The organism is Tateyamaria sp. ANG-S1, assembly GCF_000814025.1.
Lineage (GTDB): Bacteria > Pseudomonadota > Alphaproteobacteria > Rhodobacterales > Rhodobacteraceae > Tateyamaria.
On the sequence record NZ_JWLL01000005.1, the window covers coordinates 1 to 228,139 of the forward strand.

The 228,139-nt window shown below is 59.5% G+C and carries 214 protein-coding genes, 2 tRNA genes and 3 pseudogenes (1 of these 219 cut by a window edge); 115 read left to right on the forward strand and 104 right to left on the reverse strand.

Going from position 1 to position 228,139, the window contains the following annotated elements; all coding sequences use genetic code 11:
• Positions 1-1,170: 1,170 nt before the first annotated feature.
• The 6 genes from RA29_RS07350 to RA29_RS07375 all read right to left on the reverse strand — a co-directional run bounded on the left by RA29_RS07350 (position 1,171) and on the right by RA29_RS07375 (position 7,185).
• The gene (locus RA29_RS07350; protein ID WP_082029473.1) at positions 1,171-2,496 is read right to left on the reverse strand and encodes an HlyD family type I secretion periplasmic adaptor subunit; all 1,326 of its coding nucleotides are present in this window, start codon (positions 2,494-2,496) and stop codon (positions 1,171-1,173) included.
• Entirely contained in the window at positions 2,493-4,157 is a 1,665-nt protein-coding gene (locus RA29_RS07355; protein WP_052249524.1) for a peptidase domain-containing ABC transporter, read from the reverse strand. The genes RA29_RS07350 and RA29_RS07355 overlap by 4 nt, the downstream gene beginning before the upstream one ends.
• A 664-nt stretch (positions 4,158-4,821) precedes the next feature.
• Positions 4,822-5,388, reverse strand: coding sequence for a transposase (locus tag RA29_RS07360; protein ID WP_241462566.1), 567 nt, complete (start codon positions 5,386-5,388; stop codon positions 4,822-4,824).
• Positions 5,389-5,665: 277 nt separating this feature from the next.
• The gene (gene rlmH / locus RA29_RS07365; RefSeq protein ID WP_039684583.1) at positions 5,666-6,136 is read right to left on the reverse strand and encodes a 23S rRNA (pseudouridine(1915)-N(3))-methyltransferase RlmH; all 471 of its coding nucleotides are present in this window, start codon (positions 6,134-6,136) and stop codon (positions 5,666-5,668) included.
• 15 nt (positions 6,137-6,151) lie between these two features.
• Positions 6,152-6,637, reverse strand: coding sequence for a ribosome silencing factor (gene rsfS / locus RA29_RS07370; protein ID WP_152612961.1), 486 nt, complete (start codon positions 6,635-6,637; stop codon positions 6,152-6,154).
• A 20-nt stretch (positions 6,638-6,657) separates the two neighbouring features.
• Positions 6,658-7,185 (reverse strand): hypothetical protein, encoded by a 528-nt coding sequence (locus RA29_RS07375; RefSeq protein WP_039684585.1) that lies wholly within the window; start codon positions 7,183-7,185, stop codon positions 6,658-6,660.
• A gap of 70 nt (positions 7,186-7,255) precedes the next feature.
• Between RA29_RS07375 and RA29_RS21780 the strand changes: the two genes are divergently transcribed.
• Complete coding sequence (locus tag RA29_RS21780; protein WP_052249525.1) at positions 7,256-7,789, forward strand: hypothetical protein; 534 nt, start codon at positions 7,256-7,258, stop codon at positions 7,787-7,789.
• A complete protein-coding gene (locus RA29_RS07385; protein ID WP_039684587.1) occupies positions 7,789-8,016 on the forward strand; it encodes a helix-turn-helix transcriptional regulator in 228 nt (75 codons plus the stop codon). The genes RA29_RS21780 and RA29_RS07385 overlap by 1 nt, the downstream gene beginning before the upstream one ends.
• A 63-nt stretch (positions 8,017-8,079) precedes the next feature.
• On the opposite strand, the gene RA29_RS07390 is transcribed toward RA29_RS07385, so the two are convergent.
• Both RA29_RS07390 and RA29_RS07395 read right to left on the reverse strand, forming a co-directional pair.
• Positions 8,080-8,745 carry an MBL fold metallo-hydrolase gene (locus RA29_RS07390; RefSeq protein ID WP_052249526.1) on the reverse strand — a complete coding sequence of 222 codons (666 nt, stop codon included), beginning with the start codon at positions 8,743-8,745 and terminating at the stop codon, positions 8,080-8,082.
• Positions 8,742-10,145 carry a mechanosensitive ion channel domain-containing protein gene (locus RA29_RS07395; protein WP_082029475.1) on the reverse strand — a complete coding sequence of 468 codons (1,404 nt, stop codon included), beginning with the start codon at positions 10,143-10,145 and terminating at the stop codon, positions 8,742-8,744. The genes RA29_RS07390 and RA29_RS07395 overlap by 4 nt, the downstream gene beginning before the upstream one ends.
• A 39-nt stretch (positions 10,146-10,184) precedes the next feature.
• Between RA29_RS07395 and RA29_RS23180 the strand changes: the two genes are divergently transcribed.
• The 8 genes from RA29_RS23180 (at position 10,185) to RA29_RS07430 (ending at position 17,167) form a co-directional block, all read left to right on the forward strand.
• Positions 10,185-10,328, forward strand: a complete 144-nt coding sequence (locus RA29_RS23180) for a hypothetical protein (protein WP_241462567.1) — start codon at positions 10,185-10,187, stop codon at positions 10,326-10,328.
• A 57-nt stretch (positions 10,329-10,385) separates the two neighbouring features.
• Entirely contained in the window at positions 10,386-11,789 is a 1,404-nt protein-coding gene (gene leuC, locus RA29_RS07400; RefSeq protein ID WP_039684589.1) for a 3-isopropylmalate dehydratase large subunit, read from the forward strand.
• 183 nt (positions 11,790-11,972) lie between these two features.
• On the forward strand, positions 11,973-12,578 hold the full coding sequence (gene leuD, locus RA29_RS07405; RefSeq protein ID WP_039684591.1) for a 3-isopropylmalate dehydratase small subunit: 606 nt from the start codon (positions 11,973-11,975) through the stop codon (positions 12,576-12,578).
• A 295-nt stretch (positions 12,579-12,873) separates the two neighbouring features.
• Positions 12,874-13,710, forward strand: coding sequence for a hypothetical protein (locus RA29_RS07410; protein ID WP_039684593.1), 837 nt, complete (start codon positions 12,874-12,876; stop codon positions 13,708-13,710).
• A gap of 11 nt (positions 13,711-13,721) precedes the next feature.
• Entirely contained in the window at positions 13,722-14,744 is a 1,023-nt protein-coding gene (locus RA29_RS07415) for an endonuclease/exonuclease/phosphatase family protein (protein ID WP_039684595.1), read from the forward strand.
• A gap of 34 nt (positions 14,745-14,778) precedes the next feature.
• On the forward strand, positions 14,779-15,882 hold the full coding sequence (gene leuB, locus RA29_RS07420) for a 3-isopropylmalate dehydrogenase (protein ID WP_039684597.1): 1,104 nt from the start codon (positions 14,779-14,781) through the stop codon (positions 15,880-15,882).
• 209 nt (positions 15,883-16,091) lie between these two features.
• On the forward strand, positions 16,092-17,075 hold the full coding sequence (locus RA29_RS07425; RefSeq protein WP_039684599.1) for a DMT family transporter: 984 nt from the start codon (positions 16,092-16,094) through the stop codon (positions 17,073-17,075).
• 15 nt (positions 17,076-17,090) lie between these two features.
• Positions 17,091-17,167 (forward strand) — tRNA-Pro (locus RA29_RS07430).
• Positions 17,168-17,319: 152 nt separating this feature from the next.
• Here RA29_RS07430 and RA29_RS07435 read toward each other — a convergent pair.
• Positions 17,320-18,240: a LysR family transcriptional regulator gene (locus tag RA29_RS07435; protein ID WP_039684601.1), complete on the reverse strand. Its 921-nt coding sequence runs from the start codon at positions 18,238-18,240 to the stop codon at positions 17,320-17,322.
• A 156-nt stretch (positions 18,241-18,396) separates the two neighbouring features.
• Between RA29_RS07435 and RA29_RS21785 the strand changes: the two genes are divergently transcribed.
• Genes RA29_RS21785 through RA29_RS07450 form a run of 3 tightly spaced genes read left to right on the forward strand, consistent with a single transcriptional unit; the run spans position 18,397 to position 20,040 of the window.
• The gene (locus RA29_RS21785; RefSeq protein ID WP_052249527.1) at positions 18,397-19,005 is read left to right on the forward strand and encodes a hypothetical protein; all 609 of its coding nucleotides are present in this window, start codon (positions 18,397-18,399) and stop codon (positions 19,003-19,005) included.
• Between the two features lie 28 nt (positions 19,006-19,033).
• Positions 19,034-19,432, forward strand: coding sequence for a hypothetical protein (locus RA29_RS07445; RefSeq protein WP_039684603.1), 399 nt, complete (start codon positions 19,034-19,036; stop codon positions 19,430-19,432).
• Positions 19,433-19,473: 41 nt separating this feature from the next.
• Positions 19,474-20,040 carry a carboxymuconolactone decarboxylase family protein gene (locus tag RA29_RS07450; protein ID WP_039684605.1) on the forward strand — a complete coding sequence of 189 codons (567 nt, stop codon included), beginning with the start codon at positions 19,474-19,476 and terminating at the stop codon, positions 20,038-20,040.
• A 214-nt stretch (positions 20,041-20,254) separates the two neighbouring features.
• Here the strand turns inward: RA29_RS07450 and RA29_RS07455 are convergent, their stop codons facing one another.
• Together RA29_RS07455 and RA29_RS23185 are read right to left on the reverse strand one after the other, a co-directional pair.
• Positions 20,255-21,688: an FAD/NAD(P)-binding protein gene (locus RA29_RS07455; protein WP_039684606.1), complete on the reverse strand. Its 1,434-nt coding sequence runs from the start codon at positions 21,686-21,688 to the stop codon at positions 20,255-20,257.
• A gap of 211 nt (positions 21,689-21,899) precedes the next feature.
• Entirely contained in the window at positions 21,900-22,064 is a 165-nt protein-coding gene (locus RA29_RS23185) for a hypothetical protein (RefSeq protein ID WP_193743492.1), read from the reverse strand.
• 167 nt (positions 22,065-22,231) lie between these two features.
• Between RA29_RS23185 and RA29_RS07460 the strand changes: the two genes are divergently transcribed.
• From RA29_RS07460 to pobA, 3 genes and pseudogenes are all read left to right on the forward strand, one after another.
• A complete protein-coding gene (locus RA29_RS07460) occupies positions 22,232-24,637 on the forward strand; it encodes an FAD-dependent oxidoreductase (protein WP_039684608.1) in 2,406 nt (801 codons plus the stop codon).
• Positions 24,634-24,855 (forward strand): annotated as a pseudogene (locus tag RA29_RS23565) (TetR/AcrR family transcriptional regulator); the annotation flags it as partial. The gene RA29_RS07460 and the pseudogene RA29_RS23565, both read left to right, overlap by 4 nt.
• A gap of 169 nt (positions 24,856-25,024) precedes the next feature.
• Positions 25,025-26,194, forward strand: coding sequence for a 4-hydroxybenzoate 3-monooxygenase (gene pobA / locus RA29_RS07470; protein ID WP_039684610.1), 1,170 nt, complete (start codon positions 25,025-25,027; stop codon positions 26,192-26,194).
• Between the two features lie 559 nt (positions 26,195-26,753).
• Here pobA and RA29_RS07475 read toward each other — a convergent pair.
• From RA29_RS07475 to RA29_RS07490, 4 genes are all read right to left on the reverse strand, one after another.
• Complete coding sequence (locus RA29_RS07475; RefSeq protein WP_039684612.1) at positions 26,754-27,077, reverse strand: hypothetical protein; 324 nt, start codon at positions 27,075-27,077, stop codon at positions 26,754-26,756.
• Between the two features lie 73 nt (positions 27,078-27,150).
• Positions 27,151-28,122 carry a DctP family TRAP transporter solute-binding subunit gene (locus tag RA29_RS07480; RefSeq protein WP_241462568.1) on the reverse strand — a complete coding sequence of 324 codons (972 nt, stop codon included), beginning with the start codon at positions 28,120-28,122 and terminating at the stop codon, positions 27,151-27,153.
• Positions 28,123-28,140: 18 nt separating this feature from the next.
• Positions 28,141-29,424 carry a TRAP transporter large permease subunit gene (locus tag RA29_RS07485; RefSeq protein WP_039684613.1) on the reverse strand — a complete coding sequence of 428 codons (1,284 nt, stop codon included), beginning with the start codon at positions 29,422-29,424 and terminating at the stop codon, positions 28,141-28,143.
• Entirely contained in the window at positions 29,421-29,933 is a 513-nt protein-coding gene (locus tag RA29_RS07490; RefSeq protein WP_241462569.1) for a TRAP transporter small permease, read from the reverse strand. The genes RA29_RS07485 and RA29_RS07490 overlap by 4 nt, the downstream gene beginning before the upstream one ends.
• 133 nt (positions 29,934-30,066) lie before the next feature.
• On the opposite strand from RA29_RS07490, the gene RA29_RS07495 reads away from it, so the two are divergent.
• On the forward strand, positions 30,067-31,086 hold the full coding sequence (locus tag RA29_RS07495; RefSeq protein WP_039684615.1) for a LacI family DNA-binding transcriptional regulator: 1,020 nt from the start codon (positions 30,067-30,069) through the stop codon (positions 31,084-31,086).
• A gap of 616 nt (positions 31,087-31,702) precedes the next feature.
• A complete protein-coding gene (locus RA29_RS22380; protein WP_241462582.1) occupies positions 31,703-32,050 on the forward strand; it encodes an SDR family NAD(P)-dependent oxidoreductase in 348 nt (115 codons plus the stop codon).
• Between the two features lie 336 nt (positions 32,051-32,386).
• On the opposite strand, the gene RA29_RS21795 is transcribed toward RA29_RS22380, so the two are convergent.
• From RA29_RS21795 to RA29_RS07515, 4 genes are all read right to left on the reverse strand, one after another.
• Entirely contained in the window at positions 32,387-32,782 is a 396-nt protein-coding gene (locus tag RA29_RS21795; RefSeq protein WP_052249530.1) for a nuclear transport factor 2 family protein, read from the reverse strand.
• 30 nt (positions 32,783-32,812) lie between these two features.
• Positions 32,813-33,229, reverse strand: coding sequence for a nuclear transport factor 2 family protein (locus RA29_RS07505; protein WP_039684617.1), 417 nt, complete (start codon positions 33,227-33,229; stop codon positions 32,813-32,815).
• Between the two features lie 82 nt (positions 33,230-33,311).
• Positions 33,312-33,968 carry a hypothetical protein gene (locus RA29_RS07510; RefSeq protein WP_039684620.1) on the reverse strand — a complete coding sequence of 219 codons (657 nt, stop codon included), beginning with the start codon at positions 33,966-33,968 and terminating at the stop codon, positions 33,312-33,314.
• 9 nt (positions 33,969-33,977) lie between these two features.
• Positions 33,978-34,553: a redoxin domain-containing protein gene (locus RA29_RS07515; protein WP_039684622.1), complete on the reverse strand. Its 576-nt coding sequence runs from the start codon at positions 34,551-34,553 to the stop codon at positions 33,978-33,980.
• Positions 34,554-34,656: 103 nt separating this feature from the next.
• Between RA29_RS07515 and RA29_RS07520 the strand changes: the two genes are divergently transcribed.
• From RA29_RS07520 to RA29_RS07535, 4 genes are all read left to right on the forward strand, one after another.
• Positions 34,657-35,520, forward strand: coding sequence for a LysR family transcriptional regulator (locus RA29_RS07520; RefSeq protein WP_039684624.1), 864 nt, complete (start codon positions 34,657-34,659; stop codon positions 35,518-35,520).
• A 745-nt stretch (positions 35,521-36,265) separates the two neighbouring features.
• Positions 36,266-40,003 (forward strand): CHRD domain-containing protein, encoded by a 3,738-nt coding sequence (locus RA29_RS21800; RefSeq protein ID WP_052249531.1) that lies wholly within the window; start codon positions 36,266-36,268, stop codon positions 40,001-40,003.
• Positions 40,004-40,066: 63 nt separating this feature from the next.
• Entirely contained in the window at positions 40,067-41,815 is a 1,749-nt protein-coding gene (locus RA29_RS07530) for a type I secretion system permease/ATPase (protein WP_039684626.1), read from the forward strand.
• Complete coding sequence (locus RA29_RS07535; RefSeq protein ID WP_052249532.1) at positions 41,812-43,182, forward strand: HlyD family type I secretion periplasmic adaptor subunit; 1,371 nt, start codon at positions 41,812-41,814, stop codon at positions 43,180-43,182. Before RA29_RS07530 ends, RA29_RS07535 begins: the two co-directional genes overlap by 4 nt.
• A 12-nt stretch (positions 43,183-43,194) precedes the next feature.
• Here RA29_RS07535 and RA29_RS07540 read toward each other — a convergent pair whose 3' ends face one another.
• Together RA29_RS07540 and RA29_RS07545 are read right to left on the reverse strand one after the other, a co-directional pair.
• Positions 43,195-44,115, reverse strand: a complete 921-nt coding sequence (locus tag RA29_RS07540; protein WP_039684628.1) for a LysR family transcriptional regulator — start codon at positions 44,113-44,115, stop codon at positions 43,195-43,197.
• 377 nt (positions 44,116-44,492) lie between these two features.
• Positions 44,493-45,389, reverse strand: a complete 897-nt coding sequence (locus tag RA29_RS07545; RefSeq protein ID WP_039684630.1) for a LysR family transcriptional regulator — start codon at positions 45,387-45,389, stop codon at positions 44,493-44,495.
• A 92-nt stretch (positions 45,390-45,481) separates the two neighbouring features.
• Between RA29_RS07545 and RA29_RS07550 the strand changes: the two genes are divergently transcribed.
• Entirely contained in the window at positions 45,482-46,561 is a 1,080-nt protein-coding gene (locus tag RA29_RS07550; protein ID WP_052249533.1) for an L-dopachrome tautomerase-related protein, read from the forward strand.
• An 85-nt stretch (positions 46,562-46,646) separates the two neighbouring features.
• Complete coding sequence (locus tag RA29_RS07555; RefSeq protein WP_039684631.1) at positions 46,647-47,183, forward strand: peroxiredoxin-like family protein; 537 nt, start codon at positions 46,647-46,649, stop codon at positions 47,181-47,183.
• 410 nt (positions 47,184-47,593) lie between these two features.
• On the opposite strand, the gene RA29_RS07560 is transcribed toward RA29_RS07555, so the two are convergent.
• Entirely contained in the window at positions 47,594-47,977 is a 384-nt protein-coding gene (locus RA29_RS07560; protein WP_342666393.1) for a MarR family transcriptional regulator, read from the reverse strand.
• Between the two features lie 55 nt (positions 47,978-48,032).
• Between RA29_RS07560 and RA29_RS07565 the strand changes: the two are divergent.
• The 3 genes and pseudogenes from RA29_RS07565 to RA29_RS07575 all read left to right on the forward strand — a co-directional run bounded on the left by RA29_RS07565 (position 48,033) and on the right by RA29_RS07575 (position 51,299).
• A pseudogene (locus RA29_RS07565) lies at positions 48,033-48,865 on the forward strand (EamA family transporter).
• A gap of 278 nt (positions 48,866-49,143) precedes the next feature.
• Positions 49,144-50,478 (forward strand): radical SAM protein, encoded by a 1,335-nt coding sequence (locus RA29_RS07570; RefSeq protein ID WP_052249534.1) that lies wholly within the window; start codon positions 49,144-49,146, stop codon positions 50,476-50,478.
• Complete coding sequence (locus RA29_RS07575; RefSeq protein ID WP_039684633.1) at positions 50,475-51,299, forward strand: DUF547 domain-containing protein; 825 nt, start codon at positions 50,475-50,477, stop codon at positions 51,297-51,299. The genes RA29_RS07570 and RA29_RS07575 overlap by 4 nt, the downstream gene beginning before the upstream one ends.
• Positions 51,300-51,830: 531 nt before the next feature.
• Here RA29_RS07575 and RA29_RS07580 read toward each other — a convergent pair.
• Complete coding sequence (locus RA29_RS07580) at positions 51,831-52,454, reverse strand: tyrosine-type recombinase/integrase (protein WP_039684635.1); 624 nt, start codon at positions 52,452-52,454, stop codon at positions 51,831-51,833.
• Between the two features lie 362 nt (positions 52,455-52,816).
• Between RA29_RS07580 and RA29_RS07585 the strand changes: the two genes are divergently transcribed.
• The 9 genes from RA29_RS07585 (at position 52,817) to RA29_RS07625 (ending at position 61,885) form a co-directional block, all read left to right on the forward strand.
• Positions 52,817-53,938 (forward strand): MHYT domain-containing protein, encoded by a 1,122-nt coding sequence (locus tag RA29_RS07585; RefSeq protein WP_039684636.1) that lies wholly within the window; start codon positions 52,817-52,819, stop codon positions 53,936-53,938.
• 112 nt (positions 53,939-54,050) lie between these two features.
• On the forward strand, positions 54,051-54,905 hold the full coding sequence (locus tag RA29_RS07590) for a xanthine dehydrogenase family protein subunit M (RefSeq protein ID WP_039684638.1): 855 nt from the start codon (positions 54,051-54,053) through the stop codon (positions 54,903-54,905).
• Positions 54,906-54,916: 11 nt separating this feature from the next.
• Complete coding sequence (locus tag RA29_RS07595; RefSeq protein WP_039684640.1) at positions 54,917-55,411, forward strand: (2Fe-2S)-binding protein; 495 nt, start codon at positions 54,917-54,919, stop codon at positions 55,409-55,411.
• Entirely contained in the window at positions 55,408-57,837 is a 2,430-nt protein-coding gene (locus RA29_RS07600; protein WP_039684642.1) for an aerobic carbon-monoxide dehydrogenase large subunit, read from the forward strand. The genes RA29_RS07595 and RA29_RS07600 overlap by 4 nt, the downstream gene beginning before the upstream one ends.
• Before the next feature lie 57 nt (positions 57,838-57,894).
• Complete coding sequence (locus RA29_RS07605) at positions 57,895-58,770, forward strand: MoxR family ATPase (protein ID WP_039684644.1); 876 nt, start codon at positions 57,895-57,897, stop codon at positions 58,768-58,770.
• The gene (locus tag RA29_RS07610) at positions 58,767-59,948 is read left to right on the forward strand and encodes a VWA domain-containing protein (RefSeq protein WP_039684646.1); all 1,182 of its coding nucleotides are present in this window, start codon (positions 58,767-58,769) and stop codon (positions 59,946-59,948) included. Before RA29_RS07605 ends, RA29_RS07610 begins: the two co-directional genes overlap by 4 nt.
• The gene (locus tag RA29_RS07615) at positions 59,945-60,724 is read left to right on the forward strand and encodes an XdhC family protein (protein WP_039684648.1); all 780 of its coding nucleotides are present in this window, start codon (positions 59,945-59,947) and stop codon (positions 60,722-60,724) included. Before RA29_RS07610 ends, RA29_RS07615 begins: the two co-directional genes overlap by 4 nt.
• On the forward strand, positions 60,717-61,325 hold the full coding sequence (locus RA29_RS07620) for a nucleotidyltransferase family protein (RefSeq protein ID WP_039684650.1): 609 nt from the start codon (positions 60,717-60,719) through the stop codon (positions 61,323-61,325). Before RA29_RS07615 ends, RA29_RS07620 begins: the two co-directional genes overlap by 8 nt.
• A 107-nt stretch (positions 61,326-61,432) precedes the next feature.
• Positions 61,433-61,885 (forward strand): carbon monoxide dehydrogenase subunit G, encoded by a 453-nt coding sequence (locus RA29_RS07625; protein WP_039684652.1) that lies wholly within the window; start codon positions 61,433-61,435, stop codon positions 61,883-61,885.
• A 155-nt stretch (positions 61,886-62,040) separates the two neighbouring features.
• Here RA29_RS07625 and RA29_RS21805 read toward each other — a convergent pair whose 3' ends face one another.
• The 5 genes from RA29_RS21805 to RA29_RS07650 form a co-directional block, all read right to left on the reverse strand.
• On the reverse strand, positions 62,041-62,640 hold the full coding sequence (locus tag RA29_RS21805) for an XdhC family protein (protein ID WP_052249535.1): 600 nt from the start codon (positions 62,638-62,640) through the stop codon (positions 62,041-62,043).
• An 86-nt stretch (positions 62,641-62,726) separates the two neighbouring features.
• On the reverse strand, positions 62,727-63,083 hold the full coding sequence (locus RA29_RS21810; protein WP_193743493.1) for an XdhC family protein: 357 nt from the start codon (positions 63,081-63,083) through the stop codon (positions 62,727-62,729).
• 323 nt (positions 63,084-63,406) lie between these two features.
• On the reverse strand, positions 63,407-63,862 hold the full coding sequence (locus tag RA29_RS07640) for an FAD-binding oxidoreductase (RefSeq protein ID WP_152612964.1): 456 nt from the start codon (positions 63,860-63,862) through the stop codon (positions 63,407-63,409).
• A gap of 312 nt (positions 63,863-64,174) precedes the next feature.
• Positions 64,175-64,804, reverse strand: coding sequence for an NAD(P)H-dependent oxidoreductase (locus RA29_RS07645; RefSeq protein ID WP_039684656.1), 630 nt, complete (start codon positions 64,802-64,804; stop codon positions 64,175-64,177).
• A 39-nt stretch (positions 64,805-64,843) separates the two neighbouring features.
• Entirely contained in the window at positions 64,844-65,785 is a 942-nt protein-coding gene (locus RA29_RS07650; protein WP_039684659.1) for an alpha/beta hydrolase, read from the reverse strand.
• Positions 65,786-65,941: 156 nt separating this feature from the next.
• On the opposite strand from RA29_RS07650, the gene RA29_RS07655 reads away from it, so the two are divergent.
• Positions 65,942-66,547 carry an ABATE domain-containing protein gene (locus RA29_RS07655; protein ID WP_039684661.1) on the forward strand — a complete coding sequence of 202 codons (606 nt, stop codon included), beginning with the start codon at positions 65,942-65,944 and terminating at the stop codon, positions 66,545-66,547.
• Between the two features lie 525 nt (positions 66,548-67,072).
• Here the strand turns inward: RA29_RS07655 and RA29_RS22815 are convergent.
• Positions 67,073-67,279, reverse strand: a complete 207-nt coding sequence (locus tag RA29_RS22815; protein ID WP_152612965.1) for a hypothetical protein — start codon at positions 67,277-67,279, stop codon at positions 67,073-67,075.
• A 78-nt stretch (positions 67,280-67,357) separates the two neighbouring features.
• Between RA29_RS22815 and RA29_RS07660 the strand changes: the two genes are divergently transcribed.
• The 3 genes from RA29_RS07660 to RA29_RS07670 all read left to right on the forward strand — a co-directional run bounded on the left by RA29_RS07660 (position 67,358) and on the right by RA29_RS07670 (position 69,671).
• Positions 67,358-67,936 carry a TetR/AcrR family transcriptional regulator gene (locus tag RA29_RS07660; RefSeq protein ID WP_052249538.1) on the forward strand — a complete coding sequence of 193 codons (579 nt, stop codon included), beginning with the start codon at positions 67,358-67,360 and terminating at the stop codon, positions 67,934-67,936.
• A gap of 366 nt (positions 67,937-68,302) precedes the next feature.
• A complete protein-coding gene (locus tag RA29_RS23390; protein WP_152612992.1) occupies positions 68,303-68,731 on the forward strand; it encodes a hypothetical protein in 429 nt (142 codons plus the stop codon).
• A 190-nt stretch (positions 68,732-68,921) separates the two neighbouring features.
• Positions 68,922-69,671, forward strand: coding sequence for a DUF4259 domain-containing protein (locus RA29_RS07670; RefSeq protein ID WP_039684665.1), 750 nt, complete (start codon positions 68,922-68,924; stop codon positions 69,669-69,671).
• 194 nt (positions 69,672-69,865) lie between these two features.
• On the opposite strand, the gene RA29_RS07675 is transcribed toward RA29_RS07670, so the two are convergent.
• From RA29_RS07675 to RA29_RS07690, 4 genes are all read right to left on the reverse strand, one after another.
• Positions 69,866-70,519 (reverse strand): LysE family translocator, encoded by a 654-nt coding sequence (locus RA29_RS07675; RefSeq protein ID WP_039684666.1) that lies wholly within the window; start codon positions 70,517-70,519, stop codon positions 69,866-69,868.
• 3 nt (positions 70,520-70,522) lie between these two features.
• On the reverse strand, positions 70,523-71,605 hold the full coding sequence (locus RA29_RS07680) for a 2-oxoglutarate and iron-dependent oxygenase domain-containing protein (RefSeq protein ID WP_241462570.1): 1,083 nt from the start codon (positions 71,603-71,605) through the stop codon (positions 70,523-70,525).
• A gap of 14 nt (positions 71,606-71,619) precedes the next feature.
• Positions 71,620-72,993 carry an ATP-binding protein gene (locus RA29_RS07685; protein WP_082029479.1) on the reverse strand — a complete coding sequence of 458 codons (1,374 nt, stop codon included), beginning with the start codon at positions 72,991-72,993 and terminating at the stop codon, positions 71,620-71,622.
• A 410-nt stretch (positions 72,994-73,403) separates the two neighbouring features.
• Positions 73,404-73,838: a hypothetical protein gene (locus RA29_RS07690; RefSeq protein WP_039684668.1), complete on the reverse strand. Its 435-nt coding sequence runs from the start codon at positions 73,836-73,838 to the stop codon at positions 73,404-73,406.
• A 537-nt stretch (positions 73,839-74,375) separates the two neighbouring features.
• Between RA29_RS07690 and RA29_RS07695 the strand changes: the two genes are divergently transcribed.
• Both RA29_RS07695 and RA29_RS22825 read left to right on the forward strand, forming a co-directional pair.
• Complete coding sequence (locus RA29_RS07695; RefSeq protein ID WP_082029480.1) at positions 74,376-75,980, forward strand: phage minor head protein; 1,605 nt, start codon at positions 74,376-74,378, stop codon at positions 75,978-75,980.
• 2 nt (positions 75,981-75,982) lie between these two features.
• The gene (locus RA29_RS22825) at positions 75,983-76,312 is read left to right on the forward strand and encodes a hypothetical protein (RefSeq protein ID WP_152612966.1); all 330 of its coding nucleotides are present in this window, start codon (positions 75,983-75,985) and stop codon (positions 76,310-76,312) included.
• A gap of 414 nt (positions 76,313-76,726) precedes the next feature.
• On the opposite strand, the gene RA29_RS22385 is transcribed toward RA29_RS22825, so the two are convergent.
• Both RA29_RS22385 and RA29_RS07710 read right to left on the reverse strand, forming a co-directional pair.
• Positions 76,727-77,386, reverse strand: coding sequence for a hypothetical protein (locus tag RA29_RS22385; RefSeq protein WP_193743494.1), 660 nt, complete (start codon positions 77,384-77,386; stop codon positions 76,727-76,729).
• Positions 77,387-77,707: 321 nt separating this feature from the next.
• Positions 77,708-77,784, reverse strand: a tRNA-Arg gene (locus RA29_RS07710).
• A 127-nt stretch (positions 77,785-77,911) separates the two neighbouring features.
• On the opposite strand from RA29_RS07710, the gene RA29_RS07715 reads away from it, so the two are divergent.
• The 5 genes from RA29_RS07715 to RA29_RS07735 are packed head-to-tail and all read left to right on the forward strand — an operon-like array spanning position 77,912 to position 82,729.
• On the forward strand, positions 77,912-78,946 hold the full coding sequence (locus tag RA29_RS07715) for a LacI family DNA-binding transcriptional regulator (protein ID WP_039684674.1): 1,035 nt from the start codon (positions 77,912-77,914) through the stop codon (positions 78,944-78,946).
• Positions 78,943-80,151, forward strand: coding sequence for a crosslink repair DNA glycosylase YcaQ family protein (locus RA29_RS07720; protein ID WP_039684676.1), 1,209 nt, complete (start codon positions 78,943-78,945; stop codon positions 80,149-80,151). Before RA29_RS07715 ends, RA29_RS07720 begins: the two co-directional genes overlap by 4 nt.
• Positions 80,152-80,188: 37 nt before the next feature.
• Positions 80,189-80,938, forward strand: a complete 750-nt coding sequence (locus RA29_RS07725) for a carboxyltransferase domain-containing protein (protein ID WP_039684677.1) — start codon at positions 80,189-80,191, stop codon at positions 80,936-80,938.
• Positions 80,935-81,957, forward strand: coding sequence for a biotin-dependent carboxyltransferase family protein (locus tag RA29_RS07730; RefSeq protein ID WP_039684679.1), 1,023 nt, complete (start codon positions 80,935-80,937; stop codon positions 81,955-81,957). The genes RA29_RS07725 and RA29_RS07730 overlap by 4 nt, the downstream gene beginning before the upstream one ends.
• A gap of 4 nt (positions 81,958-81,961) precedes the next feature.
• On the forward strand, positions 81,962-82,729 hold the full coding sequence (locus RA29_RS07735) for a 5-oxoprolinase subunit PxpA (RefSeq protein WP_039684682.1): 768 nt from the start codon (positions 81,962-81,964) through the stop codon (positions 82,727-82,729).
• Positions 82,730-82,740: 11 nt separating this feature from the next.
• Here RA29_RS07735 and RA29_RS07740 read toward each other — a convergent pair whose 3' ends face one another.
• Positions 82,741-83,301, reverse strand: a complete 561-nt coding sequence (locus RA29_RS07740) for a TetR/AcrR family transcriptional regulator (protein WP_039684684.1) — start codon at positions 83,299-83,301, stop codon at positions 82,741-82,743.
• A gap of 120 nt (positions 83,302-83,421) precedes the next feature.
• Here RA29_RS07740 and RA29_RS07745 point away from each other — a divergent pair, with 120 nt between their 5' ends.
• Positions 83,422-84,093, forward strand: coding sequence for a cupin domain-containing protein (locus RA29_RS07745; RefSeq protein ID WP_039684685.1), 672 nt, complete (start codon positions 83,422-83,424; stop codon positions 84,091-84,093).
• The gene (locus RA29_RS07750; RefSeq protein ID WP_052249541.1) at positions 84,090-85,142 is read left to right on the forward strand and encodes an FAD-dependent oxidoreductase; all 1,053 of its coding nucleotides are present in this window, start codon (positions 84,090-84,092) and stop codon (positions 85,140-85,142) included. The genes RA29_RS07745 and RA29_RS07750 overlap by 4 nt, the downstream gene beginning before the upstream one ends.
• Here the strand turns inward: RA29_RS07750 and RA29_RS07755 are convergent.
• From RA29_RS07755 to RA29_RS07780, 6 genes are all read right to left on the reverse strand, one after another.
• The gene (locus RA29_RS07755; protein WP_152612968.1) at positions 85,139-86,428 is read right to left on the reverse strand and encodes a nucleotide sugar dehydrogenase; all 1,290 of its coding nucleotides are present in this window, start codon (positions 86,426-86,428) and stop codon (positions 85,139-85,141) included. The genes RA29_RS07750 and RA29_RS07755 overlap by 4 nt on opposite strands.
• 107 nt (positions 86,429-86,535) lie before the next feature.
• Positions 86,536-87,543, reverse strand: coding sequence for a Gfo/Idh/MocA family oxidoreductase (locus RA29_RS07760; protein ID WP_039684687.1), 1,008 nt, complete (start codon positions 87,541-87,543; stop codon positions 86,536-86,538).
• Entirely contained in the window at positions 87,540-88,733 is a 1,194-nt protein-coding gene (gene uxuA, locus RA29_RS07765) for a mannonate dehydratase (RefSeq protein ID WP_039685832.1), read from the reverse strand. The genes RA29_RS07760 and uxuA overlap by 4 nt, the downstream gene beginning before the upstream one ends.
• Positions 88,730-89,773, reverse strand: a complete 1,044-nt coding sequence (locus tag RA29_RS07770) for a Gfo/Idh/MocA family oxidoreductase (RefSeq protein ID WP_039684689.1) — start codon at positions 89,771-89,773, stop codon at positions 88,730-88,732. Before RA29_RS07770 ends, uxuA begins: the two co-directional genes overlap by 4 nt.
• Positions 89,770-90,777 (reverse strand): Gfo/Idh/MocA family oxidoreductase, encoded by a 1,008-nt coding sequence (locus tag RA29_RS07775; RefSeq protein ID WP_039684691.1) that lies wholly within the window; start codon positions 90,775-90,777, stop codon positions 89,770-89,772. The genes RA29_RS07770 and RA29_RS07775 overlap by 4 nt, the downstream gene beginning before the upstream one ends.
• On the reverse strand, positions 90,774-91,799 hold the full coding sequence (locus RA29_RS07780; RefSeq protein ID WP_039684693.1) for a Gfo/Idh/MocA family oxidoreductase: 1,026 nt from the start codon (positions 91,797-91,799) through the stop codon (positions 90,774-90,776). The genes RA29_RS07775 and RA29_RS07780 overlap by 4 nt, the downstream gene beginning before the upstream one ends.
• 90 nt (positions 91,800-91,889) lie before the next feature.
• On the opposite strand from RA29_RS07780, the gene uxaC reads away from it, so the two are divergent.
• Together uxaC and RA29_RS07790 are read left to right on the forward strand one after the other, a co-directional pair.
• Positions 91,890-93,245, forward strand: a complete 1,356-nt coding sequence (uxaC, locus tag RA29_RS07785; RefSeq protein WP_039684695.1) for a glucuronate isomerase — start codon at positions 91,890-91,892, stop codon at positions 93,243-93,245.
• 3 nt (positions 93,246-93,248) lie between these two features.
• Positions 93,249-94,436: a mannitol dehydrogenase family protein gene (locus RA29_RS07790; protein WP_052249542.1), complete on the forward strand. Its 1,188-nt coding sequence runs from the start codon at positions 93,249-93,251 to the stop codon at positions 94,434-94,436.
• Here the strand turns inward: RA29_RS07790 and RA29_RS07795 are convergent.
• The 8 genes from RA29_RS07795 to RA29_RS07830 form a co-directional block, all read right to left on the reverse strand.
• Positions 94,433-95,311: a sugar kinase gene (locus RA29_RS07795; RefSeq protein WP_039684697.1), complete on the reverse strand. Its 879-nt coding sequence runs from the start codon at positions 95,309-95,311 to the stop codon at positions 94,433-94,435. The two genes, RA29_RS07790 and RA29_RS07795, sit on opposite strands and share 4 nt — an antisense overlap.
• Positions 95,308-96,201: a DMT family transporter gene (locus RA29_RS07800; protein WP_039684699.1), complete on the reverse strand. Its 894-nt coding sequence runs from the start codon at positions 96,199-96,201 to the stop codon at positions 95,308-95,310. The genes RA29_RS07795 and RA29_RS07800 overlap by 4 nt, the downstream gene beginning before the upstream one ends.
• A gap of 3 nt (positions 96,202-96,204) precedes the next feature.
• Entirely contained in the window at positions 96,205-97,092 is an 888-nt protein-coding gene (locus RA29_RS07805; protein ID WP_039684701.1) for an NAD(P)-dependent oxidoreductase, read from the reverse strand.
• A gap of 1 nt (position 97,093) precedes the next feature.
• A complete protein-coding gene (locus tag RA29_RS07810; protein ID WP_241462571.1) occupies positions 97,094-98,014 on the reverse strand; it encodes a phytanoyl-CoA dioxygenase family protein in 921 nt (306 codons plus the stop codon).
• A complete protein-coding gene (locus RA29_RS07815) occupies positions 97,990-99,489 on the reverse strand; it encodes an altronate dehydratase family protein (protein ID WP_039684705.1) in 1,500 nt (499 codons plus the stop codon). The genes RA29_RS07810 and RA29_RS07815 overlap by 25 nt, the downstream gene beginning before the upstream one ends.
• A 9-nt stretch (positions 99,490-99,498) precedes the next feature.
• Positions 99,499-101,121 (reverse strand): TRAP transporter large permease subunit, encoded by a 1,623-nt coding sequence (locus tag RA29_RS07820; protein ID WP_039684706.1) that lies wholly within the window; start codon positions 101,119-101,121, stop codon positions 99,499-99,501.
• A 4-nt stretch (positions 101,122-101,125) separates the two neighbouring features.
• On the reverse strand, positions 101,126-102,016 hold the full coding sequence (locus RA29_RS07825) for a TRAP transporter small permease (RefSeq protein ID WP_052249543.1): 891 nt from the start codon (positions 102,014-102,016) through the stop codon (positions 101,126-101,128).
• 101 nt (positions 102,017-102,117) lie between these two features.
• Positions 102,118-103,143: a TRAP transporter substrate-binding protein gene (locus RA29_RS07830; protein WP_039684708.1), complete on the reverse strand. Its 1,026-nt coding sequence runs from the start codon at positions 103,141-103,143 to the stop codon at positions 102,118-102,120.
• 198 nt (positions 103,144-103,341) lie between these two features.
• On the opposite strand from RA29_RS07830, the gene RA29_RS07835 reads away from it, so the two are divergent.
• Positions 103,342-103,998, forward strand: coding sequence for a GntR family transcriptional regulator (locus RA29_RS07835; RefSeq protein WP_039685838.1), 657 nt, complete (start codon positions 103,342-103,344; stop codon positions 103,996-103,998).
• 15 nt (positions 103,999-104,013) lie between these two features.
• On the opposite strand, the gene denD is transcribed toward RA29_RS07835, so the two are convergent.
• A complete protein-coding gene (gene denD, locus RA29_RS07840; protein ID WP_039684710.1) occupies positions 104,014-104,994 on the reverse strand; it encodes a D-erythronate dehydrogenase in 981 nt (326 codons plus the stop codon).
• Complete coding sequence (locus tag RA29_RS07845) at positions 104,991-105,869, reverse strand: NAD(P)-dependent oxidoreductase (protein ID WP_039684712.1); 879 nt, start codon at positions 105,867-105,869, stop codon at positions 104,991-104,993. The genes denD and RA29_RS07845 overlap by 4 nt, the downstream gene beginning before the upstream one ends.
• A 116-nt stretch (positions 105,870-105,985) precedes the next feature.
• On the opposite strand from RA29_RS07845, the gene RA29_RS07850 reads away from it, so the two are divergent.
• Genes RA29_RS07850 through RA29_RS07870 form a run of 5 tightly spaced genes read left to right on the forward strand, consistent with a single transcriptional unit; the run spans position 105,986 to position 111,390 of the window.
• Positions 105,986-106,732: an SDR family oxidoreductase gene (locus RA29_RS07850; RefSeq protein WP_039684714.1), complete on the forward strand. Its 747-nt coding sequence runs from the start codon at positions 105,986-105,988 to the stop codon at positions 106,730-106,732.
• Positions 106,729-108,531, forward strand: a complete 1,803-nt coding sequence (locus RA29_RS07855) for an IlvD/Edd family dehydratase (protein ID WP_039684722.1) — start codon at positions 106,729-106,731, stop codon at positions 108,529-108,531. Before RA29_RS07850 ends, RA29_RS07855 begins: the two co-directional genes overlap by 4 nt.
• A 10-nt stretch (positions 108,532-108,541) precedes the next feature.
• On the forward strand, positions 108,542-109,384 hold the full coding sequence (locus RA29_RS07860; RefSeq protein ID WP_039684723.1) for a fumarylacetoacetate hydrolase family protein: 843 nt from the start codon (positions 108,542-108,544) through the stop codon (positions 109,382-109,384).
• Positions 109,377-110,309 carry a 2-hydroxyacid dehydrogenase gene (locus tag RA29_RS07865; RefSeq protein WP_039684725.1) on the forward strand — a complete coding sequence of 311 codons (933 nt, stop codon included), beginning with the start codon at positions 109,377-109,379 and terminating at the stop codon, positions 110,307-110,309. Before RA29_RS07860 ends, RA29_RS07865 begins: the two co-directional genes overlap by 8 nt.
• Positions 110,302-111,390, forward strand: coding sequence for a mandelate racemase/muconate lactonizing enzyme family protein (locus RA29_RS07870; RefSeq protein WP_039684727.1), 1,089 nt, complete (start codon positions 110,302-110,304; stop codon positions 111,388-111,390). Before RA29_RS07865 ends, RA29_RS07870 begins: the two co-directional genes overlap by 8 nt.
• 274 nt (positions 111,391-111,664) lie before the next feature.
• Here RA29_RS07870 and RA29_RS07875 read toward each other — a convergent pair whose 3' ends face one another.
• Genes RA29_RS07875 through gpmI form a run of 3 tightly spaced genes read right to left on the reverse strand, consistent with a single transcriptional unit; the run spans position 111,665 to position 115,668 of the window.
• Entirely contained in the window at positions 111,665-113,029 is a 1,365-nt protein-coding gene (locus tag RA29_RS07875; protein ID WP_039684728.1) for a S41 family peptidase, read from the reverse strand.
• A gap of 6 nt (positions 113,030-113,035) precedes the next feature.
• Positions 113,036-114,160: a peptidase M23 gene (locus RA29_RS07880; protein WP_052249544.1), complete on the reverse strand. Its 1,125-nt coding sequence runs from the start codon at positions 114,158-114,160 to the stop codon at positions 113,036-113,038.
• Positions 114,157-115,668: a 2,3-bisphosphoglycerate-independent phosphoglycerate mutase gene (gene gpmI, locus RA29_RS07885; RefSeq protein WP_039684730.1), complete on the reverse strand. Its 1,512-nt coding sequence runs from the start codon at positions 115,666-115,668 to the stop codon at positions 114,157-114,159. Before gpmI ends, RA29_RS07880 begins: the two co-directional genes overlap by 4 nt.
• A gap of 116 nt (positions 115,669-115,784) precedes the next feature.
• Here gpmI and RA29_RS21815 point away from each other — a divergent pair, with 116 nt between their 5' ends.
• The gene (locus tag RA29_RS21815) at positions 115,785-116,279 is read left to right on the forward strand and encodes a DUF3291 domain-containing protein (protein ID WP_082029482.1); all 495 of its coding nucleotides are present in this window, start codon (positions 115,785-115,787) and stop codon (positions 116,277-116,279) included.
• A 72-nt stretch (positions 116,280-116,351) separates the two neighbouring features.
• On the opposite strand, the gene RA29_RS07895 is transcribed toward RA29_RS21815, so the two are convergent.
• Positions 116,352-116,807, reverse strand: coding sequence for a hypothetical protein (locus tag RA29_RS07895; RefSeq protein WP_241462572.1), 456 nt, complete (start codon positions 116,805-116,807; stop codon positions 116,352-116,354).
• 10 nt (positions 116,808-116,817) lie between these two features.
• A complete protein-coding gene (locus RA29_RS07900) occupies positions 116,818-119,790 on the reverse strand; it encodes an error-prone DNA polymerase (RefSeq protein ID WP_039684732.1) in 2,973 nt (990 codons plus the stop codon).
• Positions 119,791-120,005: 215 nt separating this feature from the next.
• On the opposite strand from RA29_RS07900, the gene RA29_RS07905 reads away from it, so the two are divergent.
• Positions 120,006-120,473 (forward strand): DUF1203 domain-containing protein, encoded by a 468-nt coding sequence (locus RA29_RS07905; protein ID WP_039684734.1) that lies wholly within the window; start codon positions 120,006-120,008, stop codon positions 120,471-120,473.
• 69 nt (positions 120,474-120,542) lie between these two features.
• Positions 120,543-120,719 (forward strand): zinc-finger domain-containing protein, encoded by a 177-nt coding sequence (locus RA29_RS22390; RefSeq protein ID WP_082029483.1) that lies wholly within the window; start codon positions 120,543-120,545, stop codon positions 120,717-120,719.
• Between the two features lie 171 nt (positions 120,720-120,890).
• Here the strand turns inward: RA29_RS22390 and RA29_RS07910 are convergent, their stop codons facing one another.
• On the reverse strand, positions 120,891-121,640 hold the full coding sequence (locus RA29_RS07910) for a methyl-accepting chemotaxis protein (RefSeq protein WP_039684735.1): 750 nt from the start codon (positions 121,638-121,640) through the stop codon (positions 120,891-120,893).
• Positions 121,641-121,743: 103 nt separating this feature from the next.
• Between RA29_RS07910 and polA the strand changes: the two genes are divergently transcribed.
• On the forward strand, positions 121,744-124,530 hold the full coding sequence (gene polA, locus RA29_RS07915; RefSeq protein ID WP_039685844.1) for a DNA polymerase I: 2,787 nt from the start codon (positions 121,744-121,746) through the stop codon (positions 124,528-124,530).
• Between the two features lie 17 nt (positions 124,531-124,547).
• The gene (locus RA29_RS07920; protein WP_039684737.1) at positions 124,548-124,970 is read left to right on the forward strand and encodes a hypothetical protein; all 423 of its coding nucleotides are present in this window, start codon (positions 124,548-124,550) and stop codon (positions 124,968-124,970) included.
• A gap of 177 nt (positions 124,971-125,147) precedes the next feature.
• Here RA29_RS07920 and RA29_RS07925 read toward each other — a convergent pair whose 3' ends face one another.
• The 3 genes from RA29_RS07925 to RA29_RS07935 all read right to left on the reverse strand — a co-directional run bounded on the left by RA29_RS07925 (position 125,148) and on the right by RA29_RS07935 (position 126,835).
• Positions 125,148-125,375 carry a DUF2798 domain-containing protein gene (locus RA29_RS07925; RefSeq protein ID WP_039684739.1) on the reverse strand — a complete coding sequence of 76 codons (228 nt, stop codon included), beginning with the start codon at positions 125,373-125,375 and terminating at the stop codon, positions 125,148-125,150.
• 73 nt (positions 125,376-125,448) lie between these two features.
• Positions 125,449-126,201, reverse strand: coding sequence for a TIM barrel protein (locus RA29_RS07930; RefSeq protein ID WP_039684741.1), 753 nt, complete (start codon positions 126,199-126,201; stop codon positions 125,449-125,451).
• Between the two features lie 58 nt (positions 126,202-126,259).
• Positions 126,260-126,835 (reverse strand): DUF1285 domain-containing protein, encoded by a 576-nt coding sequence (locus RA29_RS07935; protein WP_039685845.1) that lies wholly within the window; start codon positions 126,833-126,835, stop codon positions 126,260-126,262.
• A gap of 71 nt (positions 126,836-126,906) precedes the next feature.
• Between RA29_RS07935 and RA29_RS07940 the strand changes: the two genes are divergently transcribed.
• Genes RA29_RS07940 through RA29_RS07955 form a run of 4 tightly spaced genes read left to right on the forward strand, consistent with a single transcriptional unit; the run spans position 126,907 to position 133,593 of the window.
• Positions 126,907-127,914: a MoxR family ATPase gene (locus tag RA29_RS07940; protein ID WP_039684743.1), complete on the forward strand. Its 1,008-nt coding sequence runs from the start codon at positions 126,907-126,909 to the stop codon at positions 127,912-127,914.
• Positions 127,911-128,792 carry a DUF58 domain-containing protein gene (locus tag RA29_RS07945; RefSeq protein WP_039684744.1) on the forward strand — a complete coding sequence of 294 codons (882 nt, stop codon included), beginning with the start codon at positions 127,911-127,913 and terminating at the stop codon, positions 128,790-128,792. Before RA29_RS07940 ends, RA29_RS07945 begins: the two co-directional genes overlap by 4 nt.
• Complete coding sequence (locus tag RA29_RS07950; protein ID WP_039684747.1) at positions 128,789-131,554, forward strand: DUF4159 domain-containing protein; 2,766 nt, start codon at positions 128,789-128,791, stop codon at positions 131,552-131,554. The genes RA29_RS07945 and RA29_RS07950 overlap by 4 nt, the downstream gene beginning before the upstream one ends.
• Positions 131,551-133,593, forward strand: coding sequence for a membrane protein (locus RA29_RS07955; protein ID WP_039684748.1), 2,043 nt, complete (start codon positions 131,551-131,553; stop codon positions 133,591-133,593). Before RA29_RS07950 ends, RA29_RS07955 begins: the two co-directional genes overlap by 4 nt.
• A gap of 9 nt (positions 133,594-133,602) precedes the next feature.
• Here RA29_RS07955 and pbpC read toward each other — a convergent pair whose 3' ends face one another.
• Positions 133,603-135,555 (reverse strand): penicillin-binding protein 1C, encoded by a 1,953-nt coding sequence (gene pbpC / locus RA29_RS07960; protein WP_039684750.1) that lies wholly within the window; start codon positions 135,553-135,555, stop codon positions 133,603-133,605.
• Positions 135,552-140,939, reverse strand: a complete 5,388-nt coding sequence (locus tag RA29_RS07965) for an alpha-2-macroglobulin family protein (protein ID WP_039684752.1) — start codon at positions 140,937-140,939, stop codon at positions 135,552-135,554. The genes pbpC and RA29_RS07965 overlap by 4 nt, the downstream gene beginning before the upstream one ends.
• 148 nt (positions 140,940-141,087) lie before the next feature.
• On the opposite strand from RA29_RS07965, the gene RA29_RS07970 reads away from it, so the two are divergent.
• On the forward strand, positions 141,088-143,271 hold the full coding sequence (locus RA29_RS07970; RefSeq protein ID WP_039684754.1) for a response regulator: 2,184 nt from the start codon (positions 141,088-141,090) through the stop codon (positions 143,269-143,271).
• Here RA29_RS07970 and yaaA read toward each other — a convergent pair.
• From yaaA to RA29_RS07985, 3 genes and pseudogenes are all read right to left on the reverse strand, one after another.
• A pseudogene (gene yaaA, locus RA29_RS07975) lies at positions 143,268-144,041 on the reverse strand (peroxide stress protein YaaA). The gene RA29_RS07970 and the pseudogene yaaA sit on opposite strands and share 4 nt — an antisense overlap.
• 30 nt (positions 144,042-144,071) lie before the next feature.
• Complete coding sequence (gene recQ / locus RA29_RS07980) at positions 144,072-146,114, reverse strand: DNA helicase RecQ (RefSeq protein WP_039684756.1); 2,043 nt, start codon at positions 146,112-146,114, stop codon at positions 144,072-144,074.
• A 92-nt stretch (positions 146,115-146,206) separates the two neighbouring features.
• Positions 146,207-146,488, reverse strand: a complete 282-nt coding sequence (locus tag RA29_RS07985; protein ID WP_039684758.1) for a YggT family protein — start codon at positions 146,486-146,488, stop codon at positions 146,207-146,209.
• A gap of 127 nt (positions 146,489-146,615) precedes the next feature.
• Here RA29_RS07985 and RA29_RS07990 point away from each other — a divergent pair, with 127 nt between their 5' ends.
• From RA29_RS07990 to arfB, 7 genes are all read left to right on the forward strand, one after another.
• Positions 146,616-147,182 carry an acyl-CoA thioesterase gene (locus RA29_RS07990; RefSeq protein WP_039684760.1) on the forward strand — a complete coding sequence of 189 codons (567 nt, stop codon included), beginning with the start codon at positions 146,616-146,618 and terminating at the stop codon, positions 147,180-147,182.
• Positions 147,183-147,247: 65 nt separating this feature from the next.
• A complete protein-coding gene (locus RA29_RS07995) occupies positions 147,248-148,612 on the forward strand; it encodes an MFS transporter (protein WP_039684762.1) in 1,365 nt (454 codons plus the stop codon).
• A 2-nt stretch (positions 148,613-148,614) separates the two neighbouring features.
• Positions 148,615-149,535: a penicillin-insensitive murein endopeptidase gene (mepA, locus tag RA29_RS08000; RefSeq protein ID WP_082029485.1), complete on the forward strand. Its 921-nt coding sequence runs from the start codon at positions 148,615-148,617 to the stop codon at positions 149,533-149,535.
• Complete coding sequence (locus RA29_RS08005; RefSeq protein WP_039684764.1) at positions 149,508-150,341, forward strand: esterase-like activity of phytase family protein; 834 nt, start codon at positions 149,508-149,510, stop codon at positions 150,339-150,341. The genes mepA and RA29_RS08005 overlap by 28 nt, the downstream gene beginning before the upstream one ends.
• Before the next feature lie 63 nt (positions 150,342-150,404).
• Positions 150,405-151,046, forward strand: a complete 642-nt coding sequence (locus RA29_RS08010; protein ID WP_039684766.1) for a queuosine precursor transporter — start codon at positions 150,405-150,407, stop codon at positions 151,044-151,046.
• 239 nt (positions 151,047-151,285) lie between these two features.
• Entirely contained in the window at positions 151,286-151,642 is a 357-nt protein-coding gene (locus RA29_RS08015; protein WP_039684767.1) for a VOC family protein, read from the forward strand.
• A gap of 20 nt (positions 151,643-151,662) precedes the next feature.
• Positions 151,663-152,085, forward strand: a complete 423-nt coding sequence (arfB, locus tag RA29_RS08020; RefSeq protein ID WP_039684769.1) for an alternative ribosome rescue aminoacyl-tRNA hydrolase ArfB — start codon at positions 151,663-151,665, stop codon at positions 152,083-152,085.
• A 2-nt stretch (positions 152,086-152,087) separates the two neighbouring features.
• Here the strand turns inward: arfB and RA29_RS08025 are convergent, their stop codons facing one another.
• The 4 genes from RA29_RS08025 to pncA all read right to left on the reverse strand — a co-directional run bounded on the left by RA29_RS08025 (position 152,088) and on the right by pncA (position 155,151).
• Positions 152,088-152,267, reverse strand: a complete 180-nt coding sequence (locus RA29_RS08025; RefSeq protein WP_039684771.1) for a hypothetical protein — start codon at positions 152,265-152,267, stop codon at positions 152,088-152,090.
• A 117-nt stretch (positions 152,268-152,384) separates the two neighbouring features.
• Positions 152,385-153,086, reverse strand: coding sequence for a hypothetical protein (locus tag RA29_RS08030; protein WP_193743495.1), 702 nt, complete (start codon positions 153,084-153,086; stop codon positions 152,385-152,387).
• Between the two features lie 116 nt (positions 153,087-153,202).
• Positions 153,203-154,495, reverse strand: a complete 1,293-nt coding sequence (gene pncB / locus RA29_RS08035; protein WP_039684775.1) for a nicotinate phosphoribosyltransferase — start codon at positions 154,493-154,495, stop codon at positions 153,203-153,205.
• A gap of 59 nt (positions 154,496-154,554) precedes the next feature.
• Complete coding sequence (gene pncA / locus RA29_RS08040) at positions 154,555-155,151, reverse strand: bifunctional nicotinamidase/pyrazinamidase (protein WP_039685849.1); 597 nt, start codon at positions 155,149-155,151, stop codon at positions 154,555-154,557.
• An 84-nt stretch (positions 155,152-155,235) separates the two neighbouring features.
• Between pncA and RA29_RS08045 the strand changes: the two genes are divergently transcribed.
• The gene (locus RA29_RS08045) at positions 155,236-156,159 is read left to right on the forward strand and encodes a rhodanese-related sulfurtransferase (protein WP_039685851.1); all 924 of its coding nucleotides are present in this window, start codon (positions 155,236-155,238) and stop codon (positions 156,157-156,159) included.
• Between the two features lie 247 nt (positions 156,160-156,406).
• On the opposite strand, the gene RA29_RS08050 is transcribed toward RA29_RS08045, so the two are convergent.
• Positions 156,407-157,621, reverse strand: a complete 1,215-nt coding sequence (locus RA29_RS08050; RefSeq protein ID WP_039684777.1) for an MFS transporter — start codon at positions 157,619-157,621, stop codon at positions 156,407-156,409.
• Between the two features lie 132 nt (positions 157,622-157,753).
• Here RA29_RS08050 and RA29_RS08055 point away from each other — a divergent pair, with 132 nt between their 5' ends.
• The 5 genes from RA29_RS08055 (at position 157,754) to RA29_RS08075 (ending at position 163,590) form a co-directional block, all read left to right on the forward strand.
• Positions 157,754-158,593, forward strand: coding sequence for a flagellar motor protein MotB (locus RA29_RS08055; protein ID WP_039685853.1), 840 nt, complete (start codon positions 157,754-157,756; stop codon positions 158,591-158,593).
• A gap of 96 nt (positions 158,594-158,689) precedes the next feature.
• Positions 158,690-159,991 (forward strand): flagellar hook-basal body complex protein, encoded by a 1,302-nt coding sequence (locus RA29_RS08060; protein WP_039684779.1) that lies wholly within the window; start codon positions 158,690-158,692, stop codon positions 159,989-159,991.
• A gap of 37 nt (positions 159,992-160,028) precedes the next feature.
• The gene (gene flgK, locus RA29_RS08065; protein WP_039684781.1) at positions 160,029-161,483 is read left to right on the forward strand and encodes a flagellar hook-associated protein FlgK; all 1,455 of its coding nucleotides are present in this window, start codon (positions 160,029-160,031) and stop codon (positions 161,481-161,483) included.
• Positions 161,484-161,485: 2 nt separating this feature from the next.
• Positions 161,486-162,493: a flagellin gene (locus tag RA29_RS08070; RefSeq protein WP_039684783.1), complete on the forward strand. Its 1,008-nt coding sequence runs from the start codon at positions 161,486-161,488 to the stop codon at positions 162,491-162,493.
• Positions 162,490-163,590, forward strand: coding sequence for a flagellar basal body P-ring protein FlgI (locus RA29_RS08075; RefSeq protein WP_039684784.1), 1,101 nt, complete (start codon positions 162,490-162,492; stop codon positions 163,588-163,590). Before RA29_RS08070 ends, RA29_RS08075 begins: the two co-directional genes overlap by 4 nt.
• Positions 163,591-163,733: 143 nt before the next feature.
• Here RA29_RS08075 and fliP read toward each other — a convergent pair whose 3' ends face one another.
• The 4 genes from fliP to fliF are packed head-to-tail and all read right to left on the reverse strand — an operon-like array spanning position 163,734 to position 166,966.
• Positions 163,734-164,456: a flagellar type III secretion system pore protein FliP gene (fliP, locus tag RA29_RS08080; RefSeq protein WP_039684786.1), complete on the reverse strand. Its 723-nt coding sequence runs from the start codon at positions 164,454-164,456 to the stop codon at positions 163,734-163,736.
• A 5-nt stretch (positions 164,457-164,461) separates the two neighbouring features.
• Positions 164,462-164,755, reverse strand: coding sequence for a FliM/FliN family flagellar motor switch protein (locus tag RA29_RS08085; protein WP_039685854.1), 294 nt, complete (start codon positions 164,753-164,755; stop codon positions 164,462-164,464).
• Positions 164,748-165,350, reverse strand: coding sequence for a hypothetical protein (locus tag RA29_RS08090; RefSeq protein ID WP_039684787.1), 603 nt, complete (start codon positions 165,348-165,350; stop codon positions 164,748-164,750). The genes RA29_RS08085 and RA29_RS08090 overlap by 8 nt, the downstream gene beginning before the upstream one ends.
• Positions 165,347-166,966 carry a flagellar basal-body MS-ring/collar protein FliF gene (gene fliF / locus RA29_RS08095; RefSeq protein ID WP_039684790.1) on the reverse strand — a complete coding sequence of 540 codons (1,620 nt, stop codon included), beginning with the start codon at positions 166,964-166,966 and terminating at the stop codon, positions 165,347-165,349. The genes RA29_RS08090 and fliF overlap by 4 nt, the downstream gene beginning before the upstream one ends.
• 122 nt (positions 166,967-167,088) lie before the next feature.
• Between fliF and RA29_RS08100 the strand changes: the two genes are divergently transcribed.
• The 9 genes from RA29_RS08100 to RA29_RS08140 all read left to right on the forward strand — a co-directional run bounded on the left by RA29_RS08100 (position 167,089) and on the right by RA29_RS08140 (position 176,438).
• On the forward strand, positions 167,089-167,577 hold the full coding sequence (locus tag RA29_RS08100) for a flagellar basal body-associated FliL family protein (protein WP_039684791.1): 489 nt from the start codon (positions 167,089-167,091) through the stop codon (positions 167,575-167,577).
• A 10-nt stretch (positions 167,578-167,587) separates the two neighbouring features.
• Entirely contained in the window at positions 167,588-167,956 is a 369-nt protein-coding gene (locus tag RA29_RS08105; RefSeq protein ID WP_039684793.1) for a hypothetical protein, read from the forward strand.
• The gene (locus RA29_RS08110) at positions 167,956-168,558 is read left to right on the forward strand and encodes a hypothetical protein (RefSeq protein ID WP_039684795.1); all 603 of its coding nucleotides are present in this window, start codon (positions 167,956-167,958) and stop codon (positions 168,556-168,558) included. The genes RA29_RS08105 and RA29_RS08110 overlap by 1 nt, the downstream gene beginning before the upstream one ends.
• Positions 168,559-168,626: 68 nt before the next feature.
• Complete coding sequence (motA, locus tag RA29_RS08115; RefSeq protein WP_039684797.1) at positions 168,627-169,496, forward strand: flagellar motor stator protein MotA; 870 nt, start codon at positions 168,627-168,629, stop codon at positions 169,494-169,496.
• Positions 169,493-171,784 carry a hypothetical protein gene (locus RA29_RS22830; RefSeq protein WP_152612970.1) on the forward strand — a complete coding sequence of 764 codons (2,292 nt, stop codon included), beginning with the start codon at positions 169,493-169,495 and terminating at the stop codon, positions 171,782-171,784. Before motA ends, RA29_RS22830 begins: the two co-directional genes overlap by 4 nt.
• Positions 171,785-172,088: 304 nt before the next feature.
• On the forward strand, positions 172,089-174,170 hold the full coding sequence (gene flhA, locus RA29_RS08125) for a flagellar biosynthesis protein FlhA (RefSeq protein WP_039684801.1): 2,082 nt from the start codon (positions 172,089-172,091) through the stop codon (positions 174,168-174,170).
• Positions 174,167-174,937: a flagellar biosynthetic protein FliR gene (locus RA29_RS08130; RefSeq protein ID WP_039684802.1), complete on the forward strand. Its 771-nt coding sequence runs from the start codon at positions 174,167-174,169 to the stop codon at positions 174,935-174,937. The genes flhA and RA29_RS08130 overlap by 4 nt, the downstream gene beginning before the upstream one ends.
• A complete protein-coding gene (locus tag RA29_RS08135) occupies positions 174,934-176,019 on the forward strand; it encodes a flagellar type III secretion system protein FlhB (RefSeq protein ID WP_039684804.1) in 1,086 nt (361 codons plus the stop codon). Before RA29_RS08130 ends, RA29_RS08135 begins: the two co-directional genes overlap by 4 nt.
• Positions 176,019-176,438 carry a hypothetical protein gene (locus RA29_RS08140; protein WP_039684806.1) on the forward strand — a complete coding sequence of 140 codons (420 nt, stop codon included), beginning with the start codon at positions 176,019-176,021 and terminating at the stop codon, positions 176,436-176,438. Before RA29_RS08135 ends, RA29_RS08140 begins: the two co-directional genes overlap by 1 nt.
• On the opposite strand, the gene RA29_RS08145 is transcribed toward RA29_RS08140, so the two are convergent.
• The 9 genes from RA29_RS08145 to RA29_RS08185 are packed head-to-tail and all read right to left on the reverse strand — an operon-like array spanning position 176,435 to position 180,984.
• The gene (locus tag RA29_RS08145; protein ID WP_039684808.1) at positions 176,435-176,917 is read right to left on the reverse strand and encodes a flagellar basal body-associated FliL family protein; all 483 of its coding nucleotides are present in this window, start codon (positions 176,915-176,917) and stop codon (positions 176,435-176,437) included. The two genes, RA29_RS08140 and RA29_RS08145, sit on opposite strands and share 4 nt — an antisense overlap.
• Positions 176,918-176,928: 11 nt before the next feature.
• Positions 176,929-177,675: a flagellar basal body L-ring protein FlgH gene (gene flgH / locus RA29_RS08150; RefSeq protein WP_082029486.1), complete on the reverse strand. Its 747-nt coding sequence runs from the start codon at positions 177,673-177,675 to the stop codon at positions 176,929-176,931.
• A gap of 2 nt (positions 177,676-177,677) precedes the next feature.
• Entirely contained in the window at positions 177,678-178,055 is a 378-nt protein-coding gene (flgA, locus tag RA29_RS08155) for a flagellar basal body P-ring formation chaperone FlgA (protein WP_241462573.1), read from the reverse strand.
• 35 nt (positions 178,056-178,090) lie between these two features.
• Positions 178,091-178,876: a flagellar basal-body rod protein FlgG gene (gene flgG / locus RA29_RS08160; protein ID WP_039684811.1), complete on the reverse strand. Its 786-nt coding sequence runs from the start codon at positions 178,874-178,876 to the stop codon at positions 178,091-178,093.
• Between the two features lie 10 nt (positions 178,877-178,886).
• Positions 178,887-179,606: a flagellar hook-basal body complex protein gene (locus RA29_RS08165; RefSeq protein ID WP_039684814.1), complete on the reverse strand. Its 720-nt coding sequence runs from the start codon at positions 179,604-179,606 to the stop codon at positions 178,887-178,889.
• Position 179,607: 1 nt separating this feature from the next.
• Entirely contained in the window at positions 179,608-179,877 is a 270-nt protein-coding gene (locus RA29_RS08170) for a flagellar biosynthetic protein FliQ (RefSeq protein WP_039684816.1), read from the reverse strand.
• A 1-nt stretch (position 179,878) separates the two neighbouring features.
• Complete coding sequence (fliE, locus tag RA29_RS08175) at positions 179,879-180,163, reverse strand: flagellar hook-basal body complex protein FliE (protein WP_039684817.1); 285 nt, start codon at positions 180,161-180,163, stop codon at positions 179,879-179,881.
• A 25-nt stretch (positions 180,164-180,188) separates the two neighbouring features.
• Positions 180,189-180,581 carry a flagellar basal body rod protein FlgC gene (gene flgC, locus RA29_RS08180; RefSeq protein WP_039684819.1) on the reverse strand — a complete coding sequence of 131 codons (393 nt, stop codon included), beginning with the start codon at positions 180,579-180,581 and terminating at the stop codon, positions 180,189-180,191.
• 10 nt (positions 180,582-180,591) lie between these two features.
• Positions 180,592-180,984: a FlgB family protein gene (locus RA29_RS08185; protein WP_039685857.1), complete on the reverse strand. Its 393-nt coding sequence runs from the start codon at positions 180,982-180,984 to the stop codon at positions 180,592-180,594.
• Between the two features lie 81 nt (positions 180,985-181,065).
• Here RA29_RS08185 and RA29_RS08190 point away from each other — a divergent pair, with 81 nt between their 5' ends.
• Positions 181,066-182,424: a FliI/YscN family ATPase gene (locus RA29_RS08190; protein WP_039684821.1), complete on the forward strand. Its 1,359-nt coding sequence runs from the start codon at positions 181,066-181,068 to the stop codon at positions 182,422-182,424.
• 68 nt (positions 182,425-182,492) lie between these two features.
• On the opposite strand, the gene RA29_RS08195 is transcribed toward RA29_RS08190, so the two are convergent.
• From RA29_RS08195 to RA29_RS08220, 6 genes are all read right to left on the reverse strand, one after another.
• On the reverse strand, positions 182,493-183,281 hold the full coding sequence (locus RA29_RS08195; protein WP_039684823.1) for a DUF1217 domain-containing protein: 789 nt from the start codon (positions 183,279-183,281) through the stop codon (positions 182,493-182,495).
• 2 nt (positions 183,282-183,283) lie between these two features.
• Positions 183,284-183,685 (reverse strand): flagellar biosynthesis repressor FlbT, encoded by a 402-nt coding sequence (gene flbT / locus RA29_RS08200; protein ID WP_039684825.1) that lies wholly within the window; start codon positions 183,683-183,685, stop codon positions 183,284-183,286.
• Positions 183,682-184,050, reverse strand: a complete 369-nt coding sequence (gene flaF / locus RA29_RS08205) for a flagellar biosynthesis regulator FlaF (RefSeq protein ID WP_052249548.1) — start codon at positions 184,048-184,050, stop codon at positions 183,682-183,684. Before flaF ends, flbT begins: the two co-directional genes overlap by 4 nt.
• Before the next feature lie 74 nt (positions 184,051-184,124).
• On the reverse strand, positions 184,125-185,339 hold the full coding sequence (locus RA29_RS08210) for a flagellin (protein WP_039685859.1): 1,215 nt from the start codon (positions 185,337-185,339) through the stop codon (positions 184,125-184,127).
• A 204-nt stretch (positions 185,340-185,543) separates the two neighbouring features.
• Complete coding sequence (locus RA29_RS08215; protein ID WP_039684829.1) at positions 185,544-185,903, reverse strand: hypothetical protein; 360 nt, start codon at positions 185,901-185,903, stop codon at positions 185,544-185,546.
• The gene (locus tag RA29_RS08220) at positions 185,893-186,174 is read right to left on the reverse strand and encodes a rod-binding protein (RefSeq protein WP_039684831.1); all 282 of its coding nucleotides are present in this window, start codon (positions 186,172-186,174) and stop codon (positions 185,893-185,895) included. Before RA29_RS08220 ends, RA29_RS08215 begins: the two co-directional genes overlap by 11 nt.
• A 1,062-nt stretch (positions 186,175-187,236) precedes the next feature.
• On the opposite strand from RA29_RS08220, the gene RA29_RS23190 reads away from it, so the two are divergent.
• Both RA29_RS23190 and RA29_RS08230 read left to right on the forward strand, forming a co-directional pair.
• Positions 187,237-187,929: a flagellar hook-length control protein FliK gene (locus RA29_RS23190; protein ID WP_193743496.1), complete on the forward strand. Its 693-nt coding sequence runs from the start codon at positions 187,237-187,239 to the stop codon at positions 187,927-187,929.
• A gap of 3 nt (positions 187,930-187,932) precedes the next feature.
• On the forward strand, positions 187,933-188,598 hold the full coding sequence (locus tag RA29_RS08230; protein WP_039684832.1) for a flagellar hook capping FlgD N-terminal domain-containing protein: 666 nt from the start codon (positions 187,933-187,935) through the stop codon (positions 188,596-188,598).
• Here the strand turns inward: RA29_RS08230 and RA29_RS08235 are convergent.
• The 5 genes from RA29_RS08235 to RA29_RS08255 are packed head-to-tail and all read right to left on the reverse strand — an operon-like array spanning position 188,595 to position 193,864.
• Positions 188,595-189,914: an FAD-dependent oxidoreductase gene (locus tag RA29_RS08235; protein ID WP_039684834.1), complete on the reverse strand. Its 1,320-nt coding sequence runs from the start codon at positions 189,912-189,914 to the stop codon at positions 188,595-188,597. The two genes, RA29_RS08230 and RA29_RS08235, sit on opposite strands and share 4 nt — an antisense overlap.
• On the reverse strand, positions 189,911-190,729 hold the full coding sequence (locus RA29_RS08240; protein WP_039684836.1) for an ABC transporter permease subunit: 819 nt from the start codon (positions 190,727-190,729) through the stop codon (positions 189,911-189,913). Before RA29_RS08240 ends, RA29_RS08235 begins: the two co-directional genes overlap by 4 nt.
• A complete protein-coding gene (locus tag RA29_RS08245) occupies positions 190,726-191,601 on the reverse strand; it encodes an ABC transporter permease subunit (RefSeq protein WP_039684838.1) in 876 nt (291 codons plus the stop codon). The genes RA29_RS08240 and RA29_RS08245 overlap by 4 nt, the downstream gene beginning before the upstream one ends.
• Entirely contained in the window at positions 191,598-192,722 is a 1,125-nt protein-coding gene (locus RA29_RS08250; protein ID WP_039684839.1) for an ABC transporter ATP-binding protein, read from the reverse strand. Before RA29_RS08250 ends, RA29_RS08245 begins: the two co-directional genes overlap by 4 nt.
• A 59-nt stretch (positions 192,723-192,781) precedes the next feature.
• A complete protein-coding gene (locus tag RA29_RS08255; protein WP_039685863.1) occupies positions 192,782-193,864 on the reverse strand; it encodes a polyamine ABC transporter substrate-binding protein in 1,083 nt (360 codons plus the stop codon).
• A 150-nt stretch (positions 193,865-194,014) separates the two neighbouring features.
• Here RA29_RS08255 and RA29_RS08260 point away from each other — a divergent pair, with 150 nt between their 5' ends.
• From RA29_RS08260 to RA29_RS08285, 6 genes are all read left to right on the forward strand, one after another.
• The gene (locus RA29_RS08260; protein ID WP_039684842.1) at positions 194,015-195,412 is read left to right on the forward strand and encodes an aspartate aminotransferase family protein; all 1,398 of its coding nucleotides are present in this window, start codon (positions 194,015-194,017) and stop codon (positions 195,410-195,412) included.
• A 202-nt stretch (positions 195,413-195,614) separates the two neighbouring features.
• The gene (locus RA29_RS08265; RefSeq protein ID WP_039685865.1) at positions 195,615-196,715 is read left to right on the forward strand and encodes an ABC transporter ATP-binding protein; all 1,101 of its coding nucleotides are present in this window, start codon (positions 195,615-195,617) and stop codon (positions 196,713-196,715) included.
• A gap of 82 nt (positions 196,716-196,797) precedes the next feature.
• Positions 196,798-197,907, forward strand: coding sequence for an extracellular solute-binding protein (locus tag RA29_RS08270; protein ID WP_039684844.1), 1,110 nt, complete (start codon positions 196,798-196,800; stop codon positions 197,905-197,907).
• Between the two features lie 90 nt (positions 197,908-197,997).
• Positions 197,998-198,300 carry a DUF1330 domain-containing protein gene (locus RA29_RS08275; RefSeq protein ID WP_039684846.1) on the forward strand — a complete coding sequence of 101 codons (303 nt, stop codon included), beginning with the start codon at positions 197,998-198,000 and terminating at the stop codon, positions 198,298-198,300.
• Complete coding sequence (locus tag RA29_RS08280; RefSeq protein ID WP_039684847.1) at positions 198,288-199,925, forward strand: ABC transporter permease; 1,638 nt, start codon at positions 198,288-198,290, stop codon at positions 199,923-199,925. Before RA29_RS08275 ends, RA29_RS08280 begins: the two co-directional genes overlap by 13 nt.
• Positions 199,926-199,931: 6 nt before the next feature.
• On the forward strand, positions 199,932-200,816 hold the full coding sequence (locus tag RA29_RS08285; protein WP_039684849.1) for an ABC transporter permease: 885 nt from the start codon (positions 199,932-199,934) through the stop codon (positions 200,814-200,816).
• A 93-nt stretch (positions 200,817-200,909) separates the two neighbouring features.
• On the opposite strand, the gene RA29_RS08290 is transcribed toward RA29_RS08285, so the two are convergent.
• Both RA29_RS08290 and RA29_RS08295 read right to left on the reverse strand, forming a co-directional pair.
• Positions 200,910-202,241 (reverse strand): lytic murein transglycosylase, encoded by a 1,332-nt coding sequence (locus RA29_RS08290; protein WP_039684851.1) that lies wholly within the window; start codon positions 202,239-202,241, stop codon positions 200,910-200,912.
• Between the two features lie 69 nt (positions 202,242-202,310).
• Positions 202,311-203,030, reverse strand: a complete 720-nt coding sequence (locus RA29_RS08295) for a YafY family protein (RefSeq protein ID WP_039684854.1) — start codon at positions 203,028-203,030, stop codon at positions 202,311-202,313.
• Between the two features lie 85 nt (positions 203,031-203,115).
• On the opposite strand from RA29_RS08295, the gene RA29_RS08300 reads away from it, so the two are divergent.
• The gene (locus tag RA29_RS08300) at positions 203,116-203,808 is read left to right on the forward strand and encodes a glutathione S-transferase family protein (protein ID WP_039684856.1); all 693 of its coding nucleotides are present in this window, start codon (positions 203,116-203,118) and stop codon (positions 203,806-203,808) included.
• On the opposite strand, the gene rnr is transcribed toward RA29_RS08300, so the two are convergent.
• From rnr to dapE, 4 genes are read right to left on the reverse strand one after another with little or no spacing between them, the layout of a single operon-like run.
• Positions 203,805-206,060 carry a ribonuclease R gene (gene rnr / locus RA29_RS08305; RefSeq protein WP_039684857.1) on the reverse strand — a complete coding sequence of 752 codons (2,256 nt, stop codon included), beginning with the start codon at positions 206,058-206,060 and terminating at the stop codon, positions 203,805-203,807. The genes RA29_RS08300 and rnr overlap by 4 nt on opposite strands.
• 31 nt (positions 206,061-206,091) lie before the next feature.
• Complete coding sequence (locus RA29_RS08310; RefSeq protein WP_193743497.1) at positions 206,092-206,661, reverse strand: TIGR04282 family arsenosugar biosynthesis glycosyltransferase; 570 nt, start codon at positions 206,659-206,661, stop codon at positions 206,092-206,094.
• Complete coding sequence (locus tag RA29_RS08315; protein ID WP_039684861.1) at positions 206,658-207,080, reverse strand: GNAT family N-acetyltransferase; 423 nt, start codon at positions 207,078-207,080, stop codon at positions 206,658-206,660. Before RA29_RS08315 ends, RA29_RS08310 begins: the two co-directional genes overlap by 4 nt.
• On the reverse strand, positions 207,077-208,222 hold the full coding sequence (gene dapE / locus RA29_RS08320; RefSeq protein WP_039684863.1) for a succinyl-diaminopimelate desuccinylase: 1,146 nt from the start codon (positions 208,220-208,222) through the stop codon (positions 207,077-207,079). Before dapE ends, RA29_RS08315 begins: the two co-directional genes overlap by 4 nt.
• Positions 208,223-208,522: 300 nt before the next feature.
• On the opposite strand from dapE, the gene RA29_RS08325 reads away from it, so the two are divergent.
• Positions 208,523-209,602 (forward strand): Hint domain-containing protein, encoded by a 1,080-nt coding sequence (locus RA29_RS08325; RefSeq protein WP_039684865.1) that lies wholly within the window; start codon positions 208,523-208,525, stop codon positions 209,600-209,602.
• Between the two features lie 7 nt (positions 209,603-209,609).
• Here RA29_RS08325 and RA29_RS08330 read toward each other — a convergent pair whose 3' ends face one another.
• Positions 209,610-210,365, reverse strand: a complete 756-nt coding sequence (locus RA29_RS08330) for a class II aldolase and adducin N-terminal domain-containing protein (RefSeq protein WP_039684867.1) — start codon at positions 210,363-210,365, stop codon at positions 209,610-209,612.
• Between the two features lie 185 nt (positions 210,366-210,550).
• Between RA29_RS08330 and ade the strand changes: the two genes are divergently transcribed.
• From ade to RA29_RS08345, 3 genes are all read left to right on the forward strand, one after another.
• Positions 210,551-212,353 (forward strand): adenine deaminase, encoded by a 1,803-nt coding sequence (gene ade, locus RA29_RS08335; protein ID WP_039684869.1) that lies wholly within the window; start codon positions 210,551-210,553, stop codon positions 212,351-212,353.
• Positions 212,350-213,810, forward strand: coding sequence for an AMP nucleosidase (locus tag RA29_RS08340; RefSeq protein ID WP_039684871.1), 1,461 nt, complete (start codon positions 212,350-212,352; stop codon positions 213,808-213,810). Before ade ends, RA29_RS08340 begins: the two co-directional genes overlap by 4 nt.
• Before the next feature lie 152 nt (positions 213,811-213,962).
• Entirely contained in the window at positions 213,963-214,250 is a 288-nt protein-coding gene (locus RA29_RS08345) for an HU family DNA-binding protein (RefSeq protein WP_039684873.1), read from the forward strand.
• Positions 214,251-214,305: 55 nt separating this feature from the next.
• Here RA29_RS08345 and RA29_RS08350 read toward each other — a convergent pair whose 3' ends face one another.
• A complete protein-coding gene (locus tag RA29_RS08350) occupies positions 214,306-215,673 on the reverse strand; it encodes a DUF3179 domain-containing protein (protein WP_039684875.1) in 1,368 nt (455 codons plus the stop codon).
• 131 nt (positions 215,674-215,804) lie between these two features.
• Between RA29_RS08350 and RA29_RS08355 the strand changes: the two genes are divergently transcribed.
• The 11 genes from RA29_RS08355 to RA29_RS08405 all read left to right on the forward strand — a co-directional run bounded on the left by RA29_RS08355 (position 215,805) and on the right by RA29_RS08405 (position 226,767).
• Positions 215,805-216,674 carry a DMT family transporter gene (locus RA29_RS08355; RefSeq protein ID WP_039684877.1) on the forward strand — a complete coding sequence of 290 codons (870 nt, stop codon included), beginning with the start codon at positions 215,805-215,807 and terminating at the stop codon, positions 216,672-216,674.
• 72 nt (positions 216,675-216,746) lie between these two features.
• Positions 216,747-217,145 carry a thioredoxin family protein gene (locus tag RA29_RS08360; protein WP_039684879.1) on the forward strand — a complete coding sequence of 133 codons (399 nt, stop codon included), beginning with the start codon at positions 216,747-216,749 and terminating at the stop codon, positions 217,143-217,145.
• Positions 217,099-218,121, forward strand: coding sequence for a GlxA family transcriptional regulator (locus RA29_RS08365; protein ID WP_052249550.1), 1,023 nt, complete (start codon positions 217,099-217,101; stop codon positions 218,119-218,121). The genes RA29_RS08360 and RA29_RS08365 overlap by 47 nt, the downstream gene beginning before the upstream one ends.
• A gap of 52 nt (positions 218,122-218,173) precedes the next feature.
• Positions 218,174-219,421 (forward strand): glycosyltransferase family 4 protein, encoded by a 1,248-nt coding sequence (locus RA29_RS08370; RefSeq protein ID WP_039684881.1) that lies wholly within the window; start codon positions 218,174-218,176, stop codon positions 219,419-219,421.
• 3 nt (positions 219,422-219,424) lie between these two features.
• On the forward strand, positions 219,425-220,195 hold the full coding sequence (locus RA29_RS08375) for an NAD(P)-dependent oxidoreductase (RefSeq protein WP_052249551.1): 771 nt from the start codon (positions 219,425-219,427) through the stop codon (positions 220,193-220,195).
• Positions 220,192-220,809: a sugar transferase gene (locus tag RA29_RS08380; protein WP_039684883.1), complete on the forward strand. Its 618-nt coding sequence runs from the start codon at positions 220,192-220,194 to the stop codon at positions 220,807-220,809. The genes RA29_RS08375 and RA29_RS08380 overlap by 4 nt, the downstream gene beginning before the upstream one ends.
• 194 nt (positions 220,810-221,003) lie before the next feature.
• Positions 221,004-222,911, forward strand: a complete 1,908-nt coding sequence (locus RA29_RS08385) for a nucleoside-diphosphate sugar epimerase/dehydratase (RefSeq protein ID WP_039685870.1) — start codon at positions 221,004-221,006, stop codon at positions 222,909-222,911.
• Positions 222,912-223,047: 136 nt separating this feature from the next.
• Positions 223,048-225,192, forward strand: coding sequence for a YjbH domain-containing protein (locus RA29_RS08390; protein WP_052249552.1), 2,145 nt, complete (start codon positions 223,048-223,050; stop codon positions 225,190-225,192).
• Positions 225,189-225,878, forward strand: a complete 690-nt coding sequence (locus tag RA29_RS08395) for a YjbF family lipoprotein (RefSeq protein ID WP_039684885.1) — start codon at positions 225,189-225,191, stop codon at positions 225,876-225,878. Before RA29_RS08390 ends, RA29_RS08395 begins: the two co-directional genes overlap by 4 nt.
• 116 nt (positions 225,879-225,994) lie before the next feature.
• Positions 225,995-226,246, forward strand: coding sequence for a hypothetical protein (locus tag RA29_RS08400; RefSeq protein ID WP_039684887.1), 252 nt, complete (start codon positions 225,995-225,997; stop codon positions 226,244-226,246).
• 269 nt (positions 226,247-226,515) lie between these two features.
• Positions 226,516-226,767: a hypothetical protein gene (locus tag RA29_RS08405; RefSeq protein ID WP_039684889.1), complete on the forward strand. Its 252-nt coding sequence runs from the start codon at positions 226,516-226,518 to the stop codon at positions 226,765-226,767.
• A 525-nt stretch (positions 226,768-227,292) separates the two neighbouring features.
• Here the strand turns inward: RA29_RS08405 and RA29_RS08415 are convergent.
• Positions 227,293-227,775, reverse strand: a complete 483-nt coding sequence (locus RA29_RS08415; RefSeq protein ID WP_082029509.1) for a glutathione peroxidase — start codon at positions 227,773-227,775, stop codon at positions 227,293-227,295.
• Between the two features lie 157 nt (positions 227,776-227,932).
• On the opposite strand from RA29_RS08415, the gene msrB reads away from it, so the two are divergent.
• On the forward strand, positions 227,933-228,139 hold the start of the coding sequence (gene msrB, locus RA29_RS08420) for a peptide-methionine (R)-S-oxide reductase MsrB (RefSeq protein WP_039685874.1). The gene runs 237 nt beyond the window's last position; the window shows 207 of its 444 coding nt (coding positions 1-207); the start codon lies at positions 227,933-227,935; its stop codon lies beyond the right edge, outside the window.

Consider the following 228,139-nt stretch of genomic DNA (forward strand, 5'->3'; position numbering starts at 1 on the left):
CGGGCCAGGTGCCCGGCAAACAGCAAAAGGTGGCCCGTTTTACGGAGTGCCATAAAAGTGTTAGAGGAACACAACATGTTCGACAAAGATGATGTCCGTTCGGCCGATCTCTTCGCTCCTGTCAGATTCGGTGGCGGTGGCGGTGGGGGTGGGGGTGGCGGTAGCAACCCAAACATGCGCCAGATGACGCCGACAGGGACGACTTACAGCCCACACCACCCTGGATATGGTCCGCCAAATTATGGAGCCATGAGCGAAAGAATTGGCAACTGGGGCAGGGCTGTCGGATGGGCAGCCGCGAGCACTGTGCCTGCATCCAGAGCCGGCGGTTTTGCGGTTGGTGTTGCTGGTGCCGCTTACGAAGGCTACCGTGCCGAGGCCAGAACCGGTGATGATGGATAGCCGCTACACATAACATCCTTGTAAGGGAGCTTCTCGTGATGAATTGGCTCTCTTACGCTAAGGATGTGTGTCCCACCAGGTGATTTGAGCAGTATAGCGAGGAAGTAGTAATTTGGGCACCGATAGGATAAAAAAAATAGTATTGGGAATCTCTGTATTTTTAAGTATCGGGATAATTGGTGCGCAAAATTATGTGCGGTTCTCTGACGGGATTATTCTTTATTCAATGTCCGCACTATTTTTAATATCTGTATTATATATCTCTTTGCTGGCGGTGATATATGTTGCCATCAAAGCCTTAAAGAAAATAAAAAACGATAGAGATTCATAGAATTTGCATCAATCCTCAGCGATTTAGTAGGTCTAGAATTCTATCGTTGCCTATTGTGAGGTATGTGATACTAGGCCAAGCCGAGCTAACGAATACGTAACCCGCTCAAATACTATACGGGCTACTTGCAGTTTACACAAGGGCGCCATGAACGACCTAGTTTTTCCACTCCTACTAACCGCATGCGTAATTCTTACTAGTAGATTTCTTGGCGGGGTAAGATTTAGTTTAAAGTCTTCGTTTGGATACTTAATCTTTCTCGCTATCGCCATTTTGGGAGGCTTATACTTCTGATTTGCGGTATAAGCCTTATTGTAGTGTGTATGTTGGATGGTTCCCGATTTATAGGAAACAGTTTTGGCTTTGCCTTGGTGTATGGGGTAAAGATTTCCGTTTGGAGCGTGTACTAGAGTCAAGCTTATACCGACATTGATTTTTTAACGCTCGCCTAAAGCACCTTGTAGAGTTTCTACAATCGGCGCAAAAAAGTAACTGATCAGCCTGCGCTTATCAGTTGTCACATCCACCTTCGCCGTCATACCCGGCCTGATCTGAAACTCTTGCCCACCGCTTTCAAGTACATTCTTTTCAGGGCGAATGCGCACGGCAAAAGCCCAGACCCCCTCGCTGACTTCTGTAGAGTCGGCGGCCACATCGGTAACAATACCCCGCGCGAACCCAAACCGTGCCGATGGGTAGGCATCGAGATTGATGTTCGCCCGCTGCCCAACTTCCATGAACCCGATATCGCTGTTGCTAAAGGCAGCTTCAATCTCAACCGTCTGGTCGTCCGGCACAACTTTCAGGAGGTCTGCACCGGATTTGACGACAGCACCAATCGTGTAGGTTTGGAACTCATTGACTGTTCCCGACAAAGGCGCACGAAGCCGAGCGGCTTCGATGCGGCGTTTGGCGGTCACTAGCTGCTCGGTCAGCGTGGCGAGCCGGGCTTCGATTTCCGAACGGCGCGTTAGAAGTCTGCTGCGTTGTCCTGCGATCAGACTCCTGCGCTCCGCCCAGATTGCCCCTTCTTGCGTTTGCTTTTGCTGCAACTCCCGCAGATAGACCTCCCGCTCCTTTTCCAGCGCGGTGAACGCTTCCTGGATATCCAGGAAAGAGGCGCGGCTTGTGATTTCACGCTCCAGCAAACCTTGCGCGACACTCAGCCTTTCATCTTGAATGCCGATGGCCGCGTCGACACGGTTGATGTTGGCTTGTGTCACCGCAACAGACTGTGAGTTGGCCTCGATCCTTGCTTTGAACTGATTGAACGCTGCCTGCAGGTCGGCGATTTCGGCTAACAGCAGTCTGCGTTGCTCCCCATGGAACACTTGGTCGTCATGTTTGGCGAAGTCAAACGCTTCGATAACACCCGCTGTTGCCGCGTCTTCATCAAGCAACCCGCTATCAATGCCCGCAACCAGGGCGGCGATGCGTGCACGCTCGATCACAAGCCGGTCCATTTCTGCCGCGACTGTGTTCGCTTCTGCTTCCGCGTCGGTCGTGTCAAATGCGACAAGCGTGTCACCGCGCTGGACCCGGGCACCGTTTGCCGTGTGGATGGCAGCAATCTTTCCGTCAAATTCGGGCTGTACGACCTGAACCCGACTGAACGGTACAACCTTGCCTTCACCGCGCGCGACCACTTCAACTTTGAAGATAAAGGCCATTGCGATGATCACGACGAAAACGGTTATTGTGAACCAGATGGTTGCGTGCAGCGTGGGGGATTTCACGCTCATCGGCTCAGGGATTGCGCTCATGATAGAGCCTCAAAATCAACCACCTGATCGGGTTTGTGAAAGACATCCGGCCGGTGGGTGATAACGATCACGGTCGTCGTTTGTTTGAGCCTCGTGAGCTCTTCAACAATGATGCGTTGGGCAGCGTCATCCAAAGCGCTGGTTGGCTCGTCCAATATCAAGACCTTGGGTTTCTTCAGCAACGACCGCGCAATTGCAATGCGCTGGCGTTGTCCACCTGACAAGGCTGATCCACGCTCTCCGACGTCTGTGTCCAACCCCAAGGGCAGGCGCGCAACCACGCTGTCCGCGGCTGCAGTGCGCAACGCTGCTTGCAGATCGTCCTCGTCCGCGTGCTCTTCGCCAATCAACAGATTTTCACGCAGTGTTCCGGAAAACAAATAGGGCTCCTGCGGGATGTAAGCGATTTTTGAACGCACATCATGCGGCTCGAACTTACTGATGTCTTCACCTCCCAATCGAATATGTCCCTCTGACGGCACATCAATACCCGCCGCCAAACGGCCGAAAGTGGACTTTCCAATGCCCGATGGCCCAATGATCAGGGTCAGGGTGTTTGGATCTGCCACAAACTCAAAGCGCCGGAAGATAGGCGCACTGTCAGTGTACCCAAAAGAAACCTTTTCAAAACTCAGCCGAGGCTCCACATCAGACGGGAGTTTTGGGCGTGTGCCAAACGGTTCCATAGGCGTGTTGACGATGTCGCCCAATCGCTGCCGGGACACGCGAATATTCTGCCAGCTTTCCCACAAGCTGGAGAAGTTTGCGATAGGTGCAGTGACCTTTCCCGCCAAAAGGTGAAATGCAATCAGCTGCCCAAGTGTCATTTCGCCTGCAAAAACCAGATTTGAACCGACAAATATGATTGAAATCGTGACACTGCGCTCAACGACAAATGTCAGCTTGTCGCTAAAAATGTTCAATAGACTGACGCGATAGCTTGCCTTGAGGCTGTCATGTAACGTTCTGTCCAGGCGTTCCAGCATCTTGCGCTCGGCGCTCAACGCCTTGACCGCAGCGACACCCGAAATGTTGTCGACCATCTGAGACTGGTGGCGCGCGCCGGTATCAAACTGCGTCCGCAACCGGCGCCGCAAAAAGGGACCAAATGCAAGATAGATAAAGGCTTGTAGGGGCAGCGCCACCAACACAATCATTGTCAAAGGCACTGACAAGGCCAGCAAAACAGCGATGTAAATGACAACGAACAACAGATCGAGAAAGACACCGGTTGATGTTCCCACAAGGAAGTTCCGGATTGTATCCGTCTCTCCGATGCGGGCGATCGTTTCACCGACAGACCATTTGCGAAAGTGACTGAAGGGCAGCTTGAAGAGGTGGTCAAAAATACGCCCGCCGAATTCCCGCGTTACCTTGTTTGCCGTCAGCACACCCAGAAGGCTGGACAGGACTTGAAATCCGATCTGGAACAGGCTCACCGCAGCAAAGACGGCAACGACCACGATCAGCGATGCCTCCCGCTGGAACGGCAGGATGCGGTCAATAATCACCTGAAATATGAACGGTTCGACAAGCCCAAGGAGACGCAGACAGATCGCCAGAAAGACGAGTTCAAGATAAAGCGGGGAGTACTTCCAAAGCGAACGCGTAAACCACGACAGAGGTATCTCGCGCCCCTGGTTTCGCTTCTCTTCCGGCACGTACCATCACCCTGCTCACGCCAACCGATACTACCGTAGGTTTAATTTTAGGGTAAGACAATTGCCGCGAGCCCATCATCTTAGGTCGTGTGGACCGCGGCATGCCTCCTGCGCGGTATCCTGCCATTCCGGTGTTTTCACAAAGCGCAGCTTGGCTCTGTCTGAGGTATTATTACGCTGCCGCACCAGATCAAGATAAAGCCCGCCACAAACGAAGACGCAGCATCAAGGCATTGCAGTTTCGGGGCTTATGACGCCACGCAGGGCAAATGACAGGGTCACCTCCCAAGGTCCGATTGCGCTCTAATACGCTTCAAAGACCCTTGGCTTCGATCAGCTCACAATATTTCGGCGACTCGTCACGAAACACGTCTTTCACTTTGCGAATTCTTGCGACAGTGCGCTCGCCGGAGGCAACAATACACCATCGGAGATCGGAGTTTTCGCTATCGTCTACGGGCCTATTCGTGAGTTTTATCATCTATCGCGACTCAAGCTTGCAGAGCTTCGGGCACAGCGTTGAAACGACGCTGGGGGATAGAGCGCCCCGCTTTGTTTCGCGCTTTTAAGGCGCAGCAGACTTTCTCGGCGTCATCTATTACCCGGCAGTGCGTGTTTACACGCACAAGAGGGCACAGACCTCGTCTGGTGAGGGACGATCCCGTCATTGAACTTTGGAAGGCAGTCGGATCGTAGCAGCCTCCAAAGGTTTGTGACGAAACTCAATGTTGTCAGCCCACATGCGATGCATGACGACCGCCAGTTTTCTGTCGACAGCCACAACAGCGCGACGGCGGCCCTTTCGGCACATGAGGCGCAGACCCCAGCTCTTGATCTCGGAACTTGCGACCGATCTCATCATCATTGCGTTGGCTGCCGCGTAAAGCGTTGAGCGGACATCACAGTCACCAGCCCTTGAGATGCGGCCTGGATTGTCCATCTCGCCGGACTGATATCGTCGCGGTGTCAGTCCGAAGTGGGCCGCGACCGTTCGGGAACTGCTGAACCGTGCCGGATCATCGACAGCAGCTCGGACGGTCAGGGCCGCAATAGGTCCCACTCCAGGAATTGCCATGAAGCGCAGGCAGTTCACGATATCCTCGATCTCGCAAGCTGCGACGCGTTTAAAGACATGCTTACCAGATGCGTCCATTACGCAGACGGCCACAGTCCATAGCGATACGTCCAAGCCAACAAAGTAATCCATCTCGTTCTCCTCAGGTTGCAGCAAATACCGCAACTCTATCGAGAACTCGGCCCAACTACGTGGTCGGCCCGATGACCCATGCTTTGTCCGCAATGCGGTCAGTCGAAGACATTGAGCCAATGACCGCTTCCGGCTTGAAGCAGCACATCCTTAGAACAATACCGCTGGTTGATCCGTGAGGTCTATGCTCACCACAAACCCTACTAACGAGCGAGATCGCACCCGACTGCAATCAACGCTTGTGCGAGGGGGCAGCGCCCCCATTCACAAAAACAGATCGCGTCGCGCAGCGGCCTTTGGATCACACCCTATGATAGGGCGATCCGGCCAGGATCGACGCAGCACGATAAAGCTGCTCAGCCAGCATCACCCGCACCAGCATATGCGGCCAAACCATCGCGCCAAATGATAACAGATGATCCGCCTGCCCCCGCAGCGACGGATCAATCCCGTCCGCCCCACCAATGACAAAGACAACATCGCCACGCCCCGCATCCCGCCACCCGGCCAAGCGCTTGGCAAAAGCGGGCGAGGCCTCGACCTTCCCCCGCTCATCCAGACAACACACCAACGCCCCTTTCGGCAGCGCGCGACGCAGCAGGTCGGCTTCGGCGGCCATGCCGCCACCTTTACGGTCTTCGACTTCATGTACGGAAAGCGGGCCTAGCCCAAGGGCCCGGCCCGTGCGGTCAAAGCGGGTGACATAGTCGGACACCAAATCGCTCTCTGGACCGCCCCGCAGGCGGCCCACCGCGCAGATATGCACACGCATCAGTGCCGGGTCAGATCAGTTGGCGGCAGCAGCGCTTGGCTGCCACATCTTCTCCAACTGATAGAACTCGCGCACCTCGGGCCGAAACACGTGGACGATCACGTCACCCGTGTCGATCAGGACCCAATCGCCTGTGTCCTTCCCTTCGGTCCGTGTCGCGATGCCGAAGGTCGCCTTCAGCCGCTCCACCAGCTTTTCCGAGATCGCCGCCACCTGACGGGACGAGCGGCCAGAGCAAATGACCATGTAGTCGCCCATAGCGGTCTTGCCGCGCAGATCGATCTGCACGATGTCTTCGGCCTTGTCGTCGTTGAGGGAAGAGAGCACAGCCTCAAGGATCGCCTCGCTTGTGGCTTGCGTTTTTGGGGCGGCCATCACAGCCGCGGCTCCATCAGCGGCTTGTGCCGCGTCAGCAGAGAATGACAGGACATTGTCCTCCTTGGTCAGCGCGCCGCCAAAACCCGCGGCGCTGGGGTATTGGAATGGTAGCAATGCTGACATGACATTTCAATGAATGCGGCTCACGGACATAAGGTCAGCTCCTCCAATGCCGCCATTTCCAGCGCGTCGGCCAATGGCGCGTCGCGCAGCAAGGGCAGGAATGGCCCATCTGCGGCAAGGCGGATATCCACCGACACAACGACCCTATCCGGGATGTCAGCTGTTTCGCTGCAGGGCTCGAAATCAATGCTCAGACTGCCTGTGACACCGTCGGGATCCGCCGCCTTCCGCGCCCGGATCTCCGCCTGCAATGCCCGCAGGTCGGCATGGGAGGCGGGCTCCACCTGCAGCACGTCGCCCACCATCGTGATCGGGTAGCTGCCAACCATCTCTGCCCCATCCGCGTCGGTGGCGCGCAGCCGGAGGCTGCCGGACCCGGGCAACAGCCCCAGCCCCTCGGGCAGATCGACACGCAAGGCGATGTCCGCAGGGTCAGCGGACAAGGGATCGAGCCCGCGCATCTGGTACAGGGTCGCAGGGACGACGGTGGAACAGGCCCCCAGCCCCATAGCCATCAAAAGAAGCGCGCCGAGAGCAATCTCTTTCATCAGAATTTATCCTTTCGAATCATTTTTTATTGTTTTACATTAAATTTTAGTAACCGAATGGGAAACACAGATGCAAGACAGTTTGATCGCAAGACGCGCACGACAGTTCGAATGGGCCACAATCGGTTTGCTGACGGTGCTGATCGTCGCAGCCGCCATTGCCATCGCCGATGGCGGCCTGTCCGTCGCTGACCTGCGCGCGGAATACGACATCAGGCATTTCCCCGAGACGCCGACACTCTGGTCCGTGACCCTGTGGCGCGTGATCGAAATCGCCTCCTACATCCTACTCCTGTGGGTGCTTTGGTGCGTGCGCGGCTGGCTTGCGGCCTGCGCCGATGGCGAAACCTTTCAGGGCGACACCGCCCGCCGTGTGCTGCGCATCGGACAGGGCCTGCTGGCCCTCGCTGTGGTCGAGATCGTCAGTAACACGGTCATCATCCTTGCCCTGACGTGGAACAACCCGACCGGGGAGCGGACGCTTTCGATCACCATCGACGGCTCCGGTCTATTCCTGCTGCTGGCGGCGGCCCTGCTGACCCTGTTCGGCTATATCCAGTCCGAAGCCGCGCGGTTGATGGCCGAGAACCGGGAATTCATCTGATGGATATTGTTGTCCGTCTCGACGTGATGATGGCCCTTCACAAGATGAAGGGCCGCGATCTGGCGGCCCAGATCGGGATCACAGAACAGAACCTAAGCCTGCTGAAATCCGGCAAGGTCAAAGGCATCCGGTTCGAAACACTGGCCAAGCTGTGCGAGGCGCTGGACTGCCAGCCGGGCGACCTGCTCGAAGCCGTCGTGACGGAGGATACGGGCACCGCCCCCTAAGCCATCAAGGCCGAGGTGAGGGGGAGCGGCGAACGACATCACCGGCAGCACTTTCACACACCGTCAGGCGAGTGTGTCCGCAAACGCCTTGAACGCGGCACCATCGACCGCCGGACCATGACCAAAGGCAACGCGCCGGGGCCGCAGATCCGCCAGCTTGCGGATAGAGGCGCGCGCGGCGTCCATGTCCCAGGTCGCAATCTCCAACGGCAGGCCAAGGCGCGGCGCCGTTGTGAACAGGTTCATACCCACTGCCGCATCGCCCGCGATCAAAACCCCATCCGACGCCCGCCAGAAGGAAATATGCCCCTGCGTGTGGCCAGGCGTTTCAACCACCTCGAACCCGCCGACCTTGTCCCCTTCGACAAGCGTTCGGGCGACCGGATACCCCTCACCTGCAAAGAACCGTTGCTGCATCTGCGCCATCAGCGATGTCGGGTTGGGAAAGGAGCCAAGGACATAGCCCGTTTCTGCCGCCTCACGCTCGGCCCCATGGCACATGAGCGGCAGGTTCAGCGCGCGGCACATCTCGGCCGTGGCGCCCTGATGGTCGGGGTGGGCGTGGGTCAGCACATGGGCCGACAGGGCCTTGCCGCGCAGGGCCTCCAGCAGCTTGCGGCCCGACCGTTTGACGCCCGCATCCACCAGCACATCGCCCAGCAGGTAGCAATTCACCGACTGCCGCGGCATCACCGGGATCTGCCACGCCGCCTCACCGATTTGGATCATGATCCGTCGTCCTGTTGCCCGCCCTCGCCCAACAACCGCACCTCGCGCTGCGGGAATGGGATCGAGATATCGTTCTCTTTGAAAATGTCCCAAAGTGCCAGATAGACGTTCCCGCGAATGTTTGTCAGCCCCCCCGTCGGGTCCGTAATCCAAAAGCGCAGGATATAGTCCACCGAGCTGTCGCCAAAGCCCACGATATGACAGACGGGCGGACGAGACGACAGCACACGCTCCACCCCCTTGGCGGCTTCGATGGCCAGCTTGCGGACCTGATGCGGGTCGCAGCCATAGGACGTGCCGAAATAGATATCGAGCCGCACGAACTGATCGGAGTGGGACCAGTTGACGACCTGCCCGGTGATCAAATCCTCGTTCGGGATCAGGTACTCGCGCCCGTCGCGGGTCACAACCGAGGCATAACGCGCACCCAGCGTCTGGATCCACCCGAACGTGTCGCCCAGAGAAATCACATCCCCCGGCTTGATCGACTTGTCGAGCAGGATGATGACGCCGGAGACAAGGTTCGACACCACCTTTTGCAGACCAAAACCAAGGCCCACGCCAATGGCACCGGACAGCACCGCAAGGCCCGTCAGATCAATGCCCAGCGCCCGCACGCCCGCGTAAAACGCGATGGCGTAGAACACGATCTGCACGACCTTGACGATCAGCACCCGCATCGAGGGCGAGATATCCTCGTTCGCCTGCACGCGGCTGGACGTGGTGACGGTGACAAAGCGGGCCAGCGCCAGCAGGCACCCGATGATGACCACACCCTGTACGATCAGCAGGGCCGAAATGCGCATCTCGCCAAAGCTGATGGCAGCCGCGTCCAGCAACTCCGCCGCCTCGTCCACGACGCCCAGCACATACAGCGTTACGTAAATCGACGCGCCATAGCGCACGACCCGGCGCAAAAACAGCGACCGGATCAGCCGCGTGGCAAAGACCACCAGCAACCACGCCGTCGCCAGTGTCGCGATGACGCCCAGCACATAGGACCGCGACGGCCACGTCACCTCGCGCATGATCCAGACGACAATCCAGATCAGAAAAACGAAAAAGATGGCCCGCAACCGCTGGTGCACCACGACCAGCACACGCATGCGCCACTTGGGCCAGCCCTCGCGCGTGCCCATCCATTCACGGATGCGGGGGCCCAGCAGACGGCGCAGCAGGTGCGCGCCCAGAAACACGGCCAAGGCGATGCCAAGCTGGTAAGCCACCCAAGGGCGCAGCAAGGACGACACCAGCGTCTCGGCCTGCGCCAGCAGCAGGGTAAAGAGCGAGGTGACAACCTCGACCAGCGTCTCGCCATCCTGCGTTGCGCCCAGCGTTGCGGCCTCGGCCGCCGAATTCAGCGCATCCGCGATTCCGTTGCCGCTGCCCTCGTTGCTCATCCCGCCCCTCCGCTCTGCACAACATGCAATGCCCGGGCCATGCAATCAATTGCAGCCTCGCTTGATCGGCGCATGGAATCCCGTTATCTGGCAGACATGACACGCCTCTTTGACATGGATGACCGCGCACGGCTGCGCGAACGCTTTTTCGGGGCGACGCACACGGTGCTCGCGCGCCTATAAGCGCGCACATTCCCGTCATCCATTTCAAATACAGCCAATCAAAGGGAGAGGACCAACATGTCCCCCAAAACGCTCTATGACAAAATATGGGATGCCCACGTCGCGCACGAGGCCGACGATGGCACCTGCCTGCTCTATATCGACCGCCACCTGGTCCACGAAGTGACCAGCCCGCAAGCCTTCGAAGGGCTGCGCATCGCGGGCCGCAAGGTGCGCGCTCCAGAAAAAACCATCGCCGTGCCGGACCACAACGTGCCGACAACGGCGGGGCGCGAAGACCCCAAGAACATGACAGAGGACAGCGCCATTCAGGTCGCCGCCCTCGACAAGAACGCCAAGGACTTTGGCATTCACTACTACCCCGTGTCCGACGTGCGTCAGGGTATCGTGCATATCGTCGGCCCCGAACAGGGCTGGACGCTGCCCGGCATGACCGTCGTCTGCGGTGACTCGCATACTGCAACCCACGGTGCCTTCGGCGCGCTGGCGCATGGCATCGGGACCAGCGAAGTGGAGCACGTGCTGGCCACCCAGACGCTGATCCAGAAGAAATCCAAGAACATGAAGGTCGAGATCACGGGCAAACTGCGCCCCGGTGTAACGGCCAAGGACATCACCCTGTCCGTCATCGGCGAAACCGGCACCGCGGGCGGCACCGGCTATGTCATCGAATATTGCGGTGAAGCCATCCGCGATTTGTCGATGGAAGGGCGCATGACGGTCTGCAACATGGCGATCGAAGGCGGCGCACGCGCTGGCCTGATCGCGCCGGACGAGAAAACCTTTGAATACGTCAAGGGCCGTCCCCACGCCCCTAAAGGCGCGCAGTTCGAAGCCGCGCTTGCATGGTGGAAAACGCTCTTCTCCGATGACGACGCCTATTGGGACAAGGTCATCACGATCAAGGGCGAAGACATCGCCCCGGTCGTCACATGGGGCACCTCGCCCGAAGATGTGCTGCCGATCACGGCAAATGTCCCCTCCGCCGACGACTTCGAAGGCGGCAAGGTCGGCGCCGCCCAGCGCTCGCTCGACTATATGGGCCTGACACCGGGCACGCCGCTGTCGGACATCGAGATCGACACCGTGTTCATCGGCTCCTGCACCAACGGCCGGATCGAGGACCTGCGCGCGGCCGCCGAGATCCTCAAGGGCAAGAAGATCAAGGTCAAACGCGCCATGGTCGTCCCGGGCTCCGGCCTTGTCCGCGCACAGGCCGAGGAAGAAGGGCTGGCGGACATCTTCAAGGAGGCCGGTTTCGAGTGGCGCCTTGCAGGCTGCTCCATGTGCCTTGCAATGAACCCCGACCAGTTGGCCGAGGATGAGCGTTGCGCCTCCACCTCGAACCGCAACTTCGAGGGGCGTCAGGGCTACAAGGGGCGCACGCACCTCGTCTCCCCCGGTATGGCGGCGGCTGCTGCGATCACCGGCAAGCTGACGGATGTACGTGAACTGATGTAAGGTGGGCAATCTGCCCACCACCCCCTCCCATTCGTTAACGGTGTCTTACCGCACCATGACGATGGGGGTGCACAGGGGGTGTACGCATGGTGCACGGGGGGTGACAGGCCCTTTTCACGGCACCAACCACAAGATGTAGGGTGGGGTTTCACCCCACCGCCTTTCCAGAAAAGGTTAACGAAAATGGACAAATTCGAAACACTGACAGGGATTGCGGCGCCCATGCCGCTGGTGAACATCGACACCGATATGATCATCCCCAAGCAGTTCCTGAAAACGATCAAACGCTCGGGCCTTGGCGCAAACCTCTTTGACGAGATGCGTTTTGACCGGCAGGGCAACGAAATCCCCGATTTCGTGCTGAACCAGGACGCCTATCGCAGCGCGGAGATCCTCGTGGCTGGCGACAACTTCGGCTGCGGCTCCTCGCGCGAACACGCGCCCTGGGCGATCAAGGACTTCGGCATTCGCTGCGTCATAAGCACCTCATTCGCCGATATTTTCTACAACAACTGCTTCAAGAACGGCATCCTGCCCATCGCCCTGCCGCAAGAGGCCGTGGACGTGCTGATGAAGGACGCGGAAAAAGGGGCCAACGCCCGCATGACCATCGATCTGGAAAACCAGACGGTCACGACCTCGGACGGCGAAAGCTTCAGCTTCGAGGTGGACGCCTTCAAAAAGCACTGCCTGCTTGAAGGGCTGGATGACATCGGCCTGACCATGGAAAAGGCGGCCAGCATCGACACGTTCGAGGCGCAGGCCAGCCAGGCCCGCCCTTGGGTGTGATCAAGGATTAACCAATCCGAACTATAAAAGAGGCAGCGGTTATGCCTCTCGTGGGGCGCAAACACAACATGTTGCGCCCCGCCAGAATCCCGCCGCAGAAATGATGCACAAACGCACCACACGCACCCTCAAAAAGTCCAAAGCTTAACGTTTCATTAACCCTGAGCTTGAGACACCGGGGCAATCAAGGCACAAATGTGTCGAGAATGAGGCACCCGCCTGACCCGGTGGGATCAAGTTGGAACAAGTACGCGGCAACGTATCGCGGCTGGCCAGTTTGAAGGGATCGAGAGACGTGATTGCACGAATGTCAGGCGCAGTCTTGCGCGGATTCTTGGTGGCTTTGATGATCGCCATCCCGGCCCTCGTGGTGCCGGGCATGTCTGTGGAGACATCCCAAGCCACTGTTTTGATTGCGCTTCTTGCGGCCGTGATGACGTTCATTGAATACAATGCGCGCAGCCCCAGCATTGTGGAATTCCGCGACGCAGCCCCGTTCAACCGTCTGCGCTTTGCCGCACTTCTGACGACAGTTTTCCTGCTCAGCATGATCTGCCGGGGCAAGTTGGAACCGACCCTTCTGACCAATGCGCTCACCTCCGTGGGCACGATCATCGGCAACAGCATCGACTTCCCCTACAGCCCTGTGCGGCTGGTGGTTCTGATGCTGCCACCAGACTCCGATGATAGCGTTGTCCAATCCGTGCGCACGGCCGCGGGCCTCTCCTACCTCATCTCTCTGACCGCCATGGCCATGTTCCTGTTCCTCGTCCGGGTGCTGGGCTGGCCGTCGCGCAACGGGTCGTTCAACGTGTGGATCAACCTGCCGCTCTTTGACCCGACCGCGGGCGGCGACGTGCTGCATCGCCTGAACCGCGATGCACGGATCAACATCGCCCTGGGTTTCCTCTTGCCCTTCATCATCCCGGCAGTGGTCAAGATGACCGCCGACCTGCTAAACCCGATCACACTAGAGAACCCGCAAACCCTGATCTGGACAATGAGCGCATGGGCCTTCCTTCCTGCCAGCATGATCATGCGCGGCATCGCGATGCAGCGGATCGCGGACATGATCAAGGACCAGCGCAAGCGGGCCTACGCCAACGCCGACGCGGATATGCTGCTGGCCTGATCGCAGCCCACATGGCCCTGCTGGTCGGGGCCATGGCACACGCAGAAGCGATCCGCATCGCCACCTACAACACCGAGTTGCAACGCGATGGGCCTGGCCTGTTCCTGCGTGATCTCGCGCGCGGCGGTGACGACCAAATCGACGCGGTTCTGGCCGTGATTGCCCACGCCAACTCAGATGTCCTCGCCCTGCAAAACCTCGACTATGACCTGACAGGCGAGGCCCTGAGCCGGTTTGCCGAAGCCGCCGGATACCCCCACCATTTCGCGCTGCGGCCCAACACGGGCTTGCCCACCGGGCTAGACATGGACGGGGACGGGCGGCTTGGCGGTCCCCGCGATGCGCAAGGGTACGGGCGGTTCTCGGGCCAGGGTGGCATGGCGATCCTGTCCCGTTTCCCCATTATCGAGGATCAAGTCCAGAACTTGTCCGATCTGCTTTGGACAGCGCTCCCCGGGGCCCTACTGCCTGAGGTCGATGGCACCCCCTTCCCCTCACCGGATGCACAGGCCACGCAACGGCTGTCCACAGCCGGCCACTGGATCGTGCCCATAGACACGTCGGACGGCCACTTTCACCTGATGACCTTCCACGCGAGCCCTCCCGTCTTCGACGGGCCAGAGGATCGCAATGGCAAGCGCAATCACGATGAAATCCGCTTGTGGCAGCACGTGCTGGAGGGAAACGTTGGTACGGCCCCGCCCGGTCCCTTTGTCATTGCGGGCGACGCGAACCTGGACCCCGAGGACGGCAGTGGATTGAAATCGGCCATCCAAAACCTGCTGGCCGATCCGCGCGTGACGGATCTGTCCCCGCGGGGACACAGCGGCACGGATACAGTGGACTGGACCGATCCCGTTCCCGGCGATTTGCGCGTCAGCTATGTCCTGCCCTCGACGCATTGGCGCGTGGTGGACAGTGGCGTGCTGTGGCCCGCACCGGGCGATCCACTGGCCGAAACCGTTGCGACGGCAAGCCGCCACAGGCTGGTTTGGGCGGACCTGACCCTTGACCCCGCAGGCACTGGTGAGTAGGCGAAACCCCAAGCAATCAAAGGAGTTTCGCCCCATGTCCAATCCGTCGATCTTGATCCTGCCGGGCGACGGCATCGGCCCGGAAGTGATGGACCAGGTGGTCCGCGTCATCGACTGGTACGGCGCGAAACGCGATCTGGCATTCGAGGTATCCACGGACCTTGTGGGCGGTGCCGCCTATGACGCACACGGTGTGCCGCTGCACGACGACACGATGGCGAAAGCCCAAGAGGTCGACGCCGTCCTGCTGGGCGCTGTGGGCGGCCCGAAATACGACGATCTGGACTTCTCAGTTAAGCCAGAACGCGGCCTGCTGCGCTTGCGCAAAGAAATGGACCTCTATTCCAACCTGCGCCCGGCCCAATGTTTTGACGCGCTGGCAGACTTTTCATCGCTGAAAAAGGATGTGGTTGCCGGCCTCGACATCATGATCGTGCGCGAACTGACCTCGGGCGTCTATTTCGGTGAGCCCCGCGGCATCATCGAAGAAGGCAACGAGCGTGTCGGCATCAACACCCAGCGCTACACGGAATCCGAGATCGAACGCGCCGCACGCTCCGCCTTTGAACTCGCGATGCGCCGGAACAAAAAGGTCTGCTCGATGGAGAAGGCCAATGTGATGGAAAGCGGTATCCTGTGGCGTGAGGTCGTAACCAAGGTGGGCGAGGACTACCCCGAGGTCGAGCTGAGCCACATGTATGCCGACAACGGTGCGATGCAGCTTGTCCGCGCGCCCAAGCAGTTCGATGTGATCGTGACCGACAACCTGTTCGGCGACATCCTGTCCGACTGTGCTGCGATGCTGACCGGCTCGCTTGGGATGCTGCCCTCGGCCAGCCTTGGCGCGCCGATGGCGAATGGCCGCCCAAAGGCGATGTACGAACCGGTCCACGGCTCGGCCCCTGACATCGCAGGTCAGGGCAAGGCGAACCCCATCGCCTGTATGCTCAGCTTTGCTATGGCGCTGCGCTATTCCTTCGATCAGGGGGAAGAGGCTGCGCGTCTGGAAGGTGCCATCGAGAAAGTGCTGGCAGATGGCGCACGCACCGGCGACCTGATGGGTCCGGAGGGCGGCACGCCACTGTCCACGGCTGAAATGGGCGACGCGATCCTCGCTGCACTTGACGCCAGTCTCTAAGCCAAACACGGGCGCGCGGGCATGGCCTCAGCGCGCCTGATCCGGCGTTTACCCAGTCATACCCATTGCCATGAACCGCCGGGTAACAGCCGCTTTACGCTCATTTTTGAGCAGTTGACATTTAGCGCCTGACGCAACGGCATCCATCAGTGGACAATCCGCGCGGTGCCGCTATTGATCGGGCGACACCACCAACGAACTGATCCACCATGTCTGCCAATGCCAAAGGGGCCGTGCTGGCCCTGATCGCCTTTGGGCTGTTTTCGACCCACGACGTTTTCATCAAGACCCTCGGCGCGACCTATTCGCCGATCCAGATCGTGTTTTTCAGTGTTCTGCTCAGCTTTCCACTGGCGACGATCATGCTGATGCGGGACGCAAAGCCGGGTACCCTGGTGCCGGTGCATCCGTGGTGGATGGCCGTGCGCACAGTTGGGGCCGTGATCACTGGTGTGTCGGCCTTTTACGCCTTTTCGACCCTACCTTTGACGCAAACATACGCGATCCTATTTGCAACGCCCCTGCTGATCACCGTGCTGTCGATCCCGATCCTTGGCGAGAGGGTACGCCTGCCACGCTGGTTGGCGGTGATTGTCGGGCTTCTGGGTGTCATGGTGGTGCTGCGCCCCGGTGCGACGGACTTGACGTTGGGCCATGCCGCGGCGATCCTCGCGGCCTTTTCCGGTGCCTTTGCGTCGATCGTTGTGCGCAAGATCGGAGCCGAGGAGCGCACGGTTGTTCTGCTGCTCTATCCGATGGTCGGGAACTTTCTTGTGATGGGTGTGGCCCTGTTTTTCGTGTACGAGCCCATGCCCGGGGAACACCTGGCCATGCTGGCCATCATTTCGGTCATGGCATGGATTGCGGGGCGCTTCATCATTGCAGCCTACCAGACGGGCGAAGCAGCTATCGTCGCCCCAATGCAGTATTCACAGATCCTGTGGGCAACGGCGTATGGTTTGATCTTTTTCGACGAAACGCCCGACATGTTCACGGGCATTGGTGCGGCGATCATCATCGCATCCGGCTTGTTCATCGTGTTCCGGGAAAGCACGTCGGGCACCTCCGAAAACACACCGGTTCTACGCACCCGTAGCCGCATCGGCACCCCCGGCACGTTCCGCGTCAGCAGCCTGATGACCAGCGGGCGGTTCCGCGACAAGCCACTTGCCAAAACGCCGGACGCGGAGTAAGCCGCCCGGCACGGTCGGAGTGTAGCTCAGCCTGGTAGAGCACTGTCTTCGGGAGGCAGGGGCCGGAGGTTCGAATCCTCTCACTCCGACCAGATTGTCATGCAATTTTGTAGAGTTGCAGGGACTTTGTCCCAGGAACCATCAATGTGTTCTCTATCTGCACACACTCTGTCCAACTGGTTGAAAACAAATGATCCCTTTTGGTGCCCTACCTGTTGCGTGCACCAGACGCCGCTTGTCACGGTCAATTTTGGCCGTCTTTGGATCGCCTCTGCTGCTCGCGAAAACGTTCGAAAAAGAACTCGGTAAATCTGCGCGTCGCTGCGGAGCGGTAGGGTGTGGGTGGGAAAACGGCAGAAATTGTTCCAGACGGTAACGCAAACTCAGGGAGCAGTTCGACAAGCTCCCCGTTGCTGAGTGCGTCGACAACCATGAAATCTGGCATATTTGCGACACCACCTCCGGCCTTGACCACCGACAGGACAGCCTGCGTCGTATCTCCAGTAACAGATGGTTGAAACGTCATATCGCGGGTCCGGCCACGCTTGTCAGTGAAGGTTAGTTTGGACGGCGCCTTCAACGCTCTATTCTCAATGAAGGGAAGGCGTGCAAGGTCGTCGAGCGTTTGCGGCATCCCGAAAGCCTCGACAATGGACGGAGCCGCGACCACAACCTGAGAGAACCCGGTCAGTTTCCTAGCGGTATTGGACGAGTCCTCTAGCCAGCCGACGCGAAACGCGATGTCAAACCGCGCTTCCACTGGATTAAACCGCGTATCGCTCAGCGTCAGATCAATCCTGAGAGCAGGATGGATTAAGCTGAACGCCGCGACTGCAGGCGCAACATAGCCAACGCCAAACTCATGCGGAGCCGTCACACGGAGTTCTCCAGACGGCTCATCGCGACCTTTCCGTACCAGATGAAAGGCGTCCTTGGCCTGCGCAACTGCGGCACGTGCGGCCTCATAGAAACTCTCGCCCGTCTCGGTCAAATTGAAATGCCGGGAGTTTCTGAGAACAAGCGTCGCTCCCAGGTCATCCTCCAAGAGTTGAAGCTGTTTGCTGACGACCGCCTTGGACACCCGCAACCGCGCGGCGGCGGCGGTAATTGTGCCTTCCTCAGCGATCGCCACAAAGTAAGCAAGCCGGTTCAGGTTCTCTGACATATCCGCTGTCTCTCTTTCGAAGGCACCCTAGCGAAGACGATATCGACTGTCAGCTTTTAGCTGACTCTGCTTACAAATAGTTTGCCTTTAGATGACATCGCCAGGCACCTAACTTCATTCCAACAGTTGAGACAGACTTAGGAAAAGGCCAAAGCGATGTCCCGCCGATTTACCTACATTTACGACACCTATTGCGGTTGGTGTCGCGGCGCGCACCCCGTGATCGCCGCCCTGATCGACAGCGGTGCCGAGGTGGAGATGCTCCACATCCACCTCTTTCAAGGCGCAAACGCCCACCGTATGGCCGATGGTTTTGGAAAGGTAGCGCTTGCCCATGATACGCGGGTTGCCGGGCTGTCCGGGCAGGCATTTGATCAGCGCTACGTCGATCACGTGCTCGGGTCGCCAACGGAAGTTCTGGACTCGACTTTCACAGCCTGGGCCGCTGCACTTGTGCACAATCGGGGCGCCCGCGCAGAAATCAAGCTTGCGCATGACCTGCAAAACCAACGCTACACTGAGGGCGTATCTGCACAAGACCGCGCGGCCGTTGAAGCGGCGATGGCACGGCTTGGGGTGACCGCAGCCCTCGAAGACGGGGCGCAAGCCGCCGCGCAAACCGCGGCGCGCGCCGGGCAAATACTGGCAAGCCTCAACCTCGGCGGCGTCCCACAACTGTTTGTTGAAGAGAACGGACAGCGCCACGTCCTCTCAATCGCTGAATTCTACAAGTCACCCGCTGCTGTGACCGCCTTGGCCAGCTGAACCACGCACCCATTCCGGAGAAAGCCCCATGAAGAAAATCACAAACCTCTACGCCTCGTTTCGACGCCTGACTGTGCCGACCCAAATCTGGATGATGCTTGTTCTCGCGCCAGCGAACTTCCTTACGCTTGCGCTCATCGATGGGCCACTTGGACTGATAGTACCGCTTCTTTCCATGCTCGGCTTCCTCCCCAATCTCGGCATCGCCTGGATACAAAATGGGTTTTCCGCAGCGATGGCGTTACCGCATCTGCTGTTCTGGGCCCCGCAGGTTGCGATCCTCGGCAACTATCTCATCCAGACCCCTGCCAACGCGAGCTTCGCTTACATCGCCTACGCCATCGTTTTTGTCGTGAACACGATCTCCGTGCTGTTCGACATCCGCGAGACCACAAAATGGTTCGACGGTCAGAAAAGTATCGCCTGAATCACCCCTTCCCCAACCCCTTACCAAATGGAGAAACCCCAATGACCCGACTGACAAGACACACCGTTGAAACAGCACCAGAAGCATCCAAAGAGATGCTGGCTCAGACCGAAAAGACCTTTGGATTTGCGCCTGGCCTGTATCAAGTCATGGCCGGTGCGCCCCAACTGTTCCAAACATACGGGGCCATCCATCAGGCTTTTCAAAAAACCAGCTTCAACGCAAAAGAGCAGACCGTCGTCTGGCAGACCATCAATGTGGAGCACGAATGCAGCTACTGCGTGCCAGCCCACACCGCGCTTGCAGGCATGATGAATGTCGATCCTGCTCTGAACGAGGCGCTGCGCAACGAGACACCATTGAATGACGCCAAGTTGGAAGCCTTGCGCACGTTTACGCTCATCGTGGTGCGCAACCGCGGCCATGTCGCACAAGCCGACTTGGACACATTCTATGCCGCTGGATATGGCGAACAGCAGGTCCTCGAAGTTATCCTCGGCGTGGCGCAGAAGGTGCTGAGCAACTACACCAACCACATCGCCCAAACACCGGTGGATCCTGCATTCACACAGTTTACTTGGGAGCGCAGCAAGTCAGAAGCTGCGTAAACACTTGTTGCAGCGGACGGGCTAAGCCTTCATTTGTAACATCATGGTCCTGTCGAAACTTCGTTCGGCGGGGCTATTTGTTTGCAGCGCGTTGGACAAAGTGGATGAAACAGAAGGACACTTTGATTTTGCTGGCGCATTTTGGCATCATAATTTTCAATGAGTTGTAGGGGCGCTATGGACAAAGTGATCGCGCCGCGACATCGCCGGAGCGCTACATCGACCGCGCGACATACGATCTGAGCATGTGCGCGTCGTAAAGCGGCATCGCGATCACTTCGGCGCCAATCTCGCTCACCGCGGGGGACAGGTAACGGACGTTTGGCGCAGATGTCTTGCATCCCGCACCGACCTGAAGACCACCGCCAACGTGGCTGCGCGACAACAGGCCCTGGGCCAGCATGTCTTCGGTCAGCGGGTCAAAGCGCGACCCGGGACCTGCACCAGCGCAATTGACCACAAAGCCGGTCTGAATGCTCTGCTGGTGGCCGGCGTCGTCGGTCACGACAACCTCCGCGCCGCCGTCATTGTGCCGGACTTCCTGCACCAACCCCTTGACCACACGCGCTTTGCCTTCGCCAACAAGGCGGTGCATGTCCTGGATGGTGTCCCGCGTACCGCCGCGCAGCCAGAACCGGAGCGCGCCGGGCACCTTTCGCGCCTCTTCGACATCCGGCAAGTAAGACGACAGCGGGGTCTGCAGAAAATGCGCCCGGAACCCGGCGCGGATTTCGCGCATCTCATCACCGTCTGCCAGTGCCTTGTCGATCTCGCGCCGCACCTCGGCAAGAAAGGCATCGGCCGTCGCGTGCCCTTTGCTGAACGTTGGCACGGTCAACTTGCGCGGCAAGCGGGGTACAAGCGGCGTCGGAATTTCGCCATCGGGTGCGCAAGCGACGAAACGCAGGTCTTGTTCGGGGATCAGGCTTTGGCACAGCCGCAGCACGTCAAGCATCGCCGCGTTGCCGCCGATACAGAAAATCTCTGCCCCCGACTTGATATGCTCGGCAATGCGCGTTTCGAACCCGAAGACCGACGGGCTGCTGAAGGGGCCTTCATCTCCGTCAATGCGCATCGTGGACGGCCCGCCCGGCGCCACATCGACGGACTGGGCACGCAGGACGCGCCCGCCTTGGGTGGTGATCATCACCTGATTACTTTCAATGGCAAGCGCGGTCGCCATATCATCCAGAAGCGTGACTTTGACACCGCGCGCCTCGAAGGCTTCTACAAGGGCGCGGGTTTTCTCCTCCATGAAGTCGCCATAGAACTCTCGCGGTGCGTTCACACCATACAGGTCGTCGCTTTCAACAAGTGGGGCAGCGGCGGCCAGCCAATTGGGTGACCGGTTCTGCATCTTGGCCGCGATCGTGTCCCAGTGGTGGACAAGCCACTCCGCAAACTGCGGGTCGATGTCATCGGCAGGCGAATTCAGGAGATAAGCAAACCGCCACGGGACATCCGCGTCCCCCTTGGCATAGGCCGCACCGCGCCCAAGCTGAGACGCCTGATTGCCGACGACCACGATGTGGTCCATGTCACGTTCCAAAGACGCTTCGAAAAAGGCGAGTGCGGTGATGCCGTCGCCGACAATCACATGCGTATGCTGGCCCTCGGGGCCAGGTGGGATCTGCTCGATTTTTGCCATCGCAAGCTCATGTCACGAGAGCCTCCGGCAAGTCAACTCTTCCGGGGTTCATGGGCAGCGCGAATGGCGTAGCGTCAGCCCCGACAGGTGCGAAGCGCACATTCGATAGGCGATGGTCAGCACCGTCAGGGACCTGTGCACGCCAATCACAGCAATGAGGTACCCCCCGCTACGTACCCCGCCCGATGCTGATCTGGTCATTGAGAGCCGTTCAGACCAGTTTGATATCATCCAGAAACGGGTTGGACGCACCGACACCACTATCGACGCCCCCCAAAAAACTGTGATGCTCCATGACAACGGATGACTGGCGGCGACCGACCTGGCCAACGCGATACCATTGTTCCGCAGGCGCACGCCGCTTTTCAAAGGTCATCAAGTTTTTCTATGGCGCTTCAGGCGTAACCACTCTGACAATGTATTGCTCCGCGCCAAAACAGGCGTCGCAGATAGGTAAGTTCGTGTCGCGAAAGCTTTGGACAGCACAGTACAGTGCGTTGGACGCTTGTACCGCGTGCAGCTTGAGTGGCCGGGGACAGACATATGAACACACAATATCGCGTTGTTGTCATCGGGGGCGGCGTGGTTGGCGCCTCAGTACTCTACCACCTAGCCAAGATGGGATGGACTGATGTCGCGCTGATTGAACGGTCGGTTCTGACGGCCGGGTCAAGCTGGCACGCGGCCGGCGGCATTCATGCCCTGAACGCCGATCCGAATATGGCCGCGCTGCAAGCCTATACCATCGACCTGCTGAGCGAGATCGAAGAGGAGAGTGGGCAAAACATCGGTCTGCACATGACCGGTGGCCTGACGCTTGCCGGTACGCCGGAACGCTGGGAATGGCTGCAATCAGCCTACCGTGTGTTCCAGTCCATCGGCATCGAGGATTGCGAGTTGCTGACCCCGCAGCAGGCGCAAGAGCGGTGCCCGATCATGTCCACCGATGGCGTGCTGGGCGCGATGTGGGCCGACCGCGAGGGGTATGTGGACACCACGGGCACCGTCCATGCCTACGCCACTGCGGCTAAGAAGCGCGGCGCATCCGTCTTTGAACACACCAAGGTCGAGGCGCTGGAACAGGTCCATGACGGTTGGATCGTCAAGACCGACAAGGGCGACATCCGGTGCGAGCATGTGGTCAACGCTGCGGGTTTGTGGGCCAAGCAGGTCGGGCGCATGGCGGGTGTTGAACTGCCCGTGTCCCCGCTGAAACACCACTACCTGATCACCGATCAGATCCCTGAAGTTGCAGCAGCCGACTTCGAAATGCCCATGACCGTTGACCTCGAAGGGTTCACCTACATGCGGCAGGATCAAAAGGGCATCCTGATCGGCATCTACGAGGTCGAGCACCAGCACTGGGCCATGGACGGCGCGCCATGGAACTACGGGATGGAGCTGTTTCAGGAAGACCTCGACCGGATCGAGAACGAGCTGATGCTGGGCTTTGCCCGCTATCCATCCGCTGAAAATGTCGGGATCAAGACATGGGTGAACGGCGCCTTCACCTTCTCACCCGACGGCAACCCGCTGGTGGGCCCTGTGCCGGGCAAGCGCGGCTATTGGTCGGCCTGTGCCGTCATGGCTGGGTTCCTGCAGGGTGGCGGCGTGGGCAAATCCCTCGCCGAATGGATGATCGAAGGCGAGCCGGAAGCCGACGTCTTTTGCATGGACGTCGCCCGCTACGGCAAGTTTGCCGAGAACAAACAGTATATCAAAGAAACCACCGGCCAGTTCTATTCCCGCCGCTTCGTGATGTCCTATCCGAACGAACAGCTGCCCGCCGGGCGTCCGCTGAAAATGGCTCCGGCCCATGATGCGATGACAGCTGCAGGGTGCCGCTGGGGATCAAGCTGGGATTTGGAAACGCCGCTCTACTTCGCACCGTCGCCAGACTTCGAGGAAAACCTGACGCTGAAACGTTCAAACGCGCATGACATCGTCGGTGCAGAATGCCGGAACGTGCGTGAGAACGTTGGCATGGTCGACATCACCGGCTTTTCCCGGTTTGAAGTGTCGGGACCCAATGCCGAACTTTGGCTGAACAACGTCATGGCCTCGAAACTGCCCGCCCCAGGCCGGGCCAAGCTGGCACCAATGCTGGGCGAAGACGGGCGGCTCAAGGGCGATCTGACGATCCTGAACTGGGGCGACGGCACGTGGTGGATCATGGGGTCCTACTACCTGCGCGCCTGGCACATGCGCTGGTTCGACGATCACATGATCGATGGCGTGAAAATACGCGATTTGGGCGAGGAAATGTGCGGTTTTGCCGTGACCGGCCCCAACAGCCGCAAGGTGATCGAAACGCTGTGCCATCAGGATATCGGTGCACTCAAGTTCATGGGCTGCGGTGATTTCGATGTCGGCATGATCCGGGCCAAGGTCGCGCGCATGTCCGTGGCAGGCGAGTTGGGCTACGAGATCAACTGCCGCTACGGCGACCACGTGAAGCTGCGGCGGATGTTGCTGGAGGCTGGGGAAGCGTTCGGACTGAAGGAATACGGCTTTAACGCGATGCTGTCGCTGCGGCTGGAAAAGAGCTTTGGCATATGGTCGGCCGAGTTCACCCAAGGCTACACGCCAGGCATGACCGGCATGGATCGGTGGATCGACTGGGACAAGGAGTTCGTGGGCAAGGCCGCTGCCGTGGCAGAACGCGATGGCAACGGCCCTGCGCAGAAACTGGTGACGCTGGAAATCGATGCCGAAGATGCCGATGCCAGCGGCTATGAACCGGTTTGGAACGGTGACGCCCGCGTGGGCTTTGTCACCTCAGGCGGCTATGGGCACACCGTACGGAAGTCACTTGCCATGGCATTGGTGGACCGCGCCTATGCCACCCCCGGCACCGAGTTGACGGTCCACGTTGTTGGCGTCGAACGGTCCGCTCGCGTCATCCCGCCGTCGCCCTATGACCCGGAAGGCAAGGCCATGCGGGGATGAGCGCCCCCGTCCTGCACCGCGACAACCCGGCCAAGGATCCGCTTGTGGGCAATGCCAAAGTCACCCGGGCGGACTGGTTGAACGCGGCCCTAGCGGTCTTGAAGTCTGACGGTGTGGAGTCGGTGAATATCTCGGAACTGGCAAGCAAGATGAGCGTCTCCCGCTCCAGCTTCTATTGGTACTTCAAGGATCACACTGACCTGCTGAACGCCCTGCTGGAGGAACGACTGGCCATGGTGCCCCGCTATCTTGTCGCCTTCACCGGAACCGAGCCGACAGAGGACGAAATACAAGCGTTCGCCGCTTACGCCCGGGACGTGACCGAAGCCTCGGCGTCGGCTTGACCGAACTGATATGACCTGTGACAAACCTCCGGGGGAGGATGTGATGCGCACTCAGGTCGTCATTGTCGGCGGCGGGCCGTCCGGTCTGTTGCTGGGTCAATTGCTGCACAAGGCCGGGATCGAAAGCATCGTGCTGGAACGCCAGTCACGCGCCCACGTGCTGGGCCGCATCCGCGCTGGCGTGCTGGAACGCGGTCTTGTTGACCTGATGGGCCAAGCGGGCGTCGATACCCGCATGAAAGCGGAAGGCTTTGTGCATGACGGCACGCTCATCGCCTATGATAACGATATGTTCCGCGTCGATTTTACCGCCCACACCGACGCGACGGTGCTTGTCTATGGGCAGACCGAAGTGACCCGCGACCTTTATGATGCGCGCGATGCAACCGGAGGCGACACACGGTTTGAGGTGGAAAACGTCGTGATCCACGACGCGGGCACCGATGCCCCCTTTGTCACCTTCGGTGAAAACGGGCATAGCGAACGGATTGACTGCGACTTCATCGCGGGGTGCGACGGATTCCATGGCGTCAGTCGCAAGACCATTCCCGCAGACGTCAGGCAGGAATACGAGAAGGTCTACCCTTTTGGCTGGCTCGGCATCCTGTCTGAAACCCCGCCCGTGAATGACGAACTGATCTACGCCAATTCCGACCGGGGCTTTGCCCTGTGCTCCATGCGGAACGCGAACCTCAGCCGCTACTACATTCAGTGCGACACCTCGGACGACCCAGCGAGTTGGAGCGATGATGCATTCTGGGACGAGCTGCGCCGCCGCATCCCGCCGCAAGCTGCTGAGGCGCTTGTCACCGGGCCAAGCATCGAAAAATCCATCGCGCCTTTGCGCAGCTTTGTCTGCGAGCCAATGCGTTGGGGGCGGTTGTTCCTGTGTGGGGATGCTGCACATATCGTCCCGCCCACTGGGGCCAAGGGGCTGAACACGGCCGCGTCCGACGTGCATTATCTGAACCAGGGCCTGCGCCAGTTCTACGGCCAGGGCGACAGCGAAGGTATCGACCGATACTCGGAACGCGCGCTCGCTCGCGTGTGGAAAACCCAGCGTTTCAGCTGGTGGTTTTCCACACTCATGCACCACTTTCCCGACCAAACGGCGTTTGACAAGAAAATGCAACGCGCCGAACTGGCCCTGCTGCGCGACAGCCGCGAGGCGCAGGCGGCCATGGCGCTCAGCTATGTCGGACTAGCCTACTGACAGCGCGCCGCCAAAAACGTCCACTCCAACGCGAATAAATACATCTGCCAATCCGTTGTCTCTGCACGAAGTCGAGGCAGCGGCTTACATGACCGTGCCGCGAGGAACCAAAAGAGGCAATGCGTCCCGCTATCGCTCGACTGATGCCGCGATGCGCGGGGCCAGCCCCTTTTGAGAGCGGTGTTCACGCCAAGATGGAACGCACCGCTCGATACCTCAGCGTAGAACTCAAGGATGTCCGAGCTATTGTTGAAGCCATTGAAATCTAGTGCAGTTGGGTCGTCTTCACGGGCGGCCCCAGCGTGCCTTTCACCGCCGGTTCAAGATGTTGCGGTCGCAGCGCGCCTTGCGGTCATTTACAACCTAGTCACGGTATTTGGGCGCCGAATCTTAAAACCTTTCGCTTGCGCAGCAGGCTCTTAAGTATCGATCAAGTAGGCAAGGATGGCTGTTGGACTTGAAAGAGTATTCCTGAGTGCTCAGCACAGTTTTGGACGCTCCGCAGCGCAGTTGAGGTACTTTTGATCCGCCCGTAAACTCTTTTGGCGATGCTGGCGCTTTATTCCACCGTCGTCGTGATATGGTGGTGGACGCGGCAACGCCCGAAGGTCTCAAATATGCCTTCTGTAATGTCCTGGGCCCGCAGCCGTTGCTGACTTACCAGTGCCTGCGCCAATGCCTCTTTGTTTGGGTATGTCGTCACCAAAAACATTGCAATCTCGGGAGCGCCTGCATCGCGTTCAGCAGCAAAGCTGACGGATACTGATCCAATCGACGGTAGCTCCTCAACAGCTGGAATAAGGGTGTTAATGACGGCACATTGAAAGTCCGACCTACGATCAAACGGTATATGTCCCTCAAAGATTGCAAAACGCGTGATCATTGGAGGAATGCTCGCCTTTTAAGATATCGGACCGGGCACGTAGTGTCGCGCCCGGCGCTGCGCTAGAGCGCTCTTATTCCGCCGATGCTGCCAGGATCGCGTTGATCAAGTCTTCGCCGTGTTCGGCGATAAACCCATCCCATGCAGGACGCACGGCTGCCTGAAACGCCTGGCCATCAACATCATCGTTGATCTCAAGATGTGCGCTGAGCGTTTCGAGCATTGCCGCTTCGCCATCGACTGCCAGATTCCGCTGATACGCCACGGCTTCTGCTGCGACCTCCATCAGCGTTGCCTGCGTTTCGGCAGGAAGGCTTTCGTACTTGGCTTTGTTCATCACCCATCCCAGCGGCGAATAGGCGTGGCGTGTGAGTGACAGGTAATCCTGCACTTCATAGAAACGGAACGACAGTGTCACCGGAATCGGGTGGTCCTGCGCGTTCACCACACCTGTTTCCAGCGAGGTATACAATTCGTTCACATCCAGCTGGGTTGGGTTCGCCCCAAGCGCCTGGAACATGTCTGACAGCGCCTGAGAGTTGTTCACCCGCATCTGTAGCCCTGCCACATCATCTGGCACCCGGATCGGCCCAGTGTTGTTGGTCATATTGCGGAAGCCATTCTCTGGATAGCCCAACAGGATCAGCCCGTGCTGTTCCAGATCAGCACCAACGCTTTGGCCCACCTCACCATCCAGGACTTTGTATGCGGTTTCCCGGGTGGGGAACATAAAGGGCAGCGTGAACGCCGCCGCTTCTGGGATCAGGCCGGTATAGTTGTTGAGGCCAGCAATGGTGATGTCGATTGTGCCCGACCGTGCGCCATCAATCGCCTGCGCGTCAGAGCCAAGCTGACCACCCGGGAAAATCTGAACATCAAGGTCGCCACCGGTCCGTTCCGCAAGCGTTTCCGCGAAGAACTCCGCCATCTGATGCTGGATGTCAGCCTCTGGCACCGGGTGCGCAAATCGAAGTGTTTCCGCACTTGCCGGTGCGACAAGGATCGCAGCAGTAAACAAGGCTGCAACTGCGGTTTTCATGGTCATTGTATTCCTCCCATAGGTTTACTTACCGATGAAAAATTCCATCGGAACGATGATGATGCTTGGAAAGGCGATGAAGAGGCCAAGAAGCATCAGGTAAGCCAGAATGAACGGGGCAGTGCCCGTCACGGCTTGCGATAAGGGCACACGGCTCACACCGCACACCACATTCAGAACATTGCCGACGGGCGGGGTGATCAGCCCGATGGACGTGTTGATGATGAACATCAGGCCGAAATAGACCTCGTTGATCCCGGCCTCCCGCACGATTGGCATCAGAAGCGGCACAAGGATCAGAACAGTTGGTGCAAGGTCCATCACCATTCCGATCAGCAGGACGCAGATCATGATGACGAGCATCAGGGTCTTGGGGTTGTCGATCAGCGGCCCCAGTAAATCAGCCAATTGCTGCGGCAGTTGGGCGATTGTGATCAGCCAAGCGGCGACCATCGCACAGCCGACCAGGAACATGACCATAGCCGTGGATCTGCCTGCCGAAATCAGGACGTGGTACAGCTTTGCCAGCGTTAACTCGCGGTAGATGACCGTTGACACCACAATCGCGTAGACTGCTGCGACCACTGCCGCCTCGGTTGGCGTGAAAACGCCGAAACGGATGCCGCCGATGATGATCAACGGCAGCAATAGTGCCCAAAAACCGTCCCGCAGGGCTGCGAGCCGTTCGGCCCCGGTGGCTTTGGGCAGAACCTCAAGGTCCTCCTTGCGCATAAGAAAGGCCCAAAGCGCAACCAGTGTCGCCCCCATCATTAGGCCAGGCGCAATCCCACCCAGAAACAGGTCCTTGATCGAAATACCGCCAGCCACACCGATCAGGATCAGGGGAAGCGAAGGTGGGATGACAGGCGCAATGATGCCGCCCGACGCCAGCAGGCCCAGCGACCGACCCTCGGGATAACCCGCCTTGCGCATCATCGGATAGATAATTGAGACAAGCGCTGCCGCATCTGCCACCGCAGACCCGGACAGACCCGCAAGCAGGACGGCTGCAAAAATCCCCACATAGCCGAGACCGCCCTTGCGGTGCCCCAAGAGCGATGTGGCCAGTCGGACAATGCGTTGCGACAGGCCGCCGACTGACATGACCTCACCGGCGACAAGAAAGAAGGGAATGGCCAGCAGGGGAAAACTGTTCACACCGTTGATCAGTGATTGCCCCATGATGTCCGCGCTGAACATGTCCAGATGCAACATCAGCGCCATGGCCGACAACAGCAGTGAGAACGCGACAGGCAGGCCCAACAGGATCCCGACAATCAGGACGGATAGAAAGATGAAAAGCGTCATTGATGCATCTCCGCCGCATAGCGGTCGTCATCGTGACCGCCATCAAGACGGGCGCCGGGATTGACGATGCGCACTGCGCCAATAGCGATCATCAGCACCGACGACACCACGCCAGACAGGTAGAACAAGCCAGATGGCAGCCCCGTCAAAGGGGAAATGTTGTTCCAGTTCGCAAGGGTCTGCCGCCACGCCCCCACAAACAGCATCAAAACGGCAGCAACCACGATGGCGTAAGCCAACCTGCGCAAAAACAGCACAAGGGGTGCGGGCAGAAGGTTCAGAACGTCGTGCACGGCCAGATGCTCATTCCGGCGCAGAACAACGGCTGCCCCCAGCATGACCAGCCAAACAAGGCTCAGCCGGGACAGCTCGATGGCCTCGCGAATGCCAGAGGAGAAACCATAGCGCAGCACGACATTGGCGAAGACCATGGCGATCATCCCAACCAGGATCAGCGCCATGATTCCGTCGATGCAGCGCCACAAAATGTTCAGGGTGCGGTTTAACACTTGGCCTCCCTCCAAACGTAAGGTTATCGATAACCTTCTGCTATGGGTTATCGATAACCTAAACTTGTGTCAACCACGCTAATTTCTTGGAGTGAGCGGCATTGGGCGGTAGACGTGAACGGGGGGAGGCCGCATGAGCGAACAGAACACACCCAGCAAACGGGTAACACTCGCCGAGGTGGCCAAACTCGCGGGCGTCAGTCAGATGACCGCCTCAAAGGTGATGCGCGAAACTGGCAGCATCTCTGGCCCGACACATGAAAAGGTCAAGCAGGCGGCAAACCAATTGGGTTATGTTCCCAACCGGTTAGCAGGCTCGCTCAGGTCTAAATCCAGTGACATCGTCGCGGTCGTTCTCCCGTCGATCAACGACAGTATTTTTGGCGATGTTGTCAGCGGCATTAACTCAGTTCTACGGCCCAAGGGCTACATCACTTTCATCGGCGAAACGCAGCTCGAAAGCCAAAGCGAAGAAGATATGCTGCGCACTGTTCTATCGCTTCACCCGGCAGGCTTGATCTTGACCGGGGGCATCGCGCGTTCTGAAAATGCCACTCAAATGCTGCAAAGTTGGCGATGCCCTACGATTCAGATCTGGGGCGATTCAGCCTCCCGCGTGGACGGTACCGTCGGCCCAAATCATAAAGACGCGGGGTCACTAGTTGCCAATCATTTTTGCGAACGGGGGATCACAGCCCCGGCCTATATTGGTGCCGAATTGCAAAAGGATCTCTGCGCCGCCGAGCGGTTCGAAGCGTATCGCTCCGCTCTTCGCAGTCGAGGGATTTCAATCAATGCAATCGTTGAGGATGCAATGCCACGTCAATGGGAAACGGGCCGTGTTCTTGCCGAGCGTCTCATGCGCGATCATCCCGAAACAGATGCGATCTATTGCTTGAACGACGCCATTGGGCTGGGTGCATTGTCCTGGCTCCATCAGGAAGGGTTCGATGTGCCAGAGCGTGTTGCCGTGGCCGGGTTCAATGGAACCTCCTGGATCAACGCAGTCCGAACCCGGCTGACAACCGTAAACGTTCCTCGTTACGAGCTTGGACAGATGGCGGCGACATCACTCACGGATTTGCTTGATGGAAAAAGGATTGCGTCGACCTCACAGCTGCCAGCGGAGCTGATTTACGGCAATACCACATGATTTTCCAAAATAGCGCCACTCCTTGAAACAACTCGGGTACGGGAGGCCGTAAGCTCTGCGATTTTGCCTTATAGGCGTTGAGTTGCTCTGATGGCCGCCGCCGCGTACTATAGCAATAACTAGTATTCTGCTTGCTCAACGGCACTTGAGTTTCAGCAATTGTAGCGGTTTTGACCTTGCGATCACGCACAGCCCAAAAGTACGAGTATCGCCTTGAGCTAATTCCTACTATCGGAGGTAGCGCAGCATCCACTGACGAGAAGCTTCAAGGACGGCCCATTGCCGACCTTTGGGGGATTCCGAATGCTGCGGATGCAGCCCGCATTGCTGAATTTCGCTGCGGTTGCAGGAAGGAAGTCATCTGATTTTCGGACACTCCAGAATTACAACGAAAGATTAGAAACGGGGGGCTCAAAGCTCTCGCCAGTATAGCTTAAGCGGCAATTCCCAGTTTTGACGCCAGCCTGCCACAAGTTCTGCAAATTAGAGTGGTTCAGTGAATTCAACTTTATTGCGCGGGCAGAGCAAACCAGGATGTCAGATAAAAACTCGACCAGCTTTGAAGAAAGGCTTGACGGAGGCATTTACGCTGGAGCAGGCCCGATCCTGCTTTGACGTGAATTTGTTTGGTGTGATCGCCATGACGCGGGCGGTTCTTCCACCGATGCGTCAGCAGAAATCAGGGCTGATCATCAATCTCAGCTCCTCTGCTGGACGACTGAGCATCCCGTATTTCGGGCTCTACTGCGCCTCGAAATGGGCGTTAGAAACGTGGGTCGAAACACTCAACTATGAGCTTCAACCCCATGGTGTTGAGAGCATTCTTTTGGAACCGTCCGGCCACGGCACCGATCGGCGCCCGCCCCGTCACCGTCGTGGCATACCGGAGTGGTTCAGGAGACGGCCTTCCTCGTTGGTGTCACAACGACGGGGACGCTCGAAAACGTCGGCCTTGGCGTCGTAGCGACCGATTTCGAACAAGGTCTCTGGGCATGACAGAAAAGATGACCGGGCGATGGCCCGGTCACGTCAAATCCTTTGAAGGTCCGACACAGGCTCAGAACGCCAGTGTCACTATATGCGCCAAATCCAATTCACCCCCGCTTCCAGGAAACTGAAATTCCGCGCAAAATAAGTTTTGCCGGATCTATCCGCGTTCCCGACGCCTACTTTTGCCAAAAGCGAGCAATATTTGGAATGGTGGCACCGTGGACTGTACATGTCTCACCAAAAGACCATGCGCACAATCCGTAGAGGGTTGTTTAATTGGCCACCTCGATCTGAGCGGACTATCTTTCAGCTATGAACACACGGGTTTTGGCACGCGAAGCGGGCAATCGATGAAGTACGTCCAACCCCCATGATCCATTCGTTTGGTAACCTCGGTGGACACACCGCCACCCACGATGTTGCCGTCATGATCCTCAATGGTCCATTCCCCCTGCAGAAGCGCAGTGTCCCCATTGATCATCTCTCCGGAGACTGAGGGCTTTAGAATGAGCCGGTTTGCCACAAAATCCTGAAAGATTTGGCGCACACCATCGTGCCCTTCCATCGGTGCACCGTCTGGGTCCATTGCGACGCGGCAATCCGGGTGAAACATGGAAAGAACCCCCTCCATGTCTCCATCTTTTACAAACTCGGCGACGCGCTCCGCAATCTGGTGCGGATGTTCAGCGATCTTACGTTGGGTCATGATTTGGTCTCGATCAGAAATAGGGTGGTGTTAAGAGAAATCTGCAGGCGACACGTCAGGCGGCCTGTTATCCATGTCGAATAGGAGCTTCCATTCGCCCGCTGCATTGCGACGATAGGCCAGCAAAACCCTGCCTGTGAGGTGATCGTCGTCTTGCGTCGTGTCACCGGAAAGCGGTTCGAAGTAATAGACGCCAGACAGGATCGCCATCGTGCCTTCCAGGAAAGCTGTCTCTTCTTTGTAGTGCAGCGTGCTCTGAATGTTGGCAAAGGCCTGCGCATACCAGGGTTTGATCTGATCTACGCCGCGCATCAAAGGAAATTCCGCGTTCGCATAGACGCTTTCCGGATCGTAGAGTGTGACCAGCGTATCGATATCCTTGGCGTTAAAAGCAGCCAGCCATGTGTCGTGATTGGCGCGCACCTTCTCAAGTTCAGCGGTATTCATAGTAAACTTCCGTTCGTCTGTTTCGTTTCATCTGCACGTGACGCCAGCACGTGTTAACTCGTTGTCCGCACGCCATTTTGCGTTAGCTGATCGTATGGGGGACTTGCTGTGTTCCAAGCAGTTGGCGGACCCGCGAGGCAAATGCATCAGGGTCGTAGATGGAAGTGATGGCCCCGCGATTTTGACCTGCGTCATCCCAGACAATGGACGTCGGATAAGAGGTCACGCCCAAGTCCAACGCGTGCTGATAGGTCTTTGCGACCGTCGGATGATCCTCGGTCGCTATGACAATCTCAGCGGTATTGAGGCGCGGCAAATCCAACGTATCGCACAAATCATCATAGGTCTTTGCCGCATTCAAATCTCGACCATGCATAAAGTGCTCGACCAAAAGCGCCTCGGCAAACCGCACGACGTTTTTGGGCGAGGTCAGAGCTTTCATGTTCATCACGGCCAAACTGGGTGGGGCTGAAATGCTCATCGGCGTTTTGTCCTGACGCATCATGTCAAAAAACGCCTCACCCACAGGCTGGCCTGTGACCGCTGTCATCTTTGGGGCTGCCTTCGAAATGTAGTCCAACATATCGCCATAGGGCCCGACCCGATCACCTCTGATCAAGCCAGCTGGAACAACATCAATTTCGATATCAGGATGCGTGTCTACAAAGTGCCGCAAGGCTGGCACAAACCCATAGCACCATCCACACAGCGGATCATAAACGTAGGATACCTTTGGCATGATCGCTCCTTACGCGTTGGCCTTCATCCAGGCGTCAAACGCTTCATAAGCTGCGGGGTATTTCGCCTGCAAGAAGGCGGGATCAACAGTTGGACCATCAAATGTGACTGCATCGCTACCAGTGCGCGCCGCCGCGAAGGCCGCCCAGATGACCTCGGGTGTCGGACGACCAAGCGCCCCAAATCCGTTGATCTCTTGCGGATCAATGGCCCACCGCACCAGCACTTTGCCGGTCTGATCGACGATCACAACGCCCGGTTGGGCCATGCCATTTGGGTATTCTCCGGGCATCTCCTTAGGCGAAACAGCGATGTCAAAGCGCTGTGCTAACGTGTTTTCTACGTCCGACACCAGCTTGTAGTCCAAGGCCCAGTCCTGAGCCGCTTGGTCAACGCCTTGCTGCGATTGAGAGGTCACGGCATGGAGTTCTCCTCCCAGTGCGCGTAGATCTTTCAGGAAACGACCGTTCAGTTCGCGGATCTGACCTTCGCAAAACGGGCACCACTTGCCACGATAAAAGATCAGGGCCGTGTAAGGGCGCGATGCGATGTCTGCGTCGAACCATTCGCTGATATTCGTGTTCATGTGCCGTACTCCAACGTGTGATGGCCGCAACATAGGCCTGAGGATTGATGTACAAAAGAACACGTAGTAGTCATGCTGTGCTGAAATTTTGTACATATGACACATGCAGAACTGGGCCGAAATACGCACTGCTTTCCAAGTCGCGGAACTCAAGACCATCAGCGCCGCCGCAGAGGTCCTTGGGCTTCATCGTGCGACGGTGGTGCGCCATATTGATGTTTTGGAACAAGAACTTGGCGCCAAGATTTTCCATCGTCACAGCCGCGGGTATGAGCCAACCGAGGCCGGTCAGGATTTGCTGAATGTCGCGCGGGCAACGCAGGATCAGTTCAACCAACTGGCCGCCCGGACGCGCAATACATCTAGCGATCTGTCCGGCGACTTTATCGTGACATCCCATGAACATGTCGCCGAGCTTCTGATGCCTGCGCTGGCGCAATTTGGGTCTGAAAATCCAAACCTGCATGTGCAGTACGTCGCCAGTGCCGAGGTGCTAAAACTCGAGTACGGCGCGGCGCACATGGCTTTGAGAAGCGGGCCCAAACCGTCAGAACCGGATAACGTCGTTCTGCCGTTTACAGGCCTCAGTTTCGGTCTTTATGCACACCCGGAGTACTTGGACGTGCACGGCCATCCCAGCCTTCCAAAGGACATTAGCAGGCACAGATTTATTCGGTGGGATACGCCCAGCAGGACCATGCCATTTTCAGTTTGGTTTGATGAATATGTACCTGAGAACAACGTTGTTTTGTCTTCGAGAGACTTGAGCGTCGTGGAAAAAGCGGTGTCTAACGCTCTAGGTATCGGCCTCGTGGCAGAATTGCCCTCCTCCGCGCGATATGGGTTGCAAACTGTGTTTCCAACCCTTGCACACTGGCAAATGCCGCTGTGGTTGGTCACACACGTTGACCTCCATCGCTCACGTAAAATCCAAGCATTCTTGCACACGCTGAAACAGATGGTCTGAACGACAAGATGAAAAACGCTCGATCTTTGGAAAAAAGGACCCAATCGCATGTGGCGCACTGATCGTGTCGGACAAAGCCCACTGGCGGGTCGATATACGCAGTGTTCTACGCAGGCGAACAAGCCATAGGTGCACGTCGCCAACCATCCGTTTGTCTTCCATCTACTTTTCAACCGAGGCACGTGTCACTTTCCACGTCTCGAACTGAACAGGCTTGTCCTTCTTGCTCTGCAAAGCGAATGCTTGCTCTTTGATCTGGCCTCAAACCATAACATCAACCACCTTCATCTTCATCAGGTCGCAGCTGCATAGCTTAATGTCGATACATAGCGAATGGCCGCTTCGACGGGCCGCATCCCGGTATTGCCGAGGACCAGCCAACGGCAGTTGTGGGCAGGCTTGTTTTTGCCGTTCCTACTTTGACCGTTGATGCACTGTTGATGCCGCGAGCTGCCATTTTAAAAACGTCCCCTGCTTTAGCTGTCAAAGTAAACTTCGCGAACAGTTTCGTGAAAAGACGTCAGAGAATAACTCAAGCTAGCAAGCGACTTATTTTAGAACGTTGTTTGTAAATGGAAAAATCTTCCCCAGCCTCACATAGTTCGTGACTATTTCTAGAGCTTATACACCGCATTCGGACCAAGAATTTCCAATACATCCACGCATCCGCACTTGATTGCACAGCGGAGAGGCCACGGTTTCGGTCTGATCTCCGCAGCAACCAAATCTCAAGCGGAGATCACCCATGCTTTCCGAACTACTTGCAAGCCTGCGCGCCAGATTGCTGACGACCTCGTCCCTGGCTCAGGAAACTGTCCGCGACGGACAGACACTGACCAACGGCTTTTTCCAAAGCACCGTTGTCGACAACACACCTGCCTTCGTTCTGAACAACGATCTTTCCCGGCTTCTGAACTTCGGCGAAATCGAAACCAATGGCGCACCGTCCGCGGTGTCGGTCGAGGCCGAGGACGTATCGGTCTTCAACTTCCGCACAGGCAGCATTGAGGCCAACGGCCCAGACGCCACCGGCATCGAAGTGACTGACGGCTCCAGCGCCGACATTCGCAACTTCGGCAGCATTGCGGGCGAGTTGAATGGCGTTGAATTCAGCGGTCCAAACAGCTCCGGCACCCTCGACAACTTCCGTGGCGGTGTCATTTCGTCCGACAGCCGCGCGGTCGAGATCGAAGGTGAAGGGATCAGCGTTCGCAACTTTGGCGATATTGTCGGTACCGACAACCAGCGCAACGGCACCATCTACACCAACGCGACAGCGGAAGATGTCAGCATCTCGAACTTCACGGGCGGGACGATTGACGCAGGCGACGGGAACGACGGCGCAGGCATTTCGTTCCAGGTCGGCGACGAAGCGGGCGACGTGGTGTCGAACGCTGTCTTCAACGGCTTTGGCGCCACCATTCAAGGACGCGGCCAAGCGGCGTCGAACACCGGCGGTGCGGGCGACGGCATTCGCATCAACAATGGCGCAGAGGGCACCGTGTCTGACACAGACATCGTGAACTCGGGCCTTATCTCGTCGGAAAGCAACAACGGCACAGCGGCAGGTATCCGTATCGCCGATGGCGCCGCTGCCGAAGGTCGTATCCTGAACACATCCACCGGTGTGATCGAGGGCGTGCGCAATGGCTTGTACATTGGCGAGGCCGAGCATGATCTCGATGTTCTGAACTTCGGGACGATCCAGTCGGACAGCCGCGCGGTGAACATCGATGGCACCGGCGTTGATCTGATCAACGCCGGTGACATTCTAGGCACAGGTGATCAGCGCAACGGCACCGTTTACGCTGATGGTACGGCGGATGACTTCAACGTCCGTAACCTTGCAAGCGGAACAATCGATGCCGGTGAAGGCAACGAGGGCTCCGGTTTCGGGGCCGAAATCGGCGGTGCCGCGGATGGTGCCAACACGTTCACGCTGGACAATGACGGAAGCATTCAGGGCCGTGGCAATGCGCCAGCGGGCAACAACCCGGCAGGCGACGGCGTGCGGATCGGCAATGTCGGCAACACCGGCACGACCGATGCCACCATCACGAACTCGGGCGAGATCCTCTCCGAAGGTGCCAACGGAACGGTCGCAGGTGTTCGCGTCGTCAATGGCGTTAACTTCCAGGGCGAGCTGTCCAACTCAGGTCTGATCGCGGGCGTTCAAAACGGTGTCTACTTCGGGACAGGCGACCACACAGGTGGTTCGTTCGTGAACGAAGCGGGCGGCGTTGTATCCTCGGACAGCCGTGCACTTAACATCGATGGAACGGGTTTGAGCGTTGAAAACGCCGGTTCGATCCTGGGTACAGATGACCAGCGCAACGGTACTGCCTACGCCGACGGCACAGCAGATGACTTCTCCGTCGTCAACAGCGGTTCCATCGACGCCGGTGCAGGCAACCAAGGCTCCGGGTTTGGGGCCGAGATTGGCGGTGCCGCTGACGGGGTGAACAGCTTCACCCTCGACAATTCCGGGACGATCCAAGGTCGCGGAAACGCAGCCGCGGGCACGCCGCTGGCAGGCGACGGTGTCCGGATCGGCAATGTCGGCAATATCGGTGTAACCGATGCTGTCATCTCCAACTCCGGTACCATCACGTCCGAAGGCGCCAACGGTACTGTTGCTGGTGTCCGGGTTGTGAACGGCATCGACTTCAAAGGTGAGCTGAGCAACTCCGGGACGATCTCCGGTGTTCAAAACGGTGTCTACTTCGGCACAGGTGATCATACGGGCGGGTCCTTTGTGAACTCCGGCGTGGTGTCGTCTGACAGCCGTGCGCTGAACATCGACGGCGAAGGACTGGACGTTGTGAACTCCGGCGCGATCCTTGGCACTGGCGATCAGCGGAACGGCACGGTTTATGCCGACGGCACAGCCGACAACTACACCTTCACCAACACCGGTGTTGTAGATGCCGGGCTTGGCAACAACGGCTCTGCTGTGTCGCTGCAGACCGGAGACGTGGACGGCGATGTCGTGTCGGCTGCGATCTTCAACGAAGGCGTGTTCCAAGGACGCGGCGATGCGGTTGAAGGCAACACAGTCGGCGATGGCCTGCGTCTCTTCAGCAGCCAGGAAGATGCGAGTTTTGCCGGTCTGGTGCAGAATGAAGGCGTCATTGCCGGGTCCGAAGACAGCGACGCCGCTGCGGGTATCCGCATCGATGGTGGTCTGAACCTGCTCGGCGCGATCCTGAACGACGGTGAAATCACGGGCACGGTCAACGCCATTGATGCCCGCGATGCAGGCGACGTGACATTCGTCAATGACGATGAAGGTGTCGTAAATGGTAACGTGTTACTTGGTGCTGGAGATGACATCGTTGTAGACCTTGGTCAGATCAACGGTGTCGTCGACGGCGGCGCTGGCGATGACGTTCTGATTGCCGGTCAAGGCGACAACGTGATTGTCGGCGGTCTGGGCAACGACTTCATCGAAGGTGGTGATGGCATCGATACGGCCGACTTCTCGGACCAGGATGTTGCGGTCACTGTCAACCTCGGCGCCAACGGCAACGGCACAGCGACCCGCGAAACCGGGTTCACGGTGTCCGTCGAGAATGTTTTGGTCGGCGCATCCTTGCAGCCCACCCAGAACATCAACGACGCAGCCGGATTTGTCTCGGAAGCCATTGCCGGGAACCTCTACTACAACATTCACACCTCGGACTTCCCAGGCGGTGAAATCCGCGGCCAGTTCGAAGTTGTCAGTGATGAGGGCGACGGGCACGGGCGTGTCATCGAACTAGTGGCGACACTCGACGCCAGCCAGGAACCTGGTCCGACCTCCGACAGCGATGCGACAGGCACGGCGACACTGACCATCTCGGTCGATGAAGCCACCGGTCAGGTTGTCTACTCTTCGGAGTTGACCGTGACGGGCCTGAACGAAGCCGACCTACAAACGCCGGTTTCGGGCGCCGTGTCGGCCATCCACCTGCACAACGCTCCTGCCGGGATCAACGGCCCCATCGCGCAGGACACGCTGGTGGACGCTGGCGCAACCATTGATGCAGATGCCCCTACGGGTGTGTCCGGCGTGGATGTCATCGACGAAGTGGTCGAGACGGACGTCCTCAGCTCGATCGAGAACGTGATCGGGTCGGACGATGGCGACGTCATCATCGGGTCCAATGCCGACAACACCCTGTCGGGTGATGACGGTGACGACCTGCTGAACGGTGGCCAAGGGGACGACCTGCTGCTCGGTGGCCAAGGGGACGACCTGCTGTTCGGTGGCGAAGGCTCTGACACCTTCACCTTCGAAGGGTTGTTCGGCAACGACACGGTCGGCGACTTTGAAGTGGGCGTGGACCGGTTAGACTTCTCCGACTTCGGCCCGGACTTCGCTGAGAGCCTTGTTGTGTCGCAAGACGGCGACGACGCCCTGCTGACCTTCTCCTCGGACGCCTCCGTGCGCCTCGAAGGGGTCAACAGCAGCGACTTCGCCGACGATGACTTCATCGCCTGATTGAAACAGACCGAGGTGGCGGCGCATGTCGCCACCTCTTCACGCTGAAAAGAGATCACCCAAATGTTTCAGAAAAAATCCACCGTCAAATCCGCATGGGGCAAGCTGCGCAGCGGCTTTTTCGCCATCGGCTTCTTCAGCATGATCCTGAACCTGCTGATGCTCGCAGGCCCCCTCTACATGTTGCAAGTCTATGATCGCGTTTTGACCAGCCAGAACATGGACACCCTGATTGCCCTCAGCATCCTGCTGGGTGGCGTTTTCCTCGTGACCGGCCTTCTTGATCTGATCCGCATGCGAATCCTCAGCCGCCTTGGCGCGCGGTTTGAGCTAGAAATTGGCGCGCCAATCCTGCAGGCCTCGATCCGCCGCCGGGTTCAAGGCAAGGCCAGTGGCGACAACCCCGCCGCTGATGTGAACGGGATGCGAGACTTCATTTCGGGGCCGACTCTGGTTGCATTCTTTGATGCGCCGTGGATCCCGCTGTATCTTGGCGTGCTTTATGTACTGCACCCCTATCTTGGCGCGCTTGGTCTGGCTGGTGCGCTTTTCCTGACAATTATGGCCCTGATCAACAACGCGCGCTCTGCCGATGTGATGCAAGACGCTGCCCAAGCGCGCGCCAGGTCCGACAGTTTGTTCACCTCCAGTGAGCAGAACGCAGAGCTTGTCCACGCAATGGGTATGACTGGTGATCTCGCCCGGCGTTGGACAGCTCTGCAACACAATGCGCATCACCTGAAATCCCGTGTGTCTGACCGGCTGGCCAGCTTTTCGGTCATGTCCAAGACAACCCGGATGGCGCTGCAATCGGGTATGTTGGGTTTGGGTGCGGCTCTGGCTGTCAGCGGTCAGGCCACCGCGGGTGTGATGATTGCGGCCACCATCGTGCTGGCGCGCGCGCTGGCACCCATCGACCAGCTGATTGGTCAGTGGCGCACCTTCCTGGCCGCCCGCGGGTCGTACAAGACCTTGCGCGCCCTGTCGGAAACCTACCCCGAGCCACCCAAGCGGCTGGCACTGCCGCGTCCGCAAATTTCACTCAACGCAAACATTGCGCAGGCGGGCCCACCCTTGGCGCAGAACGCCACCATTGGCGGGATCGAGTTTGCCCTGTCGGCCGGCGATGTTTTGGCTGTGATTGGTCACAGCGGGTCCGGTAAGTCGACGCTGGCCAAGATGCTGGCGGGGATCTGGACACCGCAACGCGGGGCCATTCGCCTGGACGGGACCCCCATGGCCAAATGGGATCCCGAAGAGCTTGGACAGTTGGTGGGGTATTTGCCGCAGGATGTGCATCTGTTCGATGGGACCATTCGCGAAAACATTGCGCGGTTCTCAACGTCGATCGACGATGGCAAGGTGCTGGCCGCAGCCGTCGCTGCCGATGTGCATGGATTGATCAGCAGCCTGCCCGATGGTTATGCGACCGAGATTGGCAACGGGTTCCACCTGTCTGGTGGCCAACGCCAACGGATCGCGCTGGCCCGTGCGCTCTACGATGATCCGTTCATTCTGGTGTTGGACGAGCCGAATTCCGACCTTGATGCCCAAGGCGAAGCGGCGCTGCGCAACGCCATTCGTGGCGCCAGCGCACGCGGGGCCGTCACCTTCGTGATGACACATCGGCCCAGCACGTTGGAAGCGGTCAATAAGGTTTTGACACTTAATAAAGGTATGCAAACGGGCTTTGGGGACAAGGAAGACATCCTGCGTCCGCGCCAGCAAGGGACACCCGTGGCCCAGACGGCCGCCGCGCAACTGGCCGCCTGGCGCTCGCAAAAACCTGCTTTGAAAGGAGCAGCACAATGACAACCGCACTCACCCCCGCCCGCAAAACCGGTGTTTTGCGCCTAGAGGACTATAACCGCGTTCAACCCAAAGCCTCTGGCGCTGGCATCACCGGCTTTGTGATCTTTGGACTGTTCGCCGTCATCGGCTTTCTTGGCGGTGCCGCCTACTGGGCGACTGCGTCCAAACTTGACGGCGCAGTTGTGGCCCAGGCGAGTTTTGTTGTCGAAGGCAACCGCAAGACGGTCGAGCATCTGGATGGCGGCATTGTCAGCAGCATTCTTGTCAGCAACGGCGACTTGGTCGAAGCGGGCCAAACCCTTTTGGAACTGGACAGCACTGATCTGGGCGTCGATCTGGACGTGATCGAAAGCCAGCTCAGCGATCTGTCCGTTCGCCGTGCGCGGCTGATGGCCCAATTGCAGGAGGCCGACACATTTAATCAAGCATCCGTTGCGCAGATGATGCGTGTCGAACTGGACCCGGCAACGTGGGCCACTGCGTTCGCCACTCAGAAGTTGCTATTCGATGCAGAACGCCGGTCGCGCGATGCCGAAGAGGCGCTGACAGCGCAACGCATCGCCAATCTTGAGGATCAAGTGAGTGGTCTGCAATCGCAACGCGCCTCCAACACCCGTCAGTTGGACATCACGCGGCAAGAGTTGGGCAACCTGCAAACTTTGCTGGACAAGGGGCTTGTCGCTGCGGCGCGGGTGAATGCGCGCCGGGTCGAGGTGGAACGCCTGATCGGTGTGGACGCGGCCCTGTCGACGCAAGAGGCACAGGCCCGCAACCAGATCAGTGAGTTGCAGCTGGCCAGCATCGGTGCACGCACCTTGCGGGACGAGGCCGCCTCGACCGAACTGGCTCAGATCGACGCCTCACTTGCCACGCTCGAGCCGCAGTTTATCGGGGCCTCGGAACGACTGAAGCGTGTGGCTATCACCGCGCCTGTCAGCGGCCGGGTGGTCGAGATGACGGTGTTCACCGCGGGCGGCGTTGTCCGTCCGGGCGCACCCATTCTGGACATCGTACCGATTGACCAGCCGCTGGTGGTTGAGGCCCGGGTGAATACGGCCGACATCGAAAAGCTCTATGTTGGTCAATCCACACGCGTGCGTCTGTCTGCTTTTGATCAGGGCGATGTACCCGAGGCAGAGGGCCGTATCATCGACATCTCTGCCGACAGCCTCGAAGATGAGCGGACCGGAGATTACTACTACACCGCACGCGTCAAACTGGATGATGTCCAGCCCGAAGAGGTCGCCGCACTGGATCTGGTGCCTGGCATGCCAGCCGACCTGTTCGTGAACACGGGAGAACGCACGGCCCTTAGCTACCTGACCCAGCCTCTGAGTGACCGGCTGGCCCGCACTTTTATCGAATAAGAGAACGCAGCGTCACGTCACAAATGTTGGCGTGACGCCTTTGGGCGGGTTTTGCTGAATATAGGCCCCGATCTTGGCAAGCAGGGGTTTTCTGGGACAGTTCAACCGCGATGCTGCACCGAGATTGCGAAGGTTGCCGGGGCCTTCAAACGGGATGAAGGACAACGGCCAATTGTCCTTGCGGAACTGTTCGGCTGCGAGGGCGGACACGATGGTACAATCGTCGGAGTGACAGATGTGCCGACAGATGGTTTCGAAACGGAGCGCGGTTAAGTCGAATTTCTTCGCCCCGCGTGATATCTGGTCAGGGGTCGGCAACCGATGTTCAAGTTCGTATCCGAAAGAATGTGGAAGACGAATGAAGTCGTGTATTGGCACGTCTTCAGGTTTGATGGATCGCTGAGGCGCAAGCGGGTGGCCTTTGTTAACCGCCAAATACAAAGGCTCTTCCCAAATTGACGTGAATTCGAGCGTTGGATTGTGATTGAGTTTCGCGACCAAAGCCACGTCGAGGCTGTGATCCTCGACCTTCTTCAACATGTTCTGCGGCAGATCCTCGATCATGGTGACCCTCATGCTTGGAAAGAGGACACCAAAGAGGTTTGAGAAGTAGTCCGTCAGATACGGGGCCAGAGTTGGGGTCAGGCCGATTTTAAACGGCATCGCTTCCGGGTCTCGAAATTCTGTTGCCGTGTCCCTGATCCGTTGAGCGCTCAGTAGCATCTCTTCGGCAATTCTTACAATGCGTTGACCGCTCGCCGTCGGTCTTACCTCGCCGGTCAGACGCAGGAACAGATCAGTGCCCAGCTCATTTTCGAGTTTCTTAATTTGGTTTGACAGGGCGGGCTGTGAGACGTTGCAGTATTCCGCCGCGGCGCTGAAGCTTCCATATTTCGCAACTGCGGCGACGTACTCTAAATCTCGTAAATTCATTACTATCCACAATGCCTGTGTGGTTTTTCTTTAAGGGGCCTTTTTTGCAATGAAAAGAAACCTCCACAGGCGCGACTAGAGTAGGCTTGTGTGACAACGTCCGAGCCAAAGTCTTGTTTTACGCCAAGTATGCACAATGCCGTCGGCAGCTCGAAGGTCCAATACACGTTCGCTTGATCTCGTTGTGGACGGTTGTCCATGCTGCAATTCGTCAAAACAACCGTTGCGAAGCGCAAGCCTGTCACGTCCGCCGCCAAAGAGCGATACCACTGCCGGGCCAGTAGCAGGTGCATAGATCCGGTTCCTTCCGCCATGTTTGAATTCGAAGAAGCTGGGAGTTCGCGCCCGTAATCAGGTTCAAGGCGGACCTCACTACCTCAGACCGTGACTTCACGCGATCCAAAGCAAGTCGAGATGAACTGGCCAAAGACGTCGGTTTTCGAGGCAGATCTTGCCTCGGGTGGATAGACAAACCAGATAGGTGCGCTTGGCTTCCAAAGGGAGCCAGGCAAGACTTCGACAAGTTCGTGTCGCTCGAGTTCGTCCATCACCGCCAAACGCGACTTGATGGCCATGCCGACGCCCTGGCAGACGGCATCGGTCAATGTATCGGAGTTCGACACGAGGACGTTGGACCGTACAGTTGCGTCCTGACGCTTTCCCTTGGGATCCACGAAGGACATCCGTGTCTGCCAGGGAAGGCAAACCCACGGAAAATCAAGTGCCTCTTGCCAGGTGTCTGGTGATCCGTGCTGAGACAGAAAACTGGGCGCTGCACAGATGATGCGATCATTGTCTGTCAGCTTACGGGCCAAAAGCGCGCTGTCCGAAAGCTCCCCAACCCGAATGGCGCAGTCCTGCCCTTCTGCGGAAAGTGAAACGAAACGGTCGACGGCCAAAAACTCCATGCGCAGTTCGGGATGCGCGCGCTGAAACGCTGGAAGGCGAGGCAGAATGAACCGGGACAGGATCCACGGTGACATCGTGGAACGGATTACGCCGCTGAACTTGGCGCTGCCGCTGCCGGCGTCGCGTTCGGCCTGCGCCAAATCCGCGAGGATGACTTCTGTCCGTTCGAGGAAAATCTGCCCCTCGTCTGTCAGCATCAACATGCGGCTGTTGCGGTGAAAGAGTGTCAGCTTCAACGCTGCCTCCAACTTGCTCAGGCGATGGCTCGCGGTGGCAGGCGAGATGCTCATACGCCTGGCTCCGGCAGTCACGCCTTGGGCCTGGGCTATCGCAACAAAGGTCTTGAGATCGTCAATGGAGTACATTTGATTTTTTCGAATGCTGGTTTCTTAGTTTGACCTATTCATTTCATTTCTTCAATCGGCGTACTAGGCGTCAGTAATTTGGAGGAGATATCATGAAACGCCTGTTCGCCGCTGTCAGCATCATCGCCATTCTGGCCGGACCAGCCGCAGCACAAGGTCTGGAGACCTTCCTGGAGTTCCCCAAAGACACCCCGCCTGGAAATCTTGCCATTGGTCCTGACGGCCGCATGTTCATGTCTGTGCACGAATTTTACGGCCCCGAGTTGCGCGTGGTCGAGGTGATGGCCGATGGCAGCACGAAGCCCTATCCCACAGAAGCCTGGGCCCGCGCGCCGCAAGGCGACGGTGATGGCCTTCGCGGGGTTCTGGGGCTGCGGGCAGATCGCGAGGGCATTCTCTGGATGCTCGACGGGCAGGGCGAAGGCCAGACCGGGCGCGTGGTCGGCTGGGACACCAAGGCCGAAAAACTTCATGCGATCTACTATATCGGGCAACCTCTCGCCCGCTCGACATCGTTTCTGAACGATCTGGCAATCGACCGCGAACACGGCGCGATCTATATCTCAGACACAGGCGACGGCGCCAACTCGGCCATCATCGTCATTGATATGGACACCGGGCAGGCGCGCCGTCTTCTCGAGGGCAGCGCATTCACGGTGCCGGAAGACACGCCAATGATAATCGATGGACGCGAGATCACGCTGGGTGGCAGCCCCGCAAAGATCGGGATCAACCCAATCACAATCGACCCCACTAATACATGGGTTTACTTTGCGCCGATGACCGCAAATGCGATGTACCGTGTACGGACCACCGATCTCCTGGACGCGAGCCTCAGCGACGATGCTCTTGCCGCCAAGGTCGAACGCTACGGCGACAAGGTGATTTCAGACGGATCCACCGTGGATGCCGAGGGCAACGTCTACATCACTGCGATGACCGACAATGCAATCGGGGTGACCAAACCCGATGGCACCTATGAGGTTCTGTTCCAGTCTGACGAAGACCTGCCCTGGCCGGACGGGTTCTCGATGGGCGTGGATGGCTTTGTCTATGCGACGGTCAACGAACTTCACCGGTCGCCGGTTTTGAATGGCGGTGTGGATGCGTCAAACGGCACCTACCGCATCGTTCGCTTCCCAGCACTCGGCACAGCCATTAGCGGACGGTGACGTTGAAAGACAGACGTCCTACCAAAGGCGCGTGTTGTCATGCGCGCCAGCCCTCACTGAAATGCTTCAAACATAGGAAAAGCCCATGCTCCTGCCTCGCCAAAAGACGCCAGGCCTCACCTTGCCAACCCTGGATCACGGAACGTTCGACCTTGCCGCCGAAACCGCTGAACGGGGCACTGTCATCTGTTTCTATCGCGGCCTTCACTGCCCGATCTGTGCAACCTACCTCGCGGAGTTGAAAAAGCGGGTCCCCGATTTTGCTGAGCGTGGTGTCAACACAATCGCAGTCAGCAGCGACGGAGAAGAGCGCACCCGTGCAATGTCCGACAAGATCGAAAACGACGGATTGCGCTTTGCCTATGATTTGACGCTCTCCAAAGCGCGCGAATGGGGGCTTTACATCTCGACGTCCCGTGGCAAGACCTCAATCGGGATTGAGGAGCCCCCGCTTTTTTCCGAGCCGGGCCTGTTCATGGTGACACCCGAGCAGACGCTCTACTACGGCTCAGTGCAAACCATGCCGTTTGTGCGGCCGCACTTTTCCGAACTGGTCAGCGCATTGGATTTTGCGATTGCCAACAACTATCCGGCCCGCGGCGAATATGTCGGTGCCGTTTGAGGTTCGGATCGGTAGTTGTCGACTGGGGTATTTGCCGCCATCGTGAACGTTCGCTTTGCGGACCGCGAGCGCATCCTTGTGGAACACTGGCAAACGGCAGAATTGGACCGCCGTCGTAGGTCCTTACCGCTTTACGAAGGTCGATGCTGTAGACTCCCCAGCGTCAGGACAGAACTCAAGACGGATATGAGCCCATTTAGCCAATGCTGCGCTCTGCACGAATGACGTTTGCTATTTAATCTGGTGAAACCGTGCCAAATATAACGCTGCATTTGTGAAGCTACATACCGCTCCCGAGCACGCCCAAATCAGCCTTCTTTGGACTTCAGAAGCTTCGAGAGAACGGTATCGAGTTGCCTGACTTCTTCATCCGACAGAACGGCCAAGAGCGATTTCTATGTCGCCACGTGCTAAGCGAGCGCGGCATCCATCAGGTTTAACCCTTTTCCTGTCAACTCTACCACAACGCGCCGGGCATCTTCGGGATGCTTACACCGTAAAACCAAGCCGGTCTTGGAAAGCTGTTCGATGCGGTTCGTCATCGTGCCCGACGTGATCATCATGGAAGACATCAGTTCTCCGGGTGAGAGGGCGTGCGGGCGCGGTGTCCGACGAAGTGTTGCGAGAACATCAAAGACCGCTGCAGTCAGTCCATGTCGGGCAAATGTCTCGCCCATACGGTTGGCCATGTGATGAAAAACACGAGAAAAGCGTCCAACAGGACCCATTGGAGCGACATCAAGGTCGGGTCTTGCCACACACCATTGCTCCAAGATTTTATCGACAGCATCCATATTTTCCACACTGTCGAGACATATCTTGACGTCGAGACATCATGCGAGGCACCAAATGTCTCTTACCTTCAATGTCCTTCTGACCGCGCTTGCCCCAACCGTCTGGGGCAGCACCTACATTGTCACAACCGGGTTGTTGCCAGATGGGTATCCGATCGCGGCGGCGACGCTTCGCGCCCTGCCAGTAGGCCTCCTATTGTTGCTCGTCGTGCGGACACTGCCGTCTGGCCGGTGGATCGGCCGCGCCTTTGTCCTTGGCGCTCGAAATTTTGCTGTCTTGTGGTAGCTGCTTTTCGTTTCCGCCTATCGGCTACCAAGCTGAGTAGCGGCGACCATCGGCGCTGTTCAGCCATTGATTGCCCTATTTCTCGCGCGTCAAATGCTGGAACAGACAGTATCGACTGCAGCGGTGGTTGCGGGAGCGTGGGTGTCGGGCTTCTTGTCGCCACACCAAGTGCGACGCTGGATACAATTGGCATACTTGCCGCTTTTGGCGGTGCGGCTTCCATGGCGTTCGGGACAGTCCTCACAAAGAACTAGCAGCCCTCGGTTTCGCCGCTGACTTTTACCGCATTGCAGCTTACCGCGGGCGGGCTGATCCTGTTGCCAATGGCGCTTCTGTTTGAACCTCCGTTGCCTGAACTCTCCATAAAGATTGTTGCATGTTTCCTTTATCTCGCGCTGATCGGAGGAGTTGTAACCTACGTCCTATGGTTTCGAGGCATCGCCTTGCTTGGGCCATCAGGGGTCGCACCATTGGGGCACCTGAGTCCAGTAGCAGCAGTGCTTCTTGGGTGGATTATCTTGGACCAGACCCTGAACGATCCTCAACTCATCGGTATGGTTCCTGCGCTTGCCAGTGTATGGTTCGGACAAAGAAGCCAATAAAGGAGTCGTTTGTTCATCAAAACCGTGCCCCAAAACGACAAAAATAGAATGGCTTAAACCAAAGTGCCGCCGCAGCGAAAGCTGATAATGCGGGCTGCTGAAACAGAACAAAAAGCGCAGAATCAGGCTTGAATTTGCGCAGGGCAATTGAAGCCGTTGAACTCAAGACCATCGTCTTATGGCAAACAAAAGCTCTGAACTTGTTGTGAGACACGCTGTGCAGGGCAGGACTGCGACAATAGCGTGTTGTCTATGAAACGAACAAAAAGCTTAGACAGATGAATGCGGACTGCTCCGGCAAGCACGGACGTCGCCAGCTTCGAGAAGGGTTGAAGGCTGCGGGCCAGTTCGATGAGTTTCAGGTCGCAGGACGCCTGTTCCCTGTGGCTTGCGTGGCGCTTGAAATCACGCAACGCTGCAACCTCGACTGCACTTTGTGTTACCTGTCCGAAAATGCCGAGCAAGCCTATGATGTACCGCTGGTTGTGCTTTTTCAACGCATTGCGATGGTTCATCGGCGTTATGGCCCTGGCGCAACAATTCAAATCACTGGCGGCGACCCTACCTTGCGGAAAGTCGAGGATATCGAAGCCCTTTGTCAGGAAATCCGACGTTTAAACATGCGCTCGTGCCTGATGACAAATGGCATTCGTGCAAACCGACCATTCCTGGCCCGTCTCGCGCAGGCCGGCCTAAACGATGTCGCGTTTCACGTTGACCTCACGCAGGAACGGGTCGGTTTTGAGAGCGAAAGTGCACTGAACGCGGTGCGCAAGGACTACATCGGAAGGGCTCGAAATCTTGGCTTGCGCATTCTTTTCAATACAACTGTTTACCCGGGGAATCTCGCCGAAGTTCCGGCACTGTGCCAGTTCTTCCGCAGCCAGGCCCGGTATGTTTCGCTTGTGTCGTTCCAGATGCAAGCTGACACCGGACGGGGTGCTGCTGACAAGCGCGACATCGCACTGACGCAGGACGTTCTATCGGATCATATTAGCGCGGGCTTCAACGTAGATTTTCCTTCAAAGATGGGTATCGGCCACTCTGAGTGCAGCCGCTACGACCATCTGGCCATATCCGGAGATCGGGCCGTGTCTTTTCTGGCAAACAAGGCCTTGCTCAAACGGGTTATCAGTACTCTGGAACATGTCGACACTTCAGGACGGGTTGTCGCCGATCTTCCCGACATGATCCGAAAAGCACCTTTGTGCGACCCAATTATGGTTCTGCGCTTTGCTACAGAATTGCTGAAAATGATCTGGCGACTGCGATCCGGGTTGTGGGCCGGGCGCGGGCGCGTCTCAAGAATGAGCGTGGTTCTGCACTCATTAATGGATGCCAAAGCTCTGGTGACAGAGCGGTGTGAGGCCTGTGTTTTCATGGTGGCGACAAGTACCGGACCAGTTTCCATGTGCGAATTCAACGCTGAGCGTGACGCACATCTGTTTAAACCCGTCTCTCTCAATGCGGATGGTAAAGAGACGTGGTGGAGCGCTGCGACCGGCCAGATGACCGACACGCCATACTACGGACTTCCACCTTCTCCTAAGTTTAAGCAAATGAAAGGCCGTGAACGTGCTGCGGAAATGCGCCGTCGCGGAAAACCGATATGAAGAAGTTTCTGCTCATCTCCCTTTTGATGCTCCTTGGTGCTTGTGCGAGTATCGAACGCGTAGCCTTGCCTCAGTCAACTCTTCTGGCACCTAGTTTTGCTGCTTATGAAGAAACATCTCAGGCGCGTGTTGATCACGCACCGTGGGATGAGTTTCTTCAAAACTATGTGCGTGAGGACGTACAGGGTATAAATCGCGTCGCGTATGAAACTGTAACGGAAGCTGACCGAGCGCGCTTGCAGAATTACTTGGCGGAGCTTGAAGACACGGACGTCAATGCGCTGTCGCGGGATGAGCAACTGGCATTCTGGATCAACCTCTACAATGCAGAAACGGTAGAGGTGATCCTGCAGAGCTATCCTGTCGCGTCCATTCGTGACATCAACGATGGATTCTTATCGTTCGGACCCTGGGACCGTCCCGTTACAACAGTTGGGGGCAGGAGTTTGACCTTAAACGACATTGAACATCGCATCATTCGTCCCGTCTTCAAAGAACCTCGCATCCACTATGCGCTGAACTGCGCTGCGGCGGGATGTCCGAACCTGATGGACCGTGCCTGGCGGGCGGCTACGCTGGAGCGCGATTTGACAGAGGCCGAACACGCATATGTGAATAGTTTTCGTGGTGTCAGTGTCGCACCAAACGGGAGCCTGACGCTCTCGAAAATATACATTTGGTTCCAAGAGGATTTCGGTGCGAACGAAGCGGACGTCCTCCGGCGCTTGCAGGGTGTAGCAGAAGCAGAATTGGCCGCCGCGATTGCCGCTCAGTCTCGGGTCAGCCGCTACCAATACGACTGGTCCTTGAACGAGTTCTGACCGTTATCATGATCCTCAGTCTACACCGCGCGAAAATCGGAAAGCGACATTGCCTTAGATGCAGCGAAATCTCACTTCGGTCGCGATTTTCCCATTTGCAGACCTAGAAATTTTGCTTCCGCAGTGAATAGCAGGTAGGCGGGCTACTCCCACAACAACCCGACGTTGACCACGGCAACATATCACACAATGCTGCGTTTGCTCCGAGGTCCGCAGTGAGCCCATTGTGTCGAATGCTGCGCGCAGCTCGAACGGCGGCTTAGTAATTGAAGTGTCCCTTACAGAGTTCCCCCGTGCCATTCAGGGTTTTTCCCGATCTGGTCTAAGAGAAAGTCCATAAACACTTGCACCTTCGCAGAGAGAACGTTTGCCTGCGGGTAGATCAGCCAGAGTGCCGTGTCGGCCACGCAGGTGTGGTCGGCTCAGATGGCCGCAACCCATCCTGACGGACCGGTGTTCATTGCTGCCAATCCAGGGTCACTGCTGGCGTCGAAGATGCTCAAGGAAGGCTTCGGGGTAGCCGGAAACGACCTACAGGTCGGCGATAGCCAGAGCATCCTCGAGTTCCACGCCAAGATATCTGACTGTACTGTCCATCTTGGTATGACCCAACAAGAGTTGAACTGCTCTAAGGTTCCCCGTCTTCTTGTAGATCTGGGTGACTTTAGTTCGGCGCATTGAATGGGTGCCGTAAGCGCTCGCCTCAAGGCCGATCGAGGTCACCCAGTCTCGGACAATCCGTGCGTATTGTCGCGTTGAGATGAGCAGGCGCTCATGAAAGCGGCCAGGCCAAAGGTACTCCGAGCCTACCATAAGTTCGTCTTCCATCCATCTCTCAACCGAGGCTCTGGTGCCTTCGGAGATTTCAAAACGAACCGGCTTCTGCGTTTTGCTTTGCAATACCGACGCCCGTTCCTTGATCTGGCCGGACGCCATCACATCGACGACTTTCATTTTCATGAGATCGCAGCCACGCAGTTTGCTGTCGATTGCCATGTTGAATAAAGCAAGATCGCGATGATTTTCGGCCAGCTCAAGGCGAACTCGAATGGCCCAGACATGCTTTGGTTTCAGCGGCCGCTTCTGGCCAACGATACGCCCCTTGTTCCATGCGGGGCGGAGTGCGCGAATGGCAGGTAAATTTGGTGTTTCCATGACGTATCCTCCGATCCGCCATTCCCTCCCATAACGACAACTCGATGTTGACCGAAGTCAGCTTACCACAATGCGCGGCACTGCATCAGTCGTCAGAAGTGAGCCGTTATGGAAGTTTTGAATTGGTGCTGCGTGCGCTCACAATGATAGATTTGTTGCATCTGCCTAGGAGGTAACTTCAAGAATCCGCCATGCCGATTTTGCATGATGCGGGCTGCGGGCGAGGTGGGACACTGGTCGTCAACACTGCAATTGAAGAAGCTAACAACAAACCTGAGCCTCCAAAGCGCCATCGAAAAATTGTGGGGTGATGCCCGCCAGCAGCGTTTGCCAAGTGTCGTTTTTTTGTTCAATTTGGGCGCATGGAGCTTCTCGAGGTCAGCCATAACATCCTTCTTGTCGCCATGTCTTGCGTGGTGGCGTTGGTCGCGGGGTTCACTGGCTTGTCTTTGACACGCGACCTTGGTTCAAAACCTGACTTCGAGAAGAAGGCACTGATTGCTTTGGCTGCCATCGCGCTTGGTGGCGGGATATGGGCCATGCATTTCGTTGCCATGCTTGGGCTGCAGATGCCCATCCTGTTTTACTACGATGCAGCGATTACGCTGATCTCAGCGCTTACGGCGATCCTTATTGTCGGGGCCGCGTTGATCATCCTGCATTTCACGCATCGCACCCGTTTCACAGTATCCCTGGCAGGAGCCATTGTGGGTGTGGGCGTTCTTGCCATGCATTATATTGGCATGGCAGGGCTGCAGCTATGCCGGGCTGTCTACACACCGCTGGGTGTTGTCGTATCGTCGCTGGTGGCCGTTCTGCTTTGCGTTCTGGCCTTTGGCATTGCCTATGGGCAAAGGACCAATCGGAACATTTTTCTCGGCACTATTTGTTTTGCTGTCGCGGTGGCGAGCGTCCATTTTTTGGCAATGGCCGGGACCGAATTTGTGGCGGTTTCGGATGGCACCGAGTTTGGTCCGCTTATGAGCAATGAGACACTTGCCCTTGGGGTCATCTTTTTCAGTTTCGTCATATTCGGGGCCTGTCTTTGGGTCGGTGTTACATATCTGCCCCGCCCGGCAGACGGCGCTGCGCAGCCTCAGGAAAACGGCCTGCCCAAGACCGAAACGCAGCTTTTGCAGGTTCCGTGCGAGCGTGACGGCGGCAAAGTTTTCGTGTCGGCCAGGGATGTCGTCTTTGTTCGGGCAGATGCACATTACACGCAGGTCTACACCCAGGACGAGCGGTTGTTTTGTACGTGGTCAGTGACGGAAGCCATGAAACGGCTTTGCCCGCTGGGTTTTCTGCAAACTCATCGTAGCTATTTGGTCAATCCTGAGCATGTCGTCCGATTTGAGCGGACCAAAGACAGCGGCAAATGCGTGTTCGAAGGTGCTGAAACACCCCCGGCCCCGGTAAGCCGTTCCAAGCTTAAGGCGATACAGGATGCTCTGGCGTCGCAGGTCGGTGCAATTCGTGCAACCTGAGGCGCAACTCGTGCAAAATGCCTGTTTTTCGTTGATTTTCTAAAGCCTCGGCATAGGGGCGTATGCACTCCTGCCCTGCAGCAAGTTGAATCGCTTTTAGGGAGGAGAGCCGATGATACCAGCGGCATTCGAGTATTATCGACCCAAGGACATGGCAGGCGTTCTGTCGATCCTGGAAGAACACGGTGACGACGCCCGCGTCATGGCCGGCGGTCATAGCCTTATTCCAATGATGAAGCTGCGCATGGCGGATGTGCCGCACCTGATCGACCTTCAGGATGTGGGCGGGATGTCTGACATCGCCGTGACAGCCGACAGCATCCGCATCGGCGCGATGGTCACGCAGCATGATATTATCGATCACGACGGCCTGGCCTCCGCTGCACCCATCCTGCGTGAAGCGGCGCTGCAAATCGCGGATCCGCAGGTGCGTTATATGGGGACTGTCGGTGGCAATGTCGCCAACGGTGATCCGGGCAATGACATGCCGGGCCTGATGCAGTGCCTTGATGCCGCCTTTACCGTCGTTGGCGCTGAGGGCGAACGGGACATTCCTGCGCGTGACTTTTACGAAGCTGCCTACATGACCGCGCGCGAGGACGAAGAGGTTCTGACCGCAGTTATGATCCCCGCGCCCCAGGGCGGCTATGCTTACGAAAAGCAGAAGCGCAAGATCGGGGACTACGCCACTGCCGCAGCTGCTGTGCAGATTGTGAAAGACGGCGGGTCTTGCGTGTCCGCGTCGATTGCGATGACCAACCTCAGCGATACGCCGATCTATTCCGAAGATGCTGGCGCCGCACTGGTCGGCACATCTGTGGATGATGCGGCGATCAAAGCAGCGATTGCGGCCATGCTGGGCGATATCGACCCGACCGAAGACAATCGCGGCCCTGTCGCTTTCAAAAAACACGTCGCCGGCGTGATCCTGCGCCGCGCGATCGAGCGCGCCTGGTCACGAGCATAAAAGGTACGGATATGTCAAAGAAACAGCACTACACCATCACCGTGAACGGCAAAGAGGAGGAATTCCTCGCCGAGCCGCGCGAATTGCTGATTTACACGCTGCGTGAACGGCTGAACATCACCGGCCCGCATATTGGTTGCGAAACCTCGCATTGTGGGGCCTGCACCGTCACGATTGACGGCAAATCAGTGAAAGCCTGCACCATGTTTGTCGCACAAGCCGACGGCAAGGGCATCACCACCATCGAAGGCATCGGTGGGCCGGACGACCTGCATCCGCTGCAAAACGCATTCAAGGAACATCACGGGCTTCAGTGCGGATATTGCACGCCCGGGATGATTACCCGAGCGACCAAGCTGCTCGAAGAGAACCCCAACCCGACAGAGGAAGAAATTCGCTTTGGTATGGCTGGCAATATCTGCCGCTGCACCGGGTATCAGAACATCGTGAAATCCATTCAGGCCGCAGCCGCCGAAATGTCAGCCGCGAAGGAGGCCGCAGAATGAAAGACGAAGTAGACAGCCGCGAAGATCGCGTCGCCAACCTCAAAGGCATGGGATGCTCGCGCAAGCGGGTTGAGGATGCGCGCTTTACGCAGGGCAAGGGCAACTATGTCGATGACGTCAAACTGGACGGCATGTTGTTTGGCGACTTTGTACGCTCTCCTTATGCGCATGCGCGGATCAAGAGCATAGACACCGAGGCCGCTTTGAAAGTGAAGGGCGTTCTGGCTGTGCTGACCGCCAAAGACCTCGAACCGCTGGGCCTCCATTGGATGCCAACCCTTGCGGGCGACAAGCAGATGGTTCTGGCTGACGGCAAGGTGCTGTTCCAGGGTCAGGAGGTCGCCTTTGTCGTTGCCGAAGATCGCTATGCCGCCGCCGATGGGATTGAGGCGGTTGAGGTCGAATACGAAGAGCTTGAAGTGATTGTGGACCCGTTCAAAGCAATGGAGTCCGATGTTGTCCTGCGCGAAGATCTGGTGGCCGAAGACGGGTCGTTGCCCGATGGCGCGCATGGCCCGCGCAAGCACCACAACCATATCTTCACCTGGGAAGCAGGCGACAAAGAGCCAACTGAAGAGGTGATTGCCAATGCCGAAGTGGTTGCCGAAGAAAGCATGTACTACCACCGCACCCACCCGTGCCCGCTGGAAACCTGCGGCTGCGTGGCGTCGATGGACAAGGTCAACGGCAAGCTGACGCTGTGGGGCACGTTCCAAGCGCCGCACGCCATTCGGACGGTTGTGTCTCTGATTTCCGGGATTGAAGAACACAACATTCGGGTCATAAGCCCCGATATTGGCGGCGGGTTTGGGAATAAAGTGGGGGCCTACCCGGGCTATGTGTGTTCGGTCGTCGCCTCTATCGTGACGGGCAAGCCGGTGAAATGGATCGAAGACCGGATGGACAATTTGATGACCACCGCCTTCGCCCGCGACTACTGGATGAAGGGCCGGATTTCCGCCACCAAAGAGGGCAAGATCACCGGGCTGCATTGCCATGTCACCGCCGACCACGGTGGGTTCGACGCCTGCGCCGACCCAACGAAGTTCCCTGCCGGGTTCATGAACATTTGCACTGGGTCGTATGACATCCCGACCGCGTTCCTTGAGGTCGATGGCGTCTATACCAACAAGGCCCCCGGCGGCGTCAGCTATCGCTGTTCGTTCCGTGTGACCGAGGCGGTGTATTTCATCGAACGCATGATCGAAGTCCTCGCGATTGAGCTGAACATGGATGCGGCAGAACTGCGCCGGATCAACTTTATCAAGAAAGAGCAGTTCCCGTACACGGCGGCGCTTGGTTGGGAATATGACTCGGGCGATTATCATACCGCTTGGGACAAGGCCCTGAAGACTGTCGATTACGAAGGGTTGCGCGCCGAGCAAGCGCAACGGGTCGAGGATTTCAAGGCTGGGAAAACCCGGTCGTTGATGGGCATCGGCCTCAGCTTCTTCACCGAAATCGTGGGCGCTGGCCCGGTCAAGAATTGCGACATCCTTGGCCTTGGCATGTTCGACAGCTGCGAAATCCGCATCCACCCCACGGGATCTGCGATTGCGCGGCTCGGCACCATCTCTCAGGGGCAAGGCCATGCGACGACATTCGCACAAATCCTCGCGTCCGAGATTGGTCTGCCTGCGGATAGCATCACCATCGAAGAAGGCGACACAGATACCGCACCCTACGGGCTGGGCACCTACGGTTCCCGTTCGACCCCGGTTGCCGGTGCGGCAACGGCGATGGCGGGCCGCAAAATCCGCGCCAAGGCGCAGATGATCGCAGCCTATCTGCTCGAAGTGCATGACGACGACGTCGAATTCGATGTGGATCGGTTCGTCGTTAAGGGCGCACCTGAGCGGTTCAAGACCATGAAAGAAATCGCCTTCGCGGCGTACAACCAAGCCATTCCGGGGATCGAGCCTGGTCTGGAAGCGGTCAGCTACTATGACCCGCCCAACATGACCTATCCGTTCGGGGCCTATATCTGCGTCATGGACATCGACGTTGACACGGGCGTCACGGATATCCGCCGCTTCTACGCGCTGGATGATTGCGGAACACGGATCAACCCGATGATCATCGAAGGGCAGGTGCATGGCGGTTTGACCGAAGCGCTCGCCGTCGCATTGGGGCAAGAGATTGCCTATGACGATATGGGCAACGTGAAGACCGGCACGCTCATGGACTTTTTCCTGCCAACGGCATGGGAGGTCCCGAATTACGAGACCGACTACACCGTGACCCCTTCACCGCACCATCCTATCGGGGCGAAGGGCGTTGGCGAAAGCCCGCATGTGGGCGGCGTGCCCTGCTTCTCTAACGCAGTCCAAGATGCGTTCCGGGCCTTTGGCAACCGGCATACCAACATGCCGCATGATCATTGGCGGATCTGGAAGACAGCCAATGAACTTGGCCTGCACGACTAGGGCGTAACGGTGGGGCGCGCGGCCTCTCCCCCGCGCGCCCCAACCACGGAGACTTCGATGACTTGGAACACCCTTCAAACTGCGCTGGCGGCGCACAACTATGTCGCGTCCGACGATCTATCAGTGGCGCTGCATCTGGCCTTGTCACTGGAACGCCCGCTTTTGCTGGAAGGGGCGGCTGGCGTCGGGAAAACCGAAATCGCCCGTACCCTCAGCCTGACCCAAGGTACCAAGTTAATCCGGTTGCAGTGCTACGAGGGGCTCGACGCGTCACAAGCCATCTACGAATGGAACTACCAGCGCCAGTTGCTGACCATCCGGTCGGCGGCCGAGGATGGCGAGACCGGCAAAGCCGTAGAGGACCGGATATTTTCCCGCGAGTTCCTGTTGGAGCGCCCGCTTTTGGCGGCCATCACACAGGACGCGCCACCCGTCCTTTTGATCGACGAAATCGACCGCGCGGATGAGGAATTTGAGGCTTACCTGTTGGAGGTTCTGTCCGATTACCAAGTCTCGGTCCCAGAGCTTGGAACGATCAAGGCCACCTGCAAACCCATCGTGATCCTGACATCCAACGGCACCCGCGACCTGTCGGACGCGCTGCGCCGTCGTTGCCTTTACACGTATGTTGAGTATCCTGATCGCGCAACAGAACTTGCGATCCTTCAGGCCCGCTGCCCTGAGGTTGAGGCGCATTTGGCCGCTCAGATCATCGGTTTCGTGCAAAAGCTGCGCGAGGAGGAGTTGGAGAAGACCCCCGGCATTGCCGAGATGCTGGATTTTGCGGCGGCGTTGATGGGGCTTGGCATCGCCGATCTGACCGATGATCCGGCTGTACTGCAATCCACGCTGACAACCTTGCTAAAGACCCAAAGCGATCAGGCGCAGATCACGTCTGAAGTCGCGGCACGGATCGCAGGGAAAGCCGCATGAGCCGCGTCACCCGCTTTGCGTCCCGTGACCCAGGACCAGCCGCGCGGGTTGTGGGGTTCATCGCGCATTTGCGCGACAACGGCTTGCGTCTAGGCGTGGCGGAGGCAGACCTTGGCCTGACCGCGCTGACCCATGTGAATGCTGCCGCCCCCGACGAGTGCCGCCGCGTTCTGCGCGCCATTTGCACAGGCAGTAAGGAAGAGGCGGACCAGTTCGACGCGCTTTTTGATAGCTATTGGATGGATGCGGGCCGGGTGAAGCAACGCATCATCCCCAAACTGCACGCGGCCATGACCGATGATGCCCACAGCTCTCGCGATGGTAAGGGTGAGGATGCGAGCGCCAGCGGGACATCCACGACTCCAGATACGGAAGACGGCGAAGCCGACAGCGATGGCACGGGCAAGCTGATCGCGACGGAACAGCGCAACCTCAGCCGCCGTGACCTGCGCGATCTGGTCCGCGGCGAAGAAATTGCTGAGGCCGAGGCCATTGCACGACGCATGGGTGCAGCCCTGCGCGACAAACGCTCCCGCCGCCGCATCGCGGCCCGCAAAGGGGACCGGCTGCATTTTCGCAAGACGATCCGGCGCAGCCTGTCCACAGGCGGGGAACCTCTGCGCCTGATGCGCAAGCGCCGGCCCGACCGGACCCGAAAGATCGTAGCGCTATGTGACGTGTCGGGGTCCATGAGCGTTTATGCTCAGGTGTTTCTGGCGTTCCTCGCGGGTCTGATGCGCGCGGATAAAGATACGGACGCCTACCTGTTTCACACCCGCCTTGTACGGATCACCGAGGCCTTGCGCGACAAAGACACCATGCGCGCCATTGGGCGGATGTCGCTGATGGCGAACGGGTTCGGGGGCGGGTCCAAAATCGGGCCGTCTCTGCAACGCTTCGCAGATACCTATGCCAAACGGTTCGTGGATGGGCGGTCAGTTGTGCTGATCCTTTCGGATGGGTGCGATACCGAACCGGCCGAACACATCGCTGCCGCACTGACGAAACTCAAGAAACGCGGTTGCAAGATGGTCTGGCTCAACCCCTTGAAAGGGTGGCGGGACTACGCACCCGTGGCTGGTGGCATGGCCGCCGCGTTGCCGCACCTTGATCTGTTCCAAGCGGCCAATACGCTGGACGATCTGGCGGCGCTTGAACCCGAATTGGCAGCGCTATGAGCCCGGCAGAGATCCTTGACACCGATCTGGCGGATGCCGCACAGCAATTGCGCGCGCAGCAAGTGCCTTTTGCCTTTGCAACTATCGTACGTACAGCGGGGGCGACAGCTGCCAAGCCGGGGGCCAAGGCGCTGTTGAGTGCGGATGGCACCATTGTTCATGGCTGGCTTGGCGGGGGATGCACGCGCGGTGCGGTCAAACGCGCGGCGCTTGACGCCTTGCAAAGCGGTGCGCCGCAACTCATCTCTGTCGCGCCGGAAGATATGCTTGCTGAAAAAGGTGTCGCGCCCGGCGATACCGTTGAAGGCACGCACTTTGCACGCAATGGCTGTCCCTCGCGCGGCACCGTCGACATCTTTATCGAGCCTTGTCTTCCCATGCCCGAGTTGGTGGTCATGGGTACATCGCCGGTCGCGCAAGCGCTCAGCACGCTCGCGCCGCAGTTTCACTGGTCGGTCTCATCTGCTGTTACGCAGGATGAGGGCGGGCCACAGAAATTTATCGTCATCGCAACACAAGGTCAGGGCGATCTCGATGCGTTGACGTCTGCGCTGTCAGCAGACGCCGCCTATGTGGCTTTCGTCGGCAGCAGTCGGAAATTTGCGACGCTTGCCAACAAACTCCAAGACGGCGGGATCGGTCCCGACAAAACCCGGACAGTTCATGCGCCAGCAGGATTGGATCTTGGCGCTGTCACGCCCGAAGAAATCGCGCTCTCGATCCTGGCGCAGTTGCTGCAGGTCCGTCGCGCAAAGACGGCACTGACACATGGATAGTGTCGCCGCAATTCTTTTGGCCGCTGGCCTGTCGCGGCGCATGGGTGCGCAAAACAAGCTGCTCTTGCCCGTGGCGGGCAAACCCATGGTGCGTCATCTGGCAGAAACCTACCTGTCGGTTCTGACAACGCCGCTGACCGTTGTGATCGGACATGAGGCCGACACGGTGCGCAATGCACTTGCAGGACTACCGATTGAATTTGCTCACAATGACGATTTTGAGGCAGGCCAGCCCGGTTCCGTGGCGGCTGGTGTCGCTGTGGCACCGGATGCGGATGTGTTGCTCATTGGCTTGGCCGATCAACCGTGCCTGTCAGCAGACAACCTGATGCAGCTTGTGCACTGGCACCGCGTGCAGGACCCCATAAAGATCACCGTACCAAAACGCGGCATCAATCGGGGCAATCCTATCATTATCCCGCGTGCCATACGCTCGCGTCTTACCGAAAACTCCGAACGCCCGGGCTGTATGCGTCTTACTCGTGATGAACCGGATCTTGTTCAATGCGCCCCGCTTACTGCGGATGGCTTTTACTCCGATATCGACACACCGGACGATTACGCAGCCCTCACGTCCAAAGAGACGGAGGCCACACAATGATGCGCATCGTCGTGGGACTGAAGGCCGTTCTCAAAAAACTAAAGATGACGCCTGAGCAGGCTGACAATGTTCGTTTTCCCTGTTGCTAAGAAAAGGACACCAGAAATATGGAACTCAGCGACGAAATCACCATCAACGCACCCAAAGCCCAAGTGTACGCGGCCCTTAACGACCCGGAGGTGTTGAAACAGTGCATTCCGGGCTGTGAAGAGCTGATCAAGCATTCTGACACAGAACTGGAAGCCAAGGTCGTGCTGAAAGTCGGCCCGGTCAAAGCAAAGTTTGGCGGCAACGTTGTTCTTGATCAAAGCGGCGCACCGGATGCGTTTTCCCTGACCGGTCAGGGCAATGGCGGGGCGGCGGGTCACGCAAAAGGTGGCGCTGAGGTCACCCTGACAGCTGACGGCGACACAACGATCCTGCGCTACCAGGCGAAAGCGGAAATCGGTGGCAAGCTGGCCCAATTGGGCAGCCGCCTGATCCAGAGCACAGCAAAGAAGCTTGCGGCAAAGTTCTTCAAATCCTTTGCAGATGTGGTCAATGAAGATGTTGCAGCCTGAGGCTGGGATCTATGCCGAGCGTGTGGCCGACATCGTTGATGTGGCCGCGCGCCTTATTCGGGACGATAAGCAGTTTCGGTGAGTTAACCAATCGCGGGGCGACGCGTTCGCGTGCTTGGATTTCTGAAAGCTGAAGAAAATAGTGAGGATCTCGTTCACACGGTCTGAGCCAATCTGTCTTCAGAACCGTCTGAGCTTGCTATGTGAACCTCTGCAAGCTGCGAGGGGAACGTTAAATTGATTTCTGCCAGTGCAGAGACCGCTATCACTGACGCATCCCTCAGTGATCCGACCAACCCGATTGGGCCTTTCAATCTGCTGATGTCAGCTTTGCTCGCCCCCAAACCAAAGAGCGTTTCACACCGCATCGCGTGCGTGCATCGACTGCCGAGCGAACCGATAAAGCCCGCGGATGTCCGTACCGCTTTCAGCAACAGATGGGGTTCCCAATCGTGATCGTGAAGCAGGGTCAGGAACGTGGTTCTTTGGTCGAGGCCGCTGAGGTCCAGGGCCTTATCAAAAGACGTCAGATGGATTGGCGCCTGTGTTGAAAGATGCTGTGTGGCGGCCAGATCTTCGGTGTCTGGTGAGATCAGGGCAACCTCATATCCGGTTGCATGGCCAAGATGCGCCATGGACCGAAAGATTGCGCCGCGCCCCGCCAAGCATAGCCGGACACGCGGTTCGTAGGTAAAGCTGTAGCGTTTTTTGTCAGCCCCACCGCCGGAAAAGTGCAGCGTCGCTTGTCTGCGCACATCAAAATCCTACTTTGCTTTCAGCAGCACCTCGCGGTTAGGTGCGGGGTCAATCAAAAGCTCCAGCGCCCCGCCGTAGGGGAGTTTCAGTCAAGAAACCGTGATCCTTCGCCGTAACGAACAACCTCCTTACAATTGGCCTGCAACGCCATCAGCGCGCTATGCTGAATGTCCCGGTCGATACAGCTGTTAGACAGATACCCTGTCATCGTTTCATCCGGTTCTACGATCGCCAGTGAGCCGGCTTCACGCGCGGCCCCACCTCCGATCGCAAGGGACGTGATCAGGGCAAGCCGATGTTTCGCGCTTTTAGTAAATGACCGCAAAGCGGGCTGCAACTGCAGCAACTGGATTACGCGTTGAATGTCCGGTTTGGGCCGCCTCCCCGAGATGATGCCAAGGTACGTGACAGCCATGCGGTCTATGACGACCGCGTGTTCCAATGGAACGAACCTCCGGAGGGCGGGCATCCAGGCGAGGCCCACAATTGTCGTTGCTACGCTGAACCAGTTGTATCGAATGCACCCAGTAACGTTGTGCTTGCTGATTTCGCAGCAACAGCCGATGCACCCGTCCCAGAGCAGATTGGCGGCTTTTGGCGCGGGTTGGCGCGCAGCTTTCCCGCAATTGCCGGGCTACTCGGAGCACTTGAAGAGCAAGACAGGCTCTCAGAGCTTTCGGGGTCCGCTGTAGGTCGTCAGCCTCAGCCAGATGAACGCCTTAGTTGCCTCCGGAAAGCTCATACCAATGATGGACCCTGACGCTGTCAAACGTCCTTGGCGTCGCTCAGATGGAGATACTTTGGTATCAATGTTGAGAGCTCAAGCTCAGTGGATTGACGCAGCCAGATTTGTTTTTTTCCTGCCTTGGTCGTGTCGAAACGACCATACGGCCCGCGTACTTGTACTACACCACCCGGCTGTAACTCTTCGCGGACCTTCCGGGTCCAGTCTCCCAGCACCTTCATGGTGAACCGCAATCGGTCCTCTCCCGGCGCGCTGGAAATTGTGAATGGGTGCGGCTCGTTCCAGCCCTTCCCTTCGACTTCAACAAACGCGAACTGCCCAGGCTTGAAGTCGAGCATCTTATCGACAGGTTTCAGCACCACCTCGGTTGCGCGTTCCAGCGCGTTCACCGCTTCGATGGTGAATGGAAGTGCTGTCCGCCTGTTCATCCCAAAGACAGAATGTAACAGTGCGATGATGCCAACCGCCGCTGCCACGATCAGGATGATAAAACTGATCCTGCAACGCTTTGCATCAAGGTCCGCGTCGAAACGTCAAGTGTCGGCAAGCAACGATCACTATCGCCCACCAACGTCAAACTCCATAGAGTTGGGTGGTCGCGGCTCCACCATCTGCAAGCATCTCATTACCTGAGACAAAAGTGGTGAAGACGAGAACCTGATTCAATTCGTCAAAAGCGGGCATACCACTGCAGGCGCCATATTTGCCGTCCTGAAGCTCTCTTGGTCACGTCCCGCTGCCGTGTGCTGGGCAGCGGGACAAGGGTCAGAAGGCAGAGTCGGGACTGGTTAGGCTTTTACGCGCACCAGTTCTGACATCTCCTGAAGGGCGGCAGTCTTATCGCCCTCAGGGTCAGGCGTCAGCAAAGACGGCTGGAAACGTACACTGCTGACCTCTTGGACACCTATAAAGTCCAGCCACCAGGCCAGATATTCCGAGTGGAAATCGCTACCGTACTTTTTCGGAGCTCCCGGCGCCCAGACGCCAGACGTATAAACCACAACAGCCCTCTTGCCCTGAAGCAAGCCGGTGTAGCCGGCGTCGGGGTCAAAGCCGAACAGCAGCCCGGGCTGGGTGATGATGTCGATGTAATGCTTGAGCTTGTAGGGCACGCCGCCGTTCCACATCGGCACAGAAATCACATAGACATCTGCGTCGGCAAAACGGGTTGTGATGTCGACAACCTGATCCCAAGCAGATTGCTGCGCTGCGCCCATGTCACCAACCCCGAAAAAGGTCATCTTGGCTGCGGCCTTGTCACCGTCGAACTCGGGCAGATCCGCCTTCCAAAGCTCCAGAGTGTCCACTGTAGCGGATGGATCTTCCTCCAGTACCTCTTTCAGATAGGCCTCAGCCAGTTCGGTCGATTGCGATGCCGTGCCCCGAGGGGAGGCGACGATATGAAGGATCTTGGTCATGTGTTTTGGACTCCAGTTTGGTCAAAAAAGAGGTTTCGATCAGCGTGCCATGAAGCGACGTACCGCCGCGCCGATCTCGGTTGCGTGTGTCTCCAGCGCGAAGTGGCCAGCATCGAACAGATGAACCTCAGCGGCTGGCACGAGGTCCTGAATGGCGTCCACGCCGTCGATCAGGAAAAACGGATCATTGCGGCCCCACACGATCAGTGTGTCTGGCTGCTGTTCCGCCAGATAGGCCTGCCAGGCAGGGTACTGAGCGACGTTGTCCTGGTAGTTCCAAAGATATTCCAGCTGGATGTCGTGGTTGCCGGGACGGCCCAGCCCGGCCTGATCGCTCACCCATGCATCCGGGTTGATACGATGCGCCAGGCTGGCACCTTGGGTGTATTGCCACTTGGTGGTTTCGGCGGCGAAGAAACCGCGCACCGGCGCTTCGGTTTCCGTTGTCCTATTCTCCCAGAAGGGCGCAAACTGAGCGACGATGTCGGGGTTCCATCCTTGCGCATGAATGGTCGCGTTCTGGATGATGATCCCGTCCACCTTTGCCGGGTCGGCCTCTGCCAGCCGAAAACCGACGGGCCCGCCAAAATCCTGCATGAACAGCGTGTAACTCGGCAGATCAAGCGCTTCGGTGAACTCCGCGATAGTCGTAGCCAAGGTGTCAAAGTCATAATCGTAGGCTGCCGCATCCGGGGCCGAAGACTGCCCAAAGCCTGGATAATCAGGGGCGATGACCCGATAATTCTCAGCTAGTTCCGGGATCAGGTCTCGAAACATATGAGAAGAGGAGGGGAACCCGTGCAGAAGCAGAATGGTCGGTGCGGTTTCGGGCCCTGCGGCTCGGTAGAAGACGGAGACATCTCCGACCTGGACAGTGTCATAAGACACCTGGCCCTGCAATTCGGCCGCCCAGCCCGGCAGGGCAGACGAGATCATCAGCAACGCGCTGGCGATCGGACCGACAACGTTCTGGGTGTGCATTTCTAGTAACCTTTCAAAAGTATTTTTGACAGTTACTAGATGGGCGATAGCCTCTCCCGGTTGCAAATCACGATATAGTAACTTTCAAAGTGGCTCATTGACGGTTATTAGCTCACATTTCTCGACACGCGACCCAACAGACAAGAGGAGCCAACAATGTCGAATATGCGCCCCGCACCATTCTTCATCGCAGACAGCGCAGCGTTGGATTTTCTGAACTCGATTGCAGCGCCAAGGGCGGTTGAATTCGAATGGCTCGAGGACGGTGACGATCTGTTGGACTGGCTTGTTCAATCTGGTCTCTTGGATGCGGATGAAACGACCAGCCTCCGGGCCCCGTCTGTCAAAGCTGATCTCGACCGGGCCGCCGAACAAATACGGACGTTTCGTGAAGAATTCAGAGCATTCGTGCGCGCTGCGAGCGAGGCCGGTGACGTACCCCCGGATCATCCGATCATCCAAAGGCTGAACGAACTCATGTCAGCGGGTCAGCAATCCCTCCGGCTCAGCCCTGATGCAGAGGGTGGGTTTGAATGCAAGCTCATTCACCACGTGCGAACAGCAGATGATCTTTTGCCCCGCATTGCAGCAGCCTGTGCAGAGTTGGTCGCAACCGCGGATTTCGCGCATGTCCGAAACTGCGAGGGGCCAAAATGCACGCTGTTTTTCAGGGATGTGAGCAAAAACCACAAAAGGCGGTGGTGCAGCATGGAGGTCTGCGGAAACCGGGCCAAAGCCGCCGCCTACAGAAAGCGAGGCTAAACTGTTATTTGTTTAAAAGTAGCCCTAAGTGCGCACTTCATAATTAGTCGAAATGGGCTCACCTCAGTCATTGGATCGGCGGCAGCATGTTCAATCGGTATGACCCGCTCTGCAACGGAGGCGCCCTGAGCTGCCGTTGGCAGAGTGATCCCAGCGCTGCGGCGTCTCTCACCAGACCGGACTTTCGCCGCAAGAGTAAGACCCTTGTTCAAATTGGTGAGCGGATCGCGGACAAAATCGACCTTGCATTTTGACACTCCGCTTACGCAGCTTCTCCCTGCGGCTGCAGTACACCTACTGCTGCACAGCATTTGTCACCAGACCGGATGTCCGTAGACGTCAAGATGGCCTGAACCGAAGCAGTCATTTCTGCGCAGCTCCATCGAACAATTTAGATGCGGACAAAGCACCACTTTGCTGCCGCTTAGCAAAGGTCTGTCTTCAACGATTGGGTGCAACAGTGTTTGGTTTATCCTGCAGCGATGCCAATCTTTCCTAAGGCGGCTTCCTGTACGTACGGCGGTGTCATCCGATGCGGCGGAACAAGCGCATCAAAACACCCTGCTTCCACATGGCGATACCACTTAGAACCAGTGCCGGAGTGACAACATATAGTGTTAGGACGGCAAATGCGGCATTCGCAGACCATGGCGAGTAAAGATAGGTACCCACGATCAGTCCACCGACAACGTGGAACCATCGCAAAGACGACCGAAAAGATGCAGCAGTCATGAATTTGACCTTTCGTTTTCCATCTGTCATTCAGATAACTATGCACTGCTAACTTTGCAATGCACAGTTGAGAGGAAGATGAACAAAACGACCTATCACCATGGAGATTTGCGCGATGCGCTGCTCGATGCGGCAGAAGACGATTTGCGCCGCGCGCCTGATGCGCTTCCCAGCGTACGTGCGCTGGCCGCACGGCTTGGCGTGAGCGCGACGGCACCGCATGCGCACTTTCGGACAAAATCTGACCTCATGACCGCGCTTGCAGTGCGTGGTTTTGAGCGTCTGGCCTCCGCGCTTGAGATAGCGCAGCGCGACCAAGCCACCCTTGCCGGTTTGGCAGAAGCCTATTTGGTCTTTGCACAGGACAATGTCGGCTTGTACCGGCTGATGTTCGCGACTGGTACGCGATTGGATGAGAACGCGGACCTACGCGCCGTATCCAGCAAAGCATACGACATCCTTGGCCAGTCCATCGCTGCGGCCCTTCCGATAAAGGCGCACGTCGAACTTAAAGAGAAAACCTTAGCCGCTTGGGGCGTTGTCCATGGTCTTGCCTCTCTTGCAGCAGAGAAACGGATATCAGCCCAGACTCTGGAAGATAGCTCTCCTCAGCACCTTGCGCGCATCGCTGCCAATTTTGTAACTGGTAAATCCTAAACTGACGATCAGGCAAATCCTAGCGTTTTATTTGGATCGCAGTGTTCGCGGAGCGATACGCAGCCGCAAGCTAGGCCGTTGGACGTGTTGGCTGATTGAGCAGGCAATGCCGAATGAAGCTGTAATTCACAGATCCGCAGCATACCGCAAAATGGGCTCATTGTAAGGTTTCATCGGTCGGAGCATGAACGATACGCCCTGATCTGCAAACGACCGCTAAATTGCAAATGCGACACGCAGCACAAAGGTCGGCGGTGTACTCAATTGTGCTTCGAAGCGCATGCCCGCGACTTGATAGAAGCATGTGCCGACCACACGTTGCTCTCCATGGGGGAGATTGTAGTTTCTTGCTACCTAGAAGCATCGATGGAGCGGGTCTGGGCAGAGGTTCAAAAACCCGAGCTACTCCATTTTGTTGCTCATCCAATTCTCAAGTTTCATCCAGTCAATCCGGACCAGTTCCCGCCAAGATGGCACCAAGGCGACTATGTCGTCAGCATGTTCTGGCGTGGCATTTGTCCAATCGGGCGTCAAACCATCAGTATTTCCCATCCACGCGCACCCGAGGGGACCAGGATCATCCGTGACAACGGGCATAGTGCGCTCATCAAACGTTGGGATCACTTGATCACCTTGCAGGCAGACGGCTCGGGCACCCGCTATACGGATCGCGTCGTTATAGAGGCCGGCCTCCTCACACGTCCTGTCACCATGTTTGCAAAGTCTTTCTATACCCATCGACAACGGCGGTGGCGTTTACTCGTCGACTCTGGTTTTTCATACGCGACAGGCTGAAATGGACGTGCGCTGCAGAAAACGAACGATAGCTTTGTCCCGCTTCGAAGCAATGTATCAGCCAAGCCGCGAAGGAACTGTTTGGACTTGGTTGCTTGCAGGGGCGCACAAGGTCGCTGGAGTATGGCTGGTCACAAACCTGCCCGAATTCCCATGTAATTTCTGAACAGGACATTGAGTGAGGAAACATATGGGCACCTGGAGCGCGGGCAGTTTTGGCAATGATGACGCCCTTGACTATGTAGACGGCCTATCGAGTTTCGACGCTGCGATTGAAACCGTGATGGCTTTCTCCTCTCAGCCAGAAAACTTGGCGGTTGGCGACGCCTGTGTGGCCCTCGGGGCGTCTGACTTGCTGGCGGCCGGTTTAGGACGGCCTCCTGCGGACCTGCCAGAGGCTAAGCATATCAGTTTGCGCCCAGTGTCTGAGGACGTTCTGGAGCAGGCCAGGACCTTAATAGATCATGTTCGCACCACGTCGGAGTTAGCCGAGTTGTGGGAGGACGACGTAGAGGAATGGCACGAGGCGCTCGACGCATTAGTGGTCCGGCTCACGCCTTCGGCACCCTATACGCCGCCCAAGCAGCAACCGGAATTGCCCGCCGATTTCTTAGGATATTGCTATGTTTGCCGGGAAATGGTGACGGCGCGCGATGGTCTTGAGTTCTGTTTTGAAGATGGAGGCGGGTGGATGGGCCTGACTGCGCATCGAGCTTGTATTGATGCCAAGTTGGAAGGCTCTGGTCCTCATTGGACACCCGAGGGCGCACCCTTGCCAGCGGCGCGTCGTCAGCTGGTCATAGGTATGGGCTATGCCCCCGAAGACCTTACAGAGAATGGTGACGTCCTGCCCGCCGCGCGGCGCAGGATGATGCTTGAGATAGGCTACAAAGAGAGTGACCTCACAGAAGACGGTCACTTGAAGCCAAAAGAGTTTTAGGCTGCTGCACAGCCGAAGGTTTTGACAATGCAGCGTTAGTTTTGGGCATTTTCGGTCATTCCCTGCAGGCGCGAGATCAAGACAATTCTGGAGGTAGGGATCACTGGCAGGCTTAGCATTTGCTTTGCGAATATTCGACTTACTTCCCATTCCTGTCCACTAACCTGATGAGAGTCTACTCAACCCAGGCGTCATCAAAGGATTTGCAAATGCAAATTCAACGCGATCCCGATCAAAACGACGCCACCGCACCAGGCCATTCGTTCGCGCACCGCCCTTTCCCTGTTCATTACATTGGCCATCGTGCCGCCCATGTAGGCGACGGCCAGGTCTGATGGAATGGCTGTCAGAGGCACCAGAATACCAAGCACCAAAAGTTGTACCTGTACAGTTGCGCCAGCAGACAACACGTCGCCTGCATTGATGAACGGCGGCAGGAAAAGAGCAAAGAACAGAACCGTCTTAGGGTTCAGCACTTCAACAATGACGCCTTGCCAGACAATTGCAGTGAGGGGCTGCTGCTGCACTTTTTCAACACCGAGTGTAACTTTTGCTTCGGCCCGCGCGCTCCGGATCATGTCAAATCCGAGCCACAGCAGATAGAGGGACCCAACATAGCGCAGGGTGGTGACCACCCAGTCTGACGTCTGGAAAACTGTGGCCAGCCCAAGTGCTGTGGCTACAGCAAGAATGATCCCCCCCAAGCATAGTCCCAGTGCAGAGGCGAGGCCCGCCTTCCGGCTCTGGCCTACAGTTCGCGACAGAACATACAGCATGGATGGGCCGGGACTCGCACTCAGAGCAAGACCGGCCAAGGAAACGGCAATCATCGCATCCAAAGTTGGCATGATTTAATACGCACTCCGGCTCATTCGATTTTCGAATGGGTTCTTAATGGACTTCGGTTGGCTTGATTGATCATCAACGGCGTCGCTTTGGCTGGAATCCCTAAGATATGGAAAGTCCCTGCGCAGCATCCTCTCCAGATGAACGCCTGCTTTGAAAGGTTCGTATTGGGGACGCCCCCCTTCACTGATCAGTTCCGGAAAGGGGCTGATGATTGTGTCGTAGTTTGCGGCAACGAAATAAGGCATCGAGAAGCGTTCGGGGCTCAGATTCAGCACACGGTGCGGTGTTGAACGCAAAAGACCATTGGTCCATGCCTCAAGCATGTCTCCGATGTTCACCACAAAAACCCGCGGATCAACAGGCACGTCGATCCAGCGATCGTCGGCATTCATGACCTGAAGCCCGGCGTTTCGGGTATGTAGTAGCGTCAGGCACTCGTAGTCAGTATGTGCCCCCATGTTGACCGACTTAGCGTCGATCCCATTGCTCTGGCGCACGTAGTGCAGCAGCCGCAATTGCGATATCGGTTTGGTCATGTGGTCAGTCATTTTTCCGGGGACGAGCCCCAGATGCAGCTCGAGTGCTGCGCACATTCGCTGACCCAGCGCGGAGATCTGTTTATAGTACTCCGATACTGTTTGCCGAAATCCATAGACGTCGGGCCAAACATTCGGACCCAAAAGACGATTGCCCGCCGTGTAGTCTGGGTCGTTTGGTGGTAAATCCAGCCCTAGATCGAACGCTTCGTAGCTTCGGTTCATCTCGTCCGGGTAGTCACCCTTCTCCGTAAATGGCACGTAACCGCGATGGTTTGTGCTATTGCCAATGTAGTACTGCCGCTTTTTGAAATCTGGCAGGGCAAAGAAACGCTCGGCTGCCTGATAGGTCTTTTCGACTAGGGCCAGGTCGATCCCGTGTCCTATGATTCTGAAAAAACCGATCTCGCGCGCCGCGCGCCCGATTTGGTCGGCCGTTTTTCTTTGCTCTGTTCTGCTTGTGGAGGACAGATTTCTAGCGTCGATCAGCGGCAACCTTTCAAAGCTGCCCTGAGATTCATTCCCTTGTCCTCCAATCAAAACGCGCAAACACAAAACCCTTGTCAGTATTCGATGGATGTCACGCTATCGTCACTGGAGGAGCGCGTTGGGAAGTAAAGTTCAAAGGTTGAACCTTGTCCAACTTTGCTATGGACAGCAACAGTACCACCCGATTGGCGCATGACCCCCAAAACCATCGAGAGCCCAAGGCCTGTGCCCTCACCAACAGCCTTGGTCGTGAAAAACGGGTCAAAGATCTGTTGAACGCGATCTTCAGAAATCCCTGAACCCTGGTCGGAAACGCTCAGCCTGACATAGCGTCCGGGTGGGAGTTCGGATGGGAAATGCCTGCCTTCTGGAAGAGTGTGGAAGACGTTTTCAGTCCTGATCCTAAGGCGACCGCCGTTCGGCATCGCATCAACACCGTTCAGTGTCAGATTGAGAAGCATATTCTCCATTGCCATAGGATCGACCGATACTGGCCAAAGATCACGCGCCGAACTGTGCTCGACCTTCCTTGTAAGTGTGTGTTCGAAATCTTTGCAGAAGGTTGCAACCACGTCATTCAAATCGAGGGCTTTTGGGTCCAAGCGTGTTCTTTGTGCGAAGGCGAGCATGTCTTGGATCAGTTTAGCACCCCGCCCAGATGCAGTCTTGATGCTGCCTAGGCTGTCCGTTTTTTCAGAGGATGGATCACCATATTCTAGTAGCTCAATATTTCCCGAAATCACGGTCAGCAAATTGTTGAACTCATGTGCGAAGCGACCGGTCAGCCATCCGACCGCTTCCAGCTTGCGCGCTTCAAAAAGCTTGGTTTCCAATGCTTTTCTGCTGCGTGTTTCCTGCGTCAGTTGAGCGTGCGCTGCCACAAGGTCCTCATATCGCTCGCGCGACCTTTGCGCTTCTGCAAGCAACTCCAGTTTTGCGCTCGTCATTGCTGCAACTGTACTCAAGATTTCCAGTTCCGGCGCGCTGAATACCGCTACGTCGGGATGTTCGCTATCGATGACGCCGACCACCCGACCTGCCGACGTGAGTGGCACACAAATCTCCGAACGTGCCGGTTGCGTATCAGCTATGTAGTTTTCGTCGGCCAAAAGGTCGTCCACGATGATCGGCTGACCGCTGTGAGCAACTTGCCCGGTGATGCCGCGTCCAAACGGAATAACGAGCGGGTTGATGATTTTCCGAGCAAAGGGGTTTTTTTCTCCCCATGCTGCCACCTGCGTTAGTTCCGTTTGCACATCATTGGCACTGTAGATGACGCAATCAACAAACCCAAGTTTTCCAACTACGTTCTGCGCGACGTACCAGAACAGATCCTCCACGTTTGGGATCGACATCAAATCAACCGCAAACGTGTTAAGGGTGCGAAGCATCTGCGCTTCGCTAGCCCAGTTTCTCTCGCTGAGGTCCGTTATCATCGGCTGGAGCATGCTTCGCTTCCCTGAACTTATCACTCAAACTACCTTAAGTTGTGCGGCGCTTTCCGTATAGTCTTTTTGGGGAAGATTTGCTGCGTTATAGGAAGAACACTCTTCGCGGATCCGCTAAAAGCACAAAACTTTTGATGCGGCCGCGGTGATTTCCACACGCCGGATACCTGACGACTATCTGCTCATGCATTGTAGAGCGGGTTTACCCCCGCCTTCTAGGCAGAGAATTTGTTCGTTTGCTTGAAACAAAATTGATAGCCGAACGCCCCTGAGTTACTGGACGTCTGGATTAGCTTCCAAATAGCCACTGGCAAACTGCACTCACAGCAATCCTTTAGGCAAACGCGGCGCTCTTGAAAGGTTCACGACCTCGAACGGCAGCCATCATGGACCAAAGATCAGACAACCGTCTATAGCTCCGATGTTTCGCTTTTAAGCCATTCTGCAAGAAGCTCCGGGTGGGGCACATCCACGAACTCTACGGCTTGAATGCGCAAAATGTCTTGGTCCAATCTCTCAAGAAAATAGCTGGCGAATTCTTCGCTAATTATGTCACCAGATTTGTCCAGGTTGCGGTACTGCACAAGAGAAAATAATCTACCGTCTTTTGCCTCTTCAATGTGCGCAACATCGACCGTTGTTTCATCATAGCCTCGTTGTAACAGGTTTGTTCTGTATGTTTGATAGACTTCTTCAATATCCTCAATGCTATTCACAACCACAGTGTTGGTTCCCATCCGAAACTCGCTCGGTATGTTGTGAAGAGATGCCACAAACCTGAGCTGGCCCTTTGTGTAAGCAAAGGCCTTGATGCGAAAAAAGTCTTTTGCCAGTTCGAGGATCATCGGAGGCAACTACCCTTGATCGGCCGGATTTCAGATGCACAGGCACATGAGCTTAACCTGCGGTCTTAGCAAACGTCACAGCGTCAAAATATATGTATAGGCTAACTGCAGTAGTGTCGGTTGGGGCACGTCCTAACCTCACTCTCACAGCAAGATTCAACCGTCTGACAAACCAAGTAGATTGCCTGCGGTGAATTACAAAGAAAACCTGAGACCAGGCTGTCGGATCACCAGCTTCTCCAAGACCCGGACAACCCGAACTTGCGCTGATCCAAGAAGTCATGATGGCGCGCGAACGCGCCTCGGCAGTGCAGCTCATTCACTTGCGGTCCGATATGGGCGTGGCTCTTTTGGCGCGCGAGCTGAGCGAAGGATTTCGATACCAAACGGCCAATACAATCGTGGCCATTGGCGGGTACCTGAATGTCTGGTTTTTGAGGATGGGTCGTTGGCTTGTTGGAAACGCAGCGAACGGTGGTCTTAAACTTCCTTTACCAATGATGAATACAACCTGCCCCGTACGCGCTCGGAGGTTCTATGCAACACAGTTTCGGCGACTTTCTTAGGCATGGTAGTGACGGCCAATACGTTGTTGTACAGCGGCAAGGAATCCTAATTGGCCGCCGCGTCGGGCTGTCGCTCAAATCGAGCTTTCCCAACTATTCCACCCTACGGGCTGATTTCAGCGAACGCCTTGATGAGGTGATTTCCGAGAACACTCGGTTTCTCTTGAATGCTCTCACACCGCCCGACACAGTACCAACCGTCACCGAAGCCGATTTGCGAGATGTCTCGGATGCAAAGGCAGAGGCACTTACTGCATGGGATGCCCGCCTTGAGAGCATTTTCGACCAATACCAGATTCACCAACAGCGACTGCGTCCGCTTCGAACAGCCATGGAAGAGCGCCTGCTGCGAGCATTTGCTGGGCTGATCAACCAGCTCCGGCAGGAAGGCCTTGGGATTGAACGGTATGTTTGGCGTTCCCGAGATGATGCCAAGGTACGTGACAGCCATGCGGTCTATGACGACCGCATGTTTCAATGGGATGAACCTCCGGAAGGCGGGCATCCAGGCGAGGCCCACAATTGTCGTTGCTACGCGGAACCAGTTGTATCGAATGCACCCAGTAACGTTGTGCTTGCTGATTTCGCAGCAACAGCCGATGCACCCGTCCCAGAGCAGATTGGCGGCTTTTGGCGCGGGTTGGCGCGCAGCTTTCCCGCAATTGCCGGGCTACTCGGAGCACTTGAAGAGCAAGACAGGCTCTCAGAGCTTTCGGGGTCCGCTGTAGGTCGTCAAGCGGAGGCAGCATCACGCCTTGGGCTCGACACCTCCAGCGAAGAAGGCGGCCTTGCAGCATGGGCGCATCAGAGCTACTTCGACAGCATATTTCGCGGGCTGGCCCCCTTCGTCGCCCCGAGAACGCGCGAGACGGCAGAAATAGCCGGTCAAGCGGCGGCGTTGTTTGAGATGTACCGCCCCGGTTCGATCACGGGTCTCGATGCTGAGGCAAGCGCAGAAATGGCACGGTTTGTTGAGCTGGCTGTTGAAGCATTTCGGGCGGGACGTTTGCAGCTCACACCGGACGATTGGGCAAACGGCTGGGTGGAGGTCTTTCCGGAGTTGACGGAGGACGAGCGCCGTTTGGGGCAGCTACCGGGCTTCACCCCGGACCGGATCGAGCAATGGCTTGAAACCTATCCGGCTGATGACTTGGGTTTGGCTGACAACACAGGATCACCCATCCCTGATGATCCGACCGACAACATCATTTCGACTCCCATACCGGAAGAGGTAAGGCCGAACATCGTTGAAGTCCGGCCGGAAAACACAAGGACACCTGATGGCAACAGCATTCTGCCCCATGGCGCGAAGGGGGACGGGCAAGAATATATTGGCCTCAAAGGCCACGATGTGGAGCAAATCGACAACACTATTGCCAATCCCCGTCCAGACTTGAGCGGTATTGTCGAGGGGCGGGGTCGATACAAGGGCCAAGAAATGACCTTGCTGACCGGTCAAGACGGCTATTGGGTCCTTCTGGACCCCAATGGTAACGTCGTTGCTGTAAGCAATCGTAACCTGCCGCTCGGGCACGAAGAAAACGAACCGGATAAAATCATCCGACCGCTGGAGTGACCATGAACGCTAGATTCGAAAACCTCATTTCCCAAGCACAATCTGGGAAAGGCACGGAATGGATTTCAGAAGCTGAGCTGCTTGCTTTCAATGATTACCTTGCAACGCGTGGCTTTGGCGTTTCTCGCATGGAAGCGATACGTGCCGAAGGTGGGACTGTACGGCGAAACTTCGGTTACGGCATCTTGCCTGCCCCATTGGGCGACGAGCCAGAGCATTGGCTCAATCATTTCGATCCTCAGCGTTCGGCTGAATATGTTCGCGAAACTGTACGATACGCGAAGGAAGACGGTGCCTTGTTCGACTACAAGGTTTGGGCAGAGCAACCCTAGAAGCGACGAAAGGCTCAGCTGAAAACGCATATGTTTCCGTTCTGTCAACCGAGAGCCGCCTTTCCCTCAAGTGCAGCGAAAGCCCACTTCGTCAGCGGATGACGAGTTCGCCGCACGCCCTGTTTCACGGCCGCAGCGAATGTCCGGTCTGACGGGCCGCATCGCAGCATGGTGGAGGCTGGGTGAATGGCAGGAATGGGCCGTAATCAATCGCAAAGTAAGACCCTGCCGACTTTGAAACATGCGTTAGGAGCGCGTAACTCACCTTCCCAGCATCCCGAGTCGAAGACCTGATGAACGTGTTTGAACAACTCGTCGGATCGAAGGAGATGCAACGACGCCTCGGTTGCGGCGAACAGCAGCTCGAAGCACTGGTCGAGGCAGAGATCTTGGCGCCACGGTTCCCACCCGAAGTCACGAGACGGCCTTAGAACCCAGCCGATGCCGAAGCATTCTTGGAAAAGCTCTACACCACGGCGCAAGACATTCAGAAAGACGATGACGAATGGGAGCAGGTCCATCGCGCCTCGACGCGCTGTCGTGTGAAGATCGACAAGGTATTGAAACCGATCTGGGATAGCGCGCTTGCCGTTGGCAGAAGACGCGATCTACGCGGTTAGCCCCCGGCAGCCCGTCGCGAGCAGAAGCCCGCAAGCCCTGCCAGACCACCTCCGTGGCGGGTGCCATCCACGGCATCTCTGCATGAAGCGCGGCGGCAATCTCGTCGGCCTCGTGCTCGGAGGTGACCTGGGAGACGGGAAGACCACCCCGCAGCGGGGTCAGTCGTGCGCGGTTCTCTTCTGTCAGGTGGTACATGCCAGTGGAGGAATGAACCCGCTCTAACACCCGCATCGCGCGCCGCTTGATCCGGCGCGTGTCTTCGTCAGGGACCAACTCATAATCATACAAACAATCGTCCTCGGTCATCTGTCCTTTAGCGACCGCCCGCTCCTGGGCGGCCTTTCGCGTCCTCTTCAGAAACTTCCGAAACCGTTCTTCGACGCTTCGGAGCGATGGGACATCATCGAGGAACCTGAGTTCGTGGAACGGGATGATGGAGTTCGAACGAGACATGGCGGAGTCCTTTCATGGCGCGGAAGCAGCCTCCGCGCGCTTCGCCCGTCCACGAAGGCGGCGGGCTGACTGATATGAAAGGTTCCGGAACCTATGGGACGAACCAAGATCGAACAAAGCGTGAACTGTAAAATCATAGGCGACCGAGGATTCTGGGAGGTCCTCGATAGCATCAAGCCAAACCAAAATTAGTAATTTTGAATCAATGATTTACTTAGGTCATGACGTGGCTTCCAAACCACGGCCAGATGAATTTGCGCGCACATATTCTTTCTTTTGCGCGCACTTCCGGTTGTTCTGGCAACACCAAACAGGAGGGAGTGGCGACCCCGGCAGGATTCGAACCTGCAACCTGCCCCTTAGGAGGGGGCTGCTCTATCCAGTTGAGCCACGGGGCCGCGTAAACATCGCCCTATCCTGCCATGAGCGCTTTGTCACCCGTTTCGGCACGGGGCAAAGCACCCAAATACTTGAAACTCGCGTGGTTTTGACGGTAACTCGGGACAAAGCCAGAAAGGACTACCCTTGACTGATCGCCCTGCCCGCCCGCTCACCTTGCGCGATGTGTCTGCAGCCTCCGGCGTTTCCGAAATGACCGTCAGCCGCGTGCTGCGCAACCGGGGCGATGTGTCTGAAGCGACACGGAAAAAAGTGCTCGAAGCGGCCAAGACGCTCGGGTATGTGCCGAACCAGATCGCAGGTTCGCTGGCGTCGCAACACGTGAACCTTGTGGCCGTGATCGTGCCGTCGCTCAGCAATATGGTATTCCCCGAGGTGCTGACCGGGATCAACCAGGTGCTTGAGGACACGCCCCTCCAACCCGTCTTCGGCGTTACCGACTACATGCGCGACAAGGAAGAGCGCGTGCTTTACGAAATGCTGTCGTGGCGTCCGTCCGGCGTGATCATCGCAGGCCTCGAACATTCGGACGCTGCCCAGGCCATGCTGCAAAACGCGGGCATCCCCGTGGTCGAAATCATGGACACCGACGGTAACCCTGTCGACAACATGGTGGGTATCTCGCACCGTCAGGCGGGCCTCGACATAGCCAAGGCGATTCTGAAACAGGGCTATTCCCGCATCGGTTTCATGGGCACCTCCATGCCCCGTGACCATCGCGCCCGCAAACGGTTCGAGGGTCTGACCGAAGGGCTCGCAAAAGCGGGGATCGAAATAGAAGCCCGCGATTTTTACGAAGGTGGCTCGGCCCTTGCCAAAGGCCGTGAGATGACCAAAGCGATGCTGGACGCGAACCCGGACCTCGATTTCCTGTACTACTCCAATGACATGATCGGGGCCGGTGGTCTGCTCTATCTCCTGGACGAAGGGATCGACGTGCCGGGGCAAATCGGGCTTGCCGGGTTCAACGGCGTTGAATTGCTGCAGGGCCTGCCGCGTCAACTGGCGACCACCGATGCCTGCCGCCTCGAAATCGGACGCGCCGCAGCCGAGATCATCCGCGACCGCAACGCCGAAGGCGCGGATCAATCGCCCAAGCACATCACGCTGAAGCCCACCATTTCCTACGGTGACACGCTGCGCCGCGCCTTGCGGAAGTGACGCCTTTCACGCTCACGAACCAGCAGGCGCGCAGGGTTTTCCTCGACCGCCACGGATTGTCGGACACGCCAGCCGGGGCAGCGCATGGCGCAGCATTGCTGGACGTGATCACGCAGCTTGGCTTTGTGCAGCTCGACAGCATCAACACCGTGGCCCGCGCCCATGACCTGATCCTGTTTTCGCGCAAACCACGCTACCGTCCCAAGAACCTGAAAAACCTCTACGAACGCGACAGGGCCCTGTTTGAACATTGGACCCATGATGCGGCCGTGATCCCGGCGGCATTCTATCCCTACTGGCACCTGCGCCGCGAACGGGACGCCGCCCGCCTGCGCGAAAAATGGAGCGCATGGCGGCGCGAAGGGTTCGAAGCCAAATTCCAGCCGGTCCTCGACCAGATCCGCGAACACGGCCCGTGCTGTTCCGGCGATGTGGGAGAGGGCGAAAAGCGCGGCTCCGGCGGTTGGTGGGACTGGCACCCATCGAAGACAGCGCTCGAATACCTTTGGCGCAGCGGATCCCTGCAAGTGGTCAAACGCGAGGGGTTTCAGAAATACTACGACCTGACCGAACGTGTTCTGGACGCACGAACAGTGGGTAACGCCCCAGATGCCGAGGAAACCATCGACTGGTGCTGCCGAGAGGCGCTGGACAGGCTGGGCTTTGCGACCCATGGCGAACTCGCCGCATTTTGGGATCACATCAGCCCGGCAGAGGCCAAGGCTTGGTGTGCCCGAGCGCTCGAGGCTGGTCGCATCATTGAAGTACAGATCACAGGCGTCGATGGCGCGGCGCGTGCAGCCTACGCGTGGCCCGACCTGCCAGATGATCCGGCACTCTCTCTGGAACCAACCTCACGCCTGCGCGTCCTCAGCCCGTTCGATCCGGCCCTCCGTGACCGCAAGCGAGCCGAGCGTCTGTTCGGCTTCTCCTACCGGATCGAGATTTTCGTGCCGGAGCCTAAGCGCACCTACGGTTACTACGTCTTCCCCCTGCTTGAAGGCGACCGCGTCGTGGGACGTGTCGATATGAAAGCGCACCGCGCCGATGACGTGCTGCGCATCCGCGCCCTCTGGCCGGAGCGTAAGGTCCGTTGGGGCAAGGGACGGCACGCGGCGTTTGAGGCTGAGCTTGACCGCATCTCGAAACTCGCAGGCGTGTCCTCCATCGCCTTTGACGACGGATGGCGTCGCACCGCGCTTTAGCGTTGCGCCCGCGGGCACAGAGCGTACCCTGCCAGCAATGACAGCCGACACCACATATACTCCGCGCATCCGGTCCGTCGGTTTGGACGGCGTGCTTGTGACCTTTGGCGACACAGCAACAGATACCGCAAACCGTGCGGCCATTGCCTTTCGCGATGCTGTGGACGCATGGAATTGGGACATGGTTGCCGAAAGCAGCAGCACCCTTGTGTCAGCCTTTTTCCGCATTGATTTGGCCGAGCATCGCTTTGCAGACATTTCAGATCGCCTGCGCGATGTGCTGGCCACACAGGATTGGAGCGCTGCGGCCCTGCCCGCAGGCCGCACCCTCTGGACCATTCCCGCAACGTTCGGCGGCGACCGCGCCCCGCAACTGGCCGAAGCGGCAGAGGCTGCGGGGCTGAGCGAGGCAGACGCGCTGCGCGATCTGACCTCAACCCGGCTGCGGGTGCTGACCCTCGGATTTGCTCCGGGTCAGCCATATCTCGGCACCCTTGGCAAAGCGTGGAACATCCCCCGCCAGAAAGAGCTGACACCGAATGTCCCAACAGGCGCGCTGGTCGCAGCCGTGCGCCAGATCTGTCTCTTTGCCAAGGACACACCGACCGGCTGGCGTCATGTGGGACAAAGTGCGTTCAAGTGTTTCCGTCCCCACGGGGACACACCCTTCCCCCTCGCCCCCGGCGATGAGGTGCAGTTCACCGACATCTCGGCCCGCGAATTGGCGCAGATCGAAGCCAAGGTGAGCGATGGCTCAGGCGGTGCGGTGCGCGAGGTGCTGGAATGACGGCCCTTCGTGTGCGGCAGGTTGGACCGGGCGTTGCGGTACAGGACCTTGGCCGCGCCGGGTTTCTGGCCAAGGGGCTGACGCGGGGCGGGGCCGCTGACAGGTTGGCGGTTGCCGAAGGGGCCGCGCTGTTGCGCCAGTCCCGAGACTTGGCCGTTCTCGAAATGGTGGGCACTGGCGGCACGTTCGAAGCCACTGCGGACATCCGGATCGCCCTCACCGGGGCGGAGATGACAGCACAGATCGACGGCGCGAACGTCGCTTGGAACGCCAGCCACAAAGTACCGAAGGGTGGCATACTCACCATCGGACCAACCCGTACGGGCACTTACGGCTACCTGCATGTCGGTGGCGGCTTCGCAACCGAGGTCATGCTGGGATCGCGTGCGACCCATCAATCCTGCGGCTTGGGCGCTTTGGTGACCGCTGGCGACCTGCTCCTTGTCGGACAGGACAAAAGCGACGAGGTCGGCCTGACCTTGCCTCGCGACACCCGCTTCGACGGCGGCACGGTGCGGATCGTTCCCAGCATGCAAACCGGAGACTTCGCCGAAGACACCCGCGCACGCTTCGAACAGACCACCTTTCGCCGCGACCCGCGCGCCAACCGGCAAGGGATACGGATGGACAGCGATGGCGAAGGGTTCTCCACGCCCAAAGCATTGGGCATCGTGAGCGAGGTCATCGTACCGGGTGACATCCAGATCACCGGCGACGGCACACCCTTTGTCCTGATGGCCGAAAGCCAGACAACCGGAGGCTACCCCCGCATCGGAACAGTTCTGCCCTGTGATCTGCCCCGTGTCGCCCAGGCACCGGCGGGGGCGGCACTGCAGTTCCAGTTTGTGACACTGGATGAGGGGGCCGCCATAGAAGCCCGCGCACGTGCGGCATGGGACACTCTACCCAAATCCGCAACACCGCTGGTCCGCGACCCGGCCAGCATTCAGGACCTCCTGAGCTATCAACTGGTAGGCGGCGCCGTCTCGGCCACCGATACCCCTCTCGACAAAGGATAAGGTTATGCAAGTCGACTTGAACGCCGATATGGGCGAGAGCTTTGGCCCCTGGAACATGGGCGACGATGCGGCCCTTCTGGACACCGTGACCTCTGCAAACATCGCCTGCGGCGCGCATGCAGGCGACCCGGACGTCATGGCCGCAACGATGGGTATTGCCTTGGACAAGGGCGTCGGGATCGGATCGCACCCGGGCTTTGCCGACATTCAGGGGTTCGGGCGCAGGCGCATCGACATGCCGGTTGCATCACTTCAAAACTTGATCCGCTGCCAGGTCGGCGCGACCCTTGGCATGGCCAATGCGCTGGGGGCCAAGGTGCGGCACATCAAGCTGCACGGCGCGCTTGGCAACATGACATCCGAGGACGAAGACATGGCGCGCGCCTGCTACGAGGCAGCCTTGTCCGCGCATCCCGACGCCATCATCATGGTGCTGGCGGCCACGGCACAGGAACGCGCGATGCGGTCCATCGGGGCACCTTTCGCATGCGAAATATTTGCCGATCGCGCCTATAATGATGATGCCACGCTTGTGGATCGCCGTAAGCCCGGTGCCATCATCCACGACGCCGACATTGCCGGACAGCGGATGGTAGAGATGGTCAAGGCCCAAGCCATCATCACCGACAGCGGCAAACGGATCGAAACGCCCATCGACACGATCTGCTGCCATGGCGACACCCCCGAAGCGGTTGAAATCGCAGCGTCGGTGCGGCGCACGCTCGAAGCCGAAGGGATCGCGGTCAGGGCGTTTGAGGGGCGAACCGCCTAGCCTCGTCGCAGTCAAACAGCGCGGGACACAAGCGTCGCAATCGCCGCCTCGAACCGCGCCAGGTCGCCTGCCGCCCGCGCCATGATCTGCGCACCTTCTACTTGCGCCATGGCCGCCTGCGCCTCGGCACGCGGGTCACTGACATGCTGCATGCTGCCATCGGACTGCCCGTGCCGGAACACCGTTTCCAGCCACGCGGTGACATCCCGGTGGAACGCGGCCAGCTCTGCCATCGTTTCCTCGGGCAAGGCGATTTGCGTGACTGATAATGCAACGCATAGACACAGGCTGCGCCCCCCGTCAGACGCCGCGCGATAAAGATCAAGAAAGCGTAGCAGCCGCGCGCCTGCCGTCGGGTGCGTCGATGATATCGCCTTTAGCCGGTCCGCAAACACGGCCCGGTAACGCTGGATCAACGCCAGCGACAGATCTCCCTTGACCGGAAAGTGGTAATGCACTGACGCCTTGCGAATATCGGCGCTTGAGGCAAGGTCGGCAAAGCTGAACCCGTCAAAGCCACGCTGCCGCGTGAACCGCTCAGCCTCATCAAGAAGATGCGTTCTCGTGCCCATTCATCTACCTACTGATCGGTGCCTATACTTTTGAGATAGATAATAAATGGAGCAAAGGCCTTGCGTATTCAAGTCATTTGCCTACCTAATGGAAGGTAAAGCTATAAAAGGTACAAGAGGATGGAACTGAATGCCGATTTCACACAGACTGTCACAGTCCTGAACGCAGACAACCCGTGGCGCCAATCGCCCTCGGCCGGCGTGGAACGCAAGATGCTTGACCGGATCGGGGACGAGGTCGCGCGCGCCACCACCATCGTTCGTTTCGCCCCCGGCAGCGCCTTTGCCCCGCACACCCATGACGGCGGTGAGGAATACATCGTCCTCGAAGGTGTGTTTCAGGACGAAGCGGGGGATTTTCCCGTCGGCACCTATGTGCGCAACCCGCCCACTTCGCGACACACACCCAGCTCTGAACCGGGTGCCACCATCTTTGTAAAGCTCTGGCAATTCGACCCCGAAGACCGCCAGCACGTGCGCATCGATATGAACACAGCGGCTACCACGGCTGATCCCGCGCGTGCGGGTGTGGCAACCTCGACCCTGTTCCAGGACTCGCAGGAGCATGTCGCGATGGAAGTATGGAAACCTGAGGTCACCCAAGCCATCGACGCAAGCGGCGGCGCTGAAATCCTTGTTCTTGAGGGCGCGTTATCGGACGGCGATGCAGCCCTCGGCCCACGGGACTGGCTGCGCGTGGCACCGGGCGAGACGCGGACACTGACCTCCGGCCCGGACGGCGCGCGCCTTTGGGTCAAGACCGGCCACCTGCGCCAGATGACCGGCGCGTGACCAGCGCGCTGATCCTCGGCGCGGGACTTTCAGGCCTTGTCGCAGCGCTGCGGCTGCACCAGGCGGGCCACGAGGTCACAGTGCTTGAGGCGCGGGACCGCGTTGGCGGGCGTGCGCTGACCGTTCCGCTTGGCAAGGGCGGGATTGACCTTGGCCCCGCATGGATCTGGCCCGCCTACCAGCCCAACATCGAAGCACTGCTACGCGAGATGGGCCTTGATACGCTGCCACAGGACGAGACGGGCGATTTCGTGGTCGAGACCGCCCACGACTTGCGCCGCGGCGCCTTTCCCAAACGCTACACCGATGCCGCGCGGATCCGGGGCGGTGTTCAGGCACTCGCCCAGCGGCTTGCAGACGCTTTGCCCGCGACCTCAATCCACTTGAACGAAGAGGTGTGCGCGATTGATCTGCGGGGCCGTCCACGTGTGACAACCCCCTCACAAACGTGGGGCGCTGACGTCGTGGTCTGCGCCGTTCCCGGCCCGATTGCTGCCTCTTGGGACATCACTCCCAAATGGTCGGCTCCGCTCCAACAGGACATGACACGATGGCCCACATGGATGGCCGCGCACGCCAAGGTGATCGTGCAATATGACCGCCCCTTCTGGCGGGAAGCCGGGCTATCTGGTGGCGCAGTCAGCCATGTGGGACCGTTGGTCGAGATCGCGGACCAATCGGACCCGGAAACAAGTGTATTCGGATTGTTCGGCTTTGTCGGCATCCCGTTCGACGCGCGCCGGGATCAGTCAAAACTGGTCCACCAGGCGCTTGCACAACTGGAACGCATGTTCGGACCAGAAGCGGCCAATCCAATCCGGACCGAGTTGATGGACTGGGCAGCCGAACGCCTCACCGCAACGGACATGGACCGAATACCACCCAACGGGCATCCAGCCTACGGCGCGCCCACGCTCTCTGACCCGGTCAACGGGCGTCTGTTCTTTGCCGGTGCGGAAGTGTCCAAAACCCATGGGGGCCTGATCGAAGGCGCGGTTGAAACCGGCGAACGCGCGGCCATGCAGGCGGCCAAGGCCTTGGTCAGCTAGAGACGCAAGTCACTTTCGTCCGGGGCAAAGACAGCCTTCATATCAAAAAGAACACCCTTCTCCTCCAGAAGCGCCCGCATCCTTGCCGCACCTTGCGCAGCAAGGTCATCATGGGGCACTGCGAGGACAACGGCATCATAGGCATCCGTATCCGGCAAAGCCTGCAAAAGCTTGACCCCATGTTCCGCCTCAACCTCTGACGCTTCGGCCCACGGGTCGTGAATGTCCACCTGCATCCCGTAGCTTTCCAATTCGCCCACCATGTCGACGACCTTGGTGTTGCGGATGTCGGCGCAGTTCGGCTTGAACGTGATCCCAAGCACCAGCGCCCGCCCGCCATGCACCTGCGCGCCGCGCCGGATCATGGCCTTGACCAGCAAGGACACGGCGTGCTGCGCCATGCCATCGTTGATCTCACGCGCCATGCGGATGATGTCGGGGATGTGTCCAACCGAGATAGACTTGTCGATCAGATAATAGGGATCAACCCCGATACAGTGGCCCCCGACCAGACCCGGCGTGAACCGGTTGAAATTCCATTTGGTTGCGGCCGCGTCCAGCACGGCAGTCGTGTCGATGCCCAGATGGGAAAAGATGATCGACAGCTCGTTGATCAGCGCAATGTTCACGTCGCGCTGCGTGTTCTCGATCACCTTCGCCGCCTCGGCCACGCGGATGGTCGGCGCCAGATGCGTGCCTGCTGTGATGATCGTGCCATAGAGCGCATCAATGACCTGCCCGGCCTCGGGCGTCGAACCGGACGTAACCTTGATGATCTTCGGCAGCGGCCGATCCTTGTCGCCCGGATTGATCCGCTCTGGGCTGTAGCCTGCGTAGAAATCGACATTCAGCGTCAGGCCCGAAACCTCCTCGACCAGCGGCAAGCAATCCTCCTCAGTCGCACCGGGGTAGACGGTGCTTTCGAAAATGACGATATCGCCCCGCTTGATCACTTCGCCCACGGTGCGAGAGGCGGCAAGCAACGGCCCAAGGTTCGGTTGCCGATGGCTGTCAATCGGCGTCGGCACCGCAACGATATACACGTTGCAGTCCGCGATATCTGACAGGTCTGCCGTGTAACTGAGATGGGCCGCTGCGCAAAGATCCTCAACCTCGCCCGTGCTGTCGATGCCAGCGGCCAACGCCGCCACCCGATCCGCGTTGAGGTCGAAGCCGATTGTGGGGCGCTGCTTGCCGAACTCCACGGCCAACGGCAGGCCGACATAGCCCAGCCCGATCACGGCCACGCGCATGTCATCAAGGGTCGGCAGGGGGGCTTGGGTCATATCATGCGCCTTTGTCTTGCGGTGCCTTGCCTAGCGGTGTGGTACCCGCGGCGCAATATGGGTGGCGCGCTGGACCTGGGACAGCCGCGCGCACAAGGAGTTGAAGGTCAGCCAACAGCCACCATCTGCCCCGAACCGGCAGCCGTCTTGATCGCTTCGATCACCTGCACCGCGCGCAAGCCATCCGCCCCGCTCACAATCGGTTCGGCCTTGCCCCGGATCACATCCGCAAAGTGTTCGATCTGGGTTTTCAACGGATCGGACAGCGGCAAGGGCACGCGGGTTTGATCCATGGGCGCCCACCAGTCAGGGCCGCCGTCCTGCGTCCACAGGCTGAGGTTCGGCAGCGACAGGCTGCCCTTGGTGCCCCCGATTAGATAGCTGGACTGGTCCGTCTTCGGATAGGCCGGGTTTTCGCCCGCCGTCAGCTCCCAACTCCACGGGCCAAGGGCCACGTCAGACAGGTTCACCGTACCCAGCACACCGCTTGCAAAGCGCAATGTGGCAACCGTCACCTCCTCAGCCTCGGCACCGCGGACCAGATTGCTCTGCATCGCCTGCACATGGCTGATGGGTCCACACAGGTACATGAGCAGATCAATATCGTGGATCAGGTTGATAAAAAGCGGCCCGGCCCCCGCACCCTGCCGCCACGCCTGCGCGTAATAACTGTCGGGTTTCGGCAGCCAGCAGGTGCCCTGCACCGTCGTAACCTGCCCCAGCGTGCCGGACACGACAATCTCATGCGCCTTGGCCACGAGCGGATTGTACCGCCGGTGATGCCCGACAAGGATCGGCACGCCCGCCCGGTCGGCAGCCTTGACGACAGAGGCACCTTCGGCGGCCGTCCCGGTCAACGGCTTTTCGACCAAGACAGGACAATCCGCATCAATCAACGTCAGAGCCATCGGGGCATGCAGATGGTTTGGCACGGCCAGGATCACACCATCCGACTGCGCCGCAAGCTCGGACAAGCTACCCACGACGGGCCAGGCCACATCGTCTGTCAGCGCCGGATCAAACACGGCTGACACAGTGACACCTCGGGCCCGCGCAATGGCATCCAGATGCTGCCGCCCGATCAGGCCAACACCCGCAACACCGATCCGTATCATGCCTGTCCCGAGGCAACAGCCGCCATGACACCGCGCAGCTCGGCCAGCCCGCGCATCCGACCGATCAGCGGATACCCAGGCAGGCTGTCGCGATCACGATCCATCAACAGCTCCTGCCCATGATCCGGGCGCATCGGAATGGCGTGGTCTTCCCGGCCTTCGGCAAGCCGCCGCGCTTCTTCCTGCATAAGGGCCGAAATGGTGGCGACCATGTCCGTGTCCCCCTCCAGATGTGCCGCTTCAAAGAAGCCGGGGCGGGTCGGATCAGGGGACCGTAGCCGCTTTGTGTTCCGCAGATGCGCAAAATGGATGCGGGGACCCAGACGCCGGACAAAATCCGCCCCATCAAAACCCTCCGCCACGCCCAGCGAACCGGTGCACAGCGTCGCACCGTTCGCCAGCGTATCCACAGCATCCAGCACAGCCTGATAATCATCGGTCGACGACATGACACGCGGCAGGCCGAGCAGGGAAAAGGGCGGGTCGTCCGGGTGACAACACAGCCGCAAACCCAGCCGTTCAGCCACCGGCACAACCTCGCTCAGAAAATCGATCAGATGGCGGCGCAGATCATCAGCTTCAATGCCGCGATACGTGTCCAACCGCGCGCGTACATCGTCCAGTGTCCAGCCATCATTCGCACCCGGCAACCCGGCGATCACGGTGCGGGTAAGCCGCTCTTGCGTGGCGTCATCCATCGCGGCAAGGGCAGCCTTCGCGGCCTCCTGCACCTCGACAGAATAGTCATCGACCGCCTCAGCCCGCTTTAACAGGAACAGATCGAAGGCGGCGAACTGCGCCAGATCGAAAAGCATCGCCGTCCCACCGTGCGGCAAACGGGCGTGGGTTTGCGTCCGCGTCCAGTCGAGGATCGGCATGAAATTGTAGCAAATCGTGCGCACACCAGCCTCGGCCAAGGCTTCCATGCTGGTCTTGTAAGCCGCAAGATGTGCAGCCATATCAGCCCCTTGCGTCTTGATCGCCTCTGACACCGGCAGGCTTTCCACCACTTCCCATGTCAACTCCGCCGCCTCAATCATCGCCTTGCGCTCGGCGATGGCGGCTGCGGGCCAAGCCTCACCAGGTACAAAAGCATGCAGGGCCGTGACAACCCCGGTCGCACCCACCTGCGGCAGATCGGACAAAAGCGTCGGGTCATCCGGCCCGAACCAGCGCCAGCATTCGATCATGGTTGCCATCCTTCTCGCATCGGGTGGTCAGCGGGCAACGGCAGCGACACACGCGCACTGTCCCGGTGGGAGGCATAGATTGCCGTCACCAACGCAATGGACGCCACCCCATCCTCCAACGTGACCGCCCGATTCGGCTCGCCCGCGATGGCTTTGCCCACCTCGTTCAGAAACCCCGCAAACCCGGCAGGTTCTAGGGGCACTCCAGCACAAACTGCATCGACTTCCGCCTGCCGCTCAGGATCGCGCGCCAAGAATTGCCAGTTCCCCTCACCCGGAGCATACGGAACAGTATGCGACGTCGCCGTCAGATGTTCATAAACGAGCCGTAACCGCGTTTCGTCCCGAGCGGACCCAAGCGTGACACTGCTGGTCGCCAACGCGCCGCCTGCAAGCTCAAAGATCAGGGCCGCGCTGTCCTCGGTCTCAATCGGGTTCACCAGAGTGCCCAGCCGGGCCGTCACCGCTTTGATCGGTGCCATGAACGTGGCCAGCAGATCGTGGGCGTGAATGGCATGGCCCAGAACCGCCCCGCCCTGCTCCCCCGCCCATGTCCCGCGCCACGGCACGGCGTAATAGTCCGCATCTCGGTTCCAATGGGTCTCAAGCGATGCCGCGCGGGGCGCACCAACAAGGCCCGCGACCTGCAAGGCCCTGAGCCGGTTAAAAGCAGGTCCAAACCGGTATTGAAACACCGGAAAAACGGACTTGCCCGCACGCCCCGCGGCCTGCGCAATCGCATCAGCCTGCGCAATCGACGTGGCAAGCGGCTTTTCACAGATCACGTGCTTGCCCGCATTCAGCGCGTCGATGGCGACTGGCGCGTGCATGTGCGGCGGCAGGCAAATGTCGATCAGATCAACATCTGTACCCAAAGCCGCCTCAACCGTGGACAATGGAGCGATGCGATCACCGCACAGCGCCGCACACCGATCAGCATCCTGATCAACCAAGTGGGTCACCGAAAACCCGTCAAGCCGGTCGTAGGCGGCAAGGTGTTGCGCCCCGATACCGCCACCCAAAATGGCAACCCGGATCATGACTGGGCGCCCTCGGCCATGGCCTGCGCCTGCAACGCCAGCTCCATCACCTTGAAGCAATGCGCCTGTGTCATCGCCGTCTCGGTCCGGTGCGCGATGTCATGGGCCAGACGCGCAAAATAGGGCAACCCGGCCTCTCGCGCATCCATCGCCTCGCACCGATCCCCGTTGACGAGCAGCAGGTGATCCGTTCCTTCACGCCCGCCCACATCTACGTATTTGCGCAGCTCGATATAGCCGTCGGTGCCCAGCAGGGTCAGACGCCCATCCCCCCAATTGGGCAAAGCATCCGGCGTATACCAATCAACACGAATGTAGCCCGAGGCTTGATCCGACCGCAGCGCCACCTCGCCAAAATCCTGCAAGCCCGCATCACTGGGGTTCGCGTGATTTGCGACATGCGCCATGGTCACCTGTGCATCGGTCGATCCGGTGAAGTGCAAGAACTGATCAATCTGGTGCGAGGCGATATCTGTCAATACGCCTCCGTATCTTGCGCGCTGGAAGAACCAATCGGGCCGCGTCGGCCTGTTCAACCGGTGGGGGCCAAGGCCAGTTGTGTGCACCACACGGCCAATCGCACCACCGCGCACCAGCTCATCGGCCAGCGTGACACAGGGCACTTCGAACCGTTCCGAGAAATTGATGGACCAGATGCGCCCGGTCTCAGCAACGCACACCCTGATGGCCTCAAGCTGCGCCATCGACGTGCAGCCGGGCTTGTCGGTCATCACATCATGGCCCGCCTGCATCGCCCGAATGGCGACGTCAGCACGATCCGCGGGGATATTCGACACCAGCGCCAGATCAGCGCCCGCAGCAAGGGCTGCATCCAGCGTGTCAAAACGGTGCAGATCCGGGAACCTTTTGACGTAGCCCGCCAGCGGCTGCGGATCGCCTTCGGTCCAAAACCCAAGGCAGCGCGCCCCTTGCGCCAGCATGTTTTCGGTCATGCCGTAGATATGCCGATGATCCAGCCCTAGTGCCACAAAACTCAGCGTCATTGCACCACCTCAACCGTTGTTCCAGACCGCGCCGCCCGCTCCATCGCATCAATGACGGCATGGACATGCAGCGCCTCGGCCGGTGGGGCAATCGGCGAACGCCCCTCGGCAACAGATGTCACGAAATCCTCCAGAATGGACTGATGCCAGGCATGGGTGAACGCCATCGGATCAGCCCCACCGCCCGTGTCACTTGCCCCTTCCGGCGACAGGTCCTCACGTTCACCGGTCAGCCAATCAATACGCAAACTGTCGCCCTCCAGATGTGCCCGCGCCTTGGTGGTCGTCACGGTGATGCTCTCCGCCTCTCCGGGATACGCTGTCGTTGTCGCGCTCAAAACGCCCGTCGCACCCGAGCAGAATGTCATGAGTGCGGCCGCGATGTCCTCTGCCTCCATCTGGTGCAAAGGGCTCGTGCGCATCATCGCCTGCAAAACGGCAACCGGCCCTGCCAACCACAGGCCCAGGTCCAGCGTGTGGATCGCTTGATTAATCATGACGCCACCGCCATCACGGGCATAGGTGCCGCGCCCGGGCGCGTCGTAATAGGCCTGTTCCCGCCACCACGGCACACGCATCTCGACATGAACCACATCGCCCAAGTCGCCAGCATCCAGCCAAGCCTTCAACATCTGCGCGGCCTTGCGGGTCCGATGCTGAAAACAGAACGCCAACGGCACATCGGCTTGCGCATAAAGATCGACAATGCCACGGGCAGCGCCCAGCGTGCGTTCGACAGGCTTTTCCATCAACGTGGGAACGCCGGCTGCTGCCAAGCCTTGAGCATACTCCAAACGCGCATCGGGCGGCGTGATCAGGATCGCACCATCCGCACCCGTACCCAGTGCAGCAAGCGCAGCAACATCATAACAAAGCGTCTCTGACGCACCCGCACTAAAGGCGCGCGTGCGCTCAGCATCCCGCCCCAGAACACCCACCAATCGCGCACCCACGGCATTGTCCCGCAGCGCCAAAACATGCGTCTGCGCGACCATGCCCGCGCCGATCATCACGATGTCCATACAAGTCCTCCCACCCGTCACAGTGGCGGTATTTCCCGGATGCGCCAAGGGGCTTTCGTGCTAGTGTCGCGAAAAAGGGAAAGGGCAGCCATGTCTTTGAAACTGAGCGGGAAAGCGGCGCAGATCTATGACGGGATCAAAGGCGCGCCCATCGTGTCGCCGCACGGTCACTGCGACCCGGCGTGGTTCGACGAGAATGCCGCTTTCTCCGATCCCGCGGACCTGTTGGTCATCCCCGATCACTACGTCTTTCGCATGCTCTATTCGCAGGGGGTACCGCTTGATCAGCTTGGCGTCGGCATCCCGCCCGAGGATCGCGACCCGCGGGCAATCTTCCGCCTCTTCGCCGCGCACTGGCACCTGTTCCTCGGCACCCCCAGCCAGCTCTGGATCGAATACGAACTGCGCGAAACACTGGGCTGCGACCTGACGCTGGGGCCCGACACCGCCGATGCGATCTACGATCACATCGCCGCTTGGCTGACAGATCACAATAACCGCCCCCGCGCATTGTTCGACCGCTTCGGGATCGAGGTTCTGGCAACCACCGATGCCGCCCTCGACCCGCTGACACATCACGCAGCCATCCGCGACAGCGACTGGACCGGGCACGTCATCCCGACCTTCCGCCCGGATGCGCTGCTGAACCCGCGCAACCCCGAATGGGCCCGCGAGGTTGCGGCCCTCGGCGACATGACCAGCCATGACACAAACACCTTTGACGGTTTCCTCGCGGCCTTGCGCAAGCGACGGGCCGCATTCAAGGCGTTGGGTGCCACCGCAACCGACCACGCCATCGAACAGCCCCAAACCGTCTGGCTCGACCAGCCCGCTGACACCTTCGCCGCACTCCTGTCCGGCGATATGACCGATGCCGATGCCTTCCACGGCCACATGTTGATCGAAATGGCGCAGATGTCCCCGGACGACGGGCTGGTCATGCAACTTCACGCAGGCAGCAGGCGGAACACAAACCGCGCCCTGTTCGACCGGTTCGGCGCAGACAAAGGGGCCGACATCCCGGTTGCGGTCGACTGGGTGCGCGGACTCGAACCGCTGCTCAACCGCGTCGGCAATGACCCACGGCTGACGCTCATCCTGTTCACACTCGACGAAACAACCTATGCCCGCGAACTGGCGCCCATGGCCGGGCACTGGCCCTGCCTGCGCATCGGGCCACCCTGGTGGTTCCACGACAGTGCGGCGGGCATCGCGCGCTACCTCGACCAAGTGGTCGAAACAGCGGGTTACCACAACCTCGCCGGGTTCAACGACGACACGCGCGCCTTTCTGTCCATCCCGGCCCGCCACGACCTCTGGCGGCGGGCCGTGGCGTTACACCTCTCGGCCCAGATCGACCGGGGTTACTTTTCCACCACAACAGCCGATCAGATCGCCCAGCTTCTGGCCACCGATCTGGCCCGCAAAACATACCGGTTGGGTTAGACCATGCCGCGCATTCTGCACCTCGGGGTTGGCAACTTCTTTCGCGCCCACGCCGCCGCCTATACTCAGGACGCGACAGGGTGGGAGGTGACGGGCGTCAGCTTCCGCTCACCTACCATACGGAATGGTCTGGAAGCGCAAGGCTACACCTACGCACTGGTGATCAAAGACGCGGAGGGCAGCCAGATCAAACCGATCACCTGCCTGACCGACATGCTGGTCGCACCCGAAAACCCCGGTGCCGTGATCGCAGCCATCGCGTCCGACGCATTCGACGTGATCACCCTGACCGTCACGGAAAAGGCCTATCACCTCGACAGCGATGGGCAACTGGACCTGACCGCGCCCGAGATACAAGCGGACCTTGCAGGCGGGACACAAACAGTGATCGCTAGCCTCGCACGGGGGTTGGCACAGCGCACGGCTCCGGTAACGGTGCTCTGTTGCGACAACCTGCCAGACAACGGCCGGAAACTCGAAGCTGCCGTGCGGCTCTTTTTGAATGAAGCCAGCCTGACCCCGGGCTGCAAAGTCACCTTCCCCTCCTGCATGGTGGACCGGATCACACCCGCCACAACCGATGCCATCCGGCAAGAGGCGAACGACCCGATGGCGGTCCCGACCGAAGCCTTCACCGAGTGGGTGATCGAGGATAGCTTTGCGGCAGCCCGCCCCGATTGGCCCGGCGTGCAATGGGTGCGCGACGTCGCCCCGCACGAGGCGCGCAAGCTGCGCATGCTAAACGGCGCGCATTCCTATCTTGCCTACGCGGGCACCCTGCGCGGCCACAGCTATGTGCACGAGGCCATCGCCGATCCAGAATTGCGGGCGGTGACGAAAATGCTTATGCAGGAAGCCGCTGAAACCCTACCGTCCAGCGTGCAGGACCAAACCCACACCTATGCAGAGGCTCTGATCCGACGGTTCGAGAACCCGAACCTGCATCACAAGCTCAGACAGATCGCGATGGATGGTAGCCAGAAGCTGCCGATCCGCATCCTCTCCACACTTGCTGATCGCGAAGGGCAGAACAGCCCCGCCCTGCACGCCGCAGTCGACGCATGGGTGGCGTTTGTTCAGGCCGAAGTCGCCGCCGGTCGCGCGCTGGATGACCCGAATGCGGACCGTCTGGTCGATGCCTGTAAGTCCAACGATCCCAACCGCGCGCTGCGGGACCTGATCGGTGCCTAACGCGGCAGGATCGCACCCCGGTGCCCGATGACTTCACTGGCAAGGGCGTGCCCGGCGCGCAGCGCCTGATCCTGCGGCGCGCCCATCAGCAGCGCACCCAAATAGGCACCATTGAAACTGTCCCCGGCTGCAGTGGTATCCACGACTTTCTCTGCTGGCGGATAGACAGAGGTGGTACCAGTCTCCAGGCACAGCGGCCCATCCGGGCCACGTTTCAGCGCGCCTGTCCGGGCTTGCGCAACAAAGCGTGCGGCCACGGCCTGCGCACTTTCGCCCGTCAGATCCATTTCGTCGTCAATGGATGGCAGGGCAATGTCCGACAATGCCCACATCGCGCTGATCGCCGCTCGTGCGGCGTCAGCATCCCCCCACAGGCGCGGGCGGTAATTGCTGTCAAACGCAACCTGCCCACCCGTTTGGCGAAACGCCTGCAGCCAGCGGATCAGCGCCGCGCGGGTCGACGCGGGCAGGATCGCCAATGTGATGGCAGACGTGTAAACTACGTCGTAGCTCTCAAGCACCGAAAAATCCGGTCCCGACGGCGTGGCAAACACCATGCGCGCAGCAGAGGCATCGCGCCAATAGGCAAAGCTGCGCTCGCCCGCCGCGTCAGTGGTGATTGCGTACAGGCCCGGCGTCCGCGTCGCGTCGCGCTCAATCGCATGTGTGCCGATGTCTTCCGCTTCAATCGCATCGACAATCCGGTCGGAAAAGGCGTCCTCTCCCACGCGGGTGATATAGTCCACCTGAAGCGTCGGTGCGGTGCGTTTCAGGTAGATCGCAGTGTTCAGCGTATCCCCGGCAACCCGCACATCGGCGGTATCACCACGCATCGACAACTCGATCATCGCCTCACCGATGGCTGCAATCTTCATGGCTTTTCCTTTCGCGCCGTGCGCCGCCAAATGATCAGGCCCGACACGACAATGATTGCCGCCCCAAGCAGGGTCCAACCATCCGGCACATCGCCGAAAACCAGATAACTGGCAAGCGCCAGATACAACAAAAAGCTGTAGGTGTAGGGCATCAGCGTGTTGGCTGGCGCAAAAGCGTGCGCACGCGAGAAAATCTCGTGCCCGGCCCATCCCCAGACGCCCAGTCCAATCATCAGCGCCCACTGCCACGTCGTCTCGGGCGCGGTCCAAACCCACCACGCCAGCGGGGCCAGCGTAACAGCCCCAAAGGCCCCCATCCAGAACTGCATCGTCTCCGCCGCAACCACGCCGGAAATCTTGCGCGTGATGATCGAATAAAGCGCCAGCGAAAACGCATTGTAGACGTTCAGGATCGCAATCGCATGAAAGCTCGCATCAAAGGGCCGGATCACCACAAGCACGCCCGTGAACCCCAACACAATCGCAAACCAACGCCACGGCCCCACCCGCTCTCCCAGCAAGGGCCAGCTCAGGAAGCACACGATGATCGGGGCCGAAAACATGATCGACCCCACCACGGTCAGCGGCAGGTAGTTCAGGGTGATGAAGTTGAACAACGTGGCCGAGGCCAGCAAGAACCCCCGCAGCAGCACCAGCCCCATATGCGCGGACTGAAAGTTCGACCACCGCACACCCTTGCGCAGCAAGAGCGCGGTCGAGATCAGGAAATGCGGAAAATACCGCATGAACGCCAGTTGAAACGCGGGCAGCCCCGCCAACAACAGCCACTTCACCGACGTATCAATAAGCGTAAAAAACGCATAAGCCCCCAACGTCATCACGATGCCGAGGGCTGCGCGATCCTCCGTCGGATGGGCGGCAATCGCCACGTGTTACCCCTTGAAACGGTCGGCGAAGAAATCGACTTGCAGGGGCACCATCTCTTCCCCACGGCCCGCATCAATGGACCCGCATAGACTGTCGAGCGTGCTGCCCGACATCATCGACTGCACGCCCGCGTCGTCACACATCTGCGCGTAATACCCGACATCCTTGGCCGCATTCTTGATGGAAAAGGCCAACTGTTGATCATCGCCTTGCAGCGCATAGGCGGTCACAAAATCCATCATCCCCGACTTCAACGGCCCTGCCGACATCACGTCATAGAGGCCCTGCCGGTCGACCCCCATCACATCCGCAATGGCATAGCTCTCGGCCATCGCATTGGCACAGGCCTGCGCATAGAAGTTGTTGATCAGCTTGATCGTATGCCCCGTACCCAGCGGCCCGAGGTGAAAGACATTCTCCCCCAGATCATCCAGCACCGGCTTGACCTTGTCGAAGGCGTATTTTTCGCCCGACCCCATCAGGTTCAGCAGCCCGTCCTTGGCGTGCATCGGCGTCCGCCCGATCGGGCAATCCAGCATCGTGGCACCCGCACTCGCAACCTCCGCCCCCAGCGCCTTGGTCGACGCAGGTAAGGATGTGCCAAAATCAATGACCACAGCGCCCGGTTTCAGTCCGGCAATTACACCGTCCTCGCCCCGCATCCGCGCCTCGACATTGTCCGAGGTGTCCATGCACAGCATCACGATGTCCGACGCTTCGGCCACAGCCTTCGCGGTCGTCACCTCGGTCGCGCCACGCTCCACCGCACGATCCACATAGGTCCGCGTCCGGTTCGCGATAACGACAAGGTCATAGCCCTGATCCTGCAACCGCCCCACCATGGCCCCGCCCATCAGGCCCAGGCCGATAAATCCAATCGTCGGTTTGCTCATTTCATGTCTCCTTCGCAGGAATGGTGTCGAAGGCGCGCGTCTTCAGCCCCTTCTGAATTTCATAAATGGAAATCGGCACATCCGGTTGCGGCTGCGGAATACGGATCGGAATATCCTTAAGGCGCGGCGTCAGCGTCGGCTCCCCGCACAGCATGCGGGTGTCATAGTCCTCGATCCCGTCCCACTTTGTCATGCTGCCCATGATCGGGAACGCATCCGCCGCCATCATCTCATAAAACAGAATGCGCCGCGCCCGATCGCTCGTGTTCAGAGCAGAGCCATGCACGATACGCCCGTGATGAATGCTGATGGACCCGGCGGGACCAGTCAGCGGCACAGAATCCGCCATATCCAGCCCGTTCGCCTCCGGCAGCATCGCCCCGGCAAAGACGCCGTCCACATGGTGATCATAGACCGGCCCCTTGTGCGAACCCGGGAACACCATCAACGGCCCGTTTTCCTCGGCCATGTCGTCAATGCAGATACCAATGGCCAGAATGTCGTCATTCGTGTGCGGATAAAACGCATAGTCCTGATGCCACTCGACAGCCGCCCCATAGCCCGCCGATTTCATATTCAGCTTGGTCGTATGCAGCCGCAGGTTCGGCCCAACCAGATCGCGGGCCGGGGCCAACACATGATCCGAATACATCAGCTCGCGAAAAACATCCGATATCGTATGGGGCAGTTTGATCCGACGCAGGCGGGGCTCTTCCGGCGTATGACTGTCCTCCAGATCCAGCCGGTCATTGCTCTCGGTCATGCCGGCGGCTTCATCCTCGAACCGCGCAATCTCATCCCGGATCTTGGTCAGCCACGCATCTGGTATCCGCTTCTCAACCAGAAGATAGCCATGCTCCTCGTAATGCGCCTTCTGTTCCGCGGTCAGGCATTCCATCACATCACCGCCCCGATCTGCCACGGCACGAACTCGTAGTCGCCCAAGCCCTGCGCCTCGGATTTCGACATCTCGCCCGAGGCGACACGCAGGAACAGCTCGTAAATCTCGCGCCCCTTCTCCTCCAGCGACACGCCATCACTCAGCATCGCACCGGCGTTCACGTCCATATCCTCGATCATCCGACCATACATTTCCGTATTGGTCGCAATCTTGATCGTCGGGCTGGGCTTGGAACCAAAGGCCGACCCCCGCCCGGTCGTAAAGCAAACGAGATTGCAGCCCCCCGCAATCTGCCCGGTCACACTCGCAGGGTCATATCCAGGCGAATCCATGAACGTGAACCCACGCGCCCGCACCTGCTCCGCATACTTGTAAACGCCCGCCAGAGGCGTCGTCCCACCCTTCGCCGCAGCACCCAGCGACTTCTCCAAGATCGTCGTCAGCCCACCGGCCTTGTTGCCAGGGCTGGGATTGTTGTCCATCGACCCCTTGTTGCGGGCGGTATAATCCTCCCACCAGCGGATCAAGCCGAGCAGCCGTTCGCCCGTGGACTTGTCCACGGCGCGGGCGGTGAGGAGGTGCTCGGCGCCATAAATCTCAGGCGTTTCGGCCAACACGCCTGTGCCCCCCTGGGCCACCAACAAATCCGTTGCATAACCGAGAGCCGGGTTCGCCGTGATGCCAGACCACGCATCCGACCCGCCACATTGCAGCGCCACCTTCAACTCGGATGCCGGACACGGCTCCCGCTGCGCCTGATTGGCCAGCGGCAGCATGGCGGCGACCTTCTCGATCCCCTTCTCAACCGTCCGGCGCAGCCCGGCGACGGACTGAATGTTCATCGTCTGAAACAGCGGCCCCTGCTTCAGACCATAGGCCTCAAGCAACCAGTCAATCTGGTTCATCTCGCAGCCCAGACCGACCATCAGCACACCCGCATGGTTGGGATGCCGCGCATAGCCCCACATCACCCGCTGCAATGCCTCGAACCCGTCGCCATCGCCCGCCATGCCGCAGCCGGTCCCGTGAACAAAGGCCACCACACCATCGACATTGGGATAGTCCGCCAGCATCTCGGGCGTGAAATGTGCCGCAATCATCCGCGCCGCCGTGGCCGAACAGTTCACCGAGGTCACAATGGCAATATAGTTCCGCGTCCCAACCTGCCCGTTCTCGCGTCGATAACCCATGAACGTATCGCCCGAGGCAGGTTCCACAGGCCGCAAGTTCGTCGCAAACTCATAGGCCACGTCGGTCCCACGAAACTCGACGTTGTGCGTATGCACATGATCGCCCGCGGCAATGTCCCCTGCCGCATAGCCGATCACCTGCGCATACTTCCGAATGGGCTCTCCCTTCACCATATCCTGCGCCGCGATCTTGTGCCCCGACGGGATCAGCGCGCGGGTCCGAACGCCTTCCACCTCGGCCCCCACCTCAAGCGAGCGGGTTGCCGTAACGACGCTGTCGGACGGATCAAGACGAATAGCATCCATAACGCTCTCCTAAAGCAGGATCGACACGATGGGCGGCCAGATCAGCAGCACCGACAGGGCAATCAACTGGATCCCAATAAAGGGCAGGAACCCCTTGAAGATATCGGTCAGCTGAATATGCGGCGGGGCCACGGATTTCAGGTAGAAGGCGGCCGGACCAAAGGGCGGCGACAGGAAGCTCACCTGCATGTTCATACAGAACACCACCCCGAACCAGATCGCCACGTGACGCGGGTTCAACTCGCCAAAGAGGCCAATCTCATCAATCGGCAGCTTCAGCACGATGGGCAGGAAGACCGGGATGATCAGCAACACAATGCCCACCCAGTCCATGAACGCGCCCATGAACAGCAGGATCAGCATCATGAACAGGATCACAGCCATGGTCGGCAGTTCCGAGCCGACGATGAAGTCAGCCACATAAGTCGGCCCGCCCGCGATGGTATAGGCCCCGGCCAACGCCGTCGCCCCGATGGTCACCCAAATGATCGTGCCGGTCGACTTCAGAGTTCGCATCAGCGATTCCCACACCAGGTCAAACGACGCCTCACCCCGGAACAGCGCGATGATGAACACGGCCAAAGCGCCCATGCCAGCAGCCTCGGTGATCCCGGTAATCCCGCCATAGATCGATCCCATGACAACCCCGATCACAACGATGGGCGGCACCAGCCCCTTGCCCATCGACCAGCCCAGCGCCGTGCGCGCACGACCAAAGACGCCAAAGATCAGGCCCAAGGCCACAGCCAAAGTCACGCCGAAATAGGTGATGAACGGTGCCGTGCCGAAGCGTGCCTGCTCACCCGTCGCAGCCGCATTCGAGCCAGAGAATTCAAAGAACATCGCCCGCAACATCAGCGCAGCGGCAAAGCCTGCCACCACGACAGTCAGGAACGCCAGGAACAACACACCCTTCTCACGCCCCGCAGGCTCGCTTTCATCCGGCTCCGGCAGCGGCGCGTCTTCGGGGCGCAGCTGCGTGCGGATGATGATGTAGATGATGATGAACGACGCCAGCATGAAGCCGGGAATGAACGACGCCGTAAACAGCGCCTTGATCGACGTCTCGGTGATCAGGCCATAGATGATCAACACGATGGACGGTGGGATCATCGTCCCAAGCGACCCACTCGCACAAATCACACCAATGGCGAGGTTCTGATTATACCCCAACCGCAACATCTGCGGCAGCGCGATCAGACCCAGCAGCACGACCTCGCCGCCAATAATGCCCGACATCGCGGCCATGATGACCGCCATGATCGACGTCACGATGGCGATGCCCCCGCGGGTGCGGTTCAGCCAGACGTTCAGGGACGAATACATCTCCTTCGCGATACCCGACCGCTCCAGCAGCGCCGCCATGAAGATGAACAGCGGAATGGATATGAGCACATAGTCCGTTAAAAGCCCGTATATTCGTTGCGCCAAGATATTGAGGGGCCCCGCCCCCGGCCTCCCCGTCAGGACACCATCGCCAAAGGTCCAGGGCGCCATCAGCAACTCGGGTTCAAAGCGCATGACCAGCACGGCCACGGCCAGGATGGCCGAGGCAAGGCCCAAAGGCATGCCAATAGCCAGTAGCAGGATCAGCCCCAGCATCAGGACCAGTGAAATTGTACCGATATCCATCCGCTCAGTCCTTCGCCTTCACATGTTGGCCGGTCACGTCAGGGTCACCGACCCCATCGTTGCCCACTTGCGCCTTGATGCGCTCGATCTCTTCCTCGTCCAGATCCTCACCGCCGTAATGCACCTCTTCCTTGTTCCAGTCGGAAATCAGGTTGATCACGGCCTGCACGGCCACCAGACCGATGATGACCAAAATGGTCGGCTTGATCGTGGCAGGCAGCGGCGGGTCAAAGGCGGTACCAAAGGTTTCCCACCGATAGAACTTGTCAAACGCCTCGCCATAGCCGCCGTAGATCAGGAAGAAGGCAAAGGCGACGATCAGCACGGTCGAAATGGTGTCGAACACACGCTGCAACCAGCGGGGCACCACGTCGTAAAGCAGGACAATGCGAATGTGGCTGCGCTGCTGCATGGCATAAAGGCCCGCACACAGGAACACGAAGCCCGCCAGCCACAGGCTCGTCTCGTTCGCCCACAGGGTCGGGCGCTCAAAGATGTAGCGCAGCACCACCTCGTAAAGCATCACAAGGGTCAGGATCAGGACCAGCATCATGGTCACGCGCCCGATGAAAACGGCGACGCGGTCAATGGCGCGCCAGCTTTCAAACTCCATCCCGGCGCGCTGCACTGTGCGCACGCCGATGACACCAAAAACAGCCATGCCCACGACAGCAAGCCAATCAATGATGTCGGCAAACCCGCCGAACAGACCGCCCATCTCGGGGCTGACATCATTGCGCTGCAACTGCGCGGCCAGCCGGTTGAACTGCGATTCCGTGTCAGGCGGCACAAAGTCCAGCAGGAAGGCGGGCATGTGCCAAACCACCCAACCGGCGCAGAAGATAAAGGCCAAAGGCACAAGCCATTCGATCGGAGTGCCGGAGCGCACCTGCATCGTTAGTCCCCCTGATAACTTGAAAAAGCCGGACCAGTCCCACAAACCGGCTGTCGCGGGGCCAGAGCCAACAAGGGCTCTGGCCGATCTTTCGGATCAGATTACTTGGACACGAGGCCCAGTTGACCCAGGTAGTTCAGGTGGCTTGCCACCAGCGCTTCGGCTTCGGGCGTGTCTGCAAAATCACCCCATGCGGCTTGCGCAGCATTGCGGAACTCCTGCAGGTCCTCGCGCGTCCACTGGTGCAGCTCGATGCCTTGCTCGCGCAGTTGGGCGGCCGCTTCGGCGTTCTTCTTCTCGAACGTCAGGGCGGTGCGCAGCGCCAGCGCTTCCATCGCAACCTTCATGATCTTCTGGTGGTGCGCAGGCATCGCGTCAAACACGGCCTTGTTGCACGCCAGGTGATCCGACGGCATCGAATGGAAGCCGGGGAAGTTTGCGTGACCCACGATGTCATACAGACCCAGACCCACGTTGTTCGCCAGGCCCGAGGCGTCGGCCCCGTCGATGATGCCCGTCTCAAGCGCGGTAAAGATCTCGGTAAAGTCCATCACGATGGGCGATGCGCCCAGGCTTTCAAAGATCTTGGTCTGCATGCCGGGGGGCGAACGGAATTTCCAGTCCTTGAAGTCCGCAACCGACTTGATCGGCTTGGAAGAGGCAAAGCTCTCCTGACCGTAGACCCACCAACCGATCAGCTCCATGCCGTATTTGTTGTAAAGCGGCGCCGCAGCTTCCTTGCCACCACCGAAATACAGCCAGCTCAGCTGCTGATAGGGCGTGTCATAGCCACCCATGATGTCGCCCACGAATTGGAACGCGCTGTTCTTACCGGTCTGGTAGCCACCACCGGTCATGTCGCAGTCCAGAATGCCCGTCGCTGCGGCGTCAAAGGTTTCCACCGACTTCACGACGGAGGACGAGTAGAACATCTCGACCTCGATCTCGCCATTCGACATGTCCATGATGTCTTGCATGTACTGGCCAGCCAATTGGCCCGACACGGTCTCAGGCGCATAGTGCGTCTGGATCCGCAGCTTGGTGGTTTCCGCCGATGCGGTCATCGCCGTCGAGGCTGCAAGGGCAGCGACAGCAGCGACCGAAGCCGCCTTCTTCAGAAATGTCATTTGATCCTCCCTGACATCTATATGTGCGCACGTGGCAGGTTCATTTGCCTGCCTTGGCGTGTCGTAAGGGAAGGCTAAGCGCAGTTACCCCCGTCGGACAACAGGAAAAATGAAATTAGGGCGATTTTTGAGATTGTTATGGAATTTCGTGATTTCGTGATTTATGGCTGAGGCCCGCGCGACGACATGAGCACTGCCATGCCCTATGATACCGACATCTTCGAGAACATACGCTACCGTTTGATGACAAACGGTTTCGAGCACGGTCAAAAGGTGCGGGCCGAGCATTTGCGGCAAGAGTTCGGCTGCTCCGCCAGCACGATTCGCGAGGTGCTGTTTCGGCTGTCGACACTGGGGCTGGTCGAGTTTCAGGAACAGCGCGGGTTCCGTGTGCCGCAAAAATCCCGCGAGGTGATCCACGAACTCACCCATCTCCGCGTCCTGCTCGAAGCCGAAGGCACGGTGATGTCCATCCGCCGCGGCGGCGTCGCGTGGGAGGCGCGGCTGACCGCCGCCCACCACCAGCTCAGCCATCTTGAGATGCGGCTGAACACAGCAACCGACCGCTCCCCCTTTGTCGATCTCTGGTTCGGAGCCGAGGCGCAGTTTCACGAAACCCTGATTTCCGCCTGCGGCTCACAGACCCTGATCGAAACGCATCACCGCGTTTATTGCCGCTTCCGCCAGCAGCTGATGGTCGAAGACCGGCATTTCGACTTCATTTCCAACAACATCATGCACCATCAGCAGATCCTCGACGCTGCCATGGCAGGGGACGAGGCGCTGACACGGCAAAAGATTCACGACCACCTCGCCCGACACCTGATGACGGCGGACTCTGTCGAACCAGCCTGACCGACCCGATTTCTGTCAGAGTTTCCGGTCCGCCAAATCATCCTCGATATACACATCGATGATCTGCCGAAACGTCTCCTCCGCCCTGAACCCCAACGCCAAGGCCCGCTCCGGCGCAAAGTTCCGCGGCCAGCCCGACACGATCTTGGCCACCGCCTCGTCCCGCTGCGGCTTGATCAGGGCAACCACATTGTTGCCCGCCACGTCCCGCAACGCCTCAATCTGCTCCGCCACCGTACAACTCAACCCCGGCAAGTTCAGCGCCCGTCGCCCCTCCAACCGCTCGGTATCCAGCACCGCCGCATGCGCCAAAAACCCCGCCGCCGACCGGGGCGAGGCATGCCAATGCCGCACGCTATCCTCAACCGGCAACACCGCTTCCATCCCGTTCAAAGGCTCCCGAATGATGCCGGAAAAGAACGATGACGCCGCCAAATTCGCCTTCCCCGGCCGCACACAGATCGTGGGCAGGCGCAGCGACATCCCGTCGATGAACCCCTTCCGCGAATAGTCCTGGATCATCAACTCGCACGCCGTCTTCTGCGCGCCATAGCTGGTCTGGGGCGAGGTGAGGAACTCATCCCCGATCTTCTCAGGATAGGGACCACCGAAGACAGCAATGGATGAGGTGAACACGACCCGAGGCACGTATTCCCCACCGCTCGCCCGATGCTGCGCGCGCAAAGCCTCCAAAAACGCCCATAACGGCGTCAAATTCGTCTGCCAACCCAGATCAAAGTGCGTCTCCGCCTCGCCCGACACAATCGAAGCAAGAAAGAAAATCACATCAAACCGCTCAGCCGCCAACGCCGCACCTTCAGCCAGCACCGACAAATCGCCCACGCGCTTGTCATCGCCCACAGCGTCCGGCGCAAAACCCAAATCATGCAGCGTCACGCGAAAATCGCCAAAACCGGGCAGGCCCTGCATCTCCAACCGGCGGGCCAGCTTCTGACCCACCATGCCGCCACCGCCAAGGATCAGGATGCGCTTCATGCGGCACCCCCCTGCCGGGCCTTCAGCTCCAGATACAGACCGGAATGATCCCGATCCGCCCCGTCCATATGCTCGACAAAATGGGCAAAGCGATCCCGCACATCCTGCACCATGGGCAAGCTCACACCGGCGGCACCAGCCTCATGCAGCACGTTGTCCAGATCCTTCAACTGAAACTTCGACAGGCCCCCGGGTTCAAAATTCCCGGTCGTCATCCGCTCTCCATGCTGCTGCAAAATGGTGCTGTCGGCAAAGCCCCCCTTCAGCGCGGCCCTTAACGCCGCCGGATCAGCGCCACCTTCCTCCGCCAGCAACATCGCCTCGGCCACAGCGCCGATGGTCACCGCCACAATGGCCTGATTGCACAGCTTCGACAACTGCCCCGACCCGGTCGGCCCCACATGCACCGGGCGGCCCATCACCTCCAGGACCGGACGCGCGCGCTCAAAATCGGCGGCATCCCCGCCCGCCATGATGGCAAGGGACGCCCCTTCGGCCCCCTTGGTTCCACCAGACACCGGCGCATCCAGGAACCCAACGCCCAAACTCTCAAGCGCCGCTCGCGCCTCCCGTGCCTCGCCGGGCTTGGTCGATGACATGTCGATCCACAACGCCCCCTTTGACAAGGCTCGCGACACCTCACCAATCACCGCCAGCACCGTCGGCCCATCGCTCATCATCGTGATGATGACATCGGCCCCGGTTACAGCCGCCGACGTGCTGGCCGCAACGGCAGCGCCTTCATCCGCCAACGGCTCTGCCTTGGCCACAGTCCGGTTCCACACCGTCACCGGCACACCCGCGCGGGCAAGATTCCGCGCCATGGGAAAGCCCATCAACCCTGTGCCCAACAGGGCCACATTCTCGAACGCCATCGACACTCCTCCGAAATTGCCGTGACGTCTGGTCAACACCCGCGGCTTGTCCTACGCTAACAGCAAAACGCAGACCCGCCGTCTGCGCAACACCTGATCCGATACGGGGGGAGTACATGGGCCGTCTTGACGGAAAGCGCGCGCTTGTGACGGCCGCAGGCCAGGGCATTGGCCGCGCAAGCGCACTTGCCATGGCGAACGAGGGGGCGCGCGTCTTCGCCACCGACGTCAATGCCGATGCGCTCAGCACGCTTGAACACACGAATATCATGGCGTTTCCGCTGGATGCGCGCAGTGAAACCAGCATCAAGGATGGGGTGGAAGAAGCGCAGCCAGATATCCTGTTCAACTGCGCGGGCTTCGTCCACCACGGCACTATACTGGACAGTACGGACGACGAATGGGACTTCGCCTTCGACCTCAACGTCCGCTCCATGTACCGCACCATCCGCGCGACACTGCCGGGGATGCTGGACCGCGGCAACGGCTCGATCATCAACATGTCATCGGCCCTGGGCTCCATCATCGGCGCGCCCAACCGCTTCATCTACGGAACGACCAAGGCCGCCGTTGTCGGCCTCACCAAATCCGTCGCCGTCGACTACATTACCAAAGGCATCCGCTGTAACTGCATCTGCCCCGGCACCGTCGAAAGCCCCAGCTGGCACGACCGGGTCAAGGCATTGGGCGAAGAGCTTGGCAGCTACGACAAGGCCATGGAACAATTCGTCGCCCGCCAACCCATGGGCCGCGTGGCCACTGCCGAAGAAATTGCTGCGCTCGTCGTCTACCTCGCCAGCGACGAAAGCGCATTCACCACAGGACATACCCACATCATTGATGGAGGCTGGTCAGGACAATGACCAAGAAAAAAATCGGTATCGAAGACCTGCGTTCCCGCAAGTGGTTCATGAACCCGGACAACCCGGAAATGACCGCGCTCTATCTCGAACGCTACCTGAACTACGGGCTCACACGCGAGGAGTTGCAATCCGGCAAGCCGATCATCGGCATCGCGCAAACCGGCAGTGATCTCTCGCCCTGCAACCGCCACCATATCGAGTTGGCGAAACGTGTCCGCGACGGGATTGTCGCCGCAGGCGGTACGTGCATCGAAATCCCGGTCCACCCGATCCAGGAAACCGGCAAGCGCCCCACGGCCATGCTCGACCGCAACCTGGCCTACCTGTCTCTGGTCGAAACGCTCTACGGCTACCCCCTAGACGGCGTCGTATTGACCATCGGTTGTGACAAGACCACACCGGCCCTCCTCATGGCCGCCGCCACCGTGAACATCCCAGCCCTGGCGCTTTCGGTGGGCCCCATGCTCAACGGCTGGTTCCGTGGCGAGCGCACAGGCTCCGGCTCCATCGTCTGGCAAGCGCGCGAGATGATGGCGCGGGGCGAGATCGACGGCGAAGGGTTCATGGAACTCGTCGCGTCCTCCGCCCCCTCGGTCGGCTATTGTAACACCATGGGCACGGCCACCACGATGAACTCGCTCGCCGAAGCGCTCGGCATGCAACTCCCCGGCTCCGCAGCCATCCCCGCCCCCTACCGCGAACGCAGCCAGATCAGCTATGAAACAGGCAGGCGCATCGTCGACATGGTGTGGGAAGACCTGCGTCCCTCCGACATCATGACGCGCGAAGCGTTCGAAAACACGATCGTCATCAACTCCGCCATCGGCGGCTCCACCAACGCGCCCATCCACCTCAACGGCATCGCAAAACACCTCGACGTGCCGCTGACCAACGACGACTGGCAGCAACACGGCCACCACATCCCGCTTCTGGTGAACCTCCAACCCGCAGGCGAATACTTGGGCGAAGACTACCAGCACGCGGGCGGCGTCCCGGCGGTCATCGGCGAGCTCATCGCCGCCGACCTCCTGCCCCACCCGGACGTCATCACCGCCAACGGCAAAACGATGCGTGAGAACTGCGAGGGCGTGCGCAGCGAAAACACGGAAGTGATCAAACCCGTCTCCGACCCGCTCAAGGCCGAAGCCGGGTTCATCAACCTCAAGGGCAACCTCTTCGACAGCGCGATCATGAAAACCTCCGTGATCTCCGAAGAATTCCGCACCCGCTACCTCTCCAACCCCGACGACCCCGAGGCCTTCGAAGGCCGCGCAGTCGTCTTCGACGGACCCGAAGACTTCCACCACCGCATCGACGAAGAAGCCGAAGGGATCGACGAAAACTGCATCCTCTTCATGCGCGGCGCAGGCCCCAAGGGCTACCCCGGCGGCGCCGAAGTCGTGAACATGCGCGCCCCGTCCTACCTGCTCAAAAAAGGCATCCAGGCGCTGCCCTGTGTCGGTGACGGCCGCCAATCCGGCACCTCCGGCTCGCCCTCGATCCTCAACGCCTCACCCGAGGCGGCAGATGGCGGCGGCCTTGCGCTGCTCGAAAACGGCGACCGCGTGCGCATCGACCTGAAAAAATGCACAGCCGACATGCTGGTGGACGACGCCGTCCTCCGGGCCCGCGCCGAGGCCATCATGGCCGCAGGCGGCTACAAAGTCCCCGAAAGCCAAAGCCCATGGCAGGAGATTTTCCGCGACTACGTGGGCCGCTTTGACGAGGGGATGACCCTGCGCGGCGCCACCAAATACCAAGACATCTCGCGCCGCCACATGCCGCGCGACAACCACTAAGAGGCCAGACATGAAACTCGTAAGATACGGTGACGTAGGTCACGAAAGACCCGGCCTCATGGACGGCGACACACTCCGCGACCTGTCGGCCCACATCGACGACATCCACGGCGCCACGCTCGACGACGCCACGCTCGAAAAACTGCGCAGCATCGACCCCGCCACGCTACCTGCCGTCGATGGATCGCCAAGGATCGGCCCCTGCGTCGGCAACATCGGCAAGTTCCTCTGCATCGGCCTCAACTACTCCGACCACGCCGCCGAACAGGGCCTGCCGATCCCCGAACACCCCATCCTTTTCTTCAAGGCAAACTCCGCCATCGTCGGCCCCAATGACGACGTGGTCATGCCGCGCGGCTCACAACGCACCGACTGGGAAGTCGAACTGGGCGCAGTAATCGGCAAGACCTGCAAATACGTCTCCAAAGCCGACGCGCTCGACTACGTTGCAGGCTACTGCATCGTCAACGACGTCTCCGAACGCGAATTCCAGCAGAACCTCACGGGCCAATGGACCAAGGGCAAATCCTGCGACACCTACGGACCTACGGGTCCGTATCTCGTCACCCGCGACGAGGTCGAAGACCCCCAAACGCTCGACATGTCGCTCTCCGTCAACGGCAAGCGGATGCAGACCGGCAACACCTCGACCATGATCTTCTCCGTGGCCGAGATCATCGAACACCTGTCGCACCTCTTCACCCTGCATCCCGGCGATGTGATCAGCACCGGCACCCCCCCCGGCGTGGGCGACGGGATGAACCCCAAAACCTACCTCAAGGTCGGCGACGTGATGGAGCTTGAAATCGCAGGCCTCGGCACCCAACGGCAAGAGGTGAAACAAGATGCCTGACCTTCTCCAAATCGGCGGCATCACTGATTCCATGCGCACCCGTTTAGAAGAGCGGTTTACCATCCACCAGGCCACCGACGACTACCCGGGCGAGGCAATCACCCACATCGTCACCAACGGCCATGACGGCGTGCCCGCAGACATCCTCGCCAGCTGCCCCAACGCCAAAATGGCCGCCAGCTACGGCGTCGGCTACGACGCCATCGACACCGACGCCTGCGTGGAACGCGGCATCGTCGTGACCCACACGCCCGACGTCCTGAACGCAGAAGTGGCAAGCACCGCAATCATGCTGATGCTCAACAGCTTCCGCAACTTCATGGCGGACGAGGCGCACGCCCGCTCCGGCAACTGGGAAACGCAGGGCAACGCTCCGCTGTCGCGCAGCGCCGACAACCGGCGCGTCGGCATCTTGGGGCTGGGGCGCATCGGCCAAGCCATCGCGGACAAGCTCAAGGCGTTCAACGCCGACATCCACTACCACACCCGCAGCGAAAAGGACGTGCCCTACACCTACCATGCCAACCTCGTGGACATGGCAAAGGCGGTTGAGGTGATCATCTGCATCACCCCCGGCGGTCCCTCGACCCACCACATCGTCAACGCAGAGGTAATGGAAGCGCTGGGACCGGAGGGCACGCTCATCAACGTCTCCCGCGGATCGGTCATTGACGAGGCGGCCATGGTCGCCGCCCTGCAATCGGGCAAACTCGGCTACGCAGCACTCGACGTGTTCGAAGAAGAACCCAAAATCCCCGACGCGCTCAAATCCATGTCCAACGTCATCCTCCTGCCCCACGTGGGCAGCGCCACGCATGAAACACGCGCGGCCATGGGCACGCTCGTGGTGGACAACCTGATCAGCCATCTCGACAACGGCCTCGTGATCACGCCGGTGCCGGAAACCAAGCACCTCAATGGCTAAGATCACCGACGTCCAGGCCCGCCTCTTCGCCGTCCCGCTCGACGAAATCCTCGTCGATGCCAAGCACGGCGATCACAGCCATTTCCACCTAATCACGGCAACGGTCACGCTGGAGGATGGGCGCACCGGCACCGGCTACACCTACAATGGCGGGCGCGGCGGGCACGCGACGGCAGCAATGATCACCCACGACCTCGCGCCTTTCCTGATCGGGCAAGACGCGGGCAACGTCGAACAGCTCACCCACGCCATGGACGAACACCTGCACTATGTGGGGCGCGGCGGCATCCTCTCCTTCGCCATCTCGGCTGTGGATATCGCCCTCTGGGACGCACGACTGAAAAGTACCAGCCAATCGCTGGTTGAGGCCGCAGGCGGCGCATCCGACCGCTGCAAAGCCTACGCAGGCGGCATCGACCTCGGCTTCGACCTACCGAAGCTGCTCGACAGCATCCGCACCTACCTCGCCCGCGGCCACGACGCCGTGAAGATCAAGATCGGCCAACCGACCGAGGCTGAAGACGTGGACCGGATCAAGGCTGTCCGCGACCTCATCGGCCCCGACATCACCTTCATGGTCGATGCCAACTATTCCATGACCACTGATCAAGCGATCAGCATGGCCAAGGCGATGAGACCATTCGATATCGAATGGTTCGAAGAGCCCATCGAGCCCGACCACTTCGAAGACTTCGCAGCCATCCGCGAAGCCAGCGGCATCAAGACGGCCCAGGGCGAAAACCTGCATACACTGCACGAGTTCCGCCGCGCCCTGCCTCATGTCGATTTCATCCAGCCCGATGCCTCGAACTGCCTCGGCATTACCGGCTGGCTCGAAGTCGCAAAAATGGCAAAGGAAGCGAATGTCCCGGTCTGCAGCCACGGCATGCAGGAACTGCACGTCTCGCTCGTCTCAAGCCAGCCCCACGGCGGCTGGCTCGAAGTGCACAGCTTCCCAATCGACCGCTACACGACGCGGCCCCTCGTGATCGAGGATCACCTCGCCGTCGCCCCCAACACCCCCGGCATCGGCGTAGAATTCGACTGGCCCAAACTCACCCCATTCGAAGTCAAACCGTAGGGCGGGGTTCCACCCCGCCATCCGCCGAATTTAACCCAATCGAAACCTCTGTTAACGGCCCCCGGTCCCTTAACAATTCATGACCGGAAAACAGCCTTTCGACCGGACCTAAAACACGCAGTTTGACCCTCAAAATGTGCAGTTTCGCCAAAACCCGGCAAAAACAGCCCATTTCCCCCGGCTCAAAACACGCGGTTTCAAGGGCAAAATGTGCACTTTGCCCCCAAACAAAAAAGCGCACGGTGCGTTAACCCCACCGTGCGCTCTGTTCGTTCTACCGCAACTTCGCCGTGTTACGTGCTTGTGGCCCCAGCGCATTCAGCCCTTTCAGGATATCGATGGCATAGGCCAGCTGATAATCCTCTTCCCGCAGATCCGCCGCCGCCTGCGCCTTGGCGCGGTCCGCTTCGATCTGCTTGATCTGGTCTTCGCTCAGCGAATCGTTGTTCAGGCTGCCGCGCAATTCCCCTTCGGTCCGGGGCCCAACTGCGCTTGCGGGTGCATCGTCTTCCTCGTCCTCAGCGGGCCGACGACGGGGCTGTTCCACCACGATGTCAGGGCTCACACCCAACGCCTGAATCGACCGGCCCGAAGGCGTGTAGTACCGCGCCGTGGTCAGGCGCATCGCCCCATCCCCGCGCAGCGGCATAACCGTCTGAACCGATCCCTTACCAAAGCTCTTGGTGCCCACAACGATCGCGCGGCGGTGGTCCTGCAAGGCACCCGCCACGATCTCGGACGCCGAAGCAGAGCCGCCATTGATCAGCACAACAATCGGTTTGCCCTGCGCCAAATCACCGGGTGTCGCGTTGAACCGGTCGCCATCGGCGGGGTCACGACCACGGGTAGACACAATCTCGCCCTCGTCCAGAAACGCATCCGATACGCGGATGGCCTGGGTCAGCAACCCACCGGGATTGTTACGCAAATCCAGGACAAAGCCGTTCACGGAGTTCATACCGCCCAGCGCCTCAACCTCTTCTTCCAGCTTGGAAATCAGGTTCGGCGTGGTCTTGTCGTTGAAAGTCGTCACACGCAGCACAACCGTCTCGCCCTGCGTCCGGCTGCGCACGGCTTGCAGTTCAATCGTGTCGCGGATGATGGACACGTCAAAGGGTTCGGTCTCGCCCTCACGCACCACGGTGATGATGATCTCGGACCCGACCGGCCCGCGCATCTTGTCCACCGCTGCGTCCAGTGTCAGGCCAAGCGTCGACTCGCCATCGACATGGGTGATGAAGTCACCCGCTTCGATCCCCGCCTCTGCCGCAGGGGTCGAGTCGATGGGCGACACAACCTTGATGAAACCCTCTTCCTGCGTGACTTCGATGCCCAAACCACCGAACTCGCCACGGGTCTGCACCTGCATCTGCGCCGCATCATCGGGCGAAAGGTAGCTCGAATGCGGATCGAGCGAGGTTAGCATCCCGTCAATCGCCGCCTCGATCAGTTCGCTGGGTTCGACCTGTTCCACATATTGGCCGCGGATACGTTCAAAGATGTCGCCGAACAGGTCCAACTGCTCGTACACATTTGAATTTGCGGCCTTTTCCTGCGCCAGCAGCGGTCCTGCAATCTGCGTGGTTGCAATGACACCTGCCACCGTACCGCCCAACGCGGCCATCACGAATTTCTTCATTACAGCTTATCCATCCTGTTCGGTGCTGAACCATTCAAGCGGGTCCATTGGCACATTATTCTCTCTTACCTCTATATAGAGCGTTTCCGAACGCTCGGCGCTACCCCCTTCACCACCTGTTGATGCGGCGTTTGGGGCAGGCAGACCGCCCATCAGGCCCAAAGGCGTGCTCGCGGCGATGATCTGACCGGTCTTGCCGTAGCTCACGGCCATCCCCGCCAGAATGATCAGCGTGCCCGGGCGCGGTTCCAATATGGTCACTGCGCCAAAGTCCAGAAGCGGCCCGACATAGCGTAGGGTAGCCGCCGTCGGCGAGCTGACCAGGGTGCCCGGACGGGTCGCGAGCAGGACGCCCGGCCGGGCAATCCCAGCGGCATCAGATTCGCCCGCCCGGCGCAAGATCACACCCCGCGCAGGCATCGGAAACTCGCCGATCAGGTCATCAATCTCCGGCGGCGTCCAGCCGATATCACCTTCGGCAATGCTGGCCAGCCCGCTGGAAAACGCATCCAACGTCTCGGCCGAGGCAATCAGGATCGCGGTGCGCACGGGGTCTTCGGTAAAGCGCTGCGGCAAGTCCGTCCGCTCCGCCATCGCCTGATTGAGAGCAGACCGCGCCGTTTGCACCTCGGTCAACCCGGTCTGCAATTGCGCTGCCGCCTGCTCTTGCAAAAGCCGCAGGCTTTCCACGTCGCTCAGATCCTGGCGCAGCTGTGCTGCACGTTGGTTCAGGGCCGGGGTCAACTCCGCCAGTAACATCCCCGCCCGCGCCGTGCCATTCGGACCATCTGGATGCAAGAAGGCTGTGGGCGCTTCATCCGGCGTAAGTGTCTGTAAAACTGCCACAAGCTGCGCGATCTCGGCATCACGAGCCTGCAACTGACGGCGCAACTGCGCCTCGCGAATAGACGCCCGGCGCAGGCCCGCACGCATGGCCGACAGGCCCGCTTCATAGGCATGGACCGTGTCCGTCAGCGCCCGCACGCGGTTGCGGGCCGTCTCCGCCTCCGCCAACCGGACCGAGGCTGCCTCAAGCTGCGCCCCCGCCTCGCGCGCCAACGCTCCCGCGTCTTCCTGCGCGGCAGCGGTCAGGGCGGATGCGCACAGCAGAAAGGCGGAGAGCCACTTCATTCGATCAGACTGCGCCCCGTCATCTCAACCGGCTGCTCCAACCCCATCAATTGCAGGATCGTCGGAGCCAGATCGGCAAGACGGCCATCCTTGATCGCCCCTTCGGCCCCGATCAGAGCAACAGGCACAAGGTTGGTGGTATGCGCCGTGTGCGGCGCACCGGTTTCGGGGTCGATCATCGTTTCGCAATTGCCATGATCCGCCGTCAGGATCATCGCACCCCCTGCGGCCTCAAGCACCGGCAGCACCCGGCCCAGGCCCGTATCCACTGCCTCGCAAGCCGCGATGGCCGCATCCAGATCACCCGTATGGCCGACCATGTCCGGGTTGGCGTAGTTCACGACGATCAGGTCATAACCTTCTTCAATTGCAGCGATAAACTTGTCCGTCACCTCGACCGAGGACATCTCGGGCTGCAAATCATAGGTGGCTACAGCGGGCGATTTCGGCATCGCGCGGTCCTCGCCAGCCTCTGGCTGCTCCTCACCGCCGTTCAGGAAAAAAGTGACATGCGGGTATTTCTCGGTCTCTGCCAACCGGAACTGACGCAGGCCCGCCTTGGCGACCCACGCGCCCAGCGTGTTCACGATCTCGGGCTTGGGATACACGGTTGTCATGTAGGCCGTGTGCTCTTCGGAATAATCCGCCATGCCCATGATGCCCGCCCAGTCCGGGCGACCCTCGGGGGCAAAGGCATCAAAGCCAGGATCACCCATCGCCGCCATGATCTCGCGCGCACGGTCGGCGCGGAAATTCAGGCAGAAGAGCCCATCGCCATCCTTGGCCCCCTTGTAGCCATCCATGACAGCGGCGGGGATGAATTCATCTGTCTTGTCATCGTCATAGGCGGATTCGATTGCCATTTGCGCCGTCTCGACGACGCGGCCATCGGCACGGACCATGGCGGCAAAGGCACTCTCGACCCGGTCCCAGCGATTGTCCCGGTCCATGGCATAGTAGCGCCCCGTCAGGGTCACAACACGCGCCCCGGCAGGCAGCGCATCGTTCAGCTCTTCCAGATAGGTGAGCGCCGATTTCGGCGCCACATCCCGCCCATCGGTGATGGCATGGATAACCACGGGCAGGCCGGCGTCGGTACACGCCTTGGCCGCCGCGATCATGTGGTTGATGTGCCCATGCACACCACCATCGGACAGCACGCCCATCAGGTGCGCACGCCCCTCTTTCTCCTTGATCGCGTTGATCCAGTCGGTCAGGCGCGGATTGCGAAAGAAACTGCCATCCTCAATCGCCAGATCAATCTGGCCGAGGTCCATGGCAACCACGCGGCCCGCACCGATATTGGTATGGCCCACCTCTGAATTGCCCATCTGTCCGCGGGGCAGGCCCACATCCGGGCCATGCGTGATCAGGGTGGCATGGCTGCGTGTCTCCATGATCCGGTCGATGGTCGGCGTGCGGGCCAGTTTCGGGGCGTTCCCGGCCTCATCCTCGCGCAGGCCCCAGCCATCCATGATGCACAGAACAACGGGTTTGGGTGGTGCCATCTGAGGGGTCCTTCCAGTGTGGTGTTTCGCGTTCTACCGTGCCGTCCGGTCATTGGAAAGAACACTTGCCCGAACAGTGCAAGGCGGTAGGCTCCTGCCGGACGAGGGGGGAGAACATGAGCAAACACATGCTGGTGCACCTGAACGTGGTGCGCCCGTTGGGACCGTTCAGCGCGGACCATCCAAATGCCCGGTTCTTCTTTGGCGAGCTGCCCAAGATTTTTGCCAGGGCCAAGGCCGATGACGGCCTGTTCTGGCACAACCACGGCGCCCGGATGCCGGATGGCAGCTATGGCGACATGAACGATCTGCTGGGCCTGCAAACGGAACGAACGGAGGACAATTTCCACATCCTCACCATGGCCGGGTGGCGGGATGCGCAGGCTATGCACCGCTTTGCCCACCGCGATGCGCTGCACCGCGCGGGCATGAAGACCCTGCGCGATTGGGTCGACCGGTCGGAGGGTGCGACCATGGTGATGTGGTGGGCAGAGCGGGGCACACGGGTGGCGCTGGAAGACGGGTGGGACCGGCTGCAAGCGCTGCGGAAGAACGGCGCCACACCAGAGGCCTTCACGCTGCAGAGCCGTTTCGACCCGCCCGGAGACTGACGCAGCCGCCGTCTACTTTCCAACGTGGAAAGCCGATGCGGTGCCGGAAAAATGCGTCATTTTCCGACCCGTTCAGCCGATGCGCTCCGGCAGCCCCTTACCGTTGTTCCACCACCTATGCGGATTGTCGCGATTGGGATCATAAGCTGCGCGGCTCGTCCAATCCTCGCGCAGAAAAATCACCGGCTCTTCGTAGTGATGCACCTCCAGCACCGCATCCATGACTTTCTCCAGCACGGCCACATCCCGCTCGATAGAGATCTTCAACTCGACCATGGGATAGGTCTCGGTCCCGCCTGCCTCGAACCCGTCCACGTGGGTTGTGGTGGTTGACCCGGCTTCAGGCTGCGCAGTCTCCATGCCAACGGCAGAGATGCTGGCATTGCGTTGATACCGACCATATCCCAGCGGATGCACCGCCATGACCGCATCGAGGATGCGGTCAGTATCTTCGGGCAGTGTCTGTATTTCGAGCGTCCAAACCGGGATGAATGTGCCCGACCGGGCCTTGTAGGTGTCGAGTGTCATGCACGTCCTCTCAATCCGGGTTACCACGGGTGAAACTGATCTTTGACAAATCGGGCGCTGCCCGCGTTGCTGACAGCACCTCCATCGGTGCCGCACCCGGCGTCAGGATATGGCGCAACAGGCCCACGGGATGGGCGCGCAGGGTCAGGCGGGTGGACACGTAATCCTCGACCACCTCTTCGCCCAGCGTCATCTCGGGCAAAAGCGCTGCGGGCTCGTCCACCACCTCGCCATCCAGATCCTTGGCAAAAAGCGGCAGCGCGGGACCGGGCGCGATGGCCTTGGCCTGCCACAGCGCGTCGCGTCGGTTGATGCCTACCCCGGCAAAGGCATCTGCCTCGGCCAGCCGTTCGATCACCGTCACGCCCACCCCCGCCCGGCGCCAGATGTCCTGCACCGACTGATAGCCATTGCCACGGGCGACCGTAATCCATTCGGCATCTTCTTCATTCAGCCCTTTGATCTGCCGGAACCCAAGGCGCAGGGCGAGACCGCCCTTGCCATCCGGCTCCATCACGTTGTCCCAGAAACTCGCATTCACGCAGATCGGCCGCACCTCGACCCCATGTTCGCGCGCATCGCGCACGATCTGCGCCGGAGCATAGAACCCCATAGGCTGCGAATTCATCAGCGCGCAGGCAAAGATGCCCGGATGGTGACACTTGATCCAGCTTGAGGCGTAGACCAGCAGCGCAAAACTCGCCGCGTGGCTTTCGGGGAAGCCGTAGGACCCGAAACCTTCGATCTGCGAAAAACACCGCTCGGCAAAATCATCGTCATAGCCGTTCTTGCGCATGCCCCGCAGGAACAGGGCGCGGAATTCGCTGACGCTCCCGTGTTTCTTGAACGTCGCCAGCGACCGCCGCAGCCGGTCCGCCTGATCAGGGGTGAACCCCGCCCCCACGATAGCGATCTGCATCGCCTGTTCCTGAAACAGCGGCACGCCCAGCGTCTTGCCCAGCACCGCGCCCAATTCGTCCGAGGGGAAACTGACCTCCTCCTCTCCGTTCCGGCGCCGGATGTAGGGGTGCACCATGTCGCCCTGAATGGGGCCGGGGCGGATGATCGCGACCTCGATCACCAGATCATAGAAATTGCGCGGCCGCATTCGGGGCAGGAAGTTCATCTGCGCCCGGCTTTCGACCTGAAACACCCCGATGCTGTCCGCCTCACAGAGCATGTCATAGACACGGGGATCCTCCTGCGGCAGGGTGGCGAGGGTGTAGTGCTGATGGTGGTGCATCTTGAGCAGGTCGAACGCCTTGCGGATGCAGGTCAGCATGCCAAGGCTCAACACATCGACCTTCAGGATACCAAGGCTGTCGATGTCATCCTTGTCCCAACAGATGACGGTGCGATCCTCCATCGTGGCGTTTTCGATGGGCACCAACTCGTCCAGCCGCCCCTCGGTGATGATGAAGCCGCCCACATGTTGGGACAGGTGCCTTGGAAAGCCGTTGATCTCATAAACCAGTTCGATGGTTTGCTGCAGCCGCCTGTCATTAAAATCAAGGCCGATCTCGGCCATGCGCTCCGCCTCCAACCCCTTGGTGGAAAAGAAGCCCCAAAGCTGCGAACTGAGCGCGGAAATCGTATCCTCGGTCAGCCCCATGGCGCGGCCCACCTCGCGGATGGCGCGCTTGCCCCGGTAATGCACGACCGTCGCGCACAGACCCGCACGTTCGCGGGTATAGCGTTCATAGATATGCTGGATGACCTCCTCGCGCCGTTCATGTTCGAAATCGACGTCGATGTCGGGCGGCTCGTCGCGGGCTTCGGAGACGAAACGCTCGAACACCATGGTCCCCATCTCGGGGCTGACGCTGGTGATGCCCATGCAATAGCACACCACCGAATTCGCCGCTGACCCGCGCCCCTGACACAGAATGCCACGGGATCGGGCGAAGTGGACGATGTCACGGACGGTCAGGAAATAGGGTTCGTATTTCAGCTTGGCGATCAGGTCGAGTTCGTGGCGCAGCAGGGTCTTTGCCTTTTCCGGCGCGCCGGACGGGTAGCGCCATTTCAGCCCCTCATAAGCAAGGCGTTCGAGCCGCTGGCTGGGCGTCTCGTTCTGGGTGATCTCGGACGGGTATTCATAGCGCAACTGGTCAAGCGAGAAGTCGAGGCGCGCGACCAACGCACCGGACCGATGCACCGCCTCTTCATGCCCGGCAAAGAGGCGCAGCATGTCCGCCTCGCTCCTGAGCCGCCCCTCGCCATTGCTGAGCGCTGCGCGGCCCAACGCATCGACGCGGCATTTCAGGCGGATCGCACTGACCACGTCCGCGAGCTTGCGACGCCCCCCGTGGTGCATGCGCGGCGCGGCAGAGGCGATGGTGGGCAGACCCAGCGCGCGCGCCTGATCTGCGATCCAGTCAAAGCGCGCCGTATCGCGCCCGTCATAGCGTGGGCGCAGGAGCACATGGATGTTCCCGGCAAAGCGGCGCGTCAGCCGTTTCGCGGTTTGCATCCAGTCAACCGCGCCGCCCTGCACCGTTTCCACCTGTGGCCAAAGCAGCAGGTGAAGACCGTCTGCAAACTCTTCCAAATCACTCAGTTGGAGATTGCACGCCCCCTTCTCCGCAGTGCGGCGTCCCTTGGAGATGATACGGCACAGCGACCGCCAGCCCTGCCTATTCACGGGCAGGACCGTGATCGGCGGCGCATCGGAAAACATCAACCGTGCAGCGGGGATCAGGCGCGGCACCACCGTGACGGGCGCGCTGGGTGGGGCGGGCACGTGATCCGGCCGGGGCGGGCCGATCAACCCGTGGATTGCGTCGAACTCCTGCCGTTCCTTGACACTGCGGGCGATTGCCTTGGCCTGCGTATGGGCGCGGACGATCGCTGCCACCGAATTGTCGTCGGCAATGGCGATCGCCTCCATCCCGATCAGGGCGGCACGGTTCACGTATTCTTCCGGGTGCGAGGCCCCGGTGAGGAAGGTGAAATTCGACGTGATCGACAGTTCGGCGAACATGGAAACAGCAGATTCGGTGGCAGCAGGGCACCAGTATATTCACTTTTTGTTCTCGTTTGAAGCGTTGGAGAGGGCCAGCCCCCGCGCTGACGCGCCCCCCCGGGATTTTTTTAAACAGGGAATTCGGACCGGTCGCCCTAACCAAGACCGGTTGCGCAGCATTCGGGTCGATCCGCGCCTTCGTCCGTGGTTTTCACGGGTCAAAGGAGTTCTTCATGCCCAGATTTTCAGCCCTGCCCACCGACATCGTTGACGCTTACCGTGCGGGTGCACCCGACGCCCATGGCAACCCGCCCGAGCGCCATATCTCGAACGGGTCCGGCAATCCGTGCCGACACTGTCTGCAGAATGTGCCCGAAGGCGCGGAAATGCTGGTCCTCGCGCACAAGCCGTTTGACGGTGCGCACCCTTATGCCGAGGTTGGGCCAATCTTTCTATGTGCCGATCCGTGTGCCCGTGGGGGTGACGTTGACCTGCCGCCGATATTGACCACGTCGCCGGACTATCTGCTCAAGGGATACGGGGTCGATGACCGCATCGTCTATGGCACCGGTTCGGTGACGCCACGCACTGAAATCACAAACCGGATCGCGGCCATATTTGCCGATCCGCAAGTCGCCTATGTCCACGTGCGCTCTGCCCGCAACAACTGCTACCTGGCGCGTGCGGATCGTGCACCGTAACCCCTTGTCTGGCCTGCCGCCTTGGCCCATAAACGCGCCCGCACGCGCCCCAAGCCAAGGATAGCCAAAATGCCCATCGACGCGCCGGAAACCAAGATGGTCCACACGCATCGCGTGGCCTGCGACGGAGGTGAAGGGGCGCTGGGACACCCGCGTGTCTGGCTGCAGATCCCCGAGGACATCGGCTGGGTCGAATGCCCCTATTGCGACTGCAAATATGTCTATGCAGACGAGGCGGACGGCTAAGCGTATATCGCGACGTCGGACGTGATGCTTCGTATGCTCCGGTGATACTCGAGCGACGGGCCCGCACACAGCCACGGGTGCGCCCTGCCCAACGTGTGATCAATACACAAGTCATTTGGCACTTGCAGGTGTAGCGGCATGAGTGGCCCTAGATATGGCGCGAAGCAGCGCTCAATCGTCGATCACCTGACAGATCAGTGCATCCACCTGCGCCTGCACGCGCGCATTCGCTTGCTCGATCTTTTCCGAAAGCTCCCGAATCTCGGTCGCAATGATGGCAAAGCCGCGGCCCTGCTCGCCCACATGCGCCGCCTCAATCGAGGCATTGATCGCGATCAGACCGACATTCTGCGAAATCTCGCTGATTTCCTGCAAGGCGTTGCGGGCGCTCTCGCCCGTCTTGTTCGCGGTGGCGCGACGCTCCACGCGATCGCCGTGCAACTCGGCACTCAGTGTGTTGACCAGCTTGGCGAAGTGCTGGTTAAAGTCTGTCGCAGCAAATCGGGTCAATGCGCGCAAGTGCGACGGATCGCTCGTGCCCGCTTCGAAATGGCGGATAACATCCGTCACCATGGCAACAAAGCGGCGCATGACCTCGATACTCTCCGGCATATCGGCCACCGTTTGACGCAACCAGTTCAAGGCGCCAGGATCAATCCCGCGCTCGGGCTGTGTGCCGACCAGTATGCGTACCCCGGAATGGGCACCAGGCATGGCGCGCTGAATACCTTCCACGCATTTCTGGTGATCCTCCGCAGTATCGAACAACATGCCCGCCGCACAATACAGCGCCGCGCGCGCGCAATGCGACCGGATCATGTCGACGGCCCGCAACAATTCAACACGGGCTGCAATACCGGTTGCCCCGGATTGCTGGCCCAATACATCCGTCACATCACCCAGGCGGTTCATCGCAGTCATGCGCCTGTCTTGGCAAATCCGGGTTAACAAAACGCTTGTGCTTTTACCTTTTCGGGATTCGTGGCACATCACCGGGACGCAGACAGACAAGAGGGCGGATCACATGGGCTTTGGTAAGGGATGTCACCTGCATCTGATCGACGGCTCGGCCTTTATCTTTCGCGCCTACCATGCGCTGCCGCCGCTGACCCGCAAATCGGATGGTTTGCCAATCGGCGCAGTCTCCGGCTTCTGTAACATGCTCTATAAGTATGTCGAAGGGAACCACGGCCCTGACGCGCCGACCCATGTCGCGGTGATCTTTGACAAGGGCAGCCACACCTTCCGCAACGACATGTACGACCAATACAAGGCCAACCGCGAGGCCATGCCCGAGGATCTGCGCCCGCAGATCCCGCTGACCCGGCAGGCCACCGAAGCCTTCAACATCGCCTGCAAGGAGAAGGAAGGCTACGAGGCCGACGACATCATCGCCACCCTTTCCGTGCAGGCGCGCGAAGCCGGGGGGCGCGTCACCATCATTTCCTCCGACAAGGACCTGATGCAACTTGTCGGCGACGGGGTCGAGATGTTCGACGCGATGAAGAATAACCGCATCGACCGCGACGGTGTGTTCGAGAAATTCGGCGTCTATCCCAACCGCGTGGTGGACGTGCAGGCACTGGCCGGTGACAGCGTCGACAACGTGCCCGGCGCGCCGGGCATCGGCGTCAAAACAGCCGCTCTCCTGATCAACGAGTATGGCGACCTCGACGCGCTGCTGGAACGCGCAGAAGAGATCAAGCAACCCAAGCGCCGCCAGACACTTATCGACCACGCCGACCAGATCCGCCTGTCGCGCGACCTGGTCCGGCTGGACGAAAACACGCCGCTCGACTTCACGCTAGATGACCTTGAGGTACAGGATCCAAAGCCCGACCAACTCATGCCCTTCCTTGCAGAGATGGAATTCCGCACGCTCACCAAGCGCATCGCCGACCAGCTTGGGGTCGAAGCGCCCGAGATCAAGGAACCCGCCCCGGCAGCGCAGGATGCGCCCGAAGCGCCCAGTTTCGAGGATGCCACCTATGAACACGTCCAGAACATCGACCAACTGCAGACATGGATTGACCTGATCTATGAACGGGGCTGGGTGGCTGTGGACACCGAAACCACCGGCCTAAATGAAATGATCGCCGATCTGGTGGGTATCTCGCTTGCCGTGAACCCCGGCCACGCCTGCTACATCCCTTTGACGCACAAACAGGGCGGCGATGACCTCTTTGGCTCCGACGATCTGGCCGAAGGGCAGATGCCGCTCGAACAAGCGCTAGAGATGCTGAAGCCGGTACTAGAAGACGACAGCATCATCAAAATCGGCCAGAACATGAAATACGACGCCAAGATATTCGCGCGTCTGAACATCCACGTCGCCCCGATCGACGACACAATGCTGATGTCCTACGCCATGCACGGCGGGCTGCACAATCACGGCATGGACACGCTCTCCGAACGCTATCTCGGCCACACGCCGATCCCGATTAAACCGCTGCTCGGCTCCGGTAAATCAGCCAAAACCTTCGATCAGGTGCCTGTGGCGGATGCGGTGGCGTATGCCGCCGAAGACGCCGACATCACCCTCCGCCTCTGGCAACTGTTCAAGCCGCAATTGCACCGCGTTCAGGTCACGAAAGTCTACGAAACCCTCGAACGGCCCATGGTCCATACGCTGGCGTCCACGGAGCGGTCCGGCATCAAAGTCGACCGCGACACGCTCTCGCGCATGTCCAACGCCTTCGCCCAGAAGATGGCGGGGCTTGAGGATGAAATCTACGAACTCGCAGGCCGCAAATTCAACGTCGGCTCCCCCAAACAGCTTGGCGAAATCCTCTTCGACGAAATGGGGATCGAAGGCGGAAAGAAAGGTAAAACAGGCGCTTACGCCACAGGTGCCGACGTGCTCGAAGACCTCGCGACCGAACATGAACTCCCCGGTCGCGTGCTCGACTGGCGGCAGATCAGCAAACTGAAATCCACCTACACCGACGCGCTTCAGGACCACATCAATACAGAAACCGGACGCGTCCACACGTCCTATTCCATCGCGGGCGCGTCCACAGGGCGTCTCGCCTCGACCGACCCCAACCTGCAAAACATACCAATCCGTACGGAAGAGGGGCGCCGCATCCGCGAGGCGTTCGTCTCCGAGCCGGGCAAGACCCTCGTAGCACTCGATTACTCCCAGATCGAACTGCGCATCCTCGCCCACATCGCCGACATTCCGGAACTGAAACAGGCGTTCAAAGACGGCATCGACATCCACGCGCTCACGGCGTCAGAGATGTTCGACGTTCCGCTCGACGAAATGACCCCCGAAATCCGCCGCCAGGCCAAGGCGATCAACTTCGGCGTCATATACGGCATCTCCGGCTTCGGCCTTGCCCGCAACCTGCGCATCCCGCGCAGCGAGGCTCAGGGATTCATCGACCGCTATTTTGAACGCTTCCCCGGTATCCGCACCTACATGGACAACACCAAGGCATTTGCCAAAGAACACGGCTACGTCCAGACTCTCTTCGGGCGCAAAATCCACACGCCCGAGATCGCCTCCAAAGGCCCCCGCGCAGGCTTCGCCGCCCGCGCGGCGATCAATGCACCGATCCAGGGCACCGCAGCAGACGTCATCCGCCGCGCGATGATCCGGATGCCCGACGCGATCAAGGATCTGCCCGCCGCCATGCTGCTGCAAGTCCATGACGAACTGCTGTTCGAGGTGGATGATGCGGCCGTCGATGACCTGATCGCCGTGGCCAAAGAGATTATGGAAAGCGCGAATGATCCCGTCGTGCATCTGGATGTCAAGTTGACGGTGGACGCAGGTCAGGGGCAGAATTGGGCCAAAGCGCACTGAAGCCAAGGAACGCGACAATGACCATGATGCGCAGCGCGGACGACCTAACCTTCCGCAACCGGTTCGAGGCGGGGCAGGTCGCACCGGATGACTTCAATCACCGCGCCCACCTGCGGCTGGCCTATGTCTACCTGTGCGAAGGGGCCGTGGACACCGCCATGCCGCGCATGCGCACCGCTTTGCATAGCTTTCTGAAGCGCAATAATGTGCCCGCCGACAAGTACCACGAAACGCTCACACGCTCGTGGCTGCTGGCTGTGCAGTACTTCATGGACAAGGCCGCGGCGGCGCGATCCTTCAACAGCTTCATCGCGCAAGACGACCGCCTGCTCGACACCGGCATCATGCTCAGCCACTACCGCAAGGACACGCTCTTTTCAGATGCAGCGCGTGCGGGTTTCGTGGCACCCGACCTGCAACCGATCCCGCCCGCAGCTTAATCCATTCGCCGCATGGTTTGAAAACCGCCCTCCGTCGGGCACGATGGTGCGTTTCGCGTGGTTAGTATGCGCTACCGAACCGTGCGCCGCTCTACCGCGTTGAAACGCCAGCACAATCACAGACTGGCTACTATAAGGTAAACCGGCAGAACAGCTTGTCTCCGCGGGGACAAATCCTCAATCCGGCCGCGTCATGGCCCCGACAAGCCGCCGCGCGATGGGCGCCACGACCAGCACAACCGGAAACGCAACCGCCCAGCTGGGAAGCCAAGCCCCAATCCACTGGGTCACAAACCCGGTCACCACCCCTAAGGTCAGAAAGGTCGAAATGCCCGACACAAGGAATGACATCATACCACTCAGAACAAAGCCGAACGCGATATGGGCATAGCGGGCAGGGATCATGGCGGGCTCCTTCGTTGTGCGCGCTAGGCATATCCTATCGACCGGCGTGCGCAATCTGCACTGCCGCACAGGCTCAGCGCATCCAGTCCAGCGTCTTGTCTGTGCGCCCGTCAGTCCGGTATTCGGCGCTGACCCAACCCGTATAGCCGCTCTCATCAATGGCCGCGAACAGGGCGGGAAAGTCGATACCTCCCGTACCCGGCGGCATGCGCCCCGGCGTATCACCGATCTGGATGTGACGGATCAGGGGCTGCATGGCCTCGAATGTGGCCAAGGCATCACCGGTGATCTCCTGCGCATGATAACTGTCGAATTGGAGCCCCACATTTGGTGCGCCGACGGCCTCGATGACGTCCGCCGCCAGTTCAAAACTGTTCAGAAAATAGTCCGGCTCACTCTCTGCACAAAGCGGCTCAAGGGTCAGGGTCAGCCCCTCGGGTAACGTGGTTGCCGCGCGCTTGAGATTGTCCACAAGCGTGTCCCTAGCCTCGGCGCCCGCGGCATCACCGCTCACGACGTGAATGAAAGATGCACCAAGCGCTTGGGCATAGCGCACTGCGCGGCGCATATCGTAGTCAAACCGCGCCTCGCCGCCTGGCACCGCCGCGAAACCCCGCGCACCTCCGGTATAGTTCGGGCCCGGCGCATTCAGCAGGATGAACTGCAATCCGTTGCGGTGAAGGGCGTCCTGCGTTTCCGGCACCGGCACATCGTAGGGTTGCTGCACTTCGACGGCCAGAAACCCCGCCTCTGCCGCTGCATCGAACCGGTCGAGATAGGGCAATTCGGCCCAAAGATAGGTCAGGTTGGCAGCGAAACGTGGCATTGGTCGGACGCTAGCCCGCCCAATCAGCAGATACCAGCGGGATCACACAGAAGCAGGCTCAGGGAAGTTCCTCGGACGGAATGATGCCAAAGAACTGGCCCGAGGACCAAACACCGAACCAGCCATCGTGATGCACACCCAGATCCACCAGCCGGTAAAAGCTTTTGCGATCAATCAGCGCCTCCAGATCCGCCCGGATCAGGATGTAAGGCGACGGCTCGCCCGTTTCGGCATCCCGCTCCACCCGGATGGGATGATCCGGCCCTGCGACCGCCACATCGTCCACATGCGTGACGAAACTCAGCTTCTGATCCTGCCCCTCGCCGGACGCTTCGAAATCAATGGCAACAAACGGGGCGTCGTCGACCGTAATCCCCACCTTCTCCACGGGCGTTACAAGAAAATACTTGCCGTCCTCGCGCTTCAGGATGGACGAGAACAACTTCACCAAACCAGGCCGACCGATAGGCGTGCCCTGATAAAACCACGTCCCGTCCCGCGCGATCCGCATGTCGAGGTCGCCACAGAACGGCGGGTTCCACAGGTGCACCGGCGGCAAACCGCGTGTTTTTGCAGCAGTGATCGACGCAACAAGGCTGTCTGCGTCGGGTGTCACGGTTTTTTGTCCGCTCATATCTTTTGCCATTCTCCGTTGAGGCAATAGGTTGCTATCAACGACCATATATTCTGAAGAGAAGAGATGTCATGACCGACGCAGAGGACCTTGTTGCCGAAATCGAGACGCTGGGTGGCAAACTGGCAGAGGCCAAGGCCTCGATCACCAAGCGCTTCATCGGGCAGGAACGTGTGGTCGAACTGACCCTCACGGCCCTGCTGTGCGGCGGGCACGGCCTTCTGATCGGTCTGCCCGGTCTGGGCAAAACGCGGCTGGTCGAGACACTGAGCACGGTCATGGGTCTCGATGGCAACCGCATCCAGTTCACGCCCGACCTCATGCCTGCCGACATTCTGGGGTCTGAAGTTCTGGACACCGCTGAGGATGGGCACCGCGAGTTCCGCTTCGTCCCCGGCCCGATCTTTTGCCAGCTTCTGATGGCGGATGAAATCAACCGCGCCTCCCCAAGGACGCAATCGGCCCTGCTGCAAGCCATGCAGGAAAAGACCGTGACCGTCGCAGGTCAGGACCGCCCCCTCGGGACACCGTTCCATGTGCTGGCCACGCAAAACCCGATCGAACAAGAGGGCACCTATCCCCTGCCCGAAGCCCAGCTCGACCGCTTTCTTGTCCAGATCGACGTGATGTACCCCGATCGCGGAACCGAGCGGGACATCCTCCTTGCCACCACCGGGACCGAGGATGCGCAATCAACCGCCGTCTTCACCGGCGAGGAATTGCTGGCGGCTCAAACCCTGCTGCGGCGCATGCCCGTAGGTGACAGTGTGGTCGAGATGATCCTCGACCTCGTGCGCGCTTTCCGTCCCGGCGAAGTCGATGCCTCCGACAAGGTGAAAGAGACCGTGGCCTGGGGCCCCGGCCCCCGTGCGGCACAGGCCCTGATGCTGGCCGTGCGCGCCCGCGCTCTGTTGCAGGGCCGTCTCGCCCCGTCCGCCGAAGACGTGATCGACATGGCCCGCCCCGTTCTCATCCACCGTATGGCGCTGAACTTCGCCGCCCGCGCGCGTGGCGACAGCTTGGCCGACCTGATCGAAGAAACAGCCGCCGGGCTCAGCCGCAAGGACGCCGCCGCGTGATCACCCCCCTCGCCCTGCGCGAAAAGGCCGAAACACAGGCCGCGCGCTTGCCCGCCCTGCTGGCGCGGGCCGAGCAACTGGCCGGTGCCGTTCTGCTGGGCGAGCATGGGCGCAGGCGCGCGGGTATGGGGGATGACTTCTGGCAATATCGCCCCGCACAAATCGGCGACAGCCGCCGTATGATCGACCACCGCCGCAGCGCCATGGGGGACGTGCAATTCGTGCGTGAGCGCGAATGGCAGATCGCTCAATCCGTCATGCTCTGGGTCGATCAGGGCGCAGCGATGCGCTTTGCCTCCAACGATAATCTGCCGTCAAAAGCCGAGCGCGCACGCGTTCTGGGCCTCGCCTGCGCCATCCTGCTGATCCGGGGTGGAGAGCGTGTCGGCCTGACCGGCACCCGCTTGCCACCACGTCGCGGCAATGCGCAGATCCTACGGCTCGCCGAGATGTTCACCGAGGATGCAGACGCGGACTACGAACCGCCTGAACACCGTGCGATGATACCCCATGCGCGCGCCGTGTTCATCTCGGATTTCATGGGCAATATCGACGACGTGAAAACCGCACTGACTAAGGCCGCCGACCGGGGCGTGCGCGGGGTGCTGTTGCACGTACTCGACCCGGCGGAAGAGGCGTTTCCTTTCCGGGGCCGCACGATCTTTGAAAGCGTCGGCGGCACGCTTGAGCATGAGACGCTCAAGGCCTCGGACCTCAAGGATCGCTATCTGGCGCGCCTTGCCGAGCGGAAGGCCGAATTGCAGCATTTGTGCGGTGTGGCGGGCTGGCAGTACGGGCTGCACCATACGGATCACACAGCGCAATCCGGCCTCTTGTGGCTATGGCGCGCGCTTGATGGCGGGCGGGCGCGCACATGATGGTGCTGGGCCCCATAGGCTTTGCTGCCCCATGGCTGCTGGTGGCGTTGGTGGCACTGCCGATCCTGTGGCTGATCCTGCGCGCCATTCCCCCGGCCCCCATCCGCCAGCGCTTTCCCGGCGTGGCGCTGCTGCTGGGCCTACAGGACGACGAAAGCGTGTCGGACCGCACACCGTGGTGGCTGCTGCTGATCCGGATGCTGGCCGTGGCCGCGATGATCATCGGCCTTGCCGGTCCGGTGCTGAACCCCGAGGACGATGGCACGGCAGGTGACGGCCCGCTGCTGATTGCCGTTGATGGCTCCTGGGCCGGGGCGGCTCGCTGGGCGCGGCTGACCGAAGCCGTGGACGGCGAGTTGCGCCGCGCAGGTGCGGCGGGCCGTCAGGTCGCATTGCTTGATCTGGCCGATCCGCAACCGCCTGTCTTTCGCGCGGCCAATGCCGTTGCAACCACGCTCCCCGGACTGGAGCCATCGCCTTGGCAGCCCGCTGATGCAGGGGCTATCGCAAGCATTTTGCCAGAGGGCGGGTTTGAAACCGTTTGGTACAGCGATGCGATCGACTACCCCGCGCGTGATGAGTTGTTGGCGGCCTTCCAAGCGCGTGGCCCCATCCGTGTGGTCCAAAGCGCGACCGAGATCATTGCTCTGACCCCCGCCGAATATGTTGACGGTGTGGTCGAAGTCACTGCCATCCGCTCGGACCCGGGGCCGGAGCGCGGCGTAAGCATTTTGGCGCAAGGCCGTGACCCCGCGGGGAACGCGACGATCCTTGCCAGTGCCAATGCCGTCTTTGATATGGGCGCTGCCACGGCGACCACGTCCCTCTCCCTGCCTGCCGAGTTGCGCGCCCGCGTGACCCGGTTCGAGGTTGCCAATGCCCGTTCTGCCGGGGCGGTCACGCTTGTGGATGACAGCCTGCGTCGGCGCGAGATTGCCCTGATCGCAGGGCGTGAGGGGCGTGAAGGGTTGGAGCTGTTGTCGCCGCTCCACTACCTGGAGCGCGCGCTTGCCCCCAATGCCGATCTGCTGCGCGGTTCGCTCACTGACGTGCTGCCTGCAAACCCCGATGTGATCGTGCTGGCCGATGTGGCCACGCTGTCGCCGGGCGAGACCGAAGCCATACTGGACTGGGTCGATCAGGGCGGGCTGCTCTTGCGCTTTGCCGGACCGCGCGTGGCCGCCAGCGACATCAGTCGCGGCGACGAGGACCCGCTGATGCCCGTGCGTTTGCGCGCGGGTGGTCGCAGCGTGGGCGGTGCAATGAGTTGGGGCTCCCCCAAGACTTTGGCATCATTTCGCGAAAACTCACCCTTCTTCGGTCTGGCCGTACCCGAGGATGTCGCGATCACGGCTCAGGTGATGGCCCAGCCCGATCCGACCCTGGCTGAGCGCGTGATTGCCGAACTGAGCGACGGCACGCCACTTGTAACCCGCAAGCGCGAGGGGCAAGGTCAGATTGTGCTGTTCCATGTGACAGCCAACGCCGAATGGTCGTCGCTGCCCCTATCGGGTCTATTTGTAGAAATGCTGGAACGGTTGGCCGTATCGGCCACAAGTTCTTCGCCCGAGGCTGGGGATCTGGAGGGCACGATCTGGACGCCGGAGGTTGTGATGGACGGATTTGGAGCCCTGCGCGATGCAGGTGCGATGCCGGGCGTACCGGGCCCTGCACTGGTGAGTGAGCCGACGGGTCCGAACCTGCTGCCGGGTGTTTATGCATCGGGCGACCGCGCACTGGCGCGTAACGTGCTGACGGCAGAGGCCACGCTTGAGCCTGCAACATGGCCCGCGGATGTACCCGTATCCGGGCTGGTCGCAGCACCCGAGCGGCCCCTGGGTGGCCTCTTGTTGGCTGCGGCCATTGGGTTGCTGTTGGCTGATGTGCTAGCGTCACTCGCCCTGTCGGGGCGTTTGACCGGCCGCTTGCGGGCAACCGCTGGCGCATTGGTCGCGGCGATGGCCCTGACCAGCTTCACAGGTCCAGGCGCACAGGCGCAGGAAGAGCCCGCAGATGAAATCGCGGCGGCAGCCGAGGTTGTTCTGGCCCACGTCATCACCGGCAATCGCCAGGTGGACGAGGTGGCAGAGGCCGGCCTGCGCGGTCTGTCAGACACCCTTTTCTTCCGCACCTCGGTCGAACCTGCACCGCCGTTCGGTGTCGATCTTGAGATGGACGAACTGGCCTTCTTCCCCATCCTCTACTGGCCCATCACCCCCGACCAGCCGCGCCCCAGCCAAGAGGCATATGCCAAGCTGAACGACTACCTGCGCTCCGGCGGGCTGATCCTGTTCGACACCCGCGACGGGGACATCGCAGGCTTCGGCGCAGCCACGCCCAACGGTCGCAAACTGCGTGATCTCGCTGCCCCGCTCGACATCCCGGCACTGGAACCCGTACCCCGCGACCATGTGCTAACACGCACCTTCTATCTGTTGCAGGATTTCCCAGGTCGCCATCAGGGTGGCGAGATCTGGGTCGAAGCCGCCCCACCCGGAGCAGAGCAGGTCGAAGGGATGCCATTCCGCAACCTCAACGATGGCGTGACGCCTGTTGTGATCGGCGGCAATGACTGGGCGGCAGCCTGGGCCGTGACTTCCTCGGGTCAGGCCATGCTGCCTGTCGGCCGCGGCTTTGGCGGCGAACGGCAGCGCGAGTTGGCCTATCGCTTTGGCGTAAATCTCGTGATGCATGTGCTGACCGGCAACTACAAAAGCGATCAGGTCCACGTACCTGCCCTGCTGGATCGGTTGGGCCAATGACCGGGACCGTTCTGTTTGATCCGCTTCTGCCCTGGCCGATCCTGGCTGTCGTGGCCGCCGTGGCCGTTGCTGGAGTTGTGCTGGCCCTGATCCGTGGACTGAACGGGTGGGCCTTGCGGGGGATGGCAGCGCTGGTGGTGCTGGCAGCGCTTGCCGGGCCATCCTTGCAACAGGAAGACCGCTCACCCCTGACAGACATCGTGATCCTGGCCGAAGACCAAAGCGCCAGCCAACGCCTGAACGACCGGCCGGATCAAACGGCCAATGCGGCGGACACGCTGGAAACCGCGCTGACAGCCCGGGAAAATACCGAAGTCCGCCGCATCACCGTGCCCGATGGCGAAGAAGACGCGGGCACGCGCCTGATGAGCGCCCTGTCCGACGCACTGGCCGAAGAACCCCGCGCCCGCGTCGCCGGGCTCATCGCGCTGAGCGACGGGCAGGTACATGACGCCGACCTGCCGCTGGATCTGCCTGCTCCGCTGCACCTGCTGCTGACCGGGCGCGAAACCGACTGGGACCGCCGCCTGCTGGTCAAGAACGCCCCTGCCTTCGCCATCATCGGAGAGCCTGTCACACTGACCCTGCGGATCGAGGATATGGGCGCTGTCCCCGCGGGGACAGGCCTTGCCCCGCTAGACATATCCGTCGACGGCCAGCCACCCCAGCGCTTCAACGTGCGCACGGGCGAGGACATTGAACTGCCCATCAGCCTGCCCCACGGAGGGCGCAACGTGATCCAGTTCACGGTGCCCGAGGCCGAGGGCGAACTGACCGATCGCAACAACACCGCTCTGATCCAGATGAACGGCGTGCGGGATCGGCTGCGCGTGCTGCTGGTGTCGGGCGAACCCCATGCAGGGGGACGCACATGGCGCAATCTGCTCAAGTCCGACAGTTCGGTGGATCTGGTTCACTTCACCATCCTGCGCCCGCCGGAAAAGCAGGACGGCGTGCCTGTGGGCGAGTTGTCCCTCATCGCCTTTCCGACCCGCGAGCTGTTTCTGGAAAAGATCGATGATTTCGATCTGATCATCTTTGACCGCTACAAAAGGCGCGGCATCCTGCCTGCGCTCTACCTCGACAACGTGGCGCGCTATATCCGCGATGGCGGGGCCGTGCTGGTCGCCGCAGGGCCGGACTTTGCCAGTGCTGACAGCATTTATCGCTCGCCCCTGGGCTCCGTAATGCCCGGGCAGCCGTCGGCACGTGTGCTGGAAGAATCCTTCCGCCCGACCGTCTCCGAACTCGGTCAAAAGCATCCCGTTACCACTGGCCTGCCTGATGCGGGCGATTGGGGCCGCTGGCTGCGCCAGATCGAAGTGGACGCGCAGGCGGGGAATGTCGTCATGGAAGGGGTGGATGGCCGGCCGCTCCTGATCCTCGACCGGGTCGAGGAAGGGCGCGTGGCGCTGCTGGCTTCAGATCATGCGTGGCTGTGGAATCGCGGCTATGAAGGCGGTGGGCCACAACTGGAACTGCTCCGCCGTCTGGCCCACTGGATGATGAAGGAACCCGAGCTGGAGGAAGAAGCGCTGACCGCCACCGCCACGGGCCAGTCCATGCGGATCGAGCGGCGCACGCTGTCCGAAACCGTGCCACCTGTGACCATCACGGACCCATCCGGCAATGTGGTCGAGTTAGAGATGACCGAAGCGGCCCCCGGGCGGTTCGAAGCGCAATACGAAGGACCCGAGATTGGCCTCTACCGCCTGCAAAACGGTGAGGCAGAGACCGTCATCGGCCTTGGGCCCGCCGCGCCGAAGGAGTTCGAAGCCACCATCGCGACCGGCGATGTTCTGGCCGCACGGGTCGAGGGCACGCGTGGCGGTATTCTGCGCCTCGAAGATGGGACGCCGCGCATCCGCACGGTCCGCGAAGGCAGACCTGCCGCCGGGCGTGGCTGGATCGGCATCACCCCGCGTGGGGCGTATGAAACGCAGGACGTCCGCCAGATGGGACTACTTCCGCCATGGCTGGTTTTGCTCCTCGCCTCCGGCTTCATCATCGGCGCGTGGTTGCGCGAAGGACGGCGCTAGTTCAGCGCTTCACGGCTGTACGCGAATGGCCGCCCGGGCTGAGCGGCCGAGCGCGTCTATCACCGATATGTCTGAAAACCCCGGCGCAAGTGCTCCGATATCAACCTCGCGCCGTGCGGCGCCTGTTGTGACAACTGCGCCGTTGACGAGAACGGTCAGGGGCAGCGCGCCACCTGCGACTTTCACCACCGTTTCAGCCTGTGCCAGCACCGCACCGTCCGGCGGAAAGACCATCTTGGGTTGGGTTGTCGCATCTGCCGTCTGTCCAAAACGGCGCAGGTTCGGCGGCAGGTCCGCCGTTGCCAGCAAGAGCGTATCGGGCGGCGGCGGTGGGGCCGGAGTGAGTTGCGGTTTCAGCCGCCCGAAAGCTTCGAAGAGGATGGGTGCTGCATGTGCGCCGCCAAAGGCACCAGGCACCGGTGTGCCGTCCGGTCGCCCCATCCAGACACCGATCACATGCTGACCATCATAGCCTATGGCCCACGCATCGCGGTGGCCGTAGGACGTGCCAGTCTTGTAGGCGAGCCCCGCGGGTGCGCCGGGTGGCGGTGCGATGCCACGTAGGATATCGCCCACCTGCCACGCAGCACGCGGCGCGATCTTGGGCGTATCCTTTGCGGCCAGGTGGCCATAGATCCGCACCAGATCTTCTAGGCTGAGGCCCACACCACCAAGAGACACGGCAAGACCCGCCTTGCCGTCGGGCAGTTTGGGGTCGGCACCGAAGGCCCTAAGCGCAGCCATCAGCCGTTCTGGTCCCAGCGCATCTGTCAGAGCCACGGGCGGAATGTTCAGCGACAGGGTCAGCGCTTGCCGTGCCGTGATGTCCCCACGAAAGGTGCCGTCGAAGTTCTGCGGGGCGTAGGCACCGAACCGCGTGGGCCGGTCGGCAAAGACGGTTTCAGGATGGGCAAGGCCCCGGTCAAAGGCGAGCGCGTAGATCACGGGCTTCAGTGTCGAACCGGGGCTGCGCTTTGCCCGCGTCATGTCTATGAAACCCGGCTGACCATCCGCGTCCGTATATTCGGGTGAGCCAACACGGGCGATGACCTCGCCCGTCGTGTGATCCATGACCATGATCGCCAGCGATGTCCCACGTGCCGTGCTCCGGCTATGCATTCTGGCGAGCCGAGACATGCTGCGCTGCACCGACGCCGAGAGAGTGGTGTCGAAGCGGCGTGTGTCGGGATGCGACCGGCGCAGCGCGTCGGCATGATGCGGGGCAAGACGTGGCAGCGGTCGAGCATCGTCGGGCACAGACGTGCGGGATGGATCAGCCCCAACACGTTCCAGAACGCGGTCTCGTGCAACGCGCGCGGCGTCGGCATGGCGGTCGGACCGCCGCGCTTCGGGCGCTTGCGGCAGGGCGACCAGCAGAGCCGCTTCCGCTTCGGTCAGCCGGTGCGGCTCTTTCCCGAACCATGTGAATGTCGCGCTGCGCACCCCTTCGATCCGCCCTCCGTACGGAGCGTGTTGGAGGTAGAGATGGAGTATGTCGTCCTTGCCCATCTGCCGTTCCAGCGCCCAGGCGACACGCATCTGCCGCAGCTTGCCGTGGATAGAGCCGGTGCCCGAATTCTCCAGCAGCCGCGCCACCTGCATCGTTAACGTAGAGCCGCCGGAAACCACGCGGCCTGCCCGCACGGCTTGTCCAACAGCCCGCAGCATCGCTAAACCATCAACCCCGTTGTGGCGGTAGAAGCGTTTGTCCTCATAGGCGATCAGCATGTCCGTGAGCCTGGGATCGACACCGCCGCGCGGGACAGACAGCCTGATCCGCCCATCCTCGACCGCAAAGGCCCGCATCAGGTGGCCGTCGCGGTCCCGCATCTCGACCGACGTTTCGGTCAGCGTTGCGGGCAGGACCGTACGGTCCACCCAAGCATCCCATGCGTCATGCAGGCTGGCCACTGCCAGCATCACCGCGGCGGTGGCAAAGAACAGGCAGTGCGGACGCCTCATTCGGTCACAACCATGCGCCCCGTGTCGGTGACGGCGCGGTATTCAGCGCGGTACATGTCCTCGACCAGAGCTGCGGGGTGGTGGAAGTTGCCCGGGCTCACCGCGCGGGCGATATAGGCGAGACGGAATGCGTTTGAACCGGTGTGGTTCACAGCCGCCAGGAATCGGTCAGATCGAAATTCAGCATGTTCCGTGTTGACCTGCTCCAACCAGTCCAGACCCGACACATCGCCCGAACGGATGAGACGGGGATTGTCGATCTCGATCCCTGCGGGCAGAGGGTCGTCGACGATCAGCCGCGCGCCGACTTCTTCAAACGGGGTGATTGTCAGCACGATCGCGCGACGTTCGCCTATGCGCCATGGCCCGTCCACGGGCGTACCCTCCATCGAAAAGGCGGAGCGTGAGATGCTGTAGCCGTAGCCGCCCGCCTCTGGCGCAACCGCGGGCACGCCGTAGGTGGTCAGCGTCACATCCTGCGCTGTGCCCGAGATATTGCGGATCGTCGATGGTGCATCGCCCGCGGCGCGGTTTTGCACGACGGGACCGGAAATCGGTGTGTCATCCACCGACAGGACAGGCGCGCCTGCCCCGCTGCGCAGGGCTTGCGCTGCCATCAACACTTGTGCGGCTTCCTGCGTGGAATATCCGCTGGGGTTGGCAGTGATAGAGGCCGCCAGCCGCGCCTGATCTACCCGTGTGCTGCCCGCCTCAGCCGCGAGATGCAGCAGGCCCGCCGCGTCCCGCAGGGGCGTGCCGTAGTCCGCGCGCCAGCGGGAGCTTTCACTGCCCGCGCGGGTTGCGAGCGCCTCCGCCAACCCGAACAAGCGGTCCGCACGGGTCTGTTCGCCGTAACTGGCAAGGGCCGCGCCAAGCTGTGCTCGTGCGAGCGGCGTCGACAGCGCCTCGGCCTTGGTATCCGCGTAATACCGCAGGTCGCCAATCGACGCGAATCCCGCGCGGGCCAGAACCATGAGGGCATAGGCGATGTCCTCTCCGCCCTGATCGAAATCCGGGGCGTAGTTGATCCTGTTGCGCAGGTTGTCGAGTGCAAGGCGCAGGGCACGGTCCGGAACGTCATGCCCCTGATCCTGCGCGCGCAGCATAAAGTCGGTGACATAGGCATCAAGCCAGAAATCCCCGGACTGCGCCCGCCAGAGGCCAAAGGCCCCGTTGCTGGCCTGCCGGGTCAGGACACGGGCGATGGCGCTGTCGATCCGCGTATCGATGTCCGTCAGCCCCGCCGCCTGTGCCGTGCGCGGCACATAGAGCAGCGGCAAAGCGGCCGAGGTGATCTGCTCCGTGCAGCCATAGGGGTAGCGGTCAAGCTGGCGCAGCAGGCCCGGCATGTCGAACCGCGCCAGCGGTCCCGCCGCCAGAGTGGCCCGCGCGCTGCCGCGGCGCAGGTTTGCAAAGACATTGTCGTCGAATGTCAGCGCTTCGCCCACCGCAAGCGACAGGCGCTGCGTGGTCGCAACCGTCGGATCGTTAGAGCGCACGCCAAGTATCAGACCCTTGCGCAGTACGGCTCCGTCTGGTGTGGTGAGCGCGACATTTATCTGGTGGTCGCCGACCTCGTCCGCTGTCAGCGGCAACGACACGCGCACGGTGCCGCCCTCTGCCAAAGAGACTGTGGCAGGCGCACTGCGAATGGAAAGACCCGTGGCGGAAACGGCAAGTGGCATGTCGCCCGATGCGCCCGCGGCATGGACAAATTCCAGTTGCACGCGGCTTTGATCACCGGGGGCCAAGAAACGCGGCAGCGCAGCCGATATCACGACCGGGTCGCGCGCAGCGATGTCCGTCGTCGCTTGCCCCACGCCTTGCTCCGACCAAGCCACTGCCATCAGCCGGATCGTGCCATTGAAGGCCGGGCGCGGGATCGTCACCTGCGCTTGTCCGCTCGCATCTACTGCAACAGGGCCGGAGAAGGCGGCCATGACCGCCTCGGTCGGGGGTGGCCCTTGCCGCTGCATGGCGTTGCCCGCATCACCGCCCGAACGCACGGCACCCAGCGCGCCGCTTTGCCCGTCGATCAGGCGGCCATACACGTCGCGCAGATCAACGCCGAGCCTGCGTTGGCCGAAATAGTGGTCCTGCGGGTTTGGAGGCTCGAAGCCGGTCAAGTTGAGAATACCCACGTCAACCGCAGCAAGCGTGACATATCCCGCTGCGCCGTTGAGGCCATCGACCTGCACCGAGACCTCCGTCGTGCCAGGCTGGCCGTTGGTCTCAACCGGCGCGTCGATTGAGACCGACAGGGCCTTCTCCGCAGGATCGATGGCGGCGTGGGCGAGGCCGAGGACGCGGGCGGGGTTTGGCCCTGTCGCATCGCCGCTGCGTAACACTGACGCTGTGACATACGCCCCGGTGCCCCAATCTTCCGTCACTTCAAGCGGGATCACTGTTTCGCCTGCCGTGACCGGCACGGCCTGGCGCGAGATGACATGGCCCGACAGAACGGAAATCAGGGCAACCCCATCATGGGGCGGCGTGATGCGCAGTTGGGCCGTGTCACCGACGCTATAGCGTTCGGCATCCAGTGACAGCCCGAGCCGGTCCGGCGTGTCGCTGCCATCGGTCGCGCCATACCAACCCGAGGCGAAACTGACAGAGGTGGCGGTATAGACACCTTCGGTGCTTTCGATCACCAGTTCGTAGTCGCCCCATTCGGTGGGTGTGCTGATGTCGATGGGCGTTTCACCCAGAACGGCTGTGCCCTGCCCCACGCGGATACGGCGGGTGACAGGCTCCCAATTCCAGTTGCCGTAAAGCTGATACCATTGATAGCGCGTTTCGATCCGGTTGACTGTCCACGTAACTGGCACATCGTTCAGGGCACCCACGGCGATGGCTTGAAAGCTGGCCGTGGACCCCTCAGGCAGCACATCCTCGAAACCGGGTTTGATCCCGATCACTGGCCCTTGTGGCGCGATGGGTCGGGTCAGGTTGCGTTCGACCGGGCGTCCGCCGCTGTCGGAGACGCGGACGGTGGCAACGGCTTCAAGCAGCACATCTTCGGCGACGACATCAGGCCAGGGCAACGACAGGCGGAACTGGCCCTGCGCATCGGTGCGCCCGCCCTGAACATAGCGGCGCTGCGGGGAAAAGGCGGCGTCGTGGCGGCCAAAGCGGTAGCCCGGATGCTCCGCCATCCCGGCGCGGCGCTGCACCTGCACGTCGCCCTCGACCACGAGGTTCGCACCCGGGGCACCAAAGAGATACTGGGCATCCACATCGACAAAAGCCGGGTCGCGCAGAGACAGCGGCACATCGTCGGTTGCGAGGGTCACGTCGATGCGGTCGGGAATAAAATCCTCCACCAGCACGGTGCGGGTAGCGAGCGCAGGCGCGTTCATGTCGCCCTTCACCTCGATCCGCCACGTACCGCGCGGCACCGTCAGCCCCAGTGGCAAGGACACAACATGGCCCCCACTTTGACCCTGCGCACTGACGGAGCGGCTGTATTCAACCCCGTCAGGGCGGCTGAGGATCACCGTCAGCGGCAGGCCGGTGATGGCCTGCGCGCGTGCATCGCGTGCAAGTGCCGTCAGGTGGATCGTCGCTCCGGGCCGGTAGGCTCCGCGGTCGGTGGTCAGGAACAGATCGATGGGCGGCGCGGGCGGGCGGCCCTCCACCCCGCGATCAGACAGGTCAAAGGCTGCGTCGGTCAGCGGCAGGAAGACGAAGTCATCTGCCGTTTCGACCTGCACCATGGCCGGGCGGGCCGAACCACGCCCCCGCGTCAGCCCGGCGTCGAACTGCGCAAAGCCGTCCGCATCCGTCTGCGTGGTGCCCAGCACGGCATTCGCTTGCGAGATCAGGTGCACCGTTGCCCCGGCAACCGCGGCTGCGTCGCTGAGCGCCCGAACCGAAGCGGTCAGCCCGTCATTGCCTTGCCACGTGGACAGTCCCAGATCGGACAGCACGAACCACTGCGTCGCCACAGCCACATCATAAGGATCGCGCCCACGCTCACGCGCCGACAGCACGTAGACCCCGGGCGGCTGGTCAGCGAGCGCCTCGTCCAGCGGCAGGCGCGTGCGCATCTCGGCGTTCAACTCGTTCTGCACCTCGCCCTTGCCGCGCCAGATCTCTTCCGCGATGTCGCCGGTGAACTCGGCCATCTGCCATTGCGACAGGGGCCGGGCAAAAAAATCGCGGCGCAGAGATTGCACGAGGTTGCGGTCACTGACGCGGCTAAGGACCAGCTCGACCTCATTCACATTGACGGTCTCAATCGGCACGCTGGGCCCGGTGCCGCGCGGCAACACATAGCCACGCCCCGGAAACCGCACCACCGGAGAGCGGTCACGGACATAGAGGTCAAGGCTGACATCCTTGGCCAACACCTCACCACTTTCAGCGGGCAGGCCGGACCGGAAGGTCACGCTGTAGCGCGCACCGTGCGACACACCGTCGATACACAGGTCGCGCCCATCCGCCGCCACGACAAGGCCCGGTGTCGCAGTGCGCACGAAGGGTTCGTAGTCGATACCCGCCTGCACCAGCGGTTCGGAGAAGGTGGCACAGATACGCGGCGCGGCGCTGTCATTGTCGACCTGATGTTCAACAATGCGAAAACCGTACTTGCCGATGGCCTCGTCCAGCGCGCGGTCGATGTCATAGCGGGGCTGGATGGACTGGGCGAGCCGCAGCGCGTCGATCATGTCGCGGCCCCGATTGTTGCGTTCCAGCGCTTCGGCGAGCGTTTGCAGGGCGCTTGCCTGCCCCCCGGCCGTATCGGCACGCAAATAGCCATTGAGGGCCGCAGGCACAGCCTCTGCCCGCGCGCGGCGGCGCTGGGACGCGGACACGCCTTCGTCCAGACGCAGCGCGATGTAAGCGTAGCGCACCCAAAGATCCGGCGCATCCGTCAGTGCAACGGCCGAGCCAATCCAGCGCAGCGCCTCTGCCCGATTGCCACGCTCCCACGCCGCGCGGGAAGCGGCCAGCAATTCATCCACCGTTTCACCCGACAGCGCAAAGCGCAGCCCCATGTCTGTCCCAAGCGCAAGCGCGGCGGCAAAGTCGTCTTCTGGCAGGTTCAACGCATCCGCCCGTTGCTGTGCAGCCGCACGAAAAGCTGGGACCAGCGGGATACGCGTGGCCGACCGGGCCCCTGCGTAGGGCTGCCGATCGGTGATGTCGGACTTGGGGAAACAGGCGTTTGATCGGTCGTTAAAGGTGAAGGCGACACACGCACTGTCCGCGCTGCAAGCACGCACGCAAGCATCGAAGGTGGTATCAAACAGCGCCGTGCGGTCGGCACCGAAGAAATCCATGTCACGCGTGACGACATAACGGTGATCGGGGATGGCATTCTGGCCCGATGCCGCAACGGCCCACAGCACAGCACATAGTGCAACGATCATGTGGCGCATGACGCCCCTCCCGCAAACAACTTGGATTCTATGCCGTCAGCCTGCCATGGCGGCAGCGGGACGCGCAACGCTTTCACCGTGGGGGTTAAGCCGTTCTTCATCCTCCGCGTGAAATACCGGTTGGGCGTAGTTGAGGCGGAGGGCAGGCATGAGCCTTGCAAACAAACTGGCAGAAGAGCGGCGGGGACGACTGGCCGCAGAGCGTTTGCTTGAACTCAAGGAAGCTGAGCTATCCGCGGCAAACCGCAAGTTGGGCAAACATGCCGCCGCCCTGCAGGGCGAGATCGTGGAAACGCGGGCCGAGGTGGCCACCGTCAAGACAGAGAATGAGCGGTTCAAGACCGAACTCGGACAAGCCAACCAGAAGGTACAGATTGCGGAACGGCGTCTGTGGCACTCGGTCCAGACCATCACGGACGGCTTCGCTTTCTTCAACTCCGACAACCAGATGATCGCGGCAAATGAAAGCTATATGGCCATCTTCGACAAGGTCGACGCGATCCGGCCCGGCGTGAACTATATGACCATTCTGCAGGTCCTGACGGACGAGGGAATCGTCGACACCGAAGGGATGCCCGATCGGGAATGGCGCCAGATGATGCTGGACCGGTGGATGAAACCACAGCCTGACGCAGTGACCGTGCGGCTTTGGAACGACCAATATGTGAAACTGGTCGACAGGCGGAGCCCAGCCGGGGACATCGTTTCCCTCGGCCTCAACATCACCGAATCCGTGCGTTACCAGCAAGAACTGAAGACCGCGCGGGCAGAGGCAGAGGCAGCGAGCCGCGCGAAATCAGCGTTTCTCGCCAACATGAGTCATGAGATTCGCACCCCGATGAACGGCGTTGTCGGCATGGCAGAACTGCTGGGCGACACCGGCCTGAGCGAAGAACAGCAACTCTACGTCGATACGATCAAGAACTCGGGCGAGGCGCTGCTGGTCATCATCAACGACGTGCTCGACTATTCCAAGATCGAAGCACAGAAGCTGCAATTGCACCTCGAACCCTTCGATCTGGAACGCAGCATTCACGAAATCATCATGCTGCTCCAGCCTTCGGCGCGCGACAAGGGCCTGACGCTGCTTCTGGACTACGACCTGTTCCTGCCGACCATGTATGTCGGTGATCCGGGCCGCATCCGGCAGGTGCTGACCAACCTGATGGGCAACGCGGTCAAGTTCACAAGCGAAGGGCACGTACTGGTCCGGGTCACCGGCGTGCCGGACTTGGACGCGGGCCATGCCGAGGTCACCATCGTGATCGAGGACACAGGGATCGGCATTCCCGAAGACAAGATCGACCACATCTTTGGCGAGTTCAATCAGGTCGAAAACGAGCGCAACCGCCAGTTTGACGGCACGGGGCTGGGCCTCGCCATTTCGCAGCGCCTGGTCAAACTGATGGAGGGCGAGGTCTGGGTCAGCAGCGAAGAGGGGATCGGATCCGTCTTTGGCTTCCGCATTCCTCTGCAATTGAGCGAAGCCAAACTGCCGGAACACCCGCCCGTACCAGAGGGGCTGCGGCGGATCATGGTGGTTGATGACATAGAAGCCAACCGCACCATCCTTCAGCGCCAGTTGGAACAGTTGGGACTGGGCGTTGTATGTTGCGCCTCGGGTGCGGAGGCGCTGGAACAGATGCGCGACATCGACCTGATCCTGACGGATCACAACATGCCGGACATGGACGGGCTCGAACTGGCAGAGACGATCCGAACCCGCGGGATCGAGACACCCATCCTGCTCCTCAGCTCGAACCCCAGCTTTGCGGCCAACGATCCCGGCGCACGGCATCTTCACGCCATCATGCAAAAGCCGGTGCCACGCGCGGATCTGTTTGCGCGGCTTGAAAGCGTCGGGCCTGTGATCGGCGCAAATGGCGCGCCACCGCCGATCCCGGAAAAGCGGCAAATGGTGGTTCTGGCTGCGGAAGACAACAAGACCAACCAGCTTGTCTTTGGGAAGATGGTCAAGTCAGCCGACATCGACCTGCACTTCGCAAACAATGGCATAGAGGCGGTCGAGTTGTTCCAACAGGTGTCTCCCGACCTGATTTTCATGGATATCTCCATGCCCAAGATGGATGGGAAGGAAGCGACCCGCAGAATTCGCGCGCTTGAGGAAGGCAGCGGGACACATGTGCCGATCGTGGCGCTGACGGCACATGCGATGGATGGTGATGACAAGGGCATTCTGGACGCGGGACTGGATCACTACCTGACCAAACCCCTGCGCAAACCGGAAATCCACGGCATGCTGCATGACATGTGTCCCGACGGGGTACGCCCACCCCTCGAAACCACACTGGCAGAGGAAGGAGCCGCCTAACTGCTCGGATAAGGCCGTACGAACACCGGTCTGTCGTCTGTCGATAGTTCCGGTTGATACACATAGCCGTCGGTACTGAAATCACGCACACCATCCAAATCCGTAACCCGGTTCTGGATGACGTGCCGGGCCATGGCACCGCGTGCCCGCTTGGCAAAGAAGCTCACGATCTTCGGCCCCTGCCCTTTGTCTTCCATGAACGCCGGGGTGATCAGACGCAGCTTCAGCGCCTTTTCCGGCACTGCGCCAAATTACTCCTGGCTGGCGCAGTTCACGAGCATATCGCTACCCGTTTCCTCGCCTTGCGCATTTAGCGCCTTGGCAAGATCGTTGCGCCAGTAGTCATAAAGCGACGCACCCCGCCGTGTCTTGAGACGGCTGCCCATTTCCAACCGGTACGGCTGGATCGCATCCAAAGGGCGCAAAAGACCGTAGAGACCAGACAAGATGCGCAAATGACACTGCGCATAGTCGGTTTCGTCCTTGGACAGTGTTTCGGCATCAAGCCCCTGATAGGTATCACCGGCAAAGGCGAGCATCGCCGGGCGCGTAGTCTCCTCCGCTGGGCTGTCGTCGAAAGCCTGGAACCTGTCGCGGTTCAGCCGGGCCAAATCATCACTCAGATCCATGAGCGATTTGAGCTTGCCCAATGACAAATTCCGCGCCGTCCGCACAAGGCGCACCGCATCGTCCTGCATCGCAGGCGATGTCATCTGAACATCGCGTTCCGCCCAATCCAGCCGCTTGGCCGGGGAAATCACCACCAACATCTGCCTACCCCCAAGAGTGTTTGGGCATATCTAGGATGCCGCCCGCAGCACGTCCAGAAAGGCGGGGCCAAAACGTTCCGCCTTGCGATCGCCCAGCAGCCGTTCAAGGCCCGCGTCATCGTCAGGCCGCAGTTGCGCCACCTTGGCCAACTGGGACGCCGAACAGCTCAGCGGCTTGTCCGTCCCGTCCTCACCCCGCGCCAGTTCCGCCTGCACGGCGAGCAGTTGATCATAAATCGTAGCCGCCGAATGCCCCGCCAACTTGCGGCGCGACGGGTGCAGCGCCTCTGCCTCGCCGTTGATGACCTCAAGGAACGCGCGCCCGAATTTCTCCAGCTTCTTGGCACCCACCCCGCTGACTTGCGCCATCTGGTCGAGGTTTGCCGGCCGCCGCTCCGCCATCTCGATCAGCGTGCGGTCCGGGAATATCACATAGGCCGGAACTTTGGCCGCCTCGGCCAACGCCCGCCGCTTGGCCTTGAGCGCCGACAGCAGCGGCGCGTCTTCCTCTGACACCATCGCCTTGACCGCCGGACGGCGGGCTGCGGCGGCCTTGATCGTGTCATTGCGCAGGGTGATCTTCGCCTCATCCCGCAGGATCGGCAGCGCCGCATCGGTCATCCGCAACGCGCCGTAACGCTCGGGATCGGGCCGCACCAGGTCATGCCCCATCATCTGCCGGAACACCGCCTGCCATTGCGGTTTCGAATACTCCTTACCCACGCCATAGGTCGGCAGGCTGTCATGCCCGCGCTGGCGGATCTTGTCCGTCTCGATCCCCAAAAGAATATCGATCAGGTGCCCGGCCCCAAACCACTCATCGGTGCGCAGCATGGCCGACAGCGCCTTGCGCACGGCGGTCGTGCCATCGAACACCTCGGCCGGTTGGTCGCACAGATCGCATTTGCCACAGGTCACGTCACTCTCACCAAAGTAACCGAGCAACGTCTTGCGCCGACATTCCAACGCCTCGGCCAGACCCAGCAAAGCATTCAGCCGCGCGTGGTCCGCCATCCGCCGCTCGGGCGGTGCCAGCCCCTCGTCGATCTGCGATCGCCGCAGCTTGATGTCATCCGGGCCAAACAGGGTCAGCGTTTCCGCGGGCGCTCCATCCCGCCCCGCACGTCCGATCTCCTGATAGTACGCCTCGATGGACTTCGGTAGGTCCGCATGGGCCACCCAACGAATGTCCGGCTTGTCTACGCCCATGCCAAAGGCCACGGTCGCCGCCACGATCAGACCGTCTTCCTGCTGGAAACGCCGTTCTGCGATGCGCCGATCATCCGCCTCCATCCCGCCATGATAGTGGATCGCTTCATGCCCCGCCTCGCGCAGCGCTTGCGCCAGCGTCTCGGTCTTGGCCCGCGTCCCGCAATAGACAATGCCCGACTGCCCCTTGCGCGCGGCCGCAAAGTTCAAAATCTGCGCGCGCGGCCCGTTCTTGGCGGCAAAGGCCAGGTGAATATTGGGCCTGTCAAACCCACGCAGGAACGTCCGCGGCTGCGCACCATCAAACAGCTTCTGAACAATCTCGACCTGCGTTTCCGCATCCGCAGTCGCGGTGAATGCGGCCAGGGGGACATCCAAAGCGCGCCGCAACTCACCAATCCGCAGGTAATCCGGGCGGAAATCATGCCCCCATTGGCTAACACAATGCGCCTCGTCCACTGCAATCAGGCTGACACCGATCCGGCGCAGCATGCCAATGGCAGAGCCAGCGGCCAATCGCTCCGGCGCGATGTAGAGCAGCTTCAACTCACGCCGCTCCAGCGCCTCCCACACCGCATCCGTCTCTTCCGGCGTGTTGCCGGACGTCAGTGCGCCCGCCTGAACACCCGCCTCCTGCAATGCCCGCACCTGATCCCGCATCAGGGCAATCAACGGGGATATGACCACCGTCACCCCATCCCGCACTAGCGCAGGCAATTGAAAACACAGGGATTTACCGCCACCCGTCGGCATGATGGCCAGCGCGTTCTCGCCCGCTGCCACGGCTTCGACAATTTCTTCCTGCCCGGGGCGGAAGCCGTCGAACCCGAATACGTCCTGCAACAGCGTGGCAGCGCCGCCCATCTTCGAAAACCCCGTCAAATTTTATGTAGTCTGCTCGTTGGATACAGACTCACATTTTAACAGGCCATGAACAAGGGGCTTGGAGCCCGCGATCAGAAGAAGATGGCAGGCAGGATGATGCTGCGCAGCGCGATCACGATGACAAAGGCAACCAGCGGTGCCAGATCGAGCGGATGCGTGTCGGGCATGAATCGCCGGATCGGCTGGTAAATCGGCTCAAGAAGCTTGTTCAGCCCGGTCCAGATCGACCCCACAAGCTGCTGATGCATGTTGAGCACGTTGAAATTGATCAACCAGCTCATGATGATGTGGACAATCATCACCACATAGACGACGCTCAAAACCAGATCGAGCAGTTGATAGATCACCAGCATGGGCGGGGTCCTTTGTTGCTTTCGGCCACAGACCTAGGCCGAAGGGGCATGTGGCGCAAGGTCACGGGCAACTGGCCATTGAAGTTTCGCTGCATTGCCGCAACTTGAGCGGCAGGGAGTAAAGATCATGTTTCCATTCGTTCGCCTCGCCAAAGAAATGGTCAAAGCCCGCAAGCAACCGGTGCTAGGCCTGACCGACCTGCACATCACGCAGCACCGTGTGTGGCCGTGGGATCTGGACGGCTTCATGGAACTGAACAATGGCCGCGCCCTGACGCTCTATGACTTGGGCCGTCTGGGTCTGGGCCAGCGCGCGGGCTTGATCGAAACGCTCAAGGCGAACCGCTGGGGACTGACCATGGCCGGATCGTCGGTCCGCTATCGCCGCCGCCTGCACGCCTTCCAGACGTTCGAGATGCGCAGCCGCGCGGTGTGCTGGGACGACAAGTTCACTTATCTTGAACAGTCGATGTGGAAGCCGGATGGCGAATGCGCGAGCCATGTGCTCTACCGCTCTGCCGTGACCGACAAGAACGGGATCGTGCCACCGCACAAGGTGCTCGCCGCCATGGGTCAGGACGCGGTTTCGCCGCCCGTGCCGGACTGGATCGCCGCGTGGATCAAGGCCGAGGCACAGCGCCCCTGGCCGCCAATGCAGGACGCGGACGCCCCCAAACTGAAATCGGTCGCGTAAAACCTTACCTTGCCACTGCGTCTTTGGCCTGATTTGGTCGCCCCAACAATAAAACGGGGACGGGCATGGCGGATATCAGCCTGAAAAAACGCATCTGGGGATGGTTCTTTTTTGACTGGGCCAGCCAGCCCTATCACACAGTCCTGCTGACCTTCATCTTCGGACCATTCTTTGTGTCGCTGGCCAGTGAAAACTTTCTGGCGCAGGGGATTGAAACGGAACAGGCCAAGGCCGATGCACAAGCCATGTGGTCGTACACACTGACGATCACGGGTTTGATCATTGGATTCGGAGCGCCGCTTCTGGGTGCAATGGCAGATACCGGAGGACGTCGTATCCCCTGGATCATCGGGTTTTCCCTGATGCTGGTTGCTGGCGCCAGCAGCCTCTGGTTCACGGCACCTGACGGCAGCAACCTAACCTGGATGCTCATAGCCTTCGCCTTTGGCTTTATTGGAGCCGAATTCGCGCTCATCTTCATTAATGCACAATTACCCGACTTGGGAACCGAGGAAGAGATCGGGAAGATTTCCGGGTCGGGCTTCAGCTTTGGCTATGCGGGCGGTGTACTGTCTCTGATTGTTTTGCTGCTGCTGTTCGTTGAGCAACCAAATGGCAAAACACTCATTGGTCTTGATCCCCTGTTTGGGATCCTCGACGCAGAGACGCGCGAAGGCACACGCAGCACAGGACCGATTGTGGCGATTTGGTTTGCCGTGTTCATGATCCCCTACTTCCTCTGGGTGCGTGACAGAAATCCCAAAGGCAGGCGCACAACAGTGGGCGCGGCTTTGTCACAGTTGTGGGGCACGGTGAGAAACCTGCCCGCCAAACCAAGCCTGTTTACCTACCTTGGCTCGTCCATGCTGTATCGGGACGCGCTGAACGGTCTCTATAGTTTCGGCGGGACATTCGCACTGTTGGTGCTGGACTTCTCCGTTGTCGAGGTTGGTGTGTTCGGGATTGTAGCAGCCATTGGCGCGTCCATTTTCAGCTATGTGGGCGGAATTGCAGACAAGCGCTTTGGCCCCAAACCTGTCGTCATTACGTCCATTTGGGTGTTGATGGGGGTGTGCTTCATGCTGGTCAACCTGTCACGGGACAGCATGTTTGGCATTGCCCTTCCGGAGGGGTCACCGGTGCCTGACCTCATATTCTATGTTTGCGGCGTGTTGATTGGTGGAATGGGCGGGGTGATCCAATCCGCGAGCCGAACCCTGATGGTACGCCACTCAAACCCCAACGCTCCAACCGAAAGCTTTGGCCTTTATGGCTTGTCCGGCCGGGCGACTGCCTTCATGGCGCCGTTCCTGATCGGCGTCGCTACGACCGCAACAGGCAGTACGCAACTCGGTGTCTCGCCGCTCCTGTTCCTTTTCCTTGCAGGGCTGATCATGTTACGATGGGTCAACCCCAAAGGCGAGGTTTGACGATGCCCAACATCCGCCGTTCCTGTACCCTGATTGCCGCCCTTTTGCTTTGCGCTTGCACGAGCGGCGCGGGCACTGACATCTCGGGCGCGCCCACACCTGACGTTGATCCAGCCACCCTGCAAAACGTGGCCAAGAGGCAGTTTGGCGCAAAACGGCGAGCCTCCGCCCAGGATGCCGCAGCCTTTGGCGGCTATTCGCGCGGGTGTCTGGCCGGTGGTGTGCAACTGGCCGAAACCGGGCCGACATGGCAGGCCATGCGCCTCAGCCGCAACCGCAACTGGGGACACCCAGAGCTTATCGACTACGTACAGGATCTGAGCCGCGAGGCCGCCAAACAGCCGGGATGGTCGGGCCTTTATGTCGGTGACATGAGCCAACCACGTGGCGGGCCGATGCTGACCGGGCACCGCAGCCACCAGATCGGTCTGGATGTAGACGTCTGGATGCTGCCCGCCCGCAACCTGACCCTCAGCGCGGCAGATCGGGAAAACATCTCCTCCATCTCGACCCGCCGGTCGTCTGGGGCCTACGTGAACAGCAACTGGACCCGCCAGCACCACGAGATCATCAAGGCCGCCGCCAGCGACAGCCGCACCGCCCGCATCTTTGTCTTCCCCGGTGCCAAGGTGCAGATGTGTAAGGATGAAACCGGCGACAGGTCATGGCTGCGCAAGGTGCGGCCGTGGTGGGGACACCACTACCACTTCCATGTCCGGCTCAACTGCCCCCGTGGCGCGCGCGGTTGCGTCGATCAGGCGGCCCCGCCCCCCGGTGACGGTTGCGCCGACGCGCAGGAGTGGGTGAACAACATCCTCAACCCGCCGCCGCCAGACCCCAACGCACCCGCCCCAAGACCACGCCGTGAACTTCGTGTCGGAGACCTGCCGCAACAATGCTCTGGCGTTCTGGCCTCGCGCTGATCCTGACCGCCGCCACGGCAACAGCCGATCCCCTGACCTTCGTCCGCAGCTGGACGCTGGTCTCGGATCGGCCTGACTTTGGCGGGCTGTCAGCGATCGAGATGGACAACCCCTACAGCGCTTTTGTGCTGTCGGACCGCGGCACCTTGTTCACGCTTACGCTCGACCGTGTAACACAATCCGTGGACATCGATGTCGCGCAGCAACCGTACCCGAACCGCGACAGCGAAGGGCTCGCGCTAGCAGGAGACACCCTGTTTTTCAGCTACGAAGACCCCGGACGCATCGCATCCCACGATGGCACACAGGTGCCGTCTCATCCGGACTTTGCCACCTACAGCCGCAATGGCTCGCTCGAAGCGCTGGCAGCGGACGCGGACGGAACACTCTACACCCTGCCCGAGCGCTCGGGCGACAAGAACCGCCCGTTCCCGATCTACAGATACAAGAACGGCACTTGGGACATCCTCACGACCCTTCCACGCACCGGCCCTTTCCTGCCCGCCGGGGCGGACATCGGACCGGATGGGCAGCTCTACATCCTTGAACGGGCCTTCACGCCGCTGGGCTTTCGCAGCCGTATCCGCCGCATGGACCCAAAGGCCCCGGATACCCCTGCTGAAACGCTTCTCTCTACGTCTGTTGGGCGACACGACAACCTCGAAGGGGTCGCGATCTGGCAATCGGACAGTGGGGCGACCTGCCTGACCATGGTATCAGACGACAACTTTCTGCCCGTGCAACGCAGCGAACTGGTCGAATACGCCCTGACGGAAACCCTTGAAGGTGGCGCAACCTGCGACTAAGAGGCCCCGTCCGGCACGGTGCCGGGCCAAGTCGCCGCTACCTTGCAAAAACGGGCACCAGATATGACACGCGCACACCTTCCCGGCATCATTGCCATGGCCGCCATTGTTGTGGCCTCGAACATCCTCGTCCAGTTCCTGTTCGGAAACTGGCTGACCTGGGGGGCGTTCACGTACCCGCTGGCCTTCCTCGTCACCGACATCATGAACCGGGTCTATGGTGCCGGACCCGCGCGCACCGTGGTCTTTGTCGGCTTCATCGTCGGTGTCTGCTGCTCGCTGATCGGCACGCAGATCATGATCCAGGGCGACGGGTTCACCTACCCCGCCGTCACCTTCCGCATAGCCATCGGCTCCGGCCTCGCCTTCCTCACGGCGCAACTGCTTGATGTCGGCATCTTCTCGGCCCTGCGCCGCGGTGCGTGGTGGAAAGCTCCGCTGGCCTCGACCATCATCGGCAGCTCGGTCGACACCGCCATCTTCTTTACCATCGCGTTTTCCGGCACGCTCATCTGGCTGGAACCGGGCAACGATGTATCCTGGGCGGGCGAAATCTTGCCTCTGCTGGGCATGGGGCCAGAGGTTCCGTTTTGGGTATCGCTCGCGGTAGCCGACTGGATGGTGAAGCTCTCGCTTGCGCTCATTGCTTTGGCACCGTTCCGCTGGTTCACGGCTGGCGTCGCCCAGCCTGCGGAAATCCGTTGACTTTCACGGGCACTGTGCCACCATCAAATGTGAGTTCAACATTTGAAAGGAGGTGATCCAGTGTCGAGAAAGGTATTGGGGAGAGGTGTCGGAACAGCTTGGGAGGTCGCCTGCTAGGGCAGCCCCGCGCGGCGCAGACCGCCAAGTTGGTCGGTTGATCTAACCGGCACAACCTCCGAAACATTTCGAGAAGGGCCGCCCACATCAGGCGGCCCTTTTTCGGTTCAAGGGAACATCTCATGTCACCACCGCTCAGCAGCCTCGTCCTCTACACCTCCCGGATGGAGGAGATGGCCCAGTTCTACACGGACCATTTCGGCTACACCGCGCATATTCAGGACGGTGATCGGGTCGTCGAACTGCACCCGCCGGGCGATGGCATAACCCTGCTTCTGCACCAGATGGGCAAGGGACGCAAACAGGGGCAGGTGCTGGTCAAGCTGGTGTTTGCTATTGAGGACGTCGCCGCATTTTGCGACGCCGCAAGCACCAAGGGTCTTGAGTTCGGATCACTCCACAAGGCAGATGGCTATGTCTTTGCCAACGCCAAGGACCCCGCCGGAAATTCGATCAGCGTATCGGGTCGGCTGGCCTGATCAGAACCGCAGCGAACGCCATGCTACGCATCAACGACGACATCACGATCCAGGATTGGGAACTGAGCGAGCAGTTCGTGCGCGCCTCCGGCCCCGGTGGTCAGAACGTGAACAAAGTCGCAACGGCGGTGGAGCTACGGTTCGAGGCGCAGCGCTCGCCCTCCCTGCCCGGCCCGGTCAAGACCCGCCTCAAACGGCTGGCGGGGCGGCGTTGGACGACCGAGGGTGCGCTGATCCTTCAATGCGACGAAACTCGTAGCCAAGCCCGCAACCGCGACATCGCACGTCAGCGGCTTGTTGATCTGATCCGCAAGGCGTTGGTCAAACCCAAGCGCCGCATCGCGACCAAACCCACGCTCGGGTCCAAAAAACGCCGACTGAAGGCCAAGAAAGAGCGGGGCGAGGTCAAGGCCCTGCGCGGTCGCGTGGGCCCTGAAGACTAGGGTCAACCCAACGACAAAAGGTCGATTGCAGCGCGCTGAGAGGTCGTGTCGTCATAGTTCTGCGCATAGGGCGCAAAGCTTATGGGCGCGACATCGCCGCGCGCCACATAGTGTTGTGCGCCACCACAGGCTGCGACGGTGGTCAGGGCTGCCAGTACAAAGGCGAACTGAATACGTTTCATATCTCTACTCGATTCAAAGTTGCTTGGTTATTGTGGTGAGTATCGCGGCCAATCTTGGCAATTTTACGGTGAATGTTCGCGAATTGAGGACAAAAGCCATGGCACGGCGGTGCCGATCTAGCCCAAAAGGTTAATCTCGGAGCGAGCCGACTGTGCGTCCTGCACCAAGTTGTCCGTTGTCAGCATATGCCAGTCCAGACCGGTTTGTCCCTGCTGCGCCGCCTCTTCCATATTGGCCCTGGCGCGGCGGGCCGTATCCTCACTCGCGCTCAGTGCTGCGGCAAGTTCCGCGCGGCTCAGCCGAATGGCTTCGACCCCTGCGTCATATTCGGCGTCGGACAAAGCGCCCGCATCCCGACGCATCGCAAGATCGACCAGTTCGGCATCCTGTTCCTGCAACAACTCGGGCAGTGATACGGTGATCGCATCCATCTGATCCGTCATCCCACGTAAGCTGCGCACCAGCGCATTGGCCGACACAAGATCAACCCGTTTCTGAACCTGACGCTGCCCCGCATGGTGCCCGACAACAGCGCCGATCGCACCACCCGCAGCAGCACCTGTGACGCACTTACCGGCATTTGACCCTGACACAAGGACAAGGCCACACCCGACTGCCGCACCTGTCATCGCCCCCTTGATCCGCGAACGGCGTTCCAGATCGCGCGCCATGCGCGACAAGGCATTCGCCTGCTGCTGAAGCTGTTCCTGATCAACGGTGGCAGCAAACGCCATCCTGTTGTCCAGCCGCGTCACCGCGTCAGTCATTGGCGCCGCACAGCCCGCAAGAAGGGCAGCAAGCGCCACGGGGATGGTCATGGATTTCAAGTGCATTTCGGTCGTACCTGCTCTGCGTTTCTTGTTTGCGCACAGCGGTAGGAAACAAATGCGGCTGAATTTAGGCTATTGTTTCGAAAATTGCGAAAGACTGTCGATCAGACCAAAACGTCCATCTTTTTCTGCTCTCCAACACCAAAAACCCGCTTGTAGCGCTCGATCTCGGCCTCGGGGCCCATCGCCTTGTTCGGGTTGTCAGACAGCTTGACCGTCGGAAATCCATTGGCCGAGACGGCCTTGCAGACCAACGAAAACGGCGCCAACCGGTCGTCTCTGGTCAGCCCCTTGAAATCATTGGTCAGCATCGTGCCCCAACCGAACGACACCTTGACCCGCCCCGCAAACTGCTGATGCAACTCGACAATCTTGCCCGCATCCAGCCCATCGGAAAAGATCACCAGCTTCTCGCGCGGATCCTCGCCGCGCTCCTGCCACCACTTGATCGCCACCTCAGCGCCGGTGGCCGGATCACCGCTGTCGATCCGGATACCTGTCCACCCCGCCAGCCAGTCGGGCGCACGCTTCAGGAAACCTTCGGTTCCGTACGTATCTGGCAGAATGATGCGCAGGTTCCCTTCATGCTCGTCATGCCAGTCGCTCAGCACGTCATAGGGCGCGCGCGCCAGGTCGGCATCGGATTGGGCCAAGGCGGAATACACCATGGGCAACTCATGGGCATTGGTGCCGATGGCCTCAAGGTCGCGATTCTTGGCGATCAGGCAGTTCGACGTCCCCGCAAACTGCGGCCCCAGGCCCTCGCCCATGGCTTGCACACACCAGTCCTGCCACAGGAACGAATGCCGCCGCCGCGTACCGAAATCCGCCACACGCGGCCCATCATCCTGCCGCAGCTTCCCGATCTTTTCCCACAGCTTGGTCATCGCGCGGGCATAGAGCACCTGAAGCTCGAACTTACCCATCTCGTTCAGCACGGCCCGCCCACGCAACTCCATCAGCACGGCCAGCGCCGGGATCTCCCACAGCATCACTTCGGGCCACGACCCTTCGAATGTCAGCTCGTACTGATCCTCCCGCCGCTCCAGATGGTAGGCGGGCAGGCGCAGCGCCTCGAACCAGTCCATGAATTCCGGCGTGAACATCTGCCGCTTGCCATAGAACGTATTGCCGCGCATCCACGTGCTTTCGCCCCGGCGCAGCGACAGCGAGCGGATGTGATCCAGCTGCTCGCGCAACTCGCCCTCATCAATCAACTTCGCCAGCGGCACATGCTTGGATCGATTGATCAGCGAAAACGTCACCTGCGTGTCCGGCTTGTTCCGGAACACCGACTGACACATCAGCAGCTTGTAGAAATCCGTGTCGATGAGCGACCGCACAATCGGGTCGATCTTCCATTTGTGGTTCCAGACACGGGTGGCGATGTCGACCATATGCAGGCTTCCTTGAACGGCTGGCCCCGTTGTGCCCTACCTTTGCGGGTGGGGGCAAGTCAGGCCAGTTTGACACCCGCCCCGCTCATCCCCGCCTCTGCCGCCGCAAGCGACCCATCCAGGTCAATGGCCCGGCACAGATCCATCCGCACATCCACCTTAAATCCCAGCTTCGCCGCATCCACGGCAGAGAAGTTCACGCAGAAATCCGTGGCGAGGCCCACCATCGTCAGGTCCGTGATACCGCGCGTCCGCAGATACCCCTCCAGCCCCGTAGGCGTCTTCTGATCATTTTCAAAGAACGCCGAATAGCTGTCGATGGCAGGGCGATAACCCTTGCGCACAATCATATCGGCCCGGTCCGCATTCAGGTCCGCGTGGAAGTTAGCACCATCTGTTCCCTGCACACAGTGATCCGGCCACAGCACCTGCGGCCCATAGGGCATCTCGACCATGTCATACGGGCCCTTGCCCTCATGCGACGACGCGAATGACGAATGCCCGGCCGGATGCCAATCCTGCGTCAGTACCACGGCGTCAAACTCTGCCATCAGCGCATTGATGCCAGCGACGATCTGATCCCCCTCCGGCACGGCCAGCGCACCGCCGGGGCAAAAGTCGTTCTGGACATCGATCACGATCAGGGCGCGGGTCATATGGGCCTCCTGCTTTGCATAGCTGCCTTGTGACACCCGCCCGCCCCCTTGCGCAAGGGCACGGCCTTCGCCTATCTCGCGCCCATGTACACCATCGCCGCCCTCTACCACTTCACGCGCTTCGATGATCCCGCCGCGATAAAGGGACCGCTGGCCAAGCTGTGCTGCAATGCAGGCGTCAAGGGCACGCTGCTGCTGGCCCCAGAAGGGATCAACGGCACCATAGCCGGACCACGCGCAGGCATCGACGCGGTGCTGGCCCACATCCGCGCCCTGCCCGGTTGCGCCGATTTGGAGTGGAAGGAAAGCACCAGCGACACGCCCCCCTTCGGTAAGATGAAGGTGCGGCTCAAGCGCGAGATCGTGACCATGGGCCAACCCGATGTCGATCCGGCGGCTCGCGTGGGCCACTATGTGGACCCCGCCGATTGGAACGACCTGATCGGACGCGAGGATGTGGCCGTCATCGACACCCGCAACGATTACGAAGTGGCCATCGGCTCCTTCAACGGTGCCATTGATCCTGCCACCCGCAGCTTTGGCGAGTTTCCAGCGTGGTGGGAGGAGAACAAGCACCGCTTCCACAACAAGAAGGTGGCGATGTTCTGCACCGGCGGCATCCGCTGCGAGAAGTCCACGAACTACCTGCTCGGCCAGGGGGTCGAGGATGTGTTCCACCTCAAGGGCGGCATCCTCAAATACCTCGAAGAGGTGCCAGCCGATGAGAGTACCTGGCAAGGCGAGTGCTTTGTATTCGACGGGCGGGTCAGCGTGGGCCACGGCCTGCAAGTCGGCCCGCACCTGCTGTGCCACGCCTGCCGCCGCCCGATCCTGCCCGCCGATCAGCACCGCCCGGAATACGAGGCGGGCGTGAGCTGCCATCACTGCGTGAACGAGACGAGCGCCGAGGACAAAGCCCGCTTTCGCGAGCGCCAGAAGCAAATCGAACTGGCCCGCGCGCGCGGCGAGGATCACCTCAGCGGCCCCATGGTTCCCGACAAGGCCTGACATGGGCGGACGACACGTCCGCCTTACGTTTGGCCCGGTTCAATCAGATTAACCCTTCATCAACCTTTGGCACCGTGTGCACGGTTAACCATGGCGATTTCGCCAATGCTGCGCCGCGGCGGTGTACAGGGGGTGCACGCATGGTGCACAAGGGGTGACAGGCCCATATTCCTTGTTTTTATGACGTTAACGCGCATATCGCGGAAATCGACCAGACGGTGCACCAAACCGTTGCGCGTACGGTGCCTCAGGCGGTGCTCAACACCTGTCGCGGACGCGCCCGCATCCACAGCCAGACCATGATCGCAATGTTCAGACCGTTCCACGCAATCCCGTTCCAGAACGCCATCTGATAGCTGCCGGTGACGTCGTAAATCCACCCCGACATCCACCCGCCCAGCGCCATGCCCATGATGGTCGCCATCATGACAAAACCCACCCGCGCCCCCGCCTCCCGCGCGGGCATGTATTCTCGTACGATGATCGCATAACTGGGCACAATCCCGCCCTGGCTCAGCCCAAAGATCAGGCTGACCACATAGAGCGAAATCAGCGCGTCAGAGGGTAGGTATAGAACCAGCGCAATACACTGCAGGACAGAGCCCAGCAGCAGCGTCTTTACGCCTCCCAGCCTGTCGGCCAGCAGCCCCGAAACAAGCCGTGACCCCACACCACCCAGAAGCATCAGCGCCAGCATCTCGGCACCCACGGCGGGCCCGTAGCCCAGGTCAACGCAATAGCTGACGATATGAACCTGCGGCATCGACATCGCCACACAGCAGCCCACCCCGGCCAGACCCAAAAGCCACGCCAGGGTCCGGGGCGATAGCCCGACCGAAGCGGCGTTCGCATTCGATGACGCTTCGGCCAATTCATGTGCTGTATCAGGCACTTGACGGCGCAGCATAAGCGCCAAAGGGATCACGACGACAAGCGTCGAAATAGCCAGTACCGCATAGGCCGCGCGCCAGCCCTGGTCTTCCAGGATACCGGCCAGAAGGATCGGCCAGATCGCGCCCGACAGGTAGTTGCCGCTCGCCGCAATGGCGACAGCTATCCCACGCCGTTTCAGAAACCAGTGCGAGATGTCTGCGATCAGAGGCCCGAACCCCACAGACGTGCCAAGCCCGATCAGCAGTTGCGCCAACGACAGCGCAAGGATCGATCCACTCAACATCGCCAGCCCGTACCCGGCAGCAATCGCCAGCGCACAGACGATCAGAACCCGCGTGACGCCCCAGATATCCACGGCCCGCCCCACCACAAAGTTGCCCACGGCAAACCCGATCATGGTGAGGGTGTAAGGCATGCTGGCAGCCGCTCGGCTGACCTCGAACTCGGCCTCGACCGCGGGCATGATGACGATGATCGCCCACATGCCAACATTTGCGACCATTGCAATCAGCAGGGTCACGCCAAGGCGCACCCAGGAGTATCCGCTGTCGTGGGGTGAGGTGCTCATGCGCCATCTGCGCACCACGAGGATGCGGGCGCAAGGGATGGACGGTAAATACCAACAATTCGAACCGTTAAGCCCACCGTAACAGGCCGAATGCTATCCATCTCCCCGGGTGAGAAAATTGAGGTTCGGGATATGAGCGTGCAAGCCAATGCGCGGCCAATCATCATCAAAAAGAAAAAGGTGTCAGGCGGCGATGGCCACCATGGCGGCGCCTGGAAAGTGGCCTATGCGGATTTCGTGACCGCGATGATGGCCTTCTTCATGTTGATGTGGCTGCTGAATGCGACGACAGAAAAACAGCGCAAGGGCATCGCCGATTACTTCTCCCCCACAATCCCGATCAACCGGGTGTCTGGGGGTGGCGATGGCAGTTTTGGCGGCGACAGCGTGTTTTCTGAAGTGACCTTGCCCCAAAACGGCACAGGCGCATCCTCGCAACGGCCAACGGAAGCGCGACAGGCCCGTGGTGAGAGCGGGGCAGACGACAGTGGCGAGATTGCCGACGAACAGGACGAGGTCTTTGAATCACTTGAGGCGCGGCTGCTTGGCAAGGGGGGCGAAACAAAGGTGCTCGACAACGACCTGCAGCACATCATCACCCGGGTGACGGACGAGGGGCTGGTTGTGGAACTCTTCGCGCGCGAAGACACGCCCCTCTTCGAAGAGGGCACCGACATACCCACACAATTGCTGCGAAATCTGTCTCAACTGGTCACTGAAGCAGCCCGCACCGTCAAAAACGACATTGCCGTCGAAGGGCACGTACCAGCGCAACCGATCGTCGTTGCCGAACGCTCGACCTGGCGCATGTCAGTCGCCCGTGCCGATGCTGTGCGTCAGCTCCTCAAGCAAACGGGTGTTGAAACAGACCGGGTGGCGCGCGTCACGGGGCATGCGGATCGTGAACCTGCAGTCAAAAACCCGATGGCCATGCGCAACAACCGGATCGAGATCATATTCCTGCGGGACTGATCCTGTAATAGCTTGGATTTTATCTGTTAGCCGCACGTTAAGGCGGCATGCCTATCTGTTGGATCAATCTGGTCGGTACAGCAGAAAGGCGTGTCCATGACGATCTCTTCCTCGCTCAATGCAGGTGTTGCAGGGCTACAGGCAAACGCAACACGACTTGCATCCATTTCGGACAACATCGCGAACTCCTCCACCTATGGCTATAAGCGGGTGCAAACCGACTTTCAGTCCCTGGTGATTTCATCAAACGGCGGAACATACTCTGCTGGCGGGGTCCGGGCATCGACCGAGCGTCTGATTGATCAGCGTGGTTCGCTGGTCTCCACGGCAAATGCAACAGATTTGGCTGTACGCGGTCGCGGCATGTTGCCGGTTGCTCAGTTGACCGATGTGAATCTGTCAAACGGCAACAACCAGATGTTCCTGACAACGACGGGATCGTTCCGGACGGATGCAAACGGATATCTGCGGTCGGATTCCGGGCTTGTCCTGATGGGCTGGCCCGCCCAGCCGGATGGCACAGTCCCCACATTCCCGCGCGACACATCGGACGGCTTGCAACCAGTGCAGATCAACGTGAACCAGTTCTCGGGCGAGCCGACCACGCAACTGTCGCTTGGGGTCAACCTCCCAGCCACCGATACCGACGCCGGTTCGGCTGGTGAAATACAGTACCTGTCGGTCGAATACTTCGACAATCTGGGCACGTCCGAGAACATCAACATCAGCTTCACACCGACAGTGCCAGCGACTGGAACGTCCAACGAGTGGACAATGCAATTGACCGATTCCGCGCTGGACGGTGCCATCGTGGGTGAGTACGTACTGACCTTTGACGACAGCCGCGCGGCTGGTGGCACGCTGGCCTCGGTGACCACAACCACAGGCGGCGCGTACGATCCCGCAACTGGCAACATCATGATCACGGCGGAAGGGGGCCCGCTGGAAATCAACATCGGCCAGTTAGGCGAAAGCGATGGCCTGACACAGCTGTCTGACAGCTTTGCACCTGTTTCGATCTCGAAGGACGGATCGCCTGTCGGCAACATGACAAATGTCGAGGTTGACGCAAACGGCTACGTGACCGCCTTCTTCGACACCGGAATCAATCGCACGATCTATCAAATCCCGCTTGTGGATTTGCCCAATCCGAACGGCATGGTTGCGCTGGATCAGCAGACCTATCTGCCATCCCCTGAAAGTGGCAGTTTCTTCCTTTGGGATGCAGGTGACGGGCCAACCGGCGACATTGTTTCTTACGCACGCGAGGAATCCGCCGTGGATGTGGCCGGCGAACTGACGGCGATGATCCAGACGCAGCGCGCCTATTCGTCGAACGCCAAGGTTATCCAAACCGTGGACGAGATGCTCCAGGAAACCACAAACATCAAACGCTGATCGTGATCATCGGCGCACCTGAAAGAGAGTTGGCGACATGTCACTGACCAGTGCACTATCCTCGGCCATGTCGGGCATCCGCGCGGCAAGTCGTGGTTCGGAAATCGTATCGAGCAACATCGCAAACGCCAACACACCTGGCTACGCGCGCCGCACATTGTCAGTCTCTTCCGATAGTGGCGGTGCAGGCGTCGGCGTTCGGATCAATGGCGTCGTACGACATGTCGACCAGCAGGTCATCAATGACCGGCGCCTTGCTGATGCGGAGGTGGGATACAAATCGGAAACCACCTCTGCACTAACCAAGATTGAGGATTTGATCGGAACCCCCGACAACGCGGGATCACTCGCAGCTCGTGTCGCCGATTTCGAGAAAAGCCTGATCACTGCGACAAGCCGACCCGATGCAACGGAACGCCTGACTTCGGTGGCATTCGCGGCAAAAGATTTGGCAAGTTCGTTGAACACTGTTGCACAGGGCATTCAGGACACACGGACACAAGCAGATCAAAGCATCGACGCGCAAGTACGCCGCTTGGATGACGCCCTGAAAGGGGTGGAAACCCTGAATGCCCGTATCGTAGCGAGCAGCAAGGTCGGGACGGAGTTTTCGGCCCTACAGGACCAACGACAATTGTTGATTGATGACATCAGCGAAATGGTTCCGGTCCGCATGGTCCCTCGGGACTACGGTGCCGTCGCCCTGTATTCGACAGGTGGCGCCATCCTGCTCGAAGGGCGCGCGGTAGAAGTTGGCTTTGAACCGGCCAATGTTGTCACACCCTACGAATCCATCGAGGACGGCACTTTGTCCGGCCTAACACTCAATGGCATATCGATAAACACAAGCTCAGAAAGCGGCAGGCTCCGCGGTGGCACGCTTGGCGCCCAGTTTGAAATCCGGGATGAGATCGCCACTGACGCACAAACACAGATTGATGCACTCGCGCGCGACCTGATTTCCCGTTTCGAAGACAATAGCGTCGATCCAACCCTCTCCCCCGGAGACGCTGGCCTTTTCACCGACGCAGGTTCGGCATTTGACCCGGCAGACGAACTGGGCGTGGCCAATCGTATCGCCTTGAACACGCTCGTCGATCCTGAAGAAAGCGGCGAAACTTGGAGAATACGGGACGGCTTGGGTGCAACCGCTCCCGGAGATGTCGGCAATGGATCTCTTCTGGTTGCGCTCACTAACACATTGGTCGCCACGCGACCTCAGCTTTCGGGCAGCTTTGGCGCCTCCGACCTTGGCATTGATGGCATCGTAGCCAGTCTTTCCTCTCAGATCGGAGCGGATCGATTGCGTGCTGATCAACAGCTGTCATTCGCCTCCGCTCAGTCCGTGGAACTAGCGCAAGTCGAACGTGCTAATGGCGTTGATACAGATGCCGAAATCCAAAACCTTATGGTGCTTGAACAAGCCTATGCAGCAAATGCGCGCGTGATTTCGACCATTGATGAAATGTTTGACACCCTGATGAGGATTTGACGATGAATACCCACGGTCTCGGTGATCTTGCGCAGACGTTCCTGCTGCAACGTCGCGGTGCGGCACTCAAATCAGAAATGGCACGCCTGAACCAGGAACTGGCCAGCGGACAGGTCAGCGATGTCAAATCGGTACTAGCTGGCAACGTCAGCTATCTGTCAGACATAGAAGCGGACATGCGCACCATGTCAGCCTACAAGATTGCTACCACCGAAGCCGCACAATTTGCCGACAGTGCGCAGAACGCTCTGAATCGCATGGATACGAGCGCAGGTACTCTTAGTAACGCGCTTCTTACAGTCTCTTCTATCGCGGTGGGCCCCGTGCTTGACCAATTGTCTGTGGATGCAACACACGAGTTCGAGGCAATCGTGTCGGCTCTGAACACATCTAGCGGGGGGCGTTCGATTTTCGCCGGAACAGCCACCGATACGCCCGCAACAACGAATGCCGGGAGCATTCTGGCCGATCTGCGCGCCGCAATTGCGGGACAGACCGGTGTATCGAATATAGCCGACGCAGTGACACAGTGGTTTGACGATCCGGCAGGCTTTCGAAATTCGGCCTACACGGGATCAGACAATGCGATTGCTCCCTTTCAAATTGCAGAAGACCGCCAGGTCTCGGTTGATTTGAAAGCAGATCAGACTGTCTTTCGGGATTTGCTGAAGGGCGCAGCACTCGCTGCGATAGCGGCTGACGATACGCTAGGTTTATCCGCGGCGGGTCAGCAGGAAATTCTGGAAATCGCGGGTAGCGAACTCATCCGTGCGAAGGATCAGTTGACCGCAACGCAGGGCAATTTGGGGTCGGCGCAGGCGCGCATTGACGCAATCGCGACGCAAAACGCCGCTCGCGCAACGGCGCTGGAATTTGCCAAGGGAGCCCTTCTCCAAGCTGACCCATACGAAACCGCAACCCAATTGGAGGCAGTCCAATTTCAGCTTCAGTCCCTCTATACCGTAACCGCACGCATGTCCGATCTGTCCCTGGTGAATTTCGTCAGATGATCCGCACCCTGGTTTGCATTCTGGCCATCGCGTTTGGCACACTGGCGCAAGCCAATCCCGTCCGCATTAAGGACTTGGTCGATTTCGACGGTGTACGCGGGAATGACCTTGTAGGTTACGGTCTGGTCGTAGGGCTGGATGGAACAGGCGACGGGCTGCGCAATGCGCCCTTCACCGAAGACATCATGACGAACATTCTGGAGCGGCTCGGCGTCAATGTGACGGGCGAGCAGTTCCGCCCAAAAAATGTGGCGGCCGTGATCGTGACCGCAACCTTACCTCCATTCGCGCGCAGCGGCAGTCAGATCGACATCACTGTTTCCGCGATTGGAGATGCCAAAAGCCTGCTGGGCGGTACGCTTGTCATGACCCCAATGAACGCTGCAGATGGTGAGATTTATGCCGTCGCACAGGGCACAATCATTGCCGGCGGTGCGGTCGCCGAAGGGGATGGTGCCCGAGTGACGCAGGGTGTTCCAACATCCGGAGTGATCCCATCGGGTGCGCGGATCGAGCGTGAGATTGACTTTGAGCTCAGCAGCCTCACGAATATGCGTCTGGCCCTTCGCGACCCTGATTTCACCACAGCGGCACGGATCGAAGAAGCGATCAATGGCGTGTTTGGTCGCCGCGTTGCCACTATGTTGGATTCTGGCACCGTATCATTGAACATCACCCAAACACGCGCACGCTCAGCTGCGCATGCACTCGGCCGCATAGAAAACATCGCGGTTGAGCCAGAGCGGAAGGCTCGGGTCGTGGTCGATCAAAGGTCCGGAACAATTGTAATGGGGGATGATGTGCGCATCTCTCGCGTCGCCGTTTCACAAGGAAACCTGACCCTCCGCATTCAAGAGCAGCCTTTGGCTGTTCAACCAAACCCATTTGCTGATGGTCAGACCGTCGTGGTGCCTCGCACCACTGTCGATCTACAAGAAGATGATGGTCCTGGACTAGCCGAAGTACCAGAGGGGGCATCGCTCTCTGAGGTGATTGCCGGCTTGAATGCACTTGGCGTGGCGCCCCGGGATATGATTGACATTCTAAAGAGCATTAAAGCGGCTGGCGCGCTGCATGCCGAATTCGTTGTGAGATAAATGGAACGGCCTGATAACGTAAAAAATGTCATCAGGCCGCTCGAGCTATTCGTGCGCGAGGATATCAGACGTAAGTCATAGCTTATGACAGTACATCGTTCAGACGTACGAAGCACAGCGTTAGGATGGATTGGTAAATAGTTTCAGAAGTAGCTGCGTACCAAACTGCCTGCGATCAAACTCCAGCCGTCTGCAATGACAAAGAATGCCAGCTTGAACGGCAATGAAACGATCGCGGGCGGAACCATCATCATGCCCATGCTCATCAAAATTGCAGCGACGACCAAGTCAATAATCAGGAACGGCAAAAAGATCAGGAAGCCCACTTGAAATGCGCGAGAAATCTCTGACAGCAAAAAGCTGGGCACCAAAACGGACAATGGCGCTTCCGCGGACAACACCACATTCTGAGTATCGGGACGTAGATCAGCCATCGCCGCGAATGTCTCTGCATCCAGTCGTCCGGCCATAAATACACGAAAAGGCTCAAGTGTCCGTGTGAACGCAGCGTCGGGCTCGATCTGCTCATCAATTAAGGGGCGCAAACCGCCTATCCAGGCATCTAAGAACACTGGTTCCATAATAAAATAGGTCAGAAAAAGCGCGAGACTGACAATGAGCATATTGGGAGGCGACTGTTGCAAGCCGATTGCCTGGCGCAAGATCGACAACACTGTCACCAAAAATGGAAAGCATGTCACCATAATGGCAAGGCCTGGCGCCAGGCTCAGCACGGTGATCAAAGCAATCAGCTGAATGGTTCTGGCGCTCAGTGAGCTGTCGTCTCCGAGCGAAATCGCAACGTCCTGGGCTATGGCATCCGCCGGAAAAACCAACAGAACGCTAAGAAGAAGCGCATACCTCATTGGGTTCAGAGGCCCGCACCTAAGTCCAGAATCTCTGTCAAGCGAACAACAAGTTGCCCCTCCTCCTCGCCCTCGGCCTCTTCCAGCGTGCCGCGCGCAATCAACTTGTCTCCAACGAACAGGTCAACAGGGTCGTCGACCCGCTTGTCAAGCGTCAGGACCGCGTTGGATCCCAACATAACCAAGTCGCGCACAAGCGGGCGCGCGCGCCCAACCGACACGGTGATTTCAATTGGAACAGCGGTGAATGGATTGTGCGCGTCAGATGCCAACGCCGTTGTGGAAGGAGTTTCAGCCATCATTTACCTCAGCGGTTTGGACTTGAAAAAAGGATGTAACGGCTGCCGAAATCTCCGCGACCGTCTGGTCCATATCGAGTTCGACCTCTGTCTGTTCGGTACGCAAAACCACCTGTGATGGAGCGAGCAAATTGTCGCTGACCAGCAAAAAAGGCTCGGGGATTTCATCGCTCAGCACACTGCGCACAGCTGCCTCGTTTTCAGGCGCCACGGCAATTTCTACGCGCTTGTCGAGAGCGGCGCGCGCCATGTTTTGCGCTTTTTCACGCACGTGTGCTCCGAGGCTGGCACGCGCGATTTGAGGAAGAACAATATCAATGATATTGGTGATGACGGTTTCTACCGTCGCGGTCATGCTTGCACGTAGTTCGTGATATTCGAAAGAAGCGTCTTGAAGACTCGACGCCAGACCACTCGACACAAAGCCTTGCGTTTCCGACTGCGCAGATACCGCGTCGTCCCATCCAGCCTGATACCCCTTTTCGAACGCTTCAAGCTTTTGATCTTCGACCATTTCAATTGGCAAAGCAGGCGCGTCGGTTGATGTCGATTTTTTCTCACCAAAGTCCTCAAAGAGATGGGCGGCAGACATCATGCGCGCTCCTCTTCAAGCCAGCTTCGCAGTATTTCAACGGTTTCCTCTTGTCGGTCACCGATCATCGACCGCAGGCGATCAACCGGATCCTCAGAGACGACAGCAGGCAACACGCCGTCATGGCCGGAAGACAGTGCCGGGAGATCAGGCAGCATCTCCGGCGCAGCGGCCATGTCAATCTCTGGCAACTCACCGTGCTCCGCCGAAAACTCAGGCGCGTTTTCAAGACCATCGCCAGGCAGAGTGGGCGGCAAAGCATGGAGCGCGCCAACTGCTGACGACGAGCGGGTCAGAACAGGTTTCACCACGAACAGACCAAGGATCAGCGTGACCGAGGCCAAGATCGCCATCTGAATGGCCGACATCAGGTCCAGGTGGACGCCATCAAACAAGGACGTTTCTGCCGATGTCCCCTGCGGCACAACCGATTTGAGCGCCATGGCTTTGATCGTAATGACGTCGCCGCGCGCTTCGTCATATCCGACGGCCGACGCCACAAGTTCGCGTAGGGCGTCAAGTTCTTCCTCGGACCTGGCTGTCGGAGTTTCACCGCTCTCCTCGTCGGCAAGCACTTCATTAACCAATACCGCAACCGTAATCCGACGGATCGCACCCGCCGACTTTACAATTGCCCGCTCCGTTTCGGACACCTCGTAGTTTATCCGCTCGCGTGTTTCTGAGTTTTGAGAGGACGAGTTTTCCCCGCCGCCCCCTTCACCATCAGGCAGATTTGAGGCGACTGTCACGTCCCCATTGCCAGCCTCATTCGATGTGCTGGTCCGCTCTTCCGTGTCCGTACTGATGACCACACGTTCCTGTGGATCAAAACGCCGCTCGCGAATCTCTTCTGTTTCAGTGACGGTATCCACACTCACTTCAACGATTGCATTGCCGGGGCCGACCCGCGCTTCGAGAAGCCGTTCAACCCTTTCTCTCAGCATCTGAGACTTGTCATCTGAGCTGGGCGAAGGAGAGGTATCATCACCTGAACCAATGACCGCGCCGCTCGCATCTATGACGGTAACATCGTCGGCCGAGAGACCAGCTACCGCGGAAGCGACGAGGAAGCGAACAGCCTTGGCTTGCTGCGCCGAAAACTCTCCGCCATTTGGTGTAATGGCCACCGACGCAGTCGGTGTAACGCTGCGCTGAAAGGGGTTTGAACCGGTCGACGCGATGTGAACACGCGCCATTGCAACGTGCGGACTTGAAACAATCGTGCGTGCGAGTTCCCCTTCCTTTGCACGCCAATACGCAGCATCGAACATTTGCGACGTCGTACCAAACCCAGAAAGGCTATCTAAAAGCTCATATCCTTGGCTGCTATTCGCTGGCAGGCCTTCGCTTGCCAACGTCAACCTCAAATGGTCCCGCTCTTTGGAATCAACAAAGATCGAGCCACCCCGCACCTCGAAAGCAACACCGCGTTGCTCAAGGGCGCGTACGACATCACCGGCTGCACCGTTTTCGAGCCCCGCGTATAGGAGCGTCATTGTCGGCGCAGTCACAACGCGCGACATTGCCAATATTGCCAAGAACATCGCGACGGTCGCCACAACGACCGTAACCTGGCGCTTGATATCCAGTCCCATCCAGACATTCAGTAATTGCTGCACAATTGCCTCCGTCGTTCCGGGCGTTCTGCCCGGTGTTGAACCAGCAATGACCGAACAGCCTTAACAATCGGTTAGTTGATCTATGAGAAATGTGAGTTCGAGAAAGCGTGAGCGGAATACATATGACAGATGCAACGGCAGAAACACCTGAAGAAGTGAAGAAAAGCTCGAAAATGCCTTTGATACTTGGGGCTGTCGCACTGCTGTTGGGCGCGGGGGGCGGGTTTTTCGCTGCCTTTTCCGGAATGATCCTGCCATCCGAATCGGATCACTCCACCGCCAGCCACCAAACAACTCCGACGGATCTTCCCGACATATCGTTCGTGGCACTGGAGCCTTTGGTGATCTCTTTGACCCCGAGCTCGGCAGGTAAGCATCTGCGTTTCAGGGCGCAGTTGGAGGTTCCCTCTCAATACGAAGCGGACGTCCAATCTGTCTTGCCGCGCGTCATTGATGTCTTGAACGGATACCTTCGCGCTCTGGAGATCAAGGACATCGAGAGCCCTGCAGCACTGACACGAATACGCGCGCAAATGCTGCGCCGTGTGCAGATCGTTACGGGGCAAGGGCGGGTTAATGACTTGCTGATAATGGAATTCGTTCTGACGTGATGGTGAATACATGGACTTGATAGCCGACATTCTACTCGCCGCAGGCGCAATGGGCGCCGGCTTTTACTGTTTTATGTTGGGTCGCCGATTGAAGCGATTCAATAGCCTGGAAACGGGGGTTGGTGGGGCAGTGGCCGTCTTGTCCGCGCAAGTTGATGACCTCACCAAAACGCTGGAAGCGGCCCAGAAAACGGCTGCAGAGTCAGCTGAGACCCTAAATGAAACGACTCAGCGCGCGACGGAAATGGCGCGACGCCTGGAATTGCAAATGGCGGCGTTACACGATCTTCAGGAACCCACGCGCACAGATTCTACAGCAAGCGATCCTCAGAAATCAGGAGAGCCTATCTTCACCCGACGCACCTTAGGGGGACGATAATGGCAAAGGATGCACCAAAACGGGCCTCTAGCCGCGGCTCCATCGTTTTCCTTGTTGTGCTTTTACTTGCATCTGCCGCGGTCCGCGTGAGCACCAGTGCCAGTTCAGCCTTAGCCGAGGTCGACCTCGCCAACGGGTTTACGCTACCGCTCAGCAGTAGTGCTCCGAAAGCCCAGCCGAAAGAGCGGCAGAATGAAGATATCGCACCGTTAATAGAAGCGATCCGTGCGCGTGAGGACAAAGTATCAGAACGTGAAAGTGCCCTGGCAGCTCGCGCCAAAGCGCTGGATGTAGCACAGGTAGAGGTCGAGCGACGGTTGGTCGCCCTGGAAAACGCAGAACAACGCCTCCGCGAAACCCTTTCAATCGCTCAAACAGCTGCTGAGGATGACTTGGCGCGCCTCACGATTGTCTATGAAAACATGAAGCCAAAGGACGCGTCAGCCTTGTTTGAAGCAATGGAGCCTGCGTTTGCGGCAGGATTTTTGGGTCGCATGGATCCGGCGGTTGCAGCAAAAATCCTTGCTGGGCTCGATCCGCAGATGGCGTATTCGATCAGCGCGATCGTTGCTGGCCGTAACGCCCAAGCCCCCAAAAACTGAGCGAACGTGAAGCTTTTTTAACGGGTATCTGCAATCCTCGCGCCATATCCAGATGAAGGGATCATCACGTGATTGGAATCATTGGCATTGTAACCATTTTTGTAATGGTGTTCGGCGGATATCTGGCGGCTGGCGGCAAGATGGGGATCATTTTGAAATCCCTGCCGTTCGAGATGACAATGATCATGGGCGCCGCAGTCGGTGCGTTCCTAATCAGCAATTCGATAGCCGAGATCAAACATACCATTAAGGATCTTGGTAAAGTGTTCAAAGGTCCCAAGTGGGCGCATGAGGACTACAGAGATCTGCTGTGCTTACTGTTTGAGTTGATCCGCCTTGCCAGACAGAATCCGGTCGCCATTGAAGAACACATTGAGGACCCAGAAAATTCTTCGATCTTTGCGCGTTACCCGAAAATTGTCGCGGATAATGAAGCGACAGCGTTGATTTGCGACACCATGCGCTCTGCATCAATGAATTACGATGATCCGCACCAAGTCGAAGACGTTCTGGAAAAGCGGATGGAAGCGAATATGCATCATGCTTTGCATTCTAGTCACGCATTGCAAACGGTAGCTGACGGATTGCCAGCGTTGGGAATCGTCGCAGCCGTCCTGGGCGTGATCAAGACCATGGCATCCATTGATCAACCTCCTGAAATTCTTGGCAAACTCATCGGCGGTGCACTCGTAGGGACTTTTCTTGGCGTTTTTCTCGCATACGGCCTGGTTGGCCCCTTTGCCGCAAAGGTTAAGGCCGTTGTCGAAGAAGACAGTCACTTCTATCAACTCATAAGGGAGGTCCTAGTCGCAAATCTGCATAATCACGCCACCAATATTTGTATTGAAGTCGGACGACAGAACACGCCTTCCCATTGTCGACCCTCATTTTCAGACCTGGAAGAGGCGCTCAAGTCAGTAAAGCAGAACGCAGCATGATCAGGGTTTTCGTATTTCTATGTGCTTGGGTCACCTCTTGCGTGCTCGCAAGCGCTGCCGCTATTCCTGTACGATCTGGTGCGCACGAAGACTTCTCCAGAATTGTTTTGGATGTCACTGAATCCGCAGAATGGTCAATTGATCAGGACCCAGAAGGCGCACGTATCCGCATAGTCGGTCACGACGACGGATTTGATACATCGCGTGTTTTTGAACGTATTGACCGAAGTTTCATCGACGCGGTCACGTCATCCGAAAGTGAAGTCTCCATCGCTTTCAATTGCAACTGTGTGGCTGAAGCCTTCCGAGCTGGAGACCGGATGATCGTCGTCGATGTGGCCCTGCGAAAGGACTTTGTGAGCAACAGTGGAACGCAGGAAGATGAAACGGACAGCCAGTTGGCTTCTCCGTCGGGTTTGCGGTTTCCGAGTCTTAACCTATTGCCATCGACTAACACCATTTTCTCTGATCTGGTTTTATCAGACCAGTCGGAAAGCAAGGCACCCGCACCAAGTGCTTTGGCGAGCGCGATCAAGTTAGATCCGAAGCAACAGCTCAGTGAACGTTCGCCACTGGGTCCCGCGCGCGGCAAGCTAGCTGAACACATCGGTCGGGCGGCAACATCTGGCCTCCTCAAGCCAAGTGGAACTCCCATTGCTACGCTCGGAAGTCGGCAGCGTTCGCAGATCGATACCAGGGTGTTTGAGCCGTTACTCACTGATGAAAGCTCAATTGTTGATGAAGATTCGAGCGGATTCAATCTACGTGTAACGTCAAGCCGTGACCCTCTTGAACACAGTGGCGAAGGAATTCGGCAACTGGCAACATCAGGGTCAGTGTGTCCTGACCCCTCCATTTTGCGTGTGCAGGATTGGGGACACAATTCAGATTTTGCACCACGTATCGCTGCTTTACGCAGCAACTTATTCTCTGAGTTGGATAGAATGGATCCGGGTATCGCGAAAGACATGGTTCGAACATACCTTCACTTCGGATTCGGAGCAGAGGCACTTCAGCTCATTGATGCGAACGGCGATGTCTTTGAAGATAGCCAGATACTACGTGAGGTTTCTGAAATTTTGGAATTCGGAACTGTAGAGCAAGATGGGTACTTAGGAAAATTCTTAGAATGCGATTCCGACTTTTCCCTTTGGGCAATTCTGGCATCTCAAGATTTGAATGCCGCTGATGTCCTAAACACTTCGGCCGCCGTTCGCACATTGAACAGCTTGCCGATCCACATGCGGCAGTATTTAGCGCCATTGCTCAGCAGGAAATTGCTCGAATATAGTGATGAAGATGGTGCTTCTGCCGCTTTAAGAAGTTTAGAACGCACCGCACAACCGCTCCCGCCCGCCGCAGAAATCGCGAAGGCGGAGATTGAACTGAAGCAAGGTGAAGTTTCAGACGCACAGGTTAGACTGCGGGGAGTGGTCGAGACAAATGGTCAGCAATCTGCCGAAGCCTTGGTTCGGTACGTGGATACACATTTTGCTGCTGGGCGTGTCATTGAGCAAGACGTTGCAACCTTAGTTGAAGCTTACGCAACGGAATTCAAAGACAGTCCGCTAGGCGAGGAACTGAGACGTACACATGTGCTTGCATTGGCAAAGTCGGGGCAATTTGACGGCGCGTTTGTTGCCCTTGGGGATCTGCCTCTAAACAGAGTGAAGGACAAAAGCGTTGACCTTAGGTCTGCCGTTTTGCAGGTACTATCAAGTGATGCGAGCGATGCAACTTTTGCCGAACATGCTTTCGAAAACATATCTCGTCACAGGGGTGCTATCTCCCAAAACGCAGCCTTGAGCATTGCGAATAGGCTGATTGACCTTGGGTTCTTTGCTGAGGCTGAACACTTGCTGTCAACACAAAATGATATCCCTCAAACGAGTGGGAACAGGGTGCTACGCGCGAAAATTTCTTTGGGCCTAGCCCGACCGTTCGAAGCGCAGGCCGTTTTGCGCGGCCTCAAAGGAGAAGAAGTTTCCCGTTTAAGGGCCAAGGCAAGCATTCTGGCCGGAGACCATGATCAAGCTCATGAAATACTAAGTGATCTTGGAGATGAAAAAAGCAGCTTGGAAGCAGCTTGGTTGTCAAACGACTGGCGAACAAATGTCGCCTCTAACGCGCCGGTACTCGGCGCAGCGGCAGAAGTTGCTTCGTTGCAAGTTGATGTGCCAACGGAGCTTGATGGAATGCTGACACGCCTGCAAACGACACTCCAAGACAGCGCAGACGCACGCAATGTCATTGAACAGTTAATCGCGACAACCGGAAGCGACGACTAGTTTCCAAAACCCAAGCAATCCGTCATGCTTGGTTACCAAATGTAAACGAGCGTCAGCTTACCGTGTCGACATCACAGAAGTGATGGGAACAGCTGATCATGAATTGCAAATGGAAACGCACTGCATTGTCCCCAATATGGCAGTGCAGACCTACGCACTTAACTCCATTCATTTCAAGCACATTGCGCCAGCTACGCTCGCTCCGTGAGGCTTACAGGCGACCGCTCCGCTCGGCATCAATCGGCAGGTCGGAAGCCCAAAAAAGTCGGATCATGATTTGCGGATCTGATCAGAGGTTTAAGACGTGACCTCAAAAAAGCTCATCATTTTCAACCCAACGGTTTTGCTCGCAATCGCTCTGATGGCGATCATCGTCATGATGATACTGCCCATGCCTGCCTGGGTCCTGGACGTTGGCCTGGCTGCGTCCTTCGCGCTTGCGATACTGATCTTCACCCTGACTCTGTTTATCGAACGACCGCTCGACTTCTCCGCCTTTCCAACAATCCTCCTAGCATCTCTGATGTTGAGACTGTCACTCAACGTGTCGTCCACAAAACTCATCATAGGTCAGGGACACACTGGGACAGACGCGGCGGGAGAGGTAATTGAAGGGTTTGCGCAATTCATTATGGGGGGCAGCGTCTTCCTTGGCCTGGTTGTTTTCTGCGTACTGCTCATCGTGAACTTTATGGTCATCACAAAGGGCGCGACACGGATGGCCGAAGTCGGTGCAAGGTTCGCATTGGACGGTATGCCCGGCAAACAATTGGCAATCGACAGCGACATGTCTGCCGGTGCAATCGACCACAAGGAGGCAAAATCCCGTCGCGAGCTGGAACAAGCGGAAACAACCTTTTTCGGGTCGCTCGACGGCGCGTCAAAATTCGTTAAAGGCGATGCAGTGGCCGGCTTGCTCATCACACTGCTGAACCTTGTTGCCGGCTTGGTTATGGGAACCGCCGTTCATGGCATGGCGTTAGGCAGTGCCTTTGAAACCTATGCAATTCTTACGGTCGGCGACGGACTTGTGTCGCAAATTCCGGCGGTGGTCATTTCAATTGCGTCCGCCCTTTTACTTGCACGAGGGGGAGCAAAGGGCGCAACCGATCTGGCCGTTTTCGGGCAGCTGGGCAAACACCCCGCAGCTCTGGCCACGGTTGCCGTCTTGATGGCTTTGCTTGGTCTCTTTCCCGGATTGCCGCTGGCACCATTTCTGGCAGGCGCTATCGGTTTGGGTGCTGCTGCATACCTGATCAAAAAGAAGGCCGATGCAGGCCCAATCGCTGAGATTGATCTGGAGGAAGTGACTGAAGTCGCGGAAGAGAAGTCGCTCGGCGACGTTCTCGAACTTGATGACGTTCATGTCGAATTTGCGCCGGATCTGGTGACGATGGTGCTCGATCCCGGCACCGGGCTTGATGCCAGGATCGCTAACATGCGCGTGCATGTTGCAACAGTGTTCGGCGTCATACTCCCTGAAATCAGGCTGACGGATAACCCTGGACTGCCAAGCGGCAACTATGTCCTTCGCATTCAAGGGGTTGAACAGGCGCGTGGCACGATCCGGCCGGACAGCATTCTTGCACTGGCACCGGAAGCCGCTGAACGACTACCAAACGGAGAAGACACGACCGAGCCAGTCTATGGCGCACCTGCGCGTTGGATTGCCACACAAGATCAAGAGACCGCGGCTCTGGCAGGGGTTACACTGGTCACTCCGACCGAGATCTTGGCGACGCATCTCCTGGAAGTCGTGAAACGCAACTTCAGCAGGCTCCTCACTCTAAAATCTCTCCGAAGGCTTTTGGAGGAAATGAAGAGTGTATCCGACCCTACTCGCGCTGAAGCCAACAGGAAGATGTTGGATGCACTCATCCCCGACAAGGTGCCCATGGATGTACTCCATGCCGTTTTACGCCTGCTTCTCGAAGAGCAAGTATCCATCAGAAATCTGCCGCTCATTCTCGAAGCGGTATCGGAGGCGCGTGCCGTGAACGCACAACCTGAAGCCATCTGCGAACACGTCCGGCAGCGCCTTGGATTTCAGATCATTTCCGGGATCCGCCGTGATGACGGGACATTGCCGCTCATTCAGCTTGCACCGGAATGGGAGGATACGTTCTCAAGCTATCAGGTCGATGCGGATCGCGGACTGGACATCGCGCTTCCACCGGACCTGTTTAACAGGCTGGCAGACAACGTGTCGGAGAAGCTGCAGGATGCCGGTGATCAGGGTATCTTTCCGGCAGTTGTCACAAATACTCGCAGACGCCGTTTCTTGAAAACGATGATGCGTGCAAAGGGTTTGAACAACCCTGTGATCTCGTTTGAGGAAATCGGCGTTGATGCACGACCGTCCCTTGTTGGTGTCGTCGCCGCATGAACGCGGCCGCTGAGCTCATTGCCTTAGTGCAGGCCTCGCTCTGGTTCGGGTTCGTCGTCTTTCTGCGCGTAGGGGCGACAGTAGCACTTCTTCCAGGCTTCGGAGAACAGTCGGTGCCCGTGCGGATCAAACTGATTATCGCTCTGGCATTTACGCTCGTCGTCGCCCCTGCATTGCAAGTGACACTACCGCACTTTTCCCTTGGAACCTTGGCGTTACTTGCATTTACAGAGACAATTGCAGGCCTTGTGATAGGCTTGGGCATCCGTTTGTTCGTTCTGGCCCTGCAGACTGCCGGAGCAATTGCAGCGCAGTCGACGTCGCTCTCGCAAATCCTCGGCGGCGCAGCCATCGAACCTCTGCCAGCGATGGGCTATGTCCTGACTGTAGGGGCCATCGCCTTGGCAGTGATGGCAGGACTACATGTGAAAGCAGCCGAGCTTTTGATCCATTCCTACGTCCTGCTGCCGTTGGGCGCGTTCGCGACTGGTCAGGACGTGGCAGATTGGGGCCTTGCCCAAATCGCGTACGCTTTTGAACTGGCCTTCTTGCTGTCCGCACCATTCTTGCTGATGTCTGTCCTCTACAACCTGGCGCTTGGTGTGATCAACAAGGCGATGCCGCAACTGATGGTGGCATTTGTTGGTGCACCTGTCATTACCTTGGGCGGTTTGTTCGTGCTTTTCCTGGCTGCACCAGTCATGTTGTCTGTTTGGCTGTCCGCACTTGACCAGTTCATGGCCGCACCTTTTGAGGCGTCACGATGAGCAATCAAGACGATGACAGTGACAAGTCGTTTGATCCGACACCGCATAGACTTCAAGAAGCGCGAAAAAAGGGTGAGATTGCCAAGTCGGCGGACCTGCACACGGCGGCGGCCTATGCCGGATTGACATTGGCCTTTGTGGCGGTCGGCCTGCACAGTGTGACGTCTTTTGGAACCTCGCTACAAACCGTATTGGACCAGGCACCAGCTCTTTCAGATGACCTGTTTTCCGGAGGGCCCGCAGCAGTGATGGGTACCATACTTTGGTCCGTATCTGTCGCTGTTTCACCAATCTTTCTCGTGCCAGCTTTGGCCGTCTTAGGTGCGGTGCTGGCACAGCGCGCATTTGTCATTGCACCAACAAAACTTCAACCGAAGCTTTCAAGAATATCGCTGCTCCAAAACGCGAAGCAGAAATTTGGGCGCAGCGGGTTCTTCGAGTTCGCAAAAAGCTTTGTAAAACTCATTCTATACTCTGCATTCCTCGCCGTTTTTCTTATCGCCAGATGGCCAGAGATGATCAGTGTGATGCACGGCTCGCCCGGAATGGTGGTCAAGCTGCTGGCCGAGCTTATTGTTGCGTTCCTATTTGTCGTGGTCCTGATATCAGCTATTTTGGGCGGCATAGACGCTGTGTGGCAGCACCATGAACACATTCGCAAGAACCGCATGTCCCGCAAGGAGATCATGGATGAAACAAAGAACTCTGAAGGTGATCCACACCTGAAGCAAGAACGACGGTCTCGCGCGCAGGCCATCGCCACACAGCAAATGATGAGTGATGTTCCCGCGTCCGACGTCGTCATCGTTAATCCAACTCACTACGCCGTCGCGTTAAAGTGGTCACGGACAAGCGGTTCCGCACCTGTGTGCGTGGCAAAGGGAGTGGACCAAATCGCCTTGCGCATCCGTCAAATCGCGCAAGAAAACGGGGTGCCCATCCACAGCGATCCTCCGACCGCACGAACGCTGCATGCTGTCACCGAAATTGGCGATGAAATCCTGCACGAGCAATATGCAGCCGTCGCGGCTGCCATTCGCTTCGCTGACCAAATGCGAGTCAAAGCTAAGGAACGTGTATAGTGGATAGCTTGTTCGCCTTGCAGCAAATCGCAAATCTAAAATTCCGCCAGAGCGAGGGCGCGCTTGCCAAGGTGACAAATCGTGAAAACCAGCTGCGCGCAGAACTCAAACGCTTACAAGATCTGGCCCGCGAGACACATTCACAACCAGCGTCGGACGCGGAGTTGCGCGCCATCGGTGGCGATATCATTTGGTTGAAGTGGTTAAGCGACAATCAAAAGCGTTTGAGCATCGAACTAGCTCAAATCCTTGCACAAAAGGAACGCCTATTGGCTACGTTTCGAAAAGAGCTGGGGAAGAAATCCGTCACGGACGAGTTGTTGACGCAAAGCAAATCTCAAGCGCGCCAAAAGAAAGCTAAGAAACGTCTCGATCAAGCCGTCGACATCTCGCTCGTTCAGCAAAGCTTCAAAAACTAATAATCCTGGCGCGCAATCTCAAGAATAAGCACGTCCGAGATTTGGTCACCCATGTCCTTTTGCGCAACTTCTCTCAAAGCGCCTCGTAAAACAGCCATATTGTTCGCGTTCGTAAACGCGCCATTGAAACCGCCAACATTGGCATGGTCGAAAAGAACCTGAAGAAACGAGTCGCGCAGTTTCGGTTCCATAGAATAGATCGCATCTTTCTGCCCGGCGGGAACTTCAAGGCTGAGCGACATGACAACCAGCGCCGTGACGGCATCCCCGCTCACAACAGGGACGACAAACTGGTTGTTCATTTTTACATATTCACGATCCGATGTTTCGGCTGCCTCATCGATCTTTTGCTTCTCTTCATTCGAAACATCAGGGTCATCGCTCGCCATTGGTGCAGGGGTAGGACGCATAAATATGCCTGCGCCAACCCCTGCACCGGCACCAATCAAAAGCAGAACAACAGGAAGCAGCTTCTTCAACTTATAATCTCCTAGAAGGGCAGGATTGCATCAAGAACCTGTTGGCCGATCCGTGGCTGTTGCACATCTGTGATCTGTCCGCGGCCTCCGTAGGACACACGCGCCTGCGCAATCTTATCGTAGGTGATCTCATTCTGGCGCGAGATGTCTTCCGGCCGGACATAGCCTGAGACAAGCAGCTCCCTCATTTCAAAATTCACACGCAGCTCCTGAGAGCCTGAAATCGAGAGGATGCCATTTGGCAGCACGTCAATGACAGTTGCCGCGACCCGCAAAGTCAGTTTTTCCTCGCGTTTGACAGAACCATCTCCGCTCGAACCGGAACTTGACGTGATGGACACCAGATCGGATGCGGACGCCCCTGCGGGCAGTTTTTCATCAAGCCGCTGCGGCAGGCCGCCAAGTTGGGGCACTTGTAAGCTTTCAGTACCACTACGTGACCTATCCGTTTCATTTGAGATTTCTGCGCTCTCATCAATCTCGATCACCACGGTCATGATGTCTCCGCGTTGCATCGCACGCCGATCTCCCAACAGGGAAGACCGCTGACCACTCCAAAGCGAAGCGCGATCTGTCGGTCCCGCCTCCTCGATCGCGAGGGGCAGTGTCGCTCCAACCATCGCCGTGTGTTCGCGCGTCTCCAACGGGTTTGAAAAGCTCGGTGCTTTGCCCAAATGATCACCCCGCCCACATGCAACAGCCACGCCAAGGACAGTGAAAGATGCGAATGTACGTACGGAAATCTTGAAATTTGACATAGTCATCTGGTCACCTTGATTGAGCCGTCTTCTTGTACGAAGCCAAAGAGGGTTGCGCGCGAACTAAGGTTCATGACCCGAACGCGGTCACCAATGCCACCCCGCTCCAACGCGCGACCATCCGTTGAAATCGATAGCGTCCCTACGTTGAAAAAGAGCGGCACGATTTGATTGCGATTGATTATCGCGGGCGGGCCAACGGCATCGAATGGGATCGGGCGGCCAGCATATAGCGCGATGCGCGCCTCCTGGCCTACAACATCAGACAAACGATCAAATGCACCCGACAATTCCACATCACGCAACACGAGATCCTGTGCTGTGATGACAGTACCAGGGCGTAGCGTCCGCGTGGGCGTCACCATGTCGGCGTAGGCCATATTGGCTGTCACACAGAGTATCGCAATCCACCGCATCACCGAACCTGCGTCATCGCACCCATCATTTGATCGGCCGCCGAAATCACTTTTGAGTTCATTTCGTAGCCGCGCTGAGCAGCAATCAAATCCGTGATTTCGCGGACGGCATCGACCGAACTTTCTTCGAGATAGCCCTGTCGCAACGTGCCCAAACCATCCAGGCCAGGCGTCGTAACAATCGGCGGACCGGACGCATCCGTTTCCGCAAACAGATTGCTGCCGAGCGCCTCAAGCCCTTTTGGGTTTGCAAAGCCCGTCAAGTTGAACTGTCCGATTAGCTGCCCTGCTGCGGTTTCAGCAAAATACGCGTAAACCTCTCCGTCCCCATTGATCGAAACGCTGCGCGCGTCCTCCGGGATGACGATTTCGGGAGACACCGGGTATCCATCCGATGTCACGATCAGACCTTCACCAGTGCGCTTGAGCGCGCCATCCCGTGTGTATCCGGTTTGACCAGATGGTAGCGTCACTTCCAGGTAACCATTACCGTCAATCGCAACATCCAAATCACCGTTTGTCGCGGCCAGAGACCCTTGCGCCAAGTGCACAGAGACTGCCGCCGGACGCACGCCAAGACCGAGCTGCACACCGGTTGGCAGCACAGTTCCATCCGAGGCGTTTATGGCACCCGGGCGCGTCATCTGTTGATAGTGCAGGTCGGCAAACTCCGCGCGGCGCGCATTGTACCCGGTTGTGCTCATGTTCGCGAGGTTGTTCGAGATCGTCTCAACCCGCATTTGTTGGGCCAACATGCCCGTAGCCGCGATTTTCAGGGCGCGCATCTGCGTCTCCTTAGCTTGACTTCAACATTGCATCCATGGCGCGCCGAACACGCTCATCTTCGGAATTGAGAAAATTCTGACCCATCTCATAAGCGCGCTGAATTTCGATCATCCGCGCAAGCTGACCAATCGGGTCAACATTGGATTCTTCGACAAAACCCTGCAGCATTCGCGCGGTTTCAGACGGCTCAAATCCTGCGTCGGCGCGAAACATGACGCCGCCCTCACGTGTGAGAGTTGTAGGGTCTACGGGCTGAACAAGGCCGATTTGTCCGGCAAACTGGCCGTCAGCACTGATAGACCCATCTGGCGAAACCGAAAGCGACCGCGCATCGGGCGGCACGAAAACAGGCGCACCACCAGCATCCAGAACAGCATGGCCGTCCGGGGTAACCAGATCGCCCTGCGCGTTCGGGGAAAAGCTGCCCGCGCGGGTTGCTCGTTCACCATCTGGCGTCTGGATCAGAAAGAAGCCATCGCCCTCAATCGCAAAATCAAAGCTCCCGCCTGTTTGCGTTAAAGTCCCCTGAACGAATGATGTGTGGCGCACACTCCCATGGCCCATTGAGAGCGATGGGCCGCCCTGGATGCCCTGAATATACTCGGAGAAAACCAAGCCTTCCTGCCGGTACCCGGTCGTCGCGCTGTTAGCGATATTGTTGGCGACAATTTGCATTTCACGCATGAGACCGGATTGACGGGTCAGTGCGATGTATCCTGTGCTGTCCATCTTATCCTCCGATCACGAGCGGGATGATCTGACTTTGGAAAAAGGAAACGAGTGTTTGCGTCATGAAGCCCATGGTCACCCAGAACACGAGGACGATGGCGGCCAGCTTTGGAACAAAAGTCAGCGTCATTTCCTGAATCGAGGTCAGCGCCTGCACCAATCCGATGGAAACACCCGCGACCAGAGCAACAACAAGGATTGGCGCCGAAACCAGCACAGCGATCCAAAGCCCTTGTCGCAAGGTGTCAAAAAAGATGACCTCGTTGAGCATATCAGACCGGCATCCGGAGAATTTCCTGATATGCTTCAACCACCTTATTGCGAACCGTGACCGCAGTTTCGACAGCCAGCTCTGTTTGAGCCAGTGCTTGAACCAGCGAATGCGGATCAGCTTTGCCGACCATGGCATCCTTCGCCACTTGCTCCCCCGTCGCCAGGGTCTGGGCAAAATCCATTGCGACCTGACCAAACAAGCTGCCGCTTTCGCGACCGCTTGGCTGGGTTGCCGGCCGCAAGGCAGCGTAGTTCTGGGCGGCAGATACTGTTCCGATTTCCATTCTGGATCTCCTTTGAAGCGCGCGATCAGCGGCGCAATAGTTGCATGAGGCTTGAGGACATTTGCCTTGCCTGCTCAAACATTTTCAGGTTCGCCTCGTAGCTCCGCTGAGCTTCCCTGGCGTCCGCCAATTCAATCATCAGATCGACATTGGATCCTTCGTAGTGCCCACTCTGATCCGCCATGGGATGGGACGGGTCATAGACGCGAGGCAAGGGGCGATCATCCAATGACATACGACCGACCTGCACCGTGGTGACACCGCGACCGGAGTCAAATTCCGCGCGAAAAGGTATGGTCTTACGTTTGTACCCAGGCGTATCCGCATTCGAGATGTTTTCTGACAAATGCCGTAGGCGTGAAGACTGCGCTTTCAGCCCACTGGCCGACACAGAGAGTGATTTCGCGAATTCGTTCATGTTGACGCTCCTACTGGCGGCCCAGGCTGGCGCGCAAAATGGTCAGCGTGCTTTTGTAGATGGCCAGGGAACGGTCGTGCTGACGTTTGGCGTCTGTCGCGCGCAACATTTCCGTCTCAATCGAAACGCTGTTGCCGTCGGGTGCGGCAAATGTCTTGTCTTCTTCGACAAGCGCACGCACGTCTCCAACCGCGCTGCCGTGAATGTGATTGAGACGAGTGGCGCGCTGTGAAAATGCGCCCTGCGATGTCGGCGCATATGTCTCTGCAAAGCTGGTAATATCGCGCGCAATGTATCCAGGCGTATCGGCATTTGCGACATTTTGCGCGACGACAGCCTGTTTTTGACCCGCGTGCACCGCCATAGCATGCGCAGTCTTAAAAACTGTCAGGTTCTGAAACATCGGGGCTTCTCCCTCGTGAATTTCAATCAACGCTTAACTGTGATTCCCTAAAAAACTGTTTGCAGATATCAGGAGGATGCGATGCGCCACGCCATGCGATTGCAAATGTTGCAAGCTCAGCTTTCCGAAATCCAAATTGCTCGCACAGTTGGTCGGATCAGCGGAACACACGGCAATGTATTGAGTGTGTCGGGCCTTGCAAACGTTAGCAGAATTGGGGATCGCGTGTTAATCACACGAACGTCAGGCGATGTACTGCCAGCCGAGATTGTTCAGCTTTCACAATCGGATGCAATGATTGTACCGGACGGCCCATTTGATGGCGTCGCATTGAACGATCGCGTTGTCGTCGACACTCAAAACAAGATTGCACCAAACAAAACATGGCTGGGCCGCATTGTAGATCCGAACGGCGAGCCGCTTGATGGCCACGCGCTCAGTAGGGGGCCCGGCTCGCGCGCCATCAAGAACCAGCCACCCTCCGCTGCGACCCGGCGCCCGTTGGGAAAACGTATGGACACTGGACACGTGGTCTTCGACACGATGTTGCCCATTGTTCAGGGGCAACGGGTGGGGCTATTCGCAGGATCTGGCGTGGGGAAATCCAGCCTAATGGGGCAATTGGCAAAGCGAATGTCGGCAGATGTCGTGGTCATCGCGATGATCGGCGAGCGTGGGCGCGAAGTACGTCACTTTGTCGACGAAGTTTTGGGCCCGGACGGGATGGAAAAGACGGTTGTCGTGGCGGCGACATCCGATCAATCGCCGCTGGTGCGCCGTCGATGCGCCTGGACAGCTATGGCTGTGGCCGAGCATTTCAGAGACGAAGGGCTGTCTGTTCTGTTTCTCGCTGATTCAATCACACGTTTTGCCGAGGCACATCGCGAAGTCGCAAGCGCTGCAGGTGAAGCGCCCGTCCTGCGCGGCTTTCCTGCCTCAACGTCGCATTTAATCATGTCGCTATGTGAGCGCGCCGGGCCCGGCGGTCCAGATCAAGGTGACATCACAGCCGTTTTGAGCGTTCTGGTCGCAGGTTCTGATATGGAGGAACCAATTGCGGATATTTTGAGAGGTGTATTGGACGGGCATATCGTACTTGATCGCGAAATCGCTGAGCGTGGTCGCTTTCCAGCCGTGGACGTGTTGCGTTCGGTATCAAGAAGTCTGCCTGCCGCCGCAACGAACGCCGAAAACGTGACAATCGCCCAGGTCCGAAAATTGCTCAGCGCATTTGAGCAGAACAAGATGATGATCAATGCGGGCTTGTACACCGCAGGCGCTGATCCGGACATCGACGCTGCCATAAAGGCATTGCCGCACATAGAAAAAGCGATGTCGCATACTCATGAAAGCGATTGCAATCACAGCTTCGATAAGCTCAGCCTCGCATTACGACGAAGCGGGATCAGCTATGAGAAAGATCGACAGGCGTCACGCTAGATCGACATGGCTTTATCTACGGCACCAAAACCGATGATCAGCAATCGCGTTTCAGACGCGGCGACGCTTTAGCCGCTCAGCAAAGTCAGCGCTATGGCCGCACCAGAGGCGCCACCCCCGATCTGCTCAATTTGGGCTCGCGCAAAATAGGTGTTGATCAAACGATCCAGTGTTTCTTCATCTGCCAATTGGGCTGGGTCCGATACACCCAGAATGCGCTCGGCCCTGTCTTGAAAGACCAAGAGTTGCTGGTCGATATCTACCTGCCCAAAGGCCTCCGGCAATCCAAGTGCAGTTTCAAAGAGGCTGCGCAGGGGCGGTTGGCCCATGATGCTGAACCATTTTGAGGCATCTGATCCTTCGCTTTGGACGACATCAGGCAACGTACGTTCGGCGTAGAGTGCAATGCGCATGCTTTCATCTTGGTTACCGGTTTCTATCTCAAAGCTGCTTGCCTGAAACCTTGAAACAATTTCCTCAGCAAAGCCTGGGCGAAGACTGCCTGGGATTTCGTTGGGGCCCAACCCAAAGGCAGCCGAAAAATCGCGATATCGACTATCAGAAAACCTGTTCGCCAGCGCATCATCTGCAGTCGTGCCTTCCTCAAGCATCTTTTGGATGAAGAAGCGGTTGTTGATGTCATCAGACAACCCGAAAGCGCCCAATGCTACACTCAGGACTTGTCGATCCGACACCAGTTCTTCGGCAGAATTGATCGAACCGATCTTCGCTATGAAGTGGTCAGTATCGCGTTTCACCTGAGTGGACTGGCTGAACGTCGCAAGCTGCTGATCATATGTGCGCTGAAGGAACTGCCAGCCGACGAGACCGGATGAGACAAGAACGGGCTGGTACATGTCTATTGGCTGGCGGCCAGCAGCCGCTCCTCCCGCGGCATCAACGCGCGAAGTGCCTTGAGGCATCGGTAGTGGTCCCCACTCACCAGCGCGTGTGATGCAATATCCAGATGCTTGCGGCTGTCGGCGTCAACAAAGACCTGACTAAGTTCTTCGATGTTCCTTAACAGAGGATAATTTGCTTCCTCTTTGTCGGTGTCACCGGACAATACAAGCTGAACGGCGTAGCACACGCGCTTCACGGGTGTTTTTGCATCTTCAGGATGCACAGCATCCCGCAGCCGGAGAATGTGTGCGTTCGGTGTCATAATTGCAAGGCGGCTTCTGCGATCACCATTCTCGATAACGGCGCCGTTGATCAGCACACGTTCTTTGGGGCTCAGTTTCAAAATCAACCCGCTCATTGGGCACCACCTTCCTGCTTCAGCCCGCGCAACACAGCCATGTTAACTTCGAGCAAAGGCAGGACTGAAGCCTTGTGGCGAAGAACACGCGACGTGTGATGCCGCGTAAAATCGGCAAGGTAAATGATGCGGGCTTTCAGCTCCTTCGGAAGCGGATTCGCTTCATCGGAAACATCCACCACCAAAGCGGTCCAGAGGCGTTGGTTCATATGCAGCGCAGTGACGAAAGCAGCGAAGTTCGTCTTTGCGTTAACAGCGCTATCGCGCAACTGCTGAGTGATCTTTGCAACCACTTCGTACTCTGATCGCCGCCCGACTTTGGTTGACGTTGCGTGTTCTGCGTAACCCTTCAGGGCTTGTGACATCGCATTCAAGGCTTCACCTGCTCATTTGGAATGGGCGAAGGAGGCGCCGCTTGCGCACGCCCCCTTCATCAGTTTTAGCGGAACAGCGACAGGATGGTCTGCGGCGCTTGGTTGGCAATCGACAGAGACTGTACACCGAGCTGCTGTTGCGTCTGAAGCGCCTGCAGGCGAGCTGACACTTCTTCCATATCTGCGTCGACCATCGCACCAATACCAGACTTCAGCGAGTCACTCAGCTTCGAGATAAACTCCGACTGGGTTTCAATCCGGCCCTCGACGGAACCAAAGGCAGCAGACGCATCAATTGCAGTATCGATCAGCGCTTCAATTGAGCCCAAAGCTGCAGTTGCACCGGCATCGCTAGACACGTCGATTGCCGACAGTGCACCAAGACCACCTGCGCCAGAATTGGTTACCTGACCAGACAACGCCACAGATGTTGCGTTGGTGTTTGTGATTACCAAAGCACCTGCGGCAGTGCCAGAGTCATATGCGACGGTGATTCCAGAAGTTCCGGCTTCGATTGCCGCTTTCAAACCTGTTGCAATAACAGCATCGGGGTCATTGGGAGCTGCTGCAAGATCAGCAGCACTAACTGTGTAGGAGACCTCGTCTTCGCCAAAGCGCAGCGACAGCCGATCACCAGCTTGTAAGTTTGCCGAGGAAATGGTCAGAGTATCCGAACCAGTTGTTGCATCGAGAGACACACCAAAGCTGTCACCTAAAGCAGCAGCATCACCTGTATCCAGCGCAAATGTGTTGGCACGAACAAGGTAGCCGCCCGTAGACAAATCCTGCTCCGCAATTACGATAGATGACGCAGTGACACCGCCAGAAGCGTCACGATCGAGCGACGAGAGAACCGACGCGCCGCCACCGGCACCATCAATCAGATTCAGACCGTTGAACTGAGCAGCAGAAACGACCGAGTTGACCTGATCGCGAAGCGCAACAATGTCTTCCTGGATCTTTCCACGATCAACGTTGTCTTCCTGCGCGGCAACGATCTTTCCCTTAATGTCGGTCAGCAGGTCAGTCACCGTTTCTGACGCATTGCGAGCGACGGCGACGGAACTTTCACCCAGTGCGAGGCTGTCAGAAATAGCTTTGAAGCCCTCGACATCAGATTCCATGACCTTCGAAATCGCCCATACGGCCGAATTGTCTTTCGCGGTCGAAATCGACTTACCGGTTGAAATCTCGTTCTGGGTCATCGCCAGGTTTTTGTTGATCGACTTCAGAGTTTGCAGCGCAACCATTGCGCTGTTGTTCGTAAGAATGCTCGACATGTGCATTTCCTTTTGTCATGGCGCTTTGCGCCCTGGTTAACGTCCCGCCCCCTTGGGACGGCCAAACTGCCCTTCTGACAAATGCACATCCTTGCTGCGGACATGCGCCACCCGTTGCCAGGTGCGCGTCCACCTTTGGACTGAAGTACCTAATGCTTTGCTAAAGTGACCCGGCTAAAAAACGTGGATTTGAATCAATACGTTTTAAGCTCGCTTCTCCAATACCGACGCAGTCTTGACATCAACCGTGGTCCGCTTCCCGCGCGCATCATAGGTCTCAAGTGACTCACGTACTCTGCGAACCGCAGCCAGGCGCCGTGCAACCGACTTGATGCCGTCCGCTGCCGATTGCAGCAGATCCTGATTGCGCTCCACCTTTAAACGCACGGCCTGAACGTCCTGCGCATCCGCTTCACTCATCCGGCTAAGGCAGGCAATCAAACTGGTCTTGCGCTCGAACAGCCGTTCAACCCGATCAAGGTCACCGTCAAGCAATGCCGTACGTTCCGCATCCAGAAGATCATCGAGTTGATCAATGACAACCTGTATAGGTTCATGTTCCATTGCTACGTTCCTTCAATGAGTGAAACAGGGCTTCAGCAAGGCCAATGCCACCGGCTTCGACCATCTTTTCGGCCTGGGCCTGCACCAGAAATGAAGAAAACTGATCCTCTCCGGCACCACCGCCAAATGCGTCCCGGCTTTCGCCAAGACCGGCGGATTTCAGCATTTCAGCCAAAAAAGCAGCCTCTAGTTTCTGCGCCGCCTTCTTCAGGGATGCGTTGCTTGCGTCGGGTCCTGGGACGACCTGTGTCTGTAGCGAGTTTGTAATCATGCGCTTTCCATAGAATTCGAACGAGTTTTCCTGAGATTGCGCGACAGCGGTAAAGAAGCGGTAACTATGGTCGGGTCATTTTGCACCAAACGCGGAAGAACCCCGGAGAATTGCGTGCAAATCGTTCAAACTGACGGCTCTAGAATGCCACCATTCGGCTCTCCTGACGTGGGCCAGCGCTTAGGCCGTGACCAAAAGGGCGGAGAGTTCTCGCACCATTTCGGTGCGGCTGATCAAGAACACAATGCAGCCGAGATCGCCACCGGTGACGCGCCGAATGTTGCTGCGGAAACACCCACCAAACCCCAGAAACAAATGGGTGATGCAGCGCCTTCGCCACCCCCAGAAGGTGATGAGCAGCCGCAGCGGGAGTCCTCTCTTAGTTCAAACAATACAATAGTACCTGAGAACACTCCCGAGGGTGACGAACCACGCGCAGTGGCCGCCGAGACCGGAGGCTCAGCAAAAGTCGGGATACTGGCGAACGAAGTGGATGCGCGTCCAAAACAACGCTCTGAAGCCACGTCATCGCCTATCTCTGCTTTGATACAGGGTCTTTCCAAGACCCATCAACGCTCCGGTCAGACCGATGGGGCGCACCATACGGCGAATGCCCAAGCACCTTCGCCTGCCTCCGCGCATGATACGCATGTTCAAAGCTCCACCGCTCAACGGGCGGCCAGCGATGCACAGGACATTGCTTTGCCCGCAAAAACTGTTGAGCGACGGCAAAATTTGCCTCTGGACGAGTTAAATGCGTCACGCACGACAAAACAGGCTGCCAACACGGATCGTACAAATAGGGCGGCTAACAATCCAAACGTAAGTCAGGGGCCTCGAACCGAAGAGTTGATAGCACCTCATGTTGGACGCCAGCAAAATAGCAAGGGGTCTCCAACGGCTGGAACGACCTCGACACCATACACCCCCGGTAGGGACATGGTCACTTCGGGCGCTGGTAGAACTGAGTTGGCACCAAAGCTATCCGATCCTCAAACCATTCTGGCTTCGAACGATAAACAGCTTCGCAACGTGCCAACCTCGCAGGAACACAGGCTCGCAATGCCCGCGGAGGCCCACAGCTCACCGGTCCGCCTGTCAAACACGCCACAGCAAGCAACCGCGGTGGATCAGACCGCCTCGACCCATGTCAGCAGACCGACACCCGGCGTGTTCACAGCGAATACAGGCTATCAAGTGTCGAGCACCCCAATTGGCACAGTTTCGGACTGGACGCCTTCGTCACCCGATCCATCGCCACGCATGACGGAAATGGTTTGGGACGTCCGCCCATTTGCGCCGTCCATTCCCGGATCAACCGCACCGCAGCTTCACCGCGCCGAATTGCCACCCGCAGTACTGCAAACCGTCGTGGACGCGCTGCGGCACGCACATGACAAACCAATCGAAATCGCACTCAGGCCTGCGGAACTCGGGCGCGTCCGCATGATGATGGCCACCCACGAGAGTGGGATAACTGTCACAATTACCGCCGACCGCGGAGATACGCTCGACTTGATGCGTCGCCATGCGGACGATTTGGGCAAATCACTAAGCGAACTCGGCTATGGCGACGTCTCGTTTTCATTCGAGCGCGGCCAACACCCATCCGACGAGGCCGAGGACCATACAAAGGACGGCCATCACACAACCGACCCTGTGCCGTCGGACTCTACTCCAACGCCGCAGCACACACCTGTCACAAAAACGATCGCGCCGACGGGCGTGATCACCAGCATCGACATGAGGTTCTAAACCATGGACATCAATCCAGTACAAAATACCGCAGCCGCGCAGGCCAACAACCTCGGGACGGCAGCCACCTCAAGCGTTCTAAGCTCGGATTTCGAAGTGTTCCTGCAAATGCTTACGGCGCAAGCAGAGTATCAGGACCCGCTCGAACCAATCGATTCGTCGGAATACGCGGCGCAATTGGCGCAGTTCTCAATGGTCGAACAGCAGGTCATGACCAACGAACTGATGCAGGACATGCTTTCGGCACTCGGCGCGAACGACATGGCCAGCGCAGCGAACTGGATCGGAATGGACGCGCTGGTTCAAGGTCCGGTTCAGTTTGATGGCACCACGGTGACGATTTCCCCTAACCCTCCCATTGCGGCAGACCAGGTGAACTTGATCGTGACCAATGCCCAGGGCACAGAAGTGGTCCGCCGCAGCCTGCCCTTAAGCGCCGAGCCCTTTGAATGGGACGGACGCACATCTGCGGGCACAGCCCTGCCTCATGGTGAGTATTCGCTGCAAATCGAAAGTGCCGCCAATGGTGAGGTCCTGTTGACCGAACCGGCGCTCGCCTACAATCGCGTGACTGAGGCAAGGATCGACAACGGCGCAACACTTCTCGTGCTCAATAGCGGATACATGGTCCAGGCCCAAAACGTATCCGGTTTGCGGGCGCCGAGTTAAGGCAGAGCATCAACTGCCTTTAGTGCAGCATAGATGCCGGGCATAATGATCCTCCTCAGCCTGCCAAACGGAAACCTCGACGCGGGCTGCGCGACAACGGCAGGGACCTGATCCAAAGCGCCGCCGCCCGCAAGCTTCGCAAGAAGTTCACCGCAATGAATGCCCATGGCAACGCCGTTTCCATGATAGGCAAACCCGGCAAGAACGCCGGGCATACCAGGCACATGGCCCACATACGGCACCCTGTCCCGCGCCAGGCAAACCATACCCGACCAGCCGTGGGTCACCTCCACTTCCGCCCATGCGGGAAACATGCGCCTGAAGCCCCGCACCACCGCGGCCCGCGCTGCGCGCTCACCAGCCGGGGAAGCACTTAGTCCTCCGCGCATACCAAACAGGAACCGTCGATCCGGCAACAACCGGAAATAGCGCAGAAGATGCCGGGTATCATAAGCCATCTGATCAGTCGTCCAGCCCTGGTCCGACAGTTCGCACGACGTGAGAGGGCGCGTAACGACAACCGATGACTGCACTGGCATGTATCGCCCTGCCATCCAGCCCGGTACATCCTCGCTGGAATATCCATTGGTTGCGATAATGATCTGCGGCGCACGAACGGCGCTGCGCCCGGACATCAACTGGCCCGCCTGAACAGACGTCGCAGGCGTATTTTCATAAATCTCCACACCCTGTGCGATACAGGCGTCCGCCAAACCGGCCAGCAGTTTTCGGGGGTTCAGGCCAAATCCAAGCGGGATGGTTAGCGCACCATGGAACGGGCCGCCAAACCCGGCCAGTTTCAGTTCCGACGCGAACAGTAACTCAGGCTCCACACCACAGTTCTCGCGCACGGCGTCGCTGTACCCGCGCAACGCCTCGAAATCCCGCGCGCGATGGGCGAGGCAGGTCTCGCCAACGGAATGCCGATCCACATCAATGGCCAGCTCGTCGACCAGACGCTCGACGCCTTCGACGGCGGCACGCTCTGTCCGCCGCCACGCGCGCCGGGCGGCCACACCAAAGCGGTGATCAAGTGCCGCATCACTGCGCATGCTGCCACCCAGGCAGCAAAATCCTCCGTTGCGCCCGGACGCACCCCAACCAACCGTTGACGCTTCCAGAACCGCGACACGCGCACCTTCACGTGCGAGGGCCAGCGCAGCGGACAGACCGGTGAAGCCTGCACCGACGATCGCGACATCGCAGCTCAGATCACCCTGTAGCGATGGAAAGTCAGGCAACGAAACCGTTTCATCCCACCAGCAGCCCGCGCGCGGCCCGTCCCCATACGCATAGCTGGAAAAGACACGTTTCACGCCGCCCGCGCGGCGGCTTGCTCGTCCCGTTTCGCCCGCAATGCCGCATGTTTCGACGCGAGCGATGCCGCAATCACACCGATGGTCACCAGACCGATTAGGATGGTGCTCAGCGCGTTGATCTCGGGACTGACACCCAAACGCACCGACGACCAGATCTTCATCGGCAAGGTCGTGGCGGATGGCCCCGAGGTGAAGGACGCGATCACAAGGTCATCCAGGCTGAGCGTGAAGGCCAGCAGCCACCCGGAAATCACGGCGGGCGCAATAATGGGCAGGGTAACAAGCCGAAAGGCGTCCCAAGGTGAGGCCCCCAGATCAAGGGCAGCCTCCTCAAGCGACCTGTCGAAGCTAACCAGACGCGACGACACCACGACAGAAACAAAGCACATCGAAAAGGTCGTGTGCGCCAACACAATCGTCAACACACCGCGATCCAGCCCGAGGCCGATGAACAGCAGCAAAAGCGACAGGCCCGTGATCACTTCGGGCATCACCAGCGGCGCGTATATCATCCCTGAAAACAGCGTCCGCCCCATGAACCGCCCACCGCGCACCAGCACGTAGGCGGCCATCGTGCCCAAAACCGTCGCGATGGTTGACGAAATCACGGCGACACGGAGTGTCACCCAAGCCGCATCCAGAAACGCCTCGTTCGACAGCAGCTCACCGTACCACCGTGTCGAAAACCCGGCCCAGACCGTGACCAGTTTCGACGCATTGAAGCTGTAGATCACCAGGATCAGCATCGGCACATACAGAAAGACAAAACCCAATGTCAGGGAAACAACATTGAAAGAGGAAAGGCGGTTCATTTGCCGTCCTCCACCTGCTTCTGCTCATTGCGCTGGAACAGCACGATGGGGATGATCAGTATCAGCAGGAGGATGACGGCCACCGCCGACGCCACCGGCCAATCCCGGTTGGAAAAGAACTCTTCAAACAGCACCTTGCCGATCATCAGCGTGCCAGAACCACCCAACAGGGACGGGATCACAAACTCGCCGAGCGCCGGGATAAACACCAGAAAACACCCCGCAATAATACCGTTACGCGACAAGGGAATGGTGACGAGCCAGAACGCCTTGATCCGAGAACAGCCGAGATCCTCAGCCGCCTCGATCAATGACCCATCGAGCCGATCCAAAGCTGAATAGATCGGCAGTATCATGAACGGCAGATAGGTATAAACGATGCCGATATAGACCGCGATGTTCGTGTTCAGAATGGTCAGCGGCGCATCAATGATCCCGATCCAGAGCAGGAACTGGTTCAGGAACCCCTCGCCCGACAGGATGCCCACCCACGCATAAACGCGGATCAGGAACGAGGTCCAGAATGGCAGGATCACCAGCATCAGAAGCGTGGGCCGCCACTGCTCCGGCGCGCGGGCCATGGCGTAAGCCATCGGATAGCCAACCAACAGTGTCAGCAGCATTGAGATCAGCGCAATCTGCAGAGAGCTCAAATACGCTTTCCAATACAGGTCATCTTCGGTCAGAAAGATGAAATTCTCGAAATCCAGTTGCGACAGCATGTTCCAGATGCCGTCCTTGGCCGTGGGCGTATAGGGTGGAATGGCCAGCGCGATGTCCGAAAGCGAGATTTTGAAGACCACCGCGAACGGGATCAGGAACAGCGCCAGCAGCCACGCATAAGGCACCGCTATGAGGATCGCGCGCCTCATTCCGCCAACAGGACCCCGGCGGTCTTGGACCAGCTGACCCAGACCGGGTCCTCCCACGTGAAATCCCGGCGTGAGATGCGGCGCGTGTTGGCGACCTGCGCCTTGATAATGTCACCGGTCGGCAATTCGACGTGATAGGTCGACAGATTGCCCAGATAGGCAATGTCCAGCACCTTGCCCTGCACGGCATTGTCGGCCTCGGGCTTGTCCTTGTGGATCGCCACCTTCTCGGGCCGGATGGCCAGATGACAGGTCTGCCCGGTTGAAAAGGACCTTGTGCTTGCCGCCTGGACAGGGGCCTCATTGGCCGACCATGTGACGACGTAGGTGTCTTCACCAGACGGCGCCGCTGTGCCATGCAGCAGGTTAACGTCGCCAATGAAATCCGCAACATAGACACTGTCCGGCGCTTCATAGATGCGCTCAGGCGTGGCGACCTGCATCACGCGCCCCTCGTCCATCACAGCAACCCGACTGGCGACGGTCATCGCCTCTTCCTGATCATGGGTAACGATGACGAACGTGGTGCCAGTCTTTTCCTGAATATCCATCAGCTCGAACTGCGTCGCCTCGCGCAGTTTGGCATCCAGCGCGCCCAGCGGCTCATCCAGCAGCAGCAGCTTCGGCGCCTTCGCCAGTGACCGGGCCAGCGCCACACGCTGCCGCTGGCCACCGGAGATCTGGTGCGGTTTGCGGCGCGCGAACTTCTCAAGCCGCGTCAGCTTCAGCATCTCTTCCACGCGGGCCGCGATAGCCGCCTTATCCTTGCTCTCACGCCGCAGGCCAAAGGCGATGTTGTCCCAGACGGTCAGATGCGGAAACAGCGCGTAGGATTGGAACATCATGTTCACCGCCCGCTTGTTCGCCGGCACCCCGGCGATGTCCTGCCCGGCCAGTTCAATCGCCCCTTCGGTCGGGTTCTCGAACCCCGCAAGCATCCGCATCATCGTGGTCTTGCCACAACCCGAAGGGCCCAGCAGGGCAAAGAACTCGCGCTCAAAGATGTCGAGGGTCAGGTCGTCGATGGCGGTAAAGTCGCCAAACCGCTTGGTCACGTTGTGGAACCGGATCAACGGTTTCTCAGTCGGGTCGTCCCAGGGGGCGAAAACAGTCTCTGCCAAAGGGGAATCCGTTCAAAAGAAGTAGGGCGCGAGGGGGACCCCCGCGCCCGAAATCAGGCTCAGGTGCCTGATTTGATCTTGGTCCAGGTGCGCGTCAGGTTGCGCTGATCCCGCGCCTCCCAAGGCGTCACAGTATAGAGGTTTTCCAAAGCAGCCTCGTCCGGATAGATCGCCGTGTCGCCAATCACGTCTTCCAGCAGGAACTCTTTCGACGCGGCATTGCCGTTGGCGTAGTAAACATAGTTCGATGCCTGCGCCATGTTCTGCGCGTCCATGATGAAGTTCAGGAATTTGTGCGCGCCTTCGGGGTTCGGCGCGTCAGCAGGAATCGCCATCTGGTCGAACCACATCAGCGCGCCTTCGGTCGGCGCGGTATAGGCAATCTCCACCCCGTTTTCGGCCTCGGCCGCACGATCACGCGCCTGCAGGATGTCGCCGGACCAGCCAAAGGCCACGCAGATGTCACCATTGGCCAGAGCATTGATATACTCAGAACTGTGGAACTTCTGGATGTGCGGCCGCACCGCCATCAGTACCTCTTCGGCCTTGGCGAGTGAGTCCTTGTCCTTGGCATCAGAGGGCATGCCAGCATAGGTCAGCGCCGCCGGGATCATCTCGGTCGGGGCATCCAGGAAATGCACGCCGCACGCCGCCAGCTTTTCCATGTTGGCCGGATCAAAGATCAGGGACAAAGACCCGATCGGGGCATCCGCGCCCAGGATCTCGGTCACCTTTCCAACATTCACGCCAAGCCCGGTCGTCCCCCACATGTAGTTGATGGAATAGGCGTTTTCGGGATCGTAATTCGCGGTCCGCGCCTCGATCACGTCCCACATGTTTTCGATGTTGGGCAGCTGCGACTTATCCAGCGGCTGGAACACACCTGCGGCGATCTGGCGCTGCAGGAACGTACCGGTCGGCACCACGATGTCATAGCCGGACGAGCCTGCCAGCATCTTGGTTTCCAGCACCTCGTTGCTGTCGAACACATCGTAGACCAGGTTCAGGCCGGTCTCTTCCTCGAACTTGGTCAGCAACTCCTCGTCGATGTAGTCGGACCAGTTGTATACACGCACTTCGTCAGCCATCACGGCGCCCGTCAGGGCAAAGGCTGCGACCGTGCCAAGCATTGTCGTTTTCATGGAATACTCCCCGTATCGCGCCCGGTAGCCCCGGGTCAGCGTATATGAAAACAAGTTTTCCGCGATGCGTCCAGCGGGATTGCACATGGCGGATTGACGACTGAACGGTTGCCCATATTCTCGGCACGTCACGCAACGCCCGAGGTGTCCATGCCCGCCATCACGAACCATCTGCCCACGTCCGAACTGCAAGCCCTGGACGCGGCCCATCACATGCACCCGTTCACGGCAGGCGGCGAACTGGCGGCCAAAGGGGCGCGGGTGATCACGCGGGCCAAGGGGGTCTTCCTACATGATAGTGAGGGAAACGAGATCCTCGATGGAATGGCCGGTCTGTGGTGCGTGAACATCGGTTATGGGCGCACCGAACTGGCGGATGTTGCTGCGCGCCAGATGCGCGAGCTGCCCTATTACAACACCTTCTTTCAGACGACCCACGTGCCTGCCATTGCGCTGGCCCAGAAGATCGCGGAACTGGCGCCGGGCGATCTGAACCACGTCTTCTTTGCCGGGTCGGGATCGGAGGCGAACGACACCAACCTGCGCATGGTCCGCACCTATTGGGCGCTCAAGGGCAAACCGGACAAGCAGATCGTGATCAGCCGCAAGAACGCCTATCACGGGTCATCGGTCGGGTCCGGCAGCTTGGGCGGCATGACGGCGATGCACGAACAAGGCGGGCTACCGATCCCCGGCGTTGTGCATATCAACCAACCGAACTGGTGGTCTGAGGGTGGCAACATGAGCCCCGCTGAGTTCGGCCTTTCACGTGCGAAAGAATTGGAAGACGCAATTCTGCATCACGGTGAGGACAAGGTTGCTGCTTTCATCGCGGAACCCATCCAGGGTGCGGGCGGCGTCATCATCCCACCCGAGACGTATTGGCCGGAGATCCAGCGCATCTGCGACAAGTACGAAATCTTGCTGATCGCGGACGAGGTGATCTGCGGATTTGGCCGTACTGGCAATTGGTTCGGCTCGCAAACGCTTGGGATCAGGCCGCATATCATGACCATCGCGAAGGGTCTCAGCTCCGGCTACCAGCCCATCGGCGGCTCCATCGTCTGTGACGAAGTGGCCGAGGTCATCGGATCAGGCGAGTTCAACCACGGCTATACCTATTCCGGCCATCCGGTCGCCGCGGCGGTCGCGCTGGAGAACCTGCGCATTCTCGAAGAAGAAAATGTGCTCGACCACGTCCGCAACGTCGCCATGCCTGCCCTGCACCAGATGTGGCACGGGCTGGCCGACCATCCGCTGGCGGGAGAGACGACGATCACCGGCATGATGGGCTCGCTCGCCCTCACTCCACACAAGGACAGCCGCGCCAAGTTCGCCATGGAAGCGGGCACGGCGGGGTTCATGTGCCGGGAGCGCTGCTTTGCCAACAATCTGGTGATGCGGCACGTCTATGACCGTATGGTGATCTCGCCCCCGCTGATCATCACACCGGACGAGATCGCGGAACTGGGTCGCCGTGCACGTGTTGCGCTGGACGAATGCTATGCCCAGTTGAAAGACGGCGACATGCTGACCCCTGCAGCGTGACCCAAGGCGCTTTGATTCCAACCGTGGCCCAGCAATATCCTGCGGGAACATGACCTGAAAACGCACAATGCTGCAGTGATTCCGACTGGATTGCGCTATCAAGGCGGGTTTTGCGTCATAGTTAGTTGCATTGCGCCAAGCACCTCGGTTTAGTTTGCGCAAAGCGGCGGCGTCAGATCGCCACAAGAACGGGGAGCCAAGTTTGGCCAACACTGCGACTGACCAGGCGTTCGTCGAATTCGAACGCGTGCAGAAAAGTTATGATGGCGAGATCCTCGTCGTCAAAGATCTCAACCTCTCCATGCCCAAGGGCGAGTTTCTGACGATGCTCGGGCCGTCCGGGTCAGGCAAGACGACCTGCCTGATGATGCTGGCGGGGTTTGAGACAGCGACGCACGGCGAGATCAAGCTGGACGGTCGTCCGATCAACAATATCCCGCCACACAAGCGTGGCATTGGGATGGTGTTTCAGAACTACGCGCTATTTCCGCACATGACGGTGGCTGAAAACCTCAGTTTCCCGCTGGAAGTGCGCAAGATCGGCAAATCGGAGCGCGAGGAAAAGATCATGCGCGCCCTCGGCATGGTGCAGATGCAGGATTTCGCCGGGCGTCGGCCCGCGCAACTGTCCGGTGGGCAACAACAACGGATCGCACTGGCCCGCGCGCTGGTGTTTGAACCGGAACTGGTGCTGATGGACGAACCGCTGGGCGCGCTCGACAAGCAACTGCGCGAGACCCTGCAATTCGAGATCACGCGGCTGGCCCACGATCTGGGCATCACAACCGTTTACGTGACACACGACCAGACAGAAGCACTGACCATGTCCGACCGCGTGGCCGTATTTGACGATGGGCGGATCCAGCAACTGGCGCCGCCGGATCAGCTCTATGAAGAGCCGGAAAACAGCTTCGTTGCTCAGTTTATCGGTGAAAACAACACGCTGATGGGTAAGATCAGCAAGATCACCGGGGACCAGTGCGAAGTGACTCTGGATGATGGCGAGATCATCGACGCCAAGCCCGTGAACGTCACCGAAGTGGGCCAGCGCACCCGCGTCTCCATCCGCCCCGAACGGGTCGAGATGAACAAGGAACGGCTCAGCCCCGACGCCCACACGCTCAAGGCCGAGGTGCTGGAGTTCATTTATATGGGCGACATCTTCCGCACGCGCCTACGGGTCGCCGGAAACGACGATTTCGTCATCAAGACACGCAACGCGCCCGATCAGGTGCGCCTGACGCCGGGCACCCAGATCGACATAGGGTGGTTGCCACAGGATTGCCGGGCGCTTGACGCCTGAGCATGGGGAAGAAGGTTTGGGCTGCGCCCGTGGTCCGACCTTCGCGACAATTCAAACGGGCGTTAACAATGGGAGTAAGTTCATGAAACTCACCAAGACCCTACTTGCCACGACAGCACTGACGCTGGCCTCGGGCACGGCATTCGCGGACAGCCACATGGCCAGCGACATGACCCTGGTCAGCTGGGGCGGTGCCTACCAGAACAGCCAGCAAAAGGCCTATGTCGAGCCCTATCTGGAAATGAACCCCGGCGTCACCGCCGTTTGGGACGAAAGCTCGGCTGAGGCTGTGGCAAAACTGCGCGCCATGAACGAAGCGGGCAGCATCACGTGGGACGTCGTTGACGTGGTGGCCGCTGACGCGATCCGCCTGTGCGATGAAGGTCTGGCGCTGGAGATTGACCCGGACGAGGATCTGGCCGCGGCCCCCGATGGCACATCGGCGTCGGACGACTTCGGTGACCTGCTGGTTTCCGACTGCTTTATCCCGCAGATCGTGTATTCGACCACCTTCGGCTACCGCACGGACCTGGTGGGCGACACTCCACCGACAGAAGTCTGCGCAGTCTTCGACACCGAGACCTATCCCGGCAAGCGTTCGCTGGAAAAGCGCCCGATCAACAACATGGAATGGGCGCTGCTGTGTGACGGTGTGGCCAAGGACGATGTCTATGACGTGCTGGCGACCGACGAAGGTCAGCAACAGGCGCTGGACAAGCTGGCCACCATCAAGGACGACGTGATCTGGTGGTCCGCCGGTGCCGACACGCCGCAACTGCTGGCCGATGGCGAGGTCATCATGGGCTCGACCTATAACGGTCGCCTGTTCGCTGCCATTGAAGAGCAGGACCAGCCTATCGGCATGCTGTGGGACGCGCAGGTGTTCGACCTTGACGGTTGGATTATCCCCGCGGGTCTGAGCCCCGAGCGCGAAGCGCGTGCGCGTGACTTCATCAAGTTCGCGACCGACACACAGCGTCTGGCAGATCAGGCCAAGTACATTTCGTACGGTCCGGCCCGCGCATCGTCTGCGCCGCTGGTGGGTCAGCACGCAGATCTGGGCATCGACATGGCACCGCACATGCCGACTGATCCGGACAACGCCGCGAACACGTTCCTCTATAACTACGAGTTCTGGGCGGACTACCGCGACGACATCGACGCCAAGTTCCAGGCGTGGTTGGCGCAATAAGCCACGGTTTGGCGGACGACACGTCCGCCTTACTGCACACCAATCGTAAGGCGGGGGTGTCCCCCGCCTTGCTCACCAAGGGGAACGACAATGCCAAAAGGCTACATCATCGGCCACATCACCGTGAACGACCCGGAGGCTTACAAGGAGTACGTCGAAAAGGACACGCCGATCCTGCTGTCCCACGGCGCTGTGCCTTTGGTCCGCGGCGGCGACGCCCAGTCGATGGAAGGGCCGGAGTTTTCCCGCCATGTTGTCTTTGAATTCCCGACCTACGAGGCCGCCTTGGCAGCCTATAACGACCCCGAGTACCAAGAGGTCATGAAGATCCGCCACCGCACCGCGACCTCCATGATCGTTGTCGCGAAAGGGGCCGACCCATGGCCGAAGTGATGCAAGCAGCCGACGGCACCCCGCTGAAACGCAGCCTGGCCCGCGCCCTGCGCCGCCAGAAACTGCGCGCACTGGCCCTGATCGCGCCGCTCCTGCTTTTTGTGCTTATCACCTTCATCGTGCCCATTGCCTCGATGTTGTTCCGCTCGGTCGAGAATGACATTGTCGCCAACACGCTTCCCTACACGGTCGAGGCGCTGGCGGATTGGGATGCGACAGGCACCGACCTGCCGCCCGAGCAAGTGTACGAGGCAATGTTTTACGACATGTTCCTCGCCTCGGAAGCCAAGCGGCATACCAGGCTTGGCACCCGGCTGAATTACGAGACAACCGGCATGTCATCCCTGTTCCGCCAATCGGGGCGCAACATGGATGATATTGCTGATCTGTCCTACGAACCGCTCGAAGATCTGGATGACGCATGGGACGACGGCGAAACTTGGTACGCGCTGTTCAACACGCGCGGCGTGTCCGACGCCACGCTGCTGAACGACCAACGTACGCGGGTTGCACGCCTGTCCGGCACAGCGGCGGATGCAGAGATCAACTTTGCGCCAGACGCAGAGGTGTCTGCGCTGCTCCCGCTGGCGGCACGCGAATACACGGCCTGGGCCGTTTTTGTCGCAACCCAGAACAATCGCGACCCCGCCGAACGTGATCCATGGGAATCGGTGGCCCCTGCCCTTGTCACCGATCTGCAGCGCGCTGATCTCTCTGGCTATGTTGGACCGGCCGCCGACATGTTGCGCGCGGCCCAGCAGGCCGACCTGCCTGTTCCCGATTTCGCGCAGGAATTCGGCGCCATGGACGAAGACTGGGCCTCGCTTGAGCCCTGGCAAACCATTCAGACGCATTCAGGCACGTATACGTCCGGCTATTTCTTGAACGCCATCGATGCCCAAAAGACACCGGAAGGTGTCGCCTGGCAGCCCGAAGAAAAGCAGATCCTTCTGACGCTTTTTGGTCGGACGATCTGGATGTCGCTGCTGATCACCTTTTCCTGTATCGCACTTGGCTACCCCATCGCGTGGCTGCTGGCGAACCTGCCGATGCGGCAAGCCAACGTGCTGCTGATCCTCGTCCTCTTGCCCTTCTGGACGTCACTGCTGGTGCGCACGTCGGCGTGGAAAGTCATGCTGCAGCAGCAGGGGGTGATCAACGATGTGCTGGTCTGGATCGGCCTTGTCGCAGATGACGGGCGGCTGATCATGATCAACAACCAGTTCGGCACCATTGTCGCCATGACGCATATCCTGCTGCCGTTCATGATCCTGCCGATGTATTCGGTGATGCAGACCATTCCGCCCAGCTATTTACGCGCCGCGAAGTCGCTGGGCGCCACCAACTGGACCGCCTTCTGGCGCGTCTACTTCCCGCAATCGGTGCCGGGCATCGGCGCGGGCAGTATCCTCGTCTTCATACTGTCCATCGGCTACTACATCACACCCGAGATTGTGGGCGGCACCAAAGGCGTCTTCATCTCGAACCGGATCGCCTTCCACATCTCATCATCGCTCAACTGGGGACTGGCGGCCGCGCTTGGAACCATCCTGCTGGCGGCGGTCCTGGTGCTCTATTGGGCCTATGACAAGATCGTGGGCATCGACAACGTGAAGCTGGGGTAACAGACCATGGGCCTTCCTCCATATGCCACGCTGGGACAGCGCATCTGGTACTACAGTTTCCGGGTGATCTGCGGGCTGATCTTCTTCTTCCTCGTGGCCCCGATCGTCGTAGTCATGCCGCTCAGCTTCAACGCACAGGACTTCTTCACCTTCACGCCAGAGATGCTGAGGCTCGACCCTGAAGGCTATTCGCTGAAACACTACCGAGACTTCTTCACCAACCCGCAATGGCAACTGGCGCTGAAGAACTCGCTGATCATCGCGCCACTGGCGACGATCATCTCGGTCACCCTCGGCACGCTTGCAGCCATCGGCCTGAGCCAAAGCCACGTGCCGTTCAAAGGGGCGATCATGGCGATCCTGATCTCGCCCATGATCGTGCCCCTTATCATCTCTGCGACGGGCATGTTCTTTTTCTACGCCCAACTCGGCAATTGGATGGAGGGCACGCTTGGCCTCGACAAAGGGTTCGTAGGCTATGTCAAAGTCATCCTCGCGCACGCGGTGCTGGGGATCCCCTTCGTCATCATCACCGTCACCGCGACACTGGTGGGCTTTGACCGCTCACTGACACGTGCAGCCGCCAACATGGGTGCAGGGCCGGTCACAACCTTCTTCCGCGTGCAGATGCCTTTGATCCTGCCCGGCGTCATCTCCGGCGGCCTCTTCGCATTCATCACGTCGTTTGACGAGGTGGTGGTGGTCCTCTTCGTCGGCTCCGCCAGCCAGAAAACGCTACCGTGGCAAATGTTCATCGGCCTGCGTGAACAGATCAGCCCAACGATCCTCGCGGTGGCTACAATCCTCGTTGTGATCTCCATCGCGCTGCTGACCACCGTAGAACTCCTCCGCCGTCGCAGCGAACGACTCAGGGGCATGTCACCCGGCTGACCCTTTCTTCTGGCTGAAAATAAATACCTCGGGGCAGTCCGCAGGACGGGGGCAGAGCCCCCTAAACAATGTCGTCGCGCAGCGGCCTTCGGATCAACGCAACCGTTTCAGCAATTGCAGTGACGCATAACCGTCAGCGGACAGCCCTCGCGACTGCTGAAACGCGCGTACCGCATCCAGGGTCTTGGGCCCAATCCGGCCGTCAATGCCCTGGGTGTTGAAGCCGGCAGCGGTCAATCGGCGCTGCATCTCCTTGCGCTCAGAGAAGGTCAGCGCGCGATCCCCGCGCGGCCAATCACCACGAAACGCCTGCCCACCACCGATCCGATCGCTCAGATGCCCGACACCGATCACGTAAGCATCTGCGGTATTGTACCGCTCGATCACCGCAAAATTGTCAAAGATCATCAGCGCCACGCCCTGCCCCCCGGCGGGCAACAGGATGGAGGCTTCACCATGATCAGGCACCGGCGCGCCGTTCGTACCGACAACACCCAAACGACCCCACTCCGCCGGGCTGCGCTTGGTTTTGCGGTTGGCCGAGGCGTAGTCGAAGTTGCCGGGCAACGTCACCTCAACGCCCCACGGCTGCCCCTTGGTCCAGCCGAACTTGGCGAGGTAGGCCGCGGTGGACGCCAAAGCGTCCGTGGGATCATCTGACCAGATATCGCGCTTGCCATCGCCGGTAAAATCAACGGCGTAGTCCAAATAGGACGTCGGCATAAACTGCGTATGCCCCATCGCCCCGGCCCAGGACCCAGTCATGTTGCGGGGCTCCGTGTCACCGCTTTGCAGAATGGTGAGGGCCGCAATCAACTGCGCCTCGAAAAACGCGCCTCGCCGCCCGTCATAGGCCAGCGTGGCCAGGCTGCGGATCACGTCGTTTCTGCCGCGCACCGCACCAAAGGCGCTTTCCAGCCCCCAAACCGCAACCACAACTTCCTTTTCAACGCCGTAGCGCGCTTCGATGGCGTCCAGCGTCCGCGCATGTTCACGCAGTGCAGCCTTGCCGTTGCGTATGCGGCTGTCAGATGCGGCACTGTCCAGATAGTCCCAGATCGTCTTGGTAAACTCGGACTGATTGCTGTCGCGCTTGATGACGTCCGGATCGTAGCGCACCCCGGCAAAGGCCCGGTCAAAGGTGGCACCGCTGATCCCCTGACCTTGCGCACGACCGCGAAAACCCGCGATCCATTGCTGAAACCCGGTATCAGCCACCGAAAGCTCAGCCAAAGATGCTGGGCGCGCTTGTGGTCGTGCCACCGACGGCGTCGCAATCACAACTGGATCTAATGTTTGCGCCCGGCTGACCGTATCGGCCACGGGTCGAATCTCTGGCCGGATCGAAGACGGCACAGGTTGTGCCAAAGCCGTGCCAAAGACGAAGATGGCGCTACCCGCGCCAAGGGTGACTGCCCACCGCATGTTTTGCCTCTTTGTCGCTTGTTCTTCTTTGTTTCCAATGTAGCGACAATTGCGATTCCGGCAAAGGGATCAGTCGAAATGGGCGCGGTCCTTTGCCACTTCGTGCACCTCCGCCCGGATACGGGCGAGGTGATCGCGCAAGAGCGACACGCGGTGCGGACGAAAGCTCTGATCCGTCACGCGCAACTCATCCATACGGTCCAGCCGAAACACGCGGAAGTCTTCACGCAGGTGGCACCACGCCAGAAGCACGTTGGTGTTTTCCATGTAGACAATGCCCAAGGGCTTCACCGTCCGCTCAGTCTGATCACCCTTGGCGTCTTGGTAAGCGAAGTGCACACTCAGCTCGTCCCACGCCGCTTGCCGTAGCTTACCCACGTCAATGCGCGGCGGGTCGGGGCGCCAGTACCGGCGGGCATCAAGAACCGCGTGCTTCAGCCGATGCGCCTGCTTCGGAGGGACACGCGCCTGGATCTTGGCCAATGCCGACGTTGCCGCCTTGGCCAGCGCCGGGTCCGCGATCACAGCCACGTCGCGCAGGCCCAGCACCAACGCTTCCAACTCGTCATCCTCGAACCCGAGCGGGGGCAGCGACGCATCCTCGATCAGCGTAAATCCAAACCCGGCCTCGCCGTCGATCACGGCACCCAGCCCCCGCAGCTCATCAATGTCGCGGTAGATCGTGCGCAGCGACACATCCATTTCATGAGCCAGCGACTGCGCCGTAATCGGCGGCGTCAGCCGGCGTAGGGTTTGCATCAATTGGAACAGGCGATGGGTTCGGGTCATGTCTTACGTCATATCACATGTCCTGCCAGTTTCTGACAGCACGGCCCGGTATCACAACCCAAGATTATTCACCGAGGAGAGAAAGATGCTGACACTTGTGACTTACCCTCCTGCCTTTGGCCAACCCAGCGGCAGCCCGTTCTGCGTCAAGGCGCTGTACCTGTTGAACCTGTCGGGCCTGCCATGGCAGCGCAAGGATACGGCCGACCCACGCAGCTGGCCCAAGGGTAAACTGCCCGCCCTGTGGGTCGATGACGAGATCATCGGCGACAGCGACAACATACGCGCCTGGCTCGAAGAGCGCGGCGCGCGTTTCGATGATGGGCTGAGCGATCTTGACCGGGCAACGTCGCGCGCGTTCATTCGCATGGCCGAAGAGCATATGTACTTCCACCTTGTCCTCGACCGTTGGGGTGACAAGGCCGTTTGGCCCATTGTCAGAGACACATATTTCGCGACGATCCCAGCCTTTCTGCGCAAGTTCATCTCCCGCGGCATTCGCCGTGTGCTGCTGCGCGGGATGGATGCGCAAGGGCTGGGCCGCTTGACCGCTGGTGAGCGGTTGGAGCGGATCGAACCGGATTTGAAAGCGATCACCGACCGTCTCTGGCATGGCCCGTTCCTGTTCGGCACCCAGCCCAGTGCTGCCGATGCCAGCGTCGCCGCAATGCTAGGCGCCATGGCATCAACGCCCGGGGGCACCGCCCTTTCGCGGCGGGTCAGCCAGGACGTGATGCTGGTCGATTACATGCGGCGGGTTGAGGCGGCGCTGGGTTAGCGCCGCTTCCGGCTGACCTTGCGCTTGGTTTTGTCGGTCCGGCGTTTCGCCTTGGCAGGTTTGCGGCGCGGGCTGCGTCCTGCCGGGCTTTGCCTGCCACGCGGCAGCGATTGACCATCAAGCGCCAGTAGTTCCAACGCAATGCCGCCTGTCACTGGCACCGCCTCGGCCAGCCGCACCGTTGCGCGTTGGCCAAGGCCGATAATCATGCCCGTATCCGACCCCATCAGCGTGTTCGCCTCGCGGTCGAAATGGAAGTATTCGGCCCCGATGGACCGCATCGGCACCAAACCATCGGCCCCGCTGTCGTCCAGCTTTACGAAAATGCCGAACTTGGCGATGCCGGATACGCGCCCTTCCAGCTCATCGCCCACCCGCTCACTCAGATAGGCCGCAAGGTAACGATCCGTCGTATCCCGCTCCGCCACCATCGACCGGCGTTCGGTGTCCGAGATGTGCGTGCCTGTCTTTTCCAGCACCTCGATGTCTTCGGGCGTCAGACCGTCCTTGCCCCAGCCATGCGCCGCGATCAGCGCGCGGTGGACGATTAGGTCGGCATAGCGCCGGATGGGAGAGGTGAAATGCGCATAGCTGCGCAGCGCGAGGCCGAAATGGCCGAAATTCTGCGGGCTGTAATAGGCCTGCGTCATCGACCGCAGAGTCGAGATATTGATCAGTTCCGCATCCTCGGTATCCGCGGCCTGCGCGAGCAAGCGGTTCAGGTGCGCCGTCTTCAGCACCTGCCCCTTGGCAAGATTCAAACCAGCCGCCTGCGCGGTCTCGCGCAGACTGTCGAGCTTGTCGGGCGACGGTTCTTCGTGCACGCGGAACAGCAAGGGTGATTTTTTAGCAATCAGCGTTTCTGCCGCGGCCACGTTGGCCAACACCATGAACTCTTCGATCAGCCGGTGTGCATCAAGGCGATCCTTGAACGCGACAGAACGCACAGTGCCGTCTTCGTCCAAAATGATCTGGCGTTCGGGCAGATCGAGTTCCAACGGCTGCCGCTTTTTGCGCGCCTCGACCAGAGCGGCGTAGGCGGCATAGAGCGGCTGCAAAACAGGCTCTAACAAGGGCTCTGTGCGCTCATTCGGGTGGCCGTCGATGGCGGCTTGCACCTCTTGGTAATGAAGCGATGCAGGCGACCGCATCAGACCACGATGAAAGCTATGCCCGATCTTTTCGCCCTGTGCATCGATCTGCATGCGCACCGCGATACAGGCACGGGCCACGCCTTCGTGCAGCGAACAGAGGTCACCCGACAGCCGATCCGGCAGCATGGGCACAACCCGGTCGGGGAAGTAAGTCGAGTTACCGCGCTTCTTGGCTTCGCGATCAAGCGCCGATCCGGGCGTAACGTAAGCCGACACATCCGCAATCGCGACCCAGATAACATGCCCCCCTTCGTTCTTTGGGTCATCATCCGCATGGGCATAGCAGGCGTCGTCATGGTCCCGCGCATCGGACGGGTCGATGGTGACAAGGGGCAGGTCGCGCAAATCCTCGCGCCCATTCAGCCCCGCAGGCTTCTGCGCGTCAGCCTCAGCCATCACCGCATCGGGAAAGGCGTCGGGAATGCCATGTTCATGGATCGCGATCAACGAGACAGCCTTGGGCGCGGATGGATCGCCCAAACGGTCCACGATGCGCGCACGTTGCAAACCGATGCGCCCCTTCGGACCAGCCTGTTCGGCCTCAACCAACTCGCCATCCTTGGCCCCGTGGGTGGCACCCGCAGGCACCTGCCACTCCTTGTCGCTGCCCTTGTCGATGGGCACGATCCGCCCACCCTCCGAACCTGCGCGGAACACGCCCAGAATGCGGCGCGGGTTCGTTCCGATCCGACGGATCAATCGCGCTTCGTAATTGTGGTCCTCGTCCTTGACCAAGGTCAGCCGGGCCAGAATCCGGTCGCCCGGCCCCAGCGCAGGGTCGGACGCGCGCGGCAAGATCAGGATGCGCGGCTCCACCCCCTCGCCCTGCCACTCCATAGGGCGCGCGAACAGGTCACCGTCTCCATCGGGCTCCGCCACTTGCAACACACTGACGGGCGGCAAACGGTCTGGATCCTGATAGGTCTTCTTGCGCTTCTCCAGATGACCCTCGGCCTCAAGCTCCCGCAGCAGACGCTTGAGATCGATGCGTGCGGCGCCCTTAATGCCAAAGGCTTTGGCAATATCGCGTTTCGCAGTCAGGGTGGGATTGGCAGAGATCCAATCGAGGATCTCGGACTTACTAGGAATACGGCTCATGAGGTCGAGGTAGCACGCGCACCCGAGGGCGTCATGGCAAATCGTCGACGGCGTCCACGTCTGCCAGTGTGTCAACCAACGCGACACGGTCGAAATTCAGCGCGTGACGGCTGTCGGACAGGGCATGTTGCGTGGACCACCGGACCCCATCCAGGGCCGTTTTGCGCAATTTAGAACCTGTTTTGACCCCAATCAGCCAGTACCCACCATCGGGTGCCGGGCCAAAAACCGCATCATGCGACCCGAGCGCAGCAAATGCCGCCGCAATACGCCGTCTGTTGATGCCCGGGATGTCCGCGCCGATCACACAAACCGGACCACCGGCTTTTTGCATCATGCGGGTCATCCGGTCGCCAAGATTCCCCCGCCCTTGCGGCCAACGTTCAAACCGCGCGGGCCACACACGGGATCGAAGCCCTTCGCGATCCGGCGCAACCGCCAGAACCACGCGCCAGCGCGGGTCCTCAATCCGTCTCAGCAGCTGTCGCACCTGATGCCGGAACCACCAGGCCGCCGTCACCATGCCGATGTCACGGCCAAGGCGCGTCTTGACCCGCCCCGGGCGCGGCACCTTGAGCATCACGACCAGCGTTGGTTTCAAAGCGGGCGTTCCATGTCACGGTGCGGGATACCCGCATCATCATAGACAGGGCCAAAGGCCGTAAAGCCCAACCGCTCATAAAAGGCGAGCGCATGGGTCTGTGCGCCCAGTTTCGCCTGTGTTAGACCCGGGAGCGCACGCGCAACATCGAGGCACGCCTCGATAATCGCAGCCCCCAGACCCGTACCACGTGCCGACGGCAAAACGCAGACACGCCCGATCTTGGCAACAGACCCATTGGTCAGGATGCGCGCACAGCCCATTGGAACACCGTCAACCAGCGCCAAAACGTGCAACGCTTCGCCATCGCGCCCATCCACCTCGTCCGCTTCGCTGACGCCCTGTTCTTCAATGAACACGGTACGGCGCAGCGCATGGCAGGCCACCAGGTCGTCCGTCTGCTCAATTGTCCAGTTCATGCGAAATAGTCCCGCAAGATACGCCCATAGATTGATTTGAGCTGGCGGATATGGGCCACATCGACATGCTCGTCCACCTTGTGCATCGACTGACCAACAAGGCCAAACTCCACCACGGGGCAGTGATCCTTCACGAAACGGGCGTCTGACGTGCCCCCCGATGTGCTGAGCACCGGTGTTACCCCTGTTTCGACCTCGACCGCGCGGGCGACCAGATCGGACAACGGGCCCGGTGGCGTCAGAAAGCTTTCGCCCGACACCTTGACCACCACCTCAACCTCAACGGCGTAGGCCGTCGCCACGGCATCCGCTTGCGCTCTGAGCCATGCGGTCAGACTGTCGCCGGAATGGGTGTCGTTGAACCGGATGTTCACCGCTGCGCGCGCCTGCGCCGGGATGACATTTGTTGCGGGGTTGCCGGTGTCCACGGTGACGACAGCCAGCGTGGAGGGGTCAAAATGATCCGTACCCTGGTCCAATTCGTGACTTGCAAGCTGATCCATCAGGCGCATCAGCGGCGGCAGCGGGTTCTTCGCGCGATGGGGATAGGCCGAATGCCCCTGCACCCCGGTCACAGTGAACCAAGCGGTCAGCGAACCCCGCCGCCCGATCTTCATCATCTCGCCCATGGTTTCGGGACAGGTCGGCTCGCCCACCAGGCAAACGCTCATCGCCTCGCCCTGCGCTTGCATATGGGCGAGCAGGGCAGTCGTGCCGTCGGTGGCGTCACCCTCTTCATCCCCGGTGATGGCCAGGATGATAGCCCCTTCTGGCGGGCTTTCTTTCACGAAATCCACGGCGGCGGCGGCAAAGGCAGCGACACCGGATTTCATGTCCGTGGTACCGCGCCCATACATGATGCCATCCCGCTCTTCGGCGCCAAAGGGCGGTGCAGTCCAGTCGTCAGGATTGCCAATTGGCACTACATCCGTGTGCCCGTTGAAGCCAAATGTGCGTGCGTGCCCCTTGGGCCCGAAACGGGCAAAAAGATTGCGGATGCCGCCCCGATCCGCCCACGCGCAGTCAAAACCCGCATCGCTGAGCAGGTCGTAAAGGACATCAAGCGCGCCTTCGTCCGCCGGTGTAACGGACGGGCAACGCACCAAAGCGGCGGTCAGGGCAACGGGATCGACGGGCGTCATAGGCGGGTCCTCTGGTCTGGCATGTGGCGAAAAGGACGCGATATCCGCACCTTGCGCCGCGCGCACAGTTAACAGGCTGCAAATTCACGTGCTAGGGTCCACGCAATAATGTGACCCGGGGCAGGGTATCGGCGGTTCGTTTGACACCGTTCGATCACGCAAAGCTACCAAACGCGGCGCGCCTTCTCCTGAAACTCGGGTTCTGGATTGAGTGGCGATGGTGATGCTCACAACACCGCATGCGGATGCACGCATTGGCAAGGCAACCGGGACACCGGGTGCACAGGCTGGGGCGATCCTATGACGTGGATCGGTGTGACAGACCGCAAGCGCGGTCACTATGACAAAGGCGGCTTGTGCGACAGCAATAGCACCCGACATGTCGGCCCACTGCTGGAACGCGGCACACTGCTTTTGGAAGTGAGAGACATCAATCACGGCAAATCCGAAAGCCTTCTGTCAGTTTCACGCGCAAAGCCGTGGCCCCGGACACTCGCATTCCAGACATTGCCCGGCGGCGGTATCGGGATGATACACCGCCACAACTCAGAGGTCATACAAGCCGCCCTGAAATGGTCCAATCCCGGCGGCGAGCCGACGGTGCGTGTGTCCTATGCTTGGGACGCGCCCAACGGGTGGGGCCGTCTGGCGATGGAGCGGCCAGGCACATGCGACGCCATCCAACGACCTGTGCACCTGCCACGGCCGCTAGTTACGGACGACCTGTGCGACCTCGTGACCAAGCCGCCTAAGCTCATCCTGTCCCCGGACGTCGTGTTTGCAGGCATCAGCACCGACATCCTGCCTATTGGCCCAATGCCGTCCTTGCACCCCACCACCCCGATCGCCACGCCGACGGGATACCGCCCGGCAGGCACCCTGCAACGCGGCGATACGGTGACCACCGACACGGGCGACATCGTCCCCGTCCTGCACACCGTCACACAGACAGTACCAGCATATGGCAGCTTTGCCCCGGTCCGGGTGCGCGCACCCTATTTCGGACTGAGCCAGGATATCATCGTGGCACCGGACCAGCGGCTTGTTCTGCGCGGGTCAGAGGTGGAATACACCTTCGGGCAAGAGGCCGTGCTGGTGCCCGCCAGGCACCTGATCAACGGGCAAGCCGCACAGTACTACACCACCGCCAGCACCACCGAGTACGTCCAGATGATCCTGCCGGGTCAAGAGGCTGTAGTGGCCGCCGGATGCGCACTGGAAAGCCTCTATATCGGACGGATCAGACGTGATGCGAAGCGTTTGGACGACAGTGCTCTGGCCCACATTCCAAGCCACCTGCTTCCCGAACACAGGCGATCCGCGCGGCAAGTCCTTACTGCCTTCGAAGCGGTCACCCTGGTCGCGCAACGCGCTGCATAGCAGCGCGTCAGCTTGCGTAATTCGACCCTTCCTCATCCAGAATGGCCTTGAGTTCGGCCAGATGGCGCAGATCCTGCTCGGGATAATCCTCGATCTCTTGTGCTGTCTTTTCGGCAACATCATCCGGGATCAGGCGCAAGGGTTTGCCGGTTTGCAAAGCCAGCAGGTAGGTCTGGCACGCCCGTTCGAAATAGAACAACCGATTGAACGTCTCGGCCACCGTGTCCCCGATGACCATGATGCCGTGATTGCCCATGACCATCACCTTCTTCTTCGGATCATCGAACAGCTTGGCGCAGCGCTCGCCCTCCTCTTCAAAGGCCAGACCGCCGTAGTTTTCGTCCACCACCACGCGATTGAAGAACATGCACCCGTTCTGGTCCACAGGCGGCAATGTGCTGTCGGCCAGTGCAGCAAGCGCCGTGGCATAGGGCGAATGGACATGCATCGCACAGCGCGCATGGGCGCAGTGCCGGTGCATACCGCCATGCAGCCCCCACGCGGTCGGGTCCGGCGCATCCGGCCCTTCCATACTGTCGGGGTCATTCGCATCCACCACAATCAAGTCAGATGCCTTGATGCGGGAAAAGTGCATCTGGTTCGGATTCATCAAGAACTTGGTTCCGTCGTCGTTGATCGCGAGGGAAAAGTGGTTGGCCACCGCTTCGTGCATGTTCAGACGCACGGTCCAGCGAAAGGCGGCGGCAAGGTCCACACGTTCCTGCCAGTTGTCCATGTTCGGGCGAATCTGAGTGACTGTCATCTGCGGCTCCTTTTGCTGACGTCAGGGTGCCCGGTTCATACCGCTTCAATCAAATCAAATCGCGCAAGACGGCAAGACAGGAACATTGCCACTGGATCAGCCGAACCCTGCCTGTGGCAATGACAGTTTCAAGACATCTGCTTGGGCCCTCTTGCACCTTCCCGCGAAACTTGATCATTTAGGACATGGAACATGACCTTTTCCCGTCCTGGCCCGATGTTGCCCCAGATCTTGTAAATGTCGCCGCTGGCCGCGCGCCCGCAGATACGGTCATTCGCGGCGGCATCTGGGTGAACGTCCACACGCGCGAGGTGCTGCCGAACCACGACATCGCCATCAAACACGGGCGTATCGCCTGCGTCCTGCCCGACGCCAGCGCCCAGATCGGACCTGAGACCGAGATCATAGAAGCCAATGGCCGCTACATGATACCTGGCCTCTGCGACGGGCACATGCACATCGAAAGCGGCATGCTGACCCCCGCCGAATTCGCCGCCGCCGTCATCCCGCACGGCACCACCACCATGTTCACCGACCCGCACGAAATTGCGAACGTCTTAGGCCTCGAAGGCGTCCGTCTGATGCATGACGAAGCGCTGATGCAGCCCGTGAACATCTGGACCCAAATGCCCTCCTGCGCCCCCTCCGCACCGGGGATGGAGACGACAGGGTACGAGATCAGCGCCGAGGATGTGGCCGAAGCCATGGCATGGCCCGGGATCATCGGTCTGGGCGAGATGATGAACTTCCCGGGCATGGCCAATGCCGACCCCCAGATGCTTGCCGAAGTCGCTGCGACCCAGCGAGCAGGCAAAACGGTGGGTGGACACTACGCGTCGCCTGATCTTGGTCCGGACTTTGCGGCCTACGTCGCTGGTGGACCGGCTGACGATCACGAAGGCACATGCGAGGCCGACGCCATCGCCCGAATGCGCCAAGGCATGCGCTCCATGATCCGGCTGGGCAGCGCGTGGTATGACGTGGAAACGCAGATCACGGCCATCACGGAAAAGGGGCTCGACCCGCGCAACATGATCCTGTGCACCGACGATTGCCATTCCGGCACGCTGGTGAATGACGGGCACATGAACCGCGTTGTCCGGCACGCCATCGACTGCGGATGCGACCCGCTCGTGGCGCTGCAAATGGCCACGATCAACACCGCCACCCATTTCGGACTGGAGCGTGAAATCGGTTCGCTCACACCGGGCCGCCGCGCAGACGTGATCCTCACATCTAACCTCAAGACGCTGCCCATCGAACAGGTCATCGCGCGCGGAAAAACAGTCTCTATCAACGGCGAATTGACGGCGGACTGCCCCCACCTCGACTGGCCAGCCAAAGCGCGGCAGACGGTCAACATGGGCGCACCCAAGACCGCCGCCGACTTCGAAATCGCAGCCCCCGAAGGCCGCAACTCCGTCACCGCCAACGTCATCGGCGTAGTCGAGAACCAGGCTCCGACCAAAGCCCTGAAACGCGACATGCCCGTCAGCGATGGCAAGGTCGAACCCCACGGCGACACCTGCCAGATCGCACTGGTCGAGCGGCACCAAGCCACCGGTGGCGTGACAAACGCACTGGTGTCCGGGTTCAACTACCAGGGTAAAATGGCCATGGCCTCGACCGTGGCGCATGACAGTCACCACATGATCGTCGTGGGCACGGACCGTGAGCAAATGGCACTGGCAGCCAACAGGCTGGCCGAGGTCGGCGGCGGCATCACCATCTTCCGCGACGGCGAAGAGCTGGCACTGGTCGAACTGCCCATCGCAGGCCTGATGTCCGACAGCCCCGCCCGCGATGTTGCTGCCAAAGCCGATCAAATGGTGCAAGCCATGGTCGATTGCGGCTGCACCCTGAACAACGCCTACATGCAGCACTCGCTGCTGGCGCTTGTCGTCATTCCTGAACTGCGCATCTCCGACCTGGGACTGGTCGATGTCCGCACGTTTGATTTCATTCCAGTCCTTGAGCCTACAACATGAGAACACTTGAACAGGCCGGTCACGGCCACACCGAATTCCACGATGCAAAAGCCGCAGTGGCCCACCTGCAGGAGCTTTACGACGACGCTGTCGAGTTCCTCAGCCAGCAATTCCAGCACGCCATGGAACATGGCGCACCCGAAGGGCGCGTGCGCGCATACTACCCTGAAATCCGCTTCACGACCTCGACCTATGCACAGGTCGACACGCGGCTCAGCTTCGGCCACGTCGCTGACCCCGGCACCTACGCCACGACGGTGACGCGCCCCGACCTGTTCAAGAACTACCTGACCCAGCAGATCGGCCTGTTGATCACGAACCACGGCCAACCGGTCGAGATCGGCTATTCCAATACGCCCATGCCCGTGCATTTCGCAGTGGCCAATGAAAAGAACATGACCGTCCCGCAGGAAGGGGCCGCTGCATTTCCGCTGCGCGACGTCTTTGACGTACCAGACCTGACCAATACCAACGACGACATCGTCAACGGGACGTATGAGCGCGTAGGCGGCATCGGCCCCCTCGCCCCGTTCACCGCCCAGCGCATAGACTACTCACTGGCGCGGCTGTCGCACTACACCGCCACCGACGCGCACCATTTCCAGAACCATGTTCTGTTCACAAACTACCAGTTCTACGTCTCGGAATTCGAAGCCTATGCCCGCGCCCAACTCGACGACCCGGACAGCGGCTACACCTCCTTCGTCTCGACCGGCAATGCCGAGATCACGGCGGGCGATCAGGATCTGCCAGCCAGCCCGAAGATGCCGCAGATGCCGACCTACCACCTGAAACGCGAGGACGGGTCGGGGATCACACTGGTCAACATCGGGGTCGGCCCATCGAACGCCAAGACAGCCACAGACCACATTGCCGTGCTGCGTCCGCATGCCTGGCTGATGGTCGGGCACTGCGCGGGCCTGCGCAATTCGCAAGCCTTGGGAGATTTCGTTCTCGCCCACGCCTATCTGCGAGAGGACAACGTCCTCGACAACGACCTGCCGCCATGGGTTCCGATCCCTGCGCTGGCCGAAATCCAGATCGCATTGGAAGAGGCGGTGGCAGAGACAACGCAGCTCAAGGGTTACGAGCTCAAGCGCATCATGCGCACCGGCACTGTCGCCAGCTATGACGACCGCAACTGGGAACTGCGTGACCAGCACGGGCCAGTGCAGCGTCTGTCCCAATCACGTGCCATCGCACTCGACATGGAAAGCGCCACGATTGCGGCGAACGGCTACAGGTTCCGGGTGCCCTACGGCACGCTGCTCTGCGTCTCCGACAAGCCGCTGCATGGCGAGTTGAAGCTGCCGGGCATGGCGTCGAACTTCTACAAGGAACAGGTGGCACGCCATCTGATGATCGGAATTCGGGCGATGGAGCACCTGCGGACCATGCCGCTGGAACGCATCCACAGCCGGAAATTGCGCTCGTTCGAGGAAACCGCCTTCCTGTAAGGGCCGCCTGACAGCACGTAAACGGCGAAAAACAGCGGAAAACCCCTTATTTTGGCTTGCCATGGGCCACTATTCGTTGTGTGTTCGCACAACATTCCGTTATGTTGCGGATCAGAGGCCCAAGTTCTCGGGCGGACGAAGGAGACCATGAAATGGCAAAACCAATGACAAAAACCCAACTCGTCGCCGCGCTGGCTGAGGAAATGGGGACAGACAAGAAATCCGCAGGCGGCGCGCTGGACGCGATCTGCGGCCTGATCACCAAGGAAGTGTCGGGCGGCGGTGCAGTCACTCTGCCCGGCGTTGGCAAGATCTACTGCCGCGAGCGTCCCGAGCGCATGGTGCGCAACCCTGCCACCGGTGAGCAGTTCAAGAAAGAAGCGGACAAGGTCGTGAAAATGACCATCGCCAAAGCGCTGAAGGACAGCGTGAACGGCTAAGCCCAGCTTTCGCAAGGTTTTCTAAGGGTCGCCTGTCTGGCGGCCCTTTTTTTGTTCAGCCCTCGAACACCGTAGCGGCATCGCCCAGGTAGTTGTCCCAGGCAAACCAATAGCTGATATGCCCAGCAACCCGCTCCAACCGGGCGCCATCCGGGCCCAGCAACGCATCCTCGGTCACGCGCCACGCCTCTCCGTTCTGATCCGCGATTTTCCCGCCAGACTGGGTGAAGGTCCTGTCGCCACGCTCATAGGCCCGCACGCTGCGCTTGCCGGTATCTCCGATCAGCAACAGTGGCGTATCAGCGATCCCATCGTTGATGAGCGGCCGCCCCTTGAAGGCCTCCAGCGGCCATCCCCGCGCGGCCCCGAACTCGCGCACGGCAAAGATGTAGTCCTTCTGCGCATGGTCCCGTTGATCCACAACCGCCGGAAACATCAGGTCGGGTGAGGCAAAATAGTCATTGTAGACCACACCCGACCCATAATCGCGCCGGTGCCCGGTGTTCAGGCTCAACACCTTGGTTCCCGGGTTCGACGCTTTCCAACTGTCCCACGTCGTGATGACCACAGGGCGCTGCTGCAGCTCGATCCCGCTATCCACAAGCGGGCCGTTCACCGGCTTGCCCGTCCACTGGTTCCAAAGCGAATGCGTCTCACGGTCGAACATCAGCTTGTTTGAGCGGTAGAGGAACCCGGACGACCCAAACACCAGCGGCTTCGACCGCCCCGGCACATCCGTTTCAAACAGAATGCCCGACCCGCAAAGCGTGCAATAGGCCAACGCCACGGGCACGCCACCTATCACCTCGTTGAACATCTCGTGCCAGCCCATAATCCGCAGAGGGTAAGCCCGCACGTCCCCATTGATCGACACGCCAAAGACCAGATCGTCCCCGCGCAGATAGTCGGCGTCACCCGCCCCGATCAGCTCCGGGTTGTCGAGCGACGGAATGCCGTCCTTGACCACCCCGCCCCAGGCAATCTCCTCCAACCGAATGCGCATCTGATCGGGCTGGATATGCTTGGGCCGCAGGAACAGATCGAAATTATCGTCGATCCGCAGCATGACCTCGCGCTTGTAGGTCGGGAAGTCGGGGTGCGGCTTGATCTGCGGGTTCTGCTCCTGCCACAGCATCCACTGGAACCAGTCGGTGAAGTACTCCTCACCCGTGATCGCCTCCAACACCTGAGCAATCTGCGGCCCGCGCGATCGTGAAAAGCGCAATGCGGTAATCAAAGGGGCGGCCATGTCAGGCTGTCCACGCTCTTCCACCCACTTCAACGCCGCTTCAAACTCGGTCGTGGGCGCAGACAAGGGCGCACGCATCGCGTCCAAAGCGCTGATGCTTTGCGACAAGGCGGCATGGGGCAACAGGGCACCGGATAAAGTCAGGCCACCAAAGGCGCGGCGGGTCAGGGTCATGTCGGTCCTCCATACTTGCCCGACCTATCTGCACCGAAACCTGATCACATACATTGCAAAGGGCCGTGAACAGCGCCTTGCATCTGGGCGGGAATTCCCCGAACGTCCGCCCAAGACGCAAGGGAACGGTCATGGACATCCGCGCACTTCTGATGGGCCTGACCTTTGCCCTGATCTGGTCGTCGGCCTTTACCTCGGCCCGGATCATCGTCACTCATGCTCCACCTCTCGCGGCCTCATCCCTGCGCTTCTTCATTGCCGGGATCATCGGCGTCGCCATCGCGCGGATGATGGGCCAAACCTGGAACCTGACGCGCGACCAATGGCGGGCCACGCTGATCTTTGGCCTCTGCCAGAACGCGATCTACCTCGGCCTCAACTTCTACGCCATGCAAACGGTCGAGGCGTCGCTGGCCTCCATCATCGCGTCGACCATGCCGCTCATGGTCGCCTTTGCGGGCTGGATCGTGTTCCGGGACAAGCTGCCGCCGCTGGGGGTCATCGGGCTCGTGCTGGGGATCACGGGCGTCATCCTGATCATGTCTGCGCGGCTGGATGCCGGGGTGGATATGTTCGGCGTGGCCCTTTGCGTGATCGGGGCCATCGCCCTGACCATCGCCACACTGTCGATGCGCACCATGTCTTCGGGCGGCAATCTGATGATGGTGGTCGGGCTGCAAATGTTCGTGGGCGCAATCGTGCTCGGCATCGCCTCTGCCTTCATCGAAACGATCGAGGTCACACCAACCCCGGCCCTCTTTGCGGCCTTTACCTACACGGTGTTCATCCCCGGCCTAGCCGCCACGTGGATCTGGTTCGCGCTGGTGGCCCGCATCGGCGCGACCAAGGCGGCGACCTTCCACTTCCTCAACCCGTTCTTCGGGGTCGCCATCGCAGCGGCACTCCTGGGCGAACGGCTTGGGCCACAGGACATTCTGGGGGTCGCGATCATCACGGCGGGCATTCTTGCGGTACAAGTGTCACGACAGGTCAAAAGCTGATAAGCAAACTCTTGCGCACCGGACACGCCGCCATATGGTGGGCCAACTGTTTCAGGTTCCGGAGCCCATTTGATGCACCGCCGCACATTCATTCTGTCCTCCGCAGCGCTCGCCATTCCGGGCCTCAGCGCCGCCTACCCGGCCGAGACGTTCACGCCCGCCATCTGGCGCAGCTTGCGTGAAACGGATCAGACAGTCGTGATGAACTTCCGGGCCACGTGGTCGCTGACCTGCCAGATCAAGGCAGACTTGATCGCCGAAGCGCTGGCCGAGAACCCCGCCTATACAAACCTCACCTTTCTGAACGTCGATTGGGACACGTTCGGGCCATCACAAATGACACAACGGCTCAAGGTTGAACGCCGCTCGACCCTGCTGGTGATGAAAAACGGCGAAGAGGTCACGCGGCTCGTGAACGAGCCCCATGCCCGCAAGGTCCGTGCGCTTCTGGACGCTGCCCTTGCCGCCTGAGGCGACAGCCCCGCGGCGCTACGCCTTTCTTCTCATCCCCGGCTATTCCCAACTGGGCTTCGCCTGCGCGCTCGAAGCGCTCAGCCTCGCCAACCGGCACCCTTCGGGCCAGACGTTCTATGCCTGGCGCATCATCGGCGAAACGGGCGACCCGGTCCCGGCCTATAACGGCATCACGACAGCGGTGGATACAGCCCTGCCAGAGCTTGCCCGCGACGAAACGCTCGTCGTGTGCGCGGGCAACCACGCGGCTGAAAACAGCACGTGCCCCATCCTCAACTGGCTCCGCCGCGAAACGCGCAAGGGGATGGATTTCGGCGCGCTGTCCTCGGGCACCTACACCCTCGCCCTTGCCGGTCTGCTGGCGGGCAAGACGGTGACGACCCATTGGGAATACCGGGACGCCCTGATCGAACTGCTGCCCGATGTGACCATCGAAAACAGTCTCTATTCCAAGGACGGGCGCATCTTCACGACGGCGGGCGGGGCGGCTTCGATGGACATGATGCTGGACCGGATCAAGAACGACTACGGCGTCGACCTGGCCACTTGGGTGGCCGACCAGATGGTCTATACCGACCCACGGGCCGCCAGCCACGGTCAGCGCCTGTCGCGCCGGGCACGGCCCGACGTGGCCCACGGCAAATTGGGCCTGGCGCTTCAGATCATGGAAAACAACCTCGAAGATCCGCTGCGCCCGGACGAGATTGCAGAGCTGATCCAACTCAGCACACGGCAATTGGAACGGCTCTTTGCCCGGCATCTGGGCATGTCCCCCAAGCGTCATTACCTGCAACTCCGGCTCGAAAAAGCACGCGGGCTTTTGCGTCAGACCGGTCTAAGCGTGACGGACATCTGCGTCGCCTGCGGCTTTCGCTCCCTCTCGCATTTCTCAAAAAGCTACCGCGGCGCCTTCGGCCTTAGCCCCGGTCAGGAAAAGCGCGGCACCGGATCCATGTGGCCCGTGCAGCCCTGATTGCAGCGCAGGATCGTGCGCGGTATCTACACGCAAAAGGAACGTGTATTTTATGAAATTCCTGTTTGTGCATCAGAATATGCCCGGTCAGTACCGCGAGCTGATCCAGTGGCTGGCCGCCCAAGGCGGTCACGAGATTGTCTTTCTCACCCAACGCAAGAAAGCCCCCCAATTCGCGGGCGTGAAGACGGTTCAGTACAAGACGCACCACACGGCCAAGGAAGATGCCTACGGCCTGTCACGCACATGGGAAAACGCGGCGGGCAATGGCTTTGGCGCGGTGATGGCGTTGCGCGAGCTGGTCGCGGGCGGCTTTCAGCCCGACATCGTAATCGGGCATGTCGGCTGGGGCGAGATGACCTTTTTCCGCGAGGTGCTGCCCGACACGCCCATGATCGGGTTCTTCGAATACTACTACTCTGTTCATGGCGGTCCTGTCGGCTTTGATCCCGAAAGCCCGGTCAGTGAACATGCCCCCTATATCATGCACGGCCACAATGTCGTTCCGCAGATGAACATCAACGTGGTGGACCTGGGCCACAGCCCGACCTACTGGCAGCGCGACAGGTTCCCCAAGCAGTTCCACGACAAGATCTATGTCTGCCACGACGGCATCCGCACCGACACGCTGAAGCCCAACAAGAAGGCACAGGTCAATCTGGGACGCATTGGCCGCCCCCTGACGCGCAAGGACGAGGTCGTAACCTTCATGTCCCGCAACCTCGAAACGACGCGGGGGTATCACCAGTTCATGCGCGCGGTGCCGCATATTCAAAAGGCACGCCCAAGCGCACGTATCCTCGTGATCGGCGGCAACGACGTGTCCTACGGTGGCAAGAACAAGCATCCAGGCGGCCTGCGCGGCCAGATGGAGGCCGAGGTGGGCCACCTGATCGATTGGGATCGACTGCACTTTCTGGGGCAGGTGCCGTATGAAAGCTATCAGGCCATCGTCCAGATCAGCGCGTGCCACCTCTACCTGTCGATGCCCTTCGTGCTGTCGTGGTCCCTGCTTGAAAGCATGTCGATGGGTGCAACCATTGTCGCCAGCGACGTGGCCCCTGTGCGCGAGGCGATCACGCATGGCGAAACGGGCCTGCTGGTCGACTTCTTCAACCCCGAAGCCATCGCCGCACAAGTGGCCGATGTGCTGACCAAACCGCGTGACTACGCACATCTGGGCCCCGCTGCGCGGCAGCATGTGGTCAACACCTACGATTTCGAAACCGTCTGCCTGCCGGAACATATTCGCCAGATCAACGCGCTTGTGCCTGCGGACAAACAGATCGCGATGGGCTGAGCCATGCGCACGGTCATTCTTGGCGCTGGCGGTAAACTCGGGCGGCTTCTGCGACCGCGCTGGTCCGGCTCGGCTGAATGGGCTGGTCGAGAGACCGTGGACATCAACGACACACGCGGCCTGACCAGTTTCCTGTCCGGGGCGAACGCAATCTTCTGCCTGGCCGGTGTCACCCCCGGCAGCGACCGGAACATGGACCTGAACGTCACCCTCGCCCGCCAAACACTGGATGCGGCGCAGGGCGCGCACGTCTTTCTGTTTTCGTCTGCAGCCGTCTATGGCGCCCTGCCCGGCCCCCTGTCGGAAACCGGCCCGACATCAGCGCAAAGCCACTATGCCGCCGCCAAGCTCGACATGGAGCGTATGGCACAAGCCCACCCCAACCCCAGCACGATCCTGCGGCTTGGCAACGTGGCCGGAGCGGACGCCATCCTTGGCGGATGGAAGCCGGGCTTCCGGCTTGATCAATACCCGGACGGACGGACACCCGCGCGCAGCTACATCGGCCCGTCCAAGCTGGCCGAAGTGCTGCAAACGCTGGCACAGGCGCAAAACCTGCCCCCAATTCTGAACACTGCAGCACCACACGCGGTGAGCATGGGCGCCCTGCTGGACGCAGCCGGACTTGTATGGCAGCACCGCCCGGCCACGGAGCAGACAATTGCAAAGGTCAGCCTCGACGCATCCCGGCTGGAGGGTCTTGTATCCTTTGCACCCGCAGACAGTACCGCCATTGGTATCGTGCAAGACTGGAAGAACAAGGAAACGGAATGACCTGGCGCAAACGCATCTTTGACCTGTTCTTTGCCAGTCTACTGGTGATCATCCTCGGGCCCATCATCCTGTACCTCATCTGGATCATCTGGCGAAAACAGGGGCGCCCCCTGTTCTATGTGGCCGAACGGATGAAGTCCCCAACCGAAAGCTTCGGTCTGTGGAAGTTTCGCACGATGACCGTGGTCGACAGCGACCAAGGCGTGTCGGGCGGGCACAAGGAAACACGAATCACGCCGCTGGGGGCCAAGCTGCGGGCCAAACGGCTGGATGAATTCCCGCAACTCTGGAACATCCTCAAGGGCGATCTGTCCTTTGTCGGGCCCCGTCCACCGCTGCGGGAATATGTCGAACGATTTCCCGAAATCTACGGCAAGGTGTTACAATCGCGCCCGGGGGTTACGGGGCTTGCGACAATCCGCTTTCACAAACACGAAGACCGGCTTCTGGCCCGCTGCGATTCAGCCGAAGAAACAGATGCTATTTATTGCCGAATTTGCGTCCCGCGCAAAGCGCGGCTTGACCTGATCTATCAGCGGAATCAGAACACCTGCTATGACTTTGATCTCGTCTTCCAAACCATCGGGAACCTGTTTCGCAAGCGCCGTTCCTAGATCGAAGCCTTACCGAATCGTCCGTTATGTGTAAAAAGCGGCGATGAATGCACAATTTGTAAGCATTTTTTGGCACTTCTCCGCTGTAAATACCTCGAGCCTTTCTGCAACTGCAAAACAGCGGCACGAATTTGATACGGAAGACTGATACCGGTGACTACGCCTGCAAAAAGGTGAGGGACCAAGGGGGCAACATGTTAAACCTGCTCAAGTCGCTGACGCGAACGCAGAAAAGAAATATTTTCGTCGCGATCGACACAGGGCTTATTCCCGCCGCACTTTTGTTTGCGTTCAGCCTGGACATGTCCACACAGACCGCGTGGGACAGCTTCATCGCGTACCTTCCCGTACTGCCCTATCTGCTGGTGGTGTCCGTGGCACTGTCGCTGTGGCTGTGCATCTCGTCATCCACGCTGAACGAATACGATACGGGATCCATCGGCCGCACAGGGGTCTTTGCCGGCCTTTTGGCCATGACGTCGGCCTTGCTGACAACAGCCGCAAACATGCCGCTGCCGCTGTCAACGCAGATCACGTTCGGCATATCATTCTTCGTGTTCTCGATCATGAGTAGGGCAGTCCTTTTGCAGGTCGTACTGGCCATCTACCGCAAAGGCACCGACCGCTGCCGCGTTCTGATCTATGGCGCCGGGACCACGGGCATGCAGCTTGTGTCGGCCCTGCGAAGCCATGAACAGATCGAACCGGTGGCCTTTGTAGACGACAACCAGGCGCTTCAGGGTGTCAGCGTCCTTCGCCTGCCGGTCTACAGCCCCGTCCGGATCGCTGAAATCGTGGCCGAAGGGCGCATTGACCGCGTCCTTCTCGCGATCCCGTCGCAAAGTCACCCGAAACAGATGCAGATCGCCCGCCGCCTGCAAAAGATGGGGCTTGAGGTTCAAACACTGCCCTCCTTCTCGCAACTGATCGGGGAAGAGGCGCTTTTGGACAAACTGACGCCAGTCAACGCGCGCAACTTCCTGGGCCGGGACGAGGTAATCAAACCGCGGCACGGCGGTGGCGAAGCCTATGCAGGGCGTCGCGTGCTGATCTCCGGTGCAGGCGGCTCCATCGGCTCGGAACTCAGCCGTCAGGTGCTTGAGTACCATCCGGAAAAGATCGTTCTTTATGAACTCAGCGAACTGGCCCTGTACCAGATCCATCAGGAATTGGCGCAGCTTGCCGAAGGCAGCAATATCGAGATCGTTCCGCTTCTGGGCTCCGTGACCGACGCGCGCCAAGTGCGCCGCGTGCTTGCCGACCACGAGATCGAAGTCGTGCTGCACGCCGCCGCCTACAAGCACGTGCCGCTGGTCGAATACAATCCACTGGCCGGGCTCGCCAACAACGCGCTTGGCACACAGACCCTTGTTACCGAAGCGGCCGAGGCGGGCGTGGAACGCTTCATGCTGATCTCTTCGGACAAGGCAGTACGCCCCACGAACATGATGGGCGCGTCAAAACGGCTGGCCGAACTGGTGGTGCAGGACATCGCCAATCGCGTCGCCGCACCCAAGGGTCTGAAATTCTCCATCGTCCGGTTCGGCAACGTATTGGGGTCGTCCGGTTCGGTCGTGCCACTGTTTCAGGAACAATTGCGCCGCGGCGGGCCGCTGACTGTCACCCACCGCGAGGTCGAACGCTACTTCATGACGGTGCAAGAGGCCGTCAACCTTGTGCTGCGGGCGGGGTCCATGGCCAAGGGCGGCGAAGTCTTCGTGCTCGACATGGGCAAACCGGTGAAAATCGAACAGCTCGCGCGCCAGGTCATCGAAAGCGCCGGGTTCACCGTCCGCGATGCGCAAAACCCGGATGGCGATATCGAGATCGAGTTCACAGGCCTGCGCCCGGGCGAGAAGATGACCGAGGAACTGACCATCAGCGGTACCCAAGTGGGCACTGGCCACAAAAAGATTTTCTTCACAAACGAAGAGTCCCTGAGCGAGATCGAAGTGGCGTCAGCGATGCGCTCCCTCCGCCACGCGCTGGCCGCCAGCGACGAAGCCGCCGCACGCGCCACAGTCAAGCGTTGGGTCGAAGGGTACAATACGCCCAAAGAAACAGCAGACGGCACCCGCGAAGCCATATCGCCTGTATCTTGAAAGCCGCGCTTTTCCGCTAGTTTGGACCACTTCGGTCAGCAAGATTGTGTAACGCATACGCCCATGTTTAATGGCGCTAATGATTTAAGAATGACCGGACAGTGAACTCATGCCTTTGCGGATAAGATCGCGTGTTTTGGCCGGCCTAGGTGGCCTGTCTGTTGCCCTCAGCCTGACAACGCACTCCGCCACGGCTCAGAACAGCAACAAACCGCCGGTCATCACGTCTGCACCGACACTGAACTTCTACGGGTTGCCGGGGCTGGTCGATACGCCGTCAGCCGAACCGCTGCCCGATGGTCAACTGGCCCTTGGCATTTCCCATTTCGGCGGCCAGACACGGACGACCCTGTCCTTCCAGTTTTCACCGCGGATCACCGCCAGCTTTCGCTATATCGGTATCCAGGATTGGAACTCTGACGGGTTTGAAACCTACCGGGACCGCAGCTTCGACTTCCGCTACCTGCTGCTGAAGGAACGGCAATACCGCCCGGCAGTCAGCATCGGCCTGCAGGACTTTGCGGGCACCGGCATCTACGCAGGCGAATATATCGTCGCGACCAAGAACTTTATCCGGCCCTTCCGCCTTCCTGGCCGGGCCAAGGTCACAGCCGGTCTGGGGTGGGGGCGGCTTGGGTCCTCCGGATCCATCGGGTCGCCGCTTGGCGCCGACCGCCCCGCGTTCGATCCGGGCGGGACCGGCGGCGAACTGGCGACGGACCAGTGGTTTCGTGGCCCCGTCTCTCCCTTCGGCGGGATCGAATGGCAATATAACGACCGGCTTGGCTTCAAGCTTGAGTACTCGCCCGACGCCTACGTCGCCGAAACCTCCCGCGGCGTGTTTGAACGTGACTCCCGTGTCAACTTCGGGGTCGAGTACCAGTGGACTAATGCGATCCGTCTCGGCGCGTATTACCTCTACGGCTCCGAGATCGGCGTAAACGCCCAGATTCAGTTCAACCCCAAGCAGCCCGCCACACCCTTCACGCTTGCCGGTCCCCGGCCCATCATCGTGCGCCCCTCGCGCGAGGCCAATCCGCAATCCTACGACACGGCCTGGGCTGCCTCCCAAAGCTCACCGATGATCATTCGGGATGTGGTCGAACCCGAATTGACCGAGGACGGCATCCGGCTCGAAAGCCTGCATGTCACCGCCAACCGGGCCGAGGCGCGGGTGTCCAGCACACGTTACGCCAACCTCGCCATCGTTGTTGGCCGGACAGCCCGGGCACTGGCGCGGCAATTGCCGCCCTCCGTCGAGGTCTTTGATATCGTTCTGATGAACGAAGGGCTCGCGATGTCCACGACGACCATCGCACGCCGGGACCTCGAAACGCTCGAATTCCGGCCCAACGCGGCCAATGCATTGCTCGCATCATCGGAAATCTCGGACGCGCCGCCACGCCCTGCGGACGGTGCGATCGACGGAACACTGGCCTATCCCCGGTTCAGCTACTCGCTCGGCCCATTCCTGCGGCCCAGCTACTTCGACCCAGACCGGCCCGTGCGGTTCGACGTGGGCGTCGCGGCATCGGCGCAGTACCGCTTTGCACCGGGCTGGCTCGTCAGTGGTGAAGTGCGGCACCGGCTCGCGGGCAATATCGACAGCGGGCGCGAATCCAACTCGGTTCTGCCGCGCGTCCGCACCGATGCGCTGCTCTATGCCCAGGCCGCTGACACGACCATTGAAAACCTGTTCGTGTCGCGCCAGTGGAAAACCGGCAAGAACACATATGCCCGGCTCACCGCAGGCTACCTTGAACAGTTCTTTGGGGGCGTATCGGCCGAATTCCTCTGGAAACCGGCCACCAGCCGCCTCGGCATCGGGGTCGAGGCAAACTACGTCAAACAGCGCGAGTTCGAGCAGCGGTTCGGCTTCCAGGACTACGAAGTCGCAACCGGCCACATCTCGGCCTACTACGACATCGGCAAAGGGTACTATGGCCAGGTCGATGTCGGTCGCTACCTCGCCGGCGACGTGGGCGCGACCTTTACGCTTGAACGCCAGTTTGCAAACGGCTGGCGCGTCGGCGGGTTCTTCACCCTGACCGACGTCAGTTCCGAAGAGTTCGGCGAAGGCTCGTTCGACAAAGGGATCAACATCACGATCCCGACCAGCTGGTTCATCGGACAACCAAGCCGCCAAACAGTCTCGACCACGATCCGCCCCGTGCAACGGGACGGCGGCGCACGGCTCAGCGTGTCGGGGCGCCTCTATGAACAAATCCGCAGCGGTCACATCACCGACCTGAACGGAGACTGGGGAAGGGTCTGGGAATGATGAAACGGCTGACATCCCTGGCACTTTGCGCTGTGCTGCTGGTTGCCGGTTGCTCTGGTGGCACCGACGAACAGAACACGCAGGCCAGCAAGTTCAGAACACTGTTCGACGCCTATCGCGAAAGCCGACAGGCCGAGGCGCAACCCGCCCCGCAATTGACACCGGCCCTGATCGCAAGCCTGACAGTGCCTGCGCTCGAAGTGACCATCGAAAACCGCGACGCATCCGCGTTTCTGGTCCCGTTCTCTGACCGGCGCGATGCAGGCCCCGGCACTCTGCGGACATGGCGCAGCGCCAATGACGTACAGATCACGCTGCGCAGCGGGGTGATCGCGGCAACACGCGGCACCGCATATGACATAGGATCAGTAGACGCTGACACAGCCGTCAAGGCGATCCAACAGCGCACGCCGATCTCGGGCAAGCACACGCTTTACGTCAAGAATGGCAACAACGGCATCGATGAAATCCCGCTGGATTGCGAAATGCGCACGGCTGGGAACGAGGATCTGGTGATTGTCGGCAGGTCCTTCCCCGTCGTTCATTTGCAAGAGAATTGCACGGGCTGGAAAGGCGTGGTCGCATTTGACTACTGGGTGGATCGCCGCGACTCCACCGTGTGGCAAACCCGGCAATGGTCCGGCCCGGAACTGGGTTACGTCCGGACCCGTTTGCTGAAAAAGTGATCAGCTTTCCGCGGTGCAGCAAAAATGTATCGGAAAAGGGAGCAGAACGGCGAAGTCGATTGTATTTTACCCGAAATTACCCTACCTACGAACATAGACGTTATAGGAGTCATATCATGACCAATGCATTCAAACTGATTTCCGCAGCCGCTCTGGTTGCAGCTTCTTCCACAGCAGTTCTGGCGCAGGACGTACCTGTCAACTCGACCGTATCCGGTGGCCAAGGCGCCGAAATTCAGATCGGTCAGGGTGAAGCCGGTGCACTGGCAATCACGCCTGTTGCAGCAGCTGCAGTCTTCGCGATTGGCTTGGCCATCGCGGCTGGTGGTTCGTCGTCCTCGACAACAACCACTGGCCCAAGCAACTGATAACCAGCAGAAACTGCTGCGAAATTCTGAAAGGGTCCGCTTTGGCGGGCCCTTTCTTTTTAAGCGCCCGGCAACCGGATCAAGCAATCCGCAATCGCGTCCCACTTTCATGTAAATGGCTCCAAACCTTGCAATCTTCCGCCACTCGCAGGGCTTTAAACCGGCAAAGACCCTCCTGTCTTGGATGCTGCGGCGCAGCGGCATTGAATATCAGGCACCAGCATCAAATCTAACGGCTCCTCCTCTTTTAGCGGAAAGGCATTTTTCGAATGATTCGCTCTCTCCTTGCTGCAGGTACGCTTGCTGTCGCATCGCTTGCGATGCCAGCCATCGCTCAAGACGCAGCTCAAACACCGCCGCCGGGCCCGGCCGCCAATACTCCGCCGCCGGCAGAGGGCGGTCTGTTCGGCGGAACACTGACGCCAGCTGCAACCGCAGCCATTGTCGGTATCGGCATCGCCGTGATCGCCATCGCGTCAGACAGCAGCGACGGCACAACCACAACCACGACGACCCGGTAACACACATCTGAGTTTTCGAGGGTTTTAAAGGGCTTGCTTCGGCAGGCCCTTTTTCTTTTCGCATAACATGCGGATCGCGCAACATCCAATAGCGTCCCACCGCCACGCGAAAAACGCAGTTGCATGCGGTGTTCTGCTACGCACATCAGGCAAAAACGGCAAAGTGCCTCCTGTCTCAAATGCTGCAGCGCGGCACCATTGCGCAATACCCATGGTCACGAAAGCTAAGGACACCTTGTAACCAACCGGAAAGGTATCCGCAGAATGCTTCGCACCTTCTTTGCTACAACCGCTCTGGCCCTCTCAAGTCTTGCCGTGCCCGCTGCGGCTCAAACCGCGGGGCCTCCTCCCGGACCTGCAACAACCTCCCCCCCTCCCGCAGCTGGCAAAGCGCTGTTCGGTGGTAAACTCACGCCTCCGCCATCGCCATCGGTGATCGGCGCCGGACTTGCTGTTGCAAGTACCACGACCACGACAGGCACGGGGACAACAACGACAACCGGCACATCACCGTAAGACTACCTATCACTCACGGTTCAGTTCTGACTCGATGGCGCGGCGCACAGATCGCGACATCGGGGCAGACTGTGCGCCCCAGGTTTCCACAACCTGGCCGTCCGCGCCCAGCAGCACCTTGTTGAAGTTCCAGCGCGGCACAAACCCAGTCTGATCCTTGATGGACTGGTAAAAGGGATGCGCATCGCTGCCCTTGACCGGCAGGATGTCTGTCATCGGCATGTCCAGCCCAAAGGCGATATCGCAGAACTCCCGCACGTCCTCCGCGCTGTCCAACTCCTGCCGGAAGGTATCAGAGGGCACAGCCAGCACAACCAACCCACGATCGCGGTAGGTGTCGTAAAGCACCTGCAGATCCTCGTATTGCCGCGTGAACGCACATTGCGACGCGGTGTTGACCACCAATACCGGTTGCCCCGCCCAGTCCGACATCTCCAGCGTTCCGCCATCAATCGACGGAAAGCTGACATCGCGCAGACCTGCCTGCGCCATCTGGCCCACAAGCAGTCCAAGCAGAATGAAAAAAGCGCGCACAGCATCCCCCCGTCAGGTTATGTTAAGGAGGTAGGGTGCAACGCCCCTGCGTCACGCCCTTTCATTTCTGCACACCCGCACCACATAATGCCGAAACAGGATGGAACGGCAAACCATGGCAAAATACACCAAGAACCCCGACGTGATCGCGACCCTGTCGCCCGAGGAATTCTATGTCACGCAGGAAAGCGGGACAGAGCGCCCAGGCACCGGCAAGCTCCTCCACAACAAGGAACCGGGGATCTATGTCGACATCGTCTCGGGCGAGCCGCTGTTCGCGTCCTCCGACAAATACGAAAGCGGGTGCGGCTGGCCCTCGTTC

Excerpts from the sequence above, each read along its gene's own strand:
- RA29_RS22390 (WP_082029483.1), top strand. The coding sequence starts at position 120,543 with ATGCCCATCGACGCGCCGGAAACCAAGATGGTCCACACGCATCGCGTG.
- leuD (WP_039684591.1), top strand. The coding sequence starts at position 11,973 with ATGGACAAATTCGAAACACTGACAGGGATTGCGGCGCCCATGCCGCTG.
- RA29_RS08215 (WP_039684829.1), bottom strand. The coding sequence starts at position 185,903 with ATGGAACATGAACCTATACAGGTTGTCATTGATCAACTCGATGATCTT.
- RA29_RS07540 (WP_039684628.1), bottom strand. The coding sequence starts at position 44,115 with ATGAATTTACGAGATTTAGAGTACGTCGCCGCAGTTGCGAAATATGGA.
- rlmH (WP_039684583.1), bottom strand. The coding sequence starts at position 6,136 with ATGCGTGTGCATATCTGCGCGGTGGGCCGCCTGCGGGGCGGTCCAGAG.
- RA29_RS07875 (WP_039684728.1), bottom strand. The coding sequence starts at position 113,029 with ATGAAGAAATTCGTGATGGCCGCGTTGGGCGGTACGGTGGCAGGTGTC.
- mepA (WP_082029485.1), top strand. The coding sequence starts at position 148,615 with ATGCCCAACATCCGCCGTTCCTGTACCCTGATTGCCGCCCTTTTGCTT.
- flgC (WP_039684819.1), bottom strand. The coding sequence starts at position 180,581 with ATGAACGAATTCGCGAAATCACTCTCTGTGTCGGCCAGTGGGCTGAAA.
- RA29_RS07415 (WP_039684595.1), top strand. The coding sequence starts at position 13,722 with ATGGCCCTGCTGGTCGGGGCCATGGCACACGCAGAAGCGATCCGCATC.
- RA29_RS07550 (WP_052249533.1), top strand. The coding sequence starts at position 45,482 with ATGAAACGCCTGTTCGCCGCTGTCAGCATCATCGCCATTCTGGCCGGA.
- RA29_RS08005 (WP_039684764.1), top strand. The coding sequence starts at position 149,508 with ATGCTCTGGCGTTCTGGCCTCGCGCTGATCCTGACCGCCGCCACGGCA.
- RA29_RS08135 (WP_039684804.1), top strand. The coding sequence starts at position 174,934 with ATGAGCAATCAAGACGATGACAGTGACAAGTCGTTTGATCCGACACCG.
- pncB (WP_039684775.1), bottom strand. The coding sequence starts at position 154,495 with ATGGTCGACATCGCCACCCGTGTCTGGAACCACAAATGGAAGATCGAC.
- RA29_RS07460 (WP_039684608.1), top strand. The coding sequence starts at position 22,232 with ATGAACACACAATATCGCGTTGTTGTCATCGGGGGCGGCGTGGTTGGC.
- RA29_RS08050 (WP_039684777.1), bottom strand. The coding sequence starts at position 157,621 with ATGAGCACCTCACCCCACGACAGCGGATACTCCTGGGTGCGCCTTGGC.
- RA29_RS07805 (WP_039684701.1), bottom strand. The coding sequence starts at position 97,092 with ATGAGCAAACCGACGATTGGATTTATCGGCCTGGGCCTGATGGGCGGG.
- uxaC (WP_039684695.1), top strand. The coding sequence starts at position 91,890 with ATGTCTTTGAAACTGAGCGGGAAAGCGGCGCAGATCTATGACGGGATC.
- RA29_RS07725 (WP_039684677.1), top strand. The coding sequence starts at position 80,189 with ATGACAGCCGACACCACATATACTCCGCGCATCCGGTCCGTCGGTTTG.
- RA29_RS07880 (WP_052249544.1), bottom strand. The coding sequence starts at position 114,160 with ATGAAGTGGCTCTCCGCCTTTCTGCTGTGCGCATCCGCCCTGACCGCT.
- RA29_RS08295 (WP_039684854.1), bottom strand. The coding sequence starts at position 203,030 with ATGACCCGAACCCATCGCCTGTTCCAATTGATGCAAACCCTACGCCGG.
- RA29_RS07790 (WP_052249542.1), top strand. The coding sequence starts at position 93,249 with ATGCCGCGCATTCTGCACCTCGGGGTTGGCAACTTCTTTCGCGCCCAC.
- RA29_RS07820 (WP_039684706.1), bottom strand. The coding sequence starts at position 101,121 with ATGGATATCGGTACAATTTCACTGGTCCTGATGCTGGGGCTGATCCTG.
- RA29_RS07685 (WP_082029479.1), bottom strand. The coding sequence starts at position 72,993 with ATGCTCCAGCCGATGATAACGGACCTCAGCGAGAGAAACTGGGCTAGC.
- RA29_RS07475 (WP_039684612.1), bottom strand. The coding sequence starts at position 27,077 with ATGATCACGCGTTTTGCAATCTTTGAGGGACATATACCGTTTGATCGT.
- RA29_RS07615 (WP_039684648.1), top strand. The coding sequence starts at position 59,945 with ATGAGCCCGGCAGAGATCCTTGACACCGATCTGGCGGATGCCGCACAG.
- RA29_RS07515 (WP_039684622.1), bottom strand. The coding sequence starts at position 34,553 with ATGAACACGAATATCAGCGAATGGTTCGACGCAGACATCGCATCGCGC.
- RA29_RS08130 (WP_039684802.1), top strand. The coding sequence starts at position 174,167 with ATGAACGCGGCCGCTGAGCTCATTGCCTTAGTGCAGGCCTCGCTCTGG.
- RA29_RS08380 (WP_039684883.1), top strand. The coding sequence starts at position 220,192 with ATGACCTGGCGCAAACGCATCTTTGACCTGTTCTTTGCCAGTCTACTG.
- RA29_RS07385 (WP_039684587.1), top strand. The coding sequence starts at position 7,789 with ATGGATATTGTTGTCCGTCTCGACGTGATGATGGCCCTTCACAAGATG.
- arfB (WP_039684769.1), top strand. The coding sequence starts at position 151,663 with ATGCTACGCATCAACGACGACATCACGATCCAGGATTGGGAACTGAGC.
- flaF (WP_052249548.1), bottom strand. The coding sequence starts at position 184,050 with ATGTCACAAGCCCTGAAGGGTTACGCAGAACACGCAACGTCAACCAAA.
- fliP (WP_039684786.1), bottom strand. The coding sequence starts at position 164,456 with ATGAGGTATGCGCTTCTTCTTAGCGTTCTGTTGGTTTTTCCGGCGGAT.
- leuB (WP_039684597.1), top strand. The coding sequence starts at position 14,779 with ATGTCCAATCCGTCGATCTTGATCCTGCCGGGCGACGGCATCGGCCCG.
- denD (WP_039684710.1), bottom strand. The coding sequence starts at position 104,994 with ATGAAGCGCATCCTGATCCTTGGCGGTGGCGGCATGGTGGGTCAGAAG.
- RA29_RS07825 (WP_052249543.1), bottom strand. The coding sequence starts at position 102,016 with ATGCAGGTGCGCTCCGGCACTCCGATCGAATGGCTTGTGCCTTTGGCC.
- RA29_RS07815 (WP_039684705.1), bottom strand. The coding sequence starts at position 99,489 with ATGGATGCTATTCGTCTTGATCCGTCCGACAGCGTCGTTACGGCAACC.
- RA29_RS07605 (WP_039684644.1), top strand. The coding sequence starts at position 57,895 with ATGACTTGGAACACCCTTCAAACTGCGCTGGCGGCGCACAACTATGTC.
- RA29_RS21795 (WP_052249530.1), bottom strand. The coding sequence starts at position 32,782 with ATGACCCAACGTAAGATCGCTGAACATCCGCACCAGATTGCGGAGCGC.
- RA29_RS07670 (WP_039684665.1), top strand. The coding sequence starts at position 68,922 with ATGGGCACCTGGAGCGCGGGCAGTTTTGGCAATGATGACGCCCTTGAC.
- RA29_RS23180 (WP_241462567.1), top strand. The coding sequence starts at position 10,185 with ATGCAATCAATTGCAGCCTCGCTTGATCGGCGCATGGAATCCCGTTAT.
- uxuA (WP_039685832.1), bottom strand. The coding sequence starts at position 88,733 with ATGATCGAATGCTGGCGCTGGTTCGGGCCGGATGACCCGACGCTTTTG.
- RA29_RS08400 (WP_039684887.1), top strand. The coding sequence starts at position 225,995 with ATGACCAATGCATTCAAACTGATTTCCGCAGCCGCTCTGGTTGCAGCT.
- RA29_RS07830 (WP_039684708.1), bottom strand. The coding sequence starts at position 103,143 with ATGACATTTCTGAAGAAGGCGGCTTCGGTCGCTGCTGTCGCTGCCCTT.
- RA29_RS07375 (WP_039684585.1), bottom strand. The coding sequence starts at position 7,185 with ATGAAAGAGATTGCTCTCGGCGCGCTTCTTTTGATGGCTATGGGGCTG.
- RA29_RS07990 (WP_039684760.1), top strand. The coding sequence starts at position 146,616 with ATGTTTCCATTCGTTCGCCTCGCCAAAGAAATGGTCAAAGCCCGCAAG.
- RA29_RS07895 (WP_241462572.1), bottom strand. The coding sequence starts at position 116,807 with ATGACACTCGACACCTACAAGGCCCGGTCGGGCACATTCATCCCGGTT.
- RA29_RS07775 (WP_039684691.1), bottom strand. The coding sequence starts at position 90,777 with ATGACGCTGAGTTTTGTGGCACTAGGGCTGGATCATCGGCATATCTAC.
- RA29_RS07955 (WP_039684748.1), top strand. The coding sequence starts at position 131,551 with ATGACCGGGACCGTTCTGTTTGATCCGCTTCTGCCCTGGCCGATCCTG.
- RA29_RS07390 (WP_052249526.1), bottom strand. The coding sequence starts at position 8,745 with ATGATCCAAATCGGTGAGGCGGCGTGGCAGATCCCGGTGATGCCGCGG.
- RA29_RS08075 (WP_039684784.1), top strand. The coding sequence starts at position 162,490 with ATGATCCGCACCCTGGTTTGCATTCTGGCCATCGCGTTTGGCACACTG.
- flgK (WP_039684781.1), top strand. The coding sequence starts at position 160,029 with ATGTCACTGACCAGTGCACTATCCTCGGCCATGTCGGGCATCCGCGCG.
- recQ (WP_039684756.1), bottom strand. The coding sequence starts at position 146,114 with ATGGGCGGCGCTGCCACGCTGTTGCAGGACGTATTCGGGTTCGACGGC.
- RA29_RS07535 (WP_052249532.1), top strand. The coding sequence starts at position 41,812 with ATGACAACCGCACTCACCCCCGCCCGCAAAACCGGTGTTTTGCGCCTA.
- RA29_RS07610 (WP_039684646.1), top strand. The coding sequence starts at position 58,767 with ATGAGCCGCGTCACCCGCTTTGCGTCCCGTGACCCAGGACCAGCCGCG.
- RA29_RS08165 (WP_039684814.1), bottom strand. The coding sequence starts at position 179,606 with ATGGACAGCACAGGATACATCGCACTGACCCGTCAATCCGGTCTCATG.
- RA29_RS23390 (WP_152612992.1), top strand. The coding sequence starts at position 68,303 with ATGGAGCGGGTCTGGGCAGAGGTTCAAAAACCCGAGCTACTCCATTTT.
- RA29_RS07660 (WP_052249538.1), top strand. The coding sequence starts at position 67,358 with ATGAACAAAACGACCTATCACCATGGAGATTTGCGCGATGCGCTGCTC.
- RA29_RS07940 (WP_039684743.1), top strand. The coding sequence starts at position 126,907 with ATGACCGACGCAGAGGACCTTGTTGCCGAAATCGAGACGCTGGGTGGC.
- RA29_RS08030 (WP_193743495.1), bottom strand. The coding sequence starts at position 153,086 with ATGACCATCCCCGTGGCGCTTGCTGCCCTTCTTGCGGGCTGTGCGGCG.
- RA29_RS07950 (WP_039684747.1), top strand. The coding sequence starts at position 128,789 with ATGATGGTGCTGGGCCCCATAGGCTTTGCTGCCCCATGGCTGCTGGTG.
- RA29_RS07850 (WP_039684714.1), top strand. The coding sequence starts at position 105,986 with ATGGGCCGTCTTGACGGAAAGCGCGCGCTTGTGACGGCCGCAGGCCAG.
- RA29_RS08385 (WP_039685870.1), top strand. The coding sequence starts at position 221,004 with ATGTTAAACCTGCTCAAGTCGCTGACGCGAACGCAGAAAAGAAATATT.
- RA29_RS07505 (WP_039684617.1), bottom strand. The coding sequence starts at position 33,229 with ATGAATACCGCTGAACTTGAGAAGGTGCGCGCCAATCACGACACATGG.
- RA29_RS07520 (WP_039684624.1), top strand. The coding sequence starts at position 34,657 with ATGCAGAACTGGGCCGAAATACGCACTGCTTTCCAAGTCGCGGAACTC.
- RA29_RS07865 (WP_039684725.1), top strand. The coding sequence starts at position 109,377 with ATGCCTGACCTTCTCCAAATCGGCGGCATCACTGATTCCATGCGCACC.
- RA29_RS07570 (WP_052249534.1), top strand. The coding sequence starts at position 49,144 with ATGAATGCGGACTGCTCCGGCAAGCACGGACGTCGCCAGCTTCGAGAA.
- RA29_RS07735 (WP_039684682.1), top strand. The coding sequence starts at position 81,962 with ATGCAAGTCGACTTGAACGCCGATATGGGCGAGAGCTTTGGCCCCTGG.
- RA29_RS07855 (WP_039684722.1), top strand. The coding sequence starts at position 106,729 with ATGACCAAGAAAAAAATCGGTATCGAAGACCTGCGTTCCCGCAAGTGG.
- ade (WP_039684869.1), top strand. The coding sequence starts at position 210,551 with ATGGAACATGACCTTTTCCCGTCCTGGCCCGATGTTGCCCCAGATCTT.
- RA29_RS08360 (WP_039684879.1), top strand. The coding sequence starts at position 216,747 with ATGCACCGCCGCACATTCATTCTGTCCTCCGCAGCGCTCGCCATTCCG.
- RA29_RS07395 (WP_082029475.1), bottom strand. The coding sequence starts at position 10,145 with ATGAGCAACGAGGGCAGCGGCAACGGAATCGCGGATGCGCTGAATTCG.
- RA29_RS07770 (WP_039684689.1), bottom strand. The coding sequence starts at position 89,773 with ATGATCCGGGTTGCCATTTTGGGTGGCGGTATCGGGGCGCAACACCTT.
- flbT (WP_039684825.1), bottom strand. The coding sequence starts at position 183,685 with ATGAGCGGGTTGATTTTGAAACTGAGCCCCAAAGAACGTGTGCTGATC.
- RA29_RS08210 (WP_039685859.1), bottom strand. The coding sequence starts at position 185,339 with ATGTCGAGCATTCTTACGAACAACAGCGCAATGGTTGCGCTGCAAACT.
- RA29_RS08370 (WP_039684881.1), top strand. The coding sequence starts at position 218,174 with ATGAAATTCCTGTTTGTGCATCAGAATATGCCCGGTCAGTACCGCGAG.
- RA29_RS08405 (WP_039684889.1), top strand. The coding sequence starts at position 226,516 with ATGATTCGCTCTCTCCTTGCTGCAGGTACGCTTGCTGTCGCATCGCTT.
- RA29_RS07595 (WP_039684640.1), top strand. The coding sequence starts at position 54,917 with ATGTCAAAGAAACAGCACTACACCATCACCGTGAACGGCAAAGAGGAG.
- RA29_RS08055 (WP_039685853.1), top strand. The coding sequence starts at position 157,754 with ATGAGCGTGCAAGCCAATGCGCGGCCAATCATCATCAAAAAGAAAAAG.
- RA29_RS23190 (WP_193743496.1), top strand. The coding sequence starts at position 187,237 with ATGCCCGCGGAGGCCCACAGCTCACCGGTCCGCCTGTCAAACACGCCA.
- RA29_RS08085 (WP_039685854.1), bottom strand. The coding sequence starts at position 164,755 with ATGGCTGAAACTCCTTCCACAACGGCGTTGGCATCTGACGCGCACAAT.
- RA29_RS08275 (WP_039684846.1), top strand. The coding sequence starts at position 197,998 with ATGCCAAAAGGCTACATCATCGGCCACATCACCGTGAACGACCCGGAG.
- RA29_RS08270 (WP_039684844.1), top strand. The coding sequence starts at position 196,798 with ATGAAACTCACCAAGACCCTACTTGCCACGACAGCACTGACGCTGGCC.
- RA29_RS07510 (WP_039684620.1), bottom strand. The coding sequence starts at position 33,968 with ATGCCAAAGGTATCCTACGTTTATGATCCGCTGTGTGGATGGTGCTAT.
- RA29_RS07620 (WP_039684650.1), top strand. The coding sequence starts at position 60,717 with ATGGATAGTGTCGCCGCAATTCTTTTGGCCGCTGGCCTGTCGCGGCGC.
- RA29_RS07455 (WP_039684606.1), bottom strand. The coding sequence starts at position 21,688 with ATGGCAAAAATCGAGCAGATCCCACCTGGCCCCGAGGGCCAGCATACG.
- RA29_RS08355 (WP_039684877.1), top strand. The coding sequence starts at position 215,805 with ATGGACATCCGCGCACTTCTGATGGGCCTGACCTTTGCCCTGATCTGG.
- RA29_RS08045 (WP_039685851.1), top strand. The coding sequence starts at position 155,236 with ATGTACACCATCGCCGCCCTCTACCACTTCACGCGCTTCGATGATCCC.
- RA29_RS07690 (WP_039684668.1), bottom strand. The coding sequence starts at position 73,838 with ATGATCCTCGAACTGGCAAAAGACTTTTTTCGCATCAAGGCCTTTGCT.
- RA29_RS07900 (WP_039684732.1), bottom strand. The coding sequence starts at position 119,790 with ATGTTCGCCGAACTGTCGATCACGTCGAATTTCACCTTCCTCACCGGG.
- flgH (WP_082029486.1), bottom strand. The coding sequence starts at position 177,675 with ATGTCAAATTTCAAGATTTCCGTACGTACATTCGCATCTTTCACTGTC.
- RA29_RS07910 (WP_039684735.1), bottom strand. The coding sequence starts at position 121,640 with ATGACTGCGATGAACCGCCTGGGTGATGTGACGGATGTATTGGGCCAG.
- RA29_RS08100 (WP_039684791.1), top strand. The coding sequence starts at position 167,089 with ATGACAGATGCAACGGCAGAAACACCTGAAGAAGTGAAGAAAAGCTCG.
- RA29_RS07860 (WP_039684723.1), top strand. The coding sequence starts at position 108,542 with ATGAAACTCGTAAGATACGGTGACGTAGGTCACGAAAGACCCGGCCTC.
- pobA (WP_039684610.1), top strand. The coding sequence starts at position 25,025 with ATGCGCACTCAGGTCGTCATTGTCGGCGGCGGGCCGTCCGGTCTGTTG.
- RA29_RS07530 (WP_039684626.1), top strand. The coding sequence starts at position 40,067 with ATGTTTCAGAAAAAATCCACCGTCAAATCCGCATGGGGCAAGCTGCGC.
- RA29_RS07985 (WP_039684758.1), bottom strand. The coding sequence starts at position 146,488 with ATGCTGGTGATCTATCAACTGCTCGATCTGGTTTTGAGCGTCGTCTAT.
- RA29_RS08330 (WP_039684867.1), bottom strand. The coding sequence starts at position 210,365 with ATGACAGTCACTCAGATTCGCCCGAACATGGACAACTGGCAGGAACGT.
- RA29_RS08245 (WP_039684838.1), bottom strand. The coding sequence starts at position 191,601 with ATGAGGCGCGCGATCCTCATAGCGGTGCCTTATGCGTGGCTGCTGGCG.
- RA29_RS07655 (WP_039684661.1), top strand. The coding sequence starts at position 65,942 with ATGTCGAATATGCGCCCCGCACCATTCTTCATCGCAGACAGCGCAGCG.
- RA29_RS08315 (WP_039684861.1), bottom strand. The coding sequence starts at position 207,080 with ATGAACTGGACAATTGAGCAGACGGACGACCTGGTGGCCTGCCATGCG.
- RA29_RS22815 (WP_152612965.1), bottom strand. The coding sequence starts at position 67,279 with ATGACTGCTGCATCTTTTCGGTCGTCTTTGCGATGGTTCCACGTTGTC.
- RA29_RS07445 (WP_039684603.1), top strand. The coding sequence starts at position 19,034 with ATGAAGAAAATCACAAACCTCTACGCCTCGTTTCGACGCCTGACTGTG.
- rnr (WP_039684857.1), bottom strand. The coding sequence starts at position 206,060 with ATGAGCCGTATTCCTAGTAAGTCCGAGATCCTCGATTGGATCTCTGCC.
- RA29_RS07625 (WP_039684652.1), top strand. The coding sequence starts at position 61,433 with ATGGAACTCAGCGACGAAATCACCATCAACGCACCCAAAGCCCAAGTG.
- RA29_RS08365 (WP_052249550.1), top strand. The coding sequence starts at position 217,099 with ATGCCCGCAAGGTCCGTGCGCTTCTGGACGCTGCCCTTGCCGCCTGAG.
- RA29_RS07755 (WP_152612968.1), bottom strand. The coding sequence starts at position 86,428 with ATGACCCAAGCCCCCCTGCCGACCCTTGATGACATGCGCGTGGCCGTG.
- RA29_RS07600 (WP_039684642.1), top strand. The coding sequence starts at position 55,408 with ATGAAAGACGAAGTAGACAGCCGCGAAGATCGCGTCGCCAACCTCAAA.
- flgA (WP_241462573.1), bottom strand. The coding sequence starts at position 178,055 with ATGGCCTACGCCGACATGGTGACGCCCACGCGGACGCTACGCCCTGGT.
- pbpC (WP_039684750.1), bottom strand. The coding sequence starts at position 135,555 with ATGAGGCGTCCGCACTGCCTGTTCTTTGCCACCGCCGCGGTGATGCTG.
- RA29_RS07925 (WP_039684739.1), bottom strand. The coding sequence starts at position 125,375 with ATGATCCCTGCCCGCTATGCCCATATCGCGTTCGGCTTTGTTCTGAGT.
- RA29_RS08290 (WP_039684851.1), bottom strand. The coding sequence starts at position 202,241 with ATGCGGTGGGCAGTCACCCTTGGCGCGGGTAGCGCCATCTTCGTCTTT.
- RA29_RS07585 (WP_039684636.1), top strand. The coding sequence starts at position 52,817 with ATGGAGCTTCTCGAGGTCAGCCATAACATCCTTCTTGTCGCCATGTCT.
- RA29_RS08285 (WP_039684849.1), top strand. The coding sequence starts at position 199,932 with ATGGGCCTTCCTCCATATGCCACGCTGGGACAGCGCATCTGGTACTAC.
- RA29_RS08345 (WP_039684873.1), top strand. The coding sequence starts at position 213,963 with ATGGCAAAACCAATGACAAAAACCCAACTCGTCGCCGCGCTGGCTGAG.
- RA29_RS07425 (WP_039684599.1), top strand. The coding sequence starts at position 16,092 with ATGTCTGCCAATGCCAAAGGGGCCGTGCTGGCCCTGATCGCCTTTGGG.
- RA29_RS08060 (WP_039684779.1), top strand. The coding sequence starts at position 158,690 with ATGACGATCTCTTCCTCGCTCAATGCAGGTGTTGCAGGGCTACAGGCA.
- RA29_RS08070 (WP_039684783.1), top strand. The coding sequence starts at position 161,486 with ATGAATACCCACGGTCTCGGTGATCTTGCGCAGACGTTCCTGCTGCAA.
- RA29_RS07350 (WP_082029473.1), bottom strand. The coding sequence starts at position 2,496 with ATGAGCGCAATCCCTGAGCCGATGAGCGTGAAATCCCCCACGCTGCAC.
- RA29_RS07495 (WP_039684615.1), top strand. The coding sequence starts at position 30,067 with ATGAGCGAACAGAACACACCCAGCAAACGGGTAACACTCGCCGAGGTG.
- RA29_RS22385 (WP_193743494.1), bottom strand. The coding sequence starts at position 77,386 with ATGTCTCGTTCGAACTCCATCATCCCGTTCCACGAACTCAGGTTCCTC.
- RA29_RS07905 (WP_039684734.1), top strand. The coding sequence starts at position 120,006 with ATGCCCAGATTTTCAGCCCTGCCCACCGACATCGTTGACGCTTACCGT.
- dapE (WP_039684863.1), bottom strand. The coding sequence starts at position 208,222 with ATGACGCCCGTCGATCCCGTTGCCCTGACCGCCGCTTTGGTGCGTTGC.
- RA29_RS07935 (WP_039685845.1), bottom strand. The coding sequence starts at position 126,835 with ATGAGCGGACAAAAAACCGTGACACCCGACGCAGACAGCCTTGTTGCG.
- RA29_RS07590 (WP_039684638.1), top strand. The coding sequence starts at position 54,051 with ATGATACCAGCGGCATTCGAGTATTATCGACCCAAGGACATGGCAGGC.
- RA29_RS08415 (WP_082029509.1), bottom strand. The coding sequence starts at position 227,775 with ATGGCGCAGGCAGGTCTGCGCGATGTCAGCTTTCCGTCGATTGATGGC.
- RA29_RS07695 (WP_082029480.1), top strand. The coding sequence starts at position 74,376 with ATGCAACACAGTTTCGGCGACTTTCTTAGGCATGGTAGTGACGGCCAA.
- RA29_RS07650 (WP_039684659.1), bottom strand. The coding sequence starts at position 65,785 with ATGCACACCCAGAACGTTGTCGGTCCGATCGCCAGCGCGTTGCTGATG.
- RA29_RS07480 (WP_241462568.1), bottom strand. The coding sequence starts at position 28,122 with ATGACCATGAAAACCGCAGTTGCAGCCTTGTTTACTGCTGCGATCCTT.
- RA29_RS21785 (WP_052249527.1), top strand. The coding sequence starts at position 18,397 with ATGTCCCGCCGATTTACCTACATTTACGACACCTATTGCGGTTGGTGT.
- RA29_RS07730 (WP_039684679.1), top strand. The coding sequence starts at position 80,935 with ATGACGGCCCTTCGTGTGCGGCAGGTTGGACCGGGCGTTGCGGTACAG.
- RA29_RS08325 (WP_039684865.1), top strand. The coding sequence starts at position 208,523 with ATGACGTGGATCGGTGTGACAGACCGCAAGCGCGGTCACTATGACAAA.
- RA29_RS07845 (WP_039684712.1), bottom strand. The coding sequence starts at position 105,869 with ATGGCGTTCGAGAATGTGGCCCTGTTGGGCACAGGGTTGATGGGCTTT.
- RA29_RS07580 (WP_039684635.1), bottom strand. The coding sequence starts at position 52,454 with ATGGAAACACCAAATTTACCTGCCATTCGCGCACTCCGCCCCGCATGG.
- RA29_RS07745 (WP_039684685.1), top strand. The coding sequence starts at position 83,422 with ATGGAACTGAATGCCGATTTCACACAGACTGTCACAGTCCTGAACGCA.
- RA29_RS08105 (WP_039684793.1), top strand. The coding sequence starts at position 167,588 with ATGGACTTGATAGCCGACATTCTACTCGCCGCAGGCGCAATGGGCGCC.
- RA29_RS07450 (WP_039684605.1), top strand. The coding sequence starts at position 19,474 with ATGACCCGACTGACAAGACACACCGTTGAAACAGCACCAGAAGCATCC.
- RA29_RS07645 (WP_039684656.1), bottom strand. The coding sequence starts at position 64,804 with ATGACCAAGATCCTTCATATCGTCGCCTCCCCTCGGGGCACGGCATCG.
- RA29_RS08010 (WP_039684766.1), top strand. The coding sequence starts at position 150,405 with ATGACACGCGCACACCTTCCCGGCATCATTGCCATGGCCGCCATTGTT.
- RA29_RS07740 (WP_039684684.1), bottom strand. The coding sequence starts at position 83,301 with ATGGGCACGAGAACGCATCTTCTTGATGAGGCTGAGCGGTTCACGCGG.
- RA29_RS07795 (WP_039684697.1), bottom strand. The coding sequence starts at position 95,311 with ATGAAGATTGCAGCCATCGGTGAGGCGATGATCGAGTTGTCGATGCGT.
- RA29_RS08015 (WP_039684767.1), top strand. The coding sequence starts at position 151,286 with ATGTCACCACCGCTCAGCAGCCTCGTCCTCTACACCTCCCGGATGGAG.
- RA29_RS08280 (WP_039684847.1), top strand. The coding sequence starts at position 198,288 with ATGGCCGAAGTGATGCAAGCAGCCGACGGCACCCCGCTGAAACGCAGC.
- RA29_RS07560 (WP_342666393.1), bottom strand. The coding sequence starts at position 47,977 with ATGGATGCTGTCGATAAAATCTTGGAGCAATGGTGTGTGGCAAGACCC.
- RA29_RS07435 (WP_039684601.1), bottom strand. The coding sequence starts at position 18,240 with ATGTCAGAGAACCTGAACCGGCTTGCTTACTTTGTGGCGATCGCTGAG.
- RA29_RS07545 (WP_039684630.1), bottom strand. The coding sequence starts at position 45,389 with ATGTACTCCATTGACGATCTCAAGACCTTTGTTGCGATAGCCCAGGCC.
- RA29_RS08375 (WP_052249551.1), top strand. The coding sequence starts at position 219,425 with ATGCGCACGGTCATTCTTGGCGCTGGCGGTAAACTCGGGCGGCTTCTG.
- RA29_RS08025 (WP_039684771.1), bottom strand. The coding sequence starts at position 152,267 with ATGAAACGTATTCAGTTCGCCTTTGTACTGGCAGCCCTGACCACCGTC.
- RA29_RS08350 (WP_039684875.1), bottom strand. The coding sequence starts at position 215,673 with ATGACCCTGACCCGCCGCGCCTTTGGTGGCCTGACTTTATCCGGTGCC.
- RA29_RS21815 (WP_082029482.1), top strand. The coding sequence starts at position 115,785 with ATGAGCAAACACATGCTGGTGCACCTGAACGTGGTGCGCCCGTTGGGA.
- RA29_RS07780 (WP_039684693.1), bottom strand. The coding sequence starts at position 91,799 with ATGGACATCGTGATGATCGGCGCGGGCATGGTCGCGCAGACGCATGTT.
- RA29_RS07675 (WP_039684666.1), bottom strand. The coding sequence starts at position 70,519 with ATGCCAACTTTGGATGCGATGATTGCCGTTTCCTTGGCCGGTCTTGCT.
- pncA (WP_039685849.1), bottom strand. The coding sequence starts at position 155,151 with ATGACCCGCGCCCTGATCGTGATCGATGTCCAGAACGACTTTTGCCCC.
- RA29_RS21800 (WP_052249531.1), top strand. The coding sequence starts at position 36,266 with ATGCTTTCCGAACTACTTGCAAGCCTGCGCGCCAGATTGCTGACGACC.
- RA29_RS21780 (WP_052249525.1), top strand. The coding sequence starts at position 7,256 with ATGCAAGACAGTTTGATCGCAAGACGCGCACGACAGTTCGAATGGGCC.
- RA29_RS08195 (WP_039684823.1), bottom strand. The coding sequence starts at position 183,281 with ATGTACCAGCCCGTTCTTGTCTCATCCGGTCTCGTCGGCTGGCAGTTC.
- leuC (WP_039684589.1), top strand. The coding sequence starts at position 10,386 with ATGTCCCCCAAAACGCTCTATGACAAAATATGGGATGCCCACGTCGCG.
- RA29_RS07930 (WP_039684741.1), bottom strand. The coding sequence starts at position 126,201 with ATGCCACGTTTCGCTGCCAACCTGACCTATCTTTGGGCCGAATTGCCC.
- RA29_RS08340 (WP_039684871.1), top strand. The coding sequence starts at position 212,350 with ATGAGAACACTTGAACAGGCCGGTCACGGCCACACCGAATTCCACGAT.
- RA29_RS07970 (WP_039684754.1), top strand. The coding sequence starts at position 141,088 with ATGAGCCTTGCAAACAAACTGGCAGAAGAGCGGCGGGGACGACTGGCC.
- polA (WP_039685844.1), top strand. The coding sequence starts at position 121,744 with ATGGGCTTTGGTAAGGGATGTCACCTGCATCTGATCGACGGCTCGGCC.
- RA29_RS08395 (WP_039684885.1), top strand. The coding sequence starts at position 225,189 with ATGATGAAACGGCTGACATCCCTGGCACTTTGCGCTGTGCTGCTGGTT.
- RA29_RS08230 (WP_039684832.1), top strand. The coding sequence starts at position 187,933 with ATGGACATCAATCCAGTACAAAATACCGCAGCCGCGCAGGCCAACAAC.
- gpmI (WP_039684730.1), bottom strand. The coding sequence starts at position 115,668 with ATGGCACCACCCAAACCCGTTGTTCTGTGCATCATGGATGGCTGGGGC.
- RA29_RS07920 (WP_039684737.1), top strand. The coding sequence starts at position 124,548 with ATGACCATGATGCGCAGCGCGGACGACCTAACCTTCCGCAACCGGTTC.
- RA29_RS08110 (WP_039684795.1), top strand. The coding sequence starts at position 167,956 with ATGGCAAAGGATGCACCAAAACGGGCCTCTAGCCGCGGCTCCATCGTT.
- RA29_RS08220 (WP_039684831.1), bottom strand. The coding sequence starts at position 186,174 with ATGATTACAAACTCGCTACAGACACAGGTCGTCCCAGGACCCGACGCA.
- RA29_RS07555 (WP_039684631.1), top strand. The coding sequence starts at position 46,647 with ATGCTCCTGCCTCGCCAAAAGACGCCAGGCCTCACCTTGCCAACCCTG.
- flgG (WP_039684811.1), bottom strand. The coding sequence starts at position 178,876 with ATGCGCGCCCTGAAAATCGCGGCTACGGGCATGTTGGCCCAACAAATG.
- RA29_RS23185 (WP_193743492.1), bottom strand. The coding sequence starts at position 22,064 with ATGACCTTTGAAAAGCGGCGTGCGCCTGCGGAACAATGGTATCGCGTT.
- RA29_RS07965 (WP_039684752.1), bottom strand. The coding sequence starts at position 140,939 with ATGCGCCACATGATCGTTGCACTATGTGCTGTGCTGTGGGCCGTTGCG.
- RA29_RS08185 (WP_039685857.1), bottom strand. The coding sequence starts at position 180,984 with ATGTTTCAGAACCTGACAGTTTTTAAGACTGCGCATGCTATGGCGGTG.
- RA29_RS08255 (WP_039685863.1), bottom strand. The coding sequence starts at position 193,864 with ATGAAAACGACAATGCTTGGCACGGTCGCAGCCTTTGCCCTGACGGGC.
- RA29_RS08260 (WP_039684842.1), top strand. The coding sequence starts at position 194,015 with ATGCCCGCCATCACGAACCATCTGCCCACGTCCGAACTGCAAGCCCTG.
- RA29_RS08300 (WP_039684856.1), top strand. The coding sequence starts at position 203,116 with ATGCTGACACTTGTGACTTACCCTCCTGCCTTTGGCCAACCCAGCGGC.
- RA29_RS07760 (WP_039684687.1), bottom strand. The coding sequence starts at position 87,543 with ATGATACGGATCGGTGTTGCGGGTGTTGGCCTGATCGGGCGGCAGCAT.
- RA29_RS22825 (WP_152612966.1), top strand. The coding sequence starts at position 75,983 with ATGAACGCTAGATTCGAAAACCTCATTTCCCAAGCACAATCTGGGAAA.
- RA29_RS07575 (WP_039684633.1), top strand. The coding sequence starts at position 50,475 with ATGAAGAAGTTTCTGCTCATCTCCCTTTTGATGCTCCTTGGTGCTTGT.
- fliE (WP_039684817.1), bottom strand. The coding sequence starts at position 180,163 with ATGGAAATCGGAACAGTATCTGCCGCCCAGAACTACGCTGCCTTGCGG.
- rsfS (WP_152612961.1), bottom strand. The coding sequence starts at position 6,637 with ATGTCAGCATTGCTACCATTCCAATACCCCAGCGCCGCGGGTTTTGGC.
- RA29_RS08240 (WP_039684836.1), bottom strand. The coding sequence starts at position 190,729 with ATGAACCGCCTTTCCTCTTTCAATGTTGTTTCCCTGACATTGGGTTTT.
- RA29_RS08090 (WP_039684787.1), bottom strand. The coding sequence starts at position 165,350 with ATGATGTCTGCCGCCCATCTCTTTGAGGACTTTGGTGAGAAAAAATCG.
- RA29_RS07995 (WP_039684762.1), top strand. The coding sequence starts at position 147,248 with ATGGCGGATATCAGCCTGAAAAAACGCATCTGGGGATGGTTCTTTTTT.
- RA29_RS08190 (WP_039684821.1), top strand. The coding sequence starts at position 181,066 with ATGCGCCACGCCATGCGATTGCAAATGTTGCAAGCTCAGCTTTCCGAA.
- RA29_RS07485 (WP_039684613.1), bottom strand. The coding sequence starts at position 29,424 with ATGACGCTTTTCATCTTTCTATCCGTCCTGATTGTCGGGATCCTGTTG.
- RA29_RS07870 (WP_039684727.1), top strand. The coding sequence starts at position 110,302 with ATGGCTAAGATCACCGACGTCCAGGCCCGCCTCTTCGCCGTCCCGCTC.
- RA29_RS07835 (WP_039685838.1), top strand. The coding sequence starts at position 103,342 with ATGCCCTATGATACCGACATCTTCGAGAACATACGCTACCGTTTGATG.
- RA29_RS22830 (WP_152612970.1), top strand. The coding sequence starts at position 169,493 with ATGATCAGGGTTTTCGTATTTCTATGTGCTTGGGTCACCTCTTGCGTG.
- RA29_RS08170 (WP_039684816.1), bottom strand. The coding sequence starts at position 179,877 with ATGCTCAACGAGGTCATCTTTTTTGACACCTTGCGACAAGGGCTTTGG.